The sequence below is a fragment of the Shigella dysenteriae genome, assembly GCF_022354085.1.
Lineage (GTDB): Bacteria > Pseudomonadota > Gammaproteobacteria > Enterobacterales > Enterobacteriaceae > Escherichia > Escherichia coli.
In genome coordinates this window covers 3,911,783-4,142,468 of the sequence record NZ_CP055055.1, presented here as the reverse complement: position 1 = coordinate 4,142,468, position 230,686 = coordinate 3,911,783, and the positions used below count along the sequence as shown (strand labels likewise).

At 51.3% G+C, this 230,686-nt stretch carries 194 protein-coding genes, 2 tRNA genes, 8 pseudogenes, 1 riboswitch and 1 other annotated feature (2 of these 206 cut by a window edge); of the genes and pseudogenes, 125 read left to right on the top strand and 79 right to left on the bottom strand.

Annotated features, from left to right (window positions below; all coding sequences use genetic code 11):
* From sstT to HUZ68_RS19690, 5 genes are all read right to left on the bottom strand, one after another.
* On the bottom strand, positions 1-351 hold the start of the coding sequence (gene sstT, locus HUZ68_RS19710) for a serine/threonine transporter SstT (protein WP_000211655.1). It extends 894 nt beyond the left edge of the window; only the first 351 of its 1,245 coding nucleotides appear in the window; it begins with the start codon at positions 349-351; its stop codon lies off the left edge, out of view.
* 544 nt (positions 352-895) lie between these two features.
* Positions 896-1,861: a TerC family membrane protein Alx gene (alx, locus tag HUZ68_RS19705; RefSeq protein ID WP_001098805.1), complete on the bottom strand. Its 966-nt coding sequence runs from the start codon at positions 1,859-1,861 to the stop codon at positions 896-898.
* A 283-nt stretch (positions 1,862-2,144) separates the two neighbouring features.
* Positions 2,145-3,131, bottom strand: coding sequence for a Gfo/Idh/MocA family protein (locus tag HUZ68_RS19700; RefSeq protein WP_032281640.1), 987 nt, complete (start codon positions 3,129-3,131; stop codon positions 2,145-2,147).
* A gap of 78 nt (positions 3,132-3,209) precedes the next feature.
* Positions 3,210-3,902: a SanA/YdcF family protein gene (locus HUZ68_RS19695; RefSeq protein WP_033815002.1), complete on the bottom strand. Its 693-nt coding sequence runs from the start codon at positions 3,900-3,902 to the stop codon at positions 3,210-3,212.
* Positions 3,903-3,978: 76 nt separating this feature from the next.
* Positions 3,979-4,482, bottom strand: a complete 504-nt coding sequence (locus tag HUZ68_RS19690) for a M48 metallopeptidase family protein (RefSeq protein WP_001295542.1) — start codon at positions 4,480-4,482, stop codon at positions 3,979-3,981.
* Positions 4,483-4,566: 84 nt separating this feature from the next.
* Between HUZ68_RS19690 and rlmG the strand changes: the two genes are divergently transcribed.
* The 3 genes and pseudogenes from rlmG (at position 4,567) to higA (ending at position 6,389) form a co-directional block, all read left to right on the top strand.
* A complete protein-coding gene (gene rlmG / locus HUZ68_RS19685) occupies positions 4,567-5,703 on the top strand; it encodes a 23S rRNA (guanine(1835)-N(2))-methyltransferase RlmG (protein ID WP_024250066.1) in 1,137 nt (378 codons plus the stop codon).
* A gap of 195 nt (positions 5,704-5,898) precedes the next feature.
* A pseudogene (locus HUZ68_RS19680) lies at positions 5,899-5,976 on the top strand (type II toxin-antitoxin system toxin HigB); the annotation flags it as partial.
* On the top strand, positions 5,973-6,389 hold the full coding sequence (gene higA / locus HUZ68_RS19675) for a type II toxin-antitoxin system antitoxin HigA (protein WP_033815003.1): 417 nt from the start codon (positions 5,973-5,975) through the stop codon (positions 6,387-6,389). The pseudogene HUZ68_RS19680 and the gene higA, both read left to right, overlap by 4 nt.
* A gap of 44 nt (positions 6,390-6,433) precedes the next feature.
* Here higA and fadH read toward each other — a convergent pair whose 3' ends face one another.
* The 7 genes from fadH to ebgR all read right to left on the bottom strand — a co-directional run bounded on the left by fadH (position 6,434) and on the right by ebgR (position 18,750).
* The gene (gene fadH, locus HUZ68_RS19670; RefSeq protein WP_033815004.1) at positions 6,434-8,452 is read right to left on the bottom strand and encodes an NADPH-dependent 2,4-dienoyl-CoA reductase; all 2,019 of its coding nucleotides are present in this window, start codon (positions 8,450-8,452) and stop codon (positions 6,434-6,436) included.
* Between the two features lie 524 nt (positions 8,453-8,976).
* Entirely contained in the window at positions 8,977-11,328 is a 2,352-nt protein-coding gene (ygjK, locus tag HUZ68_RS19665; RefSeq protein ID WP_073313337.1) for an alpha-glucosidase, read from the bottom strand.
* A gap of 16 nt (positions 11,329-11,344) precedes the next feature.
* On the bottom strand, positions 11,345-12,415 hold the full coding sequence (gene ygjJ / locus HUZ68_RS19660) for a protein YgjJ (protein WP_000767654.1): 1,071 nt from the start codon (positions 12,413-12,415) through the stop codon (positions 11,345-11,347).
* A 133-nt stretch (positions 12,416-12,548) separates the two neighbouring features.
* Positions 12,549-13,982: an amino acid permease gene (locus HUZ68_RS19655; protein WP_033815006.1), complete on the bottom strand. Its 1,434-nt coding sequence runs from the start codon at positions 13,980-13,982 to the stop codon at positions 12,549-12,551.
* A gap of 62 nt (positions 13,983-14,044) precedes the next feature.
* Positions 14,045-14,494 carry a beta-galactosidase subunit beta gene (locus HUZ68_RS19650; protein WP_001219954.1) on the bottom strand — a complete coding sequence of 150 codons (450 nt, stop codon included), beginning with the start codon at positions 14,492-14,494 and terminating at the stop codon, positions 14,045-14,047.
* Positions 14,491-17,583, bottom strand: coding sequence for a beta-galactosidase subunit alpha (gene ebgA, locus HUZ68_RS19645; protein ID WP_033815007.1), 3,093 nt, complete (start codon positions 17,581-17,583; stop codon positions 14,491-14,493). The genes HUZ68_RS19650 and ebgA overlap by 4 nt, the downstream gene beginning before the upstream one ends.
* A 183-nt stretch (positions 17,584-17,766) precedes the next feature.
* Positions 17,767-18,750, bottom strand: coding sequence for a transcriptional regulator EbgR (gene ebgR, locus HUZ68_RS19640; protein ID WP_000212464.1), 984 nt, complete (start codon positions 18,748-18,750; stop codon positions 17,767-17,769).
* A gap of 218 nt (positions 18,751-18,968) precedes the next feature.
* On the opposite strand from ebgR, the gene HUZ68_RS19635 reads away from it, so the two are divergent.
* On the top strand, positions 18,969-19,301 hold the full coding sequence (locus HUZ68_RS19635; RefSeq protein WP_000450588.1) for a tRNA-binding protein: 333 nt from the start codon (positions 18,969-18,971) through the stop codon (positions 19,299-19,301).
* Positions 19,302-19,342: 41 nt separating this feature from the next.
* Here the strand turns inward: HUZ68_RS19635 and ygjG are convergent, their stop codons facing one another.
* Complete coding sequence (gene ygjG, locus HUZ68_RS19630) at positions 19,343-20,722, bottom strand: putrescine aminotransferase (protein WP_001297164.1); 1,380 nt, start codon at positions 20,720-20,722, stop codon at positions 19,343-19,345.
* 417 nt (positions 20,723-21,139) lie between these two features.
* On the opposite strand from ygjG, the gene aer reads away from it, so the two are divergent.
* Positions 21,140-22,660 carry an aerotaxis sensor receptor Aer gene (gene aer / locus HUZ68_RS19625; RefSeq protein ID WP_000094712.1) on the top strand — a complete coding sequence of 507 codons (1,521 nt, stop codon included), beginning with the start codon at positions 21,140-21,142 and terminating at the stop codon, positions 22,658-22,660.
* Positions 22,661-22,766: 106 nt separating this feature from the next.
* Here the strand turns inward: aer and nfeR are convergent, their stop codons facing one another.
* On the bottom strand, positions 22,767-23,390 hold the full coding sequence (gene nfeR, locus HUZ68_RS19620) for a DNA-binding transcriptional regulator NfeR (protein ID WP_000018005.1): 624 nt from the start codon (positions 23,388-23,390) through the stop codon (positions 22,767-22,769).
* A gap of 287 nt (positions 23,391-23,677) precedes the next feature.
* Between nfeR and nfeF the strand changes: the two genes are divergently transcribed.
* The 3 genes from nfeF to HUZ68_RS19605 all read left to right on the top strand — a co-directional run bounded on the left by nfeF (position 23,678) and on the right by HUZ68_RS19605 (position 26,780).
* The gene (gene nfeF, locus HUZ68_RS19615; RefSeq protein WP_033815008.1) at positions 23,678-24,442 is read left to right on the top strand and encodes an NADPH-dependent ferric chelate reductase NfeF; all 765 of its coding nucleotides are present in this window, start codon (positions 23,678-23,680) and stop codon (positions 24,440-24,442) included.
* Between the two features lie 295 nt (positions 24,443-24,737).
* Positions 24,738-26,054: a tyrosine-type recombinase/integrase gene (locus HUZ68_RS19610; RefSeq protein WP_001696226.1), complete on the top strand. Its 1,317-nt coding sequence runs from the start codon at positions 24,738-24,740 to the stop codon at positions 26,052-26,054.
* 129 nt (positions 26,055-26,183) lie between these two features.
* Positions 26,184-26,780, top strand: coding sequence for a hypothetical protein (locus tag HUZ68_RS19605; RefSeq protein WP_000268404.1), 597 nt, complete (start codon positions 26,184-26,186; stop codon positions 26,778-26,780).
* An 82-nt stretch (positions 26,781-26,862) separates the two neighbouring features.
* Here HUZ68_RS19605 and HUZ68_RS19600 read toward each other — a convergent pair whose 3' ends face one another.
* Positions 26,863-28,467 carry a hypothetical protein gene (locus HUZ68_RS19600; protein WP_000256688.1) on the bottom strand — a complete coding sequence of 535 codons (1,605 nt, stop codon included), beginning with the start codon at positions 28,465-28,467 and terminating at the stop codon, positions 26,863-26,865.
* Positions 28,468-29,246: 779 nt separating this feature from the next.
* On the opposite strand from HUZ68_RS19600, the gene HUZ68_RS19595 reads away from it, so the two are divergent.
* The 6 genes and pseudogenes from HUZ68_RS19595 to HUZ68_RS19570 all read left to right on the top strand — a co-directional run.
* Positions 29,247-29,474: a helix-turn-helix transcriptional regulator gene (locus HUZ68_RS19595; RefSeq protein WP_000265818.1), complete on the top strand. Its 228-nt coding sequence runs from the start codon at positions 29,247-29,249 to the stop codon at positions 29,472-29,474.
* A gap of 62 nt (positions 29,475-29,536) precedes the next feature.
* Positions 29,537-30,283, top strand: coding sequence for a hypothetical protein (locus HUZ68_RS19590; protein ID WP_001354442.1), 747 nt, complete (start codon positions 29,537-29,539; stop codon positions 30,281-30,283).
* Between the two features lie 221 nt (positions 30,284-30,504).
* The gene (locus HUZ68_RS19585; RefSeq protein WP_020218894.1) at positions 30,505-31,065 is read left to right on the top strand and encodes a type I phosphoribosyltransferase; all 561 of its coding nucleotides are present in this window, start codon (positions 30,505-30,507) and stop codon (positions 31,063-31,065) included.
* 381 nt (positions 31,066-31,446) lie between these two features.
* Positions 31,447-32,061, top strand: a complete 615-nt coding sequence (locus HUZ68_RS19580) for an inovirus Gp2 family protein (protein WP_000628304.1) — start codon at positions 31,447-31,449, stop codon at positions 32,059-32,061.
* Positions 32,062-32,088: 27 nt separating this feature from the next.
* Positions 32,089-32,655, top strand: a complete 567-nt coding sequence (locus HUZ68_RS19575) for a YagK/YfjJ domain-containing protein (RefSeq protein ID WP_000287905.1) — start codon at positions 32,089-32,091, stop codon at positions 32,653-32,655.
* A 117-nt stretch (positions 32,656-32,772) separates the two neighbouring features.
* Positions 32,773-32,939 (top strand): annotated as a pseudogene (locus HUZ68_RS19570) (transposase domain-containing protein); the annotation flags it as partial.
* Between the two features lie 261 nt (positions 32,940-33,200).
* Here the strand turns inward: HUZ68_RS19570 and HUZ68_RS19565 are convergent.
* Both HUZ68_RS19565 and HUZ68_RS19560 read right to left on the bottom strand, forming a co-directional pair.
* On the bottom strand, positions 33,201-34,166 hold the full coding sequence (locus HUZ68_RS19565; protein WP_239593965.1) for an IS5 family transposase: 966 nt from the start codon (positions 34,164-34,166) through the stop codon (positions 33,201-33,203).
* A 17-nt stretch (positions 34,167-34,183) separates the two neighbouring features.
* Complete coding sequence (locus HUZ68_RS19560) at positions 34,184-35,521, bottom strand: GGDEF domain-containing protein (RefSeq protein WP_024201564.1); 1,338 nt, start codon at positions 35,519-35,521, stop codon at positions 34,184-34,186.
* 585 nt (positions 35,522-36,106) lie between these two features.
* Between HUZ68_RS19560 and pgaA the strand changes: the two genes are divergently transcribed.
* The 4 genes from pgaA to pgaD are packed head-to-tail and all read left to right on the top strand — an operon-like array spanning position 36,107 to position 42,287.
* Positions 36,107-38,527 (top strand): poly-beta-1,6 N-acetyl-D-glucosamine export porin PgaA, encoded by a 2,421-nt coding sequence (pgaA, locus tag HUZ68_RS19555; RefSeq protein ID WP_020219275.1) that lies wholly within the window; start codon positions 36,107-36,109, stop codon positions 38,525-38,527.
* Positions 38,528-38,535: 8 nt separating this feature from the next.
* On the top strand, positions 38,536-40,554 hold the full coding sequence (gene pgaB, locus HUZ68_RS19550) for a poly-beta-1,6-N-acetyl-D-glucosamine N-deacetylase PgaB (RefSeq protein WP_020219276.1): 2,019 nt from the start codon (positions 38,536-38,538) through the stop codon (positions 40,552-40,554).
* Positions 40,547-41,872 (top strand): poly-beta-1,6-N-acetyl-D-glucosamine synthase, encoded by a 1,326-nt coding sequence (pgaC, locus tag HUZ68_RS19545; RefSeq protein ID WP_020219277.1) that lies wholly within the window; start codon positions 40,547-40,549, stop codon positions 41,870-41,872. The genes pgaB and pgaC overlap by 8 nt, the downstream gene beginning before the upstream one ends.
* A gap of 1 nt (position 41,873) precedes the next feature.
* Positions 41,874-42,287 carry a poly-beta-1,6-N-acetyl-D-glucosamine biosynthesis protein PgaD gene (pgaD, locus tag HUZ68_RS19540; protein WP_020219278.1) on the top strand — a complete coding sequence of 138 codons (414 nt, stop codon included), beginning with the start codon at positions 41,874-41,876 and terminating at the stop codon, positions 42,285-42,287.
* Positions 42,288-42,337: 50 nt separating this feature from the next.
* Here pgaD and phoH read toward each other — a convergent pair whose 3' ends face one another.
* A complete protein-coding gene (gene phoH / locus HUZ68_RS19535; protein WP_034167421.1) occupies positions 42,338-43,126 on the bottom strand; it encodes a phosphate starvation-inducible protein PhoH in 789 nt (262 codons plus the stop codon).
* Between the two features lie 90 nt (positions 43,127-43,216).
* On the bottom strand, positions 43,217-44,203 hold the full coding sequence (locus HUZ68_RS19530) for an IS3 family transposase (protein WP_001354443.1): 987 nt from the start codon (positions 44,201-44,203) through the stop codon (positions 43,217-43,219).
* Between the two features lie 425 nt (positions 44,204-44,628).
* Between HUZ68_RS19530 and HUZ68_RS19525 the strand changes: the two genes are divergently transcribed.
* The 9 genes from HUZ68_RS19525 (at position 44,629) to HUZ68_RS19485 (ending at position 54,331) form a co-directional block, all read left to right on the top strand.
* Positions 44,629-45,639 (top strand): substrate-binding domain-containing protein, encoded by a 1,011-nt coding sequence (locus tag HUZ68_RS19525; RefSeq protein ID WP_000053329.1) that lies wholly within the window; start codon positions 44,629-44,631, stop codon positions 45,637-45,639.
* A gap of 93 nt (positions 45,640-45,732) precedes the next feature.
* Positions 45,733-47,859 carry an alpha-galactosidase gene (locus HUZ68_RS19520; RefSeq protein ID WP_000433621.1) on the top strand — a complete coding sequence of 709 codons (2,127 nt, stop codon included), beginning with the start codon at positions 45,733-45,735 and terminating at the stop codon, positions 47,857-47,859.
* 54 nt (positions 47,860-47,913) lie between these two features.
* Positions 47,914-49,191: an MFS transporter gene (locus HUZ68_RS19515; protein ID WP_001099190.1), complete on the top strand. Its 1,278-nt coding sequence runs from the start codon at positions 47,914-47,916 to the stop codon at positions 49,189-49,191.
* Positions 49,188-50,618, top strand: a complete 1,431-nt coding sequence (locus tag HUZ68_RS19510) for a glycoside hydrolase family 32 protein (protein WP_000813683.1) — start codon at positions 49,188-49,190, stop codon at positions 50,616-50,618. The genes HUZ68_RS19515 and HUZ68_RS19510 overlap by 4 nt, the downstream gene beginning before the upstream one ends.
* 63 nt (positions 50,619-50,681) lie before the next feature.
* Positions 50,682-51,197 (top strand): PTS glucose transporter subunit IIA, encoded by a 516-nt coding sequence (gene crr, locus HUZ68_RS19505; RefSeq protein WP_000523728.1) that lies wholly within the window; start codon positions 50,682-50,684, stop codon positions 51,195-51,197.
* Positions 51,198-51,202: 5 nt separating this feature from the next.
* Entirely contained in the window at positions 51,203-51,406 is a 204-nt protein-coding gene (locus HUZ68_RS19500) for a DUF2913 family protein (protein ID WP_001313182.1), read from the top strand.
* 61 nt (positions 51,407-51,467) lie between these two features.
* Positions 51,468-51,779, top strand: coding sequence for a DUF2913 family protein (locus tag HUZ68_RS19495; RefSeq protein WP_001313183.1), 312 nt, complete (start codon positions 51,468-51,470; stop codon positions 51,777-51,779).
* A 29-nt stretch (positions 51,780-51,808) separates the two neighbouring features.
* Positions 51,809-52,735 (top strand): aminoimidazole riboside kinase, encoded by a 927-nt coding sequence (locus tag HUZ68_RS19490; protein WP_000108760.1) that lies wholly within the window; start codon positions 51,809-51,811, stop codon positions 52,733-52,735.
* A 99-nt stretch (positions 52,736-52,834) separates the two neighbouring features.
* Complete coding sequence (locus tag HUZ68_RS19485; protein WP_000716410.1) at positions 52,835-54,331, top strand: carbohydrate porin; 1,497 nt, start codon at positions 52,835-52,837, stop codon at positions 54,329-54,331.
* Positions 54,332-54,567: 236 nt separating this feature from the next.
* On the opposite strand, the pseudogene HUZ68_RS19480 reads toward HUZ68_RS19485, so the two are convergent.
* Positions 54,568-55,365, bottom strand: a pseudogene (locus HUZ68_RS19480) (IS256-like element IS1414 family transposase); the annotation flags it as partial.
* Positions 55,366-55,414: 49 nt separating this feature from the next.
* Between HUZ68_RS19480 and HUZ68_RS19475 the strand changes: the two are divergent.
* From HUZ68_RS19475 to HUZ68_RS19465, 4 genes and pseudogenes are all read left to right on the top strand, one after another.
* Positions 55,415-56,154 (top strand): annotated as a pseudogene (locus HUZ68_RS19475) (IS3 family transposase); the annotation flags it as partial.
* Positions 55,696-55,812: a sequence feature (AL1L pseudoknot), on the top strand. (Overlaps the previous pseudogene by 117 nt.)
* 511 nt (positions 56,155-56,665) lie before the next feature.
* Positions 56,666-56,788, top strand: a complete 123-nt coding sequence (locus HUZ68_RS24990; RefSeq protein WP_001406634.1) for a hypothetical protein — start codon at positions 56,666-56,668, stop codon at positions 56,786-56,788.
* A 38-nt stretch (positions 56,789-56,826) separates the two neighbouring features.
* A pseudogene (ltrA, locus tag HUZ68_RS19470) lies at positions 56,827-58,335 on the top strand (group II intron reverse transcriptase/maturase).
* A gap of 80 nt (positions 58,336-58,415) precedes the next feature.
* Positions 58,416-58,904: pseudogene (locus tag HUZ68_RS19465) on the top strand (IS3 family transposase); the annotation flags it as partial.
* A gap of 429 nt (positions 58,905-59,333) precedes the next feature.
* Here HUZ68_RS19465 and HUZ68_RS19460 read toward each other — a convergent pair.
* Positions 59,334-60,887, bottom strand: coding sequence for an L-lactate permease (locus HUZ68_RS19460; RefSeq protein ID WP_000545263.1), 1,554 nt, complete (start codon positions 60,885-60,887; stop codon positions 59,334-59,336).
* Between the two features lie 431 nt (positions 60,888-61,318).
* Between HUZ68_RS19460 and dld the strand changes: the two genes are divergently transcribed.
* The 4 genes from dld (at position 61,319) to HUZ68_RS19440 (ending at position 65,936) form a co-directional block, all read left to right on the top strand.
* Positions 61,319-63,016: a D-lactate dehydrogenase gene (gene dld, locus HUZ68_RS19455; RefSeq protein WP_000683099.1), complete on the top strand. Its 1,698-nt coding sequence runs from the start codon at positions 61,319-61,321 to the stop codon at positions 63,014-63,016.
* Between the two features lie 74 nt (positions 63,017-63,090).
* On the top strand, positions 63,091-63,810 hold the full coding sequence (locus tag HUZ68_RS19450; protein WP_001102105.1) for a (Fe-S)-binding protein: 720 nt from the start codon (positions 63,091-63,093) through the stop codon (positions 63,808-63,810).
* A 10-nt stretch (positions 63,811-63,820) separates the two neighbouring features.
* On the top strand, positions 63,821-65,248 hold the full coding sequence (locus tag HUZ68_RS19445; protein ID WP_050019109.1) for a LutB/LldF family L-lactate oxidation iron-sulfur protein: 1,428 nt from the start codon (positions 63,821-63,823) through the stop codon (positions 65,246-65,248).
* Positions 65,241-65,936, top strand: coding sequence for a LutC/YkgG family protein (locus HUZ68_RS19440; protein ID WP_000370411.1), 696 nt, complete (start codon positions 65,241-65,243; stop codon positions 65,934-65,936). Before HUZ68_RS19445 ends, HUZ68_RS19440 begins: the two co-directional genes overlap by 8 nt.
* A gap of 49 nt (positions 65,937-65,985) precedes the next feature.
* On the opposite strand, the pseudogene HUZ68_RS19435 reads toward HUZ68_RS19440, so the two are convergent.
* A pseudogene (locus tag HUZ68_RS19435) lies at positions 65,986-66,399 on the bottom strand (GntT/GntP/DsdX family permease); the annotation flags it as partial.
* A 249-nt stretch (positions 66,400-66,648) separates the two neighbouring features.
* On the opposite strand from HUZ68_RS19435, the gene HUZ68_RS19430 reads away from it, so the two are divergent.
* Positions 66,649-67,629 (top strand): IS5-like element ISKpn26 family transposase, encoded by a 981-nt coding sequence (locus HUZ68_RS19430; RefSeq protein WP_050019108.1) that lies wholly within the window; start codon positions 66,649-66,651, stop codon positions 67,627-67,629.
* Positions 67,611-67,802, top strand: coding sequence for a hypothetical protein (locus HUZ68_RS25050; protein ID WP_306417990.1), 192 nt, complete (start codon positions 67,611-67,613; stop codon positions 67,800-67,802). The genes HUZ68_RS19430 and HUZ68_RS25050 overlap by 19 nt, the downstream gene beginning before the upstream one ends.
* On the opposite strand, the gene HUZ68_RS19425 is transcribed toward HUZ68_RS25050, so the two are convergent.
* The 3 genes from HUZ68_RS19425 to HUZ68_RS19415 all read right to left on the bottom strand — a co-directional run bounded on the left by HUZ68_RS19425 (position 67,777) and on the right by HUZ68_RS19415 (position 73,781).
* Positions 67,777-70,893, bottom strand: a complete 3,117-nt coding sequence (locus HUZ68_RS19425) for an HsdR family type I site-specific deoxyribonuclease (protein ID WP_228636475.1) — start codon at positions 70,891-70,893, stop codon at positions 67,777-67,779. The two genes, HUZ68_RS25050 and HUZ68_RS19425, sit on opposite strands and share 26 nt — an antisense overlap.
* A gap of 120 nt (positions 70,894-71,013) precedes the next feature.
* The gene (locus HUZ68_RS19420) at positions 71,014-72,228 is read right to left on the bottom strand and encodes a restriction endonuclease subunit S (protein WP_001293044.1); all 1,215 of its coding nucleotides are present in this window, start codon (positions 72,226-72,228) and stop codon (positions 71,014-71,016) included.
* Complete coding sequence (locus tag HUZ68_RS19415; protein ID WP_239593964.1) at positions 72,225-73,781, bottom strand: type I restriction-modification system subunit M; 1,557 nt, start codon at positions 73,779-73,781, stop codon at positions 72,225-72,227. Before HUZ68_RS19415 ends, HUZ68_RS19420 begins: the two co-directional genes overlap by 4 nt.
* A gap of 263 nt (positions 73,782-74,044) precedes the next feature.
* Here HUZ68_RS19415 and HUZ68_RS19410 point away from each other — a divergent pair, with 263 nt between their 5' ends.
* From HUZ68_RS19410 to HUZ68_RS19360, 11 genes are all read left to right on the top strand, one after another.
* Positions 74,045-74,917 (top strand): GTPase family protein, encoded by an 873-nt coding sequence (locus HUZ68_RS19410; protein WP_053271975.1) that lies wholly within the window; start codon positions 74,045-74,047, stop codon positions 74,915-74,917.
* Positions 74,918-75,289: 372 nt separating this feature from the next.
* Positions 75,290-78,136: an Ag43/Cah family autotransporter adhesin gene (locus tag HUZ68_RS19405; protein WP_095762254.1), complete on the top strand. Its 2,847-nt coding sequence runs from the start codon at positions 75,290-75,292 to the stop codon at positions 78,134-78,136.
* Between the two features lie 326 nt (positions 78,137-78,462).
* The gene (locus HUZ68_RS19400) at positions 78,463-79,281 is read left to right on the top strand and encodes a DUF932 domain-containing protein (protein WP_001234702.1); all 819 of its coding nucleotides are present in this window, start codon (positions 78,463-78,465) and stop codon (positions 79,279-79,281) included.
* A gap of 90 nt (positions 79,282-79,371) precedes the next feature.
* Positions 79,372-79,857: an antirestriction protein gene (locus HUZ68_RS19395; RefSeq protein ID WP_000214317.1), complete on the top strand. Its 486-nt coding sequence runs from the start codon at positions 79,372-79,374 to the stop codon at positions 79,855-79,857.
* Between the two features lie 14 nt (positions 79,858-79,871).
* Positions 79,872-80,348: a JAB domain-containing protein gene (locus HUZ68_RS19390; RefSeq protein ID WP_001186747.1), complete on the top strand. Its 477-nt coding sequence runs from the start codon at positions 79,872-79,874 to the stop codon at positions 80,346-80,348.
* A gap of 68 nt (positions 80,349-80,416) precedes the next feature.
* Positions 80,417-80,638 carry a DUF987 domain-containing protein gene (locus tag HUZ68_RS19385; protein WP_000692312.1) on the top strand — a complete coding sequence of 74 codons (222 nt, stop codon included), beginning with the start codon at positions 80,417-80,419 and terminating at the stop codon, positions 80,636-80,638.
* 79 nt (positions 80,639-80,717) lie between these two features.
* Positions 80,718-81,086, top strand: coding sequence for a type IV toxin-antitoxin system YeeU family antitoxin (locus HUZ68_RS19380; protein ID WP_053271974.1), 369 nt, complete (start codon positions 80,718-80,720; stop codon positions 81,084-81,086).
* A gap of 89 nt (positions 81,087-81,175) precedes the next feature.
* Complete coding sequence (gene cbtA, locus HUZ68_RS19375) at positions 81,176-81,559, top strand: type IV toxin-antitoxin system cytoskeleton-binding toxin CbtA (RefSeq protein ID WP_000854822.1); 384 nt, start codon at positions 81,176-81,178, stop codon at positions 81,557-81,559.
* Positions 81,550-82,038, top strand: coding sequence for a DUF5983 family protein (locus HUZ68_RS19370; protein ID WP_001177592.1), 489 nt, complete (start codon positions 81,550-81,552; stop codon positions 82,036-82,038). Before cbtA ends, HUZ68_RS19370 begins: the two co-directional genes overlap by 10 nt.
* 11 nt (positions 82,039-82,049) lie before the next feature.
* Positions 82,050-82,247, top strand: a complete 198-nt coding sequence (locus tag HUZ68_RS19365) for a DUF957 domain-containing protein (protein WP_000839263.1) — start codon at positions 82,050-82,052, stop codon at positions 82,245-82,247.
* 96 nt (positions 82,248-82,343) lie between these two features.
* Entirely contained in the window at positions 82,344-83,189 is an 846-nt protein-coding gene (locus HUZ68_RS19360) for a DUF4942 domain-containing protein (RefSeq protein ID WP_001280435.1), read from the top strand.
* Between the two features lie 98 nt (positions 83,190-83,287).
* Here the strand turns inward: HUZ68_RS19360 and HUZ68_RS19355 are convergent.
* Positions 83,288-83,363: transfer RNA gene (locus HUZ68_RS19355), tRNA-Ile, on the bottom strand.
* A gap of 124 nt (positions 83,364-83,487) precedes the next feature.
* Between HUZ68_RS19355 and mug the strand changes: the two genes are divergently transcribed.
* Positions 83,488-83,994, top strand: a complete 507-nt coding sequence (gene mug / locus HUZ68_RS19350; RefSeq protein WP_000228930.1) for a G/U mismatch-specific DNA glycosylase — start codon at positions 83,488-83,490, stop codon at positions 83,992-83,994.
* A 78-nt stretch (positions 83,995-84,072) separates the two neighbouring features.
* Here the strand turns inward: mug and rpoD are convergent, their stop codons facing one another.
* The 3 genes from rpoD to rpsU form a co-directional block, all read right to left on the bottom strand.
* On the bottom strand, positions 84,073-85,914 hold the full coding sequence (gene rpoD, locus HUZ68_RS19345; protein WP_000437371.1) for an RNA polymerase sigma factor RpoD: 1,842 nt from the start codon (positions 85,912-85,914) through the stop codon (positions 84,073-84,075).
* 194 nt (positions 85,915-86,108) lie between these two features.
* Positions 86,109-87,854 carry a DNA primase gene (dnaG, locus tag HUZ68_RS19340; protein ID WP_000918827.1) on the bottom strand — a complete coding sequence of 582 codons (1,746 nt, stop codon included), beginning with the start codon at positions 87,852-87,854 and terminating at the stop codon, positions 86,109-86,111.
* 110 nt (positions 87,855-87,964) lie between these two features.
* On the bottom strand, positions 87,965-88,180 hold the full coding sequence (gene rpsU / locus HUZ68_RS19335) for a 30S ribosomal protein S21 (RefSeq protein ID WP_001144069.1): 216 nt from the start codon (positions 88,178-88,180) through the stop codon (positions 87,965-87,967).
* Between the two features lie 237 nt (positions 88,181-88,417).
* On the opposite strand from rpsU, the gene tsaD reads away from it, so the two are divergent.
* Positions 88,418-89,431: a tRNA (adenosine(37)-N6)-threonylcarbamoyltransferase complex transferase subunit TsaD gene (tsaD, locus tag HUZ68_RS19330; RefSeq protein ID WP_001264352.1), complete on the top strand. Its 1,014-nt coding sequence runs from the start codon at positions 88,418-88,420 to the stop codon at positions 89,429-89,431.
* Positions 89,432-89,473: 42 nt separating this feature from the next.
* Here tsaD and ttdT read toward each other — a convergent pair whose 3' ends face one another.
* The 3 genes from ttdT to ttdA are packed head-to-tail and all read right to left on the bottom strand — an operon-like array spanning position 89,474 to position 92,498.
* Positions 89,474-90,937: an L-tartrate/succinate antiporter gene (ttdT, locus tag HUZ68_RS19325; protein ID WP_033815009.1), complete on the bottom strand. Its 1,464-nt coding sequence runs from the start codon at positions 90,935-90,937 to the stop codon at positions 89,474-89,476.
* A gap of 47 nt (positions 90,938-90,984) precedes the next feature.
* Positions 90,985-91,590: a L(+)-tartrate dehydratase subunit beta gene (gene ttdB / locus HUZ68_RS19320; protein WP_000722945.1), complete on the bottom strand. Its 606-nt coding sequence runs from the start codon at positions 91,588-91,590 to the stop codon at positions 90,985-90,987.
* Positions 91,587-92,498 carry a L(+)-tartrate dehydratase subunit alpha gene (gene ttdA, locus HUZ68_RS19315; protein WP_000986806.1) on the bottom strand — a complete coding sequence of 304 codons (912 nt, stop codon included), beginning with the start codon at positions 92,496-92,498 and terminating at the stop codon, positions 91,587-91,589. The genes ttdB and ttdA overlap by 4 nt, the downstream gene beginning before the upstream one ends.
* 206 nt (positions 92,499-92,704) lie before the next feature.
* Between ttdA and ttdR the strand changes: the two genes are divergently transcribed.
* Positions 92,705-93,637: an L-tartrate utilization transcriptional activator TtdR gene (ttdR, locus tag HUZ68_RS19310; RefSeq protein WP_239593963.1), complete on the top strand. Its 933-nt coding sequence runs from the start codon at positions 92,705-92,707 to the stop codon at positions 93,635-93,637.
* Between the two features lie 12 nt (positions 93,638-93,649).
* On the opposite strand, the gene plsY is transcribed toward ttdR, so the two are convergent.
* Positions 93,650-94,267, bottom strand: coding sequence for a glycerol-3-phosphate 1-O-acyltransferase PlsY (gene plsY / locus HUZ68_RS19305; RefSeq protein WP_001272796.1), 618 nt, complete (start codon positions 94,265-94,267; stop codon positions 93,650-93,652).
* A gap of 104 nt (positions 94,268-94,371) precedes the next feature.
* Between plsY and folB the strand changes: the two genes are divergently transcribed.
* Together folB and bacA are read left to right on the top strand one after the other, a co-directional pair.
* On the top strand, positions 94,372-94,740 hold the full coding sequence (gene folB, locus HUZ68_RS19300; RefSeq protein WP_001295541.1) for a bifunctional dihydroneopterin aldolase/7,8-dihydroneopterin epimerase: 369 nt from the start codon (positions 94,372-94,374) through the stop codon (positions 94,738-94,740).
* A gap of 90 nt (positions 94,741-94,830) precedes the next feature.
* Positions 94,831-95,652 (top strand): undecaprenyl-diphosphate phosphatase, encoded by an 822-nt coding sequence (gene bacA, locus HUZ68_RS19295; protein WP_001305111.1) that lies wholly within the window; start codon positions 94,831-94,833, stop codon positions 95,650-95,652.
* A 180-nt stretch (positions 95,653-95,832) separates the two neighbouring features.
* Here bacA and cca read toward each other — a convergent pair whose 3' ends face one another.
* A complete protein-coding gene (cca, locus tag HUZ68_RS19290) occupies positions 95,833-97,071 on the bottom strand; it encodes a fused tRNA nucleotidyltransferase/2',3'-cyclic phosphodiesterase/2' nucleotidase/phosphatase Cca (RefSeq protein ID WP_001626006.1) in 1,239 nt (412 codons plus the stop codon).
* 63 nt (positions 97,072-97,134) lie between these two features.
* Positions 97,135-97,755 (bottom strand): TIGR04211 family SH3 domain-containing protein, encoded by a 621-nt coding sequence (locus HUZ68_RS19285; RefSeq protein WP_001125331.1) that lies wholly within the window; start codon positions 97,753-97,755, stop codon positions 97,135-97,137.
* A gap of 241 nt (positions 97,756-97,996) precedes the next feature.
* Here HUZ68_RS19285 and ygiF point away from each other — a divergent pair, with 241 nt between their 5' ends.
* Genes ygiF through hldE form a run of 3 tightly spaced genes read left to right on the top strand, consistent with a single transcriptional unit; the run spans position 97,997 to position 103,642 of the window.
* Positions 97,997-99,298 carry an inorganic triphosphatase gene (ygiF, locus tag HUZ68_RS19280; protein ID WP_001626004.1) on the top strand — a complete coding sequence of 434 codons (1,302 nt, stop codon included), beginning with the start codon at positions 97,997-97,999 and terminating at the stop codon, positions 99,296-99,298.
* Positions 99,299-99,320: 22 nt separating this feature from the next.
* Positions 99,321-102,161, top strand: coding sequence for a bifunctional [glutamate--ammonia ligase]-adenylyl-L-tyrosine phosphorylase/[glutamate--ammonia-ligase] adenylyltransferase (gene glnE, locus HUZ68_RS19275; RefSeq protein WP_033815011.1), 2,841 nt, complete (start codon positions 99,321-99,323; stop codon positions 102,159-102,161).
* 47 nt (positions 102,162-102,208) lie between these two features.
* The gene (hldE, locus tag HUZ68_RS19270) at positions 102,209-103,642 is read left to right on the top strand and encodes a bifunctional D-glycero-beta-D-manno-heptose-7-phosphate kinase/D-glycero-beta-D-manno-heptose 1-phosphate adenylyltransferase HldE (RefSeq protein WP_000869178.1); all 1,434 of its coding nucleotides are present in this window, start codon (positions 102,209-102,211) and stop codon (positions 103,640-103,642) included.
* Positions 103,643-103,761: 119 nt separating this feature from the next.
* Here hldE and ibsE read toward each other — a convergent pair whose 3' ends face one another.
* The 4 genes from ibsE to HUZ68_RS19250 all read right to left on the bottom strand — a co-directional run bounded on the left by ibsE (position 103,762) and on the right by HUZ68_RS19250 (position 106,752).
* Positions 103,762-103,821, bottom strand: a complete 60-nt coding sequence (ibsE, locus tag HUZ68_RS19265) for a type I toxin-antitoxin system toxin IbsE (RefSeq protein WP_010723221.1) — start codon at positions 103,819-103,821, stop codon at positions 103,762-103,764.
* A gap of 315 nt (positions 103,822-104,136) precedes the next feature.
* Positions 104,137-104,196 carry a type I toxin-antitoxin system Ibs family toxin gene (locus HUZ68_RS19260; RefSeq protein ID WP_001387081.1) on the bottom strand — a complete coding sequence of 20 codons (60 nt, stop codon included), beginning with the start codon at positions 104,194-104,196 and terminating at the stop codon, positions 104,137-104,139.
* A 238-nt stretch (positions 104,197-104,434) separates the two neighbouring features.
* Positions 104,435-106,096, bottom strand: coding sequence for a flotillin family protein (locus HUZ68_RS19255; protein ID WP_000341034.1), 1,662 nt, complete (start codon positions 106,094-106,096; stop codon positions 104,435-104,437).
* A 26-nt stretch (positions 106,097-106,122) separates the two neighbouring features.
* Positions 106,123-106,752 (bottom strand): OB-fold-containig protein, encoded by a 630-nt coding sequence (locus HUZ68_RS19250; RefSeq protein ID WP_000599950.1) that lies wholly within the window; start codon positions 106,750-106,752, stop codon positions 106,123-106,125.
* Positions 106,753-107,020: 268 nt separating this feature from the next.
* On the opposite strand from HUZ68_RS19250, the gene glgS reads away from it, so the two are divergent.
* Complete coding sequence (gene glgS / locus HUZ68_RS19245; protein ID WP_001296424.1) at positions 107,021-107,221, top strand: cell surface composition regulator GlgS; 201 nt, start codon at positions 107,021-107,023, stop codon at positions 107,219-107,221.
* A 34-nt stretch (positions 107,222-107,255) separates the two neighbouring features.
* Here glgS and ubiK read toward each other — a convergent pair whose 3' ends face one another.
* Complete coding sequence (ubiK, locus tag HUZ68_RS19240; protein WP_001298379.1) at positions 107,256-107,555, bottom strand: ubiquinone biosynthesis accessory factor UbiK; 300 nt, start codon at positions 107,553-107,555, stop codon at positions 107,256-107,258.
* A gap of 121 nt (positions 107,556-107,676) precedes the next feature.
* A riboswitch (FMN riboswitch) is annotated at positions 107,677-107,825 on the top strand.
* A gap of 104 nt (positions 107,826-107,929) precedes the next feature.
* Between ubiK and ribB the strand changes: the two genes are divergently transcribed.
* Together ribB and yqiD are read left to right on the top strand one after the other, a co-directional pair.
* A complete protein-coding gene (ribB, locus tag HUZ68_RS19235; RefSeq protein ID WP_001076997.1) occupies positions 107,930-108,583 on the top strand; it encodes a 3,4-dihydroxy-2-butanone-4-phosphate synthase in 654 nt (217 codons plus the stop codon).
* Positions 108,584-108,844: 261 nt separating this feature from the next.
* Positions 108,845-109,015: a protein YqiD gene (gene yqiD / locus HUZ68_RS19230; protein ID WP_000469266.1), complete on the top strand. Its 171-nt coding sequence runs from the start codon at positions 108,845-108,847 to the stop codon at positions 109,013-109,015.
* A gap of 57 nt (positions 109,016-109,072) precedes the next feature.
* On the opposite strand, the gene zupT is transcribed toward yqiD, so the two are convergent.
* A complete protein-coding gene (gene zupT, locus HUZ68_RS19225) occupies positions 109,073-109,846 on the bottom strand; it encodes a zinc transporter ZupT (protein WP_001295627.1) in 774 nt (257 codons plus the stop codon).
* A 142-nt stretch (positions 109,847-109,988) separates the two neighbouring features.
* Here zupT and ygiD point away from each other — a divergent pair, with 142 nt between their 5' ends.
* The gene (gene ygiD / locus HUZ68_RS19220) at positions 109,989-110,777 is read left to right on the top strand and encodes a 4,5-DOPA-extradiol-dioxygenase (protein ID WP_024180349.1); all 789 of its coding nucleotides are present in this window, start codon (positions 109,989-109,991) and stop codon (positions 110,775-110,777) included.
* Positions 110,778-110,814: 37 nt separating this feature from the next.
* Here ygiD and HUZ68_RS19215 read toward each other — a convergent pair whose 3' ends face one another.
* The 3 genes from HUZ68_RS19215 to tolC all read right to left on the bottom strand — a co-directional run bounded on the left by HUZ68_RS19215 (position 110,815) and on the right by tolC (position 114,281).
* The gene (locus HUZ68_RS19215; RefSeq protein ID WP_000442860.1) at positions 110,815-111,975 is read right to left on the bottom strand and encodes a glutathionylspermidine synthase family protein; all 1,161 of its coding nucleotides are present in this window, start codon (positions 111,973-111,975) and stop codon (positions 110,815-110,817) included.
* Positions 111,976-111,980: 5 nt separating this feature from the next.
* Positions 111,981-112,652: a DUF1190 family protein gene (locus HUZ68_RS19210; protein ID WP_000831543.1), complete on the bottom strand. Its 672-nt coding sequence runs from the start codon at positions 112,650-112,652 to the stop codon at positions 111,981-111,983.
* A 147-nt stretch (positions 112,653-112,799) separates the two neighbouring features.
* The gene (tolC, locus tag HUZ68_RS19205; protein WP_000735278.1) at positions 112,800-114,281 is read right to left on the bottom strand and encodes an outer membrane channel protein TolC; all 1,482 of its coding nucleotides are present in this window, start codon (positions 114,279-114,281) and stop codon (positions 112,800-112,802) included.
* Between the two features lie 204 nt (positions 114,282-114,485).
* On the opposite strand from tolC, the gene nudF reads away from it, so the two are divergent.
* From nudF to parE, 5 genes are read left to right on the top strand one after another with little or no spacing between them, the layout of a single operon-like run.
* Complete coding sequence (gene nudF / locus HUZ68_RS19200) at positions 114,486-115,115, top strand: ADP-ribose diphosphatase (RefSeq protein WP_000917117.1); 630 nt, start codon at positions 114,486-114,488, stop codon at positions 115,113-115,115.
* Entirely contained in the window at positions 115,116-115,538 is a 423-nt protein-coding gene (locus HUZ68_RS19195; protein ID WP_000833393.1) for a DUF1249 family protein, read from the top strand.
* A gap of 24 nt (positions 115,539-115,562) precedes the next feature.
* The gene (gene cpdA / locus HUZ68_RS19190; RefSeq protein WP_000444747.1) at positions 115,563-116,390 is read left to right on the top strand and encodes a 3',5'-cyclic-AMP phosphodiesterase; all 828 of its coding nucleotides are present in this window, start codon (positions 115,563-115,565) and stop codon (positions 116,388-116,390) included.
* On the top strand, positions 116,390-116,971 hold the full coding sequence (gene yqiA, locus HUZ68_RS19185) for an esterase YqiA (protein ID WP_000105733.1): 582 nt from the start codon (positions 116,390-116,392) through the stop codon (positions 116,969-116,971). Before cpdA ends, yqiA begins: the two co-directional genes overlap by 1 nt.
* 28 nt (positions 116,972-116,999) lie before the next feature.
* Positions 117,000-118,892 carry a DNA topoisomerase IV subunit B gene (gene parE, locus HUZ68_RS19180; RefSeq protein ID WP_000195296.1) on the top strand — a complete coding sequence of 631 codons (1,893 nt, stop codon included), beginning with the start codon at positions 117,000-117,002 and terminating at the stop codon, positions 118,890-118,892.
* 58 nt (positions 118,893-118,950) lie between these two features.
* Here the strand turns inward: parE and HUZ68_RS19175 are convergent, their stop codons facing one another.
* The 4 genes from HUZ68_RS19175 to qseB form a co-directional block, all read right to left on the bottom strand.
* Entirely contained in the window at positions 118,951-119,265 is a 315-nt protein-coding gene (locus HUZ68_RS19175; protein WP_000958598.1) for a putative quinol monooxygenase, read from the bottom strand.
* Positions 119,266-119,295: 30 nt separating this feature from the next.
* Complete coding sequence (mdaB, locus tag HUZ68_RS19170) at positions 119,296-119,877, bottom strand: NADPH:quinone oxidoreductase MdaB (RefSeq protein WP_167776453.1); 582 nt, start codon at positions 119,875-119,877, stop codon at positions 119,296-119,298.
* Between the two features lie 109 nt (positions 119,878-119,986).
* On the bottom strand, positions 119,987-121,336 hold the full coding sequence (qseC, locus tag HUZ68_RS19165; protein WP_000673348.1) for a quorum sensing histidine kinase QseC: 1,350 nt from the start codon (positions 121,334-121,336) through the stop codon (positions 119,987-119,989).
* A complete protein-coding gene (gene qseB / locus HUZ68_RS19160) occupies positions 121,333-121,992 on the bottom strand; it encodes a quorum sensing response regulator transcription factor QseB (RefSeq protein ID WP_001221486.1) in 660 nt (219 codons plus the stop codon). Before qseB ends, qseC begins: the two co-directional genes overlap by 4 nt.
* Positions 121,993-122,143: 151 nt before the next feature.
* Between qseB and ygiW the strand changes: the two genes are divergently transcribed.
* The 7 genes from ygiW to HUZ68_RS19125 all read left to right on the top strand — a co-directional run bounded on the left by ygiW (position 122,144) and on the right by HUZ68_RS19125 (position 131,971).
* On the top strand, positions 122,144-122,536 hold the full coding sequence (ygiW, locus tag HUZ68_RS19155; RefSeq protein WP_000712658.1) for an OB fold stress tolerance protein YgiW: 393 nt from the start codon (positions 122,144-122,146) through the stop codon (positions 122,534-122,536).
* A 52-nt stretch (positions 122,537-122,588) separates the two neighbouring features.
* Positions 122,589-123,071 carry an AraC family transcriptional regulator gene (locus tag HUZ68_RS19150; RefSeq protein ID WP_000183494.1) on the top strand — a complete coding sequence of 161 codons (483 nt, stop codon included), beginning with the start codon at positions 122,589-122,591 and terminating at the stop codon, positions 123,069-123,071.
* Between the two features lie 108 nt (positions 123,072-123,179).
* Positions 123,180-124,787 (top strand): ABC transporter substrate-binding protein, encoded by a 1,608-nt coding sequence (locus HUZ68_RS19145; protein ID WP_033815013.1) that lies wholly within the window; start codon positions 123,180-123,182, stop codon positions 124,785-124,787.
* Positions 124,788-124,924: 137 nt separating this feature from the next.
* Positions 124,925-127,183: a DNA topoisomerase IV subunit A gene (parC, locus tag HUZ68_RS19140; protein ID WP_001281881.1), complete on the top strand. Its 2,259-nt coding sequence runs from the start codon at positions 124,925-124,927 to the stop codon at positions 127,181-127,183.
* Positions 127,184-127,416: 233 nt separating this feature from the next.
* Positions 127,417-128,154 carry a 1-acylglycerol-3-phosphate O-acyltransferase gene (gene plsC, locus HUZ68_RS19135; protein ID WP_000965712.1) on the top strand — a complete coding sequence of 246 codons (738 nt, stop codon included), beginning with the start codon at positions 127,417-127,419 and terminating at the stop codon, positions 128,152-128,154.
* A 74-nt stretch (positions 128,155-128,228) separates the two neighbouring features.
* Positions 128,229-129,641 (top strand): cell division protein FtsP, encoded by a 1,413-nt coding sequence (ftsP, locus tag HUZ68_RS19130; RefSeq protein WP_239593962.1) that lies wholly within the window; start codon positions 128,229-128,231, stop codon positions 129,639-129,641.
* A 110-nt stretch (positions 129,642-129,751) separates the two neighbouring features.
* Positions 129,752-131,971 carry a YgiQ family radical SAM protein gene (locus tag HUZ68_RS19125; protein ID WP_028131937.1) on the top strand — a complete coding sequence of 740 codons (2,220 nt, stop codon included), beginning with the start codon at positions 129,752-129,754 and terminating at the stop codon, positions 131,969-131,971.
* 42 nt (positions 131,972-132,013) lie between these two features.
* On the opposite strand, the gene yqhH is transcribed toward HUZ68_RS19125, so the two are convergent.
* The 4 genes from yqhH to yqhD all read right to left on the bottom strand — a co-directional run bounded on the left by yqhH (position 132,014) and on the right by yqhD (position 135,543).
* On the bottom strand, positions 132,014-132,271 hold the full coding sequence (yqhH, locus tag HUZ68_RS19120; protein ID WP_000848528.1) for a lipoprotein YqhH: 258 nt from the start codon (positions 132,269-132,271) through the stop codon (positions 132,014-132,016).
* A gap of 50 nt (positions 132,272-132,321) precedes the next feature.
* Entirely contained in the window at positions 132,322-133,248 is a 927-nt protein-coding gene (locus HUZ68_RS19115; RefSeq protein ID WP_000691607.1) for a YqhG/Tai3 family protein, read from the bottom strand.
* Between the two features lie 199 nt (positions 133,249-133,447).
* Positions 133,448-134,275 (bottom strand): 2,5-didehydrogluconate reductase DkgA, encoded by an 828-nt coding sequence (gene dkgA, locus HUZ68_RS19110; RefSeq protein ID WP_000013149.1) that lies wholly within the window; start codon positions 134,273-134,275, stop codon positions 133,448-133,450.
* Positions 134,276-134,379: 104 nt separating this feature from the next.
* On the bottom strand, positions 134,380-135,543 hold the full coding sequence (gene yqhD / locus HUZ68_RS19105) for an alcohol dehydrogenase (RefSeq protein WP_001058802.1): 1,164 nt from the start codon (positions 135,541-135,543) through the stop codon (positions 134,380-134,382).
* Between the two features lie 193 nt (positions 135,544-135,736).
* On the opposite strand from yqhD, the gene yqhC reads away from it, so the two are divergent.
* Positions 135,737-136,636, top strand: a complete 900-nt coding sequence (gene yqhC, locus HUZ68_RS19100; RefSeq protein ID WP_032300684.1) for a DNA-binding transcriptional regulator YqhC — start codon at positions 135,737-135,739, stop codon at positions 136,634-136,636.
* Positions 136,637-136,675: 39 nt separating this feature from the next.
* Here yqhC and yghB read toward each other — a convergent pair whose 3' ends face one another.
* Positions 136,676-137,335 carry a DedA family general envelope maintenance protein YghB gene (gene yghB, locus HUZ68_RS19095; RefSeq protein ID WP_000268419.1) on the bottom strand — a complete coding sequence of 220 codons (660 nt, stop codon included), beginning with the start codon at positions 137,333-137,335 and terminating at the stop codon, positions 136,676-136,678.
* Positions 137,336-137,474: 139 nt separating this feature from the next.
* Entirely contained in the window at positions 137,475-138,662 is a 1,188-nt protein-coding gene (gene metC / locus HUZ68_RS19090; RefSeq protein ID WP_001302355.1) for a cystathionine beta-lyase, read from the bottom strand.
* 251 nt (positions 138,663-138,913) lie between these two features.
* Here metC and exbB point away from each other — a divergent pair, with 251 nt between their 5' ends.
* Together exbB and exbD are read left to right on the top strand one after the other, a co-directional pair.
* Positions 138,914-139,648: a tol-pal system-associated acyl-CoA thioesterase gene (exbB, locus tag HUZ68_RS19085; RefSeq protein WP_000527844.1), complete on the top strand. Its 735-nt coding sequence runs from the start codon at positions 138,914-138,916 to the stop codon at positions 139,646-139,648.
* A 6-nt stretch (positions 139,649-139,654) separates the two neighbouring features.
* Positions 139,655-140,080, top strand: coding sequence for a TonB system transport protein ExbD (gene exbD / locus HUZ68_RS19080; protein ID WP_001240712.1), 426 nt, complete (start codon positions 139,655-139,657; stop codon positions 140,078-140,080).
* Positions 140,081-140,351: 271 nt separating this feature from the next.
* On the opposite strand, the gene yghA is transcribed toward exbD, so the two are convergent.
* Positions 140,352-141,236: an NADP(+)-dependent aldehyde reductase gene (gene yghA / locus HUZ68_RS19075; RefSeq protein WP_000018760.1), complete on the bottom strand. Its 885-nt coding sequence runs from the start codon at positions 141,234-141,236 to the stop codon at positions 140,352-140,354.
* A gap of 190 nt (positions 141,237-141,426) precedes the next feature.
* On the opposite strand from yghA, the gene HUZ68_RS19070 reads away from it, so the two are divergent.
* Positions 141,427-141,921: a TIGR00645 family protein gene (locus tag HUZ68_RS19070; protein WP_000439331.1), complete on the top strand. Its 495-nt coding sequence runs from the start codon at positions 141,427-141,429 to the stop codon at positions 141,919-141,921.
* Between the two features lie 39 nt (positions 141,922-141,960).
* Here the strand turns inward: HUZ68_RS19070 and gpr are convergent, their stop codons facing one another.
* Entirely contained in the window at positions 141,961-143,001 is a 1,041-nt protein-coding gene (gene gpr, locus HUZ68_RS19065; RefSeq protein ID WP_000262144.1) for an L-glyceraldehyde 3-phosphate reductase, read from the bottom strand.
* A gap of 156 nt (positions 143,002-143,157) precedes the next feature.
* On the opposite strand from gpr, the gene yghX reads away from it, so the two are divergent.
* From yghX to hybG, 10 genes are all read left to right on the top strand, one after another.
* Positions 143,158-144,045: a YghX family hydrolase gene (gene yghX, locus HUZ68_RS19060; RefSeq protein ID WP_033815015.1), complete on the top strand. Its 888-nt coding sequence runs from the start codon at positions 143,158-143,160 to the stop codon at positions 144,043-144,045.
* 118 nt (positions 144,046-144,163) lie between these two features.
* The gene (gene yghW / locus HUZ68_RS19055) at positions 144,164-144,451 is read left to right on the top strand and encodes a DUF2623 family protein YghW (protein ID WP_239593961.1); all 288 of its coding nucleotides are present in this window, start codon (positions 144,164-144,166) and stop codon (positions 144,449-144,451) included.
* A 188-nt stretch (positions 144,452-144,639) separates the two neighbouring features.
* A complete protein-coding gene (hybO, locus tag HUZ68_RS19050; RefSeq protein ID WP_000145410.1) occupies positions 144,640-145,758 on the top strand; it encodes a hydrogenase 2 small subunit in 1,119 nt (372 codons plus the stop codon).
* 2 nt (positions 145,759-145,760) lie between these two features.
* Positions 145,761-146,747, top strand: a complete 987-nt coding sequence (gene hybA / locus HUZ68_RS19045; RefSeq protein ID WP_001081870.1) for a hydrogenase 2 operon protein HybA — start codon at positions 145,761-145,763, stop codon at positions 146,745-146,747.
* Positions 146,737-147,915 (top strand): Ni/Fe-hydrogenase cytochrome b subunit, encoded by a 1,179-nt coding sequence (hybB, locus tag HUZ68_RS19040; RefSeq protein ID WP_000017680.1) that lies wholly within the window; start codon positions 146,737-146,739, stop codon positions 147,913-147,915. Before hybA ends, hybB begins: the two co-directional genes overlap by 11 nt.
* Positions 147,912-149,615, top strand: coding sequence for a hydrogenase 2 large subunit (gene hybC, locus HUZ68_RS19035; protein WP_000083065.1), 1,704 nt, complete (start codon positions 147,912-147,914; stop codon positions 149,613-149,615). The genes hybB and hybC overlap by 4 nt, the downstream gene beginning before the upstream one ends.
* Positions 149,615-150,109 (top strand): HyaD/HybD family hydrogenase maturation endopeptidase, encoded by a 495-nt coding sequence (locus HUZ68_RS19030; RefSeq protein WP_033815016.1) that lies wholly within the window; start codon positions 149,615-149,617, stop codon positions 150,107-150,109. The genes hybC and HUZ68_RS19030 overlap by 1 nt, the downstream gene beginning before the upstream one ends.
* Positions 150,102-150,590, top strand: coding sequence for a hydrogenase-2 assembly chaperone (gene hybE, locus HUZ68_RS19025; protein WP_000134014.1), 489 nt, complete (start codon positions 150,102-150,104; stop codon positions 150,588-150,590). The genes HUZ68_RS19030 and hybE overlap by 8 nt, the downstream gene beginning before the upstream one ends.
* The gene (hypA, locus tag HUZ68_RS19020) at positions 150,583-150,924 is read left to right on the top strand and encodes a hydrogenase maturation nickel metallochaperone HypA (protein WP_000544953.1); all 342 of its coding nucleotides are present in this window, start codon (positions 150,583-150,585) and stop codon (positions 150,922-150,924) included. The genes hybE and hypA overlap by 8 nt, the downstream gene beginning before the upstream one ends.
* Positions 150,925-150,936: 12 nt before the next feature.
* Positions 150,937-151,185, top strand: a complete 249-nt coding sequence (hybG, locus tag HUZ68_RS19015) for a hydrogenase maturation factor HybG (protein WP_000334896.1) — start codon at positions 150,937-150,939, stop codon at positions 151,183-151,185.
* A gap of 122 nt (positions 151,186-151,307) precedes the next feature.
* On the opposite strand, the gene yghU is transcribed toward hybG, so the two are convergent.
* Positions 151,308-152,174, bottom strand: a complete 867-nt coding sequence (yghU, locus tag HUZ68_RS19010; protein ID WP_001295515.1) for a glutathione-dependent disulfide-bond oxidoreductase — start codon at positions 152,172-152,174, stop codon at positions 151,308-151,310.
* 204 nt (positions 152,175-152,378) lie between these two features.
* Between yghU and gss the strand changes: the two genes are divergently transcribed.
* Together gss and pitB are read left to right on the top strand one after the other, a co-directional pair.
* On the top strand, positions 152,379-154,238 hold the full coding sequence (gss, locus tag HUZ68_RS19005) for a bifunctional glutathionylspermidine amidase/synthase (protein ID WP_033815017.1): 1,860 nt from the start codon (positions 152,379-152,381) through the stop codon (positions 154,236-154,238).
* Between the two features lie 291 nt (positions 154,239-154,529).
* On the top strand, positions 154,530-156,029 hold the full coding sequence (gene pitB, locus HUZ68_RS19000; protein WP_000933293.1) for an inorganic phosphate transporter PitB: 1,500 nt from the start codon (positions 154,530-154,532) through the stop codon (positions 156,027-156,029).
* A 47-nt stretch (positions 156,030-156,076) separates the two neighbouring features.
* On the opposite strand, the gene HUZ68_RS18995 is transcribed toward pitB, so the two are convergent.
* Positions 156,077-156,769 carry a dTMP kinase gene (locus HUZ68_RS18995; protein ID WP_239593960.1) on the bottom strand — a complete coding sequence of 231 codons (693 nt, stop codon included), beginning with the start codon at positions 156,767-156,769 and terminating at the stop codon, positions 156,077-156,079.
* Positions 156,770-156,942: 173 nt separating this feature from the next.
* Here HUZ68_RS18995 and HUZ68_RS18990 point away from each other — a divergent pair, with 173 nt between their 5' ends.
* From HUZ68_RS18990 to lptG, 7 genes are read left to right on the top strand one after another with little or no spacing between them, the layout of a single operon-like run.
* Entirely contained in the window at positions 156,943-157,656 is a 714-nt protein-coding gene (locus HUZ68_RS18990; RefSeq protein WP_001076262.1) for a dTMP kinase, read from the top strand.
* Between the two features lie 31 nt (positions 157,657-157,687).
* Positions 157,688-158,446, top strand: coding sequence for a nucleoside/nucleotide kinase family protein (locus HUZ68_RS18985; RefSeq protein ID WP_000339532.1), 759 nt, complete (start codon positions 157,688-157,690; stop codon positions 158,444-158,446).
* Positions 158,447-158,491: 45 nt separating this feature from the next.
* Positions 158,492-159,841, top strand: coding sequence for a lipopolysaccharide biosynthesis protein (locus HUZ68_RS18980; RefSeq protein ID WP_000896861.1), 1,350 nt, complete (start codon positions 158,492-158,494; stop codon positions 159,839-159,841).
* Entirely contained in the window at positions 159,841-160,665 is an 825-nt protein-coding gene (locus HUZ68_RS18975) for a hypothetical protein (RefSeq protein ID WP_021577964.1), read from the top strand. The genes HUZ68_RS18980 and HUZ68_RS18975 overlap by 1 nt, the downstream gene beginning before the upstream one ends.
* Positions 160,666-160,676: 11 nt before the next feature.
* Entirely contained in the window at positions 160,677-161,237 is a 561-nt protein-coding gene (locus tag HUZ68_RS18970) for a YtfJ family protein (protein WP_001298770.1), read from the top strand.
* 30 nt (positions 161,238-161,267) lie between these two features.
* A complete protein-coding gene (lptF, locus tag HUZ68_RS18965) occupies positions 161,268-162,338 on the top strand; it encodes an LPS export ABC transporter permease LptF (protein ID WP_000779649.1) in 1,071 nt (356 codons plus the stop codon).
* Positions 162,335-163,414 carry an LPS export ABC transporter permease LptG gene (gene lptG / locus HUZ68_RS18960; protein ID WP_001359393.1) on the top strand — a complete coding sequence of 360 codons (1,080 nt, stop codon included), beginning with the start codon at positions 162,335-162,337 and terminating at the stop codon, positions 163,412-163,414. The genes lptF and lptG overlap by 4 nt, the downstream gene beginning before the upstream one ends.
* Positions 163,415-163,448: 34 nt before the next feature.
* On the opposite strand, the gene spt is transcribed toward lptG, so the two are convergent.
* From spt to HUZ68_RS18940, 4 genes are read right to left on the bottom strand one after another with little or no spacing between them, the layout of a single operon-like run.
* Positions 163,449-164,621 (bottom strand): serine palmitoyltransferase, encoded by a 1,173-nt coding sequence (gene spt, locus HUZ68_RS18955; protein WP_033815019.1) that lies wholly within the window; start codon positions 164,619-164,621, stop codon positions 163,449-163,451.
* Positions 164,621-164,869, bottom strand: coding sequence for an acyl carrier protein (locus tag HUZ68_RS18950; RefSeq protein ID WP_000248097.1), 249 nt, complete (start codon positions 164,867-164,869; stop codon positions 164,621-164,623). Before HUZ68_RS18950 ends, spt begins: the two co-directional genes overlap by 1 nt.
* A gap of 31 nt (positions 164,870-164,900) precedes the next feature.
* Positions 164,901-165,815, bottom strand: coding sequence for an NAD-dependent epimerase/dehydratase family protein (locus HUZ68_RS18945; RefSeq protein WP_033815020.1), 915 nt, complete (start codon positions 165,813-165,815; stop codon positions 164,901-164,903).
* Positions 165,812-167,500, bottom strand: a complete 1,689-nt coding sequence (locus HUZ68_RS18940) for a fatty acyl-AMP ligase (protein ID WP_033815021.1) — start codon at positions 167,498-167,500, stop codon at positions 165,812-165,814. The genes HUZ68_RS18945 and HUZ68_RS18940 overlap by 4 nt, the downstream gene beginning before the upstream one ends.
* Before the next feature lie 403 nt (positions 167,501-167,903).
* Between HUZ68_RS18940 and yghO the strand changes: the two genes are divergently transcribed.
* Positions 167,904-169,046 (top strand): protein YghO, encoded by a 1,143-nt coding sequence (gene yghO / locus HUZ68_RS18935; protein WP_001359903.1) that lies wholly within the window; start codon positions 167,904-167,906, stop codon positions 169,044-169,046.
* A 75-nt stretch (positions 169,047-169,121) separates the two neighbouring features.
* Here yghO and glcC read toward each other — a convergent pair whose 3' ends face one another.
* Complete coding sequence (gene glcC, locus HUZ68_RS18930; RefSeq protein ID WP_001296406.1) at positions 169,122-169,892, bottom strand: transcriptional regulator GlcC; 771 nt, start codon at positions 169,890-169,892, stop codon at positions 169,122-169,124.
* 250 nt (positions 169,893-170,142) lie between these two features.
* Between glcC and glcD the strand changes: the two genes are divergently transcribed.
* From glcD to yghD, 20 genes are all read left to right on the top strand, one after another.
* The gene (gene glcD / locus HUZ68_RS18925) at positions 170,143-171,642 is read left to right on the top strand and encodes a glycolate oxidase subunit GlcD (protein ID WP_021557207.1); all 1,500 of its coding nucleotides are present in this window, start codon (positions 170,143-170,145) and stop codon (positions 171,640-171,642) included.
* Complete coding sequence (gene glcE, locus HUZ68_RS18920) at positions 171,642-172,694, top strand: glycolate oxidase subunit GlcE (protein WP_239593959.1); 1,053 nt, start codon at positions 171,642-171,644, stop codon at positions 172,692-172,694. Before glcD ends, glcE begins: the two co-directional genes overlap by 1 nt.
* A 10-nt stretch (positions 172,695-172,704) precedes the next feature.
* Positions 172,705-173,928, top strand: a complete 1,224-nt coding sequence (gene glcF / locus HUZ68_RS18915) for a glycolate oxidase subunit GlcF (RefSeq protein WP_001194661.1) — start codon at positions 172,705-172,707, stop codon at positions 173,926-173,928.
* 4 nt (positions 173,929-173,932) lie between these two features.
* Positions 173,933-174,337, top strand: a complete 405-nt coding sequence (locus tag HUZ68_RS18910) for a heme-binding protein (protein ID WP_239593958.1) — start codon at positions 173,933-173,935, stop codon at positions 174,335-174,337.
* Between the two features lie 21 nt (positions 174,338-174,358).
* On the top strand, positions 174,359-176,530 hold the full coding sequence (gene glcB / locus HUZ68_RS18905; RefSeq protein ID WP_033815022.1) for a malate synthase G: 2,172 nt from the start codon (positions 174,359-174,361) through the stop codon (positions 176,528-176,530).
* A 355-nt stretch (positions 176,531-176,885) separates the two neighbouring features.
* On the top strand, positions 176,886-178,568 hold the full coding sequence (gene glcA, locus HUZ68_RS18900; RefSeq protein ID WP_000259302.1) for a glycolate permease GlcA: 1,683 nt from the start codon (positions 176,886-176,888) through the stop codon (positions 178,566-178,568).
* A 484-nt stretch (positions 178,569-179,052) separates the two neighbouring features.
* Positions 179,053-183,618, top strand: coding sequence for a lipoprotein metalloprotease SslE (gene sslE, locus HUZ68_RS18895; RefSeq protein WP_096840166.1), 4,566 nt, complete (start codon positions 179,053-179,055; stop codon positions 183,616-183,618).
* A 326-nt stretch (positions 183,619-183,944) separates the two neighbouring features.
* Positions 183,945-184,754, top strand: coding sequence for a prepilin peptidase PppA (gene pppA, locus HUZ68_RS18890; RefSeq protein ID WP_096840167.1), 810 nt, complete (start codon positions 183,945-183,947; stop codon positions 184,752-184,754).
* A 65-nt stretch (positions 184,755-184,819) separates the two neighbouring features.
* Positions 184,820-185,230, top strand: a complete 411-nt coding sequence (gene gspS2 / locus HUZ68_RS18885; protein WP_096840168.1) for a type II secretion system pilot lipoprotein GspS-beta — start codon at positions 184,820-184,822, stop codon at positions 185,228-185,230.
* Positions 185,231-185,247: 17 nt separating this feature from the next.
* Entirely contained in the window at positions 185,248-186,207 is a 960-nt protein-coding gene (gspC, locus tag HUZ68_RS18880) for a type II secretion system protein GspC (protein ID WP_069913160.1), read from the top strand.
* Between the two features lie 29 nt (positions 186,208-186,236).
* Positions 186,237-188,297: a type II secretion system secretin GspD gene (gene gspD / locus HUZ68_RS18875; protein ID WP_000498829.1), complete on the top strand. Its 2,061-nt coding sequence runs from the start codon at positions 186,237-186,239 to the stop codon at positions 188,295-188,297.
* Positions 188,297-189,790: a type II secretion system ATPase GspE gene (gene gspE / locus HUZ68_RS18870; protein ID WP_033815026.1), complete on the top strand. Its 1,494-nt coding sequence runs from the start codon at positions 188,297-188,299 to the stop codon at positions 189,788-189,790. The genes gspD and gspE overlap by 1 nt, the downstream gene beginning before the upstream one ends.
* Positions 189,790-191,013, top strand: a complete 1,224-nt coding sequence (gspF, locus tag HUZ68_RS18865) for a type II secretion system inner membrane protein GspF (protein ID WP_033815027.1) — start codon at positions 189,790-189,792, stop codon at positions 191,011-191,013. Before gspE ends, gspF begins: the two co-directional genes overlap by 1 nt.
* A gap of 16 nt (positions 191,014-191,029) precedes the next feature.
* Positions 191,030-191,485, top strand: coding sequence for a type II secretion system major pseudopilin GspG (gene gspG, locus HUZ68_RS18860; protein ID WP_001087296.1), 456 nt, complete (start codon positions 191,030-191,032; stop codon positions 191,483-191,485).
* 3 nt (positions 191,486-191,488) lie between these two features.
* Entirely contained in the window at positions 191,489-192,052 is a 564-nt protein-coding gene (gspH, locus tag HUZ68_RS18855; RefSeq protein ID WP_001115148.1) for a type II secretion system minor pseudopilin GspH, read from the top strand.
* Positions 192,049-192,420, top strand: a complete 372-nt coding sequence (gspI, locus tag HUZ68_RS18850) for a type II secretion system minor pseudopilin GspI (protein ID WP_000820103.1) — start codon at positions 192,049-192,051, stop codon at positions 192,418-192,420. Before gspH ends, gspI begins: the two co-directional genes overlap by 4 nt.
* Positions 192,417-193,022 carry a type II secretion system minor pseudopilin GspJ gene (gene gspJ, locus HUZ68_RS18845; protein ID WP_032200692.1) on the top strand — a complete coding sequence of 202 codons (606 nt, stop codon included), beginning with the start codon at positions 192,417-192,419 and terminating at the stop codon, positions 193,020-193,022. The genes gspI and gspJ overlap by 4 nt, the downstream gene beginning before the upstream one ends.
* Positions 193,019-193,996, top strand: a complete 978-nt coding sequence (gene gspK / locus HUZ68_RS18840) for a type II secretion system minor pseudopilin GspK (RefSeq protein ID WP_033815028.1) — start codon at positions 193,019-193,021, stop codon at positions 193,994-193,996. The genes gspJ and gspK overlap by 4 nt, the downstream gene beginning before the upstream one ends.
* On the top strand, positions 193,993-195,171 hold the full coding sequence (gene gspL, locus HUZ68_RS18835) for a type II secretion system protein GspL (protein ID WP_033815029.1): 1,179 nt from the start codon (positions 193,993-193,995) through the stop codon (positions 195,169-195,171). The genes gspK and gspL overlap by 4 nt, the downstream gene beginning before the upstream one ends.
* Position 195,172: 1 nt before the next feature.
* Entirely contained in the window at positions 195,173-195,709 is a 537-nt protein-coding gene (gene yghD, locus HUZ68_RS18830) for a GspM family type II secretion system protein YghD (RefSeq protein ID WP_033815030.1), read from the top strand.
* 355 nt (positions 195,710-196,064) lie between these two features.
* On the opposite strand, the gene HUZ68_RS18825 is transcribed toward yghD, so the two are convergent.
* The 8 genes from HUZ68_RS18825 to HUZ68_RS18790 form a co-directional block, all read right to left on the bottom strand.
* Positions 196,065-197,164, bottom strand: a protein-coding gene (locus HUZ68_RS18825; protein WP_088172203.1) for an IS3 family transposase whose coding sequence is annotated in 2 segments (ribosomal slippage) — positions 196,065-196,909 and positions 196,909-197,164 — 1,101 coding nt in all. Because the reading frame shifts where the segments join, the coding sequence is not laid out codon by codon here.
* Positions 197,165-197,292: 128 nt separating this feature from the next.
* Positions 197,293-199,524 carry a hypothetical protein gene (locus HUZ68_RS18820; protein WP_021577946.1) on the bottom strand — a complete coding sequence of 744 codons (2,232 nt, stop codon included), beginning with the start codon at positions 199,522-199,524 and terminating at the stop codon, positions 197,293-197,295.
* Positions 199,521-204,236: a hypothetical protein gene (locus tag HUZ68_RS18815; RefSeq protein ID WP_239619452.1), complete on the bottom strand. Its 4,716-nt coding sequence runs from the start codon at positions 204,234-204,236 to the stop codon at positions 199,521-199,523. The genes HUZ68_RS18820 and HUZ68_RS18815 overlap by 4 nt, the downstream gene beginning before the upstream one ends.
* Positions 204,237-204,247: 11 nt before the next feature.
* On the bottom strand, positions 204,248-206,446 hold the full coding sequence (locus HUZ68_RS18810; RefSeq protein ID WP_000980865.1) for a DEAD/DEAH box helicase: 2,199 nt from the start codon (positions 206,444-206,446) through the stop codon (positions 204,248-204,250).
* The gene (locus tag HUZ68_RS18805; RefSeq protein ID WP_033815032.1) at positions 206,443-207,759 is read right to left on the bottom strand and encodes an ATP-binding protein; all 1,317 of its coding nucleotides are present in this window, start codon (positions 207,757-207,759) and stop codon (positions 206,443-206,445) included. The genes HUZ68_RS18810 and HUZ68_RS18805 overlap by 4 nt, the downstream gene beginning before the upstream one ends.
* 3 nt (positions 207,760-207,762) lie before the next feature.
* Positions 207,763-210,090 (bottom strand): tellurite resistance TerB family protein, encoded by a 2,328-nt coding sequence (locus HUZ68_RS18800; RefSeq protein ID WP_000508166.1) that lies wholly within the window; start codon positions 210,088-210,090, stop codon positions 207,763-207,765.
* 183 nt (positions 210,091-210,273) lie between these two features.
* Complete coding sequence (locus HUZ68_RS18795) at positions 210,274-211,341, bottom strand: nucleotidyl transferase AbiEii/AbiGii toxin family protein (RefSeq protein ID WP_021577943.1); 1,068 nt, start codon at positions 211,339-211,341, stop codon at positions 210,274-210,276.
* A complete protein-coding gene (locus HUZ68_RS18790) occupies positions 211,341-211,958 on the bottom strand; it encodes a DUF6088 family protein (protein WP_000109323.1) in 618 nt (205 codons plus the stop codon). The genes HUZ68_RS18795 and HUZ68_RS18790 overlap by 1 nt, the downstream gene beginning before the upstream one ends.
* A 198-nt stretch (positions 211,959-212,156) precedes the next feature.
* Here HUZ68_RS18790 and HUZ68_RS18785 point away from each other — a divergent pair, with 198 nt between their 5' ends.
* Positions 212,157-214,352 carry an AAA family ATPase gene (locus tag HUZ68_RS18785; protein ID WP_000025792.1) on the top strand — a complete coding sequence of 732 codons (2,196 nt, stop codon included), beginning with the start codon at positions 212,157-212,159 and terminating at the stop codon, positions 214,350-214,352.
* A gap of 1,518 nt (positions 214,353-215,870) precedes the next feature.
* Positions 215,871-216,752, top strand: a complete 882-nt coding sequence (locus HUZ68_RS18780; RefSeq protein WP_021577941.1) for an integrase domain-containing protein — start codon at positions 215,871-215,873, stop codon at positions 216,750-216,752.
* A 181-nt stretch (positions 216,753-216,933) separates the two neighbouring features.
* On the opposite strand, the pseudogene HUZ68_RS18775 reads toward HUZ68_RS18780, so the two are convergent.
* From HUZ68_RS18775 to HUZ68_RS18765, 3 genes and pseudogenes are all read right to left on the bottom strand, one after another.
* Positions 216,934-218,201 (bottom strand): annotated as a pseudogene (locus HUZ68_RS18775) (tyrosine-type recombinase/integrase).
* 162 nt (positions 218,202-218,363) lie between these two features.
* A tRNA-Phe gene (locus HUZ68_RS18770) sits at positions 218,364-218,439 on the bottom strand.
* A gap of 105 nt (positions 218,440-218,544) precedes the next feature.
* Positions 218,545-219,252, bottom strand: a complete 708-nt coding sequence (locus HUZ68_RS18765; RefSeq protein ID WP_000234483.1) for a DUF554 domain-containing protein — start codon at positions 219,250-219,252, stop codon at positions 218,545-218,547.
* Between the two features lie 152 nt (positions 219,253-219,404).
* On the opposite strand from HUZ68_RS18765, the gene yqgH reads away from it, so the two are divergent.
* On the top strand, positions 219,405-219,488 hold the full coding sequence (gene yqgH / locus HUZ68_RS18760) for a protein YqgH (RefSeq protein ID WP_211180506.1): 84 nt from the start codon (positions 219,405-219,407) through the stop codon (positions 219,486-219,488).
* Positions 219,489-219,649: 161 nt separating this feature from the next.
* Positions 219,650-221,785, top strand: a complete 2,136-nt coding sequence (speC, locus tag HUZ68_RS18755) for an ornithine decarboxylase (protein ID WP_239593956.1) — start codon at positions 219,650-219,652, stop codon at positions 221,783-221,785.
* Positions 221,786-221,834: 49 nt separating this feature from the next.
* On the opposite strand, the gene nupG is transcribed toward speC, so the two are convergent.
* The 4 genes from nupG to mutY form a co-directional block, all read right to left on the bottom strand.
* Positions 221,835-223,091, bottom strand: a complete 1,257-nt coding sequence (gene nupG / locus HUZ68_RS18750; protein ID WP_001049791.1) for a nucleoside permease NupG — start codon at positions 223,089-223,091, stop codon at positions 221,835-221,837.
* A gap of 201 nt (positions 223,092-223,292) precedes the next feature.
* A complete protein-coding gene (gene mltC, locus HUZ68_RS18745) occupies positions 223,293-224,372 on the bottom strand; it encodes a membrane-bound lytic murein transglycosylase MltC (RefSeq protein WP_000760323.1) in 1,080 nt (359 codons plus the stop codon).
* 64 nt (positions 224,373-224,436) lie between these two features.
* On the bottom strand, positions 224,437-224,712 hold the full coding sequence (locus HUZ68_RS18740) for an oxidative damage protection protein (protein ID WP_000091700.1): 276 nt from the start codon (positions 224,710-224,712) through the stop codon (positions 224,437-224,439).
* Between the two features lie 27 nt (positions 224,713-224,739).
* Positions 224,740-225,792, bottom strand: coding sequence for an A/G-specific adenine glycosylase (mutY, locus tag HUZ68_RS18735; RefSeq protein ID WP_024262241.1), 1,053 nt, complete (start codon positions 225,790-225,792; stop codon positions 224,740-224,742).
* Positions 225,793-225,952: 160 nt separating this feature from the next.
* Between mutY and trmB the strand changes: the two genes are divergently transcribed.
* From trmB to HUZ68_RS18710, 5 genes are all read left to right on the top strand, one after another.
* The gene (gene trmB, locus HUZ68_RS18730) at positions 225,953-226,672 is read left to right on the top strand and encodes a tRNA (guanosine(46)-N7)-methyltransferase TrmB (protein WP_000786911.1); all 720 of its coding nucleotides are present in this window, start codon (positions 225,953-225,955) and stop codon (positions 226,670-226,672) included.
* On the top strand, positions 226,672-226,998 hold the full coding sequence (locus HUZ68_RS18725; RefSeq protein ID WP_001107564.1) for a YggL family protein: 327 nt from the start codon (positions 226,672-226,674) through the stop codon (positions 226,996-226,998). Before trmB ends, HUZ68_RS18725 begins: the two co-directional genes overlap by 1 nt.
* Before the next feature lie 183 nt (positions 226,999-227,181).
* Positions 227,182-227,901, top strand: coding sequence for a YggN family protein (locus HUZ68_RS18720; protein WP_000984796.1), 720 nt, complete (start codon positions 227,182-227,184; stop codon positions 227,899-227,901).
* Positions 227,902-228,076: 175 nt separating this feature from the next.
* Positions 228,077-229,123 (top strand): L-asparaginase 2, encoded by a 1,047-nt coding sequence (ansB, locus tag HUZ68_RS18715; protein ID WP_000394107.1) that lies wholly within the window; start codon positions 228,077-228,079, stop codon positions 229,121-229,123.
* 116 nt (positions 229,124-229,239) lie between these two features.
* Complete coding sequence (locus HUZ68_RS18710) at positions 229,240-230,247, top strand: DUF1202 family protein (protein ID WP_000745237.1); 1,008 nt, start codon at positions 229,240-229,242, stop codon at positions 230,245-230,247.
* A 242-nt stretch (positions 230,248-230,489) separates the two neighbouring features.
* Here the strand turns inward: HUZ68_RS18710 and hemW are convergent, their stop codons facing one another.
* Positions 230,490-230,686, bottom strand: the 3' portion of a protein-coding gene (gene hemW, locus HUZ68_RS18705) for a radical SAM family heme chaperone HemW (protein WP_033814752.1). Its footprint extends 940 nt past the window's final position; 197 of the gene's 1,137 nt are visible here — the last part of the coding sequence; its start codon lies off the right edge, out of view — the gene reads right to left on this strand; the stop codon is at positions 230,490-230,492.

Here is a 230,686-nt window from a genome sequence, read left to right as displayed (position 1 = left end):
ACCCGCGCTACTGGACAAGTGCAGGGTAGAAGGGAAGGCAAAGCTGAAGACTACTGCGGCCAGAGCTGCAGAGAAGGTGCCCAGCAGATAGAGGAACAAAATAGGACGGATATTGGTTTTCTGCCCGTGCTGGTGGTTAGCAATAGATGCCATTACCAGCATCAACACCAGGATGGGGGCAACAGCTTTCAGTGCGCCGACGAACAAAGTACCTAACAGACCAACAGCTTCCGCCGCGGGTTTTGAGATCCATGCCAGAAGAATCCCCAGAACAAGGCCGACCAGGATTTGTTTTACCAGGCTGCCATGAGCCAGACGCCGGAATAGCCCCGGTGAACGTTGCGTAGTCATTTTTCGATCCTTTCATTGTGTTGTTGCACATCCCTGGTGCGTTCTGTCGACGCATCTTTCAGGATGTAACAAAGTGTTTGCAAGGTCGAGTATAAGGAAAGTTACAGCTTCGGGAAGCGAAAAATGCTGGATTTTAAAGAGAGGTCATGTTTTGCAACTTAATGGTTACATTTATTTGACATAAACAGAGGGAAGGACTGGCTACTAAGGCTGATTAGATAACATATGGGCAAAACTATTTGGAATATGAGAACGGTTGCGCTCCTTTAATGTGTTATGCCATATAAAGTCACTGGCGCAGGGGGCGGCCAATCGCCGCCGCCCCCTGCACCCCCAGGCTCTGGCGAACAAAATCGCCGCTGCGCGGTTCCCTCAGCTTATCCCTTGCGGCTACCGGGTCGGCCTCCAGGGAACGCTTCGGCGATTTTGACGCCACCAACACCCGTGCGGTCTTTTTGTAAAGAGCTATAAGCCGATTACATAATTAATAGCTCACCTTTGTCTGGAATGAGTTATCTCTAGTAATGGCTTAATATACAGCGAATCATTCTCCCCGCTGCTTATCATGCCGATAATTCACCCAGGCGTTGATAATAAACGTCATCACCAGGATGCCAAACACCACGCCCAGCGAGACGGCGATTGGAATATGGTAGAAGTCGACAATCAGCATCTTGATACCGATAAACACCAGAATCACCGCCAGGCCATATTTGAGCATCGAGAAACGCTCTGCTACGCCCGCCAGCAGGAAATACATCGCACGCAGGCCGAGGATCGCAAACAGGTTTGAGGTCAGCACAATGAACGGGTCAGTGGTCACGGCGAAGATAGCCGGAATGCTATCCACGGCAAAAATCACGTCGCTCAATTCCACCAGAATCAATACCAGCATCAGCGGTGTGGCGTACAACAAGCCATTCTTGCGCACAAAGAAATGCTCATTGTCGATGGTGTCGGTCATGCGCAAATGACCGCGTAGCCAGCGCACCAGCGGCTTGTCGCCAATGCCTGATTCATCTTCATGGGCGAGCGCCATCTTCACGCCGGTAAACAGCAGGAAGGCACCGAAGATATACAGGATCCAGTCGAACTGCGAAATCAGCCAGCTGCCTGTGAAGATCATGATGGTACGCAGAACAATCGCCCCGAGCACGCCATACACCAGCACGCGACGTTGTAATGCCGCCGGAACGGAGAAATAGCTGAACAACATCAGCCAGACAAAGACGTTATCGACCGCCAGCGATTTCTCAATCAGATAACCCGTGAGAAAGGCCAGTGCCTGTGGATCGGCAACGGCGCGACCTTCGGTTTGCACCAGATACCACCAGAAAGCGGCGTTAAACAGTAACGACAGCGTCACCCAGACCAGCGACCAGGCCGCAGCCTGTTTCATGGTCATGGCATGTGCCCCACGACGCCCCTGCAACAACAGGTCGATAGCCAGCATAATGGCGACAACAACAGCGAATCCGCCCCATAGCAACGGCGTGCCGACAGTATTCATAGAAGTTCCTTACACATAAAAAAAACGGCCAACGTCGGAAGACGTCAGCCGCTGCTTTTTATGCATAGACCTCGCCTTCCGGCAAGGTCTCACTTACAACAAAAAAGGAATACGTCTGCGTATTCCTTTCGGGTTGCCCGGTGACCGGATGTGGTTTTTCACACATCGTAATGACGATCGACCGGCAATGAAGTTACTCCCCTTTGCAGGTAACAAAGTATGACAGACCATTCAGTCAGTCAATGGTCTGTTACATACCTTTTACACTGTTTTACTTTGGCAATTATAGTTTTACGCTATCTGCCGGAAAAATCACCCCAGTCTGGCGGCGGATCTCGGTCAGCAGTTTGGCTGTGATGCGACTGACCGCCAGCCCTGGATGATCCACCAGATGCTCATCCACCAGGGTAGCGAACAGCTCTGCTTCGTAGAGCATGGTATTAATATGCTGCGGCTGGGTGAGATCCTGCATCTGGCTGCCACGCGGCACGAAGCACACTTTCTGGCATTCAGACAGTTTTTCAATCACCAGCGATCCCGCTTCGCCCTGAATCTCGCTTGCCAGGACAGAATCACTGACCTTTGAGTGCTGCAAGGTGACGCTGAAATCACCGTAATCCATCACCACCACGCCGTGGGCATCTACACCACTTGCCAGTAAACTGGCGGTTGCCTGCACGCTTTTCGGCTCACCAAATAACGCTACCGCCGACGCCAGGCAGTAAAAGCCGATATCCATAATTGAACCGTTAGAGAATGCCGGATTAAAGGTGTTGGGATTCTCACCATCCAGGTAACGTTGATACCGCGAGGAATACTGGCAATAGTTGAAAAAGACTTTCCGCAGTTTGCCTACTTTCGGCAGCGCCTGGCGCAGCAAATGAAAGTTCGGCAGGCTGGCTGTTTTAAATGCCTCAAACAGCACCACCTGATTTTCCCGCGCACAGGCAATGGCGGCATCCACTTCCGCCAGATTCGACGCCAGCGGTTTCTCGCAAATCACATGAATTTTGTGACTAAGGAAAAGTTGTGCCTGGGAAAAGTGCAGGGAATTCGGGCTGGCAATATACACCGCGTCAATGGCATCGCTTTCCGCCATCGCTTCCAGCGAGGTAAACAGATGCTCGACAGAAAAATCATTGGCGAAGTGCTGAGCCTGCTCAAGGCTGCGGGAATAAACGGCGGTTAACTTGTATTTACCGCTCTCATGGGCGGCCTCGACGAACTGGCGAGTGATCCAGTTCGTACCAATCACAGCGAAACGTATCATAACGCGTGGATACTCCATAAAGGGATTCTGTCGTCAATGTAGCACGCCTTTTTCATCTTCGACGTGCGCAGATACGCATTATTCTTTCGCCGGACAGCCATGCTCACTAAACGGCCCAATCATGACCGATGGCCCGAGATATTTCGGCTGGCGATGGAGGATTTTGGCGTCAATCACCGCGCTGACACGAGCGAGTTTCTCCCGCAGTTGAGTATAAAAACCGTGCTTCATATTCAGGTCTGGCGCGTTAAACCCGATAGCGTCGATGCCGTACTGTTTTGCCAGCCAGATGGCGCGTTGGTTATGAAATTCTTGCGAGATAATGGTGATATGGTTTTCCCCAAACACCTTTTTGGCACGCACTACCGAATCCAGCGTTGAGAATCCGGCATAGTCGCAGAAGATCACTTTCGCCGGTACGCCTTTAGCGATCAAAGCCTGCTGCATACCTGATGCTTCATCGTAATTTTTACGTCCGTTATCGCCACTGACTAACAGCCATTTCACTTTTCCGGCGTGGTACAACTCTGCTGCGGTATCAATACGTCGGGTAAAGTAGCGATTACCCGGCCTGGCCCCCAGCAATAAGCCCACGTTACGCGCCGGAACGACGTTGACGTCGCTCCAGGTCAGCTGTTTGCTGGCGTTGACCATTACGCGATCGGCGATAAAAATGGTCGCTCCTGCCACAAGTAACAGTAAGCAGGCAATCTTTAGAGTCCGGCGAGAAAAACAAATACGGAGAAGAAGGCGGGCAAATGCGCGCAGCATGGTCGTTATCCTTAACGAAAGGGGGGAGGTCGATTTTAGGCGCTAAAGAAAGAAAAGATAACGCCTGACATCATTTTCAGATTTTGTCCTGCCCAAGCGACAACTGGGTTAGCCACAGTCGGGTGTCGAACTCAAGCTGGTGGTACTGGGGTTCCATATGACAGCACAACTGGTAAAACGCTTTGTTATGCTCTTTCTCCTTCAGGTGCGCCAGCTCGTGCACCACGATCATGCGCAAAAACGGTTCCGGCGCGTTGCGAAACACGGTAGCGACGCGGATCTCTGCTTTTGCTTTCAGCTTGCCGCCCTGCACACGAGAAACAGCGGTATGTAACCCGAGCGCGTTTTTTAGCACATGGATCTTATTGTCATACATCACTTTATTGATCGGCGGGGCATTGCGCAGAAACTGATTTTTCAGATCCTGAGTATATTGCCAGAGGGCTTTATCGGTGGCGTAGTCGTGTGTTCCCGGATAGCGTTTTGCCAGCACATCGCCCAGACGCTGTTCGTTAATCAGTGTTCGCACCTGGGAAAGTAGCTGCTCGGGATAACCCTGAAGATAAGTAAGATTGCTCATAACCGCCCACGAAAAAGAGAAAAAGGGTATACTCACGCACCCTTTTCAGGGGCAATGTCGAAATTTTATCATTCAGGAGGGCCGATGAGCCACTTAGACAACGGTTTCCGTTCACTGACACTACAACGTTTTCCGGCGACGGATGACGTTAACCCGCTACAGGCGTGGGAAGCGGCGGATGAATATTTGCTGCAACAGTTGGACGACACAGAAATCCGCGGCCCGGTGTTGATCCTGAATGATGCCTTTGGTGCGTTAAGCTGCGCGCTGGCGGAACATAAGCCGTACAGCATTGGCGACTCATACATCAGTGAACTGGCGACGCGCGAGAATTTACGCCTCAACGGGATTGATGAGTCGAGCGTGAAGTTTCTCGACAGCACCGCCGACTACCCGCAACAGCCGGGTGTGGTGCTGATCAAAGTGCCGAAAACACTGGCATTGCTGGAACAGCAACTGCGTGCGCTGCGCAAAGTGGTCACGTCGGATACACGTATTATTGCCGGTGCCAAGGCCCGTGACATTCACACTTCCACGCTGGAACTGTTCGAAAAAGTGCTCGGCCCGACCACCACCACGCTGGCATGGAAAAAAGCGCGCCTGATTAATTGCACTTTCAATGAACCGCCGCTGGCCGATGCGCCGCAGACCGTTAGCTGGAAGCTGGAAGGTACTGACTGGACTATCCACAACCATGCGAATGTCTTCTCCCGCACCGGGCTGGATATTGGCGCGCGCTTCTTTATACAGCATCTGCCAGAGAATCTCGAAGGTGAGATTGTCGATCTCGGTTGCGGTAATGGCGTTATTGGTCTGACGCTGCTTGATAAAAATCCGCAGGCGAAAGTGGTGTTTGTCGATGAATCACCGATGGCGGTTGCTTCCAGCCGTTTGAACGTTGAAACCAACATGCCAGAGGCGTTGGATCGCTGCGAATTTATGATCAACAACGCGCTCTCCGGCGTGGAGCCTTTCCGCTTTAATGCTGTGCTCTGCAACCCGCCGTTTCATCAGCAACATGCGCTGACCGATAACGTCGCCTGGGAGATGTTCCACCACGCCCGCCGCTGCCTGAAAATCAACGGCGAGCTGTATATCGTTGCCAACCGTCACCTGGATTACTTCCATAAACTGAAGAAAATTTTCGGCAACTGCACCACCATCGCCACGAATAATAAATTTGTGGTGCTGAAAGCAGTGAAGCTGGGACGTCGTCGGTAAGATTAGCAGCTACCTGCCGGATAAGGCGTAAACGCCTTATCCGGCATACGTTCTGCACGTTACCCCCATGTCGGATAAGACGCGGCAAGCGTCGCATCCGGCAATGTCTGCCCAGTTCTGGAATCGCGCTCCATAAAACAAAAAATCCCTGTCACCATCCTCTACATTCTCTTGTTTAGCGTTGTTCAACGTTTATGCTACATACGAGAAGGTTTGACGCATAAAGAATACGATTTCTTTACCGCTGTTCATCGTACTAAGGGGAAAAAATGATTACGATTGCCGACATCTTGCAAGCAGGAGAAAAGCTAACTGCTGTGGCACCTTTTCTGGCGGGTATTCAGAACGAGGAACAATACATCCAGGCGCTGGAACTGGTAGATCATCTGCTGCTCAACGATCCTGAAAACCCCTTACTGGATCTGGTGTGTGCCAAAATAACCGCGTGGGAAGAATCAGCGCCCGAATTTGCGGAATTTAATGCCATGGCTCAAGCCGTGCCTGGCGGTATAGCCGTGATTCGTACCCTTATGGATCAATATGGTTTAACCCTTTCCGATCTGCCGGAAATTGGCAGTAAATCTATGGTGTCACGCGTTTTGAGCGGGAAGAGGAAATTAACGCTGGAACACGCTAAAAAATTGGCAACGCGATTCGGCATTTCTCCCGCCTTGTTTATTGATTAACGCGAAGTGCCGGATGCGTTGCATCCGGCACTTCAATGCACGATTTAAATCTCCAGCGCCAGCCGTGTTCCCTGGGCAATTGCCCGTCGTGCGTCCAGCTCCATAGCCACATCGCAGCCGCCAATTAAATGCACCGTTTTCCCGCTATCAATCAGCGGCTGCGCCAGCGCGCGGTTTGGCTCTTGCCCTGCGCAGATCACCACATTGTCCACTGCTAATACCTGCGTTTCGCCGTTGATCACCACATGCAGCCCGTCATCGTCAATCTTCTGATAACTTACGCCTGGGATCATTTTCACACCCCGCGAGAGCAGGGTGGTGCGATGGATCCAGCCGGTGGTTTTGCCTAACCCCTGTCCCGGTTTGCTGGCTTTGCGCTGGAGCATCACAATCTGCCGTGGGCTACGAGGGATCTGCATTCCCTGCGGGCTTAAGCCACCAGCCTGTTGTAGGCTACTGTCGATCCCCCACTCATTACAAAACTCAGCGATATTCTGGCTGGTGGATTCGCCCGGCTGACTTAAATACATCGCCGTATCAAAGCCAATCCCACCACAACCGATGATGGCAACTTTGTTGCCCACCGGCGCTTTGTCGCGCAGTACATCGAGATAACTCAATACTTTCAGATGATCGATCCCGTCGATAGGCGGAACGCGTGGCACGATCCCACTGGCGAGGATCGTTTCATCGAACGCCTGTAACTGATCCGCCGTCACGGTGTGATTGAGTTTTAGCGTCACGCCCGTCACTTCGATCATCCGGTGGTAATAGCGCAGCGTTTCGTAAAACTCCTCTTTGCCGGGGATCTGTTTGGCGATATTAAACTGCCCGCCGATCTCGCTGTGGGCATCAAACAATGTTACCTGATGCCCACGCGCCGCCGCGTTAATGGCAAACGCCAGCCCAGCTGGTCCCGCACCGACCACCGCCAGATTTTTTTTCTGCATGGCGGGAAGGATCGGCATTTTGGTTTCATGGCAGGCGCGAGGATTCACCAGACACGAGGTGACCTTGCCAACGAAGATCTGATCGAGACACGCCTGGTTGCAGCCAATGCAGGTGTTGATCTCATCGGCTCGCCCTGATTGCGCTTTTGACAGCAGTTCCGCATCCGCAAGAAACGGTCGCGCCATCGATACCATATCGGCATCGCCGCGCGAGAGAATATCGTCGGCAACCTGCGGATCGTTAATCCGGTTGGTGGTCACCAGCGGCAGCGAGACGTGACCTTTCAGTTTGCGCGTGACCCAGCTAAATGCGCCGCGTGGCACGGGCGTGGCGATGGTCGGAATACGCGCTTCATGCCAGCCAATGCCGGTGTTGATAATGGTTGCGCCAGCCGCTTCAATGGCCTGCGCCAGCTCTACCGTTTCGGCAAAAGTCCCGCCGTCTTCGACCAGGTCGAGCATCGACAGTCGGTAGATAATAATGAAGTCGTTGCCAACGCGTTCGCGTACCGCACTCACCACTTCAACGGCAAATCGCATCCGGTTGCGGTAATCGCCGCCCCACTGGTCACTACGCTGATTGGTGCGCAGCGTCAGAAATTCGTTGATCAAATACCCTTCGGAACCCATCACCTCTACACCGTCGTATCCTGCCTCCCGCGCCAGTTGCGCGCAGTGGGCGAAATCGTCGATCAGTTGCAGGATCTCTTCATGGGTGAGTTCGTGAGGAACGAAACGGTTGATGGGGGCCTGCAATGCGGAGGGAGCGACCAGATGCGGTTGGTAGCTGTAGCGCCCGGTATGCAAAATTTGCAGGGCTATTTTGCCGCCTTCCTGATGTACGGCTTCGGTAATGGTGCGATGGTGTGGGATCTGGCTGGCGTCATTGAGCATTGCGCCGCCTTCCATGCCAACGCCTGTTAAATCTGGTGCAATGCCGCCGCTAACAATCAGCGCCACGCCGTGACGGGCGCGTTCGGCATAAAACGCTGCCAGCCGTTCAGCACCGTCCGGGTATTCCTCCAGCCCGGTGTGCATTGAACCCATCAACACGCGGTTTTTTAACGTGGTAAAACCTAAATCCAGCGGGGCGAACAGCGACGGGTAGCTCATAAAATTGTCCAGTATGTAAAATAATTGTTATGTGGTCGGATGAGTTCTAATTTAGCCGTCGCCGGAGAAAAGGGAAAAGGGGAGTGCGGGGTTTGTGATGGGATTCAAAAAGAATACGCCCGGTGGTAACGCCGGATGCGACGCTTGCCGGGCCCTATCCGACCTGGGGGATTGCACATGTAGGGCGGATAAGGCGTTCACGCCGCATCCGCCAGTGGCGCGGTGCAGACGCCGGATGCGACGCTTGTCGGGTCTTATCCAGCCTACGGGAACGAACATGTAGGGCGGATAAGGCGTTCACGCCGCATCCGCCAGTGGCGAGGTGCAGATGCCGGATGCGACGCTTGTCGCGTCTTATCCAGCCTACGGGAACGAACATGTAGGGCGGATAAGGCGTTCACGCAGCATCCGCCGGTGGCGCGGTGCAGATGCCGGATACGACGCTTGTCGCGTCTTATCCGGCCTGGGGAACATACATGTAGGGCGGATAAGGCGTTTACGCCGCATCCGCCAGCCGTTGCAAATTATTGCTTACGGAAAAAATCGTTATACAACATATACAAATGTGCGGCACTCCAGGAGAAATTTGGTGCGCCTTGCTGCGCGCCAGTCAGCGGGTTGTAATTCTCCTGAATTGGGCCATCGGCGGTTAATCCTTTGGCATGCCGGAAGAACGTATCCGCCAGCTTCAGGGCATCATCGCGATAACCGTAACGCTCCATCCCTTTCAGACCAAACCAGAACTGATCCACCCATACGCGCCCGCGCCAGTAGATATCCGCGCCAAAGGCCGGGTTGGTTAACGCTGCTGTTCCCAGCGGGACAAAGGTGTTGAACTCTTTAGGATCGAGCATCACCTTCACCACCGCGTCGGCATTGGCCTGCGTTGCCGCACCGTTAAACAGCGGCGACCAGCCTTCCGGCCCTTTACCGCGCTCAACAATCGGTTTGCCCGCGCAGCCGTTCGCCAGCGGTTTATCTTCAATACGCACGTCATAGAAGTACTGCGTAGCCGGGTCGAACATACAGGTGTTGATGTAGTCCGCGAGCTGCTGTGCCAACTGGCGATAGCGCTTAGCCTCTTCCGGTTTACCGAGAATCGTCGCCATCTCCGCCAGATAATGGTTATCGCTGTACATATAGCTGGCCTGATCCACCGACTCCTGCAATAGCGAGTACCCCAGCAACGTTCCGTCCTGACTGCGGTTTTCGGCGAATTTCACCGTCCAGTCGCTACGTTTGCCGCCGCTTGCGACATATTTATCCAGCTGTTCTTTGTCGATAAACCCAAAGACGGCGGCATCATCACGCCCCGATTCCCACGATGCAGCAACCTGTGCCGGAATTTCCAGACTGTCGTACTGGCCTTTCTCCACCACGCGGGCGTAGTTGTTCAGCCCAGACTGCGTCTCTTCTTTGTTGCCTTTCTTCACCGTAAACAGCATCTCGCCGCTCTCAGTGTTGTGGGCTTTGTCGCGGGTCGCGCCATATTCCGGCACGCCGTTGCCGTTGTGATCGCGGTTACGTAACCACCAGTCGTGATAGGCCACCAGTTTCGGGTACATCTCTGCCAGCCAGGTTTTATCCTGGGTGACGTTGTACACTTCCATCACCGACCAGGCGGCAAGGCTGGGTTTGGTATTTCGTTCGTTCCAGTTGCCACCATCGCCACCACGCTCGGGGCTAAGATTCCACGCTATCAGGTCGGGGACAAAGCCCACATCCTGCGGACGCACGCTGTCGCCAGGCTGGATCTGCCAGGAGAAGACCGCGCGGATATTCTCTTTGGCGATGTCCGGATTGAAATGCGCCATCGCAAACGCCTGCTTCCAGGTATCCCACGGCCAGGTCTGATTGCCGGAGAACCAGCGCCCGGTCACCGACGGCGTGACGGTGTTATATTTCACCGCACCCCCAGGCGAGCGCCAGTTACCGTTGAGCGTTTCGATCGCTTTCACCGCGACGCGCGTCTGTTCCGGCGTCGCATCCGGATTGGTTAACCCTTTCTTCAGATACTCTTCCCAGCGTTGCTGCGAGGCGGTGAGGTAAAACGCCGGACGCGCCAGAATATCGCGGATCTGCATTTGCTCTTTGCTAACTTCCTGAGCGGTCAGCAGGTGGGAGTAGGTGGTATAGAGCGTCGTCGACCCGTTGATATGCGCCTTACTGGTAAAGCGATTACCGTTGATTTCAGTCTGCACCGGCAGGGATTTATGCACCTGATATTCTGATTCACCGGAGGTCAGCAGATCCCAAGTGGCGCGCACTTTGCCAAAGGTGACTTTCAGGCCATCACGGGTGGCGCTGATTTTGCGCTGGTAGTCAGGGTATTCGCCAGCAATGGTTTTATCGGAAAGCGGTTTCCCTTCTTTCGCTTCCAGTTTTTCCAGCAGTTCGCCATCCCACACCAGATCCAGCGGTTTATTGCTGATGATTTTAGTTTCCAGTAGTGACGTGCGCGGCGTGGCGAAGCGCAGAGTCATTTCGACCTGCACATCTTTTGCTGTCAGTTTTTGCACCAGCGCGCCGGGAATACTGTATGCCTCCAGCGTGAAGTCGACTTTCTTGCCGTCCTGCCAGACGGTCAGTCGGTCGAAATTGCTGGCTATAAAGTTGATGTACTCTTCCGTCAGCAGCGCAACGCCTGGAAAACCGCCCATGGTGTTAGGGCCGTCTGGCAACAGATGACCATGCCAGGCTCCGAGATCGAAAAACGGATTAAAACGCTGGTGATCGTCGTAATCGTAATCCTTCATGTACTGCGGCGCACCAGTACGGTTAATCACGTTTTTATAATTGTCGGCGTTAGTGGCATGGGCGGAAAAACTTATCAGCAGAGCGCAGGTTACTGGCGTTAAAATAGTTTTGATTTTCATGAAATTACAGTCCTTATTACCAGTAGAAATATTGCATCAGGAAGATTTGGTCGCTGGGATCGTTAGAAGCATTTTTCATGTAGAAGCGGCTATCAAAAGCCGTTGCGAAACGTCCGCCGCCATATTCGTACCAGATACCAAACTGCATGAAAGAGGTGGTTTCATCGTCAGCGTGGTCAGGGCGATGTTTGGCGTAGGTGTAAGCGGTGGAGAGATAAACGCCCTTTAACGCTTCATACATGGCGCTCACCATCATCCCGCTTTCACTTCCCGGTACGTCCAGCCCGTCGGCACGTCCGGTATGGTGCCAGGCGCGAGCGGCAAAGTTAGGGGTAAGCAGGCCCGTGAGATAGAGTTGTCCTGTGCCGTCGGTGATTTCCAGACCGTTCATCCAGGTGATGCCTTCGGCAAGGTCATACTGGATGTAACCGTTCATCATTGCCGGATAGGTGTATTTGTCGTCGTAGCGATCGTACTTGCCGAAATGTAGCCAGGCTTTGCTTTCGTCATGATGTCCGGCAGGTGTGGCGGTGACGCTATAACGAAAGTTGCCGCTTAAGTTCTGTACCTTCAGCGCGGTCATAATGTCGCGGGTATTGGGAATGACGTAGCCCAAATCGGGTGTGAAGTCGCCCCACCATTGTAGGTCATCCAGCGAGGAATCCTGACGCAGACTGAGCATGATTTCGGTGCCATCATTGGTACGATAACCGCCATAGAAACGGTTAATCCCACCTTCGAAGCCACCCCAGCTATGGTCAGGCACCCAGGCATTACCGTCGTGGTCGGCCTGTACGGTCCAGCCTTCGCCGTAAATCAGGCCGAACCAGGAGCCGTACTTCATCTCCAGTCCACCTTCAATATAGGTGCCGTCGCTGTATTTATGTTTATTCTCACCCTCTAAATCCATATATCCACCAACCCCTAATTCGCCGTAAAAACGAAATGAAGGAGAAGATGTCGAGGTAATTGCGGGTGTTTTTGTGTCGTCATGTTCTGCCGGACGTGCTTCTTCTCCTGCCGCAGAAAAGGCGTAGCAAAACGGCAGAGCAAGTAATGCTCTGCATGGTGCAGTGATTAATTTCATTGTGTTAATCCATGAGCTAAAGAAAAAGTACAGCCTTTTATCGTTGTAATTATAAAAATATAAAGGCAGAAACTATTTTCCCTCTCCTCATCCAGGAAGAGGGAAAATGCCTGCTCATTTTTTATTAGTCTGCTTAATCAACATTGCTGGCTGGCGTCGCTTCAATATGGCGCTCTCCAGCCGTTAATCCCTTTATATATTTACTGTATTTCCACCACGCAAAGCCGAGGAAGATAACAATACCGCCGACGTTATAAAAAATGATGGTCAGAATATTCGCGCCAGTCGGGAATGTCGAAGCGACAAACCCTACGGAAAATATCGCAATCAGCATTGAAACAACGATAATACCGGTGCGGCGGGAGCCCATACGGAAATCGCGTGGCAGGTGATCTAATTTGGCGCGTAAATTCAGGTAAGCCAGCATGATGAATAACGGCGGAAGCATGGACGCTGCGGCGGTCATATTAATAATAGTATTCATCAGATCCTGCACAGTATTGGAACCGAGCATCGGGATAATCATCAGCGGGATGACGATCAGGAACTGGATCCACGCTGCGCGCGCCGGAACGCCGTTTTCGTTCAGTTCGACGGTTTTCTTACCAAAGATGCCTTCCGGGATTTCGGAGAAGAAAATTTTCACCGGCGTTGCGGTCCACATCAGCAGGGAACCGAACATTGCGGTAAAGGACACCAGACCGACAAAGCGATTCATCAACGCTTCCGGCAGACCAAAATACGCCGCCATGCCGTGGAATACCTGCACCGATCCGCCAGTAAATTTCAACTCTTTGCTGCTGACGAAGACGTTAATCAGCACCGAGGAGACGGAATACAGTACGCCGATAAAAATCCCGGCGAGGATGATCACTTTAACGAACGATTTCGAACCGCCTTTGACGTCGTTAACGTACACCGCGACGGACTCCGCGCCACCTGCGGCCATAAAGATCCAGGTGGTAACGCCGAGGAACGCCCAGTTGAAGTTCGGGATCATCGCGTCAACGGTGATCGGATCGGCAGGCTGTACGCCGCCAACCAGCGCCGTACCTGCCAGTAAAATGTAGGAGAGCGTTAACAGCAGCATCAGCGTTGAAGTGACGGAGGTAATTGGCCCCAACATTTTCGCCCCGTTGGTGGAAACCCAGGTGGAGAAGGCGAACAGCACCATACTGATAATGGTGGTGGCAACCGGCGTCATAATATATTCGTATCCGAGGAAGGCATACGAAGCATAAGCAATAACGCGCGGCAACAGCGAGGTGAAAAAGAACAGGTTTACGAACCAGTAGGTATAGGCAGTAATAAATGCCCAACGTCCGCCCAGCGAACTTTTTACCCACGCGTAGACACCGGCTTCTGAGTTTTTATTTAACGAAACAAATTCTGCGATGATCAGACAGAAGGGAATAAAATAAAAAATCGTCGCGAGGAAAAACATCGGTGCCGAGGCCAGTCCAAGCTCAATATTATTATTGATAACGTTGTTAAAGCTGTAAACGGCGGCAAAAGTCAGCGAGAGCAAGCCGAATTTGCCGATTGTATTACGTTTGGTATCAGACATAACACATCTCCGAAAATGAGTAGGGTAGCGGTGGCGGCAAATTCCTTTTGCCGCCGTAGTTGTTATTTGTTATGGAAATAACCATCTTCGATGGTGACTTTGAGAACCACTTTTTTGACCGCGTTATTGCAGATAAACCGATATGCTTCATGGATATCGCAAATAACGATTTGCCCTTCGTGGACCTCAACGGTTTCTCCGCAGCCTTTTAAATATTCACGGTCAGTTTCATCACGATAATATTCCACGACCTGTAATGTCTCTTTCGGCGCATATTCAATTTTTTGCTGCCCTTGCAGGTAGTAATGCACTTCAAAATAGCGTCGATGCCCGGTAAATAGCGCATCGGTCGCGGAGTCTGTCTCCACGCGGTAAGTCAATGAGTCACCGATGGAGTGGGCGACGCCAGGCTGAATGTTGTCGATATTTTCAATCGCTTCAACGCAGCGTTGCCACTTCTTACCAGAGGCGTAAATCTGGCGGAACTGTTCTAAGTTATCGATGATCCTCATTGCTTATTCTCGCTGTGCAAATTCGTGGAAAAGAACCCTGCGCCGAACTCATACGACGCCAGGCTTTGCGCGGTAGCTTCTCCGCCAGAAACCGGCAGCAACGTAAAGCCGTAGCTGAAGTCACGGAACCAGACGCGCCAGGAGTCCAGCACCTCGCTGCCCCAGGAGTTGGAGCCGAGGCCAAGCAGCTGGTGGTCGAGATTCAGGGTGATGTCATCACTGCGCTGCAGCTCGTTACAGTGCTGGGCAGCGTGGATGTTTTCCTGGGTATAGTGCCAGGCGCTGAAGTTAATTGGGCGCTGCGGAACCACCAGCAGACCGTTGCCGTGGCGGTTAGTCAGTGCCGTCCAGCGGACATGCTGACGGTTGCCGTTGTTCTGCGGGAAGGGATAGTTCTCGAACATGGCATCGACGGTGCTGCGCCAGATATCGATGATGTTAGCCTGCTGGCTGTCGGCGTAGTTTTCGCCCGGTCCACGACCGTAATACGCCACCTGATCGTATTCGCCGTTAATCCCCATGGTGAAACCGATGCACGGAATGATGTGCGGATAGTCGCCGTAACGCTCGCCGGAAAGCGCCACGTTAACCTGGCCATCTGCAGCGATGCGCCAGATGTAGGTGCAGCGCATCCCGAAGTCAAACACCGGCGGTGCTATAACCGTGCGGCTGATGATAAACACTTCACCATCGCTCTGTTCTACGGCAAAGTCGCGCAGATGTTCCTGCATGATCTGCAAATGATTCGGTTGCCACAGCCCTTCGTACTCCTGCTTGTGGTTGTCGATCATCGGCTTGAAGAAGTTGATCTTTGGCTCGCGGGTCAGCAGCGACTCGCCATTTACCTGCCAGGATGTCGGTTTGCCACTCATTTTTGAGAAGGTGATCGCGAAGTTGTAGCCGCGAACGGTGCAGCTCAAACGATCGTCTTCCAGCGTCAGCGGACGCGCATTATTTGGTGCGAAAGGCACTGGCTGCGCGGTGTTTTCCTTCAGCGGGAACTGATAAGTGGCGATAGAATGCCCGGCTTCGCTGTAGCGGGTGCGGGAATCTTTGGTCACCGTAATGTTGAGGAACGCTTCGCGGGCGTCCAGCTGCGGCAGCGTGATCTGCAAGGGGGCTTCGCTGTTCGGCGCAACGTCGCGCAGTTTAATCTGCTGCGTCGCGAGCGTTTCACCTTCGGCGCGCACCTCTGCGTGCAGGGTGTAGTCATCAAGCGTGGTAAACCACAGTTTATTTTCGACTTTCAGCTCGCCGCGAGTCAGATCCAGCGCGTGGATTTTTACCGGCGCGATAACCTGTTTGTACTCTTTCAGGCCTGGTCCCGGCGTCTGATCGGAATAGATCAAACCATCAAGACAGAAGTTATAGTTGTTGGGATAGTCGCCGTAGTCGCCGCCGAATTTATACCAGACATTGCCGTTGTCATCCTGCGCCTGGATCCCGTGGTCGCACCACTCCCAAACATAATGTCCCTGAATACAATCGTGCTTATAGAAGACGTTCTGGTACTCCGTCAGCCCGCCCGGTCCGTTCCCCATCGCATGAGCATATTCACAGATGATGCGCGGCTTCGGATGCGGGTATTCACCAAACTCATTCATCAGCGGCACGCGGGTGTACATGGTGGAAATAATATCGACCACTTCAGCATCGCGATCTTCTTCGTAATGCACCAGTCGCGTGTCATCCAGCGCCTTCGCTGCGTGGTACATCGCGCGGATGTTACAGCCATAGCCGGATTCATTGCCCAGCGACCAGATGATGATCGACGGATGGTTTTTCTGCGCGTGAATATGGCGAACAATGCGCTCGACGTAGACTTTTTCCCACTGCGGATCGTCGGTAATACGGCTGATATCGTCGACATTAGCAAAGCCGTGCGATTCGACGTCGGTTTCCGCCATCACAAACAGGCCGTAGATATCACACAGTTCGTAAAAACGCGGATCGTTCGGGTAGTGAGCGGTACGCACGGAGTTGATGTTGTGCTGCTTCATCAACTGGAGATCTTTCTCGACGCGATCCATTCCAACGGCGCGGCCTTTGCGATGATCGTTGTCGTGACGGTTGACGCCGTGCAGCATCACATAACGGTTATTGATCCAGAACAGACCGTCGCGCACTTTGATATCACGGAAGCCAACGCGTTGTGGCACCACTTCCAGAACGTTGCCGTTGGCGTCTTTCAGCGTCATGACCAGATGGTAAAGATAAGGGGATTCTGCTGACCATTGCTGCGGCTGTTCGACAGTAAAAGCAAAGCTGGCGCTGGTCAGTTTTTCAATTGCCAAATGATCAATGGCGCTGCTGTGCACCACGCGTTCGCCATCAAACAGGGTATATTCCAGCGTCGTGACGACAGGGGAGGCGGCGAGATTTTCCAGCACCACTTCGCAGGAAAGCGTGGCATCGCAATAGGCTTCGTCAAAGTCGGTACGCACGGTGAAATCGTTAATATGTGTTAGTTGTTTTCCGATCAGATAAACATCGCGGAAGATCCCCGCCGACCACCACATATCCTGGTCTTCCACGTAGGTAGAGTCCGCCCACTGCATCACGCGCACACACAACAGGTTGTCGCCGGTTTTAACCATCGCGCTGATGTCAAACTCTGCGGTCAGGCGACTGCCCTTGCTGAAACCCACATACTGACCGTTAACGTAGACTTCAAAATAGGTTTCGACGCCGTCAAATTTAATCAGCGTCTGTTTACCCTGCCAGCCGTCACTGAGGGTGAAAATACGTTGATAGGCACCGGTTGGGTTATCGCTGGGAACAAACGGCACATCGATGGGGAACGGAAAACCTTCGTCGGTATATTGCAGTTTGCCGTGACCTTCCATTTGCCACATGGCGGGGACGGTAATATGCCCCCAGTCAGCCATTAACTCAGAGGTGAAGGCTTCTGGCACTTGCAGCGGATGGTCAAAAAAGTGGAAATTCCACTGACCGCTTAAGGGCAGAAACAGGCTGCTCGTTTCGCGGGCAAAGGTACGCGCCTGCGCAACAGAATCATATGAAAAAAAGTACGCACGCGGCGCAAGTCGGTTTTCGTGGGTGAGCTGAATGTTTTCCCAGCGATTCATAGGGCCTCCCGGTAGAGAGAAATCGGAACCATTCATGGCGATGGTAGTTTGTGTAATTGCTGGGGAGTTTAGTAAAATTTTTACTAAAAAGTAGCGGGTAAATGCATTTACTTTAACTGGATCACGAAAATAAACGGCAGCACTGCCCGGCAAAAACGATTGCCGGACAGTGTGTAAGGGGATTTAACGGGTCGTGCCGCGCAGTTTTAATTTGCTGGGAACGAAGACTAACAGCGGCAGCGCGCGACCATCGCGGGCTTTTTCATACACCAGGTTTACGCCCTGACTTCCCATCATTTCGGAATGGATGCGCACGGTGGAGAGCGGCGGAAAGGTAAATCGCGCGGTGGGGATATCGTTAACGCTGATAAGCGAAATATCCTGTGGGATGTTCAGGCCACGTTCATGAATTGCCCGCAGTACGCCGATAGCAATGGAATCGGAAGCAACAAACAGTGCCTTCGGATAGTCTTCCCGCGCCAGCATCTGTTTTGCCAGTTCATAACCCGACGAACTGGAAAAACCGCCGCGCCAGATATCCTCTTCGCGTACTACTTGTTTCAGACGGCCATATTCCGCAAAGGCGACCTCACGAATATCCGCCTTGCCAGGCTCATCTTCACCGCCAATAAAACCAATGCGATTAACGCCCTGGTTGATATAGAAGTCGATGATTTCTTTACTGATGCGTGCCAGATCGATATCCACCGCATCGTAACCGCTGCCGGGTTCGTGAAAGTCGATAAAACAGATATTGTCGGTCAACGCGCTGGCAGCGGCGCGCAGAGCGGGCGTGGGTTTGCCGACAATTAAAATACCGGTGACGTTTTTAATGTCTGGTAATCCGCTGTGTTCATAACAGTTGGTCAGTTCGATCGCCAGCTTTTCGCACTGAGTTTCAATGCCGTGGCGGATCGCCAGATAGTAAGGATCGTTGATCTCCAGCTCCTGCTGGTAGCTGTAGATAGCCAGAATATGGTGTTGGTTGACTGCGCCTGTCTGTAGTTTACGGGCGCTACTGGTCTTGTACTCCAGCTTTTCGGCGATCTCGAGAATGCGATGTTTCGTCTCTTCTTTCACATTCAATGTCGGATCGTCATTTAAGACCCTGGATACTGTCGCCAGGGATACGCCAGCTTCGATTGCGATGTCTTTTAGTGTTGCCATGTTTACCTTTTTTACTTTCCCTGATGTGCGCTTCCATTGTAGAGGAAGTGCTTATCGGGTCACCTGTTTTCAGTAAATAAAGCGCGTTTCTTTGACGCTGTAACGGTAACACAGCGGCTCACGAATGTGATCACGCCTGCATTCTCCATTTTTAGCCTACAGGATTGAGAAAAACTTTTGCTATAGTTTAGTAAAATTTTACTAGAGGGGAGGAAGCAATGGAAACCGTGGCTTACGCTGATTTTGCACGTCTGGAAATGCGCGTCGGAAAGATTGTGGAAGTGAAACGCCATGAAAACGCCGACAAGCTGTACATCGTACAGGTTGATGTGGGGGAAAAAACACTGCAAACCGTGACCAGCCTGGTGCCGTACTACAGCGAAGAAGAGTTGATGGGAAAAACGGTGGTGGTCTTATGCAATCTGCAAAAAGCGAAAATGCGTGGTGAAACGTCGGAATGCATGCTGTTGTGTGCGGAAACCGATGACGGCAGTGAAAGCGTGCTGTTAACGCCGGAGCGGATGATGCCTGCGGGCGTACGTATCGTATAAAAAGATCGGATGGCGACGTCGTATTGCCATCCGATTTGATACTACGCTTCTTCGACACTTACTCGCATGGCCGCCAGCGCCTTACGCGCCGCTTTGATCACGAGTTCACACTGTTCAATGGTCAGTGTCAGTGGCGGTTCAATGCGGATCGTTTTGGCGTTATTGAGCGTTCCGGCCACCAGTACGCGCTGGCGGAACATCTCGCTGGCAAAGTTATAGCCGATTTCGTTATCAACAAACTCAATCGCCATCAACATCCCTTTACCACGCGCTTCCTGTACCAGATCGGGATATTCCCGCGCCAGTTGACGGAAACCGTCCAGCAACATATCGCCTTTTTGCTCAGCCTGAGCCGGTAAGTTCTGCTCCAGCAACACATTGATGGTCGCCAGCGCCGCCGCACAGGCCAGCGGGTTGCCGCCAAAGGTGGTGGTATGCAGGAACGGGTTGTCGAACAGAACTGAGAACACCTCTTCAGTGGCGATGGTTGCGCCAATCGGCATCACACCGCCGCCGAGGGCTTTTGCCAGGCACAGGATGTCCGGCTGTACGTTCTCATGTTCGCAGGCGAACATCTTGCCCGTGCGCCCCATGCCCGTTTGTACTTCATCGAGGATCATCAGTGCGCCGAACTCATCGCACAGCTTACGCACGGCGGTGAGATAGCCCGGCGGCGGCAGAATTACGCCACCTTCGCCCTGAATCGGTTCGAGGATCACCGCGGCCACATCATCACCGGTTTTTTTGCACTCATTAAGAGCCGTGCGCATGGCTTCGATATTGCCAAACGGCACATGACGGAACCCTGGCAGCAGTGGCATAAACGGTTTGCGGAAGGTCGATTTCGCCGTGGCCGACAGCGCGCCAAGTGATTTACCGTGGAACGCGCCGCTGGTGGCAATAAAAGTAAATTTGCCGCGCGGCGACTGATAAGCCTTCGCCAGCTTCAGCGCCGCTTCAACGGACTCGGTGCCGCTATTACAGAAGAAGCTGTATTTCAGTTTACCTGGCGTTAGCGCAGCAAGGGTTTTCGCCAGCATAGCCCGTAACGGATCGAGTAGCTCCTGGCTGTGCAGTGGTTGTTTCGCAAGTTGATTCTGTACGGCGGAAACCACAACTGGATTACGGTGCCCCACGTTGAAAATTCCAAAACCTCCCAGGCAGTCGATAAACTCCTGTCCCTGGGTGTCGACAAGCGTATTTAAACCTCCCGCTTGCCACTCTACGGCTCCGTAATCCCCGCCGGCGGTAACAGATTTGCGATACTCTAAAAACCCCGGATTGACATGCTCTTTGAAGTATTCAATCACCTCTCGGTTAAGTGCTTTCATCTCCTCATGATCCAGCGTTCGCTTTTCAATGAGATTCAGGGCGTGGGCGCTGCACGCTAAAGCCGATGCGCTCGAAGGTAACCTGTTCAAAATATGCTCCGGAGGCTCGCGTATCACATGATACCGATTTAAGTATTGCAGGGATTGCGCCACTCCGGCTGCGATCGCGAAAATCGGGATAAACACAAATGTGGTTATCATTTGCGCAATATTTAATGCTATTTGTTAACATTCGTTGTTATTTTGCACGGTTTTTGTCGGGTATGGATTTGATAATTGCTGCGCAAATGCACGTTTTCAGGGCAATAATTGCCTGATTTTTGGGCAAGATAATTAACGTTTTCGTATAGTAACAGAGTGAAAGTATTTTAAATCAAGGAATTAGATTTGTGCTTTAATCGCAAATTGCGATCTAAATCAAATTAATCGGTTAAAGATAACCGCAGCGGGGCCGACATAAACTCTGACAAGAAGTTAACAACCATATAACCTGCACAGGACGCGAACATGTCTTCTCATCCGTATGTCACCCAGCAAAATACCCCGCTGGCGGACGATACCACTCTGATGTCCACTACCGATCTGCAAAGCTATATCACTCATGCTAATGACACTTTTGTGCAGGTGAGCGGCTATACCTTGCAAGAGTTACAAGGGCAGCCGCACAACATGGTGCGTCACCCGGATATGCCAAAAGCGGCGTTTGCGGATATGTGGTTCACCCTGAAAAAAGGGGAGCCCTGGAGCGGCATCGTGAAAAATCGCCGCAAAAATGGTGACCATTATTGGGTGCGGGCCAATGCGGTACCGATGGTGCGCGAGGGAAAAATCAGTGGCTATATGTCGATTCGTACCCGGGCGACGGATGAAGAGATCGCGGCGGTGGAGCCGCTGTACAAAGCGCTGAACGCCGGACGTACCGGTAAGCGTATTCATAAAGGCCTGGTGGTGCGTAAAGGCTGGCTGGGTAAACTGCCTTCATTACCGCTTCGCTGGCGGGCGCGTGGAGTGATGACCCTGATGTTTATCTTGCTGGCGGCCATGCTTTGGTTTGTTGCTGCCCCGGTGGTGACGTATATCCTCTGTGCGTTAGTGGTATTGTTGGCAAGCGCCTGTTTTGAATGGCAGATTGTCCGCCCGATAGAAAATGTCGCCCGTCAGGCGCTGAAGGTGGCGACCGGAGAGCGTAATAGTGTTGAGCATCTGAATCGCAGCGATGAGCTGGGGCTGACATTACGCGCGGTAGGGCAGCTTGGCCTGATGTGCCGTTGGCTAATTAACGATGTCTCAAGCCAGGTGTCCAGTGTCAGAAACGGCAGTGAGACGCTGGCGAAAGGCACCGATGAACTGAACGAACATACCCAGCAGACAGTTGATAACGTTCAGCAAACGGTGGCGACCATGAACCAAATGGCGGCGTCGGTGAAACAGAACTCTGCCACAGCGTCGGCTGCCGATAAACTGTCAATCACCGCCAGTAATGCGGCAGTGCAGGGCGGGGAGGCGATGACCACGGTGATCAAGACAATGGACGATATCGCCGACAGTACCCAGCGCATTGGCACCATTACTTCGCTGATTAACGATATTGCGTTTCAGACCAATATTCTGGCCCTGAATGCGGCGGTGGAAGCGGCGCGTGCCGGCGAACAGGGCAAAGGTTTTGCAGTGGTGGCGGGGGAAGTGCGTCATTTAGCCAGCCGCAGCGCCAATGCTGCCAACGATATTCGCAAGCTGATTGATGCCAGTGCTGATAAGGTGCAATCCGGTTCGCAGCAGGTACACGCCGCCGGACGGACGATGGAAGATATTGTGGCACAGGTGAAAAACGTCACCCAGTTGATTGCCCAGATTAGCCATTCAACGCTGGAACAGGCCGATGGGCTTTCCAGCCTGACCCGTGCAGTGGATGAGCTTAACCTGATCACCCAGAAAAATGCCGAGCTGGTGGAAGAGAGTGCGCAGGTGTCGGCGATGGTGAAACACCGCGCCAGCCGACTGGAAGACGCGGTGACGGTGCTGCATTAATCGGTATGCAGGATTCGGCGGTTGGAGCACAATGCCTGATGCGATGCTGGCGCATCTTATCAGGCCTACGGGGTATGTAGGGTACGCCGCATCCGGCAATCGGTGATTAATCCAGTTGCGTAATATCAAAAGCGGCGCGGTCGATCACCGCAATGATCTTTTTTATTTGTGCATCAGTGATATCGCTCTGGTTGACGCGTAAATCCAGCACCGCTTTAAAATTATCCAGCGCCCGCTTCATTTGCGGGTTCTGACGCAGCGCAGCGCCAACGCAACGCGCTTTGATGCGTTCTTCAATCATCTCCACTTGTTCGCGGTTTTCTTCCAGCCACTGCGCGCCCTGTTCGGTCAGCGCAATCTGCTTTTTGCCGCCTTCTTCTTCGCGGATGGTAATCAGCGACTGCTCCTGGAGAAAATCCAGCGTTGGGTAGATGACGCCCGGGCTTGGGGTGTAATTCCCCTGGGTCAGATTTTCAATCGCTTTAATCAACTCGTAACCGTGGCTGTCATCGCGCGAGAGAATATCCAGAATCACCAGACGCAATTCACCGTGACCAAAGAAACGTTGCCGACGACCGCCGCCGCGACCGTGGCGACCACCGCAACATTGGCCGTGTTCATGCTGGTGACCGTGTCCGCAGTGCTCGTGTTCTGACTTCTCACCTTTGCAGCAGCCCTCATGGCGTGGCTGGCCTTCATGTTTACAACACCCTTCGTGATGATGGCTCATATCAGCCTCCTTTTGCTTAATTAGATATATCTAATTTATATCTGATATGAGCACTCTTGCAAGAATAAAAATGATTTTTAAATGTGGACTCATCTCACACGTAGGCCGGATAAGGCGTTCACGCCGCATCCGGCGTTGAGTAATGATGCCTGAGGAGAGGCGGTTCGTCTTATCAGACTATAGACATATCAGTTCTACAAATCGCTTGCATTTATCATGATTAACAATCATTATCATTTATGAAAATTATTTAGATATATCTGATTACCATCACGAAGGCGATAACAATGAATAACTCCCCCCGCTACCCGCAGCGCGTTCGCAATGATCTGCGCTTCCGTGAACTGACTGTGTTACGCGTTGAGCACATCAGCGCCGGTTTTCAGCGCATTGTCCTCGGCGGCGAGGCGCTGGACGGTTTTACATCGCGTGGCTTTGACGATCACAGCAAACTCTTCTTTCCTCAACCTGACGCTCACTTTGTGCCGCCAACGGTAACGGAAGAGGGCATCGTCTGGCCGGAAGGACCACGCCCACCGTCGCGTGACTATACGCCGTTGTATGACGAACTACGCCATGAACTGGCGATTGATTTCTTTATTCACGAAGACGGCGTCGCCAGTAGCTGGGCAATGCAGGCCCAACCGGACGATAAACTCACGGTGGCAGGTCCGCGCGGTTCGCTGGTGGTGCCGGAAGATTACGCGTATCAGCTGTATGTCTGCGATGAATCCGGAATGCCCGCACTGCGCCGCCGCCTGGAAACGTTGAGCAAACTTGCCGTTAAACCGCAAGTTAGCGCGCTGGTTAGCGTGCGGGATAACGCCTGTCAGGATTATCTCGCGCACCTTGATGGTTTTAATATCGAATGGCTGGCACATGATGAGCAGGCGGTAGATGCGCGTCTGGCGCAGATGCAAATCCCTGCCGATGATTACTTCATCTGGATAACCGGCGAAGGCAAAGTCGTTAAGAATTTAAGCCGCCGCTTTGAAACGGAACAGTTTGACCCACAGCGGGTTCGTGCAGCGGCCTACTGGCACGCAAAGTAACTGATATGTAAAAGAAAAAGGCTGACGATTTCTCGTCAGCCTTTGCTATATCTGGTGGCCCCTGCTGGACTTGAACCAGCGACCAAGCGATTATGAGTCATGAGGCAAGTTCGTTCTATATTGTTTTTGTTTGTTCGTGATTGCTTTATTAGTTGTTTGTAATCAATAAATTATGTGATTTTCCCTGTCTCCGCTTGGTTCCGTTTTTTCTTCATTGTACGATCGTTACCTGACCCATTACCTGACCCAAAATCACGAGTTATTCTGATTGTTACTGGTTTAGAAAAGAGGTTCTATGGCCGTCAATCTTACTGAAACAGCCATCCGAGCATTGAAAGCAAAAAAGACATCGTTCTATGTCTGGAGCAACAGCTCTCAACGTGGCACTGGACGACTTGGTGTCAAAGTTCAGCCTTCTGGCAGCAAGATTTTCTATTTCCGCTATTACGTGGAAAAAGGGAAAAAAGAAAGATTCATTCAATTGGGTATATGGCCTGAGATGAAACTGGCCACAGCGAATGAACTGACAAAAAAGTATGGTGCCTGGCTCATTGAAGGAAAGGATCCCCAGGCAGAACTGGAACGACAACAGTTTGCAGAACAGCAGCGGATACAACTCCATCAATCACAGGGCTCATTTGAAGCATTGATTCATGGTTATGTTAACAAAATGAAAATTGATAATAAGAGGACATGGCAGGATGTTCTGAAACGCCTTGAAAATGAATGCTATACAGTGATCCCCCGTGAAACTAAAGCTAAAGATGTGACTTCCGGACAGATTAAACATATCCTGGCCGGGATCATTCAGCGCGGTGCTGTGGTTCACTCTAACCGGATCCGTTCTTACCTGATGGCTGCATTTAACTATGGACTGAAAGCAGATAACGATCCGATGAACACAAGTGTAGGGATTACTTTTGGGCTGGAGGCAAATCCGGTGTCAGTGATACCGAAACAGTCATCTGCTGAAAAAGTCGGTGATACCTGGCTGACACTTGAAGAGTTGCGTTTTCTAATGGAACATTTTGCTGAAGCAACCAACGTTGGATTATTGATGCAACATTTGATCCGATTCTGTATCTATACCGGAGGGCAACGTCCTTTCGAAATGATCGCCAGTCAGTGGTGTGATGTTGATTTTCAACAAAAAACGCTGCTGGTGACTGCTGATGTCTCTAAAAATAAACGAGAGCATTTGATACCGTTGACTGAATCAGCATTACAGGAATTATCCTGTGTGCAGGAGTTAACAAAAGAAAAATCCAGCCCTTACATTTTTCCACTTTCGACTAATGGTAAGCGTCCGGTTCGTACGGACAGTCTGGCTCGCGCTATCATGTATTTCCGGGCTTTTAATCCTGACTTTAAAATTTTTACAGCACGTGACTTACGTCGGACCTGTAAAACGTTAATGGGAGAAGCTGGGATCAGTAAGGAAATCCGCGATCGTATTCAAAATCATGCGTTGAACGATGTCAGTTCAAAACATTATGATCGATACGATTATTTGCCAGAAAAACGCAGAGCACTTGAGATCTGGGAGGACCGGGTTAATAACTATCAACAGCAAACAGGCAATAATGTTGTCAATCTGTTTGGCAGAAGGTGAGGGAGTTCCTGGTTGCTGTACGAATTGTGTACAATTGATGGGTATTGTTGATGCACTTGGTTCTTGTATTGTTTACTATAATTATTGAGGTAAATTTTCGTGCCGGTATTACTCAGAGGGGATTCAAAAATGGCTGTAATTCCAATGTCTTACTCCCCTGCTACTGTAGCTCGTCGTTTTTCGATACTGGATGGAGTAACTATTCAGGGCGTGCTTTACCAGATCATCTGGGATCCAAAGACTCCGTTTGCTGCGGTAATCGAAGCTGCACCTTCTGTTATTGATGGTGATGTTCGCCATAAGGTTGTTGCCACTCTGGAGCTTCAGCGTCGTCCCCGGCTTGAAGGCGTGTTTGTCCAGAAATTCTGGGAAGAACAGGATGTTGCTCAGATTGAAGGGATTGTTGTCGATGGCGCTGTACGTGATGTTGGTCTTGCAACGTTTGTTTATGAAACGATAGTCACAAAAGCGGGCGTTGTACTATTAAGTGATAACGAGCAATATGAAGGAGGTAAAGCTCTCTGGCAGCATATTGCGCGTCGTTCAACGAATCTGAAGGTGTTTATTTTAGATACTGATTCCGCACGGTATTACCCGTTTGATGGCGAACGGATCAGTTATGACGGGAAAAGCATCCCGGAATCAGAAATCTGGAGTGAACATCCTGAGCGAAACAGACACGCTGTCGTTCTTGTGGCTGAATCTGTTAATGGTAAAGCCGCATAATTTGCTGAGTGTCTCATTTTTTGAGATCTTGCTGGAAAGTCTCCTTTGGGGATAGCGAACTGCTATCCCCTTTCTCAGTGAGTTACTGTTCGACCAGACATTTTCCCCATAAAGGTCGTATCGAGTATCTATCTTCGCTATATGGATTTATTTTATTTTTTTCCCTCTGTGCTATCAGCAACGTGTCGATCTCATCCTTAATAATGTGTTGAACTGCTTGACGGTAACGGTTAAGCGAAGTGTCACTGATATCTTGTGGAAGTTGTAGACTGCCATCTGCCTTGACAAGTTCATTTACACCATCTTTAATTCTGCGTCCCTGACCATCAGGTATACCTTCATTCAGATCATAGCCTTTTAGTCCTGCAAGACGAATATTCACGTCAATCTTTTCTGTACGTATCTTTTTGTTACTTACCAACAGAATTTTATTGGCGTTATACCATTTTTCAAATATTTCCAGTTGTTTCATGATGTTTGTGAAGTTATTCAGTTCGCTCCTGAATTCAATAGATTTTCTAATTTTACGCTCTTTTGCATCAATGTTTATTCCTGGATAATTTATTTCCATTTTTAACGGTTCTGTGTATGCCTGTTGCAGGCAATCAGCAAGATTCATTGCTGCATCCTGCAGGGTATTGGTATAAATCAGTTTCAGAAGTTCATCACGCTGTATAGTGATTTGACAATAGTCTTTTTCCCATGCGGTGGTGTTTTCAATCGTGTCACTTTCATCGGAAATAATTGTTGTGAACTTCCAGGTGTAACGAATAAAATCATTTCCTTTAAAATATTGCACTAATTTATTTAACCATTCATATATTTCCAGAGCATAAAGTTTAACGTATCCATCATATATTATCTTTGTTGCATTTTTGTTGGCTAGCGAAAACATTTTGTCCACGAATTCTGTACGCCCGATTGTTAGCAATTGTTTTCTAAGTTTACTCACATCGTTAGTATCTGGTTTCTCACAATTCCAGGGACTTTTGTATTCATTTTCAAAAGGAGAAAGCCATTCAGGAATCTCTGTTTCTGAGTGATAGCAGTTGTTAATAGCCAAACCAAGGGTTCTGGCAAGTATCGCTGATTCATCAATTTGATGGTATCGGTTCAGTTGTTCCAGTAATTCTTTAGTACATGAGTGCGCAACAGAAAGATCCTGATGGCAATATCCTTGTCGAACCAGAGCGGGAAGTGGTGAGCAATGAGCTTTACAATCTGTCAGAATATTGAACAAATCGTTTCTGACGAATTCTTCCATCTCAGGTGTTTTCCAGCCACCACTATTTTGGCCGACAAATTTTGCTGTTGGTTCCCTGTTCATATCTCCCCAGGTTTTCAGGCTGACGAGTCTGTTATCAAAACCATTGTATAAATGGCACATAACCTGAAAAGCAGCATACAGATCTTTAGATAGTGGATTATCGGTCTCACTTATGGAGTAGTTCTCTCTGTTTTTCTCTAAAATACTTTGGAGTTTTGTGTTAGCGCGTAATGCCGAGAGAATCCGATGTTGTTCATCAAACCAAGGACGATATTCTGGATCCAGATACAATCTGCGTGCTTTGAAAATGAGTAGAAGCAACTGTTCGGAAACAGCTTCATGTATGTGGGGAAACGGCATGGAGGTGCCGGATAAAACACGATAGTACGGGTGGTTTGTTTTTACCTTTTTAGTTACCATAATGTTAAATTCTTCCGTCTATTGCATAGCTGTTTCCAGTAGAGAAACTTGATACAGTCCTTTGTCAGGACATTGATACAGAGTTAACAGCCTCTACGAAATGGGAATCAGTTATGCAGTGGCATTATACGATGCTGAATCTAATACGATATCCTTAGCGTTTATTCCTGATTTTTTTACGAGCATTCCCTTTTGTTGCATATTGCTCAGGACGCAAATGATTTTACGGTTATAGCCCTCTACAGTCACGTCACTTTCATCTGAAAATATGTATCGTTTTCATTCAATTATTATCTTTTGTCTGCACTTTAGCTTTAGAAAGTTGGCAAAAATCAACTCCCTCTTACAAGTTCTATTATCGCCAGAAGATAATTTTGTGAACTTCGTCACGTTTTCAAACTAATGTTGTGGGGGCTTTTCTGGGGAGAATTTTTGGTCACTACCCCTCCTCTTGATATCATAGATTATAACAAGATTTTTTTTGTTTTTGTCTGCATAAAATAACCTACGAATATTGTGATTTTGATTTTTATTTTGTATACCAAAAAGCATTGTTTAAGTTATTTTTATATTGTGACTTTCTTTGTTGTTATTGTGTTATTAGAAGTCAGTTAATTAAATCATTTCTCGCAATTTGATTTCTTGGTTGTGCAAATGTATTGTTTTGCTCGTGAGTTGCTGGTGCTGTTCAACAGCATACCACTACAGATAGATGTAGTGATTTGAGCAGCTCACATGCATATACAATCTGAAAATCATGAATATATAAGGAGAGCAATATGTGGAAGCCGTTAAGAGATGAGAACCGTTTATCAATTTTGAAGATCTATGGATACACCTGTGACAGACTGGTACGAGAAAAGGAACGCCAGAAAATTACGTCTATTTCTCGTTCACAAGCCTGGAAACTGGAACGTGAAGGAAAATTCCCGCCACGTAAAACTATTGGAAAGAAATCCTGTGGGTGGTTATTAAGTGATCTATTGTGGTGGATTAGTCAGTATTAACCTTATAGTATCAGAATAATATATATTTCTATATTTTAATTTTATAATTAAAAAGGAGTTTCATGATGAAACGTGTCTCTTTCTCTCTTGCAGAAACATATGAAGCTGATGTAATTAAAAAGTATCAGCATTTAAAAAAATGCTCATTTTCAGCAGCGATTAAAGAGTGTTTAAAGCTAGGGGCTCCTGTTTTAAACAGGATAAATGAAAATATTGCTGCTATAACTGATATAGAGGATAAGCTACGTCAGTTTTTTAATGAGGAACCATTTGTGCAACGGACAAAGCCTGAAATAACAAAAGGAGAGTTTTTTCATAGCATTTATAAATCGCATATCAAATATGAATATGATGTTCTCGATAGAAAGATATTTCCTCATGAAAGCACCAGAAATGCTATGGGAGTTGCAGAGAAAAAGGGAATTAAAGAGAATGCGACCTTAATGCTGGAATATTATAAAGTTGAGAAGGCAATTTGTATTTACACGAACAGAAAAGTTTCCCATACCCTGAATCGTGCAGGAGGGTTTTATAAAACCATTCTGATTAAAACCAGTGTTTTTGGGGATTATTTTTTTGACTTTTGCAATTCAGTTTGCCTGCCGATAGATGAGTTGATTGAGTATGGTACGAAAGAAACAGTGAGGCGACATCAGATTCGTAGTACAGGATTTTGTACTTTTCATATTCCGATTTTTTATATCAATAATAAGGCTGTAATAGTGCCTGTTCTGAGAACAGAGGAAGTTTCACAAAGTTCCAGAACAGGTGGAGATGTTATTATTATTAACCCATTTGAAGATGAATGATTATGGCCCGCGTAGATTTATTCATAACCCAGAAATCGTGGTGTAAATGATGAACAGAAACCGCTTTCTGAGGTTAAAGAGAGCAATCATTACCCGGGAGTGGCCAACTCTTTTATCGAGTACTTTTCCGATGTATCTGGAGAGCCTCCCTTAGAAAAGAGTAATGCGACTCAGGAAAAAACAGGTTCAATAATTAATTCATGACACCAGTTTGAGGCATTATGGCGAGTTTTGCATACATAGACTCTGAAAAATGGTCAAAACTTAATCGCTTAAAATCCATGATTCAGAGATATTTTAAAGAACCACTATTGCAGTTAACAGGCGAATTGGGTCGCCCGGATTATACTCTGGCAGACAGAAAACGGTTAGTTCGACTCCTGACGCAGGATATGCAAAGGGGTGATATTCTGATTACTAAATCGTTAACTTGTTTTGGTAATACGCCGAAAAAAATACAGGAGGTTTTATCTTTAAGTATCAGACAAGGTATTAATATTTGCTTTTTTACGTCATCAGAGTTGCCGGATGGTGATGATATTCCTGTGGTACTCACCGGGATGATTTTACCTACAGATATTAGAGGAAAAATTCCCGACATCAGTATCCGGAAAATTAAAAGAAAACCAGGAAGGAAAGAAGGGAGTATTCATAGTAAAAATATCAGACAGTTGAAATTGCAGGGGTTCAGTCAGTCACAAACAGCCAGAAAATTAAGCATCAGTTTATCCACTGTAAAAAGACACTGGGATAAAGGTATTGTTGATCTAACTGCAGAGTAACATTTTATAGTCCTTGTAGCTATTGGCAATGGAGTTATAAATACATGTGCGTTGGATAGGTAATATATATTATATCTGTGATGTATAGTATATGTGTAATGATGGATATGATGTACTAATAGAGCTAATGGTATTCTGATACCAAATAATTAGTTGTGTGTAGATCATAACTCTGTTTAATGTTTTAGAACGTTCTAATGTAACTGTGTAACATCATCCTGTTCTCTAATGTAACAATAGGCAGTAGCGTTTTTCTTAATTGACGCCCAGAGGGTTATATATCCCTCTGGGAACTACTGATACGAATATTAATATCTGCTTCTGTTGTGTATTGGGTAGGTTAACTATTAGCTTATCTCTGAAAGCAAAAGGAATATTAACATGATTACGATTGAAACTCTTTACGGTGAATGTCATGAGGCTCACGGGTTAAAAATAAGAAACCAGGTGAATAACCTCTTCCAGAAACATCCCAGAATAACGGCAATACGGGTGGATCTCCATTATCCTCCCGTGATTGACAACGGGGATACCATTACCTGTTTTCCTAACCTGAGTCCCGGAGAGATATCTCGTTTCCGTAACTCGCTGAATGCGAAAATTAATGCAGATCAACACCGTAAAAAACAACAAGGCAAACGCACCTACGCAACGTCGGTTTGTATTATCTGGGCGAAAGAATATACGCAGTCCTTTAAATGTCATTATCACGTCTGCCTTTTTTTTAACAAAGACGCCTATTACCACCTGGGAGACTATGAGCGCTCTGACACCCTGAGAGGGTTAATTACCGGAGCCTGGTACAGTGCCTTAGGGTTAGAACTGGAAGATCACCAGGGACTAGTTCATTTCCCTGCTAATGGACGTTACATCCTGGATATTAACGATCCTGATTTCCCTGAGCAATATCAGCGCTTATTGGCACGTCTGGATTATCTGACGAAGCTCGACACTAAAGCATCAGGCCAGCGTAACTTTGGCTACAGCGGTTTTTGACCTATTGTAACTGTAAGGTGATTTATTATGTATACAGAATCAAACGTTAAGCTTTCCTGTAACGCCCTCTGGCAAAAGTATGTCCTTGCAACTCTGTATCGGGCTGCAGCTACACATCCTAAAATTAAATTATTACAATTTAAATTAATACCTTGCCCAGGTATGAACAAGGCAATTCCCTCTCTGATGGCTGATTTTACTGGTGAACTGCATAGACTAATTTCTGAATATTTGCAGTGCAAGCGACGTAAAGATAAATCTGTTGAGCCCGCCCCTTTATATTATCTCTGGAGTAGGGAAGCTGTGGCTAACGATACCACTCCTTATCTTATGGTACTGCTACTTAATAACGATGTCTGGTGTAAGAGTCGTGAGGTGGTGGCTCTCAGAAATCTGATTGAGCAGGCGTGGGGAAAAGTATTGGGTGAAGATAACTCCATTACACATCTGGTTGTGTATCCTGAAGTGCTGTCGTTGGTATTTGATGCAGCTAACACATACAACGCTGAGCCTGGTGTACTGGAACAGACGGCCCAGGCTTACATTGAATCGCATGGTGCCATTGAACGTCATCTTGGGTGTAGTGACTTTTAACGACGTCAGGTGATGCATAAGGGCCTTTCTCTGAGAGACCCTGTTTACACAATTAAATAAATCGAGCCCGACCAACAATTTTGATGTTAACAGCAGGATTATTGAGGGGCAATCAATGTGTTTTTCGGCAGTGATTACGGTAGTGAACGGCGCTCTACTGTACGGGCTGAGCGGGACCTGCTGTCTGAATGGTATCTGCGCCATATACTGAGAGTTTTGCCGGAATGGCCTTCCAACCTGTTGATGAACTCTTGCCATGGAACGTAGCTCTTACCAATAAATAACCGTTAATACGGCGTTCGGGTAATGCTAACGATAATAGTACTCCTCTGGGCATTTTTAATTTATGTTTTCCGAAGCCATCGGTAGGTAATAGCGAATCATCACAGCTAAGTGTTATTTCAGGTTTGGCAACTGGCAGTATTGCCGCTCATATCGGTTAGGCTCCCTTCAAAATGGTCTCAAAATCCGCACAGTTCAAATCGGGAGGGCTTTGTTGAATAAATCAGATTTCGGGTAAGTCTCCCCCGTAGCGGGTTGTGTTTTCAGGCAATACGCACGCTTTCAGGCATACCTGCTTTCGTCATTTTGTTCAGCGCTCGTACCAGGGCCATAGCCTCTGCAACCTGACCATCGTAGTCACGCAGCGTCAGTGAACCCCCGAACAGCTGTTTTACCCGGTACATCGCCGTTTCCGCTATCGAGCGACGGTTGTAATCTGTTGTCCATTTCCACCGCGCATTACTCCCGGTCATTCGCTGATTAGCCACTGCACGGTTACGGTCTGCATATTCACCGGGCCAGTAACCCGCACCTTTTCGGGGAGGGATAAGCGCGCTGATTTTCTTACGCCGCAGTTCATCGTGACATAGCCGGGTATCGTAAGCGCCATCGGCGGCTGACCTGATTTTCCGGTGGGTTTGCCGGATTAACCCGGGGAAGGCCTCTGAGTCCGTAACGTTGTTCAGCGACAGGTCAGCGCAGATGATTTCATGTGTTTTACTGTCAACGGCGAGATGCAGCTTACGCCATATACGACGGCGTTCTTTGCCGTGTTTTTTGACTTTCCATTCGCCTTCACCAAAGACCTTCAGCCCGGTGGAATCAATCACCAGATGCGCGATTTCACCCCGGGTGAACGTTTTGAAACTGACATTAACCGACTTTGCGCGCTTGCTGACACTGGTGTAATCCGGGCAGCGCAACGGAACATTCATCAGTGTAAAAATGGAATCAATAAAACCCTGTGCAGCCCGCAGGGTCAGCCTGAACACGCGTTTAATGACCAGCACAGTCGTGATGGCGAGATCAGAATAGCGCTGAGGTCTTCCCCGTGATGAAGGCGTTGCCGACTCATACCAGGCCTGAATAGCTTCATCATCCAGCCAGAAAGTTATGGAGCCACGGTTGATGAGGGCTTTATTGTAGGTGGGCCAGTTGGTGATTTTGAACTTTTGCTTTGCCACGGAACGGTCTGCGTTGTCGGGAAGATGCGTGATCTGATCCTTCAACTCAGCAAAAGTTCGATTTATTCAACAAAGCCAACAACCTTATTACGCCCAGCCTCTTTCGCATTATAAAGCGCATTATCAGCCAGCCGATAAATCTCATTCGGTTTTAACGTATTTCCATGCACCACCACGGCACCAATGCTAATCGTCACTTTTTGCGGGATTGCATATTCAGGATTATCACCCGTCAAACGCTCAACATTTGCCCGAATCCTTTCAGCTAAGGCTTCCGCATTTTCATGATCGATCTCCGTCAGCATGACACCAAACTCTTCTCCGCCAACGCGTGCTAAAAGATCGTTTGGCCGTATACTTTTCCCGATGATTTTCACCACTGTTTTAATCACTTGATCGCCAACCGGATGCCCCCAGGTGTCATTGACTTTTTTGAAGTGGTCAATATCCATAATCATGACGCAGTACGGTTTTTTTTTGGCTAATGCTGATTGATTTTTCAGTTCATTGAAAAAATAATTTCTGTTAAAAATATTGGTTAATGGATCGCGATGTGCAATATCCTTTGTCACGCGCAACGCACTGAATACATGACACATGAATATCGCCATAACTGTTAACTTGCTGAACAACTCAATAGTTCGACTAATATACCAAATGGATACACTATACCTCCCTATAAATAAAAGAGAGACATTATATAGCACAGCACAAAAAGCAATCACCGATACCCCATTCCAGATATCACTACGCAAACGATTGAAATATAAATTAACTGCCAACAGCATTAACCACATAAATATCAGCATGATAACATAAGACGTTTTCCACACAACTCGGCCATTTTTATTTAATAACTCAGCTATAGTTAAACTATAGTTCTCACATTGGCTACTAAATATGAAAGCAATAATGGGCAGGCCAACTATAAAAATCACACTGATGTAAAAAACGATTCTTTTATGCCACCTTTCACACAAATCATTTTTTTCATTCAACTTAATTACCAGCGCCAGATTAATCAATAAACATAAGCTTACCTGCCTGAAAAAATAATAAATAGCAGTATCATTTTGAATAATGCTGTTAGTTAGCCCCCCCTCAATAGGTTGCTGAATGATAATGACTGTTTTAATGAAGTAAATCAGACAGCTAAGAAAGGCTAAACCAAGTATACAGTTTGAAAATTGTCGACGATCATAAATGAAATATAACTGCATAAAAATGAATGCTATTATATCAATAACAAACAAAGCAATCATAACCATCAGATATGTCGATTGCGGAACAGTCTCCTTAACAGTCGGCTGATGAAACCAACTATTCACCAAAATAAATGCAAGCCCGAACAACAAACTCACAAATACCGTACTACCAATTCCAAAATAGTCCTTCCTCATAAAGCCACTCCACCCGAAGGTTGTAAACTCCTTTTACACTATTAATAGATATAAGAAACATACCGTTGTCAATATGGATATCTAAATATAATAGATACTAACAAGCATAGTTGCGTAAGGGAATAATCACCATTTCAACATTTTACTGATTCACTACTGTTTAAAAGCAGTAAATACTCATAAATCTTTATAAGCCCACCCCCATAAAACAATAATTCTTATAGTCATTAAGAGTAATTATCGCAGAAAATAATGCTGCAACATCGCATTGCATCAGGGTTTTCGGAAAATCCGAAAGCACCATTCGGAATTTGCTGATTTAATTATTTTAATCCTGGATTACTTTGAAAGACGCATAGAGAATTATGCAGCATCCCCGTAGTTCTTCCCTTTTGGGATGGATTTTCGAGGAAAGTTAAGGATTTGATATGAACACTCAGCTCACCATTTCTTCTTCTCACTATCAACAATTCGCGTCTTTATTCCTCGTTTAATTACGGGCTTTGATGTGAATAAATCTTTTCTTTTCAGCTAACTAGAAGTTCGCGAAGAGAGTATTTTTTGCAATACATGGAGCAATACAGGATGTATTCAAGTAGTAAAAAAAGGTGCCCAAAAACCAAATTGGTTTTGAATTTTCTTACCGCTGCATTTTTAGCGTCGAGTCCCGTTGCGAATAGTGCCGTTAATAACGCCTATGATGCATTGATTATTGAAGCTCGCAAGGGTAATACTCAGCCAGCTTTGACATGGTTTGAACAAGAGTCTGTACTCAGTAATAACCAGATTGCTGACTGGCTACAGATTGCCTTATGGGCGGGACAAGATAAACAGGTTATGACCGTTTACAACCGCTACCGTCACCAGCAATTACCCGCGCGCGCTTATGCGGCGACTGCCATCGCTTATCGTAACACGCAGCAATGGCAAAACTCACTGACACTGTGGCAAAAGACTCTCGCTCTGGATCCGCAAAATAAAGATTATCAACGGGGACAAATTTTAACCCTGGCAGATGCGGGTCACTATGACACTGCACTGGTTAAACTTCAGCAGATTAAGTCCGGTACACCTGACAAAGCCAATTTACTCGCAGAAGCCTATATCTATAAACTGGCAGGTCGTCATCAAGATGAATTACGGGCAATGACAGAATCATTACCTGAAAATTCCTCTACGCAATATACGGAAGAATACATACAGGCATTACGTAATAATCAGCTTTCTGCCGCCATTGACGATGCCAATTTAACGCCGGATATCCGCGCTGATATTCATGCCGAATTGGTCAGACTGTCATTTATGCCTACGCGCAGTGAAAGTGAACGCTATGCCATTGCCGATCGCGCCCTCGCCCAATACACCGCATTAGATATTCTGTGGCAAAACAACCCAGACCGAATTGCACAATACCAGCGCATTCAGGTTGACCATCTTGGCGCATTGTTAACCCGCGAACGCTACAAAGATGTTATTTCCCACTATCAGCGTTTAAAAGATACAGGACAATCTGTTCCCCCCTGGGCACAGTATTGGGTGGCTTCCGCTTATCTGCACGATCGTCAACCGGGAAAAGCACAAGCGATGATGACCCAACTGTTCTATCACCAGGCACAACCAGATATTGAATTATCCGAAGAAGAGCGTGCAGATCTCTTTTACAGCCATCTTGAAAGTGAGAATTATAGTGGGGTGTTAATGCTCACTGATCACACCATTACTACAGCATCTCCATACCGTCGGATTATGGGTTCTCCTGTAACGATACCTAATGACAAGTGGCTACAGGGTTATTCGTTCCTTTCAGCGGCTGCGCAATACGGTAATGATTTACCACAAGCTGAAGCAATAACCCAAAATATGAGCAATAACGCACCGGGTAATCAGGGATTACGCATCGACTACGCCAGCGTATTACAGGCTCGTGGTTTACCTCGTGCTGCAGAAACAGAATTAAAAAAAGCCGAACTACTTGAGCCAAGAAATATACTGCTGGAGGTTGAACAGGCCTGGAATGCATTAACATTGCAGGAGTGGAAACAGGCGAAAGTATTAACTGAGGATGTGGTCGCCCGCAACCCTGAAGCCCCCGCGGTAAAACGTATACAGCGTGCGCTTGAAGTACATGACATGGCTGAACTACGTATTTCAGGTTCTTCTGGATTGGATTCCGAAGGTCCGGATAATGGCAAACATGATGTGAATTTTACCAGCGTTGTGTACTCACCACCGCTGAATGAAAACTGGCGTGCTTTTGCTGGTTTTGGCTATGCTGATGGTCAATTCAGCGAGGGGAAAGGGATTGTTCGTGACTGGTTAACTGGCCTCGAATGGCGTTCGCGCGACATCTGGCTGGAAGCAGAATTTGCCGGACGTTATTTTAATGGCGAACATAAACCCGGTGCACGTTTATCTGGCTGGTACGATTTTAACGACAACTGGCGACTCGGTACTGAACTGGAACGCATCTCTCATCGAGTCCCTCTACGGGCAATGAAAAATGGCATAACCGGCAACAGTGCGCAGGCATATTTACGCTGGTATCAGAATGAGCGCCGTCAATACAGCAGTTCATGGGCATTTACTGATTTTTCCGATGGAAACCAACGTCACGAAGTATTTATCAATGGTAGTGAACGGATGTGGTCTTCATCCCGACTGATTATTGATTTTCAGCCCACAATTTATTACGGCCAGAATACAAAAAAAGATACCCCCTATTTTAACCCGGAAAAAACGCTCGATATTGTTCCGGCACTGGAGGCAAGCCATTTATTGTGGCGTAAATACGAGAATAGCTGGCAGCAAATATTTAGCGCAGGCGCTGGTACCTCATGGCAAAAAAATTATGGTACCGATCTAGTTACACAACTGGGGTATGGGCAACGCGTTGCGTGGAATGACGTAATAGATGCAGGTGCAACGGTACGTTGGGGAAAGCGGCCTTATGACGGCAACAGAGAGCATAATTTATATGTTGAATTTGATATGACATTCAAATTTTAAGGATCATTATGTTACGCAAAGGAATAAGATATCTGTTTTTGTTGATTAGCATTGCTATGCTTTCTGCATGTTTTAATCACCAAAACAATAAGTTTACGCCACCACAAAGTCGAGAATCTTTAAAGGCAGAACATCCGTGGCCACAAAATAACTTTGTAGCCATCTCCTGGCATAATGTTGAAGACGATACTGCTGATCAGCGTTTCATGTCAGTGCGAACTTCTGCGCTTCGTGAACAATTTGCATGGCTGCGCGAAAATGGCTATCACCCCGTCAGCGTTGACCAAATTCGGGAAGCTCACCGTGGGGGAAAACCGCTACCTAATAAAGCGGTTTTACTCTCCTTTGATGATGGATTTCAGAGTTTTTACACCCGTGTATTCCCTATTCTGCAAGCATTCCAGTGGCCCGCATTATGGGCACCGGTTGGCAGTTGGATAGACACGCCGATGAATCAACAAGTGAAATTTGGCGATGAAATGGTAGACAGAGACTATTTTGCCACCTGGCAACAAGTGCGTGAAATAGGACGTTCGAAGTTGGTTGAGATAGCCTCGCATACCTGGAATTTTCACTACGGCATTGAGGCTAATCCCACTGGCAGCAAATTACCCGCTTTTGTTAATCGCATGTATTTTTCAAATAATGAGCGATACGAAACCGAAGCGGAATATCGCAACCGCATTCGTCAGGATGCCGTAAAAATGACCGAAAAGTTGAAAGCAAATGCTGGCGTAAATGCCCAGGTTTTTGTCTGGCCCTATGGTGCAGCAAACGGTATTGCGATTGAGGAATTAAAAAAACTGGGTTATGACATGTTCTTCACTCTGGAGTCCGGACTGGGAAATACTTCCCAGTTAGATTCTATTCCGCGCGTATTAATCGCCAATAATCCATCACTTAAAGAGTTTGCTCAGCAAATCATTGGTGTGCAGGAAACATCACCGGAGCGAGTTATGCATATCGATCTCGATTATGTTTATGATGCTGACCGCCAACAGCTGGAGCGAAATCTGGATGTGTTGATTCAGCGGGTGAAAGATATGCAAATTTCCAGTGTGTATTTGCAGGCTTTCGCCGACCCAACAGGTGATGGTCTGGTTAAAGAGGTCTGGTTTCCTAATCGCCTGTTACCCATGAAAGCGGATTTGTTTAACCGTGTTGCATGGCAATTAAAGACTCGTGCCGGAGTGGCCGTTTACGCCTGGATGCCGGTATTGAGTTGGGATTTAGATCCCGCATTACCCCGGGTGGAATATTTGCCATTTGATAAGCAAGCATCACAAATTCATCCAGCGCAATACCGTCGTCTCTCCCTTTTCGATGACCGGGTACGTGAACAAATTAGTACCCTTTATGAGGATCTTGCAGGTCATGCGTCTTTTGATGGCATTTTGTTTCATGACGATGCCGTGTTGTCAGATTACGAAGATGCCAGTGCTCCAGCAATAGCTGCTTATAAGAAAGCAGGATTTGCGACGAGTATTCGTGAAATCCGCGAGGATCCTGAGCAATTTAAACGCTGGACGCAATTTAAACGCAATGCCTTAACAGACTTCACATTAGCGCTAAGCGCCAAAGTCAAGGCTGTTCGCGGCCCACAAATTAAGACTGCGCGAAATATTTTTGCCCTCCCCGTTATGCAGCCAGAAAGTGAAGCATGGTTTGCCCAAAACTATGCCGATTTTCTACAAAGCTATGACTGGACGGCAATCATGGCAATGCCCTATATGGAAGGAGTTGATGAGAAATCTGCTGATCAATGGTTAATACAACTGGTCAATCAGATTAAAAGCATCCCTCAAGCAAAAGATAAATCTATTTTAGAATTACAGGCACAAAACTGGCAGAACAATGGTCAGCATCAGGCTATTTCTTCGCAAAAACTTGCTCACTGGATGAGCCTTTTCCAACTGAATGGAGTGAAAAATTATGGTTATTATCCCGATAACTTCCTGCATAACAAACCTGAAATAGACGTTATTCGTCCTGAGTTTTCCACAGCCTGGTATCCGAAAAATGATTAATCGTATCGTATCGTTTTTTATATTATGTCTGGTGTTATGCATACCCCTATGTGTAGCGTACTTTCATTCTGGCGAATTGATGATGAGGTTCGTTTTCTTCTGGCCATTTTTTATGTCCATTCTGTGGATTGTTGGCGGAGTCTATTTCTGGGCCTATCGTGAACGCCATTGGCCGTGGGGAGAAAACGCACCAGCTCCACAGCTGAAAGATAATCCGTCTATCTCCATTATCATTCCCTGTTTTAATGAGGAGAAAAACGTTGAGGAAACCATACACGCAGCTCTGGCACAGCGTTATGAGAACATTGAAGTTATTGCTGTAAATGACGGTTCAACAGACAAAACCCGTGCGATCCTGGATCAACTGGCTGCGGAAATTCCCCGTCTGCGAGTCATTCATCTGGCGCAAAACCAGGGGAAAGCCATTGCGCTTAAAACCGGAGCAGCCGCGGCGAAAAGCGAATATCTGGTGTGTATCGATGGCGACGCGTTGTTAGATCGCGATGCGGCGGCGTATATTGTTGAACCAATGTTATACAATCCTCGCGTGGGTGCTGTAACCGGTAATCCTCGCATACGTACACGTTCAACTCTGATAGGTAAAATTCAGGTTGGCGAGTTTTCCTCAATTATTGGTTTGATCAAGCGCACCCAGCGTATCTATGGAAACGTATTTACTGTTTCCGGCGTTATCGCTGCATTTCGTCGCAGTGCCCTGGCTGAAGTGGGTTACTGGAGTGACGATATGATCACCGAAGATATTGATATTAGCTGGAAGCTGCAGTTGAATCAGTGGACAATTTTTTACGAGCCACGGGCGCTGTGCTGGATATTAATGCCGGAAACATTAAAAGGGCTATGGAAACAACGCCTGCGCTGGGCCCAGGGTGGTGCAGAAGTATTCCTCAAAAATATGACCAGATTATGGCGTAAAGAAAACGTACGAATGTGGCCGCTGTTTTTTGAATATTGCCTGACGACAATATGGGCCTTTACCTGTCTTGTTGGTTTCATTATTTACGTGGTCCAGCTTGCAGGTGTACCGTTAAATATTGAATTGACACATATCGCCGAGACACATACTGCAGGAATATTATTATGTGCGTTATGTTTAGTGCAATTTATTGTCAGCCTGGTAATTGAGAATCGCTATGAGCATAATCTTGCTTCATCGCTTCTCTGGATTATCTGGTTCCCAGTTATTTTCTGGGTACTGAGTCTTGCAACGACGTTGGTTTCATTTACACGAGTCATGTTGATGCATAAAAAGCAACGCGCCCGTTGGATAAGCCCAGATCGTGGTATTCTGAGAGGTTAATATGAACAATTTAATTATTACGACCCGACAATCGCCAGTACATTTATTGGTTGATTATGTAGCTACGACTATCCTGTGGGCGTTATTTGCTTTGTTTATATTCTTATTCGCCATGGATCTGCGGTCGGGTCATTACTGGCAAAGCGATGCCCGAAGCAGACTTCATTTCTATTTTTTACTCGCGGCGGCGAATGCCGTCGTGTTAATTATCTGGGCGCTGTACAACAAGCTGCGTTATCAAAAACAGCAGCATCATGCAGCATACCAATACACGCCGCAAGAATATGCAGAGAGCTTAGCAATACCTTATGAGCTCTATCAGCAACTGCAAAAAAACCACAGGATGAGCGTACACTTCACTAACCATGGGCAAATAAAAATGGTGGTGTCAGAAAAAGCGCTGGTCCGGACATAACCCCCTCAAAATGGAGCCCGGTACGCCCGGGCTCTGCACCAATAATACGCTTAACTGTATGCATGTAGCGTACGTTGGCAAAGTGCCGAACGTACGCAATCCTCTTTACCGAATCGGACGATCCCGACCATTTCATCTTCTTCGAAACGTTCCAGCGCGTCACTTAATCCGGAGCGCGCGCCGCGAGGTAAATCGCATTGCGTGATATCACCGTTGACAATAACCGTCACATTTTCCCCGAGGCGGGTTAAAAACATTTTCCTTTGCGCGGCAGTCACATTCTGCGCCTCGTCAAGAATGACGACTGCATTTTCAAAGGTACGTCCACGCATATAGGCGAACGGCGCGATTTCCACCTTCCCTATTTCCGGTCGCAGGCAATACTGCATAAAGGAAGCTCCTAAGCGCCGCAGCAGCACGTCGTAGACCGGGCGAAAATAAGGAGCAAACTTTTCTGCGATATCTCCAGGTAAGAAGCCAAGATCCTCATCGGCTTGCAATACTGGACGGGTGACGATAATCCTGTCGACATCCTTATGTATCAGGGCCTCTGCCGCTTTTGCCGCACTGATCCAGGTTTTTCCGCACCCGGCTTCGCCCGTGGCGAATATCAGCTGCTTACTCTCAATAGCCTTCAGATAGTGCAATTGCGCTTCATTTCGCGCGAGGATGGGCGAGGTATCGCGACTATCGCGGGCCATACCAATGGCTTCTACGCCGCTCATCTGCACAAGCGAGGTGACCGATTCTTCTTCACGCTGTTTATGGCTGCGCGAATCCCGTCTCAGCACACGTTTTGCCTCGCGACGAGCTTTGATCACTGCTTTTTGTCTTCCCATGGAGAGCACCTTGAGTTGTTTGTATTCATCACACGCGCCGTTGGCAGCGCGATTATGCGCACGAACATCAGAGGGTTGGTGGATTTGCCCCTATATTTCCAGACACCTGTTATCACTTAACCCATTACTGGCCCGCTGCCGTAGATATTCCCGTGGCGAGCGATAACCCAGTGCACTATGCGGATGCCATTCGTTATAATGCTCGAACGCCTCTGCAAGGTTCTTTGCTGCCGTTAACCCGTCTGGTTTGGGCATGATACTGATGTAATCACGCTTTATCGTTTTCACGAAGCTCTCTGCTATGCCGTTACTCTCCGGACTCCGCACCGCCGTGTTCTTCGGTTCAAGTCCCAGCATCCGGGCGAACTGGCGTGTTTCATTAGCCCGGTAGCATGAACCATTATCCGTCAGCCACTCCACTGGAGATGTCGGAAGCTCGCTGCCGAAGCGGCGTTCCACCGCTCCCAGCATGACGTCCTGTACTGTTTCACTGTCGAAGCCGCCCGTAGTGACCGCCCAGTGCAGTGCCTCACGGTCACAGCAGTCCAGCGCGAACGTGACCCCCAGTTTTTCTCCGTTATCACAGCGGAACTCGAACCCGTCAGAGCACCATCGTTGATTGCTTTCTTTCACGGCCACTTTGCCAGTATGTGCCCGTTTCGATGGCGGTACAGCGGTTTTTCGCTCAAGCAACAGCGCATTCTGGCGCATGATCCGGTAAACACGTTTGGCATTGATAGCAGGCATACCATCAAGTTCGGCCTGTCTGCGAAGCAGCGCCCATACCCGACGATAACCATACGTGGGCAGCTCTCCGATAACATGGTGTATACGGAGAAGCACATCCGTATCATCTGAGTGACGGCTGCGGCGACCATCTTTCCAGTCATCGGTTCGTCTGAGAATGACGTGCAACTGCGCACGCGACACCCGGAGACAACGGCTGACTAAGCTTACTCCCCATCCCCGGGCAACAAGGGAGACCGTCATTCCCGGTTCAAAGCTCTGCTGAACAATAGCGATCTTTTCCTGTGTAGTACGCCGTCTGCGTTTCTCCGGCCCTAAGACATCAATCATCTGTTCTCCAATGACTAGTCTAGAAACTAGTATTAAGACTATCACTTATTTAAGTGATATTGATTGTCTGGAGATTCAGGGGGCCAGTCTATATATCAATTAATCATTAGTTTAAAAGCTTGTTCAACTGCATACATCATTAGCGTTTAAGCCAGTGAACAGGAAGTTTACTGGCTTAATTACAGTAATATAGTGTATCGCTATGCTCACTGAGTCTTAGATCTCCACCGTCGGTCTAATATTCGCACTCCTGCTAACAACCGGTAATCAAATCGTCCTCCGGTATTGAAAGTTAATACACAAATCAGGATGATGGAGGCTCATACTGGTACAGCGCGACCACTTATGCAGGCGTCTCTGTCAGGTTTGTTGCCCGGATCACCCGCATCAGGGACAGGGCTGTTCAGTTATCCGCAGGAGAAAATATGTCACTCAAGGCTATCGCCGCCGAACTCGGGATCTCTGTCACCACAGTCAGCCGGGCGCTTGGCGGATTTTCGGACGTTTCCGCTTCGACCCGTGCACGTGTAGAAGCGGAAGCTCGGCGTCGTGGTTATCGCCCGAATACCCTGGCAAGACGTCTCAAAACCGGTAAAACCGATGCGGTCGGCCTGGTCTTCCCTGAACATGCTGTACTGTTCAGCAGTAGTGTGTTTGTGGATATGGTCAGTTGTATCAGCCGGGAACTGGCCCGCCATGATATTGACTTACTGCTGATAGCCGATGATGAACGGGCTGACAGCCACAGCTATATGCGTCTGGTCGAAAGCCGCCGGGTTGATGCCCTTATCGTGGCGCACACGATGGATAATGACCCGCGTCTTACACACCTGCAGGAGGCCGGTATTCCGTTTCTGGCACTCGGTCAGGTGCCGTCCGGTCTTCCCTGTGCCTGGTTTGACTTTGATAACCATGCAGGAACCTGGCAGGCCACACAGCACCTGATTGCCCTGGGCCATCAGCGAATTGCCCTGCTGAGTGAGGACAACTCCCGTGCCTATGTCACTGCACGACGTCAGGGATGGCGCGATGCCCTGAGTGAACATGGTCTGCCTGAGACCTGGCTACGCCGGGTCTCTCCCACCCGACGCTCAGGTTTCCAGGCAGTGACTGAGTTAATGTCACTTCCGCTTCCCCCGACGGCCATTATTACCGACAGTGACCTGATCGGTGATGGCGCGGCCATGTCGCTGCAGTTATCCGGTCATCTGTCCGGAGAGGATGCCGTCTCTCTTGTGGTTTATGATGGTCTGCCGCAGGACAGTATTATTGAACAGGATGTGGCTGCAGTTCTTCAGTCAACACGACATCGCGTCGGTCGTCAGATTGCCGACATGATACGCCAGCTGGTCACGAATGTTTCACCTGAAATGCTACAAGTACTCTGGCAGCCGGAATTTCATCCTGGCAAGACAACGCTTGCTCCCTCCGCCTGATTTTTAATCCCGCTCACAAATTCGAATCGTTTCGGTTGCTATCCGAAACGATTCGGATCAACAGTAAGGCATACCCGAAAACGGAGATGTCTTATGGAACCGATGTACCGCAGGCTGACCAGTCCCCACTCAGACCTGATTATTAAAACCCACCCGTATGCAGAGATTGTCTGGTGGGGATCCACCCTGAAACACTTTTCACCGGATGACTGTATCAGCCTGGAAAGGCCGGTTGCGAATGGTCGTCTGGATACCGACACCCCACTGACGCTGATGGCCGAAAACGGCGCGGGACTTTTTGGCTCGCCGGGGCTGGAGGGACACCGCAACGGGCTGGATGCGTCCCCTGTGTTCCGTACCATCAGCGTGGTACAGGCCGGAGAATCACTCACCCTGACCAGTGAGGATGCAGTGGCGGGTCTGCGCATGGTCAGTGAACTGGTGCTGACATCGTCCGGTGTGCTGAAGATGCGTCATGCCCTGACGAACCTCCGTGAAGGGGACTGGCAGGTGAACCGCTTCGCCATCACGCTCCCTGTGGCTGAAAGGGCAGAGGAAGTCATGGCCTTCCACGGACGCTGGACTCGTGAGTTTCAGCCGCACAGGGTCCGTCTCACACATGACGGTTTTGTGCTGGAGAACCGCCGGGGCCGCACGTCCCATGAGCATTTTCCGGCACTGATTGCCGGTGCCCCCGGTTTCTCAGAACAGCAGGGCGAGGTGTGGGCCGTACATCTGGGCTGGAGTGGCAACCATCGCATGAAATGTGAGGTCAAAACTGACGGACGGCGTTACCTCCAGGCGGAAGCACTGTGGATGCCCGGAGAAAAAGCCCTGAAGAAGGATGAGACCGTGTACACGCCGTGGCTGTACGCCAGCTATTCCCCGGAGGGGCTCAATGGTATGAGTCAGCAGTACCACCGTTTTCTGCGCGATGAAATCATCCGTTTTCCTGAGCAGAAACCCCGTCCGGTGCACCTCAATACCTGGGAAGGTATTTATTTTGACCACGACCCGAACTACATCATGCAGATGGCCGGACGTGCGGCAGCGCTTGGCGTTGAACGTTTCATTATCGACGACGGCTGGTTTAAGGGACGCAATGATGACCATGCGGCTCTGGGCGACTGGTATCTGGATGAACAGAAGTATCCGGACGGACTGATGCCGGTGATTAACCATGTGAAATCACTCGGCATGGAGTTCGGTATCTGGGTGGAACCGGAAATGATTAACCCGGACTCTGACCTCTTTCGCCGCCATCCTGACTGGGTACTGTCAATGCCGGGGTACACACAACCAACCGGGAGACATCAGTATGTTCTCAACCTGAACATTCCTGAGGCCTTTGCTTACATTTATGAACGCTGTTTATGGCTGCTGGGCGAACACCCAGTTGACTATGTGAAATGGGACATGAACCGCGAGCTGGTCCAGGCCGGGCATGAAGGTCGGGCGGCGGCGGACGCGCAGACCCGTCAGTTTTACCGGCTGCTGGATCTCCTGCGCGAACGTTTTCCCCGTGTTGAGTTTGAGTCCTGCGCTTCCGGCGGTGGACGTATCGACTTTGAGGTTCTGACCCGCACGCACCGCTTCTGGGCTTCTGACAACAATGACGCCCTGGAGCGCTGCACCATACAGCGTGGCATGAGTTACTTTTTCCCGCCGGAGGTTATGGGGGCACACATCGGTCATCATCGCTGCCATGCCACCTTCCGGCAGCACAGCATTGCCTTTCGCGGTCTGACGGCCCTGTTCGGTCATATGGGACTGGAGCTGGATCCGGTAACGGCCGGAGAAGAGGAATCCGCCGGTTACCGCCGCTATGCCTCGCTCTACAAAGAATGGCGGCAGCTTATCCACACGGGCACCCTATGGCGGGTGGATATGCCGGATGCGGCGACACAGGTGCAGGGGGTGGTCAGCCCGGATCAGTCGCAGGCGCTCTTCCTGGTGAGCCAGCTTGCCATGCCGGATCACACCCTGCCGGGTGCTCTACGTTTTCCGGGGCTGGCACCACAGGCCCGTTACCGGCTTCGTGTTGTTGACCATCCGGATATTCAGCTGGTCGGTGAAGGCGGGCATACCATGCGCAGGCTGCCCGGCTGGATGAACCAGACCTCCGACATCAGTGGGGAATGGCTGGCGCAGGCCGGTATTCAGCTTCCCGTACTGGATCCGGAAAGCGCCATGCTGATTGCCCTTGAACGTTTGGCATAAAAGGACCGGAGCCGGTCACGGCTCCCTGCACTCAGTCCCGTGAGGATAACAATAATGAATACTGTCAGTACTCATAAAAACCCCGATTTCTGGATATTTGGTCTGTTCTTTTTTCTCTACTTTTTCATCATGGCAACCTGTTTCCCGTTTCTGCCCGTCTGGCTGTCAGACATTGTGGGGCTGAGTAAAACGGATACCGGGATTGTTTTTTCATGCCTCTCCCTGTTTGCCATCAGCTTCCAGCCGCTGCTGGGGGTCATCTCAGACCGTCTTGGCCTGAAAAAACACCTGATGTGGATCATCAGCCTGCTGCTGGTCCTGTTTGCACCGTTCTTTCTGTACGTTTTTGCGCCGCTGCTGCGGTTCAACATCTGGGCCGGAGCACTGAGCGGCGGGATTTTTATCGGCTTCGTTTTTTCTGCGGGAGCCGGTGCCATCGAAGCCTATATTGAACGTGTCAGCCGCAGCAGCGGATTTGAATACGGTAAGGCCCGGATGTTCGGCTGTCTGGGCTGGGCGCTGTGTGCCACCACGGCAGGGCTGCTTTTCAACGTGGATCCGTCCCTGGTATTCTGGATGGGGTCCGGCTGCGCATTGCTGCTGGTCCTTCTGGTGGCGCTGGCGCGTCCCGGAACCAGTCAGACAGCGATGGTCATGAATGCGCTGGGTGCCAACTCGCCCGTGATTTCCGCCGGAATGGTGTTCAGTCTGTTTCGTATGCGTCAGATGTGGATGTTCGTGCTTTACATGATTGGGGTGGCCTGCGTCTATGACGTGTTTGACCAGCAGTTTGCCACGTTCTTCCGTGCATTTTTTGACACGCCGCAGGCGGGGATCCGGGCATTTGGTTTTGCCACCACGGCTGGCGAGATTTGCAATGCCATCATCATGTTCTGCTCCCCCTGGATAATCAACCGCATTGGTGCCAAAAACACACTGCTTGTCGCGGGTCTGATTATGACCATCCGCATCACAGGGTCGGCCTTTGCCACCACGGCTACTGAAGTGGTGATCCTGAAAATGCTGCATGCCCTTGAAGTCCCATTCCTGCTGGTTGGTGCGTTCAAGTATATCACCGGCGTGTTTGATACCCGGCTGTCGGCCACCATTTATCTGATTGGCTTTCAGTTCTCCAAACAACTGGCGGCGATATTCCTCTCAACCTTTGCAGGTCACCTGTATGACCGCATGGGGTTCCAGAACACCTATCTGGTTCTGGGCGGTATTGTCCTTGCGGTCACCGTGTTATCGGCTTTCACCCTGAGCAGTACCCGTAAAACGGCTGCCCCGTCAGCAGAAACCGCTACAGCACAGACGGAGGTTCGCTTATGAAACAGCGTCTTGCCTCTGCACAGGTTGCACTTGATACACTCCGCGCCCGTCGTGGTGATACCTGGTACCCGGTTTTTCATCTGGCTCCACCTGCCGGATGGATGAATGATCCGAACGGGCTTATTTATTTCAGCGGTCGCTATCACGCATTCTTTCAGCACCATCCGGCAAGTGAACATCAGGGGCCGATGCACTGGGGACATGCCACCAGTCCGGACATGCTGCACTGGCAGCATGAGCCGGTTGCGCTGGCACCCGGTGATGAATATGACCGGGATGGCTGTTTTTCCGGCAGCGCAGTGGACGACAACGGCGTGCTGTCGCTTATCTACACCGGTCATCTCTGTCTGGAGGATCGGGGGGATGACAGCATCATCCGCGAAGTCCAGTGTCTGGCAACCAGCCGTGACGGCATTCACTTTGAGAAACAGGGCTGCGTGCTGACGCCACCGGAAGGCATCATGCATTTCCGTGACCCGAAGGTCTGGCGGGAAGGGGGATACTGGTGGATGGTTATCGGCGCGCGGGATACCTCTGACACCGGTCAGGTGCTGCTGTATCGCGGCACATCCCTGCGGGACTGGCGCCAGGAACGGGTTCTAGCGCAGTCGGCAGCCGGAGAAAGCTATATGTGGGAATGTCCGGACTTTTTCCGCTGTGGCGACCATCACTGGCTGATGTTCTCCCCGCAGGGGATGACGCCCGGCGGATACCGGTTCCGCAACCGCTTTCAGAGCGGAGTTTTACCGGGTCACTGGCAGCCGGGGGCCGCCTTTGCCCTGAGCGGGGCATTTGAAGAACTGGATCACGGTCATGATTTTTATGCCCCGCAGTCCCTGGTCGCGGAGGACGGACGGCGCATCATCATGGCCTGGATGAATATGTGGGACTCCCCGATGCCTACAAAGCGTGAGGCCTGGGCCGGATGTCTGACCCTGCCGAGGGAACTTTTTGAACGCCATGGTCGTCTGTGTCAGCGTCCGGTTCGCGAAGCCGAATCCCTTCGCGGGACGTGCCAGCCGTTACACCCTGTAAGGCTCAGTGGCACGCAGTTGCTGGCTGAGGACGCACAGGCCGTGGAACTGGTGCTGACGTGGCATACCCTCGACAGTCAGGCAGAGCATTACGGCATCCACCTGGGAGACGGGCTCCGGCTGTATGTGGATAACCAGGCAGGACGGCTGGTGCTTTGGCGTCACTACCCGGATGAGGGGCTGGACGGTTACCGCAGTATCGCGCTGCCTGGCGCAGAATATCTGACGCTACGGGTTTTCCTGGACCGTTCATCGGTGGAAGTGTTCGTTAACGATGGCGATGCCACCCTGTCCAGCCGTATTTACCCGCAGCCCGGAACCCGCCGGTTGTCGCTATATGCAGCTCACGGCGAGGCTGTGCTGACGGACGGCTCACTGTGGACGCTGGCCTGAAATAATTCCACTGCCGTCGGTGACGGCAGTACTTTCGGTTCACCCGTAATGAAGGAAAGCACAATGGGATTACTGGGCAGGATTAAACAACTGATAAGTGAAAATGAGAAACCGGCGGAAGTCACCCGCGTGATGGCACCGCTGTCCGGTGAAATTGTCCCTCTGGACACGGTTCCGGATGCTGTGTTTGCCGGGAAAATAGTGGGGGATGGTATTGCTATCCGTCCTTCCGGCGGCGATACCTTGATGGCTCCTGTCAGCGGCACTATCGGTAAAATACTGGAGACAAACCACGCGTTTTCCATCCGCACCGACAGTGGCACTGAACTGTTCGTGCACTTCGGTATTAACACAGTTGACCTCAGGGGAGAGGGTTTCCGGCGTATTGCCCAGGAAGGCCAGCTGATCAGCACCGGTGACCCCGTCATCGGGTTTGACCTTGCGTTACTTCAGCAGAAAGCACAGTCCACGCTGACACCGGTGATTGTGGCGGACTCTGACCGTGTCCAGGAGATAACCCTGTTCTCCGGCCCGGTCATCGCCGGAGAAACACCGGTTTTTGATATCAGCAGCCAGTAAGCGCCATGAGTGACAATATCGCCAGCGGGCAGCTGGTATCAGGGAAAGCCGCACATCTGGCCTGGTGCGGGCTGGTAGCCCTGCATCTGGCCCGCCGGGATGGCCGGATTGCGTCAAAAATCCAGGAAAACCTGTTTCTAAACCGCTGGCGGAGCACAGCACTGAAACAGCACCGTTTTCCCCGCACATATCAGAGCCCTGCAGAGTGAAAGCGGGGCGAAAGATATCCGCAGCAGGCTGGAGTATCTGTGGCAGGCCTGCTCTGGTGATGTGTCGGTACAGACTGACCTGTTCCGCCTGACATTCGCCCTGGAAACCATCAGGGAGCAGGGCTGGTGCTGGCGGATACTGAGCGACCGGAAATGGGAGGGGCGTAATGTCGTGGTTCCGAACGGGGATGCCGGCAGCTTTTATCTTTCCCGCTCACGTCTTGAGGCGGCATTTGATTATCAGGGGAGGTTGCTGCATCCCCTGACCGGCGATGTGTCTGCCCTCGCTGCCCTGCTCCGGAATGCGGGTTGGTATCCAATTCCAGCCGGAACCACGGATATGGCGATGTTTGAGCTGTCTGTCATCCGCTGAATATGACTGATGAAAATCATGGAGTATGAATGAGTACAGTAAAAGTATGGGGTCTCGGTGATGCCGTGGTGGATTTATTACCGGAGAAGCCGGGCACGCTGTTGCAGTGCCCTGGTGGTGCGCCTGCCAATGTTGCCGTGGGCGTGGCCCGACTGGGGGGCCTGAGCGGGTTTGTCGGGTGTGTGGGGGATGACCCTTTCGGGCGTTTTATGCGCAAAACCCTGGCTGATGAGGGTGTGGACACGGCGTATATGCATACCGACCCTCTGTACCGGACTTCCACAGTGGTGGTGTCGCTGGTGCCGGGTGGTGAACGAACCTTCACATTTATGGTGCGCCCTTCGGCAGACCTTTTCCTTACCCCTGATGATTTACCGCCCTTTCGTGCCGGTGAATGGCTGCATACCTGCTCCAATGCCCTGAGTGCAGAGCCCTGCCGCAGCGCCACGTTTCAGGCCATGGAGAACATCCGGCAGGCTGGCGGCAGGGTCAGCTTTGACCCCAACATCCGGACTGACCTGTGGCAGAGCACATCGCAACTGCGTGAGTGTCTGCACCGGGCGCTCATGCTGGCGGATGTGGCAAAGGTATCGGAAGAGGAACTGTTCTTTATCAGCGGTGAACAGGATGTCCGGAAGGGAACCGATGTTCTGGCATCACATTATCCCCTGGCACTGCTGCTGGTAACCCAAGGAAAGGATGGCGTGATGGCTCGCTGGCAGGGAAAAAACCTGTACTTCCCGGCAACACCGGTGGTGAGTGTGGACACGACCGGTGCCGGTGACGCCTTCGTGGCAGGTCTGCTGGCAGCGCTGGCGGCAGAGGGGATGCCCTCCGGTGAGCAGGCACTCGCATCCGTCATCGAACAGGCCCAGCGCTGTGGTGCGCTTGCCACGACAGCAAAAGGTGCCATGACAGCGTTACCCCGTCGCCAGGATTTACTGAAACACCCCTGACCGTTTCCTGCCCGTAACCGTTGTGCACGTCATTTTTGTTGCGGGTGACTAAATCGATTTAGCTGTCAACAATACCTCTGTTTTTACAAGGATATAAAAATGAAAAAACACCTTCTCTCGTGTGCCATTCTGCTGGCCTGTTCCCCGGTCTTTGCGGCGGGGAATACCGACAGTATTGAAGCCCGGCTGGCGGCCCTAGAAAAACGGCTTCAGGATGCTGAAACCCGTGCTCAGAAGGCTGAATCACGGGCAACCGCTACAGAACAGCAGGTGCAGCAACTGGCCGCCACCCCGGCGACACAACCTGTTGTGCCACAGACCGTATCCGTACCACCGGAAAAGAAAGCGGACAATAGTGGTTTTGAGTTTCACGGCTATGCCCGCTCGGGTCTGCTGATGAACGATGCCGCATCCGGCAGCAAAAGTGGTCCGTATCTGACGCCTGCCGGAGAGACCGGTGGCTCGGTCGGGCGCCTCGGGAATGAGGGAGACACTTATGTGGAAACCGTGTTTGAGCACAAAAAGACGCTCGAAAGCGGGGCCACCACCCGGTTTAAGGTGATGCTGGCGGATGGTCAGAAAACCTATAACGACTGGTCGGCGAACTCCAGTGACCTTAACGTCCGCCAGGTGGTGGCTGAACTGGGAAATCTGCCGGACTTCACCGGGCCGCTGAAGCACAGTACGGTATGGGCGGGTAAACGTTTCGATCGTGACAACTTTGATATCCACTGGCTGGACTCGGACGTGGTTTTCCTCGGCGGAACCGGGGGCGGTATCTATGACGTGAAATGGAACGACACTCTGCGCAGTAACTTCTCCCTGTATGGACGCAATTTCGGGGAGATGGAGGATATCGATAACAACGTCCAGAACTATATCCTTACCATGAACCACTTTGCCGGGCCGTTCCAGCTTATGGTCAGCGGTATGCGGGCAAAGGATAATGATGACCGCAGGGACAATAATGGCGACCTTATCCATGCCAGTGCCGCCAGCCACGGTGTGCATGTGTTGGCCGGACTTCATAATGACAGTTTCTGGGGATTACGTGAGGGAACGGCGAAAATAGCACTTCTGTACGGGCATGGTCTGGGGGCGGAAGTGAAGGGGATTGGCTCTGACGGTGCACTACGCAGTGATGCGGATACTTGGCGTCTTGCTGCATATGGTACCACCCCGCTCGGAAACGGCTGGCATATCGCCCCGTCAGTCATGGCGCAGGGCAGTAAGGATCGCTATGCCCGTGGAGACAGTTATGAATGGGTGACCCTGAACACCCGCTTGATTAAGGAGGTGACGCAGAATTTTGCGCTGGCGTTTGAGGGCACTTACCAGTACATGGATCTGAAACCTGAAGGGTATAAGGACCGCAATGCTGTTAACGGCAGTTTTTACAAGCTGACGTTTGCGCCCACCCTCAAGGCAGGAGGTCTGGGGGACTTCTTCAGCCGTCCGGAACTGCGTCTGTTCGCCACCTGGATGGACTGGAGCAGCAGACTGGATAACTACGCCAGTGATGATGCTTTCGGCGGTAGCGGGTTTAATGCAGGCGGGGAATGGAATTTTGGCGTTCAGATGGAAACCTGGTTCTGAACACTAACGCTCCCGGTGTACCGGGAGCGTTGCCGGTCATTGTCCCGTAAATGAAAGCGTTGTTCATCAATAGGAATTTAAACCCCAAAAAGATTAAAAAAACACCTGAAAAAGGGCGCTTTCTCAGCATCGTCACACATGCCATAACTTCGACGTCATCAATTAAATGGACTTCATTGATTGATACCGGGTATCGTGACGGGAGCCTGTTTAGGATTCTGTGTAAATGCCTTTTCTCAGAAGTGACCGTCCAGGCGGTCACCGAACTCGATAATAAAGCGGCTCATTGCCATTCGCCAGTCCTTCAACGGCATCGTCCATTTCTGGGACGCAGACTGGATTGCCAGCCACACCACTTTTTTCACCGAGTCGTCTGTCGGGAACACTTTACGCTTTTTGATCGCATGGCGGATCACGCTGTTTAGCGACTCGATGGCATTCGTCGTATAGATCACTTTGCGGATGTCCGTTGGATAAGCGAAGAACGTGGCAAGATTCGGCCAGTTAGCCTGCCAGCTTCGGCTTATCTGAGGATAGCGACTGTCCCAGGCCGCAGCGAACGCTTCCAGTGCCTGCTGACCTGCCTCTTCCGTGGGAGCTTGATAAATCGCTTTCAGGTCGCGAGTGACGGCCTTGTAGTCCTTCCATGACACGAAGCGCAGGCTGTTGCGCACCATATGCACGATGCATAACTGGATGCGGGCCTTCGGATATACTGTGTTGATGGCATCCGGGAAGCCTTTCAGGCCATCCACACAGGCGATGAGGATATCGTTCAGACCGCGGTTTTTCAGTTCAGTCAGCACATTGAGCCAGAACTTCGCCCCTTCATTTTCGGCCAGCCACATACCCAGCAGTTCCTTCTGACCTTCGATATTGATGCCCAGTGCCAGGAACACCGATTTGTTGATGACGCGACTGTCCTGCCGAACTTTCAGGACGATACAGTCAAGATAAACAATGGGGTAAACAGCATCCAGTGGTCTGTTTTGCCATTCTACAACCTGCTCCATCACGGCATCGGTGACCTGAGCCGCCCCGGGAATCCTGGAGACTAAACTCCCTGAGAAAGAGGTAAACAGAATGACTAAAAATACTCGTTTTTCCCCCGAAGTCCGTCAGAGGGCGATTCGTATGGTTCTGGAAAGTCAGGGCGAATATGACTCACAGTGGGCGGCAATTTGTTCCATTGCCCCAAAGATTGGCTGTACACCGGAGACTCTGCGTGTCTGGGTGCGCCAGCATGAGCGGGATACCGGAGGCGGTGATGGCGGGCTCACCACCGCTGAACGTCAGCGTCTGAAAGAGCTGGAACGTGAAAATCGTGAACTGCGCCGCAGTAACGATATCCTTCGCCAGGCTTCCGCTTATTTTGCGAAGGTGGAGTTCGACCGCCTCTGGAAAAAGTGATGCCACTGCTGGATAAGCTGCGTAAGCTGTACGGGGTCGGACCGGTATGCAGTGAACTACATATTGCCCCGTCAACGTATTACCACTGTCAGCAACAGCGACATCATCCTGATAAACGCAGTGCCCGTGCGCAGCGCGATGACTGGCTGAAGAAAGAGATACTGCGCGTATACGATGGGAATCATCAGGTATACGGTGTGCGTAAAGTCTGGCGTCAGTTGTTACGGGAAGGAATCAGGGTAGCCAGATGTACAGTGGCGCGCCTCATGGCGGTTATGGGACTTGCCGGTGTTCTCCGGGGTAAAAAGGTCCGCACTACCGTCAGCCGGAAAGCCGTTGCCGCAGGCGACCGCGTAAACCGTCAGTTTGTGGCAGAACGTCCTGACCAGTTGTGGGTGGCTGATTTTACTTACGGTGTGCCCGGAGTTCAGGGCGGGCATGGATGCTTAAATGAACCGCGAGTCTGTCTGGAATATTGAACCGGTAACTCACGATGAGAAACCCAACAATCCCACCGGGTGTGACGGTGGAGAACCTGAGCGGCAGTGACCTGCGGCATGCCCGCAGGGTGATGTAACCCGCTGACAACGGGGATTGAGGCGAGATCACTAAGCCGAGATGATCCTCAAGGTTAAGTACTGAAAGGCTGAAGAACATGAACCCGTTAATCCGCCTCTGTGGGTTGAAAACGTCACCACGGCCTACGTGATCTGACAGGCCGTGCAGGAGGAACTGGCAGTGATACGTAAGCACTGCCGGTCGAAGGTGTTTTGACATGTATGCGAAACACCGGGGCAGCAGCGTCTATCACGCTTGCATTGCTGACTTCTGCCAACTTGCGGCAAGCAAGGATAAAGAGTGCGACGGGCAGCCTCCTCAGTATGCCTGAGTCCAGGCCGGTAAACCGGGGAAGGTCAGCGACGGATGTTAAGGGGGCATGGCTCCGATGACGCGCTGGCTGGCGGAGCTTCCGTAGTAGTCCGCGATGGGGAAAGCCCATTACATGGCGAAGGGAAGCAGTTTGAATGTGTTTGCGACGTGAATTAACTGACCTAACGAGGTGAAGACCTTTGATAATCAGCGAAATGCAACGCAAGCTTGCCACATGGGCAGCCACCGATCCGTCCCTACGGATTCAACGGCTGCTGCGTCTGATAACACAACCAGAATGACTGGCTGAAGCGGCGCGGATCACGCTTTCATCAAAGGGGGCCCATACCCCCGGCGTTGATGGCGTGAACAAAACAATGCTACAGGCCAGACTGGCTGTTGAGCTGCAAATCCTCAGGGATGAATTACTCTCAGGCCACTACCAGCCCTTGCCCGCCAGACGGGTTTACATCCCTAAAAGCAACGGCAAACTGCGACCACTGGGTATCCCCGCGTTGCGGGATCGTATTGTTCAGCGGGCCATGCTGATGGCGATGGAGCCGATATGGGAGAGTGATTTTCATACGCTCTCATATGGCTTCCGGCCTGAGAGCAGTGTCCACCACGCGATCCGCACGGTGAAATTACAGCTCACAGACTGTGGTGAAACCCGGGGACGCTGGGTGATTGAAGGCGACCTGTCCAGTTACTTCGACACCGTACATCATCGACTGCTGATGAAGGCTGTACGCCGCAGGATCAGTGACGCACGTTTCATGACTCTGCTGTGGAAAACCATCAAGGCGGGACATATCGATGTCGGTCTCTTTCGGGCGGCCAGTGAAGGTGTGCCACAGGGCGGTGTTATATCGCCGCTATTATCGAACATCATGCTGAATGAGTTCGATCAATACCTGCATGAGCGCTACCTGAGCGGGAAAGCCAGAAAAGATCGGTGGTACTGGAATAACAGTATCCAACGGGGCCGAAGTACGGCGGTCAGAGAAAACTGGCAGTGGAAACCCGCGGTGGCGTACTGCCGCTATGCCGATGATTTTGTCCTCATCGTCAAAGGCACCAAAGCACAGGCGGAAGCCATCAGGGAGGAGTGTCGGGGTGTGCTCGAAGGCAGTCTGAAACTCAGGCTGAACATGGATAAGACTAAAATCACCCATGTTAATGACGGCTTTATCTTTCTGGGGCACAGGATCATTCGCAAACGCAGTCGTTATGGCGAGATGCGAGTGGTCTCAACGATCCCGCAGGAGAAAGCCAGAAACTTCGCCGCATCGCTGACAGCACTGTTATCAGGCAACTACAGTGAAAGCAAAGTCGATATGGCTGAACAACTCAACCGAAAACTGAAAGGCTGGGCCATGTTCTATCAGTTCGTTGATTTTAAGGCCAAAGTCTTCAGTTATATCGACCGTGTCGTGTTCTGGAAGCTGGCTCACTGGCTGGCCCGCAAATACCGTACAGGTATCGCTTCCCTGATGAGGTGGTGGTGTAAATCACCGAAACCGGGTCAGAGCAAAACGTGGGTTTTATTTGGTAAAACCAATCACGGCAAGCTCAGCGGCGAAATACTGTACCGGTTGGTGGGGCAAGGCAAGAAGCTGTTCCGCTGGCGGCTACCCGAAGGTAATCCCTATCTGAGGACGGAGACCAGAAACACGTATACATCGCGCTTTACAGAAGTGGCAATGGCGTTCGCCAGCATTTAAATGGAGAGCCGGATGCGCTGAAAGGTGCACGTCCGGTTCGGGGAGGAGAGGCAGGGAAATAGTCCGACTACGCCCTGCCTCTTACTCTACTCTGGACGGGTAAGCGCTGGGCGTACCTCGCCGTTGTTCTCGACCTGTTCGCAAGAAAACCAGTGGGCTGGGCCATGTCGTTCTCGCCGGACAGCAGGCTCACCATGAAATCGCTGGAAATGGCATGGGAAACCCGTGGTAAGCCCGGCGGGGTGATGTTCCACAGCGATCAGGGCAGTCATTATACGAGCAGGCAGTTCCGGCAGTTATTGTGGCGATACCAGATCAGGCAGAGTATGAGCCGGCGCGGAAATTGCTGGGATAACAGCCCAATGGAACGCTTCTTCAGAAGTCTGAAGAACGAATGGGTGCCGGCGACGGGCTATGTAAGCTTCAGCGATGCAGCTCACGCAATAACGGACTATATCGTTGGATATTACAGCGCACAAAGACCGCACGAATATAACGGTGGGTTACCGCCAAACGAATCAGAAAACCGATACTGGAAAAACTCTAACGCGGTGGCCAGTTTTTGTTGACCACTTCAGTGGGTGGTGGTGTTAAGAGCATGCGGTCTGCGTAAGAGAAAGGGGTGAGCATTTTACGCTGCTGTTGCTGCCGGATGCGGCTCGCGCCTTATCCGGCCTATAAATGAGCGTGAAACGCAGGCCTACAAATGAGTGTGAAATGTAGGCCTGATAAGCGAAGCGCCATCAGGAATAAGTGCCAGGTATTACACGCGGAAGTAGCGTGGTGGAATCAACGCGGAAAAGGCGTCGAACTTCTTCACCATCTTTTTCCAGAACAACATAACAACAATCCTCGATTTGAAACATCGGCGCTATTTTAGTCAGCGCCGACAAATCGTAAAGCCTGTCGCCTTGTTCCGTTTCTGGGGTGGTATAAACCTTTTTGGTCACTGTGTCGTCAAATACGATTGCCGCGAATTTGACGGGGTTGACAATGGCTTACGCCATAAACCAGTAATAAAAGAGACCGACTTTCAGGCCAAGGATCACAATGTAGGCACAGCAGTATTTCATGGTGCCAGACATGATCTGATTGGCCTGACCGTCCATTTTGGTGGCAGAAACCGCGATGGCGATGCTTTGCGGCGAAATCATTTTGCCCCCCGTAGCGCCAGAGGTATTGGCCGCCGCCAGCCAGTTGGGATCGATATGTAACTTGCTGGCAGCTATGGTTTGCAGCTTGCCAAACAGAATGTTCGAGTTGGTATCGCTGCCGGTAACGAACGTGCCCAGCGCGCCAATCACCGGGGCGAGGAAGACGTACGAGCTGCCGGTCAGATCGACAATCGACTGCGCCAGTGTGGAGATAATCCCGCTGAGATCCATCACCGTGGCCAGCGCGACGATCGCCATAATTGCCACGATAGAGTTTTTAAGCTGGAAAATCGTTTTGATAAATACTTCCAGCATCCCGCGTGCGGACGCTCCCTGAATAAAACCGCCGATAATGGTCGCAAAGATAATCAGCATCCCTGGTGTGGTCACCCATTCAACTTTCAGTGCCATCGTTTTGCCGTCAGCCAACGTGAAATGCAGCACCGAAGCCAGTTGGGATGCCGCGCCTTTTATTGTCGGAAACAGCGGCGAACACAGCAGGATAAACACAAAAATAAACAGATAGATAGAGCCCACGCGGAACAACACTTTTGCCGAGCGCGGCGTGGTTTCGCGGGTATGGCTGACCTCAATGCGCCACTCTGGATCGGTTTTCCCTTTGCGCAGGCGACTGACCATCGCCACGGCAAACAGGCTGACCAGGCTACCGGCAAAAGCGGGTAATTCCGCGCCAAGATGGATGGCGACAAAATATTGCGGAATCAGCGTGGAAATGCCGCAAATCAACGTGATCAGAAATACGCCGCGAATGGCTTTCAGGCCACCGCCAATAATGCAGACAATCACAAACGGCAGCAGGATATTAAACAGCGCGAGCTGCAAAATAATGGTTCCGCCTAAGGTATAAACCGGCAGATTAACCTGCTCTGCCAGAATAGAAACCGGGATCCCAACCGCGCCAAATGCGGTCGGAACGGTATTTGCTACGAGGGAAGCAATCGCCGCCTTCAACGGGTTGAATCCCAGCGCAATGAGAATACCGATCGGAATAGCGACCGCCGTGCCATAGCCCGCAGCGGCTTCAAGAAATCCACCAAAACACCATGAAATCAGCAGCACCTGAATACGCTTATCTTCGCTAATGCTGGCGAGAATATCGCGCAGAATATCCAGCGCTTTGGTCGCCTGCATGACGTTATAACTGAAGATAGCGCCGAGGATAACAATTACGATCGGCCATAGTCCCTTCAGTGCACCATAGCCTATCGCGGCTTTCAAATTTTGTACGGGCATTTCCCAGAATATTGCCGATAGTGCAGCGGTGAATACCAAAGAGATCAGTACGGAATAATGGATGGGCATTTTTAATTTCAGTATTAAAAATACCATCAGCAGCAAAGGAGAGAGTGCCAGAGCAAACATTAAATATTCGTGCATTACAATTCCCGATTTACTTTTTTAGACTGAGCTATATTTATGGGGAAGGAAGCTACCTGAATAATAAAATAAAAAATGCTAACTGAATCGCTTCAGTGAAATAAAGTTATAAAGGTTAATAATTGTATAAATAATGTTATTTTTTTTATTAAATATGAATAACCACTAAATATTACAACACCCATTAGAGTTAATCATTAATAGGTATGGGATGATCTTTGCAATAAATAAGTGTTTTGGCATCCCCTCAAAGGGCGAGGTATGAATTATATGGCGGTGGTAATTTCATTAAAAAATGTGAGCGGTACCGAAAGAAATAAAATGGGGTATTGCATGTGGATATTGATTGAGGGAATATTCTGCTTTGTCATACAAATGAACTTATAGCCATTTTCACTGGCCCTGATATAAGGAGCGGAGAGCCGCCCTCCATGAAACATACTGATAATAAGACCTTTTTGACGACTCTTACCCAATTGGTTGGCCCTGCTCATATCCTCACCGAACCGTCAAAAACTGCGCGTTACCGTAAGGGATTCCGCTCGGGTCAGGGTGATGCTCTGGCGGTGGTTATCCCCGGCTCTTTGCTTGAACTCTGGAAAGTCCTCAGCGCCTGCGTTGAGGCTGATAAAATAATCCTGATGCAGGCGTCGAACACAGGCCTGACCGAGGGTTCGACGCCAAATGGTAATGACTACGACCGCGAGATCGTCATTATCAGCACGCTGCGGCTGGACAGTCTGCATGTGCTGGATGAGGGCAAGCAGGTGCTGGCTTATCCGGGCACCACGCTGTACTCGCTGGAAAGGGCGCTGAAGCCGTTTGGCCGTGAGCCGCATTCGGTGATCGGCTCTTCGTGCATCGGCGCGTCGGTTATCGGCGGTATCTGTAATAACTCGGGCGGTTCTCTGGTCCAGCGAGGCCCGGCTTACACCGAGATGTCGCTGTTTGCCCGCATTGATGAACAGGGACGCTTGCAGCTGGTCAATCACCTTGGCATTGAGCTAGGTCAGACGCCAGAGCAAATCCTTGCCCGGCTGGATAACAATGTGATTGAAGCCGCGCTCGTCAACCATGACGGACGTCACGCGCACGATCACGACTATGTTAGCCGCGTGCGGGACATCAATGCCGACACGCCAGCACGTTACAACGCTGACCCGGATCGCCTGTTTGAATCCTCTGGCTGCGCGGGCAAGTTAGCGGTGTTTGCCGTACGTCTGGATACCTTTGAAGCCGAGAAGAACCAGCAGGTCTTTTATATCGGTACCAATCAGACTGATGTCCTGACTGAGATTCGCCGCCACATCCTGGCGAATTTTACAAACCTGCCGGTTGCTGGGGAGTATATGCACCGCGATATCTATGATATTGCAGAGAAATACAGCAAAGATACCTTCCTGATGATCGACAAACTTGGCACGGACAAAATGCCGTTCTTCTTCAACCTGAAGGGGCGTACCGAGGCCATACTTGAGAAGGTGAAGATCTTTCGCCCGCACTTTACTGACCGCGCGATGCAGGCTTTTAGCCATCTGTTCCCGAGCCATCTCCCGGCGCGGATGAAGACCTGGCGCGATAACTATGAACACCATCTGATGTTGAAAATGTCCGGCGAGGGTGTGGCCGAAGCCCAGGCATGGTTAACGGACTATTTTAAATCGGCCGAGGGCGCGTTCTTTACCTGTACCGCGGAAGAGGGCAGTAAGGCGTTTCTGCATCGTTTTGCCGCCGCGGGTGCTGCCATTCGTTATCAGGCCGTTCATTCTGACGAGGTTGAGGATATTCTCGCGCTGGATATTGCATTACGCCGCAATGATACCGAATGGTATGAGTATTTACCTGCGGAAATTGACAGTCAGTTGGTGCATAAACTCTATTACGGCCATTTTATGTGCCATGTATTCCATCAGGATTATATCGTTAAAAAAGGCGTAGATGCCCACGCGTTAAAAGAACAGATGCTGGAATTACTGCGCCAACGCGGAGCGCAATATCCGGCGGAACACAATGTCGGCCATCTGTATAAAGCGCCGGAAAATTTGGCACGTTTTTATCAGGAAAATGATCCGACCAACACTATGAATCCAGGTATTGGTAAAACCAGCAAACATAAAAACTGGGCATGAAATACGAATGAACATTTGTTTGATATCGCGATATCAAGCGCAATAAACAGAAATGAAGCAATGGAGTAGTTATTGTGAATGTAAATTTCTTTGTCACCTGTATTGGTGACGCACTGAAATCACGGATGGCACGAGACTCCGTATTGCTGCTGGAAAAACTGGGTTGTCGCGTTAATTTCCCCGAGAAGCAAGGGTGTTGCGGTCAGCCAGCCATCAACAGCGGTTACATCAAAGAGGCGATCCCCGGGATGAAAAACCTGATCGCCGCGCTGGAAGACAACGACGATCCGATTATCTCCCCGGCGGGCTCCTGCACCTACGCGGTTAAAAGCTACCCGACGTATCTGGCCGATGAACCGGAATGGGCGCTGCGTGCTGAGAAAGTTTCCGCGCGTATGCAGGATCTCACCTCCTTTATCGTCAACAAACTGGGTGTGGTGGACGTTGGTGCCAGCCTGCAGGGCCGCGCTGTGTATCATCCTTCCTGTAGCCTGACCCGCAAACTGGGAGTGAAGGAAGAGCCGCTTACGCTGCTGAAAAACGTGCGCGGACTGGAGCTGTTGACGTTTGCCGATCAGGATACCTGTTGCGGCTTTGGCGGGACGTTCTCGGTCAAGATGGCCGAGATATCCGGTGAGATGGTGAAAGAGAAAGTATTACATCTGATGGACGCAAAGCCGGAATTTTTGATTGGCGCAGACGTTAGCTGCCTGCTGAACATTGGCGGTCGACTGCAACGGGAAGGCCAGCCGGTCAAAGTGATGCATATTGCTGAAGTGCTGATGAGCCGCTGAGGGGAAAGAGATGTCGATAAAAACCAGCGATGTAGAATTTAAACTGCGTATTCGTCAGCAGATAGAAGATCCGATTATGCGCAAAGCCGTGGCTAATGCGCAGGAGCGTATCGGCGCGAATCGGCAAAAAATGGTCGATGAGTTAGGCCACTGGGAAGAATGGCGCGATCGTGCCAGCCAGATCCGCGATCACGTTCTGAGCAACCTCGACGCTTACCTGTACCAACTCTCCGAGAAAGTGACGGAAAACGGCGGACACGTCTATTTCGCCAAAACCAAAGAAGATGCCACTCGCTACATTTTGCAGGTCGCGCAGAGTAAAAATGCGCAGAAGGTGGTGAAGTCCAAGTCGATGGTGACCGAAGAAATCGGCGTCAACCATGTGTTGCAGGATGCCGGAATCCAGGTGATCGAAACCGATCTCGGGGAATATATCCTGCAGTTGGATCAGGATCCGCCTTCGCACGTCGTGGTTCCGGCGATTCATAAAGATCGCTACCAGATCCGCCGCGTGCTGAACGAACGTCTGGGGTACGACGGCCCGGAAACCCCGGAAGCTATGACCTTGTTCATTCGTCAGAAGATCCGCGAGGATTTCCTCAGTGCCGAAATCGGTATTACTGGCTGTAACTTTGCCGTGGCGGAAACCGGCTCGGTGTGTCTGGTGACCAACGAAGGCAACGCGCGCATGTGCACCACGCTACCGAAAACGCACATTGCGGTGATGGGCATGGAGCGTATCGCGCCGACCTTTGCCGAGGTGGATGTGCTGATTACCATGCTGGCGCGCAGCGCCGTGGGCGCACGTCTGACGGGCTACAACACCTGGCTGACCGGCCCGCGTGATGCGGACAACGTTGACGGACCGGAAGAGTTCCATCTGGTGATTGTCGATAACGGTCGCTCGCAGGTGCTGGGCTCAGAGTTTCGCGATGTGCTGCGCTGCATCCGCTGCGGAGCCTGTATGAACACCTGTCCGGCGTACCGCCACATCGGCGGGCACGGCTATGGCTCTATCTATCCCGGCCCTATCGGCGCGGTGATTTCTCCGCTGCTCGGCGGCTATAAAGATTTTAAAGACCTGCCGTACGCCTGTTCTTTGTGCACGGCTTGTGACAGCGTCTGCCCGGTGCGTATTCCGTTGTCAAAACTGATCCTGCGTCATCGCCGGGTGATGGCCGAGGAGGGCATTACGCCGAAAGCCGAGCGACGGGCGATCAAGATGTTCGCCTATGCCAATAGCCATCCGGGGCTGTGGAAAGTCGGGATGATGGCGGGCGCGCATGCGGCGAGCTGGTTTATCAATGGCGGCAAAACCCCGCTCAAGGTTGGCGCGATTGGTGACTGGATGGAGGCGCGCGATCTGCCTGATGCTGACGGCGAGAGCTTCCGCAGCTGGTTTAAGAAACATCAGGCGCAGGAGAAAAAGAATGGATAACCGTACCGCGTTTTTAAACACCATCGCCCAGGCGCTGGGTCGCCCGCTGCGCTTCGAACCGCAAGCGGATGCCGCACCGGTTAACAACTATGCCAACGAGCGCCTGACCGAGCTTAGCCCCGAGCAGCGCTGCTCTGCGTTTATCCAGTTTGCCAGCGAAGTGATGCTGGCCCGCTGCGAACTGACCAGCGAGGACCAGGCCGCAGACGCGGCACTGCGCCTGTGCGAAGAATTGGGTCAGCAGCCGGTGGTGCTGAGCGGCGACAGCCGGCTGGTGGAGCTGGGCATCACCGAACGCTTGCAGCAGGAATGCAACGCCGTGGTCTGGGATCCGGCGCGTGGTAGCGAAAATATTACCCAGGCCGAGCAGGCGAAAGTCGGCGTGGTGTATGCCGAATATGGCCTGACCGAGTCCGGCGGCGTGGTGCTGTTTTCCGCACCGGAGCGCGGGCGCTCCCTGAGCCTGTTGCCGGAGTCCTCTATTTTCGTGCTGCGTAAAAGCACCATCCTGCCGCGCGTGGCGCAGCTGGCAGAAAAACTGCATCAGAAAGCACAGGCCGGTGAGCGTATGCCATCGTGCATTAATATCATCAGTGGACCCAGCTCGACGGCGGATATTGAGCTTATCAAGGTGGTTGGGGTGCATGGTCCGGTGAAGGCGGTATATCTGATTATTGAGGATTGTTGAGGCAGGATGGAAAACCGCTCTGGCGCTGTGGGCCAGAGCGGTATCAACGTTATGCAATCATGCTGATGATCAACACGATTATCAGGCCAACCACGGAGTTTACCAGCTCCAGCAGACCCCAGGTTTTCAGCGTATCCTTCACCGACAGATCAAAGTAGCCTTTGAACAGCCAGAACGAAGCATCGTTGATATGGGTCAGCGTGTTGGAGCCAGCCGCTGTTGCCAGCACCAGCAACGCCGGGTCGACGCCCACCAGTTGACCGGTTGCCGGGTCGAGGATTGCTGCGCTAATAATCCCCGCCGCCGTCATGGCTGAGACCACGCCCTGACCCGTTGCCAGACGGATCAGCACGGTTATCAACCACGCCATGATGTAGGGAGAAATATTGCCGTGTGACATCAGCATGCCGATGGTATCGCCGATGCCGGTATCGATAATGGTTTGCTTCAGTACGCCGCCTGCCACTGACTGCCGGAGCAGGGACTGCGCTGACTCTCTAAATCCGCCGCTCTGTACGTTGGGATTGTTAATCCGAGTAACTAAGTAACACGCTATACCTTGACTCCTTATGCTTACATGCTTGCACATCGTTACGGCACAAAATTCAACTGTGGCAAAGCAAGTGCGCTGTTGCGTTCTCTTGGGAAGGTGCGAACAAGTTCCTGATATGAGATCATCATATTCATCCGGAGCGCATCCCAGAGGGACATCATGAGCCATCAACTCACCTTCGCCGATAGTGAATTCAGCACTAAGCGCCGTCAGACCCGAAAAGAGATTTTCCTCTCCCGCATGGAGCAGATTCTGCCATGGCAGAATATGACCGCTGTCATCGAGCCGTTTTATCCCAAGGCGGGCAATGGCCGACGGCCCTATCCGCTGGAGACCATGCTGCGTATTCACTGCATGCAGCATTGGTACAACCTGAGCGACGGTGTCATGGAAGATGCCCTGTACGAAATCGCCTCCATGCGCCTGTTTGCCCGATTATCCCTGGATAGCGCCCTGCCGGACCGCACCACCATCATGAATTTCCGCCACCTGCTGGAGCAGCATCAACTGGCCCGCCAATTGTTCAAGACCATCAATCGCTGGCTGGCCGAAGCAGGCGTCATGATGACTCAAGGCACCTTGGTCGATGCCACCATCATTGAGGCACCCAGCTCGACCAAGAACAAAGAGCAGCAACGCGATCCGGAGATGCATCAGACCAAGAAAGGCAATCAGTGGCACTTTGGCATGAAGGCCCACATTGGTGTCGATGCCAAGAGTGGCCTGACCCACAGCCTGGTCACCACCGCGGCCAACGAGCATGACCTCAATCAGCTGGGTAATCTGCTTCATGGAGAGGAGCAATTTGTCTCAGCCGATGCCGGCTACCAAGGAGCGCCACAGCGCGAGGAGCTGGCCGAGGTGGATGTGGACTGGCTGATCGCCGAGCGTCCCGGCAAGGTAAAAACCTTGAAGCAGAATCCGCGCAAGAACAAAACGGCCATCAACATCGAATACATGAAAGCCAGCATCCGTGCCAGGGTGGAGCACCCGTTTCGCATCATCAAGCGGCAGTTCGGCTTCGTGAAAGCCAGATACAAGGGGCTGCTGAAAAACGATAACCAACTGGCGATGTTATTCACCCTGGCCAACCTGTTTCGGGTGGACCAAATGATACGTCAGTGGGAGAGATCTCAGTAAAAACCGGAAATAACGCCAGAAATGGTGGAAAAAATAGCCTAAACAGGCCGATTCGATGTGTTTGCGGGAAAAAAATCGGCCCAGATCCGCGAAATTTTAATCAGCGAGTCAGCTTGGGAAGAAATGACCTGCTTATTCGCACCTTCCCTAAATCTTTCCACCCACCCCCTTAAATTTTTCAATAAATGCGCTAATTTTTTGAAAAACAGTCTGTTTTTTCGTTTTATATTGCGGATTTAAAGGACTGAGTCTGGGCAGTGTCTCGTTTAATTCCGTGCCATTTTCGGTGGCGTATTCGCGTTTTAAAGATGTGCGAATATAGCGTTTCGCCGCCTCTTCATTGAGATTTTCTTCTTTGATCAAGGCTTCTGCTTCACGTTGCTGTTCGCGTTGAGCAAACGTAAAGAATGCGTCAATGATGCTGGCTTTGTCCGGTAAATCATCCAGGTTCGTTTGCTGAATAAAATCGACCACCAGGCCCTCTTTAGCACGGTTCCCCAGGCTTGAACGAATTAAGCGTTTGACCTCTTCGATCATTTCGCTCTTACCTTTGTTTTGTCTGTTGTGCTCGAAAATCAGACCAAGGATATAATCCAGGTTTATTTCCTGAGATTTCAGCAAATCGACCTCAAAAACTACGTCATCCCAGTCAGTGGTTGATTTCTCTTTTTTCTCAGCTTCTTTCTCACGACGCTGCCAGTCGCGAATATCGTTATAGGCAGAACGATAATCCTGAATCTTGCGATCAGCAGGGAGACGAATTGTTTGCAATTCAGCGAGCTTTTCATCATCCACATAATGTTCTGCTTTGAATTTTTCTACTGCAACAGGATCGCTAAGATCGATTTGTTGCAGGGCTTTCAGCGTGGCAAATTCATCATAGTTTTGCAGGATGTTCTCGGCACGCAGGTATTCACCAAACAGTTTAACGAAGTCTTTCTTCTCTTTTTCACTTTCAATACTGGCAGGGTCAGGGAACCGTTGTTCCAGTTCTGCAACTACTGCCATAAAGCCGCGCTTAGCTTCACCAGTAGCAGCATCAGTAAAGCCTTCCATATACTCTGCATAACTCTTTTCTAACACTACATTTTTGGTGTTTTTGTCACCAAACAGCGTTATAGCATCGATGGTTGAGCGTTCCAGATCGCGGAAAGTGACGATATTACCGAAGGTTTTAGTTGCATCATAAATACGGTTGGTGCGGGAAAATGCCTGCATCAGGCCGTGAAAACGCAAGTTTTTATCGACGAATAGCGTGTTCAATGTTGGAGCATCGAAACCGGTTAAAAACATCCCCACGACAATTAACAGATCGATATCCTGATTTTTAACCCGTTGGGCTAAATCACGATAGTAGTTCTGAAAACCGTTATTGTCGGTGCTAAAGTTAGTTTTAAAATGGCTGTTATATTCACGAATTGCAGCGTCCAGAAACTCTTTAGCACTGCTGTCCATTGCGCTGGTATCAAAAGTTTCATCGGAAATTTCACCAATGGCATTTTGTTCTTCATTGGCGGCAAAGGAGAAGATTGTCGCAATACGCAGCGGTTTATAGGTAGCCGATTTATTAGCGGCTTCTTCTTGTAACCGTTCAAACGTCGCATAATAGGCTTTCGCGGCATCCACGCTGCTCACTGCCAACATAGCATTAAAACCTTTTGAGCCAGGGAAGGTACGGTGGGTTTTCTGGCGGAAATTATTCAGAATATATTGCGTGATTTCCTGAATACGCATGGGATGAAGAAACGCCTGCTGATTTTCAGCCGCACTTAGTTTTTTCTCGTCAGTTTCTGTCTCTAAAGACTTAAACTGTGGCCGCACATCGTTGTAGTCCACCTTGAATTTGAGCACTTTTTCGTCACGAATCGCATCGGTAATTACATACGAATGCAATTCACGACCAAATACGCTGGCGGTTGTTTCTGAGCCTAAGGCGTTTTCCCGGAAAATAGGGGTGCCGGTAAAACCAAACTGATAATAGCGTTTGAATTTCTTCTTCAGATTTTTCTGCGCTTCTCCAAACTGGCTGCGGTGGCATTCATCAAATATAAACACCACTTGCTGATTATATACAGGCAGGTCGCTTTCTGCTTTCATCAGGTTATTGAGTTTCTGAATAGTAGTGACGATAATTTTGTTATCGTCCTTATCCAGATTTCGTTTAAGGCCTGCGGTATTTTCCGAGCCGTTGACGCTGTCTGGCGAAAAACGCTGATATTCCTTCATCGTCTGGTAATCGAGGTCTTTTCTGTCGACCACGAAGAAGACTTTATCAATAAAGTCCAGTTCTGTTGCCAGACGCGCGGCTTTAAAGCTGGTCAGTGTTTTACCGGAACCGGTGGTGTGCCAGATAAAGCCACCACTTTCGGGAGTGGACCAGTTTTTCGCTTTATAGGAACTGTTGATTTTCCATAAAATTCGTTCGGTAGCTGCAATCTGGTACGGTCGCATCACCAGTAGCGTCTGACTACTGTCAAAAACGCTGTAGTTCACCAGAACATTCAGCAGAGTATGTTTCTGGAAAAAGGTGGCGGTAAAGTCTTTGAGGTCTTTAATCAGCGTGTTGTCTGATTTCGCCCAGTTCATGGTGAAGTCAAAACTGTTTTTATCGCGCTTTGTGGTGTTGGCAAAGTAACGGGTATCGGTGCCGTTAGAAATGACGAACAGCTGCAGATACTTAAACAGGGAATTTTCGCTGTTAAAACTCTCTTTACTGTAACGATGTATCTGGTTAAAGGCCTCACGAATCGCCACGCCGCGTTTTTTCAGTTCGATTTGCACCAGCGGCAAGCCATTAACCAGGATAGTTACGTCATAACGGTTAGCGTGAGAACCCGCCTGTTCAAACTGCTGGATAATCTGCACCTTATTGCGCATGAGATTCTTTTTATCTATCAAATAGATGTTCTCAAGTCGCCCGTCGTCAAAAATAAAGTCGCAGATATAGTCGATATGGATTTTACGGGTTTTATCCAGAATACCATCGCTGGGGTTGTCCAGATACTGCTCCGTGAAGCGCCGCCACTCGCTGTCATTAAACATCACACCATTGAGGCTCTGAAGCTGTTCCCGAACATTGGACAGCATTGCCGACTGTGATTTTACGGAAATAAATTCATAACCCTGATTCCGCAGGTCCTGAATCAGTTCACGTTCCAGGTCCGATTCGCTCTGGTAGCTGTCGCCTGTTTGCTCAGCTTTGATGTACTTATCAAGGACGATAAAGTTATTGGATTCAGCAATAGTGTGTGTTTGATGAGTCATAGCGCATCCTTTGTGCCGTCTGGCAAGGGCCGGAAGGGGGGAATGGTGACTTCCGGCGCGTAAAAAATAGTCTATATACTGACCGGGTGTTAAGGTGGCCCGATCGGTAGCAATGCTCAATTAATTACTGGCAGTTTCAGGTTTCGGGAAACTGAACAGTAAATCACGGTAGTATTCGTATTGTTTCTGGCGCAACTCGATTTCACGCGGAAGACCTTCAGTGATGGAGTTTGTCAGGGTGTCGAATTTATCGAGAATGGATACTATACGTTCCTGTATCTCCATAGAAGGAACTGGAATTAATATCTTAGATAAATTATCAGCATTTACACGCCGAACTTTTGCGCCAGTAATATACTGTCTTTTTTGATTTTGGAATTGTTCTGTTTGAAAAAAATATGAGACATACTTAGGGTTTAAATTATGTTTGTAAATACAGGCATCACTGCTTACTGCTATATCTTCACTGCCTAACCATGCAACAGCTTTACATACATCCTCATCATTCTCACTAGTAGTTGCGATAATCAAATCTCCCTTTTGAGCCTTCTTGCATTTTTTTGCAAGTGCGGTTGAAATATATGTTTTTGTTTTTTCTGTATATGTTCCGTAATACGTATAGATTTGACCATAGTGTATGCACCCTACACCTGCATCTATAAAGTCTTTTTTCTGAAAAGTACCACCCCGGATAAACTCGCCAATATCTTTTTGTCCCATAGGTAAATGTGGAACATCTTCGGTATTAAAACTCAACAACTGGTCGCGATAGTAGTTGTATTGTTTTTTACGCATGTTAAGCTCTGCTGTCAGCTCTGCTGTCAGGGCGCTGAATGTGTCCAGAATCCGAACGATTTCAGACTGGATGGCGAGGGATTTTTCCGGATTATCCGGGCAGGGGATTGGTACAGGTATATTTTCAACCTGATGACTCATTAACTTGGGGTTTCCCATTCCTGAGTAAACATGTTTTTTGGCTTCTATTGTTAGCCAGTAAAACAGAAATTTGTAGATTAATGAGTATTTACTTTTTAATGTAATCAGGCCGCAAACATTAGTTATTGAAAATTTACCTGTTCGATAGAACACAGTGCCTGCATTTGCGCCATCTGTTGTCCAGCTTATATATTCGCCATCAAAATCGAAGGTATTGATAGAACCTATTTTCCCATTATTTGCAGTTTGAGAGCTATAGACAGGATATGGGCCAAAATTTTCAGTTAAATATCCCTTTGACATAACTCTGCCTCTTCTTAAGGCTGAGACTTCCCCCAATGGCAACCACTCAACCTCAACCCCATCCAGCAATTTTTCCAGATAACTCAACTCGCTCATTTCTGCACCTCGCAGCCTTCAATTTCAGCCACAATCGCATCAATATCTTTGCGCAACTGGTCGATTTTGCTGACCGTGGTTTTCAGTTCTGCATTCAACTCAGCGATATTGATAATTTCGCGAGTATCTTTCGCTTCCACATAGCTGCTTACCGACAGGTTATAGTCATTCGCGACAACGGTCTCAAACGTGACAGATTTCGCCAGATGAGCAACATCTTCCTTGCTGGCAAATACCTGCATAATCTGTTCGATATGGGCATCGGTCAGGATATTGTTGTTAGTCTCTTTTTTGAATAATTCGCTGGCGTCAATAAACTGAACTTTGGTATCGGTTTTATGTTTAGACAACACCAGAATATTGACGGCAATGGTGGTGCCAAAGAACAGGTTCGGTGCCAGTGAAATTACGGTTTCGACATAGTTATTATCGACCAGATACTGACGGATTTTCTGCTCTGCGCCGCCACGGTAAAAAATACCCGGGAAGCAGACAATCGCAGCACGACCTTTGGCCGAAAGATAGTTCAGTGCATGTAGTACAAAGGCGAAGTCAGCTTTTGATTTGGGGGCCAGAACGCCAGCCGGGGCAAAACGCTCATCGTTAATCAGCGTCGGGTCATCGCTGCCAATCCATTTCACCGAATACGGCGGGTTAGAAACGATGGCATCAAACGGTTTTTCATCTCTGAAGTGCGGCTCAGTCAGCGTATTGCCCAGCTTGATATCAAACTTGTCGTAGTTGATGTTGTGCAAAAACATGTTCATACGCGCCAGGTTATAGGTCGTATGGTTGATTTCCTGACCAAAAAAACCTTCTTCGATGATATGGTCATCAAACTGTTTTTTCGCCTGCAACAACAGCGAACCGGAACCTGCTGCCGGGTCGTAGATTTTGTTAACGTGGGTCTGCCCGTGCATAGCCAGTTGTGCAATCAGCTTAGAGACGTGCTGCGGTGTAAAAAACTCGCCGCCTGACTTACCGGCATTCGCCGCATAGTTAGAAATCAGGAACTCATAGGCATCGCCGAACAGGTCAATCTGATGTTCGTTGAAGTCACCAAGTTTTAACCCTTCAACCCCTTTCAGAACCGCAGCCAGGCGGGCATTTTTATCCTTAACGGTGTTACCCAGGCGGTTACTGGTGGTATCGAAATCAGCAAACAAACCTTTGATGTCAGCTTCTGAAGGGTAACCGTAAGCAGAACTTTCGATAGCAACGAAGATACTGTTTAAATCTGCATTCAGTCTGTCATTGGTATTTGCTTTCGCAGCTACGTTGCAGAAAAGCTGACTTGGGTAGATGAAGTAGCCTTTGGTTCTGATGGCATCGTCTTTAATGTCATCAGTAATAATGCCGTCATCAAGTGCCGCATAACAGATGCTGTCATCACCATTTTCCATATGGCTGGAAAAATTTTCGCTGATAAAACGGTAGAAAAGTGCGCCCAGAACGTATTGCTTAAAATCCCATCCGTCAACAGAACCTCTGACATCATTGGCAATTTGCCATATCTGGCGGTGCAGTTCTGCTCGTTGTTGAATACTTGTCATTTTTAATCCATTTTCCTGGTTTGGACCTGAATCATTGAGGGCAATTCTACAGCAATCTTGTGGTTCAGGCAGCCCCGGAGTAAGTCGGTGTACATTGTGAGATACCTGGGGTATTCACGACAAGGAGGAGGAACGGAATATTGCCTTTCCTTTGCAGTGCACCAGGTGCATTCTAAATAATTTCAGACAGATATTATCTCCGTGAATCCCCCGCCACCTTTCCGGTGCGCGGGGTTTTGTCTTTTTTCACCGGGAATACATGTATGAATCCGTCTGATGCCATTGAGGCAATTGAAAAACCACTTTCTTCCCTGCCTTACTCACTTTCCCGTCACATCCTGGAACATCTGCGCAAACTCACCAGCCACGAACCCGTGATTGGCATTATGGGGAAAAGCGGGGCCGGTAAATCCTCACTCTGTAATGCACTGTTTCAGGGGGAGGTCACCCCGGTCAGTGATGTTCACGCCGGCACCCGGGAAGTGCGGCGCTTCCGTCTGAGTGGCCACGGTCACAGCATGATTATCACTGACCTGCCCGGGGTGGGCGAGAGCCGGGACAGGGATGCAGAGTATGAAGCCCTGTACCGTGACATTCTGCCTGAACTTGACCTGGTACTGTGGCTGATTAAAGCCGATGACCGTGCCCTGTCTGTGGATGAGTATTTCTGGCGACACATCCTGCACCGGGGACATCAGCGGGTACTGTTTGTGGTGACGCAGGCCGATAAAACGGAGCCCTGCCATGAATGGGATATGGCCGGTATTCAGCCTTCTCCCGCACAGGCACAGAACATTCGCGAAAAAACGGAGGCGGTATTCCGTCTGTTCCGGCCCGTACATCCGGTTGTGGCCGTATCGGCCCGCACCGGCTGGGAACTGGATACGCTGGTCAGTGCGCTCATGACAGCACTTCCCGACCATGCCGCCAGTCCCCTGATGACCCGCCTGCAGGACGAGCTGTGCACGGAATCTGTCCGGGGGCAGGCCCGTGAACAGTTTACCGGTGCGGTGGACCGGATATTTGACACGGCGGAGAGCGTCTGTGTTGCCTCTGTGGCTCGTACGGTTCTGCGTGCCGTCCGTGACACGGTGGTCTCTGTTGCCCGCGCTGTATGGAACTGGATTTTCTTCTGAACAGTCTGCCAGGGGAAATGCCTGATTACATTGCGTTAACCAACTGAAAACATGACACAAACACCTCATCCCCCTCCTGTTTCTCTTGCGTGACTGCCTTGCTGTTAATAGAACAAAACGATCAATAAGACAGGTGTCGATCGTTGCCATCGATCGTTTGTAGTGGTTAATGGTCTGCGAAAAGGCAGCTGAATCTCTTCATCATGCATAACGGAATTGCACACAACGGACTGATACTTCTCTGGCGGATGAGAGAGGGAAAGCATTTATGTCCGGGAAAAACCACTTTATCTGACCATGCTGTTTTGTACCTGCCGGTATCCACTTTTGTGGGTACCGGCTTTTTTATTCACCCTCTGTAAGGAAAAGCTGATGAAACGACATCTGAACACCAGCTACAGGCTGGTATGGAATCACATTACGGGCACCCTGGTGGTGGCTTCCGAACTGGCGCGCTCACGGGGAAAACGCACCGGTGTGGCGGTTGCGCTGTCTCTTGCTGCTGTCACATCAGTCCCGGCACTGGCTGCTGACACGGTTGTACAGGCGGGAGAAACCGTGAACGATGGAACACTGACAAATCATGACAACCAGATTGTCTTCGGTACGGCCAACGGAATGACCATCAGTACCGGGCTGGAGTATGGGCCGGATAACGAGGCCAATACCGGCGGACAATGGATACAAAATGGCGGTATCGCCAACAACACTACTGTCACCGGTGGTGGTCTTCAGAGAGTGAATGCCGGAGGAAGCGTTTCAGACACGGTTATCAGTGCCGGAGGCGGACAGAGCCTTCAGGGGCAGGCAGTGAACACCACTCTGAACGGCGGTGAGCAGTGGGTACATGAAGGCGGGATTGCAACGGGTACCGTCATTAATGAGAAGGGCTGGCAGGCCGTCAAATCCGGCGCAATGGCAACCGACACGGTTGTGAATACCGGCGCGGAAGGGGGACCGGATGCAGAAAATGGTGATACCGGGCAGACCGTCTACGGAGATGCCGTACGCACCACCATCAATAAAAATGGTCGTCAGATTGTGGCTGCTGAAGGAACGGCAAATACCACTGTGGTTTATGCCGGCGGCGACCAGACTGTACATGGTCACGCACTGGATACCACGCTGAATGGGGGGTACCAGTATGTGCACAACGGCGGTACGGCGTCTGGCACTGTTGTAAACAGTGACGGCTGGCAGATTATCAAGGAAGGTGGTCTGGCGGATTTCACCACCGTTAACCAGAAAGGCAAACTGCAGGTGAACGCCGGTGGTACAACCACGAATGTCACCCTGAAGCAGGGCGGCGCACTGGTCACCAGTACGGCGGCAACCGTCACCGGCAGCAACCGTCTGGGGAATTTCACGGTGGAAAACGGTAAGGCTGACGGTGTTGTTCTGGAGTCCGGCGGTCGCCTGGATGTACTGGAGGGCCATTCAGCGCAGAAAACACTGGTGGATGACGGCGGTACCCTGGCAGTGTCTGCCGGTGGTAAGGCGACAGGTGTCACCATGACATCCGGTGGTGCCCTGATTGCAGACAGTGGTGCCACTGTTGAGGGGACCAATGCCAGCGGTAAGTTCAGTATTGATGGCATATCCGGTCAGGCCAGCGGCCTGCTGCTGGAAAATGGCGGCAGCTTTACGGTTAATGCCGGGGGACAGGCTGGCAACACCACTGTCGGACATCGTGGAACACTGACGCTGGCTGCCGGGGGAAGTCTGAGTGGCAGAACACAGCTCAGTAAAGGCGCCAGCATGGTACTGAATGGTGATGTGGTCAGTACCGGCGATATTGTTAACGCAGGGGAGATTCGCTTTGATAATCAGACGACACAGGATGCCGTCCTGAGCCGTGCTGTTGCAAAAGGCGACGCCCCGGTAACGTTCCATAAACTGACCACCAGTAACCTCACCGGTCAGGGTGGCACCATCAATATGCGTGTTCGCCTTGATGGCAGCAATGCCTCTGACCAGCTGGTGATTAATGGTGGTCAGGCAACCGGCAAAACCTGGCTTGCGTTCACAAATGTCGGAAACAGTAACCTCGGGGTGGCAACCTCCGGACAGGGTATCCGGGTTGTGGATGCACAGAATGGTGCCACCACAGAAGAAGGTGCGTTTGCCCTGAGTCGCCCGCTTCAGGCCGGTGCCTTTAACTACACCCTGAACCGTGACAGCGATGAAGACTGGTACCTGCGCAGTGAAAATGCTTATCGTGCTGAAGTCCCCCTGTATGCCTCCATGCTGACACAGGCAATGGACTATGACCGGATTCTGGCAGGCTCCCGCAGCCATCAGACCGGTGTAAACGGTGAAAATAACAGCGTCCGTCTCAGCATTCAGGGCGGTCATCTCGGTCACGATAACAACGGCGGTATTGCCCGTGGAGCCACGCCGGAAAGCAGCGGCAGCTATGGCTTCGTCCGTCTGGAGGGTGACCTGCTGAGAACAGAGGTTGCCGGTATGTCTCTGACGACAGGGGTATATGGTGCTGCTGGCCATTCTTCCGTTGATGTTAAGGATGATGACGGTTCCCGCGCCGGCACGGTCCGGGATGATGCCGGCAGTCTGGGCGGATACCTGAATCTGGTACACACGTCCTCCGGCCTGTGGGCTGACATTATGGCACAGGGAACCCGCCACAGCATGAAAGCGTCATCGGACAATAACGACTTCCGCGCCCGGGGCTGGGGCTGGCTGGGCTCACTGGAAACCGGTCTGCCCTTCAGTATCACTGACAACCTGATGCTGGAACCACAACTGCAGTATACCTGGCAGGGACTCTCCCTGGATGACGGCCAGGATAACGCCGGTTATGTGAAGTTCGGGCATGGCAGTGCACAACATGTGCGTGCCGGTTTCCGTCTGGGCAGCCACAACGATATGAGCTTTGGTGAAGGCACCTCATCCCGTGACACCCTGCGCGACAGTACAAAACACCGTGTGCGTGAACTGCCGGTGAACTGGTGGGTACAGCCTTCTGTTATCCGCACCTTCAGCTCCCGGGGTGACATGAGCATGGGTACAGCTGAAGCCGGCAGTAACATGACGTTCTCACCGTCACAGAATGGCACGTCACTGGACCTGCAGGCCGGACTGGAAGCCCGTGTCCGGGAAAATATCACTCTGGGCGTTCAGGCCGGTTATGCCCACAGTGTCAGCGGCAACAGCGCTGAAGGCTATAACGGTCAGGCCACGCTGAATGTGACTTTCTGATAATCAGGTCACTCCCCTTCAGGCCCCGGTCATCATGACCGGGGCTTTTTACTTTCAGGGAGCAACAGATATGCCGGGTTGTACATCACGTTTATTGCCGAAGGCTCTTTTGCTGCCAAATGGCATCTGAATCGTTCACAATTTGGCCGGTTATTGCCCGATCCCGATGGGGTTATTGGGTGATCTCCTTCCATAAAAATACGCAGCTCGCCAGTGAAGGGCTTCTCAGACAATAAACGTCATTCATTTCGTCCATCAGGCCGCGTCTTCTCCGGGAGACGCGGCTTTTTCATTTACACCGCTAACTCATTCATAAGGAATAAATCATGCGATTAGCCAGTCGTTTTGGTTATGCGAACCAGATACGCCGTGACCGCCCCTTAACCCGTGAAGAACTGATGCAGGTCGTCCCCAGCGTATTCGGGGAAGAGAAACACACATCCAGAAGCGAGAACTATACCTGGATCCCCACCATCACCGTGCTGGAAAGCCTGCAGCGGGAAGGCTTCCAGCCATTCTTCGCCTGCCAGACCCGCGTGCGCGACCCGGGCCGCCGGGGATACACCAAACACATGCTGCGTCTGCGCCGTGACGGGGAGATAAACGGACAACATGTCCCTGAAATCATCCTGCTGAACTCCCATGACGGTACCTCCAGCTACCAGATGCTGCCGGGTTACTTCAGGTTCGTCTGCCAGAACGGATGCGTCTGTGGTCAGTCTCTGGGGGAAGTGCGTGTTCCACACCGGGGAGACGTAGTGGAGAAAGTTATCGAAGGGGCTTACGAGGTGGTGGGGGTTTTTGACCGGATTGAGGAGAAGCGTGATGCCATGCAGTCGCTGGTCCTGCCGCCACCGGCACGCCAGGCGCTGGCACAGGCGGCACTGACTTACCGTTATGGTGACGAACATCAGCCCGTCACCACTGCTGACATTCTGACACCGCGACGCCGGGAGGATTACGGTAAGGACCTGTGGAGTGCTTATCAGACCATCCAGGAGAATATGCTGAAAGGCGGGATTTCCGGTCGCAGTGCCAGAGGAAAACGTATCCATACCCGTGCCATTCACAGCATCGACACGGACATTAAGCTCAATCGCGCATTGTGGGTGATGGCAGAAACACTGCTGAAGAGTATGCGCTGATGCCTTTTCCCTGAAAGCGCAGTTCTGACTCATGTCCGTCCCTGCCCCGCGACTTCTTCCATTCATTTACTTTTTATAAGGAATAATCTCATGACAACCGTTTTGCATAATTCCACCACACCTTCTGTTTCCGTAACCGCTGTATCAGAGAATAACCCGCCTCAACTGGTTGCCACCCTCGTCCCTGATGAACAGCGCATCAGCTTCTGGCCGCAGCATTTTGGCCTCATTCCACAGTGGGTGACCCTGGAGCCCCGCGTCTTCGGCTGGATGGATCGTCTGTGCGAAGACTACTGTGGTGGTATCTGGAATCTGTACACCCTGAACAACGGCGGGGCATTTATGGCACCCGAACCGGATGACGATGATGACGAAACATGGGTACTGTTCAGTGCCATGAACGGTAACCGCGCTGAAATGAGCCCGGAAGCCGCCGGCATTGCTGCCTGTCTGATGACGTACAGCCATCATGCCTGTCGTACGGAGTGTTATGCCATGACGGTCCATTATTACCGGCTGCGGGATTACGCCCTGCAGCATCCGGAATGCAACGCCATTATGCGCATCATTGACTGAAAGGGGCCGGAACAATGCAACAGCTTTCCTTTCTGCCCGGAGAGATGACGCCCGGCGAGCGCAGCCTCATTCAGCGGGCCCTGAAAACCCTGGACCGCCATCTTCATGAACCCGGCGTGGCCTTCACCTCCACGCATGCGGCACGGGAGTGGCTGATTCTGAACATGGCGGGACTGGAGCGGGAAGAGTTCCGGGTGCTGTATCTGAACAACCAGAATCAGCTGATTGCCGGTGAAACCCTCTTCACCGGCACCATCAACCGCACGGAAGTCCATCCCCGGGAAGTGATTAAACGTGCCCTGTACCACAATGCCGCTGCCGTGGTGCTGGCACACAATCACCCGTCCGGTGAAGTCACACCCAGCAAGGCAGACCGCCTTATCACGGAACGTCTGGTACAGGCACTGGGCCTGGTGGATATCCGGGTACCGGACCATCTGATAGTCGGTGGCAGCCAGGTTTTCTCCTTTGCGGAACACGGTCTGCTTTAACCCGTCACCGTCACCACCACATCACACCTGTTTTCACTTTTATCTTCTGTCTTAAGAGGTATCACACCATGAAAATCATCACCCGTGGTGAAGCCATGCGTATTCACCAACAACATCCTGCATCCCGTCTTTTCCCGTTCTGTACCGGCAAATACCGCTGGCACGGCAGCACTGAAGCGTATACCGGTCGTGAAGTGCAGGATATTCCCGGTGTGCTGGCTGTGTTTGCAGAACGCCGTAAGGACAGTTTTGGTCCGTATGTCCGGCTGATGAGCGTCACCCTGAACTGAGTCCGGAAGGGCATTCAGAAGAGCAGAATTATCGCCACCACCGGACCATTCTTAACCAATTTTCTGTGAGGATTTTATTGTGTCAGACACATTCTCCGGGACAACGCATCCCGATGACAATCACGACCGCCCCTGGTGGGGGCTGCCCTGTACCGTGACGCCCTGTTTCGGGGCACGTCTGGTGCAGGAGGGTAACCGGTTGCATTACCTTACAGACCGCGCCGGTATCAGAGGCCGGTTCAGCGATGCGGATGCGAACCATCTGGACCAGGCCTTTCCGCTGCTGATGAAACAACTGGAACTCATGCTCACCAGCAGTGAACTGAATCCCCACCGTCAGAATACCGTCACGCTGTATGTTAAAGGGCTGACCTGCCATGCGGACACCCTCGGCAGCTGTGGTTACGTTTATCTGGCTGTTTATCCGACGCCCGAAATGAAAAATTAACTCTCCAGAATAGCCTTCTGCTACGGCCTGGTGCTTTCACCACGCCACTTTTCCATTTTTCATCTCTGCATATCAGGAAAATCTTCAGTATGAAAACATTACCTGTATTACCCGGGCAGGCGGCCAGTTCACGCCCGTCTCCGGTTGAAATCTGGCAGACACTGCTCACCCGACTGCTGGACCAGCACTACGGCCTTACGCTGAATGACACACCGTTCGCCGATGAACGTGTGATTGAGCAGCATATTGAAGCTGGCATTTCACTGTGTGATGCGGTGAACTTTCTCGTTGAAAAATACGCACTGGTACGTACCGACCAGCCGGGATTCAGCGCCTGTACCCGCTCTCAGTTAATAAACAGTATTGATATTCTCCGGGCTCGCCGGGCAACCGGCCTGATGACCCGCGACAATTACAGAACGGTAAATAACATTACCCTGGGTAAGCATCAGGAGTCGAAACGATGCAACTGACCCTGACACTGGAAGCCGACAGCGTTAACGTACAGGCACTGAATATGGGGCGAATTGTCGTTGACATTGATGGTGTTAATCTCGCTGAACTGATTAACATGATCTGCGATAACGGCTACTCCCTTCGTGTTGTTGATGAATCTGACCGGACCTCAGCAGACTGCACGCCACCATTTGCTGCCCTTACCGGCATACGCTGCAGTACCGCACATATCACGGAAACGGACAACACCTGGCTGTACTCGCTGTCGCATCAGACGAATGACACCGGCGAATCAGAATGGATTCATTTTACAGGCAGAGGGTATCTGTTACGTACCGATGCTTTGTCGTATCCGGTGCTACACCTTAAACGTCTGGGCCTGTCAAAAACCTTCCGCCGTCTGGTTGTCACTCTCATCCGGCGTTATGGCGTCAGTCTTATTCATCTGGATGCCAGCGCCGGGTGTCTGCCGGATTTACCCACTTTCGACTGGTAACCAGAAACAACATGAAATCATTAACCACGGAAACAGCGCTGGATATTCTGATTGCGTGGCTGCAGGACAATATCGACTGTGAATCCGGAATTATCTTTGACAACGATGAGGATAAAACGGATTCGACAGCCCTGTTGTCCTGTATTGAACAGGCCAGGGAGGATATCCGTACCCTGCGCCAACTGCAGCTTCAGCCCCCGAACCGGTGAGTTTCACTCATCATCTCACTCACCAGACTTCATTCCACTGACGCCAGCCTGAACAGGGCTGGCGTTTTCATTTATCTGCAAAAAGGAATATCGATTATGTCTGATATCACAGCCTCCCGTCCGGAAGTAGTCAACGGGCATACGGACGTTATCTGCTCAACCAGTATCCGCCACATTCTGGCTGTACGAAAAAGTACACTGCTGCAAATCAACACACTTATCCGGCAACTGGCTGAAATCTCAGCAATGACAGAAAGTATTGGCGGTAAAACCGCACTGGACTGGGCGATGAAACAGGATTTTCGCTGTGGCTGCTGGCTCATGGAGAAACCTGAAACGGCAATGAAAGCCATCACACACAATCTCGATCGTGAAATCTGGCGTGACTTGATGCAACGTTCCGGGATGCTTTCCTTAATGGATGCACAGGCCCGTGAGACATGGTACCGGTCACTGGAGTACGATAATTTTCCGGAAATCAGCGAAGCGAACATCCTGAGCACATTTGAACAACTGCACCAGAATAAGGATGAGGTGTTTGAGCGAGGGGTGATCAACGTCTTCAGAGGGCTGAACTGGAATTACAAAACCAATTGCCCCTGTAAATTTGGCAGTAAAATTATCGTCAACAATCTGGTGAGATGGGACCGGTGGGGATTTCATCTTATCACCGGACAACAGGCTGACCGACTCGCCGATCTGGAAAGAATGTTGCACCTGTTCAGCGGTAAACCAATCCCCGACAATCGGGAAAACATCACTATTCGTCTGGATGAGCACATTCAGTCTGTTCAGGGTAAAGAGAGCTATGAAGATGAGATGTTCAGCATCAGATACTTTAAGAAGGGCTCCGCGCATATCACATTCAGAAAACCAGAACTGGTTGATCGGCTAAATGACATCATTGCAAAGCGTTATCCGGGACAATTATCAGCCATCTGAGTCAGATGGAAAAAAGCTTACCTGACCCATTACCTGACCCAATTCAAAGGAAAAAGAAAAAGGGTTAGCTGGTTTATTAGCTAACCCTTTGTTGTGTATGGTGGCCCCTGTTGGGTTTGAACCAACGACCAAGCGATTATGAGTCGCCTGCTCTAACCACTGAGCTAAGGGGCCATGGTAGCGGATTATAAAGTAACTCCGTGTCGCAATCCAGCCATTACCGCGCGCCTGCTGTTTTTATAAACAATGTATTTTCAATCCGTTATACTTTTCCTGGTGATGTTAGAAAGGAGTAAATATGGTTGAGGATATTTTGGCTCCAGGGTTACGGGTCGTGTTTTGCGGTATCAACCCTGGGCTTTCATCCGCCGGGACTGGTTTTCCCTTTGCTCATCCGGCAAATCGCTTCTGGAAGGTGATATATCAGGCCGGGTTTACCGACCGTCAGTTGAAGCCGCAGGAGGCACAGCATCTGCTGGATTATCGTTGTGGCGTCACCAAACTGGTAGACCGTCCAACGGTGCAAGCCAATGAAATTTCAAAGCAAGAGTTACACGCAGGTGGGCGCAAGCTGATTGAAAAAATTGAAGATTATCAGCCGCAAGCGTTGGCGATTCTGGGCAAACAAGCATATGAACAGGGATTCAGCCAGCGCGGTGCACAGTGGGGGAAACAAACGCTCAGCATTGGTTCGACGCAGATTTGGGTGCTGCCAAATCCCAGCGGTTTAAGTCGCGTTTCACTGGAGAAACTGGTCGAAGCGTATCGCGAGCTGGACCAGGCGCTGGTGGTGCGTGGGCGATAAAAAACGCCACCGAAAAGGTGGCGTTTGTGCAAAGGGACAGGTGCCGGGTGCGGCGTAACGCCTGATCCAGCCTACCGATTAATCGTCCAGGAAGCTACGCAGCACTTCAGAACGGCTCGGGTGACGCAGTTTGCGCAGCGCCTTCGCTTCGATCTGACGGATACGTTCACGGGTAACGTCGAACTGTTTACCCACTTCTTCCAGCGTGTGATCGGTGTTCATATCGATACCGAAACGCATACGCAGAACTTTCGCTTCACGCGCGGTCAGGCCAGCCAGCACGTCGTGTGTTGCCGCACGCAGGCTTTCGGTGGTCGCAGAATCCAGCGGCAGCTCGAGGGTGGTATCCTCGATGAAATCCCCCAGATGCGAATCTTCATCATCACCGATCGGCGTTTCCATGGAGATTGGCTCTTTGGCGATCTTCAGCACTTTGCGGATCTTGTCTTCCGGCATCAGCATACGTTCAGCCAGTTCTTCCGGCGTCGGTTCACGGCCCATCTCTTGCAGCATCTGGCGAGAAATACGGTTGAGTTTGTTGATAGTCTCAATCATATGCACCGGAATACGGATGGTGCGCGCCTGATCCGCGATAGAACGGGTGATCGCCTGACGGATCCACCAGGTTGCGTAGGTGGAGAACTTGTAACCACGGCGGTATTCGAATTTATCAACCGCTTTCATCAGACCGATGTTGCCTTCCTGAATCAGGTCAAGGAACTGCAAGCCACGGTTGGTGTATTTCTTGGCGATAGAAATAACCAGACGTAAGTTCGCTTCAACCATCTCTTTCTTCGCACGGCGGGCTTTCGCTTCACCGATGGACATACGACGGTTGATATCTTTAACCTGCTCGATGGTCAGGCCGGTTTCTTCTTCAATCTGCTGCAGTTTCTGCAGGGCGCGATGCACTTCTTCAGAGACATCGTGCAGTTTTTCCGACCACGGCTTGTTCATCGCAATTGCCGCGTTGAACCAGGTATCGCTGGTTTCGTTGCCGGTAAACAGGGTAATGAAGTTTTTCTTCGGCATTTTGCACTGCTCAACGCAGAGCTTCATGATCAGACGTTCTTGCGTACGAACGCGGTCCATCATGACGCGCATACTGTTGACCAGGTAGTCAAACTGCTTCGGCACCAGGCGGAACTGTTTGAATACTTCAGACAGTTTCAGGATCTCTTCCTGAGCGGCAGCGTGACTGCGACCTTTCGCTTTGATGGTGTCACGCGTTACAACATACTGAGCGCGCAGTTCCGCAAATTTTTCGCGAGCCAGTTCCGGGTCGATGCTGTTGTCATCATCGGCGCTGTCGTCATCGCCATCTTCTTCGTCTTCATCTTCGTCATCGTCCAGATCTTCCTGGGAAAGCTCAGAACCGACGTGAGTGGCGGTAGGTGCCAGATCTTCTTCTGCGTTCGGATCAACAAAGCCGGTGATCAGATCGGACAGACGCGCTTCTTCTGCTTCAACACGATCGTACTGTTCCAGCAGATAGGTGATCGCTTCCGGATATTCAGCAACGGAGCATTGAACCTGGTTGATCCCGTCTTCAATACGCTTAGCGATGTCAATTTCGCCTTCGCGGGTCAACAGTTCAACGGTGCCCATTTCACGCATGTACATGCGTACCGGGTCAGTCGTGCGCCCGATTTCAGATTCCACGCTGGAAAGCACCTGCGCGGCGGCTTCGGCAGCATCTTCGTCCGCGGTGTTTTCAGCCAGCATCAGATCATCGGCATCCGGTGCTTCTTCCATCACCTGAATGCCCATGTCGTTGATCATTTGGATGATGTCTTCGATCTGATCTGAATCGACGATATCTTCCGGCAGATGGTCATTGACCTCGGCATAGGTCAGATAGCCTTGCTCCTTACCACGGGTGACAAGAAGTTTCAGCTGTGACTGCGGGTTTTGCTCCATAAGACGGTATCCACACTTATTTCATGAGGTTGGTGTTGGGCGATTGACCCGATGTCCTTCAGCCGTTAACGCTGAAATCCAACGGTTGTTTACCGCCAACGATAATTACGAGGGCGTACTTATATATTTGCCGCTGCCTCTCAGTGCGGCTGTCGGGGGCTTCCCGATCGCTCTTCGGCACTTAAGCCGTTAAATCACTTTTTCGCCAGCTCCTGGTTTAATGTCCAGAGCTCCAGGCGTTCTTCGTTGCTTAAACCATGCGTGCGCTCACGAGCGATTAACTCTTCCTGGCGCAGTTCAAGCAGCGAATCAAACATATGGTTGAGTGAGTCGGTGAAGGTTTGCTCAGCAATATTCTTATCTGCTATATCGTCCCACATCGACAGTTTTTCAAGGGTGGCAGCATTATTTGTACCACGATAGTGCTCTAAAAGTTGCCCGGTGGTCAGACCTGGCTGGGAGAGACAAGTGTTGACCAGTTCTCTGAATAAGCCAAGTCCAGGGAGCTTATTTTCATCCAGATTCTCAAGCGGCGGGACCAGCGTCGCTAATTCTGGATTTTGCACCAGCAACCCTATAAGTATACGCATGGTCGTGCGTTTTAGCTGCGGAACAGGGCGAGAAACGCCGCTCTCTGCCGCTTTTGGCATTAATCGTTCAAGCTGGCTGTCATCAAGTATGCCTAATTTGTTGCCTAATTCCTGACGAAGATATATTCGCAGCGTTTCGCCCGGCACTTGCGATATCAATGGCAGTGCCAGCGTACTCAAACGTGCGCGCCCGTCAGGGGTACTCAGATCAACTTGCGGCATCAGGCTGTTAAACAGAAATGCGGAAAGCGGCATCGCCTGCTCCATCCGCGCTTCAAACGCTTCTTTACCTTCTTTTCGTACCAGCGTGTCAGGGTCTTCGCCATCAGGCAAAAACATAAAGCGTAGCTGACGGCCGTCTGTCATGTAAGGCAGCGCCGTTTCCAGCGCTCGCCATGCGGCATCACGGCCTGCACGGTCGCCGTCATAACAGCAAATGACATTGTTGGTCGCGCGGAACAACAGTTGTATGTGATCGGCGGTGGTTGACGTACCTAACGACGCAACGGCGTAATTAATGCCGTATTGCGCCAGCGCCACCACGTCCATATAGCCTTCGACCACAAGCAGACGATTGGGTTCAGCGTTATCCTGCTGCGCTTCATAAAGACCGTAAAGCTGGCGGCCTTTATGGAAAATGTCTGTTTCCGGCGAGTTCAGGTATTTGGGGGTATCGTTGCCCAGCACACGCCCGCCAAAACCAATCACCCGACCGCGTTTATCGCGAATGGGGAACATCACCCGCTCGCGGAAACGATCGTAACTGCGCCCCTGATCGTTAGTGACCAACATGCCCGCATCAATCAATGACTGGCGATTTTCTGGATTGCCGCCAAACCGCTTCAGGACGTTGTCCCAGCCGGGGGGCGCAAAACCAATCGCAAAGCGGGCGATAACCTCGTGGCTTAATCCGCGTTTTTCCAGATACTGGCGCGCAGACGTGGCAACAGGTTGCTGTAAAGATTGTTGGTAAAACGTATTCAGACCGTCCATCAACTGATAAAGCGTTTGCCGCTGATGGCGCTCGATCTGGCTGGGGCCGCTGCCTGCTTCAAATGGCACTTCAAGATTGTGCATTGCCGCCAGCTCTTCGACCGTTTCGACGAACTCAAGCTTGTCGTAGTTCATCAGGAAGTCGATCGCGTTGCCGTGCGCGCCACATCCAAAGCAGTGGTAAAACTGTTTCTCACCGTTAACGGTGAAGGACGGGGTTTTCTCGTTGTGGAATGGACAACACGCGTGGAAATTCTTGCCCTGCTTTTTCAGCTTCACACGGGCATCGATCAGATCGACGATGTCAGTGCGTGCCAGCAGATCATTAATGAATACGCGTGGGATTCGTCCAGCCATAGGCCCCGATTTTTAGCAATTCATAAACGAAAATAAGCCGCGCATTCCTTTCGGAAGCACGGCCTTACAACTACAACTCGGTCTGATCGGAGAGCAACGCTCTCGGGGAATTAGTACAGACGAGTGCGGCGTGCGTTTTCGCGAGCCAGTTTCTTCGCGTGACGTTTCACTGCAGAAGCTTTAGCGCGCTTACGTTCGGTAGTCGGTTTTTCATAGAACTCACGACGACGAACTTCCGCCAGAACACCTGCTTTTTCGCAGGAACGCTTGAAGCGACGCAGAGCTACGTCGAACGGCTCGTTTTCACGTACTTTAATTACCGGCATGTGCCTCTCACCTTTGATTAATTCGGTTTGCCGCTGGCATCAACGCCAGCTTATTTCAAAATGGTGCGGAATTTTACTGCAATTGCTGCTGCTTTGTAAAGCACCGCGGCCTTTTTTGAAAGGGACTTTTATAAGGGTGAGGAGTATACACGAGGCTTTCTCCAGGGGCGAACAAAGTTTTACATCAACCCGCATTGGTCCTACACTGCGCAGTAATAAAGCGAGGTAAAACAAGTCATGCGTGTACTGGGTATTGAAACTTCCTGCGATGAAACCGGCATCGCCATTTACGACGATGAAAAAGGTTTGTTAGCCAACCAATTGTATAGTCAGGTGAAATTGCACGCTGACTACGGCGGCGTCGTGCCTGAACTGGCCTCCCGCGATCATGTGCGTAAAACCGTACCGTTGATCCAGGCGGCGCTAAAGGAGTCTGGTTTAACGGCAAAAGACATTGATGCTGTGGCCTATACCGCAGGCCCTGGATTAGTCGGCGCGCTACTGGTTGGCGCGACCGTGGGGCGTTCTCTGGCGTTTGCCTGGGACGTTCCGGCGATCCCTGTACACCATATGGAAGGGCATCTGTTAGCGCCGATGCTGGAAGATAACCCCCCGGAATTTCCGTTTGTCGCGCTGCTGGTTTCCGGCGGTCATACGCAGTTAATCAGCGTGACTGGCATTGGTCAGTACGAGCTGCTCGGCGAGTCTATCGATGATGCCGCCGGTGAAGCGTTCGATAAAACCGCGAAGCTGCTGGGGCTGGATTATCCTGGCGGACCGTTACTGTCGAAAATGGCGGCTCAGGGTACTGCCGGGCGCTTTGTTTTCCCGCGTCCGATGACCGACCGTCCGGGGCTGGATTTCAGCTTCTCCGGCCTGAAAACCTTCGCGGCAAATACCATTCGTGACAACGGCACCGACGACCAGACGCGTGCTGACATCGCCCGCGCCTTTGAAGATGCGGTGGTCGATACGTTGATGATTAAGTGTAAGCGTGCGCTGGATCAGACGGGCTTTAAGCGACTGGTAATGGCCGGCGGCGTGAGTGCTAACCGCACGTTACGGGCGAAGCTGGCTGAAATGATGAAAAAACGCCGCGGCGAAGTGTTCTACGCGCGTCCGGAATTTTGTACTGATAACGGCGCGATGATCGCCTATGCCGGAATGGTGCGGTTTAAAGCAGGCGCGACGGCGGATCTTGGCGTTAGCGTGCGTCCGCGCTGGCCGCTGGCGGAGTTACCGGCTGCGTAAAACTATCGGGTGCCGGAGAGTTACTTCCGGCACCGTCCTTACTTAAAGCAACACCACGGGCATCCACAGTAAGCCGGTAATCACCAGCAACACGAGGAATATCAGCCCAAAAATCGCCCCCAGTCGCCAGTAATCCGCCGTTGGCAGATAACCACTGCCGTAGTAAATCGGACTGGGGCCGGTGGCGTATGGTGTAAGAATGCTCCCCAGACCAATTGCCGCACCAACCATCAGGCAGAACACCGGCAGCGGGATTTCCGGCATCGCCAGCGCAGCGGCAATCATCATCGGTGCGAGAGCGGAGGTATACGCCGTGGCGCTGGCAAAAAAGTAGCGCAGCAGATAAAACACCACAATCAACGCCACCATCACCATCGTCGGCGAATAACCGCTTAAGCTGCCTGCTAACAGTTTGCCAAACCAGCTAATAAAACCGGTGTTGTTGAGTCCGGTCGCGAGGGTGATAAGCGAGGCCAGCCAGAAGAAAACGTTCCACGCGGCTTTATTACTGACAATGTCGTCCCAACTGATAATGCGCAGAAGCAGCATCAGCGCCACCACGCTGTAACCGACCATCGCGGCATCGATATAATCACCGCCGAAAATCCACAGCACCAGCGCGCCTACCATCAGCCCCAGCATCCGTTTTTCACGCGAACAGAGCGGGCCCATTGCCTGCAGTTCCGTCTCTGCCCAGCGCGGCACCTGATCGCCTGACTTCAGTACAGGCGGGTACAGCACGTAAGCCAGCCAGGGAACCAGCAGGACCAGTAAAATACTGAGCGGCAACATCCCGAGGAACCAGTCGCCCCAACCCAGCGTGGCGTGAGATGCGCTTTTCATCAGTCCAATTAACAGCAAGTTAGGAGCCATCGCCGTCAGGAAAATGGCGCTGGTCACGCAGTCGGCAACAATCCCCATCCACATGATGTACGAGCCAATACTGCGCGAACTGCTGTCGTTTGGTTGTGATTGATAGAGCGGCGGCAGGTTACGGATGATGGGATAGATAATCCCCGCACCACGCGCCGAGTTGGACGGTGTGACAGGTGCGAGGATCAGCTCGGAGAACATCACCGCATAGCCAAGAAACAGCGTGCGATGCCCCATCTTTTTCACCAGAATCAGCGCGATACGTCGCCCCAGCCCGGTTTTTTCATAGCCTGTGCCAAACATAAAGGCGGCGAAAATCAGCCAGATAACCGAATTAGAAAAACCGGAAACGGCCCACGAGAGGGATTTTGCAGTGAATTTAAAGCCTGGCTGAGCGAGCTGCTCCGGGCTGAACAGCAGCCAGGGAGAGAGTATGGCGATGATGGATATACCCACCATCGCCACCACGGCACCCGGCACGGGTTCGAGGATCAGTCCAACGATCACGCCAGTAAAAACAGCAAAGTAGAGCCAGGTATGACTCTCCAGCCCTGCGGGAACCGGAATTAGAGCAATAATGGCGATGACCGCCAGCGGCGCAAGGTATCGCCACCATTCAGTGGAAGGTTTCATCGTGTTATGCCTGCGAAAAAGGAGAGGGGCGAGCCTCTCCGGGAGGGTTATTTGATGTAATGGACGTGCTCGCAGATCTCTTCCACGATGGGATCGCGGCGTTCGGCGAACAGCTTTTTGTTTTCGGCTATCAGGTTGTTGCCGTGGGTATCAATAGAGACAATCAGCGGGCCGAACTCTTTGACCCGGCAGACCCACAGTGACTCCGGCATCCCGAGTTCTGTCCAGTGCACCTCTTCAATCTCTTCCACCTGGGTTGCCGCCAGCACCGCGCAGCCTGCCGGGAAAATCACATGTAGCGCCTTGAATTTCTGACAGCCTTCTTCGGTCAGCGGCCCCATTCCGCCTTTGCCGACCACCAGTTTCACGCCGGTCTGCTCGATAAATTCACGTTCAAAACTTTCCATACGCATACTGGTTGTCGGACCGACGGAAACCATCTCCCATTTGTCGCCGTTTTTGCGCACGATGGGGCCAGCGTGGAAAATCGCTTTGCCGTTGAGATCGTAAGGGATCGGACGTTTCAGTTCGATCAATCGGCGGTGACAAACGTCACGGCAGGTCACCAGCGTACCGGTCAGATAGATCACATCGCCGACGTGAATATCTTGCAGATCTTCAGCTTTGATCGGGGTTGTCAGGATCTTTTTCATAACGCGCTCCGGGTGTGAGACAGATTTTCAAAGGTGAGATCGGCATGAACCAGCAGTGTGCCGCGACGATGCGCCCAGCAGCCGGTAGAAACAGCAACGCCGATGGTTGACGGATGGCGGGCGGCAGATTCGATATGCACGCCCATCACTGAACTGTTGCCAGTCAGCCCTTGTGGACCAATCCCCAGACGGTTGAGTCCTTCTTCCAGGCGTAGCTCCAGCTCTGCCGCTTTTGGATTGGGGTGGCGGCTGCCAATCGGGCGCAAAATGGCTTTACGCGAGAGTACGGCGGCGGTTTCCACCGAGGTGGCGATGCCCACGCCCACCAGTACCGGTGGACAGGCGTTTACGGCGAGGGTGGAGATATTTTCGAAGACAAATTTCACCACGCCTTCGTAGCCTTCTGACGGCATTAACACTTTCGAGCGGCCTGGTAGCGTGCAGCCGCCGCCTGCCATGTAAACTTCGATTTCCGCATCGTCACCGTCGGGGACGATATCCCAGGTGACCCACGGTACGCCACTGCCGGTATTTTTGCCTGTGTTCACTTCGTCAAAAATTTCTACCGCATTGTGACGTAGTGGCGCTTTGACGGTTGCCTCTTCCACGGCTTGTTTGAGTATGCTTTGCAGCTCGCCAAGCAGTGGGAAGCGGGAACCGACTTTAACGAAGAACATAATCTCCCCGGTGTCCTGACAGGCAGGACGATTCAGGTCAATCGCTTTTTGCATGTTGTCGAACATCGTATGGTAGATAATTTTCCCCATCGACGACGTTTCGGCATCCTTTAGCTGTTTTAGTTTATCCACCACGTCATCAGGCATTCGGGTAGAAATCATGGCGGTAAAGTTAGCGACAATCTCCGTCAACTTATTCACTGCCTGTTGCTTATTACTTTCGCTCATCATGGCAACTCCAGTTTCTGTATTTGTCTTGAAAAATTCACCGCCACAAACTACCACTAAAAATGTGGTTTTATATTTTTTGCCACCGTGAATATGTAATTAACAGTTCGTGAATCAACGCGAAAATAAGAATGAATATTGCGCCAGAGCAGGGAATGGCAATGTTTTGCGAAATACACTGCGCTTATCACAACTGCGGATAATTAACGATGCTGAATAGCTGGCCTTTAGCCAAAGATTTGCAGGTACTGGTAGAAATCGTCCACAGCGGGAGTTTTAGTGCTGCAGCGGCGACGCTTGGGCAAACGCCTGCATTTGTCACCAAGCGGATCCAAATCCTTGAAAATACGCTGGCAACAACGCTGCTGAACCGCTCCGCTCGCGGCGTGGCGCTGACTCAAAGTGGCCAACGTTGTTACGAACATGCGCTGGAAATCCTCACCCAATATCAGCGACTGGTCGATGACGTCACGCAAATCAAAACGCGCCCGGAGGGGATGATTCGTATTGGTTGCAGTTTTGGTTTTGGGCGCAGCCATATTGCGCCAGCCATTACCGAACTTATGCGCAATTATCCTGAGTTACAGGTGCATTTTGAATTGTTCGATCGGCAAATTGATTTAGTGCAGGATAATATTGATCTGGATATTCGTATTAATGACGAAATTCCTGATTATTATATTGCGCATCTGTTAACGAAAAATAAAAGAATATTATGCGCAGCACCTGAGTATCTGCAAAAATATCCGCAGCCACAATCATTACAGGAATTAAGTCGTCATGACTGTCTGGTGACCAAAGAGCGCGATATGACCCACGGAATATGGGAGTTGGGGAACGGTCAGGAGAAAAAATCGGTGAAGGTAAGCGGGCATCTTTCCTCCAATAGCGGCGAGATTGTGCTGCAATGGGCGCTGGAGGGCAAAGGGATTATGCTGCGTTCCGAGTGGGATGTGTTGCCGTTTCTGGAGAGTGGCAAACTGGTGCAAGTATTGCCGGAGTATGCACAAAGCGCCAATATCTGGGCTGTTTACCGGGAGCCGCTCTATCGCAGCATGAAATTACGTGTCTGCGTGGAATTTCTGGCGGCATGGTGCCAGCAACGGCTGGGCAAGCCCGATGAAGGCTATCAGGTCATGTAGATCCACCAGAAATCACTCGGGATCCTTTTCGCGCTTTCTTTTGAATTTCGTCCAGATTTTTGTCTCCTGACGACGCCACAGACGCTGGATGTTGTCATGATGACGCAGCAGGATCAGGCAAGAGAGCATCGAAACCGGGAAGGTGAATTGTGGCTTAAACCACCAGACATAAAACGGAGCAATCAGTGCACTGACAATCGCTCCCAGCGACGAGTATCCGCTCAATAGCACGGTCAGTAACCAGGTTCCCGCCATTACTCCGGTGAGATCCCAGCCAATGGGTGCGATGGCACCAAAAGCGGTAGCAACGCCTTTTCCTCCTTTAAATCCGAAGAAAACGGGCCAGATGTGTCCAAGACAGGCGGCGATGGCAATTAAGCCTAGCCAGAAGGGGCTGACACCTAATTCATACGCGCCCCAGACGGGCAACATTCCTTTCAGAACGTCGAAAATCAGTACTGCTACGGCTGCTCCCTTGCCACCGATACGTAACACATTGGTTGCGCCTGGATTGCCGGAGCCGCTGGTTCGCGGATCGGGCAGCCCACACAAGCGGCAAACCAGAATGGCACTGGAAATGGAGCCGCAGAGGTACGCGATGAGGATCATTCCAGGCGCGATTGCACTCATAAGCTGTTCCGTTTTGAAAATTCGTGTTCAACGATGAATCTGTGGATAATACGCACATTTCGCCGGAAGTGGTATCCGGTTAGCCAAAAAGCAGGCAGGACGTGATGGATATTGTATTTATAGAGCAACTTTCGGTAATCACCACTATTGGTGTTTACGACTGGGAACAGACCATCGAACAGAAGTTAGTGTTCGATATCGAAATGGCGTGGGATAACCGTAAAGCGGCGAAAAGTGATGATGTGGCGGATTGCCTCAGTTACGCTGACATTGCAGAAACGGTGGTCAGCCACGTCGAGGGGGCGCGTTTTGCGCTGGTGGAACGCGTTGCTGAAGAGGTGGCGGAGCTGCTGTTAGCACGCTTCAACTCGCCGTGGGTGCGTATCAAACTCAGCAAGCCAGGCGCAGTGGCGCGGGCGGCGAATGTTGGCGTAATCATTGAGCGTGGCAATAATCTGAAAGAAAATAATTAATTTTACAGCTGTTAAACCAAACGGTTATAACCTGGTCATACTGCAGTAGTTCGGACAAGCGGTACATTTTAATAATTTAGGGGTTTATTGATGAGCGATATGCACTCGCTGCTGATAGCGGCAATATTGGGTGTGGTCGAAGGATTGACAGAATTTCTGCCGGTATCCAGCACGGGCCATATGATTATTGTCGGTCACTTGTTGGGGTTTGAGGGCGACACGGCGAAAACCTTTGAAGTTGTGATCCAGTTAGGATCAATTCTGGCGGTAGTAGTGATGTTCTGGCGGCGTCTGTTTGGCCTGATTGGCATCCACTTTGGCCGCCCGTTGCAGCACGAAGGAGAAAGCAAAGGTCGTTTAACGCTGATCCACATTTTGCTGGGGATGATTCCGGCGGTGGTACTGGGGCTGTTGTTCCACGACACGATTAAGTCATTGTTTAACCCGATAAATGTGATGTATGCGCTGGTCGTTGGCGGTTTGTTGCTGATTGCCGCCGAATGCCTGAAGCCGAAAGAGCCGCGTGCGCCGGGTCTTGATGATATGACCTATCGTCAGGCGTTTATGATTGGCTGTTTCCAGTGTCTGGCGCTGTGGCCGGGTTTCTCCCGTTCCGGGGCGACCATTTCAGGTGGGATGCTGATGGGGGTGAGCCGTTACGCTGCTTCCGAGTTTTCGTTCCTGCTGGCGGTGCCGATGATGATGGGCGCAACGGCGCTCGATCTCTACAAAAGCTGGGGCTTCCTGACAACCGGCGATATCCCGATGTTTGCCGTTGGGTTTATCACCGCTTTTGTGGTGGCGCTGATAGCGATTAAAACCTTCCTGCAATTGATTAAGCGCATTTCGTTTATCCCGTTCGCCATTTATCGCTTTATTGTGGCGGCTGCGGTGTATGTCGTGTTCTTTTGATTGAGGAATAGTGTCGGATGCCTGGCGTTGTCCACGATTGCGTAGGCCGAATAAGGCGTTCACGCCGCATCCGGCAATCAACGCCTGATGCGACGCTTGCGCGTCTTATCAGGCCTACAACTGTCGTTGACATGTAGCCGGATAAGGCGTTTACGCCGCATCCGGCAAAATGCCCAATACTCATTCAGGCTTTGGGCAACGTTGTTCCTTCCAGCTGGCTACCGCCGCAATCCGCCGTCGGGTCAGCTCCTCGCGAATCTCCACGCCTTTAAATCCCGCTTCAACGACCGCTTTTGTCGGCACTGACTGCGCCACTTCCCAGGCTTCGCGCAACCAACGGCCTTGCGGGTAGTCCGCTGATTCAAAACCGGTTCTGCCGCGCACGTCAGCCTCGCTGGTTAGCGCCAGTTGCTCGACACGCTGCGGTTTACGCCAGGCATCGATGGAATCAAATAATTTGACGATGGTTTTTGGGTTCAGCATTGGGAAGGTGTGGATGAGATCGTGAAACTCAGCCACCAGTCTGGCTAAATCGCGAATTTCATTTGGCACGCGCAGACGCTGGCATAGTTGTTCCACTAACTTAACACCCGCCGGGCCATGACCATGATGACGCGGCCAGAGTTCTGGCGGCGTCAGTCCTTTACCGAGATCGTGGCATAAAGTTGCGAAACGGACATCGACCTGCGGACTCAGCATCGCCGCCATTGAGAGCGTCATTAAGGTATGAATACCCGTGTCGATTTCCGGATGCCACCTGGCAGGGGCCGGAACACCAAACAGGGCGTCAATTTCCGGGAATAAAACGCGCAGTGCGCCGCAATCGCGCAGTACCTGGAAGAACACCTGTGGATTGCGGGTGGTGAGGGCGTTTTCTGTCTCTTTCCATACCCGTTCAGGCGTCAGGTGTTCCAGTTCACCCGCATGGGTCATCTCGCGCATCAACGCCAGAGTTTCATCGGCAATACGAAAACCGAGGTGGGCATAACGCGCAGCAAAACGCGCCACGCGCAATACGCGTAACGGATCTTCGCCAAAAGCCGGGGAAACATGGCGCAACAGACGATTTTGCAGATCGCCCAGACCGTTGTACGGGTCGATAATCTCGCCGTTATCGTCCTGGGCCAGCGCATTAATGGTCAGATCGCGACGCTTAAGATCATCTTCCAGCGTGACATCCGGTGCGGCATAGCAGGTAAAACCGGTGTAACCGGAGCCGGATTTCCGTTCGGTACGTGCCAGCGCATACTCTTCATGCGTTTGCGGATGCAGAAACACAGGAAAATCGCGGCCTACCTGCTGGTAGCCCGCGTCGAGCATCTCCTGTGGCGTACTGCCGACCACTACCCAATCTCTGTCTTTGACCGGTAGCCCTAACAATGCATCCCGAACAGCACCACCGACCAGATAAATCTTCACGCCATCATCCCTTCGTCAAATACACAATTCCTAATAATAAGACAGTGCAACGAAGAAGGCGATTTAGTTCATCCAGCGATCTTTGCGTTTGCGGCTTGGGATCAGGTGCGGCAGTACCAGACCGAGCAGCAAGCCAAGCCCCAGCACGCCACCGCCATACATAAACCATTGCATGATGATGGTGCGCTGTTTGTCATCCAGCTGTACGCTGGCGGCATCGACCTTTTTCTGCGCGACAATCAGCTCGTTTTTCAGTTTCTGATTTTCTTCTTTTAACCCGTTGATCACGCTGTCGCTCTGCGCCACTTTTTGCTGCATTTCTGCGGTGCGCTGATTCCAGGTGTTATCGATATTGGTGAGTTTATCGGTCAGAGTTTTGACCTGATTTTCCAGATCTGGCACACGGGAGCGCAGGCTTGGTTCAGTGCTAAGTTGTTTCAACGGGATCCAGGCGGTACGGCCAGAGCTGTCTTTCACCTGGGCATAATTGGTGTTGGCGTCAGTTTGTAATAAGGTCACTTCCTCGCCGGCGTTAACCGTGCCCACGAGGCGATAATGATCTCCCGGACCGCTACGGACCCAGGTATTCAGTTCGTCAGAAACATAGCGCGTTTCTTCAGCGTGTGAGACGGCAGTCGCGCTAAGTGCGAGTAAAGTTAATCCGATCAGGCGTAATTTTGGCATCAGGCTGTCGTTATTGTCATGGAAAGTGGAACGATAGTAGTGGCATCAGTGTCGCTACGCAAAGCATTCGACATCAATCGGAATCCTCTGTGTCAGGTCTTGCCACTGCTTCAAACTTTTACGCCCGTCAAATTGCCCGTTGCATGGCAATTTGGCGCAAAATACTATCTACTGACAAAAAAGATCGCATTAAGTTCGCCGTTCATCGTCACTTATGTGACATAACCGATAAGTAAAGGCCATGGCTCAGGAAATCGAATTAAAGTTTATTGTTAATCACAGCGCCGTTGAGGCGTTGCGTGACCATCTCAATACGCTGGGCGGCGAGCACCATGACCCCGTGCAGTTACTGAATATTTACTACGAAACGCCGGATAACTGGCTGCGTGGGCACGATATGGGCTTACGTATTCGTGGCGAAAACGGTCGCTATGAGATGACCATGAAAGTTGCAGGAAGAGTGACAGGCGGCTTACACCAGCGCCCGGAATATAACGTGGCGTTGAGCGAACCGACGCTCGACCTGGCGCAGTTACCGACGGAAGTCTGGCCGAACGGCGAATTGCCCGCCGATCTCGCTTCCCGCGTACAACCGCTGTTCAGCACCGATTTTTATCGCGAAAAATGGCTGGTGGCGGTCGATGGCAGCCGAATTGAAATCGCTCTCGATCAGGGTGAGGTGAAAGCGGGGGAATTTGCTGAACCTATCTGTGAGCTGGAACTGGAGCTGCTTAGCGGCGACACGCGCGCGGTGCTGAAACTGGCGAACCAACTGGTATCGCAAATCGGATTACGCCAGGGCAGCCTGAGCAAAGCGGCGCGTGGCTATCATCTGGCGCAGGGCAATCCGGCGCGTGAAATCAAACCGACCACCATTTTGCATGTTGCGGCAAAAGCCGATGTGGAACAGGGGCTGGAAGCGGCGCTCGAGCTGGCGTTAGCGCAATGGCAGTATCATGAAGAACTGTGGGTACGCGGCAACGATGCGGCGAAAGAACAGGTGCTGGCAGCCATTAGCCTGGTCCGTCATACGCTGATGCTGTTCGGTGGTATTGTGCCGCGTAAAGCGAGCACTCACTTACGTGATTTGCTGACCCAATGCGAAGCGACCATTGCTTCTGCGGTTTCTGCCGTGACGGCGGTCTACTCTACCGAAACGGCAATGGCGAAGCTGGCGTTGACCGAATGGTTGGTAAGCAAAGCATGGCAGCCATTTTTAGATGCCAAAGCGCAGGGCAAAATCAGCGACTCCTTCAAACGCTTTGCCGATATCCATCTTTCCCGCCATGCCGCTGAACTGAAAAGCGTTTTCTGCCAGCCGTTAGGCGATCGCTACCGTGACCAGTTGCCACGCCTGACGCGTGATATTGACTCAATACTGTTGCTGGCGGGTTACTATGATCCTGTCGTCGCGCAAGCCTGGCTGGAGAACTGGCAGGGGCTGCATCACGCTATTGCGACCGGGCAACGCATCGAAATTGAACATTTCCGTAATGAGGCAAACAATCAGGAACCGTTCTGGTTGCACAGCGGAAAACGTTAATCAGGCAAGGATAAAATCGCTTATGAAGCCGCTCTCTTCACCGTTACAGCAGTACTGGCAGACCGTTGTTGAGCGGCTGCCAGAGCCTTTAGCCGAGGAATCACTTAGTGCACAGGCGAAGTCAGTACTTACTTTCAGTGATTTTGTGCAGGACAGCATAAGTGCGCATCCAGAGTGGCTGACGGAACTGGAAAGCCATCCGCCGCAGGCCGACGAATGGCAGCATTACGTTGCATGGTTGCAGGAGGCGCTCAGTAATGTGAGTGACGAAGCCGGGTTAATGCGCGAGCTGCGGCTGTTCCGTCGGCGCATCATGGTACGTATCGCCTGGGCGCAAACGCTGGCACTGGTTACTGAAGAGAGCATATTGCAGCAGCTCAGCTATCTGGCGGAGACGCTGATTGTTGCGGCGCGTGACTGGCTATATGACGCCTGCTGCCGCGAGTGGGGAACGCCGTGCAATGCGCAGGGCGAAGCGCAACCGCTGCTGATTTTAGGCATGGGTAAGCTGGGCGGCGGGGAACTGAATTTCTCCTCAGATATCGATCTGATTTTTGCCTGGCCGGAACATGGTTGTACGCAGGGTGGACGCCGGGAACTGGATAATGCGCAGTTTTTTACCCGCATGGGGCAGCGGCTGATTAAAGTGCTGGATCAACCAACGCAGGATGGCTTCGTCTATCGCGTGGATATGCGACTGCGTCCGTTTGGCGAAAGTGGCCCTCTGGTGCTGAGCTTTGCCGCGTTGGAAGATTATTACCAGGAGCAGGGGCGCGACTGGGAGCGTTACGCGATGGTCAAGGCGCGTATTATGGGCGATAGCGACGGCGTCTATGCTAACGAGTTGCGTGCGATGCTGCGCCCGTTTGTTTTCCGCCGTTACATCGATTTCAGCGTCATCCAGTCGCTGCGCAACATGAAAGGAATGATTGCCCGTGAAGTGCGTCGACGCGGTTTGACCGACAATATCAAACTTGGCGCGGGTGGCATTCGTGAAATTGAATTTATCGTCCAGGTATTCCAGCTCATTCGCGGCGGGCGCGAACCGTCGCTGCAATCGCGCTCTTTACTGCCAACGCTCAGCGCCATTGCTGCGCTGCATCTGCTTTCTGAAAACGATGCTGAACAATTGCGAGTGGCGTATCTGTTCCTGCGGCGTCTGGAAAACCTGCTGCAAAGCATTAACGACGAACAAACCCAGACGCTTCCTTCTGATGAGCTTAATCGTGCGCGGCTGGCGTGGGCGATGGACTTTGCTGACTGGCCGCAATTGACCGGGGCGCTGACCGCACATATGACCAATGTGCGCCGGGTGTTTAATGAATTGATTGGCGACGACGAAAGTGAAACTCAGGAAGAGTCGCTGTCGGAACAGTGGCGTGAGCTGTGGCAGGATGCGTTGCAGGAAGATGACACTACGCCAGTGCTGGCGCATCTTAGCGAGGATGATCGCAAACAGGTGCTAACGCTGATTGCTGATTTCCGCAAAGAGCTGGATAAGCGCACCATCGGGCCGCGAGGACGTCAGGTGCTCGACCATCTGATGCCGCATCTGCTAAGTGATGTCTGTGCGCGTGAAGACGCTGCCGTTACGCTGTCGCGCATTACCGCCTTGCTGGTGGGGATTGTTACCCGCACCACCTATTTAGAATTGCTCAGTGAATTCCCCGCGGCGCTTAAACATTTGATTTCTCTGTGTGCCGCGTCGCCGATGATTGCCAGCCAGCTGGCGCGTTATCCATTATTGCTGGATGAATTGCTCGATCCAAACACCCTTTACCAGCCGACGGCGACCGATGCCTACCGCGATGAGTTGCGCCAGTATTTGCTGCGCGTGCCGGAAGATGACGAAGAACAGCAGCTTGAGGCGCTGCGCCAGTTCAAACAGGCGCAGCTGTTACGCATTGCGGCAGCGGATATTGCGGGGACGCTGCCGGTAATGAAAGTGAGCGATCACTTAACCTGGCTGGCGGAAGCCATGATAGATGCTGTCGTACAGCAGGCGTGGGTTCAAATGGTGGCCCGCTACGGTAAACCAAATCACCTGAACGAACGCGAAGGCCGCGGTTTTGCGGTGGTCGGCTACGGTAAGTTGGGCGGCTGGGAGTTGGGCTACAGTTCCGATCTTGACCTGATCTTCCTCCATGATTGCCCGATGGATGCAATGACTGACGGCGAGCGGGCAATCGACGGGCGACAGTTTTATCTGCGTCTGGCGCAACGCATTATGCATCTGTTCAGTACGCGTACTTCTTCCGGCATTTTGTATGAAGTGGATGCTCGACTGCGTCCGTCCGGGGCCGCGGGAATGCTGGTGACATCCGCAGAAGCATTTGCCGATTATCAGAAAAACGAGGCCTGGACGTGGGAACATCAGGCGCTCGTACGTGCGCGTGTAGTGTACGGCGATCCGCAGCTCACCGCGCACTTTGACGCAGTGCGTCGCGAGATTATGACGCTGCCGCGTGAAGGTAAAACTCTGCAAACGGAAGTGCGGGAAATGCGCGAGAAAATGCGCGCTCATCTCGGCAATAAACATCGCGATCGCTTTGATATCAAAGCTGATGAAGGGGGAATTACCGATATCGAATTTATTACCCAATATCTGGTGTTGCGCTACGCTCATGAAAAACCGAAGTTAACGCGCTGGTCAGACAACGTGCGTATTCTGGAACTACTGGCGCAAAACGACATTATGGAAGAGCAGGAAGCGATGGCGCTGACCCGTGCTTACACTACGCTTCGCGATGAACTTCATCATCTGGCATTACAGGAATTGCCGGGCCATGTGTCGGAGGATTGCTTCACCGCAGAGCGTGAACTGGTGCGGGCAAGCTGGCAGAAGTGGCTGGTGGAAGAATGAAGTATGGTATTATCGCGCGCAAATTTTGAATCTCTCAGGAGACAGGAATGAAAGTAACGCTGCCAGAGTTTGAACGTGCAGGAGTGATGGTGGTTGGTGATGTGATGCTGGATCGTTACTGGTACGGCCCCACCAGTCGTATCTCGCCGGAAGCGCCGGTGCCCGTGGTTAAAGTGAATACCATCGAAGAACGTCCGGGCGGCGCGGCTAACGTGGCGATGAATATCGCTTCTCTCGGTGCTAATGCACGCCTGGTCGGGTTGACGGGCATTGACGATGCAGCGCGCGCGCTGAGTAAATCTCTGGCCGACGTCAACGTCAAATGCGACTTCGTTTCTGTACCGACGCATCCGACCATTACCAAATTACGGGTACTTTCCCGCAACCAACAGCTGATCCGTCTGGATTTTGAAGAAGGTTTCGAAGGTGTTGATCCGCAGCCGCTGCACGAGCGGATTAATCAGGCGCTGAGTTCGATTGGCGCGCTGGTGCTTTCTGACTACGCCAAAGGTGCGCTGGCAAGCGTACAGCAGATGATCCAACTGGCGCGTAAAGCGGGTGTTCCGGTGCTGATTGATCCAAAAGGTACCGATTTTGAGCGCTACCGCGGCGCTACGCTGTTAACGCCGAATCTCTCGGAATTTGAAGCTGTTGTCGGTAAATGTAAGACCGAAGAAGAGATTGTTGAGCGCGGCATGAAACTGATTGCCGATTACGAACTCTCGGCTCTGTTAGTGACCCGTTCCGAACAGGGTATGTCGCTGCTGCAACCGGGTAAAGCGCCGCTGCATATGCCAACTCAGGCGCAGGAAGTGTATGACGTTACCGGTGCGGGCGACACGGTGATTGGCGTCCTGGCGGCAACGCTGGCAGCGGGTAATTCGCTGGAAGAAGCCTGCTTCTTTGCCAATGCGGCGGCTGGCGTGGTGGTCGGCAAACTGGGAACCTCCACGGTTTCGCCGATCGAGCTGGAAAACGCTGTACGTGGACGCGCAGATACCGGCTTTGGCGTGATGACCGAAGAGGAACTGAAGCTGGCTGTAGCGGCAGCGCGTAAACGTGGTGAAAAAGTGGTAATGACCAACGGTGTCTTCGATATCCTACATGCCGGACACGTCTCTTATCTGGCAAATGCCCGCAAGCTGGGTGACCGCTTGATTGTTGCCGTCAACAGCGATGCCTCCACCAAACGGCTGAAAGGGGATTCCCGCCCGGTAAACCCACTCGAACAGCGTATGATTGTGCTGGGCGCACTGGAAGCGGTCGACTGGGTAGTGTCGTTTGAAGAAGACACGCCGCAGCGTCTGATCGCCGGGATCCTGCCAGACCTGCTGGTGAAAGGCGGTGACTACAAACCGGAAGAGATCGCCGGGAGTAAAGAAGTCTGGGCCAACGGCGGCGAAGTGTTGGTGCTCAACTTTGAAGACGGTTGCTCGACCACTAACATTATCAAGAAGATCCAACAGGATAAAAAAGGCTAACCGGAAAGCGGTTCACAGATCTCGCTTCGTACATGGCAGGCCTATTGACGCTGTTGTTTTTTCAACCTAGAGTAAAGGAACAAGGGTAAGGGAGGATTTCTCCCCCCTCTGATGAGTTGTTAGTAAGTCGGGAAACTTAACAGTAACAACACAACCAGTATGATGACGAGCTTCATCATAACCCTTTCCTTCTATAAGGCCCCTTCCTCGGGAGGGGCTTTCCCGTTTCAGCCCCTTGCTGTCTCCCCGATTGTTGATGAGCGCCGGACCCCGCGCAACGCTTTCCCTGAAGCAGTTTTGCCTTCCCCGAGCGGTCACGCAAAACGCTGCAACGTCCTGAGCATTTGCACCTTTTAGCGGAACGCAGATATAAAAAATCCCCGGCTTTTTGGGCCAGGGATATGTGTTAATGAAACCTTCTTGACGCTGATTTTTTTTCAACCTAAAGTAAAGGAACAAGGGTGAGGGAGGATTTCTCCCCCTCTGATTGGCTGTTAATAAGCTGCGAAACTTACGAGTAACAACACAATCAGTATGATGACGAGCTTCATCATAACCCTTTCCTTCTGTAAGGCCCCTTCCTCGGGAGGGGCTTTCCCGTTTCAGCCCTTTGCTGACTCCCCGATTGTTGATGAGCGCCGGACCTCGCGCAACGCTTTCCCTGAAGCAGTTTTGCCTTCCCCGAGCGGTCACGCAAAACGCTGCAACGTCCTGAGCATTTGCACCTTTTAGCGGAACGCAGATATAAAAAATCCCCGGCTTTTTGTGCCAGGGATGTTCATAGCTGAAAATTTATTCTACGTTTTCGGCGACGGGAGTTGTTGAGGTTAAGGGTGAAGTCAATGCAGCCAGTGAGCCGCCTGAAACGCCAATTTCATTGAGCAAGGAGTCAATCAGTGGTGCCTGTGTGCGGTAAGAGAGTGCGGCTGATAATGCTTGTTCCGCCAGGTTTCCGCCCCCCACATTACCCGTGTTTGCATCCCCCGCAGTACCACCACGATTCAGACCATCGACCTGAATAATCTTGATACCGTCAATGGACTTCATTGGTTCCACGGATTTCTCTATTACCGCAGGTAGCGCCTGCAACAAGGCCAGTTTGAATTTAAGGCTGGTTTGTTCGTCAGAAAGTACGTTGATAGCATCGTTCAGCGCACGTTGTGCTTCTGCTTCCGCCAGGCCTTTTTTACGCGTAGCTTCGGCTAACTCAACGATCGCCGCCGCCTGCATCTCTGCGGCTTCTTTTTCTGCTTTCGCCCGCACGGTCAGTTCAACCGCTTTGGTTTCTGCATCCTGTGCTGCGGCAATCAGCGCCACCTGCTTGGCACGATCGGCTTCGGCTGTCTGGCGAGTGGTTTCTACGTTTTGTTGGGCGCTTACTGCTTCTGCGAGTGCAAGGTTAGCACGCGCTTCTGCCTGGGACTGTTGTTCCGATTTGGCGGCAATAGCGATCGATTTCGTCTGGTTAGCGATTTCGGTGACCTGCTGCTGTTCGATCTCTTTAATGCGAACTTCACGTTCGGCCTCAACCTTTCTTGAGCGGACGGCCTGTTCGCGGTCGATTTCCGTTTCCTGAATCTGTCGTTCAGCCAGAATTCGCGTCTGCTCTGCTTCACGACGACGTTCAGCTTCAAAAGCCGCAATTTTCGCATTCTGCTCAGCGGTACGGGTTTTAACCTGCTGCTCCTGCTCAAGCGTCATAAACGCTTCTTGTTGTTCAATCTCCAACTTGCGCGAAAGTGCATCACGGTTTTTCTCACGCACCGCAACTTCTACATCCTGTTCAACTTCGTTACGCTCGCGGCGACGGCGCTCTGTCTCCTGAGTCAGTTTGGTTAAACCTTCGGCGTCAAAGGCATTGTTAGGATTGAAATGTTCTTTCGAGGTCTGGTTAAAGTTGGTAAGTGAAACGCTTTCCAGTTCCAGGCCGTTTTTCGACAGATCTTCAGCTACGGTATTTTGTACTCCCTGCACGAAGTTCTCGCGGGTATCCTGTAACTCATGCATGGTCATTTGCGCAGCTGTTGCACGGAGGGCATCGACAAATTTATCTTCAACCAACATACGTAAGTCTTCAGGCGACAGGGTGCGTTGCCCCAGCGTCTGGGCAGCGGTGGCAATCCCTTCTACTGAAGGTTTTACCCGCACAAAGAAAGCGACTACTACATCGACGCGCATACGATCTTTCGTAATCAGGCTATCAATGGTTGAGCGGCTGACTTCCAGCTTCAGAGTATTCATATTGATGGGGATTATTTCATGAAAGATCGGCATCACGATTGCGCCACCGCTCATTACCACTTTTTGCCCACCTAAACCAGTACGAACAAAAGCTTGCTCTGCCGAAGCGCGACGATAGAGCCTGGCGAAAATAATTCCAATAATAAACAGAATGCATACGGCAATAATCGCGGTAAACATCCAGGAGGGCACAGAATTAACAATATCATCCATTATTAAATTTCCTTTTGATTAATAAATTACAATATTTGGGGCCAGGGATTGTTTTCCGCCAAATATCGCGTTGCAGAAAGTCGGCAAATAATTAACACTTTGTCTCCTTTAGTGAAAATTTTTCCTTCTTCAGGCTCCAGTAGTAAATAATGTATTTGGCCAAATTGATCGGTGAGTTTTCCTTCGCAGGGATTACCTGAAGTGGCTTGATGACCGGTAATTAATGCCATGCTACCAATATATTCTTCTTCTGTAATAGCTGAACTATGGTCGCGTGGAATCCAGGGGGCAACTATTTTACCGGTATAATGCACCGCAATAATCGTAAACAGTAAACTGACAGGAACCACGAACAGGTTCGACAGTGGTGATTGCCAGACCATGATGCAGGCATGCTGCAACAGGATGCCAATAAGACCAAAAAAACCAGCCAGCAAGCAGAGAACGACGAGAGCTGGCAATCTTCCGATATTGAGATAATGAAGTGCCTGGCTAATATGACCTGTGGTTATGGAATCATAATGGTCAAGATGTGCATCAAGAGCACCGGAGAGCATGTGACCGCAGATAAGCGCTAAAATTTCTAAAAGGCCGATCAACAGTACAAAGGAAATAGCGAAAAGATAAGGGGTGTTATAGTCGGCGAATAAAATCATATGTCACTCCAATGTCCATTTAGTGACGCAATATTTACTTTGGGATAGTTTCCTTGCTTACATTTGTCTTTGTTAATAATAACACATGTTAGAGAAGTTCTGGAAGAGAAAGTCTTTTAATATGGTTTTTTATTTTTCACTAAAAAGTGTGATCGGGGACAATATATTTACGCACGTTATGTTTAAAGGCACTACACTGATTGGGGAATACTGAAATCAGAAAAAGCATATGGCCTTAAAAGGTATGCGATAACCGGAGGATGTGCTTATGGATCATAGTCTTAATTCTTTAAATAATTTCGATTTCCTGGCGCGTAGTTTTGCCAGAATGCACGCAGAAGGTCGCCCGGTCGATATTCTGGCCGTTACTGGTAACATGGATGAAGAACATAGAACCTGGTTTTGCGCACGTTATGCCTGGTATTGCCAACAGATGATGCAAACCAGAGAACTTGAATTAGAACACTGATATTACGGGCCGTCTGGCCCGTTTTTGTGTTGCTTTATTCTGCTTTATCAATAGGCGGGATAGCCGGAGGAGATTGAAGATCTGCTACCGAATTATTGCGCGCTTCCAGTTCACTGATGCGCTGCTCCAGTAACGCCAGTTTTTCACGAGTCCGCAACAGGACTTGCGTCTGAACGTCGAATTCTTCGCGGCTTACCAGATCGAGACGCGTCAGCTGCGCTTGTAGGGTTTGGCGGATTTTTTTCTCCACATCTTCCCCGAACTCCCTGATTCCTTTAGGCATTGATTCGTGAACCTGGCGAGCGATTTGCTCAATTTTTTTCGGGTCAATCATTGTAGTTTCCCTGTACTGATAGGTGTTGAGTGCCATTGTAGTGCGATAAGGGTAAGTCATAAACCAGAATTATGTGAAGCTATGCGTTGCTGCCGCTAATCATTAGCGTTATAGTGAATCCGCTTATTCTCAGGGCGGGGCGAAATTCCCCACCGGCGGTAAATCAACTCAGTTGAAAGCCCGCGAGCGCTTTGGGTGCGAACTCAAAGGACAGCAGATCCGGTGTAATTCCGGGGCCGACGGTTAGAGTCCGGATGGGAGAGAGTAACGATTCTGTCGGGCATGGACCCGCTCACGTTATTTTGGCTATATGCCGCCACTCCTAAGACTGCCCTGATTCTGGTAACCATAATTTTAGTGAGGTTTTTTTTACCATGAATCAGACGCTACTTTCCTCTTTTGGTACGCCTTTCGAACGTGTTGAAAATGCACTGGCTGCGCTGCGTGAAGGACGCGGTGTAATGGTGCTTGATGATGAAGACCGTGAAAACGAAGGTGATATGATCTTCCCGGCAGAAACCATGACTGTTGAGCAGATGGCGCTGACCATTCGCCACGGTAGCGGTATTGTTTGCCTGTGCATTACTGAAGATCGCCGTAAACAACTCGATCTGCCAATGATGGTAGAAAATAACACCAGCGCCTATGGCACCGGTTTTACCGTGACCATTGAAGCGGCTGAAGGTGTGACTACCGGTGTTTCTGCCGCTGACCGTATTACGACCGTTCGCGCAGCGATTGCCGATGGCGCAAAACCTTCTGATCTGAATCGCCCGGGCCACGTTTTCCCACTTCGCGCGCAGGCAGGTGGAGTACTGACGCGTGGCGGTCATACTGAAGCGACTATTGATCTGATGACGCTGGCAGGCTTTAAACCGGCTGGTGTGCTGTGTGAGCTGACTAATGACGATGGCACGATGGCGCGTGCACCAGAGTGTATTGAGTTTGCCAATAAACACAATATGGCGCTCGTGACTATTGAAGACCTGGTGGCATACCGTCAGGCACATGAGCGTAAAGCCAGCTGAAAACCGCTGCTTAAATTACTGCCTTAATCAAGAAACCGAAGTTGTAGCAGGCTTCGGTTTTTATTTTTCCCTGCTATGCAAGATGTTAATTCCGCTTCTCTTTCTATGAGAAAATTTCATTAATATCAGGCATTCTTTTTCATTATGATCAAAATCATATAATTGTTCCGTTATTATGCGACCATATGAATATATCCGAAAAAGGATATGTGAAATTTATGCGCTAAATGTTTAGTATTGTTAAATATTAAGGGTAAAAGGATGTTTATCGCCTGGTACTGGATTGTATTGATTGCTCTGGTTGTGGTGGGTTATTTCCTGCATTTGAAACGTTATTGTCGGGCGTTTCGCCAGGACAGAGACGCACTGCTTGAAGCGCGGAACAAATACTTAAACAGTACGAGAGAAGAGACAGCCGAAAAGGTAGAATAAGGCTTTAGTGAAGCTAGCAGAAGTTGTCCCTGCGCTGGACAACTTCTGATGTTGCTTTTAACCAATTCCCGCCGTTTGTAGCAGCACCAAACTGAATCCCATCACTGACATTCCACATAGTACGCCATAGCTGGGGTTATTATTAGGGTCAATCTCTTTGGCGAGCGGCATTAATTCATCAACCGAGAGCGCCACCATAATTCCTGCGACCGCCGCCATGATTGCTGCCATGACCACCGGGGAAATCATGCTACCGAGGATTAACCACGCCAGCACACCACCAAGAATTTCTGCCAGTCCAGAAATCCCCGCCCACAGAATCGCCGTGCGTTTAGAACCCGTTGCTGCATAAACCGGGCCTGCAACCGCCAGACCTTCAGGAATATTGTGCAACGCGACGGCCAGTGCGATGCCAAATCCCAGCTCCAGGTTGCTGCTCGCCGTGACAAAGGTGGCAATCCCTTCCGGGAAGTTATGCAGACTGATGCCGAGAGTGAGCAGAATGGCTGTGCGCTTGATCGATTTTGGCAACGGCTGCACCGATTTTTGCATTAAATCCTGCGGATGCGCATGTGGCAACATGCGGTCCAGGCCAAAATAGCCAAGCAGACCGAAGATAAACATTCCATAACCCAACACAGGCGACATTCCTTCAGCTGCTAGTGCGGCAGGAAGCATTTCCATTAATGAGATGAGCAACATGATCCCCGCCGCAAATCCTAGCGAAAACGCCAGTAAGCGGTTCGAGGGTTTTTGCCCGAGAACGCCGAGAAACGCGCCAATAAACGTGGCTGCCCCCGCCAGTATGGTCAGAATGAGAGGTACTGACATCGACAACTCCTTATAAATCTTCACCTTCAGGCAGATCGTCAAAATAACTGATGATCATCATCATTGTTATCCGGGTTCTTACTCCGCCGAACAAGCGTATTGTGAGGATATCAAAATGACACCTTTAGTTAAGGATATCATCATGTCTTCAACACGTATGCCAGCATTGTTTTTAGGTCACGGTAGTCCGATGAACGTGCTGGAAGATAATTTGTATACCCGCAGCTGGCAGAAGTTGGGGATGACATTGCCACGCCCGCAAGCGATTGTGGTGGTTTCGGCTCACTGGTTTACCCGTGGAACAGGAGTGACCGCGATGGAGACGCCGCCCACGATTCATGACTTTGGTGGCTTCCCGCAGGCGCTGTACGATACGCATTATCCTGCTCCGGGTTCGCCTGCGCTGGCACAGCGTCTGGTTGAGCTGTTAGCGCCGGTCCCGGTGACGCTGGATAAAGAAGCCTGGGGCTTTGACCACGGTTCCTGGGGCGTGCTGATTAAGATGTATCCTGACGCCGATATCCCGATGGTGCAGTTGAGTATCGACAGTAGCAAACCTGCCGCCTGGCATTTCGAAATGGGGCGCAAACTCGCGGCGCTGCGAGATGAAGGAATAATGTTGGTCGCCAGCGGTAACGTGGTGCATAACCTGCGCACAGTGAAGTGGCACGGTGATAGTTCACCGTATCCGTGGGCGACGTCGTTTAATGAGTATGTGAAAGCGAATCTGACGTGGCAAGGGCCGGTAGAGCAGCATCCTCTGGTGAATTATCTCGACCATGAAGGTGGCGCGTTATCGAACCCAACGCCAGAGCACTATCTGCCGTTGCTGTATGTCTTAGGTGCGTGGGATGGGCAGGAGCCAATTACCATTCCGGTCGATGGGATAGAAATGGGCAGTTTAAGTATGCTGTCGGTGCAGATAGGTTAACAATTACCGGATGGCGAATGCCATCCGGCATCATTGATTACTCAACAAAAATATGTGGATAAAACCGAGACATATCCTGGGTGATCAATGCACGGTCTTCACGAATGCCAATTCCGGCGGGTTGATCGTTCACCAGCCAGCTACCAATCAGCATATAGCTGTCGCCGAATTTCGGTAACGGGTGGAATTGCTGAACAATCATCCCTTCTTCGCCATACGGACCTTCCGCTGCTTCAATGGTTTTGCCGTTCTCAATGATCGACACGTTTGCGCCTTCACGGGAGAAGATCGGTTTAACCACATATTTTTCCATTTGCGGATGATCATCTTCCGCAAAATAAGCGGGCAGCAGGTTCGGATGATTCGGGAACATCTCCCACAGTAGCGGTAGAAGTGCCTTGTTGGAGATAATGCTCTTCCACGCCGGTTCCAGCCAGCGTACGCCTGCATCCTCCAGCTTGGTGGAAAACATCTCACGCAACATAAATTCCCACGGATACAGCTTGAACAGGTTGGAAATTACCTGATCCTGTAAATCCGTGAACTGACCTTTTTCACCTAACCCGATATCGTCAATGTAGAGGAACTCGGTAGCGATTTCAGCTTCCGTCGCGCAGTCCTGCAAATACTGAATGGTTCCGCGATCTTCCACCGTGTCGCGACAGCAGGTGAGATGCAGCAACTGGAAGCCATACTGTTCACGCAGCTCAACGAAGCGATCGATCAGTTTTTCTTGCAGACTGTTAAACTGGTCGCTGCCCTCCGGCAAGTTACCGGCGTTAAGCTGATCTTCCAGCCAGATCCACTGAAAGAACGCCGCCTCGTATAGTGACGTTGGCGTATCGGCGTTATTTTCCAGCAGTTTAGGTTCGCCAGTGCCATCCCACGCCAGATCAAGACGCGAATAAAGCGATGGCTGGTGCGTCAGCCATGACTGGCGCACAAAACTCCAGGTGTGTTTTGGTATGCGGAATTTGGTCATCAGCTCATCGCTGGCGATCACTTTTTCCACCACTTTCAGGCACATCTGGTGCAGTTCGGCGGTGACTTCTTCCAGCTTTTCAACCTGGGCGAGGGTCAACTTGTAGTAAGCATCTTCACACCAGTACGGCTCGCCGTACATGGTGTGAAAATTGAAACCGTATTCGTGGGCTTTCTCACGCCAGTCCGGGCGCTCGGTAATACTGACTCTTTCCATCGGTATCAGCCACCCATTGAACGAGAAGAGGTACCGGTTGCGCTACGCTGCATAGTGCTTTGTTTGGCAACAGATTCACCAAAACCGCCACGGGTAACGGTAGTGGTGGTCGCCGGTTTTGGTGCCATTGCCGTCTTCGGTACGGTCATGGTGCGGCCTGGCTGGGCTGCGCCATAGTTTTTACCCGTCGCGTCGGTATATTTACCGTAAGCCGGACTGGCTGGGTTTTTCGAGGAGAACAGCGGCTGCTGTGCAAATCCCGCACCGCCGCCCATCAGACGACCCATCATGTAACCGGCCATCAGCGGCATCCAGAAACTCCCGCTGGATTGCTGAGCCTGCGCCTGGTTTTCTGGTGCCATGCCAGCCTGGGCTGGTGCTTGCTGGCACTGACCTTCACCAAATTCAGCAACACAGTCTTCACGGGTGGCGTATTTCGGCGCAGTACGTTCGGCTTCTTTCAGCGCATTGTTGTACGCGGTGGTACATTCGGCGCTTTTGCCTGGGTTTGCAGCTGAACAGTCGTCAGCATTTTGATAGAGAGACACTGTTTCATCACTCTTTTCACAGCCAGCCAGCATAAAAACAGTGGCAACCGCGAGAGCGACTGGTGTCAGATGGCGTGCGCTCCAGTTTTTGCGGAACGATGCGTGGCGTATGGATTTTGTCCGTTTCATTTTTGTCTTCCGGGACCTGTGGTAAATACCCATCAGAATAGAGGATGGCTGGTCGAAATTGAAGCGAGAAGGGGGAAGAATGCGGCAGATAACCCGTATCTTTACGTTGCCTTACGTTCAGACGGGGCCGAAGCCCCGTCGTCGTCATCAGTTACGGAAAGGGTTATGACCGTTACTGGTGGTAGTGCGTGCGGATGTTTGCTGAACGACGGGTGCCGGGCTATCAGGCGCATAACCATCAGCAATAGCATTCTGTTCCGGCGTTTGCGGGGCAACGTTTTCCGGATTAGTGGAAACCGGTTTGCTCAGCGCATTGTTCAGTGCCAGCAGATCCTGCTCGTTCAACGTACCCAGGGCTGACTTAATATTCAGCTGATTAATCAGGTAGTTATAACGCGCATTCGCCAGCTCTTGCTTGGCGTTGTACAGCGTGGTGGTCGCATCCAACACATCAACAATGGTACGCGTACCGACCGAGTAGCCCGCTTCCATCGCGTCTAATGAGCTTTGAGCGGAAACTACGGCTTGTTTGTAGGCGTTAATGCTACTGATAGAAGCATTAATGTTGTTGAAGGAGGAACGTACGGTTTGCACGACGCTACGATGCGCGCTTTCCAGTTGCTCGCTGGCACCAACAAAGTTGTACTGGGCCTGTTTCACCTGCGAGTTAACCATTCCGCCCTGATAAATCGGCAGCGAGAAGCTCAGGCCAACTTTGTTCTGGCCCATATTGCTATCGTCATACTGGGTACCAGCGGCACCACGGGTTTTCGAACCGCTATAAGAGGTGTCAGAAATCCCGGTAGAAGCCGTTAAATCCAGAGTCGGTAAGTGACCATCCTGCGCCTGGCGAATTTGCTCGCGCGCCAGGTCCTGGCTCAAGCGTGCCTGTAACAGCGACAGGTTGCGTTTTTCGGCTTCTTTCAGCAGCGCGTTAACCGGCTGTGGTTTGTCGGTTTTAAAGTTTTCGACATTCAGCGCCGCCAGTTCCGGATAGTAGTTACCGGTGATCTGGCGCAGCTGCTCTACCGCGTTATCAAGGTTATTACGTGCGGTCACTTCGTTCGCCAGCACGGTATCGTACTGCGCGCGGGCGTTCTGCACGTCGGTGATCGCTACCAGGCCCACGTTAAAACGTTGGGTGGTTTGATCTAATTGACGGTAGATCGCTTCTTTTTGTGCCTGTGTATAGGAAAGAACGTCAATAGCATTCAACACGTTGAAATAAGCGGTCGCGGTGTTGAGGATCAAGGTTTGCTGATCGGTCTGATATGTGACGTCCTGAATCCCTGCTGCTTTTTCCTGCAGCGTTAACGCACGCCATTTCGACATATCAAAAATGGATTGAGTTAACTGCAGGGACGCACTGGTCGCGTTAGAGTTGATGCCGTTCGCGTCGCGGTAGCCGTTGCTATAGGTGTAATCTGCACCTAAACCTAGCTGTGGCAGTAATGGACTGCGCGCTTCATTAATTTTTTCAAAGGCAGCATCACGATCGGCGGCAGACTTACGCAATTCCGGGTTACTAAGGCGTGCTTGCTGATAAACTTGCATCAGGTTCTCGGCCTGGCTCAACGAACTGAACCCAGAAAGGCTCAGGCCGATAAGAATGGGGAGCAATTTCTTCATTTGCATTCCTTGTGGTGAAGCAGTATTTAGCGCGATCAAACTGTAAAATTATTGCGGATTCTAGCAGAAGCCGCTACCGCAAAAGGTTGGCGTTACGTGCCATAGGGCGTTAATGTGCCTCAATTTAACACATGACTGCTCAAACGGCAGTCAAACGTCGCTGAAATTCACATTTAATTCACTATTAGTGCCAGGACATTAACAATGCTTAAGCCAGACAACCTGCCCGTTACATTTGGCAAAAACGATGTAGAAATTATTGCACGAGAAACACTTTATCGCGGCTTTTTTTCATTAGATCTTTATAGATTTCGTCATCGTCTATTCAACGGGCAAATGAGTCATGAGGTACGGCGGGAAATTTTTGAGCGCGGTCACGCCGCAGTCTTGCTACCCTTTGACCCAGTGCGTGATGAAGTTGTGCTGATTGAGCAGATTCGAATTGCCGCATACGACACTAGCGAAACCCCTTGGCTACTGGAGATGGTTGCCGGAATGATTGAAGAGGGTGAAAGTGTGGAAGATGTTGCCCGTCGCGAAGCGATTGAAGAGGCGGGGCTGATAGTCAAACGGACCAAACCGGTGTTAAGTTTCCTGGCAAGCCCGGGGGGCACCAGTGAGCGTTCGTCAATTATGGTGGGCGAAGTGGACGCCACGACCGCAAGCGGTATTCACGGTCTGGCTGATGAAAACGAAGATATTCGCGTTCATGTGGTAAGCCGGGAACAGGCATACCAGTGGGTAGAAGAGGGGAAAATCGACAACGCAGCGTCGGTCATCGCTTTGCAATGGCTGCAGCTGCATCATCAAGCGTTAAAAAATGAGTGGGCATAAATGAAGCGTTACACACCTGACTTTCCTGAAATGATGCGCCTGTGCGAGATGAACTTTTCACAATTGCGCCGTTTGTTACCGCGCAATGACGCACCCGGCGAAACTGTAAGCTATCAGGTGGCAAACGCACAATATCGGCTGACGATTGTGGAATCGACCCGATACACTACCCTGGTGACAATAGAACAGACTGCGCCCGCGATCAGTTACTGGAGCCTTCCGTCAATGACGGTGCGTCTGTATCATGACGCGATGGTGGCTGAAGTGTGTTCAAGCCAGCAGATTTTTCGCTTCAAAGCGCGGTATGATTATCCTAATAAAAAGTTGCATCAACGCGACGAAAAGCATCAAATTAATCAGTTTTTAGCGGACTGGTTGCGATACTGTTTAGCACATGGAGCGATGGCGATTCCGGTTTATTAGCGTCGTGAAACCTAAGGACACCATTTGGAAAGCCTGTTAACCCTTCCTCTGGCTGGTGAGGCCAGAGTCAGGATTTTACAAATTACCGATACTCACCTGTTTGCACAAAAGCACGAAGCCCTGTTAGGGGTAAACACCTGGGAAAGCTACCAGGCGGTGCTGGAGGCGATTCGTCCACACCAGCACGAATTCGACCTGATTGTCGCGACAGGTGATTTAGCGCAGGATCAATCCTCTGCGGCCTATCAGCATTTCGCTGAAGGCATCGCAAGTTTTCGTGCGCCCTGCGTCTGGCTGCCGGGCAACCACGATTTCCAGCCCGCGATGTACAGCGCGTTACAGGATGCGGGTATCTCCCCGGCGAAGCGGGTATTTATTGGTGAGCAATGGCAAATCCTGTTGCTGGATAGCCAGGTGTTTGGCGTGCCGCACGGTGAGCTAAGCGAGTTTCAGCTTGAGTGGCTGGAACGTAAATTGGCTGATGCGCCAGAGCGCCATACGTTGCTGCTGCTGCATCATCATCCGCTACCTGCGGGTTGTAGTTGGCTTGATCAACACAGCCTGCGTAACGCGGGCGAACTGGATACCGTGCTGGCGAAGTTTCCGCACGTCAAATACTTGCTGTGCGGTCATATTCATCAGGAGCTGGATCTCGACTGGAACGGTCGCCGCCTGCTGGCAACGCCGTCGACCTGTGTGCAGTTTAAGCCGCACTGTTCCAACTTTACGCTGGATACTATCGCGCCCGGCTGGCGTACTCTCGAGTTACATGCTGATGGCACGCTGACCACCGAGGTGCATCGCCTGGCGGACACACGTTTCCAACCTGATACCGCTTCAGAAGGCTACTGATGTCTACGCTTCTTTATTTACACGGTTTCAACAGCTCGCCGCGCTCTGCAAAAGCGAGCTTGTTAAAAAACTGGCTGGCGGAACATCACCCTGACGTTGAGATGATCATTCCGCAGTTGCCGCCGTATCCTTCCGACGCGGCAGAGCTGCTGGAATCCATTGTCCTGGAACATGGCGGCGATTCGCTGGGTATTGTCGGTTCGTCACTGGGGGGATATTACGCCACCTGGTTGTCACAATGTTTTATGCTGCCCGCAGTGGTGGTAAACCCGGCGGTGCGCCCGTTTGAACTGCTGACGGACTATCTCGGTCAGAACGAGAACCCCTACACCGGGCAGCAATATGTGCTAGAGTCACGCCATATTTACGATCTCAAAGTCATGCAGATTGACCCGCTGGAAGCGCCGGATTTGATCTGGCTGCTGCAACAGACGGGAGATGAAGTGCTGGATTACCGCCAGGCGGTGGCGTACTACGCTTCCTGCCGCCAGACTGTCATAGAAGGCGGCAACCACGCATTCACGGGCTTCGAAGATTATTTCAACCCGATCGTCGATTTTCTTGGTCTGCACCATCTCTGACGATCAACTCGAATTGCTAACTTAAACCATGACGCAAACTTATAACGCTGATGCCATTGAGGTACTCACCGGGCTTGAGCCGGTTCGCCGCCGTCCGGGGATGTATACCGATACCACTCGCCCTAACCATTTGGGGCAAGAAGTCATTGATAACAGTGTGGATGAAGCACTGGCGGGTCACGCAAAACGCGTGGACGTTATTTTACATGCTGACCAGTCGTTAGAAGTTATTGACGATGGGCGCGGGATGCCGGTGGATATTCACCCGGAAGAGGGTGTACCGGCGGTTGAACTGATTCTTTGCCGTCTGCATGCAGGCGGTAAATTCTCTAACAAAAATTACCAGTTCTCTGGCGGCCTGCATGGCGTGGGGATTTCGGTGGTTAACGCCCTGTCGAAGCGCGTAGAAGTTAACGTGCGCCGCGATGGTCAGGTTTATAACATCGCCTTTGAAAATGGCGAAAAGGTGCAGGATTTACAGGTTGTCGGCACTTGCGGTAAACGCAATACTGGTACCAGCGTGCACTTCTGGCCGGATGAAACCTTCTTTGACAGCCCGCGTTTTTCCGTTTCACGCCTGACGCATGTGCTGAAGGCCAAAGCAGTACTGTGCCCTGGCGTTGAGATTACCTTTAAAGATGAGATCAACAACACCGAACAGCGCTGGTGCTATCAGGACGGTCTGAATGATTACCTGGCGGAAGCGGTAAACGGTTTACCGACGCTGCCAGAAAAACCGTTTATCGGTAATTTCGCTGGTGATACTGAAGCTGTGGACTGGGCGCTACTGTGGCTGCCGGAAGGCGGTGAACTGCTGACCGAAAGCTACGTCAACCTTATCCCAACGATGCAGGGCGGTACCCATGTTAACGGTCTGCGTCAGGGCCTGTTGGACGCGATGCGTGAGTTCTGTGAATACCGCAACATTCTGCCGCGCGGTGTAAAGTTGTCGGCGGAAGATATCTGGGATCGCTGCGCCTATGTGCTGTCGGTGAAAATGCAGGATCCGCAGTTTGCCGGGCAGACCAAAGAGCGTCTCTCTTCGCGTCAGTGCGCGGCATTCGTTTCTGGCGTGGTGAAAGATGCCTTTATCCTGTGGCTGAACCAGAACGTTCAGGCGGCGGAGTTGCTGGCAGAGATGGCGATTTCCAGCGCTCAGCGTCGTATGCGTGCGGCTAAAAAAGTGGTGCGTAAAAAGCTGACCAGCGGCCCGGCGCTGCCTGGCAAACTGGCTGATTGTACCGCGCAGGACCTTAACCGTACCGAACTGTTCCTCGTGGAAGGTGACTCCGCAGGCGGATCTGCCAAGCAGGCGCGCGATCGCGAATATCAGGCGATCATGCCACTGAAAGGTAAGATCCTTAACACCTGGGAAGTCTCTTCCGACGAAGTGCTGGCTTCGCAGGAAGTGCACGATATTTCGGTAGCGATCGGTATCGATCCTGACAGCGACGATTTGAGCCAGCTTCGTTACGGCAAGATCTGTATCCTGGCGGATGCTGACTCCGATGGTCTGCACATTGCCACGCTGCTCTGCGCTTTGTTTGTAAAACACTTCCGCGCGTTGGTGAAACACGGTCACGTTTACGTCGCACTGCCACCGCTCTACCGTATTGATCTCGGGAAAGAGGTTTATTACGCGCTGACGGAAGAAGAGAAAGAGGGCGTACTTGAGCAATTAAAACGCAAGAAAGGCAAGCCGAACGTCCAGCGTTTTAAAGGTCTGGGGGAAATGAACCCGATGCAATTGCGTGAAACCACGCTTGATCCGAACACTCGCCGTCTGGTGCAGTTGACTATCGATGATGAAGACGATCAGCGTACTGACGCGATGATGGATATGCTGCTGGCGAAGAAACGCTCGGAAGATCGCCGCAACTGGTTGCAAGAGAAAGGCGACATGGCGGAGATTGAGGTTTAATTGAGGTTTAAAGGAAAGAACATTGCCCGGTCAGGATGGCCGGGCAAACAAGGCAGGTTTAAATCCCTGGCTGCAGAATACGAATATTCATCTCCAGCACGTCACCTTTTACGGCTTCGCTATACGCCTTCATGTGCGGGGTTTGCAGATGCGCTTCAAGATGCGCGATGCTTTCCCACTGCTCAATCATCACGATAGAATCCGGTGCCATAGACTGGAAACTCACGCCAGCAGCGCAATCCACCATTGGCGCATAGCCGTGGCAACCTTCTTCTTTCAGTACGGTTGGAACGATTTTAGCAAACTGATCCAATACCGCCTGACGGTGATGTTGACCAGGACGAGTACGGATTTCTGCGATTACGGTAAGCATGGTTAACTCCTTCTAAAGCCTGAGCTCTAGTTAACCAAAAATTTCCACAAGATGCTTGCGATATTCTTCAGTATAGCGGGGAACATTAGGCATTTTTATCACGTCATTAGCGATAAATGTCGGCAGCGGTTCCATACCGAGGAATTGGTTTGCTTTATGGAACGGCAGATACACACCGTCAACGCCAACGCCGTGGAAGAACTGATCTTTTTCGGTGAAGGCTTCCATTGGCGCGTTCCAGGTCAGAGAAAGCATATATTTTTTGCCCTGTACCAGGCCGCCGGAACCGTATTTTTTCGACGGATCTTTGCGGGTACGACCATCGCTGGCATACAGAGTCCCGTGACCTTCGGTGAATACATCATCAATGTATTTTTTCACTGTCCACGGTGCGCCCATCCACCAGCCTGGCATCTGCCAGATCACCACATCAGCCCAGAGAAAGTTTTGTACTTCCGCTTTGACATCGTAGTCGCTGTCGGCGCGAACGATGCGAACATCATGCCCGAGGTCGCGCAGTGTGCCATCCGCGACTTCGGTCAGGGTGTCGTTCAGTTGACCATTGGAGTGGGCGAATTTTTTCGCGCCGTTGATAATCAGGATGTTGCTCATTTTTTAACCTCAAGGTGAGACGTTTGCCGACTATAGTACGTCACAGAGCGGTACGGTGAAATTAGCAAAATGTGCAAAGTCTTTTGCGAATTTAGCAAAAGTCTTACCCTTACCAGCTTACTTTCGCCTCAAATCCACCTTGTTCCGCATTCCCAAACTCAACATTCATGCCATGCAGCTTGGCGATTCGCTGGACAATCGATAGCCCAAGTCCACTGCCGGTAGCGGTTTGTCCGGGTGGGCGATAGAAGCGTTCGCCAATTCGCGCCAGTGCCTCTGGTGTCACACCGGGGCCGTTATCCCTCACGATGAAATTATCGGCATTCAGCGTGACGTCCACCACGCTGCCCTGTGGACTGTAACGCACGGCGTTATCCAGCAAATTTCGCACCAACAAACTTAGCAATAGCGGTTGTCCGGTGCGTTTGATGCCCTGGACATTGAGTGTCAGTCGCACGTCAATTTTCGCCTGCTGCGCCGTGTGGTAAATATCCATCACCGACGATTGCAGGAGATCTTCAAGCGGGATCTCCGCGACGTCCTGAAGGTTATCCAGTGAGTCCAGCCGCGATAGCGTGAGCAGTTGATCAACCAGACGAGTAGCGCGATCGATCCCGGAATGTAATTGGAGCAGTGCTTTTTTCCGCGCCTGCGGATCATCGTCAGAGAGCTGCGCAACTTCGGTTTGCACTTTCAGCGCCGTTAACGGGCTACGAAGTTCGTGAGCTGCGTCAGAGGTAAAGCGTCGTTCACGAACCATCATCGCATGTGTGCGGGCGAACAGTTGATTCAACGACTCAACCAGTGGACGCACTTCGCTGGGTACGCCAGTCGCGTTTAGTGGTTTTTCCGAGTCAGGGTCACGCATACGTAGTGCCAGCGCCAGTTTGTTCAGCGGCGCGAGTTCACGACCCAGTAGTACCATCATGATGATTAACATAATCGGCAGTGCGACCAACCACGGGATCAATTGCCCGGCAACAATCGCCAGCGCCATGTCTTCACGGTATTCCCATTCCTGACCAACAACAATGCGATATTTGCCATCAGGTGAGGTCATCCAGACAAAACGCCATTGATCTTTATCGCCCACCAGTTGCCCGTCAGCAAAACCTTCCCGTTGATAGCTATAGGGAATATCTTCTCCGTTATCGCCATCGTTAAGGACCATTCTGCCGTCGTGGGTAAAGATGGCAAAGGTCAGCGCATCGTCATCAACATGACCGTGTTTTAATTTATTTGGCGTCTGTGCCATGCGATCCGCCGCGTTGATTTCGTTGAGATCGAGCGTACTTAACCGCTTGGCAAACAGCATCAGTTGGGTGTCGAACAATTCATCGACGTTATCCGTTGTTTGTTTCCAGGCGACAAAGCTGGAAAGCAGCCAGGTCACCGAGGCCAGAATTAAAAAGATTAGCGTCAGCCTGACACGCAGACTAAGACGTTGGGTAAATTTCATTTCTCACCTAATGTGTAGCCAATACCATGCACGGTACGAATAAAATCACTACCGAGTTTGCGTCGCAGATGATGCACATGCACTTCAACGGCATTACTGGTGACCTCTTCGTCCCAGGTATACAGTTTCTCTTCAATCAGTTTGCGCGGCAGTACCCGACCAGCGTTACGCATCAGTAATTCCAGCAGGGCAAATTCTTTTGGTTTCAGTGTTAAGGGTTCGCCAGCCAGCGTGGCGATACGTTTGCCGGGGTCGAGCATGACGTTACCGTGGCGCAGCTCGTTGCTGGCCTGGCCGTTGGTTCGGCGCATCAGAGCTTCCAGCCTGGCGGCGACTTCTATCAACGCAAAAGGTTTACACAGATAATCGTCAGCTCCCAGACGCAGCCCTTCTACACGTTCCTCCAGCGCATCGCGCGCGGTCAGGATCAGTACCGGCTCACGCTGACCTTTTTCTCGCCATTCGCGCAAAATATCGCGACCATCCATGCCTGGTAAGGTTAAATCCAGGATCACCGCATCATAAGGTGCGCTATAAAGCGCCTCTTTTCCCTGACAACCTTGTGTAAACCAGTCGACGCTAAAACCCATTTTACTAAGGCCCGTTTTGATGCCGTCGCCAATCAGCATGTCATCTTCTATCAGTAAAATTCGCATTTTTTCATCCCTGCGATAACCGTATTTGCTGCCAGTAAACCGTGTTGTAACGCGCTCTGTACAGCACTAAATTTTATTTTTTTCCCTTAAGAAGTTGTTAAGGACTATCTTGTTAAATGCTCGGAAACAGACATTAAAGGGAGTAATAAACATGAAAAAATTCGCAGCAGTAATCGCAGTAATGGCCCTGTGCAGCGCACCGGTGATGGCAGCAGAGCAGGGCGGTTTTTCTGGCCCATCGGCAACGCAAAGTCAGGCCGGAGGATTCCAGGGGCCGAACGGCAGCGTAACGACTGTAGAAAGCGCAAAATCCCTGCGTGACGACACCTGGGTAACCCTGCGCGGCAATATCGTTGAACGCATCTCTGACGATCTCTACGTGTTCAAAGATGCCAGCGGTACTATCAATGTTGATATCGATCACAAACGCTGGAACGGCGTGACGGTGACGCCGAAAGATACGGTTGAGATTCAGGGTGAAGTCGATAAAGACTGGAATTCTGTTGAAATTGACGTCAAACAGATCCGCAAAGTAAATCCGTAATTGTTACCGCTCCCGGGACGCGTTCCCGGGAATAATTTCGCAGGGAGGCAAAATGACAAACCTGACACTGGATGTAAACATTATCGATTTCCCATCAATCCCTGTGGCGATGTTGCCGCACCGCTGTAGCCCTGAGTTGCTCAACTACAGTGTGGCGAAATTTATCATGTGGCGTAAAGAGACGGGGCTTTCTCCTGTTAACCAAAGCCAGACTTTTGGCGTCGCCTGGGACGACCCTGCCACCACCGCACCGGAAGCGTTTCGCTTTGATATCTGCGGCAGCGTTAGCGAACCGATTCCCGATAATCGTTATGGTGTGAGCAATGGTGAACTTACCGGTGGACGTTATGCCGTGGCCCGCCACGTTGGCGAGCTGGACGATATTTCACACACGATATGGGGCATTATTCGCCACTGGCTGCCTGCAAGCGGCGAGAAAATGCGTAAAGCACCGATTCTGTTTCACTACACCAATCTTGCCGAAGGGGTGACAGAGCAGCGACTGGAAACGGATGTTTATGTGCCGTTAGCGTGATGGGGAATCTTTACCGGAGTGTGAGCCAAATCACTCGCGATAAGTTTGAGCGAACAATGCCACAGGCGTATTGTTGTTGGGCTTATAATTTCTCCGGTAAGGAATACCATGTATACGCGAAATTTATTATGGCTGGTCAGCCTGGTAAGTGCGGCTCCTCTCTACGCTGCTGACGTTCCCGCCAACACACAGCTCGCCCCGCAACAAGTCTTTCGTTACAACAATCATAGCGACCCAGGTACGCTCGACCCGCAAAAGGTGGAGGAGAATACTGCTGCGCAGATTGTGCTGGATCTGTTTGAAGGTCTGGTATGGATGGACGGTGAAGGCCAGGTGCAGCCCGCTCAGGCTGAACGCTGGGAGATAATGGACGGCGGCAGGCGCTATATTTTCCATCTGCGTAGCGGTTTGCAGTGGTCCGACGGTCAGCCTCTGACGGCAGAGGATTTTGTCCTCGGCTGGCAGCGCGCGGTTGACCCGAAAACGGCAAGCCCTTTTGCTGGCTATCTGGCACAGGCGCACATTAACAATGCCGCGGCTATTGTTGCGGGTAAAGCAGATGTTACATCGCTGGGTGTCAAAGCGACGGATGATCGTACTCTTGAAGTTACGCTTGAGCAGCCGGTTCCTTGGTTCACGACGATGCTCGCCTGGCCGACGCTGTTCCCGGTTCCTCATCATGTCATCGCTAAACATGGCGATAGCTGGAGTAAGCCAGAGAACATGGTTTACAACGGTGCCTTTGTGCTTGATCAGTGGGTAGTTAACGAAAAGATTACTGCACGCAAAAATCCAAAGTACCGCGATGCGCAACATACAGTATTGCAACAGGTTGAGTATCTGGCGCTGGATAATTCGGTCACCGGCTATAACCGCTATCGCGCGGGAGAGGTCGATCTCACCTGGGTTCCGGCGCAGCAAATTCCCGCCATTGAAAAATCACTGCCTGGCGAGCTACGAATTATTCCGCGTCTGAACAGCGAATATTACAACTTCAACCTTGAGAAACCGCCATTTAACGATGTGCGAGTGCGTCGGGCGCTATATCTTACGGTTGATCGACAGCTTATTGCGCAAAAGGTACTGGGGTTGAGGACGCCCGCAACCACGCTGACGCCGCCAGAGGTAAAAGGCTTTAGCGTGACGACGTTCGATGAACTGCAAAAGCCAATGAGTGAGCGCGTCGCGATGGCAAAAGCCTTGCTGAAGCAGGCGGGATACGACGCCTCTCATCCGCTACGCTTTGAGCTGTTCTACAACAAGTACGATCTGCATGAAAAGACCGCGATAGCGTTGTCTTCCGAATGGAAAAAATGGCTGGGTGCACAGGTGACGCTGCGCACAATGGAGTGGAAAACCTATCTTGATGCCCGACGAGCCGGTGATTTCATGCTGTCTCGGCAGTCGTGGGATGCGACGTACAATAATGCTTCCAGCTTCCTGAACACGCTCAAAAGCGATAGTGAAGAAAACGTCGGTCACTGGAAAAATGCGCAGTATGACGCCTTACTAAACCAGGCCACGCAGATCACTGATGCGACAAAGCGTAATGCGTTGTATCAGCAGGCAGAAGTGATCATCAACCAACAGGCACCGCTGATTCCTATCTACTATCAGCCGTTAATCAAACTGCTTAAACCCTACGTTGGCGGTTTTCCGCTACATAATCCCCAGGATTATGTCTACAGCAAAGAGTTGTATATCAAGGCACATTGATGCCTTTATCGCCGTCGGAGCACGTCCGGCGGCGCTATTCACGCTGATCTCCTGTGACTCGACGCGGCAGATAATGTAGTATCTCCGGCAATATTGCCCCTTTGAAGGCTGGCGAATAAGTTGAGGAATCAGAATTAATGAGCGATATGGCAGAGCGCCTTGCGCTACATGAATTTACGGAAAACGCCTACTTAAACTACTCCATGTACGTGATCATGGACCGTGCGTTGCCGTTTATTGGTGATGGTCTGAAACCTGTTCAGCGCCGCATTGTGTATGCGATGTCTGAACTGGGCCTGAATGCCAGCGCCAAATTTAAAAAATCGGCCCGTACCGTCGGTGACGTACTGGGTAAATACCATCCGCACGGCGATAGCGCCTGTTATGAAGCGATGGTCCTGATGGCGCAGCCGTTCTCTTACCGTTATCCGCTGGTTGATGGTCAGGGGAACTGGGGCGCGCCGGACGATCCGAAATCGTTCGCGGCAATGCGTTACACCGAATCCCGGTTGTCGAAATATTCCGAGCTGCTATTGAGCGAGTTGGGGCAGGGGACGGCTGACTGGGTGCCAAACTTCGACGGCACTTTGCAGGAGCCGAAAATGCTACCTGCCCGTCTGCCAAACATTTTGCTTAACGGCACCACCGGAATTGCCGTCGGCATGGCGACCGATATTCCACCGCATAACCTGCGTGAAGTGGCTCAGGCGGCAATCGCATTAATCGACCAGCCGAAAACCACGCTCGATCAGCTGCTGGATATCGTGCAGGGGCCGGATTATCCGACTGAAGCGGAAATTATCACTTCGCGCGCCGAGATCCGTAAAATCTACGAGAACGGACGTGGTTCAGTGCGTATGCGCGCGGTGTGGAAGAAAGAAGATGGCGCGGTGGTTATCAGCGCATTGCCGCATCAGGTTTCAGGTGCGCGCGTACTGGAGCAAATTGCTGCGCAAATGCGCAACAAAAAGCTGCCGATGGTTGACGATCTGCGCGATGAATCTGACCACGAGAACCCGACCCGTCTGGTGATTGTGCCGCGTTCCAACCGCGTGGATATGGATCAGGTGATGAACCACCTCTTCGCTACCACCGATCTGGAAAAGAGCTATCGCATTAACCTCAATATGATCGGTCTGGATGGTCGTCCGGCGGTGAAAAACCTGCTGGAAATCCTCTCCGAATGGCTGGTGTTCCGCCGCGATACCGTGCGCCGCCGACTGAACTATCGTCTGGAGAAAGTCCTCAAGCGCCTGCATATCCTCGAAGGTTTGCTGGTGGCGTTTCTCAATATCGACGAAGTGATTGAGATCATTCGTAATGAAGATGAACCGAAACCGGCGCTGATGTCGCGGTTTGGCCTTACGGAAACCCAGGCGGAAGCGATCCTCGAACTGAAACTGCGTCATCTTGCCAAACTGGAAGAGATGAAGATTCGCGGTGAGCAGAGTGAGCTGGAAAAAGAGCGCGACCAGTTGCAGGGCATTTTGGCTTCCGAGCGTAAAATGAATAACCTGCTGAAGAAAGAACTGCAGGCAGACGCGCAAGCCTACGGTGACGATCGTCGTTCGCCGTTGCAGGAACGCGAAGAAGCGAAAGCGATGAGCGAGCACGACATGCTGCCGTCTGAACCTGTCACCATTGTGCTGTCGCAGATGGGCTGGGTACGCAGCGCTAAAGGCCATGATATCGACGCGCCGGGCCTGAATTATAAAGCGGGTGATAGCTTCAAAGCGGCGGTGAAAGGTAAGAGCAACCAACCGGTAGTGTTTGTTGATTCCACCGGTCGTAGCTATGCCATTGACCCGATTACGCTGCCGTCGGCGCGTGGTCAGGGCGAACCGCTCACCGGCAAATTAACGTTGCCGCCTGGGGCGACCGTTGACCATATGCTGATGGAAAGCGACGATCAGAAACTGCTGATGGCTTCCGATGCGGGTTACGGTTTCGTCTGCACCTTTAACGATCTGGTGGCGCGTAACCGTGCAGGTAAGGCTTTGATAACCTTACCGGAAAATGCCCATGTTATGCCGCCGGTGGTGATTGAAGATGCTTCCGACATGCTGCTGGCAATCACTCAGGCAGGCCGTATGTTGATGTTCCCGGTAAGTGATCTGCCGCAGCTGTCGAAGGGCAAAGGCAACAAGATTATCAACATTCCATCGGCAGAAGCCGCGCGTGGCGAGGATGGTCTGGCGCAACTGTACGTTCTGCCGCCGCAAAGCACGCTGACCATTCATGTTGGGAAACGCAAAATTAAACTGCGTCCGGAAGAGCTACAGAAAGTCACTGGCGAACGTGGACGCCGCGGTACGTTGATGCGCGGTTTGCAGCGTATCGATCGTGTTGAGATCGACTCTCCTCGCCGTGCCAGCAGCGGTGATAGCGAAGAGTAATATGCCGGGGAGGGCGCTGTTTCCTCCCGCTTGCAAGGAACGCCGGATGAAACGTTAAGTCGTCATCCGGCAGCGTATTCAACCCCCGGAAACGATAAAAATTCCCTTGAAACCGTTGTTTATTCATGCGTTGCGATTAACAATACGCTTTTCCAGAGAGCGGCTTTTAACAATGCCCTAACCTGATTTCAGGTGACGTACAATGCCAGTCTCTCAGACCTTCAGAGGGTGTTATGCTATATATCTTTCGTCTTATTATTACCGTGATTTACAGCATCTTAGTCTGTGTATTCGGCTCCATTTACTGCCTTTTCAGCCCGCGTAACCCGAAACATGTGGCCACCTTTGGGCATATGTTTGGTCGTCTTGCGCCGCTGTTCGGCCTGAAAGTTGAGTGCCGCAAACCTGCAGATGCTGAAAGCTACGGCAATGCTATCTATATCGCTAACCACCAGAACAACTATGACATGGTGACAGCATCGAACATTGTGCAACCGCCGACGGTGACGGTAGGTAAAAAGAGCTTGCTGTGGATCCCCTTCTTCGGGCAGTTGTACTGGTTAACCGGCAACTTATTGATCGACAGAAACAATCGCACTAAAGCTCACGGCACTATTGCAGAAGTAGTGAATCATTTCAAAAAACGCCGTATTTCCATTTGGATGTTCCCGGAAGGAACCCGCAGCCGTGGTCGCGGCCTGCTACCGTTCAAGACCGGGGCATTTCACGCGGCAATTGCAGCAGGCGTCCCGATTATTCCCGTGTGCGTCTCTACAACTTCGAATAAGATTAATCTTAATCGACTGCACAACGGTCTGGTGATTGTCGAAATGCTGCCGCCAATTGACGTCAGTCAGTATGGCAAAGATCAGGTTCGTGAGCTGGCTGCCCATTGTCGTTCGATAATGGAACAAAAAATCGCCGAGCTCGATAAAGAAGTCGCAGAACGCGAAGCCGCCGGAAAAGTTTAAGTCGGCAATCTGTATTTTTGCGGGGAACACTTTCCTGCACGGTATTACTTTAGCCAGTTTTACATGGAGCAAATATGTCACTCAGTCGGCGTCAGTTCATTCAGGCATCGGGGATTGCACTTTGTGCAGGCGCTGTTCCCCTGAAGGCCAGCGCAGCCGGGCAACAGCAACCGCTACCCGTTCCGCCGCTGCTTGAATCTCGCCGTGGGCAACCGCTGTTTATGACTGTACAACGTGCGCACTGGTCATTTACGCCAGGGATACGCGCGTCGGTCTGGGGAATCAATGGTCGTTACCTGGGGCCGACTATCCGCGTCTGGAAGGGCGACGATGTTAAGCTTATTTACAGCAACCGCCTGACAGAAAATGTCTCAATGACGGTGGCCGGGCTACAGGTACCAGGCCCGCTGATGGGCGGTCCGGCACGGATGATGTCGCCAAACGCTGACTGGGCACCCGTACTGCCTATTCGCCAGAACGCAGCTACTCTGTGGTATCACGCCAATACTCCCAACCGCACGGCTCAGCAGGTCTATAACGGCCTTGCCGGAATGTGGCTGGTGGAAGATGAAGTCAGCAAGTCGCTGCCTATCCCCAACCATTATGGTGTGGATGATTTTCCGGTCATTATCCAGGATAAACGGCTGGATAACTTTGGTACGCCAGAATACAACGAACCGGGAAGCGGCGGCTTTGTTGGTGATACGCTGCTGGTTAACGGTGTACAAAGCCCGTACGTTGAAGTCTCGCGTGGCTGGGTGCGCTTGCGACTGCTGAACGCGTCGAACTCTCGTCGCTATCAACTACAGATGAGCGATGGTCGCCCGTTACATGTGATTTCTGGCGATCAGGGATTCCTGCCTGCTCCTGTATCGGTGAAGCAACTTTCGTTGGCACCGGGCGAGCGCCGCGAGATTCTGGTGGATATGAGCAACGGTGATGAAGTGTCGATCACCTGTGGCGAAGCGGCGAGCATTGTTGATCGTATTCGTGGCTTCTTTGAGCCATCCAGCATTCTGGTTTCTACCCTGGTGCTAACGCTGCGCCCAACCGGCCTTCTGCCGCTGGTCACAGACAGTCTTCCGATGCGCTTGCTGCCAACTGAAATCATGGCCGGTTCGCCGATTCGCAGTCGCGATATCAGTCTGGGTGATGACCCGGGTATTAATGGACAACTGTGGGACGTCAACCGTATTGATGTCACCGCGCAGCAAGGAACGTGGGAACGCTGGACGGTACGCGCGGACGAGCCGCAAGCGTTCCATATTGAAGGCGTGATGTTCCAGATCCGTAACGTGAATGGTGCGATGCCGTTCCCGGAAGACAGAGGCTGGAAAGATACCGTTTGGGTTGACGGACAAGTGGAGCTGCTTGTTTATTTCGGTCAGCCTTCCTGGGCGCACTTCCCGTTCTACTTCAACAGTCAGACGCTGGAAATGGCGGACCGTGGCTCGATTGGGCAACTGTTAGTCAATCCGGTACCGTAATCTTCATACTCGCCCGAGGAGGGCGAGTATGGAATACTTTTCGATTTCTCTTTCGTTCCGGCTTATAATCCCCGGCCTTTGATTATTTTTTTATCATTTCTGGAAGCAAAATGAGCTCTATCTCCCTGATCCAACCGGATCGCGACCTGTTCTCCTGGCCGCAGTACTGGGCCGCCTGTTTTGGACCGGCACCGTTTTTGCCGATGTCTCGTGAAGAGATGGATCAACTTGGCTGGGATAGCTGCGACATCATTTTGGTTACTGGCGACGCGTATGTCGATCATCCAAGCTTCGGGATGGCGATTTGCGGTCGTATGCTGGAAGCACAGGGCTTTCGCGTCGGGATCATCGCCCAGCCAGACTGGAGCAGCAAAGACGACTTTATGCGTCTGGGTAAACCGAATCTGTTTTTCGGTGTTACTGCTGGCAACATGGATTCGATGATCAACCGTTATACCGCCGATCGCCGTTTACGTCATGACGATGCCTACACGCCGGATAACGTCGCGGGTAAGCGCCCGGATCGCGCCACACTGGTTTATACCCAGCGTTGTAAAGAGGCGTGGAAAGATGTACCGGTGATCCTCGGTGGTATTGAGGCTAGTCTGCGCCGTACCGCGCATTATGATTACTGGTCCGATACCGTGCGCCGTTCCGTGCTGGTGGATTCGAAAGCCGACATGCTGATGTTTGGTAACGGTGAGCGTCCGCTGGTGGAGGTGGCGCACCGTCTGGCGATGGGCGAGCCGATTAGTGAAATCCGCGATGTGCGTAATACCGCGATTATCGTAAAAGAGGCGTTGCCAGGCTGGAGCGGTGTGGATTCTACTCGTCTTGATACCCCTGGGAAAATCGACCCGATCCCGCATCCGTATGGCGAAGATTTGCCGTGTGCGGATAACAAACCTGTTGCGCCGAAAAAGCAGGAAGCGAAAGCTGTAACTGTGCAGCCGCCGCGCCCGAAACCGTGGGAAAAAACCTACGTATTGCTGCCTTCTTTCGAGAAAGTGAAGGGCGATAAAGTCCTGTACGCTCATGCTTCGCGCATTCTGCACCACGAAACTAACCCAGGTTGCGCCCGCGCATTGATGCAAAAACACGGCGACCGCTATGTGTGGATCAACCCGCCTGCTATTCCGCTTTCTACCGAAGAGATGGACAGCGTTTTTGCGCTGCCATACAAGCGCGTGCCACATCCGGCCTATGGCAATGCCCGTATTCCGGCTTACGAAATGATCCGTTTTTCGGTCAACATTATGCGCGGCTGCTTTGGCGGCTGCTCTTTCTGTTCTATCACCGAGCACGAAGGGCGCATTATTCAGAGCCGTTCCGAAGATTCGATCATTAATGAGATCGAAGCGATCCGCGACACCGTTCCAGGTTTTACGGGCGTAATTTCCGATCTCGGTGGGCCAACTGCCAACATGTATATGTTGCGCTGCAAATCGCCACGCGCTGAACAAACCTGCCGTCGTTTGTCCTGCGTTTACCCGGATATTTGTCCGCATATGGACACTAACCACGAACCGACGATCAACCTCTATCGCCGCGCTCGCGATCTGAAAGGCATTAAAAAGATCCTGATTGCCTCAGGCGTACGTTATGACATCGCCGTAGAAGATCCGCGCTATATCAAAGAACTGGCGACCCATCACGTCGGCGGTTATCTGAAGATTGCTCCGGAACATACCGAAGAAGGGCCGTTGTCGAAGATGATGAAGCCGGGCATGGGCAGTTATGACCGCTTTAAAGAGCTGTTCGATACCTACTCGAAACAGGCAGGTAAAGAGCAGTATCTGATCCCCTATTTCATCTCCGCGCACCCGGGTACGCGTGATGAAGATATGGTGAATCTGGCGCTGTGGCTGAAAAAGCATCGTTTCCGTCTCGACCAGGTACAGAACTTCTACCCATCGCCACTGGCTAACTCGACCACCATGTATTACACCGGGAAAAACCCGCTGGCGAAGATTGGTTATAAGAGTGAAGACGTCTTCGTACCGAAGGGCGACAAACAGCGTCGTTTGCATAAAGCGTTGTTGCGTTACCACGATCCGGCAAACTGGCCGTTAATCCGTCAGGCGCTGGAAGCAATGGGTAAAAAGCATCTGATTGGTAGCCGTCGCGATTGCTTAGTGCCTGCGCCAACCATTGAAGAGATGCGTGAGGCTCGTCGTCAGAACCGCAATACTCGTCCAGCGTTGACGAAACATACGCCGATGGCGACCCAGCGTCAGACTCCTGCTACGGCAAAAAAAGCGCCGTCTATGCAATCTCGTCCGGTGAATACTGGTGCGAAGAAACGCCCTAAAGCGGCGGTTGGACGTTAAAAAAAATCCCCGGCAACTGACATGCTGCCGGGGATTTTTTTATCATTCTGCGTACATACGCAAGCAGCGCAGGCAATCAAAATAGTCCTGTGCATCAAGACGCGTATTGGCTCTGTTAGCTTCGGATTTGGCAGCATAGATTTGTGGGCGTAGTGCTTTCATATCCTGCTCAAGCCGGGCGATTTTGGCATTTAATGTTTGTACATTGCTCGCCAGTTGATTGACCTTTTGCTCATTGACGCAGCCACTGAGCAAGCAGGTTGCCAGAACAACAGCTCCCACGGTGAAAATCGTTTTCATATAGTGTTCCCTTTTATTTATTGTTCCGGCTAATTGTTATTTAATTCAGCTCATTGCTTTAATCTGGCGGCGGTTTTTGCCTCAATCTGCTTAAGTAGGCTGCCGCTGTTCGGGCGGATAAAATCAGCGATTTCCCACTTACCTTCGCGCCGTTGTAAAACCAGTTCTTGCTCTTCGTTGTTGCCATTGGTCAGCGTAAAACGAATATGAATGCGGGCGGAATCGGCGGTTTTCTCCAGGACTCGAATTTCATCAATGCGTGAAAATAGCGACTCTTCGCCAAAACAGATCGGATTGTCGTAAATAAATTGCCGTTCTATTTGCATATCTTCATCGGGATTGTTGGCCGTCTTGAAGGTGGTTTTATAGAAGGCATTGACCGCCTGGCGGTAAGAGTCGGAAACCACCCACGTCCACGGCCAGCTATAATCGGCAATATGTTCAAAGAGTTCGGCAACAAAGGCTTCCGGCTGTTCTTTTTGCAACGAAGCTAAAGCGGCCAGCGTTTTTTCATTCTCGCTATTAACTGCTTGTAAGACGCTGCCATGATTGCTGACAATATCGTCAATGACCCAACGACCATTTTCCGCCACCATTTTCAGTGTCTGCGTGGTCTTTTCTTTATCATCTTTAAAGATACGAAAGCGCACAACGGCATCGGCATGATCGGCGTCAGTTTCGGTTATCGCTACGCTTTCTAGCACCAGATCGCCAAAATCCTGACAATCACAAACCGGATCATAATCCAGCCAGCCAATATTGCCCGGCAGCGTAAGATTGTCGTTCAGGGTAAGCGCCTGTTGAATACGCGCAGAAGTTATCGCCCGCTCTCCGGTTTCACCAAAATAAGGGGCAGTGGCATCTGATTTATAGTTCTGATAAATATGCCGGACTGTTTGTTCTACGGTCTGTGAGGGGGGCTGTGCGTGCACGGTAAAACTTGCCAGGGCTGCTAAAAACAGAAGTATTATTTTCATCTGTTTTTCACCTCTCCGTTGCGTTTATCCCGGATATAGATGAGTTGTTCTTTTAAGAGCTTCCGGCTCTGCATGATGATGTCCTTATATTTGGCATTCCTGAACAAGGAAGAGTAACAACGGGCGGGACGCGAGGGGAATAAATGATTTCTGAAAAGTCCGGTAGCGGAACATTACCGCCACCGGGAGAATTTGCACGTTAGCCGCCGAACTGGTCAGGATCGGGACCGAGACGCTTGCCCTGATCGAGTTTTGCAATTTCGCCGAGTTCGTCTTTGTCGAGACGGAAATCCCAGACATCAAAGTTTTCGGCAATGCGTGAAGGTGTGACCGATTTCGGGATCACCACCAGGCCGCTATCCAGATGCCAGCGGATAACAATCTGCGCCGGGGTTTTGCCGTATTTATCTGCCAGATCGCGAATGACTTTCTGATCGAAAACGCCTTTCCCTCCTTGCGCTAATGGGCTCCAGGATTCGGTCTGGATTTTGTGTGTCGCGTTCCAGGCGTGTAGCTGGCGTTGTTGCATCAGCGGGTGAAGTTCGATCTGATTAATAACAGGCGTCACGCCAGTTTCATCAATCAGGCGTTGCAGGTGATGGATCTGGAAGTTGCACACGCCGATGCTTTTGATTAATCCCTCTTTTTGCAATTCGATCATGCCTTTCCATGCTTCGACATAATGGTCGATAGCGGGAACGGGCCAGTGCATTAAGTAGAGGTCGATATAATCAAGCTGTAGTTTTTTCAGGCTGTCGAGCAGGGCTTCGCGGGGGCGCTTGTGGTCGTCGTTCCACAGCTTAGTGGTGATGAACAGTTCTTCTCTGTTGACTGAGGCATTTTTCAGGGCTTTGCCGACACCTTCTTCGTTCTTATAGGCCGCGGCGGTATCAATCGAGCGATAACCCACTTCTAACGCTTTTTGAATGGCGGTGATTACTTCCTCATTACTTGCTTGCCAGACGCCCAGTCCCAACTGGGGCATGACATTGCCATCCTGTAGCTTAATAACGGTTGGATTAGCCATACGTTCCTCCTTTATATGAACTCACCGGAGCAGGCTCCGGTGAGGTGTTGTGAACTTAAGTCTGGACGAAATGCCCGAAAACGAAAGTTTGAGGCGTAAAAAGCTTAGCGGGCGGCTTCGTATATACGGCGGCTGACATCCAGCGTAATGTCATGATTTTCGCCCAGTTGGGTCATGCCGTGCTCTTCCAGTTTTTTCAGCAAAGCCGGGATGGAGCTGCCGTCCAGACCGTAGTCGGAGAGGTGGGTCGGCACGCCTAATTGCTCAAAGAAATTGCGGGTTGCGGCAATCGCGGCGTCAATACGCTCATCGTCGGAACCTTCAGTGATGTTCCAGACGCGTTCAGCATATTGCAGCAGCTTAGCGCGCTTGGTATCGCGTTTTTCATTCCACAGTGCAGGCAGGACGATAGCCAGTGTTTGCGCGTGATCCAGACCGTGCATCGCAGTCAGTTCGTGGCCCAGCATATGCGTTGCCCAGTCCTGCGGTACGCCAGCGCCAATCAAACCGTTCAGCGCCTGAGTCGCCGCCCACATGACGTTGGCGCGCACATCGTAGTTTTCTGGCTCTTTCAGGGCTTTCGGACCATCTTCGATCAGCGTCAGCAAAATGCCTTCTGCGAAACGGTCCTGAATTTTGGCATCAACCGGTTTGGTAACATACTGTTCCACGGTGTGTACAAAGGCGTCCACTACGCCGTTAGCCACCTGACGCGGCGGCAGGGTGTAGGTATAAACCGGATCGAGCACGGCAAATACCGGCTGAACATGGGCTGAATGGAACGCCTGCTTATCGCCTGTGGTTTTACGGGAGATCACCGCACCGGCGTTGGATTCTGAACCGGTTGCTGGCAGCGTCAGCACACAGCCCATCGGGATGGCGCTTTTAATCTCTTTACCGCCCGTTTGCAGAATGTGCCACGGATCGATATTTTCCGGATAGTTAGCCGCTGCGGCGATAAATTTGGTGCCGTCCAGTACAGAACCGCCGCCAACCGCCAGCAGGAAAGTCACTTTCTGTTCGCGAACCAGTTTCACGGCGTTCATCAGCGTTTCATAAGCCGGGTTTGGCTCAATACCGCCAAATTCCAGCACGTCCATGCCTTTCAGGGCATCCAGAACTTGATCGAGAACGCCGGTTTTTTTCACGCTGCCGCCACCGTAGGTAATCAATACGCGAGCATCGTGAGGAATTTGTTCGCGTAAACCAGCGATTGCGCCTTTACCAAACAGAATGCGGGTTGGGGTGTGCAGATTAAAGTTGTTCATTACTTGCTCCCTTTGCTGGGCCAATATGAGGGCAGAGAACGATCTGCCTGATGTTTTTCATTGTGATCGCCAGCGCCCTGGCTCTCAATGCTCATTTCTGCCAATGTCTTGCCTATTTCTCCAGAGTGCTGGAGAAATGCTACAAAATTGCGCACAATCAAATTGCCGCATTATTCCTAAGAAATTACGCGATATGAAACGTGAAGAGATTTGCCGCTTGCTGGCGAATAAAGTTAATAACCTGAAAAATAAAGAAAATAGTTTGTCAGAACTGTTGCCCGATGTGCGTTTGTTGTATGGCGAGACGCCTTTCGCACGTACACCGGTGATGTACGAGCCTGGCATCATAATTCTCTTTTCCGGACATAAAATCGGTTATATCAATGAACGCGTGTTTCGTTATGATGCCAATGAATACCTGCTGCTGACGGTGCCGTTGCCGTTTGAGTGCGAAACCTATGCTACGTCAGAGGTGCCGCTGGCAGGGTTGCGTCTCAATGTCGATATTTTGCAGTTACAGGAACTGTTGATGGACATTGGCGAAGATGAGCATTTCCAGCCGTCGATGGCAGCCAGCGGGATTAACTCCGCCACGTTATCAGAAGAGATTTTATGCGCGGCGGAGCGGTTACTCGACGTGATGGAGCGACCACTGGATGCGCGTATTCTCGGCAAACAGATCATCCGCGAAATTCTGTACTACGTGCTAACCGGACCTTGCGGCGGCGCGTTACTGGCGCTGGTCAGTCGCCAGACTCACTTCAGTCTGATTAGCCGCGTGCTGAAACGGATTGAGAATAAATACACCGAAAACCTGAGCGTCGAGCAACTGGCGGCAGAAGCCAATATGAGCGTATCGGCGTTCCACCATAATTTTAAGTCTGTCACCAGCACCTCGCCGTTGCAGTATTTGAAGAATTACCGTCTGCATAAGGCGCGGATGATGATCATCCATGACGGCATGAAGGCCAGCGCAGCAGCGATGCGCGTCGGCTATGAAAGCGCATCGCAATTTAGCCGTGAGTTTAAACGTTACTTCGGTGTGACGCCGGGGGAAGATGCGGCAAGAATGCGGGCGATGCAGGGGAATTAAATACGTTCCCGGTACAGCAACCGGGAACAGGGAAAATCGTCAGGCGTTACAGTATTTTTTTTTAATCACCACAAACAGCGTGCCTAACAAGCCAGCGGTTAACAAGGCAATTGGCAGGATCATCAGGAACGTCATTACCTGATCTTCATGGCGTTTAACGAACGGAATCATACTTAAGGCATAGCCGAAACTGGTTACCACGCTGACCCACAGCAATCCGCTTAACCAGTTGAAAAACTGGAAACGGCGGTTTGGCAGACCGGAAATTCCCGCCATGGTTGGCAGCAGCGTACGGACAAATGCAAGAAAACGTCCAGCCAGCAGCGCCAGCAGACCGTGGCGGTCAAACATGCAGGTGGCGCGCTGATGATATTTAGCAGGAAGCTGTGCCAGCCAGCCTTTCACCGTTTTGGTATTCCCTAACCAGCGCCCCTGAATATAACTTAGCCAGCAGCCCAGACTTGCTGCGGCGGTCAGAATCGCAATCGTAGGCAGAAAATCCATAACCCCCTGGGCAATCAATGCGCCAGCCAATATCAACAAGCTGTCGCCTGGCAAAAATGAGGCGGGCAGCAGGCCGTTTTCTAAAAACAGCGTGGCAAACATGACAAAGTAAACAACGCTAACAATATGAGGATCCGCCAGCGCGGCAAAGTCGTGTTGCCAGAGCGCAGCGATGATATCTTGAATAACAGCCATGGACTTTCCTGTGGAACAGCGTTTAAGCCTTTATCTGCCTATTGTACTCCTGAATCGTCCGGGACGCCTTGATCCCGGACGCAACAATTTAAGACTTTTCACAATAAAATGTCTGCAAAATTGTCCAAAAGTGGCAATGTTATACAATCCGCGCAAAACCGGCGTCCAGATCGGCAATCAGATCGTCGACATCTTCCAGACCAATATGCAGGCGAATCAAGGTCCCGCTAAAATCGATCTCGCCTTGTGGGCGAATGGCGGCGATATGTTCTGGTTGATTTGCCAGGATCAACGATTCATACCCGCCCCACGAGTAGGCCATGCTGAATAAACTGAAGTTATCCAGATAGTTCGCCAGCTCTTCATCATTGAGTTTTTTCTTAAGCACAAAGGAAAATAGCCCGCTGCTGCCTGTAAAGTCTCGTTTCCAGAATTCGTGTCCTTTACTGCCAGGCAGGGCAGGGTGGTTAACTCGCGCAACTTGCGGATGTTCTGCCAGCCATTCAGCCACTTTCAGACTGCTTTCATGATGTTGACGCAAACGCACACCTAATGTGCGCAGGCCACGGCTGGTTATATAGGCGGTATCGGCATCGACCATCTGGCCCATCAGATAGGCATTTTCCCGTAGCTGCTCCCAGCAACGGGCATTGCACACCGCAGTGCCAATCATCGCATCTGAATGCCCAACCAGATATTTGGTGGCGGCCTGAATAGAAACATCGATGCCAAAATCCAGCGCCTTAAACAGCACACCGGCTGCCCAGGTGTTGTCGATCATAATGATGGCATCCGGCACCACACTGCGCACGGCGGCAACAATCGCCGGAACGTCGTGGACTTCCATAGTGATGGAACCCGGCGATTCCAGAAATACGATTTTAGTGTTTGGCTGCAGATGCTTAACGATATCGGCACCAATCAGCGGATCAAACCATGATGTCGTTACGCCCAGTTTGCTGAGGATTTTGCTACAGAAATCCTGACTCGGTTCATAGGCGGTGTTGGTCATCAACACATGATCGCCCTGTTCGACAAAAGCAAGAATCGAATTAGCAACCGCTGCCGCCCCGCAGGGAAATAGCGCGCAGCCTGCGCCACCTTCCAGTTCACACATCGCTTGTTGTAAGGAAAAATGGGTTAACGTTCCGCGCCGTCCATAGAACAACTCGCCATTGGCGCGATTGCGCGTCGCGTGCTTTTTGGCTTCCATACTCTCAAATACCAGCGAAGAAGCGCGCTGAATCACGCTATTTACCGCGCCGAGAGTGTATTTTTTGCTGCGTCCTGCATTCACCAGTTGAGTATCAAGCTTTTTGTCCGCCATGTCGGGATTCCTGTTTTTATACGTCTGGATGTCTAAACTAGCATGAATATTCGCGGGCGCATCCTGAAGAATTGGCATAAAGCAGAAAATTTTCGCAAATGGCGTGCTGGTGACTTTTTTACTGCGTAAACGCAAGGAAAAGAAAGCAAAGGTACGGCAGTATGCAAATAGTAATGAGAACGACTATCAATTCGACGTCGTTTTGATATTATTATGCGCAGATTTTGTGACTTGCGTCCTGGAGATACACAGTGGGTAATAATTTAATGCAGACGGACCTTTCCGTCTGGGGTATGTATCAGCACGCCGATATTGTCGTTAAGTGCGTGATGATTGGGCTTATTTTGGCCTCCGTAGTCACCTGGGCAATCTTCTTCAGTAAGAGCGTAGAGTTCTTCAATCAGAAGCGTCGCCTTAAGCGCGAGCAGCAACTGCTGGCTGAAGCGCGTTCCTTAAACCAGGCCAACGATATCGCCGCTGATTTTGGTAGCAAAAGCTTAAGCCTGCATTTGCTCAATGAAGCGCAGAATGAGCTGGAACTGTCAGAAGGCAGCGACGATAACGAAGGTATTAAAGAACGTACCAGCTTTCGTCTGGAGCGTCGGGTCGCCGCAGTAGGTCGTCAAATGGGCCGCGGTAACGGCTATCTGGCAACCATCGGCGCGATTTCGCCGTTCGTTGGGCTGTTTGGTACGGTCTGGGGCATCATGAACAGCTTTATTGGTATCGCGCAAACGCAGACTACTAACCTGGCAGTCGTTGCGCCGGGTATCGCAGAAGCTCTGTTAGCAACGGCAATCGGTCTGGTGGCAGCGATTCCGGCGGTCGTTATCTATAACGTATTCGCGCGTCAGATTGGCGGCTTTAAAGCGATGCTGGGTGATGTTGCAGCGCAGGTATTATTGCTGCAAAGCCGTGACCTGGATCTGGAAGCCAGCGCCGCTGCGCATCCGGTTCGTGTCGCACAAAAATTACGCGCAGGATAATGTCCGATGGCAATGCATCTTAACGAAAACCTCGACGATAACGGCGAAATGCATGATATCAACGTGACGCCGTTTATCGACGTGATGTTGGTTCTGCTGATTATCTTTATGGTGGCGGCACCGTTAGCGACGGTAGATGTGAAGGTGAACTTGCCTGCTTCTACCAGCACACCGCAGCCGCGCCCAGAAAAACCGGTTTATCTGTCGGTGAAGGCAGACAACTCGATGTTTATCGGTAACGATCCGGTCACCGATGAAACAATGATTACGGCGTTGAATGCGTTAACCGAAGGTAAGAAAGACACCACCATCTTCTTCCGAGCGGATAAAACCGTCGATTACGAGACGTTGATGAAGGTAATGGATACGCTGCATCAGGCGGGTTACCTGAAGATAGGTCTGGTCGGCGAAGAAACCGCCAAAGCGAAGTAAAGTAGAATTGCCTGATGCGCTACGCTCATCAGGCCTACAAAATCTATTGCAACATGTTGAATCTTCGTGCGTTTGTAGGCCGGATAAGGCGTTCACGCCGCATCCGGCATTAGGTGCTCAATGCCTGATGCGCTACGCTTATCAGGCCTACAAAATCTATTGCAACATGTTGAATCTTCATGCGTTTGTAGGCGGATAAGGCGTTTTCGCCACATCAGGTAAGAGTGAATTCACAATGATGCCCGGTTGCTTTTCACAACCGGGCTTTTTTTTAACCTAAATGCTCGCCGCCGCACACGCCGTGCACTTCTGCGGTGACGTAGCTCGACTCCTGACTTGCCAGATAAACATATACAGGGGCCAGTTCCGCCGGTTGCCCCGCACGTTTCATCGGCGTTTGCTGACCAAACTGCGGGATCTTATCCTGCGTTTGTCCGCCGGAAATTTGCAGTGCTGTCCAGATCGGGCCTGGCGCGACAATATTCACCCGAATACCTTTCTCCGCGACTTGTTTTGCCAGGCCTCGGCTGTAGTTCAGAATCGCCGCCTTCGTAGCCGCATAGTCCAGTAAATGCGGGCTTGGCTGGTATGCCTGGATTGACGAAGTGGTGATGATACTTGCACCTTTCGGTAGCAGGGGTATCGCTTCCTGGGTTAGCCAGAACAGTGCGAAAACGTTAATGGCAAAGGTCTTTTGAAACTGTTCGCTGGTGAGGTCTGCAATATCAGGAATGGCAACCTGTTTCCCGGCGACCAGCGCCATAATATCCAGCCCACCTAAGGCCTTATGCGCTTCGTGAACCAGCGAACGGGCAAATTTCTCATCGCTTAAATCGCCTGGCAGCAGAACGGCTTTGCGTCCGCATTCTTCAATGATCTTTTTCACATCCTGAGCGTCTTCTTCTTCCACGGGAAGATAACTGATCGCCACGTCAGCCCCTTCACGCGCGTAAGCGATGGCGGCAGCGCGACCGATTCCGGAATCGCCCCCTGTCACCAGGGCTTTACGATCTTTCAGGCGACCGCTACCAACATAGGTTTTCTCGCCGCAATCAGGTACCGGTGTCATCTTCGCCTGGATGCCTGGCGTCGGTTGTTTCTGTTTGGGATATTCACCAGTGTAATACTGCGTGGTCGGGTCTTTTAAATGAGACATCGTTTTTCTCCCTTCAGGTTCAACGTCCTTTAAGGGTAGACGCTCTCGATGCGTTGATAAGGGAACCAGGAAGATCCCTAACCCTCAGAATTATGCGACAAAGGTTTAACGGATATGTTGATTTGCTGTTGCGTGCTGTTTACTCAATTGCGATATACTGTTGCCCGTTTTAACTACACGACAGGAATGTATGGAACGTTTTCTTGAAAATGCAATGTATGCTTCTCGCTGGCTGCTTGCCCCCGTGTACTTTGGCCTTTCGCTGGCGTTAGTTGCCCTGGCGCTGAAGTTCTTCCAGGAGATTATTCACGTACTGCCGAATATCTTCTCGATGGCGGAATCAGATTTGATCCTCGTGTTGCTGTCGCTGGTGGATATGACGCTGGTTGGCGGTTTGCTGGTGATGGTGATGTTTTCCGGTTATGAGAATTTCGTCTCACAACTCGATATCTCCGAGAACAAAGAGAAGCTGAACTGGCTGGGGAAAATGGACGCAACGTCGCTGAAAAACAAAGTAGCAGCGTCGATTGTGGCAATTTCTTCCATTCACTTACTGCGCGTCTTTATGGATGCGAAAAATGTCCCGGATAACAAACTGATGTGGTACGTCATTATCCATCTGACGTTTGTGCTCTCTGCATTTGTGATGGGCTATCTTGACCGACTAACTCGTCATAATCACTGATCTGATTCGGGCGCGGTTCTCGCGCCCGTTATTAACAGGTCATTTATCGGAAGACGCCTGCCACAGATTCAGCTCGCCATCGGCGATATGCTGATCAATCTGCGCCAGCTCCTCGGTGCTAAATGTCAGATTATTCAGCGCCTGCACGTTCTCCTCAAGTTGCTCCGCGCGGCTGGCACCAATCAATACCGACGTCACGCGATCATCTTTCAGCAACCAGCTTAACGCCATTTGCGCCATTGATTGTCCACGCTGCTGTGCCATTTCATTCAATAAGCGCAGGCTGTTGAGGTTGGCTTCGGTGAGCATTTTCGGCGTCAGGCCACGAACTTTATTCCCTTCACGATGCATCCGTGAATCTTCAGGAATGCCGTTGAGATATTTTCCGGTCAGCAATCCCTGAGCCAGAGGAGTAAAGGCAATGCAGCCCACGCCGTTATTTTGCAGGGTATCCAGCAGGCCGCTTTTATCCACCCAGCGGTTTAGTAAATTGTACGAAGGTTGATGAATTAACAGCGGAATTTTCCACTCGTGCAGCAACTCGACCATTTTTTGCGTCCGCTCTGGCGAGTAAGAGGAGATCCCGACATACAGCGCCTTACCGCTTTGTACCGCATGAGCCAGCGCAGAGGCGGTTTCTTCCATCGGCGTATTTTCATCGACGCGATGAGAGTAAAAGATATCGACATACTCAAGCCCCATACGCTTCAGGCTTTGGTCGAGGCTGGCGAGCAGGTATTTACGTGAACCGCCAGAGCCGTAAGGGCCGGGCCACATATCGTAGCCAGCCTTGGTAGAGATAATCAGTTCATCGCGATAAGCGGCAAAATCCTCCCGCAGCAGGCGACCAAAGTTCTCTTCTGCGCTTCCTGGAGGCGGCCCGTAATTGTTGGCTAAATCAAAGTGCGTAATGCCTAAATCAAACGCTTTACGCAGGATCGCACGCTGTGATTCCAGCGCGTTAACGTGACCGAAATTGTGCCATAAACCGAGCGATAACGCGGGCAGGCGTAAACCGCTTTTTCCGCAATAACGGTACTGCATCTGCCCGTAACGCTCGGGATTCGCTAACCAGACCATGACCTCTCCTTTCCACCATTCAATTTCGAAACAATGTTTCTAGTTTAGCGATTCATCAGCGCGTATCCCGTAGTCTGGCTCACAGAGTGACGAAAAACTGGGCAAAAACACGTGCTTATGCTTTGCTTAAAAAAACACCAACTGAGGAGTGCAATGATGCCGCGTTTAATCGCCAAAGATTTCCCACAAGAGTTGCTGGATTACTACGACTATTACGCTCACGGGAAAATCTCGAAACGTGAGTTCCTCAACCTTGCGGCGAAGTATGCGGTAGGCGGGATGACGGCATTAGCGTTGTTTGATTTGCTCAAGCCAAATTATGCGCTGGCGACTCAGGTAGAGTTTACCGACCCGGAGATTGTTGCTGAGTACATCACGTATCCTTCGCCAAATGGTCACGGCGAGGTACGGGGTTATCTGGTGAAACCCGCAAGGATGAGCGGCAAAACGCCAGCCGTGGTGGTGGTGCATGAGAATCGTGGACTGAATCCGTATATCGAAGATGTGGCACGGCGAGTGGCGAAGGCGGGATACATTGCTCTTGCGCCCGACGGTTTAAGTTCCGTTGGAGGTTATCCGGGAAATGATGATAAAGGTCGCGAACTGCAACAGCAGGTTGATCCAACCAAACTGATGAATGATTTCTTTGCCGCAATTGAGTTTATGCAACGCTATCCGCAAGCGACAGGCAAAGTGGGTATTACCGGATTTTGCTATGGCGGTGGCGTATCGAACGCGGCGGCTGTCGCGTATCCGGAACTGGCCTGCGCGGTGCCGTTTTATGGTCGTCAGGCACCCACTGCCGATGTGGCGAAGATTGAAGCGCCTTTACTACTCCACTTCGCGGAACTGGACACCCGAATCAACGAGGGCTGGCCTGCTTACGAGGCGGCGTTGAAAGCCAATAATAAGGTTTATGAGGCGTATATCTATCCGGGGGTTAATCACGGATTCCATAATGATTCCACGCCCCGTTATGACAAATCTGCCGCCGATCTTGCCTGGCAAAGGACACTGAAATGGTTCGATAAATATCTCTCCTGATAGGTTTATCTCTTACGGGATTACGTCTTAAACAAGCATGAAAAAATAGCGTGCGCAAAAGTCGTTCTTTGCCTAAAATATCGCTATATATGACGATATATAGCGAATGAGGTGAACGATGAATAACCATTTTGGTAAAGGCTTAATGGCGGGATTAAAAGCAACGCATGCCGACAGTGCGGTTAATGTGACAAAATTCTGTGCCGATTATAAACGCGGTTTTGTATTAGGCTACTCACACCGGATGTACGAAAAGACCGGAGATCGCCAGCTTAGCGCCTGGGAAGCGGGTATTCTGGCGCGCCGCTATGGACTGGATAAAGAGATGGTAATGGATTTCTTTCGTGAGAATAATTCCTGTTCTACGTTGCGCTTTTTTATGGCCGGTTATCGCCTCGAAAATTGATCAAACATACGTATTATCTTGCTTTAATTAATTACACTAATGCTTCTTCCCTTCGTTTTAGCGCCCCGCCGCAGTATCATGATATCGATAACCATAATAAATGTGTGGTAAATGGCGCATCGATCGCATTATTGATTTTGCGATTGAGGCAAAATATATGCCAGGTCTTCGCAACGGAATAACTATAAATGACTGGAGATAACACCCTCATCCATTCTCACGGCATTAACCGTCGTGATTTCATGAAGCTTTGTGCAGCATTAGCCGCCACCATGGGGTTAAGTAGCAAAGCCGCTGCAGAGATGGCCGAATCGGTTACTAACCCGCAGCGTCCGCCAGTTATCTGGATTGGCGCGCAGGAGTGCACCGGTTGTACGGAATCTCTGCTTCGTGCAACGCATCCAACGGTAGAAAACCTCGTACTGGAGACTATCTCTCTGGAGTATCACGAAGTGCTTTCCGCCGCCTTCGGTCATCAGGTCGAAGAGAACAAACATAACGCTCTCGAGAAGTACAAAGGGCAGTATGTGTTAGTGGTGGATGGTTCCATCCCATTAAAAGATAACGGTATTTATTGCATGGTTGCCGGTGAGCCGATTGTGGATCACATCCGCAAAGCGGCGGAAGGCGCAGCAGCCATTATCGCTATCGGTTCCTGCTCTGCGTGGGGCGGTGTTGCCGCAGCTGGAGTTAACCCAACTGGCGCAGTCAGCTTGCAAGAAGTTCTGCCAGGCAAAACCGTTATCAATATTCCGGGCTGCCCGCCGAACCCGCACAACTTCCTCGCGACCGTTGCGCACATCATCACTTACGGCAAACCGCCGAAACTGGATGACAAAAACCGTCCGACCTTCGCCTATGGCCGTCTGATTCACGAACACTGCGAACGTCGCCCGCACTTCGATGCGGGTCGTTTTGCCAAAGAGTTCGGTGATGAAGGCCACCGCGAAGGCTGGTGCCTGTACCACCTCGGCTGTAAAGGGCCAGAAACTTACGGCAACTGCTCAACGCTGCAATTCTGCGATGTTGGCGGTGTGTGGCCGGTGGCGATTGGTCACCCGTGTTATGGCTGTAACGAAGAAGGTATCGGCTTCCATAAAGGCATCCATCAGCTTGCCAACGTCGAAAATCAGACTCCGCGTTCACAGAAACCGGATGTTAACGCTAAAGAGGGCGGCAACGTCTCTGCAGGCGCTATTGGTTTGCTCGGCGGTGTGGTTGGGCTGGTTGCCGGTGTCAGCGTGATGGCGGTGCGTGAACTGGGTCGTCAGCAAAAGAAAGATAACGCTGACTCACGGGGAGAATAACCGTGAACAGACGTAATTTTATTAAAGCAGCCTCCTGCGGGGCATTGCTGACGGGCGCGCTGCCGTCTGTCAGTCATGCGGCTGCTGAAAACCGCCCGCCAATTCCGGGATCGCTGGGGATGTTGTACGACTCGACCTTGTGCGTAGGCTGCCAGGCTTGCGTCACCAAGTGTCAGGATATCAACTTCCCTGAACGTAACCCGCAAGGGGAACAGACCTGGTCGAACAACGACAAACTGTCGCCGTATACCAATAACATCATTCAGGTGTGGACCAGCGGCACAGGGGTCAACAAAGACCAGGAGGAGAACGGCTACGCGTACATTAAGAAACAGTGTATGCACTGCGTCGATCCGAACTGTGTCTCTGTGTGCCCGGTTTCTGCACTGAAAAAAGATCCGAAAACCGGCATTGTCCATTACGACAAAGACGTGTGCACCGGCTGCCGTTACTGCATGGTCGCCTGCCCATACAACGTGCCGAAGTACGACTACAACAACCCGTTTGGTGCGCTACATAAGTGCGAGCTGTGCAACCAGAAAGGTGTGGAACGTCTCGATAAAGGCGGTCTGCCTGGCTGCGTAGAAGTGTGCCCGGCGGGCGCGGTGATTTTCGGTACGCGTGAAGAGCTGATGGCGGAGGCGAAAAAACGTCTGGCGCTGAAGCCTGGCAGCGAATACCACTATCCGCGTCAGACGCTGAAATCTGGAGACACTTACCTGCATACGGTGCCGAAATATTATCCGCATCTGTACGGCGAGAAAGAGGGCGGCGGTACTCAGGTTCTGGTACTGACGGGTGTGCCTTATGAAAATCTCGACCTGCCGAAACTGGACGATCTTTCTACCGGTGCGCGTTCCGAAAATATTCAACACACCCTGTATAAAGGCATGATGCTACCACTGGCTGTGCTGGCGGGCTTAACCGTGCTGGTTCGTCGCAACACCAAAAACGACCATCACGACGGAGGAGACGATCATGAGTCATGATCCAAAACCGCTGGGCGGCAAAATCATCAGTAAACCGGTCATGATTTTTGGACCGTTAATCGTCATCTGTATGCTCCTGATTGTGAAGCGTCTGGTGTTCGGTCTGGGCTCTGTCTCCGACCTGAACGGCGGCTTTCCGTGGGGCGTGTGGATCGCGTTTGACCTGCTGATTGGCACCGGCTTTGCCTGTGGCGGCTGGGCGCTGGCGTGGGCGGTATACGTCTTTAACCGTGGGCAATACCATCCGCTGGTGCGTCCGGCGCTGTTGGCGAGTCTGTTTGGTTACTCACTGGGTGGTTTGTCGATCACTATCGACGTGGGTCGCTACTGGAACCTGCCGTACTTCTACATTCCGGGTCACTTCAACGTGAACTCGGTACTGTTCGAGACGGCGGTCTGTATGACCATCTACATCGGCGTGATGGCTCTGGAGTTTGCTCCGGCACTGTTTGAACGTCTGGGCTGGAAGGTGTCGCTACAGCGTCTGAACAAGGTGATGTTCTTCATCATCGCGCTCGGTGCGCTGCTGCCGACCATGCACCAGTCTTCAATGGGGTCGCTGATGATCTCGGCGGGCTACAAGGTGCATCCGCTGTGGCAGAGCTATGAAATGTTGCCGCTGTTCTCGCTGCTGACGGCGTTCATCATGGGCTTCTCGATTGTCATCTTTGAAGGTTCACTGGTGCAGGCGGGTCTGCGTGGCAACGGTCCGGATGAAAAGAGCCTGTTCGTCAAGCTGACCAACACCATCAGTGTGTTGCTGGCGATTTTCATCGTGCTGCGCTTTGGCGAGCTTATCTATCGCGACAAGCTGTCGTTAGCGTTTGCCGGTGACTTCTACTCCGTGATGTTCTGGATTGAAGTCCTGCTGATGCTCTTCCCGCTGGTCGTTCTGCGTGTGGCGAAGCTGCGTAATGATTCCCGCATGCTGTTCCTGTCAGCACTGAGTGCACTGTTAGGTTGTGCAACCTGGCGTCTGACCTATTCGCTGGTGGCATTCAACCCGGGCGGCGGTTACGCCTACTTCCCGACCTGGGAAGAACTGTTGATTTCTATTGGTTTTGTGGCTATTGAGATTTGCGCTTACATCGTACTCATTCGTCTACTGCCGATACTTCCTCCTTTAAAACAAAACGATCATAATCGTCATGAGGCGAGCAAAGCATGAGCCAGAGAATTACTATTGATCCGGTAACCCGTATTGAGGGGCATTTACGCATCGATTGCGAAATCGAAAATGGCGTCGTTTCGAAAGCATGGGCTTCCGGTACCATGTGGCGCGGCATGGAAGAGATCGTGAAAAACCGCGATCCGCGCGATGCATGGATGATTGTGCAACGTATCTGTGGCGTATGTACTACCACTCACGCGCTGTCTTCCGTTCGTGCGGCAGAAAGTGCGCTGAATATCGACGTTCCGGTTAACGCGCAATACATCCGTAACATCATTCTGGCTGCGCACACCACGCATGACCATATCGTTCATTTCTATCAGCTCTCGGCGCTGGACTGGGTGGACATCACTTCTGCACTGCAAGCTGACCCAACCAAAGCCTCCGAAATGCTGAAAGGCGTTTCGACCTGGCATCTGAACAGTCCGGAAGAGTTCACCAAAGTTCAGAACAAGATTAAAGATCTGGTTGCCAGCGGTCAGTTGGGTATTTTCGCCAATGGCTACTGGGGTCACCCGGCGATGAAACTGCCGCCGGAAGTGAACCTGATTGCGGTAGCGCACTACCTGCAGGCGCTGGAGTGCCAGCGTGACGCTAACCGCGTCGTGGCGCTGCTGGGCGGTAAAACGCCGCACATTCAGAACCTGGCGGTAGGTGGTGTCGCGAACCCGATCAACCTCGACGGTTTGGGCGTGCTGAACCTTGAGCGCCTGATGTACATCAAGTCTTTCATCGACAAGCTGAGCGACTTTGTTGAACAGGTTTATAAGGTTGATACCGCAGTTATTGCCGCGTTCTATCCGGAATGGCTGACGCGCGGTAAAGGTGCGGTGAACTACCTGAGCGTGCCGGAATTCCCGACCGACAGTAAAAACGGCAGCTTCCTGTTCCCGGGCGGCTACATTGAGAATGCGGATCTGTCCTCGTATCGTCCGATCACTTCTCATTCCGATGAATACCTGATCAAAGGCATTCAGGAAAGCGCGAAGCACTCCTGGTATAAAGACGAAGCGCCGCAGGCACCGTGGGAAGGTACCACCATTCCGGCTTATGATGGTTGGTCTGACGACGGGAAATATTCCTGGGTGAAATCACCGACTTTCTACGGCAAAACGGTAGAAGTGGGTCCGCTGGCTAATATGCTGGTGAAACTGGCGGCAGGTCGCGAATCTACCCAGAACAAACTGAATGAAATCGTTGCGATTTATCAGAAACTGACTGGCAACACGCTGGAAGTGGCACAGCTGCACTCCACGCTGGGCCGTATTATTGGTCGTACCGTTCACTGCTGTGAATTGCAGGATATCCTGCAAAACCAATACAGTGCACTGATCACCAATATCGGCAAAGGCGATCACACCACCTTTGTGAAGCCGAACATTCCGGCAACGGGTGAGTTCAAAGGTGTTGGCTTCCTCGAAGCGCCGCGCGGTATGCTCTCTCACTGGATGGTTATTAAAGACGGTATCATCAGCAACTACCAGGCGGTTGTTCCATCAACCTGGAACTCTGGTCCGCGTAACTTCAATGATGACGTCGGTCCTTACGAGCAGTCGCTGGTGGGTACACCGGTTGCCGATCCGAATAAACCGCTGGAAGTGGTGCGTACCATTCACTCCTTCGACCCGTGCATGGCCTGTGCGGTACACGTAGTGGATGCTGACGGCAACGAAGTGGTTTCAGTGAAGGTTCTGTAATGCGTATTTTAGTCTTAGGGGTCGGCAATATTTTGCTGACCGATGAAGCCATCGGTGTGCGGATTGTCGAAGCGTTAGAGCAACGATACATTCTGCCGGATTATGTTGAGATCCTCGATGGCGGCACGGCGGGAATGGAGCTACTTGGCGACATGGCAAATCGCGATCATCTGATTATTGCGGATGCCATTGTGTCGAAGAAGAGCGCGCCGGGAACGATGATGATCCTGCGGGATGAAGAAGTTCCGGCGTTGTTTACCAACAAAATCTCTCCGCATCAGCTTGGCCTGGCCGACGTCTTGTCGGCCCTGCGCTTCACCGGCGAGTTTCCGAAAAAGCTGACCCTGGTCGGCGTAATTCCGGAATCCCTGGAGCCATACATCGGCTTAACGCCGACGGTTGAAGCAATGATTGAACCTGCGCTTGAGCAGGTTCTGGCTGCGCTGCGTGAATCTGGCGTGGAAGCCATCCCACGGGAGGCGATTCATGACTGAAGAGATAGCAGGTTTCCAGACCTCCCCGAAGGCGCAAGTACAGGCAGCGTTTGAAGAAATTGCCCGGCGTTCGATGCACGATCTCTCTTTTCTGCATCCTTCAATGCCGGTGTATGTTTCTGATTTTACGCTGTTCGAAGGTCAGTGGACGGGGTGTGTGATCACCCCGTGGATGCTGAGTGCAGTTATCTTCCCCGGCCCGGATCAACTCTGGCCGCTGCGCAAAGTGAGTGAAAAAATCGGTCTGCAACTGCCGTATGGCACCATGACCTTTACCGTTGGCGAACTGGACGGTGTTTCGCAATACCTCTCCTGTTCGCTGATGTCACCGCTTTCGCACAGTATGTCGATTGAAGAGGGCCAACGCCTGACGGATGACTGCGCACGAATGATCCTTTCGCTGCCAGTCACGAATCCGGATGTACCACACGCAGGGCGTCGCGCCCTGCTGTTTGGTCGCAGGAGTGGCGAAAATGCATGAGTTGTCGCTTTGCCAGAGTGCCGTTGAAATTATCCAACGGCAGGCGGAGCAGCACGATGTTAAGCGCGTCACCGCCGTGTGGCTGGAAATTGGCGCGCTCTCCTGCGTTGAGGAGAGCGCCGTCCGTTTTAGTTTTGAAATTGTCTGCCACGGAACGGTGGCGCAAGGGTGCGATTTACATATCGTCTATAAACCCGCCCAGGCCTGGTGCTGGGATTGCAGCCAGGTGGTGGAGATTCATCAGCACGATGCGCAGTGTCCGCTCTGTCATGGCGAGCGGTTGCGTGTCGATACCGGCGATTCGCTGATCGTCAAAAGTATTGAAGTTGAATAACCGGAGTTAACAATGTGTATTGGCGTTCCAGGCCAGGTGCTGGCTGTCGGTGAAGATATTCACCAGCTTGCGCAGGTTGAAGTATGTGGTATCAAGCGCGACGTGAATATCGCCCTGATTTGTGAAGGTAACCCTGCCGATCTACTGGGCCAGTGGGTGCTGGTACACGTCGGATTTGCCATGAGCATCATCGACGAAGATGAAGCCAAAGCCACATTAGACGCACTGCGCCAAATGGATTACGACATTACCAGCGCGTGATGATTAGCTTTCGTAGGTCTGATAAGACGCGGCAGCGTCGCATCAGGCATTGTGCTCGATTGCCGGATGCGGCGTGAACGCCTTATCCGGCCTGGATGGCTTGCTGCGACGAACACCAATCCTTACCCCTGACGCTTATCTTCCGTATTCGTCTCAAAATCACTGGCGTCATGGCGCTCATGCAACTGCTCGTTCAGCGGCCCGTTGGTGCGGTTAACAATACGCCCACGCTTCACTGCCGGACGTTCGCCCACTTCTTTCGCCCAGCGTTGCACATGTTTATAACTTCCCGCATCCAGAAACTCTGCGGCATCATACACGCCGCCGAGCACCACGTTGCCAAACCACGGCCAAATCGCCATATCCGCAATGGTGTACTCATCGCCCGCAACAAACTTATGCTGCGCCAGTTGCTTATCCAGCACGTCGAGCAGGCGCTTGGCTTCCATGGTAAAGCGATTGATGGCGTACTCAATTTTCACCGGCGCGTAATGGTAAAAGTGACCAAAACCACCGCCGAGGAACGGTGCCGCGCCCTGTAACCAGAACAGCCAGTTCATCGTTTCAGTCCGTTTTGCCAGATCCTGCGGCAGGAAGTAGCCAAATTTCTCCGCCAGATAAAGCAGAATCGATCCTGACTCAAACACGCGGATCGGCGGATTATGGGTATGATCGCGCAGCGCCGGGATCTTCGAATTTGGGTTCACTTCGACAAAGCCGCTGGAGAATTGATCGCCATCGCCTATGCGTATCAGCCACGCGTCGTACTCTGCACCAGTAACGCCCAGCGCCAGCAGCTCCTCAAGCATAATCGTTACTTTCTGACCGTTCGGCGTTCCCAGCGAATAAAGTTGCAATGGATGTTTGCCAACGGGCAGCGTTTTTTCATGCGTCGGACCAGAAACCGGGCGATTGATATTGGCGAACGCGCCGCCAGCGGATTTATCCCACGTCCAGACTTTCGCGGGCTGATAAGTATTGTCTGTCATAGTGAGTTGCCTTCTGAGTGGTAGTGTTGAAGCAGTGTAGCAGGTCACTTGCTGTACAGAATGTGAATTTTTTAACCCTTTGCGCCAGCCGCTGCGATGAGGTGTATGATTAGTCTGACCTCTGTCCGGTTAATGTCGCTGAGCAGGTAATCAGAGCACAACAATTACGCCAACTGCTTAGGTTGTATTGTTAAAGGTAAAGTGATGAGCAAAGGAACGACCAGCCAGGATGCCCCGTTCGGGACATTATTGGGCTACGCCCCAGGTGGGGTAGCAATCTACTCTTCAGATTACAGTTCTCTCGATCCGCAGGAATACGAAGATGACGCCGTATTCCGTAGCTATATCGACGACGAATATATGGGCCACAAATGGCAATGCGTTGAATTTGCTCGCCGTTTTCTCTTTCTGAATTACGGTGTGGTCTTCACTGACGTGGGTATGGCGTGGGAGATTTTCTCGCTGCGCTTCCTGCGTGAAGTGGTTAATGACAACATCCTGCCATTGCAGGCATTTCCTAACGGCTCGCCGCGTGCGCCGGTCGCGGGTGCGCTTCTTATCTGGGATAAAGGCGGTGAATTTAAAGACACTGGCCATGTCGCCATCATTACCCAATTGCATGGCAACAAAGTCCGTATTGCGGAACAGAACGTGATTCATTCCCCGTTGCCGCAAGGGCAACAGTGGACGCGCGAACTGGAGATGGTGGTCGAAAACGGCTGCTATACCCTTAAAGACACTTTTGATGACACCACCATTCTGGGCTGGATGATCCAGACGGAAGATACTGAATACAGCTTACCGCAGCCGGAAATTGCAGGCGAGCTGCTGAAAATCAGCGGAGCGCGTCTGGAAAACAAAGGCCAGTTTGACGGTAAATGGCTGGATGAAAAAGATCCGCTGCAAAACGCCTATGTGCAGGCCAACGGTCAGGTGATCAATCAGGATCCGTATCATTACTACACCATTACCGAGAGCGCCGAGCAGGAGCTGATTAAAGCCACCAACGAGCTGCACCTGATGTATCTTCACGCAACCGACAAGGTGCTGAAAGATGACAACCTGCTGGCGCTGTTCGACATTCCGAAAATCCTCTGGCCACGTTTGCGTCTCTCCTGGCAGCGTCGCCGTCACCATATGATCACCGGTCGTATGGATTTCTGCATGGATGAGCGTGGTCTGAAGGTTTACGAGTACAACGCCGACTCCGCCTCATGTCATACCGAAGCGGGCTTGATCCTCGAACGTTGGGCGGAGCAGGGCTATAAAGGCAACGGCTTCAATCCGGCGGAAGGGCTGATTAACGAACTGGCTGGTGCCTGGAAACACAGTCGTGCACGTCCGTTTGTCCATATCATGCAGGACAAAGATATCGAGGAAAACTATCACGCGCAGTTTATGGAGCAGGCGCTGCACCAGGCGGGCTTTGAAACGCGTATCTTGCGCGGGCTGGATGAACTGTGCTGGGATGCTGCCGGGCAACTGATTGATGGGGAAGGACGGCTGGTTAACTGCGTGTGGAAAACCTGGGCGTGGGAAACCGCGTTTGATCAGATTCGTGAAGTTAGCGACCGTGAGTTTGCTGCGGTGCCGATCCGTACCGGTCATCCGCAAAACGAAGTGCGTCTTATCGACGTATTGCTGCGCCCGGAAGTGCTGGTCTTTGAGCCGCTGTGGACGGTGATCCCCGGCAACAAAGCGATTCTGCCGATCCTCTGGTCGCTGTTCCCGCACCATCGTTACCTGCTGGATACCGATTTCACTGTTAATGATGAATTGGTGAAAACAGGTTACGCAGTGAAACCGATCGCCGGTCGCTGTGGTAGCAATATCGACCTGGTCAGCCATCATGAAGAAGTGCTGGACAAAACCAGCGGTAAATTTGCCGAGCAGAAAAACATCTATCAGCAACTGTGGTGTTTGCCGAAAGTGGACGGTAAATACATTCAGGTATGTACCTTCACCGTTGGCGGCAACTACGGTGGGACGTGTTTGCGCGGTGATGAATCACTGGTCATCAAAAAAGAGAGTGATATTGAACCGTTAATTGTGGTGAAAGAGTAATACATGTTGTAGCAATCCCGTACTGATTATGAAGAATAGTCAGTACGGGGATTAATCAAAATATTCAATATTTATATATTCAAATATTTATTCATTTCATATGTGAATACATTAACCAGCAGAATGCCTGTGTTCTAATTATTTCTAAAGATTTTTAATGAATGCTTATTGTCTGATACACAAGAAATAACACTCTTTTTATCGTTAAAAAATGATATTTCACTTTGCCCACACCGTTAAAGTCACTGATAATGCGTCCGTTCGTAAATTCAAAATGGCGTAATCTAATATATGCTAAATTTATTTGTTGGCCTTGATATATACACAGGGCTTTTGTTATTACTTGCTCTGGCATTTGTGTTGTTCTACGAAGCAATCAATGGTTTTCATGACACGGCGAATGCGGTGGCAACCGTTATTTATACTCGTGCCATGCAACCACAACTTGCTGTGGTGATGGCGGCATTTTTTAACTTTTTTGGCGTGTTATTGGGCGGACTTAGCGTTGCCTATGCCATTGTCCATATGTTACCAACCGATTTGTTGCTGAATATGGGGTCAACCCACGGTCTGGCGATGGTCTTTTCCATGCTGCTAGCGGCGATTATCTGGAACTTGGGAACGTGGTTCTTTGGTTTACCGGCCTCCAGTTCGCATACCTTGATTGGCGCGATTATCGGCATCGGTTTAACCAACGCGCTGTTAACCGGCTCATCGGTGATGGATGCGTTAAACCTGCGTGAAGTGACCAAAATTTTCTCCTCGCTGATTGTTTCCCCTATCGTCGGCCTGGTCATTGCGGGAGGCCTGATATTCCTGCTGCGACGCTACTGGAGCGGGACGAAAAAGCGTGACCGTATTCACCGCATTCCGGAAGATCGCAAAAAGAAAAAAGGCAAACGTAAGCCGCCATTCTGGACGCGTATTGCGCTGATTGTTTCCGCTGCGGGCGTGGCGTTTTCGCACGGCGCGAACGACGGACAGAAAGGGATCGGCCTGGTGATGCTGGTACTGGTGGGGATTGCCCCTGCTGGCTTCGTCGTCAATATGAACGCGTCCGGCTATGAAATTACCCGTACCCGCGATGCCGTCACCAACTTCGAACACTACCTGCAACAGCATCCTGAACTGCCGCAGAAGTTGATTGCGATGGAACCTCCATTGCCTGCGGCATCGACTGATGGCATGCAAGTAACGGAGTTTCACTGTCATCCGGCAAATACCTTTGATGCGATTGCGCGCGTTAAAACGATGCTGCCAGGCAATATGGAAAGTTACGAGCCGTTAAGCGTGAGTCAGCGCAGCCAGCTGCGCCGCATTATGCTGTGCATCTCTGATACCTCCGCGAAGCTGGCGAAACTGCCAGGCGTCAGTAAAGAAGACCAGAACCTGCTGAAAAAACTTCGCAGCGATATGTTAAGCACCATTGAGTACGCTCCGGTGTGGATCATCATGGCGGTAGCACTGGCGCTCGGCATTGGCACCATGATTGGCTGGCGTCGTGTAGCGATGACCATCGGTGAGAAGATTGGTAAGCGCGGCATGACGTATGCGCAAGGCATGGCGGCACAAATGACGGCGGCAGTGTCTATCGGTCTTGCCAGTTATATTGGGATGCCCGTCTCCACAACACACGTCCTCTCGTCTGCAGTTGCAGGGACGATGGTGGTGGACGGCGGTGGGTTACAGCGTAAAACGGTAACCAGCATCCTGATGGCATGGGTGTTTACTTTACCGGCGGCAATTTTTCTTTCTGGTGGGCTGTACTGGATAGCATTGCAGTTGATTTAACCTTCCTGAAATGCCCGGTCCTGGCGATCGGGCATTTCCATTTTTGACTAGTGATAACCACGCGCGGTCATAAAATCCGTAATCGCTTTTTCTGCATCAATCAGCACCTGTTCCAGTGGCTGATTGGCGTCGATATCAACCAGTTGTGCACCACAAAAGGTTAACTGTGGCGTTATGGCTATCTTTCTTGCCAGCGATTCCCTTTTGTGGTCAGGCTTACGCGCGCAGGCCACGTCTAGATCGACATTGAGTTTGATGACCAGATCAGGCTTATGGCTCGCCATCCAGTGAAACGCTTTACGTTCTTGGCTTGCCAGCCATGAGACAAAACGACCACCTTCAACGTTAGGTGGGAACACCGTACCATCGTAAGCGCCAGGAATTTGGTCCTGAGGATAACGGTCGGTTAGAACAATTAACCCGCGACGACGACAGGCAAGCATATGACGAAAGCGCAGTAAGCGACGGGCGACAAACGCTGTAATTACCAGCGCCGGAACTGGTCCTGGCAATTTTTTTGCTGTTTTCACCTGATTTCGTTCAATTGTTTTATGTAAGGATTTTCCCATCAACGGTAATTTTGTCACTGCACGACCGACATTTCCGGCTTGTTTTCCTAAATGAACTCTTTCGGCAGCACCATATTTTTCGACAACGGTAATGAGATGTTCACACACCGTTGACTTGCCTGAACCATCGCTACCAATAACGGCAATTAATGGAGGTGTTATTGACTGCATGAATATATCCTTAAATTTAAATATCCATCCAAAATATTTATTTGGTTAATATGTTTTTATGAAAGCGTAATTCAGGTCAATGTCACAATTAACCATTGTCACAATAAGGTTGAACGGATATTCTGAGCACGGACCACGTAATATTCAATACATTATTTACTGCCGGGTTTTTCGTGAATCAACGTAATATGTCAATAATTAATTCCACGCCAGTGCGTGTTATTGCCATTGTAGGATGTGATGGTTCAGGTAAATCGACCCTCACGGCAAGCCTGGTAAATGAACTGGCAGCAAGAATGCCAACAGAACGCATTTATCTCGGGCAATCGTCCGGGCGAATTGGCGAATGGATTTCACAGCTCCCTGTTATTGGCGCACCTTTTGGGCGTTATCTGCGAAGTAAAGCGGCACATGTGCACGAAAAGCCCTCAACACCGCCTGGCAATATTACTGCGCTGGTTATCTATCTGCTTTCCTGCTGGCGGGCGTACAAGTTTCGCAAAATGTTGTGTAGAAGCCAGCAAGGCCATCTGCTCATCACCGACCGCTACCCGCAGGTTGAAGTGCCGGGTTTTCGCTTTGATGGCCCGCAATTGGCAAAAACCACGGGCGGTAACGGTTGGATAAAAATGTTAAGGCAGCGCGAGTTGAAGCTGTACCAATGGATGGCGTCTTATTTACCCGTATTGTTGATTCGTCTTGGCATTGATGAACAAACCGCGTTTGCGCGTAAACCTGACCACCAACTGGCAGCGTTACAGGAAAAAATCGCCGTTACGCCGCAACTGACATTCAATGGCGCAAAGATCCTTGAACTGGATGGTCGGCAACCAGCCGATGAAATTCTGCAAGCGTCACTACGCGCAATTCACGCCGCGCTTTCCTGATCACCAAAATGGATAGGGGATGATTTAACGAATGGATGCACTACAAACACAAACTGTTAATAGTACAACCGCGCCGCAGCCCAACTACATTCCGGGGCTGATTGCGGTGGTCGGGTGTGATGGCACCGGTAAATCCACACTGACCACCGACCTGGTGAAATCGCTGCAACAACACTGGCAAACCGAGCGGCGCTATTTGGGGCTGCTCTCGGGCGAAGACGGCGACAAAATAAAACGATTGCCGTTGGTTGGCGTCTGGCTGGAACGGCGACTGGCGGCCAAATCCTCGAAAACCCAAAGCATGAAAACCAAATCTCCGGCGCTATGGGCGGCGGTGATTATGTACTGCTTCTCGCTGCGAAGAATGGCGAATCTACGCAAGGTTCAGCGACTGGCGCAAAGTGGCGTTCTGGTGGTCAGCGATCGCTTCCCGCAGGCTGAAATTTCGGGCTTTTATTATGATGGACCGGGGATTGGCGTCGAACGTGCGACCGGGAAAATAAGCATGTTTCTGGCGCAGCGCGAACGGCGTTTATACCAACAAATGGCGCAATATCGCCCGGAATTAATTATTCGCCTGGGCATTGATATTGAGACTGCCATCTCCCGCAAGCCTGACCATGACTATGCCGAGCTGCAGGACAAAATCGGTGTTATGTCGACGATTGGCTATAACGGCACAAAAATTCTTGAGATTGATTCCAGAGCGCCCTACAGCGAAGTGCTGGAACAGGCACAGAAGGCGGTTTCTCTGGTTGCCATCGTTTCTGACCGCCGAAGTTTAACTTAAGGCTGGCGGGATACTTTTTACTATCAACGATAAGGTCAGGCTGAATTGGCGGGTTTTAACATCAAACATTGGTTTGCAGATGGCGCGTTTCGCACCATTATTCGCAATAGCGCCTGGTTAGGCTCCAGTAATGTCGTGAGCGCCTTGCTGGGTCTGTTGGCGCTCTCGTGTGCCGGTAAAGGGATGACGCCCGCCATGTTTGGCGTACTGGTGATTGTACAATCGTACGCCAAGTCGATCAGCGATTTTATTAAGTTTCAGACATGGCAGCTGGTGGTTCAGTACGGAACACCAGCATTAACCAACAATAATCCGCAGCAATTCCGCAATGTCGTCTCATTTTCCTTCTCGCTGGATATCGTCAGCGGCGCGGTGGCGATTGTCGGCGGCATTGCCTTACTGCCATTCCTTTCCCATTCATTAGGTCTGGATGACCAAAGCTTTTGGCTGGCGGCGCTGTATTGCACGCTCATTCCTTCAATGGCTTCCTCCACGCCGACCGGCATTCTGCGTGCGGTAGATCGCTTTGATTTGATTGCTGTACAGCAGGCGACGAAACCTTTTCTGCGCGCAGCGGGGAGCGTCGCAGCCTGGTATTTTGACTTTGGTTTTGCGGGTTTTGTTATTGCCTGGTACGTGTCGAATCTGGTTGGCGGCACCATGTACTGGTGGTTTGCCGCGCACGAATTACGCCGCAGAAATATCCATAACGCCTTCAAATTGAATCTGTTTGAGTCTGCCCGACACATTAAAGGCGCGTGGAGTTTTGTCTGGTCAACCAACATTGCCCACTCCATCTGGTCGGCGCGTAACTCGTGCAGCACAGTGTTGGTGGGGATCGTGTTAGGACCCGCTGCCGCCGGGTTATTTAAAATCGCCATGACATTCTTCGACGCCGCCGGAACGCCAGCGGGTTTGCTGGGTAAAAGTTTTTACCCAGAGGTGATGCGTTTAGATCCGCGCACCACCAGACCGTGGTTGTTAGGCGTGAAGTCCGGTTTACTGGCGGGCGGAATCGGTATTCTGGTGGCGCTCGCGGTGTTGATCGTCGGCAAGCCGCTCATTTCGCTGGTGTTTGGCGTTAAGTATCTCGAAGCGTATGACCTGATTCAGGTGATGCTGGGCGCAATTGTGATCTCGATGCTGGGCTTCCCTCAGGAGTCATTGCTATTGATGGCGGGAAAACAGCGCGCTTTTCTCGTGGCGCAAACCATCGCCTCAATCGGCTACATCGTATTGCTGTTCATGTTCTGTCATCTGTTTGGCGTGCTGGGAGCAGCGTTTGCTTATTTCGGCGGTCAATGTCTGGATGTGGTGCTTTCGCTAATTCCGACCTTAAAGGCATTTTTTCAGCGCCATTCCTTGCTTTATAACGCAGCCGGAGAGAAATCCTGATGATGAGAAAATATTTCCCGCTTGAGGCGAGCGAGCATCTATTTGTTGCGATTGAGGAAGATGATGTTGTTGATGCCCAGGTCAGTTTGCCGCCGACTATCGCACTAAGTTGTACCACCGAAATCATCCATGATAATTACGCGTTATGCCTGCAATTCTGGCTCAATGGCGTTGATCGTCAGGAATTACTTCGTTTAATTCGCAAACAAGCCAAAGGCGATGAGCTGACGACAGACGAGCGTAAACAGTTTAAATACATGCGAGCGCGCTACAAGCACCTGCGTTTTGCGCAACGGCTGTATTTAAAGAAGCATCAGGCCGGATTTTTATTCGGCAAAACGACCGTTTTTCTGGGACGTTTTCAGGACGGATTTCGTAACGGTAAGAAAAATATTGTGTCGTATTACGGCAACCTGTTACGAATTTATTTAAGCTCTCCGGTCTGGTCGTTGGTGAACTATTCATTACGCCATAGCCAGTTAGAAAGCGTAAGCGGTTTTATTGCCTATCGGCAAAAGCAAATGCATACCCTGAAAGAGATTATTGCCAAACCGCGACTAACCGGCAGGGAATTTCATGATGTGCGAAAAATCATCAGCCAGCAGGTTTCTTATTACGACACCTTAAGATCGCTTGATCCTGAAAATAAAGAGGCGTTACAGATTTCCCGTTTCCTCGCCGCCATTAATGGCCTGATGGGGGATAAACACGACGACATGGTGGCGGATGATATGGAAAACCGCCAGTCGTATGATGCACCGGTGGCGCTGGATAGCGATATTCGTCAGCGCTTAGAGCTGCTGATTTCGCGTTTTCCGCTATAACCGGAGCAATGATGTCATCTCGTTTGATTATTGCGCTGATTATCATGCTCTTAGCCCCGGGTGTGCAGGCACACAATTTCGTCACTGGCAAAACGGTTACCCCTGTTTATATTCAGGAAGGCGGCGAGCTGCTTCTGAATAGCGACGACGAAATTCACTACCAAAAGTGGAACAGCACACAATTGGCGGGAAAAGTTCGCATTATTCAGTATATCGCCGGGCGTAAGTCGGCGAAGAAAAAGAACTCACTGTTAATTAAAGCGGTTGAAGCGGCAAACTTTCCGCAGGATCGTTTTCAGCCCACCACCATTGTGAACACTGATGATGCCATCTTTGGTACCGGCTATTTTGTCGTTGGCAAAATCGAAAAAAATAAACGCCGCTATCCGTGGGCGCAATTCGTTATTGACGGCAATGGACAGGGACGCGTTGCCTGGCGCTTGCCGGAGCAGAGTTCAACCATTCTGGTGCTGAATAAAGCCGGGCAAATTCAGTGGGCAAAGGACGGCAGCCTGACGCCGGAAGAGGTAGATCATGTCATTGCGCTGGCGCAGAAACTGATCAATGAATAAAAAATTCAAAGGATTGAGGGCGTTAGTGAGATGAAGCTGGTTGAACACTACATCATGCGTGGTACGCGCCGTCTGGTGCTGATTATCGTCGGTTTTCTGATCTTTATTTTCGCCAGCTACTCCGCACAGCGTTATCTGACCGAAGCGGCAAATGGGACATTAGCTCTTGATGTTGTGCTGGATATCGTTTTCTACAAAGTGCTGATTGCACTGGAGATGTTGTTACCTGTTGGTCTGTATGTGTCAGTTGGCGTGACGCTAGGGCAGATGTATACCGACTCGGAAATTACCGCTATCTCTGCGGCGGGGGGCAGTCCGGGACGCTTGTACAAAGCCGTTCTTTATCTGGCGATACCGCTAAGTATTTTTGTCACCCTTCTGTCGATGTATGGTCGTCCGTGGGCTTATGCGCAGATTTATCAACTGGAGCAGCAGTCGCAGTCGGAGCTGGATGTTCGCCAGTTGCGGGCAAAGAAATTTAACACTAACGATAACGGACGAATGATCCTTTCGCAGACGGTTGATCAGGATAATAATCGCCTGACTGACGCGCTGATTTATACTTCTACTGCCAATCGAACCCGCATTTTCCGCGCCCGTTCGGTTGATGTGGTTGACCCATCACCCGAGAAACCGACCGTTATGTTGCACAACGGCACTGCCTATCTTCTCGATCATCAGGGGCGTGACGACAACGAACAGATCTACCGTAATCTGCAATTACATCTGAATCCGCTGGATCAAAGCCCTAACGTCAAACGCAAAGCGAAATCGGTCACGGAGCTGGCGCGCTCCGTCTTTCCAGCCGATCATGCCGAACTGCAATGGCGACAAAGCCGTGGCCTGACCGCATTGTTGATGGCGCTGCTGGCCATTTCATTAAGTCGGGTAAAACCGCGGCAGGGGCGATTTTCAACGTTATTGCCACTGACGTTGCTGTTTATTGCCATTTTTTATGGCGGCGACGTCTGCCGTACGCTGGTGGCTAACGGCGCGATTCCTCTCATTCCTGGTTTGTGGTTAGTGCCCGGACTCATGCTAATGGGCCTGCTGATGCTGGTTGCACGCGACTTCACTTTGCTGCAGAAATTTTCCCGATGAATGTTTTCAGTCGCTATTTAATCCGTCATCTCTTTCTCGGTTTTGCCGCCGCCGCAGGGCTATTGCTGCCGCTTTTTACCACCTTCAACCTGATTAACGAACTGGATGATGTCAGCCCGGGCGGTTATCGCTGGACTCAGGCGGTGCTGGTGGTGCTAATGACCTTACCGCGCACACTGGTCGAACTTTCGCCGTTTATCGCCTTATTGGGAGGGATTGTTGGCCTGGGGCAGTTATCGAAAAACAGTGAGCTTACCGCCATTCGCAGCACGGGGTTTTCTATCTTCCGTATTGCATTGGTGGCGCTGGTTGCCGGGATATTGTGGACTGTTTCGTTAGGCGCGATAGATGAGTGGGTAGCGTCGCCATTGCAGCAACAGGCGCTGCAAATCAAATCGACCGCCACTGCGTTGGGGGAGGACGATGATATTACCGGCAATATGCTGTGGGCCAGGCGCGGCAATGAATTTGTGACGGTGAAATCGCTGAATGAACAGGGCCAGCCTGTGGGCGTGGAGATATTTCATTATCGCGACGATCTCTCGCTCGAATCCTACATTTATGCACGCAGTGCCACCATTGAAGACGACAAAACGTGGATCCTGCATGGTGTGAATCATAAAAAATGGCTGAATGGCAAAGAAACGCTGGAAACATTAGATAATCTTGCCTGGCAATCGGCCTTCACCAGTATGGATCTTGAAGAGTTATCAATGCCGGGCAATACTTTTTCTGTCCGTCAGCTTAATCATTACATCCATTATTTGCAGGAAACCGGGCAACCCAGCAGCGAATACCGCCTTGCACTGTGGGAAAAACTGGGGCAACCCATCCTGACCCTGGCGATGATTTTGCTGGCTGTGCCGTTTACCTTTAGCGCCCCGCGCTCGCCAGGGATGGGTAGCCGTCTCGCTGTAGGTGTCATCGTTGGCTTACTCACCTGGATCAGCTATCAAATCATGGTCAATCTGGGATTGCTATTTGCGTTGAGCGCACCTGTTACCGCACTCGGTTTACCGATAGCGTTTGTGCTGGTGGCGTTGAGCCTGGTGTATTGGTATGACAGACAACATTAAACCCGCCGTGGCGCAACACCACGGCGGGCTCACATTACTGCTTCAGAATAGCAAATGCCTGAATGATGGCATCGATTTGCTCACGACTGTGGGCAGCGTTTACGCTACAGCGCAGCAGCGTGATGCCCGCCGGCGCGGCTGGTGGCAGGATAAGGTTCACATACACGCCCAGCGAAATAAGCTCACGCCAGATGCGTAAACCTTCCTCTTTCGAACCGATTATTACCGGCACTACCGGACTAATATGTGAGCTTAACTCATAACCCAGCTTTTGCAGCCCGTCATACAGATGGTTGGCATTATCCATCAGCTTTTGCCGCAACTCTGGTTGAGTGGCAATAGTTCTTAACGACGAGCGCACGGTTGCAATGCAGGAAGGAGAAGGGGAGGCGGTAAAAATATACGGACGGCTGCCGTAGCGCAGCACTTCCATCGCTTCCGAGCCTACAGCAAAACCGCCAATCGAGGCCAGACTTTTACTGAAGGTGCCAACGATAATATCCACATCATCTTCAACGCCGACAGCTTCAGCCAGTCCGCGCCCCGTTGCGCCTAACACGCCAAACGAATGCGCTTCATCGACAATCAAATAACCACCGAGACGACGTTTGATATCAACAATTTCCGCTAACGGCGCAACGTCACCGAGCATGCTGTAGATACCCTCAACGATGATAATCGCCTCTTTCGCCCGTTCACCGAGGCGAACCATGCGCCGTTCCAGATCTTTAGCATCGTTATGGCGGAAACGAATAATTTCCGCGCCACCGAGAGAACAGGCGTCATAAATACTGGCGTGGCTGTCGGCATCCAGTAACACCACGGCGTTATGGTCGGCAAGTGCGCTGATGACGCCTAAATTAGCGGTATAACCGGTTGAAAAAACGATAGCGGTAGGGCGATTGAAAAACGCGGCAATCTCTTTCTCTAACGCCAGGTGCGGCGCATAACTGCCGTTTGCCATACGAGAACCGGTGGTGCCGGTGCCTTGGGCCGCTAACGCTGCCTGACCTTCGGCGATGGCATCATGATTAAAGGTTAAACCGAGATAATTATTGGTCCCGGCCAGAATCACTTTTTTATTGCCGATCCGGCCTTCGGTGGCGGAATACACTTCATCAATACAGGTGCCAAACGGTGTTAACCCGTTGTCACTAAATTGCAGTCGCTCACCAGCAAGGCGCGCATATTTATCGTATAGCCCCATTATTTATTCTCCAGCCATGGAAGTAGAGTTTCCATTAATTGCGCAGGGGTTTTGACATCCAGCAGAATATTAATAGGAATGGAAATATCGAATCTGTCTTCCAGCATCATTAAGAGATCCATCACTTTGATCGACTCCAGGCCAAGATCGTTGACGAGATCGCTGTCGGGCTTAATTTCCACACCGTTTTCGACCAAATCCTGTAAACAGGAAAGGATGTAATCCATTACTATTTCACGATTTACCATAGAAACGTTAACACACCTTTAAACAAGACAATCAAAATAGCCCGTTGCGTAATGCGTGTTCCAGGCTAATCCCGGGAAACCAATTAATATCTTCAGAAATACGGTTATTACTTGCCGACCAGTCGGCGTGGGTTAATTCACGAATTTTCGAGCGGGTCAGCATAGGTTCTTTACCTGCCAGGCGGCTCAACGCGGTACTAATATCCGCAAGGCAGGTGAGGACCGGCAGAGGAATACCAACCATTCGCACGGAACCACAGCGGGCGTCGGCGGCAAGCTGTCGTACGCGTTGCCAGTCATAGCCGCCAGCGATGCCATCGCATAATTCATAGGTTTGCGTCTGTACAGTTTCGGCGCTTAACCACTGACCCACTGCTTGCGCAAAATCGGTGACATGCAGGAAAGAGAGCTGTGTATCTGGTGCACCAAGTCGTGGCAGCAGGCCGCGCAGCATCCAGTCAAACAGCGGTTTTAACTCTTTATCGCCGGGACCATACACGGCTGTCGGGCGAAAAACGCCCAGCGTAATTTCGTCAGCCATTGCCGTCAGCCGTTGTTCGGCGACGTGTTTGGAATTTGCGTACCAGGAGAGCTCTGGATGGCGCGCCGCCAGCGAAGAGATAAACAGAAAACGTTGGCAAAAGCCGCTCTCTTTTGCTGCTTGCATCAGGCGCAGGCTGCCGTCAACGTTACAGTGGGTAAAAATCTCTTCTTTGTGTCCGCGCACTTGTCCGGCGCAATGGACCACCGCACTGGCTCCGGCAACCAGCTCGCTAAGTGAATGAGTATCTTCCAGCGAACCGCGCACCCAAGTGAGATTGTCATTGACGTGAGCGCGGGCAGTACGCGTCAATGCGCGAACGTGAAAGCCGCGGGCGAGCAGGTTATCGATAATATATTTACCGATAAAACCGGTAGCGCCCGTCACCGCGACAGTTTGATTCATGCCAGGGATTCCTGCACATGAAGGCTTGCAGCATAAGCCTTCTGATAACGTTTTTTCGCTTCCGCACGGGCAGGCTTGCCGGAGGACGTTCGGGGAATGCTGTGGGGCGGCAACAGATCGATAGCCGCTGTTACGCCAAATTCGCTTTGGATCCGTGCTGCCAGCGCGTGGATAAGCTGTCCGCGACGTTCTTCATCGCTGATCCGACACTGGATCTGCAAAATGATTTTTTCCTGGGCGGTAACAAAAGCAATCGCATCGCCAGAATGAATTTCCGGTTCCTGTTCCGCTATATATTCAATGTCCTGCGGCCAGATATTACGGCCACGAATAATAATCAGATCTTTAATGCGTCCGGTGACATACAGATAACCGTCCAGCAGATAACCGAGGTCGCCGGTGTCTAACCAGCCCGTCGCGGCAATCTCGTCTTGCGAAGCCTGGTCGCCAAAGTAACCGCTCATCAGACTGGGACCGGAGATGCAAATATGGCCTACCACACGTTCCGCGACCGGCATACCTGCTTCATTGCGGATTTCAATGCCATGTTCCGGCAACGCTTTACCGCAGTTGACGAAAGTCGATACGGCGCGTGTCTCTGCACCCGGCGCAACGGCTTTACCCTGATATTCGAGGATGTCGCGATCCACTTCGTTAACCACAACCCCGGAGGCTTCATCAGAGAAACTGACAGCCAGCGCATTTTCTGCCAGTCCGTAGCACGGCATGAAAGTTTTATTGTCAAAGTTAACCTGACGGAAACATTCAGCGAATTGATGGAGTTGTTCTGCGGAGATGGGTTCTGCACCAATACCAGCGATGCGCCAGCAGGAAAGATCCAGTTCAGCGAGATCTTTTTCATTCACGCGGCGCTGGCACAATTCATAGCCAAACGGCGGCGCAACGGAAACGGTGCCGCGATTTTTACTGATCAATTTAAGCCATTGCAGAGGACGCATGGCAAAATCCTGAGTGCGCAAATAATCTACTGAAAGTTGCGTGGCGACGGGGGTCAGGAGAAAGCCGACTAGTCCCATATCATGGTAGAAAGGCAGCCAGGAGACGCAGCGGTCGCCAGGGCGTAATTTAATGCCGTCGTGGCTTATAGCACGTAGATTAGCCATCACTTCGCGATGGGTGATAATGACGCCACGGGGAAAACGGGTGCTGCCGGAGGTGTACTGGAGGTAGGCGATATCGTCCGGAACTGGGCGCTGGAGCGCAACATCAGCTTCCGGTAATGCCTTAAACCAGGCATGGCTTAATACATGCAATTCGGGGTTGTTATGCGTGGCGGCATTGACCAGCGGCAACCACTCATCACCAGTGATAATGGCAGCGGGCTGGCAACTTGCCAGTAAACCCTGCAGTTTGGCGCTCCAGGAATCCCGCTGACCGACGCCCATTGGAATCGCCAACGGGACGGCGACTAAGCCGGCATACTGGCAGGAAAAAAAAGCCTCTACGAACCCGCTACTGGTTTCGGCAATCAGCGCCACGCGATCGCCTTTTTTCAGGTTTAGCGATAACAACCGCTTCGCACCAGCTTCGGCACGCGCTTTTAACGTCTGATATTCCAGTTGATCTTCAAGTTGGCAACGTCTGTCATAAAAATTCATTCCAGCGCTACTTAGAGCGGCGTAGTCCAAAGCATCAACCAGCGTTGGAAAATCGGCATAGCGCATAGGTAGGGAATGCGTAAAGATTTTATTAGACATATACACCACGAAAAAATTGGATATCCAAAATAAAATGACAATAATGCGGTGGATTATATAGGTATAAAAGATAAATGAGATAGTATTTTCATCGGTGTGAAAATGAACATTGATTTAAATAATGAGTTTAAGTTTTTTGTTTTTGTTGTGAATGATATTTAATTTATGAATATATTAAGAAGAAGCCTTGTCCGGTCGCCTTAAATCGACAAAAGGCATTGAGGCGCTTCTGTGTAGTCTCTAACCTTATCGTAATCATTAATAAATACTATTTATTCGTCGTTTGTATTCATTGGGTTGATTATTAAGGTGCCATTCGTTGCTGTTGCAACTTGTTTGTCACCGTTAATTATTTGTTACCCACAGAACTATGGAATGCGATCTGCTGATGATTAAAATTGAAAAAGTAATTAATAAAAATGACCTTAAGGCATTTATCGCTTTTCCGTCATCACTTTATCCCGACGATCCAAACTGGATACCCCCTTTATTCATTGAACGCAACGAGCATTTGTCTGCGAAAAATCCGGGGACGGACCATATCATCTGGCAGGCGTGGGTGGCAAAAATAGCGGGGCAGATAGTTGGGCGTATTACCGCGCAAATAGATACCTTGCACCGCGAGCGTTACGGCAAAGATACCGGTCATTTCGGCATGATTGACGCCATTGATGATCCGCAGGTTTTTGCCGCGTTGTTTGGCGCAGCGGAAGCGTGGTTGAAGTCACAAGGTGCAAGTAAGATCAGCGGTCCTTTCAGCCTGAATATCAATCAGGAAAGCGGATTACTGATTGAAGGTTTCGATACACCACCCTGTGCGATGATGCCACACGGCAAACCGTGGTATGCCGCGCATATTGAACAACTGGGTTATCACAAAGGCATTGATTTACTGGCGTGGTGGATGCAGCGAACCGATCTCACTTTCTCTCCGGCGCTAAAAAAACTGATGGATCAGGTGCGCAAAAAGGTGACCATTCGCTGCATCAATCGTCAGCGGTTTGCCGAAGAGATGCAGATCCTGCGTGAGATTTTCAACTCTGGCTGGCAGCACAACTGGGGATTTGTGCCGTTTACCGAACATGAATTCGCGACCATGGGCGACCAACTTAAATATCTGGTGCCGGACGATATGATCTACATCGCTGAGATTGATTCTGCACCCTGCGCGTTTATTGTCGGCTTGCCGAACATCAACGAGGCGATTGCCGATCTGAACGGATCGCTCTTTCCCTTCGGCTGGGCAAAATTGCTGTGGCGTTTGAAAGTCAGCGGTGTGCGAACTGCGCGAGTGCCGCTGATGGGCGTGCGGGACGAGTATCAGTTCAGCCGCATCGGCCCGGTGATTGCGCTGTTATTGATTGAAGCCTTACGCGATCCGTTTGCCCGCCGGAAGATCGATGCGCTGGAGATGTCATGGATCCTCGAAACCAATACAGGCATGAATAACATGCTGGAACGCATTGGGGCAGAGCCGTACAAGCGTTACCGATTGTATGAAAAGCAGATTTAATACCAGATCCTGTTTAGCGCAGGGGCGATCCCTCGCCCCTCGAGGAAAGGGTTAGGGTGAGGGTGAAAACTCGGCTCACATTCCCACCTTGTTCATCTCCAGCGGCACCGCCGAGCGAATCAAATGGTGGCCTTCCAGCTCGATATCGTGGAGATTCTTTTTCACGGTCCGCACATGATCGCGTGCTGCGCGCTGGGCGACGTGCGGCAGCCGCTGCAACACCGCGTTGTAGATCCGCGCATGCTGGCGATCGATCTGCTTTTTTTGCTGCGGTCGATGGTAGAGATTATTTACGCTGGCAAACACTGAATTAAACATCAGATCGGTCAATGATTGCAGCGTAAACACCAGCACCTGATTGTGAGAAGCCTGACAAATGGCGAGATGGAAAGCGTGATCCAACTGCGCATGTTCAATCAGCGAAATCTCTTTGTTGTTCTCACTGGCGGCGAGCATTTTTTCATAACAGCGGGTTATCACAACAAAATCAGCCTGCGTTCCCAGCGTTGCCGCCAGCCTTGCCGATTCGCCCTCCAGTAATGCGCGAACATCGAGCAGATCGTACAGCGTTCGCGGTTGCGTACTGAACAGATGGATCAGCGGACTGGTGTCCTGCACCCGATTAAGCCGTGCGACACGAGAATCGCGACCCTGCGCCGTTTCAATAATCCCGCGCCCGCGCAGCACGGTCAGCCCTTCACGCAGTGCGGAGCGTGAGAAGCCGAGCTTTTCACACAGTCGACGTTCCGAGGGAAGCGGCTGACCGACCTTCAGTACGCCGTCGATAATTAACCGTTCGATACTCTCTGCAACCACTTCGCAAATAGGGCGACGTTCATCTTTCATTCCCGGACCTCGTGCACAGGTAGGACCAATTTTTCTGTTCTTAACTCGCAAAACACGCACATCACGTAAGTGATTATGTTACATCAATTTAACATTAAGTTAACCAAGACAAGGTCACAGAGCTGGAAAAAAAATGGTCTGACCGGTAGCTAAAGAGATAGACGAAAACGAAAAGCCCGCTTAATAACTGTTCACAGAAGCAGCGCGCAAAAATCAGCTGCCACACAACATAACAAAGCGAAGCCTACTCATGAGCATCTTGTACGAAGAGCGTCTTGATGGCGCTTTACCCGATGTCGACCGCACATCGGTACTGATGGCACTGCGTGAGCATGTCCCTGGACTGGAGATCCTGCATACCGATGAGGAGATCATTCCTTACGAGTGTGACGGGTTGAGCGCGTATCGCACGCGTCCATTACTGGTTGTTCTGCCTAAGCAGATGGAACAGGTGACATCGATTCTGGCTGTCTGCCACCGCCTGCGTGTACCGGTGGTGACCCGTGGTGCAGGCACCGGGCTTTCTGGTGGCGCGCTGCCGCTGGAAAAAGGTGTGTTGTTGGTGATGGCGCGCTTTAAAGAGATCCTCGACATTAACCCCGTTGGTCGCCGCGCGCGCGTGCAGCCAGGCGTGCGTAACCTGGCGATCTCCCAGGCCGTTGCACCGCATAATCTCTACTACGCACCGGACCCTTCCTCACAAATCGCCTGTTCCATTGGCGGCAACGTGGCAGAAAATGCCGGCGGCGTCCACTGCCTGAAATATGGTCTGACCGTACATAACCTGCTGAAAATTGAAGTGCAAACGCTGGATGGCGAGGCACTGACGCTGGGATCGGATGCGCTGGATTCGCCTGGTTTTGACCTGCTGGCGTTGTTCACCGGATCGGAAGGTATGCTCGGCGTGACCACCGAAGTGACGGTAAAACTGCTGCCGAAGCCGCCCGTGGCGCGGGTTCTGTTAGCAAGCTTTGACTCGGTAGAAAAAGCCGGACTTGCGGTTGGTGACATCATCGCCAATGGCATTATCCCCGGCGGGCTGGAGATGATGGATAACCTGTCGATCCGCGCGGCGGAAGATTTTATTCATGCCGGTTATCCCGTCGACGCCGAAGCGATTTTGTTATGCGAGCTGGACGGCGTGGAGTCTGACGTACAGGAGGACTGCGAGCGGGTTAACGACATCTTGTTGAAAGCGGGCGCGACTGACGTCCGTCTGGCACAGGACGAAGCAGAGCGCGTACGTTTCTGGGCCGGTCGCAAAAATGCGTTCCCGGCGGTAGGACGTATCTCCCCGGATTACTACTGCATGGATGGCACCATCCCGCGTCGCGCCCTGCCTGGCGTACTGGAAGGCATTGCCCGTTTATCGCAGCAATATGATTTACGTGTTGCCAACGTCTTTCATGCCGGAGATGGCAACATGCACCCGTTAATCCTTTTCGATGCCAACGAACCCGGTGAATTTGCCCGCGCGGAAGAGTTGGGCGGGAAGATCCTCGAACTCTGCGTTGAAGTTGGCGGCAGCATCAGTGGGGAACATGGCATCGGGCGAGAAAAAATCAATCAAATGTGCGCCCAGTTCAATAGCGATGAAATCACGACCTTCCATGCGGTCAAGGCGGCGTTTGACCCCGATGGTTTGCTGAACCCTGGGAAAAACATTCCCACGCTACACCGCTGTGCTGAATTTGGTGCCATGCATGTGCATCACGGTCATTTACCTTTTCCTGAACTGGAGCGCTTCTGATGCTACGCGAGTGTGATTACAGTCAGGCGCTGCTGGAGCAGGTGAATCAGGCAATTAGCGATAAAACGCCGCTGGTGATTCAGGGCAGCAATAGCAAAGCCTTTTTAGGTCGCCCAGTCACCGAGCAAACGCTGGATGTGCGTTGTCATCGCGGCATTGTTAATTACGACCCGACCGAGCTGGTGATAACCGCTCGTGCCGGAACGCCGCTGGTGGCGATTGAAGCGGCGCTGGAGAGCGCAGGGCAAATGCTTCCCTGCGAGCCGCCGCATTATGGTGAAGAAGCCACCTGGGGCGGGATGGTCGCCTGCGGGCTGGCGGGGCCGCGTCGCCCGTGGAGCGGTTCGGTCCGCGATTTTGTCCTCGGCACGCGCATCATTACCGGCACTGGAAAACATCTGCGTTTTGGTGGCGAAGTGATGAAAAACGTTGCCGGATACGATCTCTCACGGTTAATGGCCGGAAGCTACGGTTGTCTTGGCGTGCTCACTGAAATCTCAATGAAAGTGTTACCGCGACCGCGCGCCTCCCTGAGCCTGCGTCGGGAAATCAGCCTGCAAGAAGCCATGAGTGAAATCGCCGAGTGGCAACTCCAGCCATTACCCATTAGTGGCTTATGTTACTTCGACAATGCGTTGTGGATCCGCCTTGAGGGCGGCGAAGGATCGGTAAAAGCAGCGCGTGAACTGCTGGGTGGCGAAGAGGTTGCGGGTCAGTTCTGGCAGCAATTGCGTGAACAACAACTGCCGTTCTTCTCGTTACCAGGTACCTTATGGCGCATTTCATTACCCAGCGATGCGCCGATGATGGATTTACCCGGCGAGCAACTGATCGACTGGGGCGGGGCGTTACGCTGGCTGAAATCGACAGCCGAGGACAATCAAATCCATCGCATCGCCCGCAACGCTGGCGGTCATGCGACCCGCTTTAGTGCCGGAGATGGTGGCTTTGCCCCGCTATCGGCTCCTTTATTCCGCTATCACCAGCAGCTTAAACAGCAGCTCGACCCTTGCGGCGTGTTTAACCCCGGTCGCATGTACGCGAAACTTTGAGGAGCAGGCTATGCAAACCCAATTAACTGAAGAGATGCGGCAGAACGCGCGCGCGCTGGAAGCCGACAGCATCCTGCGCGCCTGTGTTCACTGCGGATTTTGTACCGCAACCTGCCCAACCTATCAGCTTCTGGGCGATGAACTGGACGGGCCGCGCGGGCGCATCTATCTGATTAAACAGGTGCTGGAAGGCAACGAAGTCACGCTTAAAACACAGGAGCATCTCGATCGCTGCCTCACTTGCCGCAATTGTGAAACCACCTGTCCTTCTGGTGTGCGCTATCACAATTTGCTGGATATCGGGCGTGATATTGTCGAGCAGAAAGTGAAACGCCCACTGCCGGAGCGAATACTGCGCGAAGGATTGCGCCAGGTAGTGCCGCGTCCGGCGGTCTTCCGTGCGCTGACGCAGGTAGGGCTGGTGCTGCGACCGTTTTTACCGGAACAGGTCAGAGCAAAACTGCCTGCTGAAACGGTGAAAGCTAAACCGCGTCCGCCGCTGCGCCATAAGCGTCGGGTTTTAATGCTGGAAGGCTGCGCCCAGCCTACGCTTTCGCCCAACACCAACGCGGCAACTGCGCGAGTGCTGGATCGTCTGGGGATCAGCGTCATGCCAGCTAACGAAGCAGGCTGTTGTGGCGCGGTGGACTATCATCTTAATGCGCAGGAGAAAGGGCTGGCGCGGGCGCGCAATAATATTGATGCCTGGTGGCCCGCGATTGAAGCAGGTGCCGAGGCAATTTTGCAAACCGCCAGCGGCTGCGGTGCGTTTGTCAAAGAGTACGGGCAGATGCTGAAAAACGATGCGTTATATGCCGATAAAGCGCGTCAGGTCAGTGAACTGGCGGTCGATTTAGTCGAGCTTCTGCGCGAGGAACCGCTGGAAAAACTGGCAATTCGCGGCGATAAAAAACTGGCCTTCCACTGCCCGTGTACCCTACAACATGCGCAAAAGCTGAACGGCGAAGTGGAAAAAGTGTTGCTTCGTCTTGGATTTACCTTAACGGACGTTCCCGACAGCCATCTGTGCTGCGGTTCAGCGGGAACATATGCGTTAACGCATCCCGATCTGGCACGCCAGCTGCGGGATAACAAAATGAATGCGCTGGAAAGCGGCAAACCGGAAATGATCGTCACCGCCAACATTGGTTGCCAGACGCATCTGGCGAGCGCCGGTCGTACCTCTGTGCGTCACTGGATTGAAATTGTAGAACAAGCCCTTGAAAAGGAATAACAAAATGAAAACTAAAGTCATTCTTAGCCAGCAAATGGCGAGTGCAATTATTGCCGCAGGTCAGGAAGAGGCGCAGAAAAATAACTGGTCTGTTTCCATTGCTGTTGCCGATGACGGCGGTCATCTGCTTGCGTTAAGTCGCATGGACGATTGCGCGCCGATTGCGGCTTACATCTCCCAGGAGAAAGCGCGTACCGCCGCGCTGGGGCGTCGTGAAACTAAGGGCTATGAAGAGATGGTGAACAACGGACGTACCGCGTTCGTGACTGCGCCGTTATTAACGTCGCTGGAAGGCGGCGTACCGGTTGTTGTTGATGGGCAAATTATTGGTGCCGTGGGCGTTTCTGATTTAACCGGAGTACAGGATGCGCAGGTCGCGAAAGCGGCAGCAGCGGTGTTGGCGAAATAAGCGAAAACGAGGAGAGAAACAATGAGTCAAACCATAACCCAGGGCCGTTTACGCATTGACGCCAATTTTAAACGTTTTGTGGATGAAGAAGTTTTACCGGGAACAGGGCTGGACGCTGCGGCGTTCTGGCGCAATTTTGATGAGATCGTTCACGATCTGGCACCAGAAAATCGTCAGTTGCTGGCAGAACGCGATCGCATTCAGGCGGCGCTTGATGAGTGGCATCGCAGCAATCCGGGGCCGGTAAAAGATAAAGCGGCCTATAAATCTTTCCTGCGTGAACTGGGCTACCTGGTGCCGCAACCGGAGCGCGTGACGGTGGAAACCACGGGCATTGACAGCGAAATCACCAGTCAGGCGGGGCCACAGCTGGTAGTTCCGGCAATGAACGCCCGCTACGCGCTGAACGCGGCAAACGCTCGCTGGGGCTCACTGTACGATGCGTTATACGGCAGCGACATCATCCCGCAGGAAGGGGCGATGGTCAGCGGCTACGATCCGCAACGCGGTGAGCAGGTTATCGCCTGGGTTCGGCGTTTCCTCGATGAATCTCTACCGCTGGAAAACGGCAGCTATCAGGATGTGGTGGCGTTTAAGGTGGTCGATAAACAATTACGCATCCAGTTGAAAAATGGTAAAGAAACCACGTTACGTACCCTGGCGCAGTTTGTCGGTTACCGTGGCAATGCCGATGCGCCGACCTGCATTTTGCTGAAAAATAACGGCCTGCATATTGAGCTACAAATCGATGCCAACGGGCGTATTGGCAAAGACGATCCGGCGCACATCAACGATGTTATCGTCGAAGCTGCTATCAGTACCATTCTCGACTGCGAAGATTCGGTCGCGGCGGTTGATGCGGAAGATAAAATCCTGCTGTACCGCAATCTGCTGGGCCTGATGCAGGGGACTCTGCAAGAGAAAATGGAGAAAAACGGTCGACAAATCGTGCGTAAACTGAATGACGATCGTCATTACACCGCCGCCGATGGCTCTGAAATTTCTCTGCACGGACGCTCGCTGCTGTTTATCCGCAACGTGGGTCATTTGATGACCATTCCTGTGATTTGGGACAGCGAAGGCAATGAAATCCCGGAAGGCATTCTTGATGGCGTCATGACTGGCGCGATTGCCCTCTATGATTTAAAAGTGCAGAAAAACTCGCGCACTGGCAGCGTCTATATTGTGAAACCGAAAATGCACGGTCCGCAGGAAGTGGCGTTCGCCAACAAACTGTTTACCCGCATTGAGACAATGCTCGGTATGGCACCGAATACCCTGAAAATGGGCATTATGGATGAAGAACGTCGGACCTCGCTGAACTTGCGTAGCTGTATCGCTCAGGCGCGCAACCGCGTGGCGTTCATCAATACCGGTTTCCTCGACCGTACCGGCGATGAAATGCATTCGGTGATGGAAGCTGGCCCGATGCTGCGTAAAAATCAGATGAAATCGACGCCTTGGATCAAAGCCTACGAGCGTAATAACGTGCTTTCCGGTCTGTTCTGTGGGCTGCGCGGTAAAGCGCAAATTGGTAAAGGCATGTGGGCAATGCCGGACCTGATGGCAGACATGTACAGCCAGAAGGGCGACCAACTGCGTGCCGGGGCAAACACAGCCTGGGTTCCGTCACCAACCGCTGCTACGCTCCATGCGCTGCACTACCACCAAACCAACGTACAGAGCGTGCAAGCCAACATTGCCCAGACCGAGTTCAATGCTGAATTTGAACCGCTGCTGGACGATCTGCTGACTATTCCGGTTGCTGAAAACGCTAACTGGTCGGCGCAAGAGATCCAACAAGAGCTGGATAACAACGTGCAGGGGATTCTGGGGTACGTGGTGCGCTGGGTGGAGCAGGGGATTGGTTGTTCAAAAGTGCCGGATATTCACAATGTGGCGCTGATGGAAGACCGCGCAACGCTGCGTATCTCCAGCCAGCATATCGCCAACTGGTTACGTCACGGTATTCTGACCAAAGAACAGGTGCAGGCGTCGCTGGAGAATATGGCGAAAGTGGTTGATCAGCAAAACGCTGGCGATCCGGCTTATCGTCCGATGGCGGGGAATTTCGCTAACTCGTGTGCTTTTAAAGCTGCCAGCGATTTGATCTTCCTCGGCGTGAAACAGCCAAACGGCTATACCGAACCGTTATTACATGCCTGGCGTTTGCGCGAAAAAGAAAGTCATTAATAGCGTCAAAAAAAGCCCCGGCAAGTTTTATTGTCGGGGCTATGATAGTAACTGCGGTAGTACATTTATCCCGGAAATAACCGGAGCGATTATCAGGGTTTAACAATATTAAATACCCGTAGCGCATTACTAGCGGGCCTAAAACAACAATATGGACATCTTAACGATACTCTGCGCCTGCGTGTGCGGAACAGAAACCCTTACCCGATATACTTGTTATGCCAGAGGTAGCAATTGCGTTAGCGGCGTACTGTTGCTGTAAAGTATAACGCCTATATTTTACAGTTCAGTCCTCTTTTGCTTATTACAACCTTAAGTATATCAAGCATATAAAGATAATAAGAGACTGAACAATATGGTTACCTGGACCCAAATGTATATGCCGATGGGAGGACTGGGGCTATCCGCTCTGGTCGCCCTGATCCCGATAATATTCTTCTTCGTTGCACTCGCGGTATTACGTCTGAAAGGACATGTCGCTGGAGCAATAACCCTTATATTATCTATCCTGATTGCAATATTCGCCTTTAAAATGCCGATTGATATGGCATTTGCTGCTGCGGGCTATGGCTTTATTTATGGATTATGGCCAATTGCGTGGATTATTGTCGCGGCGGTGTTCCTCTATAAATTAACCGTTGCCAGCGGTCAGTTCGATATTATCCGCAGCTCGGTTATCTCCATCACTGACGATCAGCGTTTGCAGGTGTTACTGATTGGTTTCTCCTTTGGCGCGCTGCTGGAAGGGGCGGCTGGCTTTGGTGCTCCGGTGGCGATTACTGGTGCTCTGCTGGTGGGCCTGGGCTTCAAACCTTTATACGCGGCAGGGCTGTGTCTGATTGCCAACACTGCGCCGGTGGCGTTTGGTGCGTTGGGCGTGCCGATTCTGGTCGCCGGTCAGGTAACGGGAATCGATCCGTTCCACATTGGCGCGATGGCGGGACGTCAGTTACCGTTCCTGTCGGTTCTTGTGCCGTTCTGGCTGGTAGCAATGATGGACGGCTGGAAAGGGGTGAAAGAGACGTGGCCAGCGGCGCTGGTTGCTGGGGGAAGCTTCGCTGTCACTCAATTCTTTACCTCTAATTATATTGGTCCGGAACTGCCGGATATTACTTCGGCGCTGGTGAGTATCGTCTCACTCGCTTTATTCCTTAAAGTCTGGCGGCCGAAAAATACCGAAACGGCAATCAGCATGGGACAATCCGCAGGTGCGATGGTGGTAAATAAGCCATCTTCTGGCGGTCCCGTGCCTTCAGAATATAGTCTGGGGCAAATCATTCGAGCGTGGTCACCGTTTTTAATCTTAACGGTGCTGGTCACCATCTGGACCATGAAGCCGTTTAAAGCGTTATTTGCTCCGGGCGGCGCGTTTTATTCACTGGTGATTAATTTCCAGATCCCTCATTTGCATCAACAAGTGTTGAAAGCGGCACCCATTGTCGCCCAACCAACGCCGATGGATGCGGTGTTTAAATTCGACCCCCTCTCGGCTGGCGGCACCGCTATTTTTATTGCGGCGATTATCTCTATCTTCATCCTCGGCGTGGGCATCAAGAAAGGGATTGGCGTCTTTGCCGAAACGCTAATTAGTCTGAAGTGGCCGATATTGTCGATTGGCATGGTGCTGGCGTTCGCTTTCGTCACCAACTATTCTGGCATGTCCACCACGCTGGCGCTGGTACTGGCAGGTACAGGCGTGATGTTCCCGTTCTTCTCACCGTTTCTCGGCTGGCTGGGCGTATTCCTTACCGGCTCGGACACCTCCTCTAACGCCCTGTTTGGTTCACTGCAATCGACCACGGCGCAGCAAATCAACGTCTCTGACACTCTGCTGGTGGCAGCAAATACCAGCGGCGGCGTAACTGGCAAGATGATCTCCCCGCAATCTATCGCCGTGGCCTGCGCCGCGACGGGCATGGTGGGCCGAGAATCTGAACTGTTCCGCTACACCGTGAAGCACAGTCTGATTTTTGCCAGCGTTATCGGCATTATCACGCTGTTGCAGGCGTATGTGTTTACCGGGATGTTAGTCTCGTAAATCAATAAAGCCGGATGATCGTTAATATCATCCGGCTTCATTTACATTATTCTGTCTTATTAATTGAAAATTATTTCTCGCTTTATTATCCATGCAGCAATAATGTTTTGCGTTCAGATAACCTGCTAAATAATTAAGAGCGTGAGAACATCTATTTTTTTATGACGCAAAACAAGTCTGTATTAATTATGTTCGCTTGATGAGCAAACACCGTTCTATCTGTTGCTTTTGCAATCTTAATCGTTAAAACTATCAACGAATTTATATAGTTACGTTGTGAAATGTTGTTAATTTTTTGTTTATTGAAATTTCGTAAAAATAGCCAGATAGACATCGTATAGGGGTTATTCTTATAAATTTCACTTGTTTTCTATCAATGATGTCGTTTTCTTAAGAATGGAGGAAATTATTAAAGAAGATAAAGCATAAAACTATTTCTCCCAGTTACGAATTTTTTAACATTGTTTTGTCACTTGCGTTATTAATGAATAAGAAATTTAAATATAAGAAATCGCTTTTAGCGGCTATTTTGAGTGCAACCCTGTTAGCCGGTTGTGATGGCGGTGGCTCCGGATCTTCCTCCGATACGCCGCCTGTAGATTCTGGAACAGGGTCTTTGCCGGAAGTGAAACCTGATCCAACACCAAACCCGGAGCCGACGCCTGAGCCAACGCCGGACCCAGAGCCTACGCCAGAACCGACACCTGATCCTGAACCAACACCAGAACCGGAGCCAGAACCTGTTCCTACGAAAACGGGTTATCTGACCCTGGGCGGAAGCCTGCGGGTAACTGGTGATATCACCTGTAATGATGAATCCAGCGATGGCTTTACCTTTACACCAGGCGACAAAGTCACCTGTGTGGCAGGGAACAGCACGACAATTGCTACCTTCGACACCCAGTCAGAAGCTGCGCGTAGCCTGCGTGCGGTTGAAAAAGTGTCGTTTAGTCTTGAGGACGCGCAAGAACTGGCGGGTTCCGACAACAAGAAAAGCAATGCGCTCTCGCTGGTCACCTCCATGAACAGTTGCCCGGCGAATACAGAACAGGTGTGCCTGGAGTTCTCCTCGGTGATCGAGAGTAAACGTTTCGACTCGCTGTATAAGCAAATCGATCTGGCACCGGAAGAGTTCAAAAAGCTGGTCAATGAAGAGGTGGAAAACAATGCCGCGACTGATAAAGCGCCATCCACTCATACTTCACCGGTAGTCCCTGTCACGACTCCGGGAACAAAACCGGATCTGAACGCCTCCTTCGTGTCGGCTAACGCGGAACAGTTTTATCAGTATCAACCTTCGGAAATCATTCTCTCCGAAGGCCGACTGGTGGATAGCCAGGGATATGGTGTTGCTGGCGTCAACTACTACACCAATTCAGGCCGTGGCGTGACAGGGGAAAATGGTGAATTTTCCTTTAGCTGGGGCGAAACCATCTCCTTTGGTATCGATACCTTTGAACTGGGTTCAGTGCGCGGCAATAAGTCGACCATTGCGCTGACTGAACTGGGTGATGAAGTTCGCGGGGCGAATATCGATCAGCTTATTCATCGCTATTCGACGACCGGGCAAAATAATACCCGTGTTGTTCCGGACGATGTACGCAAGGTCTTTGCCGAATATCCCAACGTGATCAACGAGATTATCAATCTCTCGTTATCCAACGGTGCGACGCTGGGGGAAGGTGAGCAAGTCGTTAATCTGCCTAACGAATTTATCGAGCAGTTTAAGACGGGTCAGGCCAATGAGATCGATACCGCGATTTGTGCGAAAACCGACGGTTGTAACGAGGCTCGCTGGTTCTCGCTGACGACGCGCAATGTTAATGACGGCCAGATTCAGGGCGTTATCAACAAGCTGTGGGGCGTGGATACGAACTACAAATCTGTCAGCAAGTTCCATGTATTCCATGACTCTACCAACTTCTATGGCAGCACCGGTAATGCGCGCGGTCAGGCAGTGGTGAATATCTCCAACGCGGCATTCCCGATTCTGATGGCGCGTAATGATAAAAACTACTGGCTGGCCTTCGGCGAAAAACGCGCCTGGGATAAAAACGAGCTGGCGTACATTACGGAAGCGCCTTCTCTTGTTGAGCCGGAAAACGTTACGCGCGATACCGCCACCTTTAACCTGCCGTTTATTTCGCTGGGGCAAGTGGGCGATGGCAAGCTGATGGTTATCGGTAACCCACACTACAACAGCATTTTGCGTTGCCCGAACGGTTACAGCTGGAACGGGGGCGTTAATAAAGACGGACAGTGTACGCTCAGCGGTGATTCAGATGACATGAAGCACTTCATGCAGAACGTACTGCGCTATCTGTCCGACGATAAATGGACGCCGGACGCGAAAGCCAGCATGACCGTAGGCACCAACCTGGATACTGTCTATTTTAAACGTCATGGTCAGGTTACAGGAAACAGCGCTGCGTTCGACTTCCATCCGGATTTTGCGGGCATCTCTGTTGAGCATTTAAGTAGCTATGGCGATCTCGATCCGCAGGAAATGCCGCTGCTGATCCTTAACGGCTTTGAATATGTGACTCAGGTGGGTAGTGATCCTTACGCAATCCCACTGCGTGCAGATACCAGCAAACCGAAGCTGACCCAGCAGGATGTGACTGATCTGATCGCCTATCTGAACAAAGGTGGATCGGTGCTGATCATGGAAAACGTGATGAGCAATCTTAAGGAAGAGAGCGCATCTGGCTTTGTACGTCTGCTTGATGCCGCAGGTCTGTCGATGGCACTGAACAAGTCGGTAGTAAATAACGATCCTCAAGGGTATCCGAACCGCGTTCGTCAGCAGCGCGCAACGGGCATTTGGGTCTATGAACGTTATCCTGCCGTAGACGGTGCGCTGCCGTACACCATCGATAGTAAGACAGGGGAAGTTAAGTGGAAATATCAGGTAGAAAACAAACCTGATGACAAACCGAAGCTGGAAGTTGCCAGCTGGCTGGAAGATGTAGATGGCAAACAGGAAACGCGTTATGCCTTTATTGATGAGGCCGATCATAAAACAGAGGATTCTCTGAAGGCTGCGAAGGAGAAAATTTTCGCCGCGTTCCCCGGGCTGAAAGAGTGTACTAATCAGGCATATCACTATGAGGTCAACTGCCTGGAATATCGTCCTGGCACGGGGGTTCCGGTTACTGGTGGCATGTATGTTCCACAGTATACGCAACTAAGCCTTAACGCCGACACGGCAAAAGCGATGGTGCAGGCTGCGGATTTAGGCACCAACATTCAGCGTCTGTATCAGCATGAGCTCTACTTCCGGACCAATGGTCGCAAAGGTGAGCGTCTGAGCAGCGTCGATCTGGAACGTCTGTACCAGAACATGTCGGTCTGGCTGTGGAACGATACGAGCTATCGTTATGAAGAAGGCAAAAATGACGAGCTGGGCTTTAAAACGTTCACCGAGTTCCTGAACTGCTATACCAACGATGCCTATACCGATGGCACGCAGTGCTCCGCAGATCTGAAAAAATCGCTGGTCGATAACAACATGATCTACGGTGACGGTAGCAGCAAAGCGGGCATGATGAACCCGAGCTATCCACTCAACTATATGGAAAAACCGCTGACGCGCCTGATGCTGGGCCGTTCCTGGTGGGATCTGAACATTAAGGTTGATGTGGAGAAGTACCCTGGAGCGGTATCTGTAGGGGGAGAAGAGGTTACTGAAACCATCAGCCTGTACTCGAATCCGACCAAATGGTTTGCAGGTAACATGCAGTCAACTGGCCTGTGGGCACCGGCTCAGCAGGACGTCACCATTAAGTCTTCGGCGTCAGTCCCAGTGACTGTTACCGTGGCGCTGGCTGACGACCTGACCGGACGTGAGAAGCATGAAGTTGCGCTGAACCGTCCGCCAAGAGTGACTAAAACGTACTCTCTGGACGCTAGCGGTACGGTGAAGTTCAAGGTGCCTTACGGTGGCCTGATTTATATCAAGGGCAATAGCTCTACCAATGAATCTGCCAGCTTCACCTTTACTGGCGTGGTAAAAGCACCGTTCTATAAAGACGGCGCATGGAAAAACGATCTGAACTCACCGGCTCCGCTGGGTGAGCTGGAATCAGACGCTTTCGTCTATACCACACCGAAGAAGAACCTGAATGCCAGCAATTACACTGGCGGACTGGAGCAATTCGCTAACGATCTGGACACCTTTGCCAGCTCGATGAATGACTTCTACGGTCGTAATGATGAAGACGGTAAGCACCGGATGTTTACCTTTAAAAACTTGCCGGGTCACAAACACCGTTTCACCAACGATGTGCAGATCTCCATCGGTGATGCGCACTCTGGTTACCCGGTGATGAACAGCAGCTTCTCGCCGAACAGCACCACGCTGCCGACGACGCCGCTGAACGACTGGCTGATCTGGCATGAAGTCGGTCATAACGCCGCAGAAACGCCGTTGACTGTACCGGGTGCTACTGAAGTTGCGAACAACGTGCTGGCGCTGTACATGCAGGATCGTTATCTCGGCAAGATGAACCGTGTCGCTGACGATATTACCGTTGCGCCGGAATATCTGGAGGAGAGCAACGGTCAGGCATGGGCGCGTGGCGGTGCGGGTGATCGTCTGCTGATGTACGCGCAGCTGAAGGAGTGGGCTGAGAAGAACTTTGATATCAAGAAATGGTATCCAGAAGGTGAATTGCCTAAGTTCTACAGCGAGCGTGAAGGGATGAAAGGCTGGAACCTGTTCCAGTTGATGCACCGTAAAGCACGCGGCGATGATGTTGGCAAAACCAAGTTTGGCGAAAGAAATTACTGTGCTGAATCCAACGGTAACGCTGCGGACACGCTGATGCTGTGTGCATCCTGGGTCGCTCAGACGGACCTTTCCGCATTCTTTAAGAAATGGAATCCGGGCGCGAATGCTTACCAGTTGCCGGGAGCGACAGAGATGAGCTTCGAGGGCGGTGTGAGCCAGTCGGCTTACAACACGCTGGCGGCGCTTGGTCTGCCGAAACCGCAGCAAGGGCCGGAAACCATTAATCAGGTTACCGAGCATAAGATGTCAGCCGAGTAAGCCTGTATGCCGGATAAGGCGCTCGCGCCGCATCCGGCATGAAATAAGGCGCACCGGGTCAACACATATGCCCGATGCGCAAGCTTATCGGGCCTACAGAGAGGGAAAGCTGCGTTTATTTGCGTTGGCAGACACCTGTAGGCCGGATAAGGCGCTCGCGCCGCATCCGGCATGATATAAGGCGTATCGGGTTAACACATATGCCCGATGCGCCATCTTATCGGGTCTTCAGGGAAAGCCGCGATTACTTGCGTTGGCAGATACCTGTAGGCCGGATAAGGCGTTTTACGCCGCATCCGGCAAGTTACAACAAACAACCTTTAACCATGCTTTTTGATGTTTTTCAGCAATACCCCGTGGCGATGCCCATACTGGCTACCGTCGGAGGATTGATCATCGGCAGTTTTTTGAATGTGGTGATTTGGCGTTACCCCATCATGCTGCGCCAACAAATGGCGGAGTTTCATGGTGAAATGCCGAGTGCGCAGTCAAAAATAAGCCTTGCGCTACCGCGTTCGCACTGCCCACATTGTCAGCAGACCATCCGGATACGTGACAATATTCCGCTGCTCTCCTGGCTGATGCTCAAAGGGCGCTGCCGTGATTGTCAGGCGAAAATCAGCAAGCGTTATCCGCTGGTGGAGTTATTGACGGCACTCGCTTTTTTGCTGGCGAGCCTGGTGTGGCCGGAAAGTGGATGGGCGCTGGCGGTGATGATATTATCCGCCTGGCTGATTGCCGCGAGCATCATCGACCTCGATCACCAATGGCTGCCCGATGTTTTTACTCAGGGCGTATTGTGGACGGGACTAATTGCGGCATGGGCGCAGCAGAGCCCGCTCACGCTACAAGATGCAGTCACCGGCGTCCTGGTGGGGTTTATCACTTTTTACTCTCTGCGCTGGATAGCCGGAATAGTTCTGCGTAAAGAAGCATTAGGCATGGGCGATGTATTATTGTTCGCTGCTTTAGGTGGCTGGGTGGGGGCGTTGTCGCTGCCCAATGTTGCTTTAATCGCCTCATGCTGCGGCCTGATATATGCCGTTATTACAAAAAGAGGATCAACCACACTGCCTTTTGGACCGTGTTTAAGTCTGGGCGGTATAGCAACACTTTATCTACAGGCATTGTTTTAATGATAACCACGTCATTATCAAAGTGACATTTTAACTCTTATTAATAACCTTAGAGATTATTTACCATGTCGATAAAACAAATGCCAGGGAGGGTATTAATATCGCTATTGTTGAGCGTTACAGGATTATTAAGTGGCTGTGCCGGCCATAATGAAAATGCCAGTTTACTGGCGAAAAAACAGGCGCAAGATATCAGCCAAAACCTGCCGATTAAATCTGCGGGATATACCTTAGTGCTGGCACAAAGTAGCGGCACGACGGTAAAAATGACCATTATCAGCGAAGCGGGTACTCAGACCACGCAGACACCTGACGCCTTTTTAACCAGCTATCAACGACAAATGTGCGCTGACCCAACGGTGAAATTAATGCTCACTGAGGGAATTAATTACAGCATAACGATTAATGATACACGTACAGGTAACCAGTATCAGCGGAAACTGGATCGTACCACCTGTGGAATAGTCAAAGCATAACGTCGGGTAGATATAAATTGGCGCGGGTTGTTTTTCGTGACGCACGAATTTATCTCATTCAATGGCTGACAAAAATTCGTCACACTCTTAACCAGAGACAATCTCTTAATACAGACAAAGAGCATCTGCGAAAAATTGCACGCGGGATGTTCTGGCTGATGCTGCTTATTATTTCTGCAAAAGTGGCGCATTCACTCTGGCGTTATTTCTCCTTTTCTGCGGAATATACGGTGGTTTCCCCATCGGTGAATAAACCGCCCCGTACGGATGCAAAAACGTTCGATAAAAATGACGTGCAATTAATCAGCCAGCAAAACTGGTTTGGCAAATATCAGCCCGTCGCCGCACCGGTAAAACAACCCGAACCTGCACCTGTGGCCGAAACGCGTCTTAATGTGGTGCTGCGCGGGATCGCCTTTGGTGCCAGACCCGGCGCGGTTATTGAAGAAGGTGGCAAACAGCAGGTCTATTTGCAGGGGGAACGGCTTGGTTCTCACAACGCGGTGATTGAGGAAATCAACCGCGACCATGTGATGCTGCGCTATCAGGGAAAAATAGAGCGCCTGAGCCTGGCTGAAGAGGAGCGTTCCACCGTTGCCGTGACCAACAAAAAAGCTGTCAGTGACGAAGCAAAGCAAGCTGTTGCTGAACCTGCTGTCAGTGCGCCAGTTGAGATCCCGACTGCCGTGCGTCAGGCACTGGCGAAAGATCCGCAGAAAATTTTTAACTATATCCAGCTTACGCCTGTGCGTAAGGAGGGAATTGTCGGTTATGCAGTGAAGCCGGGGGCAGATCGTTCTCTGTTCGATGCCAGCGGTTTTAAGGAAGGCGATATCGCCATTGCGCTAAATCAGCAGGATTTCACTGATCCACGAGCAATGATTGCTCTGATGCGGCAGTTACCTTCAATGGATTCCATTCAACTTACGGTTTTACGCAAGGGTGCGCGCCACGATATTTCCATCGCGCTGCGCTAACCGCATTTAATCCAGGAGAATCATTCATCGTGTTTTGGCGTGATATTACGTTGTCGGTCTGGCGTAAGAAGACAACTGGCCTCAAAACAAAAAAGCGTTTACTGCCGCTGGTGCTGGCAGCGGCATTATGCAGTTCACCGGTCTGGGCGGAAGAAGCCACTTTCACCGCTAATTTTAAAGATACCGACCTGAAATCGTTCATCGAAACCGTCGGCGCTAACCTTAATAAAACCATCATTATGGGGCCGGGCGTACAGGGGAAAGTGAGTATTCGCACCATGACCCCGCTCAATGAACGTCAGTATTACCAGCTATTCCTTAACCTGCTGGAAGCACAGGGGTATGCCGTCGTACCGATGGAAAACGACGTGCTGAAGGTGGTGAAATCCAGTGCCGCGAAAGTCGAGCCGCTGCCGCTGGTTGGTGAAGGCAGCGACAACTACGCGGGCGATGAAATGGTCACCAAAGTAGTGCCGGTACGTAATGTGTCGGTACGCGAGCTGGCACCGATTCTGCGCCAGATGATCGACAGCGCAGGCTCAGGCAACGTTGTTAATTACGATCCCTCCAACGTGATTATGCTCACCGGACGCGCCTCCGTCGTGGAACGCCTGACGGAAGTGATCCAGCGCGTGGATCACGCGGGAAATCGCACTGAAGAGGTGATCCCGCTGGATAACGCCTCGGCCTCGGAAATCGCCCGTGTGCTGGAAAGCCTGACCAAAAACAGCGGTGAGAACCAGCCAGCAACGCTGAAATCTCAAATTGTCGCCGACGAACGCACCAACAGTGTGATTGTCAGTGGTGACCCGGCCACGCGGGACAAAATGCGCCGCCTGATCCGTCGGCTGGACTCAGAAATGGAGCGCAGCGGCAACAGCCAGGTTTTCTATCTCAAATACAGCAAAGCGGAAGATCTGGTCGATGTGCTGAAGCAGGTCAGCGGCACGCTCACAGCGGCTAAAGAAGAGGCGGAAGGCACCGTCGGTAGCGGGCGTGAGGTTGTCTCCATCGCCGCCAGCAAACACAGTAATGCCCTGATTGTTACTGCGCCGCAGGACATCATGCAGTCGCTGCAAAGCGTGATTGAACAACTGGATATTCGCCGTGCTCAGGTGCACGTCGAGGCGTTGATCGTGGAAGTGGCCGAAGGCAGTAATATCAACTTCGGCGTGCAGTGGGCGTCGAAAGATGCCGGATTAATGCAGTTTGCTAATGGTACGCAGATCCCTATCGGTACGCTGGGGGCAGCCATTTCTCAGGCGAAACCGCAGAAAGGCTCGACGGTGATCAGTGAAAACGGCGCTACCACCATTAATCCGGATACCAACGGCGATCTCTCCACGCTCGCACAGCTTCTTTCCGGCTTTAGCGGTACGGCGGTTGGCGTGGTGAAAGGCGACTGGATGGCGCTGGTACAGGCGGTTAAAAACGACTCCAGCTCGAACGTACTCTCCACGCCGAGCATCACCACGCTGGACAACCAGGAAGCCTTCTTCATGGTGGGTCAGGATGTTCCGGTATTAACCGGCTCTACCGTTGGCTCCAATAACAGCAATCCTTTCAATACAGTAGAAAGGAAAAAAGTCGGCATCATGCTGAAAGTCACGCCGCAGATTAACGAAGGTAACGCGGTACAGATGGTGATTGAGCAGGAAGTCTCGAAGGTGGAAGGACAGACCAGCCTCGACGTGGTGTTTGGTGAGCGCAAACTGAAGACCACCGTGCTGGCTAACGATGGTGAACTGATCGTACTTGGCGGTCTGATGGACGACCAGGCGGGAGAAAGTGTGGCGAAAGTGCCGCTGCTGGGCGATATCCCATTGATTGGTAACCTGTTTAAATCGACGGCGGATAAAAAAGAAAAACGTAACCTGATGGTGTTTATCCGCCCGACCATTCTGCGTGACGGTATGGCGGCAGACGGCGTGTCGCAGCGCAAATATAACTATATGCGCGCCGAGCAGATCTATCGCGATGAACAAGGCTTAAGCCTGATGCCGCACACCGCGCAGCCGGTACTGCCAGCGCAAAACCAGGCCTTACCGCCGGAAGTACGCGCGTTCCTCAATGCCGGGAGAACGCGTTAATGGTGCCTGTAGCACAGGAAACCACCGCTAACACCGTGCGTCTGCCCTACAGTTTCAGCCGTCGGTTTAGCCTGGTGGCATGGTGCGAAGCGTCGCTGGAGATCCTCCATGTTCATCCGTTGTCGCTCTCTGTTTTGCAGGAGCTGCAGCGGGGGCTGAACGCGCCCTTTACGCTGCGGCAAATCGACGAGGCCGAATTTGAACAGCGGCTGAATGCGGTCTGGCAGCGGGACTCTTCCGAGGCTCGCCAGCTGATGGAAGATCTCGGTTCTGCTGAGGACTTTTTTACCCTCGCGGAAGAACTGCCAGAAACGGAAGATCTGCTGGAAAGTGACGACGATGCGCCGATCATCAAACTGATCAACGCCATGCTGGCAGAGGCAATCAAAGAAGGCGCTTCGGATATCCACATCGAGACGTTTGAAAAGAGTCTGGTGATCCGTTTTCGCGTTGACGGCACATTACATGAAATGCTGCGCCCTGGGCGCAAACTGGCCTCTCTGCTGGTATCGCGTATTAAGGTGATGGCACGGCTGGATATCGCCGAAAAGCGCGTACCGCAGGATGGACGTATTGCGCTGCTGCTGGGCGGCCGGGCGATTGACGTGCGTGTCTCCACCATGCCTTCCGCCTGGGGTGAGCGCGTGGTGCTGCGACTGCTGGACAAAAATCAGGCCCGCCTGACGCTGGAGCGTCTGGGGTTGAGTCAGCAACTGACCGCGCAGTTGCGCCAGCTGTTACACAAACCGCACGGCATCTTTCTGGTGACGGGGCCGACGGGTTCCGGCAAAAGCACCACGCTGTATGCCGGATTGCAGGAGCTGAACAACCACTCGCGCAACATTCTCACGGTTGAAGACCCCATCGAATACATGATTGAAGGGATAGGTCAGACGCAGGTTAACACTCGCGTCGGCATGACCTTCGCCCGTGGCCTGCGCGCGATTTTGCGTCAGGACCCGGATGTGGTGATGGTCGGTGAAATCCGCGATACCGAAACCGCAGAAATCGCTGTTCAGGCGTCGCTTACCGGGCATCTGGTGCTTTCCACGCTGCATACCAACACGGCGGTGGGGGCGATCACGCGTTTGCAGGATATGGGCGTGGAGCCTTTCCTGCTCTCTTCCAGTCTGACGGGCGTGATGGCGCAGCGACTGGTCCGCACGCTGTGCCCCGACTGCCGCCAGCCCGCGCCTGCCACTGACGAAGAAAAACGCCTGCTGGGAATTACCGACGTGCGTACCGTCACTCTGTACCATCCGCAGGGCTGCCCCGCCTGTAATCACAAAGGTTTCCGCGGACGTACTGCCATCCATGAGCTGATCGTGGTAGACGCCACATTGCGTGATTTGATCCACCGTCAGGCCGGGGAACTGGAGCTGGAACGTTATGTCCGGCAACGCTCTGCGGGTATCCGCAGCAACGGCATTGAGAAAGTGCTCGCCGGAGAAACCTCTCTCGATGAAGTTCTGCGGGTAACCATGGAGGCGTAATGGCACTGTTTTACTATCAGGCGCTGGAGCGTAATGGTCGCAAAACCAAAGGCATGATTGAGGCGGATTCCGCACGTCATGCCCGTCAGCTATTGCGCGGTAAAGATCTCATTCCTGTGCATATTGAAACGCGGATGAATGCATCGGCAGGGGGAATGTTGCAGCGTCGGCGGCACGCACATCGTCGCGTGGCGGCGGCAGATCTGGCGCTGTTCACGCGCCAGCTGGCAACGCTGGTACAGGCAGCAATGCCGCTTGAAACCTGCTTACAGGCGGTCAGTGAGCAAAGTGAAAAACTGCATGTGAAAAGCCTCGGAATGGCGCTGCGCAGCCGGATTCAGGAAGGTTATACCCTGTCGGACAGCCTGCGCGAACATCCCCGCGTCTTTGATTCTCTGTTTTGTTCGATGGTTGCTGCCGGAGAAAAATCCGTGCATCTCGACGTGGTGCTTAATCGCCTGGCGGATTACACCGAACAGCGACAGCGCCTGAAATCACGCCTGCTGCAGGCCATGCTTTACCCGCTGGTATTGCTGGTGGTGGCAACGGGCGTGGTCACTATTTTGCTGACGGCAGTGGTGCCGAAAATTATCGAACAGTTCGATCACCTCGGACACGCGCTGCCTGCTTCCACCCGAATGCTCATCGCTATGAGCGACACGTTACAGACCAGCGGCGTTTACTGGCTGGCGGGATTGCTGGGGCTTCTGGTGCTGGGGCAACGGCTACTCAAAAATCCTGCGATGCATCTGCGCTGGGATAAAACCTTGCTGCGCCTGCCTGTGATAGGGCGGGTCGCTCGCGGACTGAATACGGCGCGCTTTTCCCGCACGTTAAGCATCCTCACCGCCAGCAGTGTTCCGCTTCTGGAAGGCATTCAGACCGCTGCCGCCGTGTCGGCAAATCGCTATGTCGAACAACAACTGCTGCTGGCGGCAGATCGCGTCCGCGAAGGAAGCAGTCTGCGCGCTGCACTGGCGGAGTTGCGCCTGTTCCCACCGATGATGCTGTACATGATCGCCTCCGGCGAACAGAGCGGCGAACTGGAAACCATGCTTGAGCAGGCAGCGGTCAACCAGGAACGGGAATTTGATACCCAGGTGGGGCTGGCGTTAGGGCTGTTTGAACCGGCGCTGGTGGTGATGATGGCGGGCGTGGTGCTGTTTATCGTCATCGCCATCCTCGAGCCGATGCTGCAACTGAACAATATGGTTGGAATGTAATTTACGGAGTTATCACATGAATTCGTTATCCCGCACACAAAAACCACGGGCAGGTTTTACCCTGCTGGAAGTGATGGTGGTGATTGTTATTCTTGGCGTCCTGGCAAGTCTGGTGGTGCCTAACCTGTTGGGCAATAAAGAGAAAGCGGATCGGCAAAAAGCCATCAGCGATATCGTGGCGCTGGAAAACGCACTGGATATGTACCGACTGGATAACGGGCGTTATCCAACTACCGAGCAGGGGCTTGAGGCGCTGATCCAGCAGCCAGCCAATATGGCGGATTCCCGCAACTACCGTACCGGTGGGTACATTAAACGACTGCCAAAAGATCCGTGGGGCAATGATTATCAGTATCTCAGCCCGGGTGAAAAAGGACTGTTTGATGTTTACACCCTGGGGGCGGATGGTCAGGAAAATGGGGAAGGTGCTGGCGCAGATATCGGTAACTGGAATTTGCAGGAGTTTCAGTAAGCAGTGCCTGAACGCGGATTCACACTTCTGGAAATCATGCTGGTGATTTTCCTTATCGGCCTTGCCAGTGCGGGCGTGGTACAGACTTTTGCGACCGATTCTGAATCGCCCGCGAAAAAAGCGGCGCAGGATTTTCTGACTCGCTTTGCGCAGTTTAAAGACAGGGCAGTGATCGAAGGGCAGACACTCGGTGTACTAATCGACCCGCCGGGATACCAGTTTATGCAACGTCGTCAGGGGCAGTGGTTGCCCGTTTCTGCGACCCGGTTATCGGCACAGGTTACGGTGCCGAAACAGGTGCAGATGCTGTTACAACCCGGAAGTGATATCTGGCAGAAGGAATATGCGCTGGAGCTGCAACGTCGTCGCCTGACGCTGCACGATATTGAACTGGAGTTGCAAAAAGAGGCGAAAAAGAAGACGCCGCAGATCCGTTTTTCGCCTTTTGAACCCGCCACGCCGTTTACGCTGCGCTTCTACTCAGCGGCGCAAAACGCATGTTGGGCGGTAAAACTGGCACACGATGGCGCGTTATCCCTCAGTCAATGTGATGAGAGGATGCCATGAAGCGCGGATTTACCTTGCTGGAAGTGATGCTCGCACTGGCGATTTTTGCGCTGGCTGCCACGGCGGTGTTACAGATTGCCAGCGGTGCGCTGAGTAATCAGCACGTTCTTGAGGAGAAAACGGTAGCAGGCTGGGTGGCTGAAAACCAGACCGCGCTGCTCTACCTGATGACCCGTGAACAACGGGCGGTCAGGCATCAGGGCGAGAGCGACATGGCAGGAAACCGCTGGTACTGGCGAACCACACCGCTGAATACAGGTAACGCGCTGCTCCAGGCGGTGGATATTGAAGTCAGCCGTCACGAAGACTTTTCGTCGGTAATTCAGTCACGACGCGCCTGGTTTAGCGCCGTGGGAGGACAACAGTGAGAAGGACTCGCGCTGGTTTCACGTTACTGGAAATGTTGGTGGCAATTGCCATTTTTGCCTCGCTGGCACTGATGGCGCAGCAGGTGACTAACGGCGTCACGCGCGTGAATAGCGCCGTCGCCGGACACGATCAAAAACTAAACCTCATGCAGCAAACGATGAGTTTTCTGACCCACGATCTGACCCAAATGATGCCACGTCCGGTAAGAGGCGATCAGGGCCAGCGTGAACCTGCGTTACTGGCAGGCGCTGGCGTGCTGGCGTCTGAGAGTGAAGGAATGCGCTTTGTGCGCGGCGGCGTGGTTAATCCATTGATGCGCCTGCCGCGCAGTAATCTGCTCACCGTCGGTTACCGCATTCATGACGGTTATCTCGAACGGTTAGCCTGGCCGCTGACCGACGCAGCAGGCAGCGTGAAGCCGACAATGCAAAAATTAATCCCGGCGGATTCGCTCCGTTTGCAGTTCTATGATGGTACGCGCTGGCAGGAGAACTGGTCGTCAGTACAGGCGATCCCTGTGGCGGTGCGCATGACCCTGCATTCGCCGCAATGGGGCGAGATTGAACGCATCTGGTTGTTACGCGGGCCGCAATTATCATGATCACCTCACCACCAAAACGCGGAATGGCACTGGTTGTGGTGCTGGTATTGCTGGCGGTTATGATGCTGGTAACCATCACGCTTTCCGGGCGGATGCAGCAACAACTTGGGCGAACCCGCAGCCAGCAGGAGTACCAGCAGGCGCTATGGTATAGCGCCAGTGCAGAAAGTCTGGCGTTGAGCGCACTCAGTCTGAGCCTGAAAAATGAAAAGCGCGTGCATCTGGCACAGCCGTGGGCTTCCGGCCCTCGTTTTTTCCCACTGCCGCAGGGGCAAATCGCCGTCACTCTGCGTGACGCACAGGCGTGCTTTAACCTGAATGTCCTCGCTCAGCCGACGACGGCGTCGCGTCCGCTCGCGTTACAACAACTGATTGCCCTGATCTCGCGCCTCGATGTGCCTGCTTATCGGGCCGAACTGATAGCCGAAAGCCTGTGGGAGTTTATTGATGAAGACCGCAGCGTGCAGACGCGTCTGGGCCGTGAAGACAGCGAATATCTCGCCCGCTCGGTGCCTTTCTACGCCGCCAATCAACCGCTGGCCGATATCAGCGAGATGCGCGTGGTGCAGGGAATGGACGCCGGGCTTTATCAAAAACTGAAACCGCTGGTCTGTGCGCTGCCGATGACCCGCCAGCAAATCAACATCAATACTTTAGACGTCACGCAAAGTGTGATTCTTGAGGCGCTGTTTGACCCGTGGTTAAGCCCTGTTCAGGCGCGGGCGTTATTACAACAACGTCCGGCGAAGGGCTGGGAAGATGTCGATCAGTTTCTTGCACAGCCGCTACTTGCTGACGTCGATGAGCGTACTAAAAAACAGCTAAAAACCGTCCTGAGCGTGGACAGCAATTACTTCTGGCTGCGTTCAGATATCACCGTGAATGAGATTGAACTGACGATGAATTCGTTAATTGTCCGCATGGGCCCACAGCACTTCTCTGTTATCTGGCATCAGACAGGAGAAAGTGAGTGAGTTCCATCCTTGAGATTTTTTTCCCACTTTGCGCCGCTAATCCCATCCGTTGGCAGCGCCGTACTCCCGACGTGGAGCACGGTATCTGGCCTGACGTTGCTGACGAACGTCTCCAACAATGGCTGCAAACTGATGCGATTCGACTCTACATTCCCGGCGAATGGATCAGCGTATGGCAGGTTGAACTGCCTGATGTTGCCCGCAAGCAGATACCGACTATTCTGCCCGCCTTACTGGAAGAAGAGCTGAACCAGGATATCGATGAACTGCATTTCGCCCCGTTGAAAATCGACCAGCAACTGGCAACCGTGGCAGTGATTCACCAACAGCATATGCGCAACATTGCGCAGTGGTTGCAGGCAAACGGCATCACCCGCGCCACCGTTGCACCGGACTGGATGTCCATGCCTTGTGGTTATATGGCTGGCGATGCACAACGGGTTATCTGCCGCATCGATGAATGCCGTGGATGGAGCGCCGGGCTGGCGCTGGCTCCGGTCATGTTCCGCGCCCAGCTCAATGAACAGGATTTACCGCTTTCGCTAACTGTAGTCGGCATTGCACCGGAAGAACTATCAGCATGGGCTGGCGCAGACGCTGAACGCCTGACCGTTACGGCTCTGCCAGCCATTACCACTTATGGCGAACCGGAAGGGAACCTGCTAACAGGGCCGTGGCAGCCTCGCGTCAGCTACCGAAAACAGTGGGCGCGCTGGCGAGTGATGATTCTGCCGATATTGCTGATTCTGGTTGCGCTGGCAGTGGAACGGGGCGTGACGTTATGGAGCGTCAGCGAACAGGTGGCGCAAAGCCGCGCCCAGGCTGAGAAACAGTTCTTAACGCTGTTCCCGGAGCAGAAGCGGATTGTGAATTTACGCTCTCAGGTGACGATGGCGCTGAAAAAATATCGCCCACAGACTGACGATACCCGGCTGCTCTCAGAGTTGTCAGCGATTGCCAGTATCCTGAAATCAGCGTCACTTTCCGACATTGAGATGCGTGGTTTCACCTTTGATCAAAAACGCCAGACACTTCACCTCCAGCTACGGGCCGCGAACTTTGCCAGCTTCGACAAACTGCGTACCGCGCTGGCGGCAGATTTTGTTGTGCAACAGGACGCGTTACAGAAAGAGGGTGATGCGGTTTCTGGCGGCGTAACGTTGCGGAGGAAATAACATGTTACGCGATAAATTTATTCACTATTTTCAGCAATGGCGTGAACGCCAGTTAAGCCGCGGCGAACACTGGTTGGCACAACACCTGGCGGGGCGTTCGCCGCGTGAAAAAGGCATGTTACTGGCTGCGGCAGTGTTCCTGTTTAGCGCCGGATATTACGTCCTCATCTGGCAGCCGTTGAGCGAACGGATAGAACAACAGGAGACGATGTTGCAGCAGCTGGTGGCAATGAACACCCGACTGAAGAACGCCGCGCCGGATATTATTGCAGCGCGAAAATCTGCCACAACAACGCCTGCGCAGGTATCGCGGGTCATCAGTGACAGTGCTTCCGCGCACTCGGTGGTCATCAGGCGGATAGCCGAGCGTGGGGAGAATATTCAGGTCTGGATAGAACCTGTGGTGTTTAATGACCTGCTGAAATGGTTAAACGCACTGGATGAAAAATATGCGCTGCGGGTGACACAAATTGATGTCAGTGCTGCTGAGAAGCCTGGGATGGTGAATGTGCAGCGGCTGGAGTTTGGACGGGGGTAAAGTATCAGGAGATTAATATCAATAAAATTACTCTCGTTAACGTGGCGAGAGTAATTCACCCAGACTTTATAAGCTAATTTTTTTCGTGAAGGTTATTGTCAGATCCAAAAGCAAAAACCCGCCTTGTGGGCGGGTTCTTAAGAATTAGTGGTGCCCGGACTCGGAATCATATCCACGATTAACATACTGTTTGTTATTGGTTTTGTTGCGATTTCTTGTAAACAGCGCCCCCACTAAAGCCCCCATAAAAAATCGCTTTGGTTTTGTGAGGGTTATCACGAAAAATCAATGTTAAGTGGAGGGCTTCGTTATGTGTGGAGTTATGACCCTGGCCCAAAATCAGTGCAGTGCTAAATCAGAGATCTTCGTCTTTCCGGAGACTTCGGATGAATTCAGCCGGAGTCATGTCATTTAATGATGAATGCGTCCTTTCATGATTGTATTCCCTGCGCCAGCTGTCGAGTTTGTCCTGCGCATCTTCCAGTGACAGGAACCAGTGAATGTTCAGACACTCATCCCGTAGACTGCCGTTAAATGATTCAATAAACGGGTTATCTGTCGGCTTCCCGGGGCGCGAGAAGTCCATGGTCACTCCGTGTTCATACGCCCATTTATCCAGACTTTTTGAGATAAACTCGCTGCCGTTATCTGTCTGAATACGTACCGGCAGGCGCTTACCCGGCACCCGCAACCCTTCCATCACACCGACCACATCCTCGCCTTTCAGCGACTTTCCGGCATGGATCGCCAGACACTCCCGACTAAAATTATCGACTACAGTCAGCGCCCGGAAACGCCGTCCGTTAAACAGATTATCCGACACGAAATCCATACTCCAGCACTGATCGACACCGGTCAGGATGGGACGCTGTTGGCGATGTGCTGCACTGACATGCCTACACGGACGTTTTCTCCGCAGGTTAAGTCCTTCCAGACAATAAATCCGGTGTGTTTTCTTGTGGTTAACAGGCCAGCCTTCCTGCCGTAACTGGATATGAATACGCGGGCAACCGTAGCGGATCCGGGTTTCCGCTATCTCCCTGATGCGCAGGGTTATCGCCCGATCATCTCGCCGACTCTGCCAGTGGTAAACGGTTCTGCTCTGTATCAGCAGTCCACATCCCCGTCGGACACTGATACGGTAAGCTTCCCGCAGAAAATGTACCGCCTGACGCTTCTGAGCCGGCCTCAGAACTTTTGTTTCAGTACCTCCTGCAACATCTCCTTATCCAGACTCAGATCAGCCACCAGTTTCTTCAGCCGCTGATTTTCATCCTCCAGTTGCCGCAGACGCCGCAGTTCCGTCACGCCCAGACCGGCAAATTTCTTCTTCCAGTTGTAAAAGGTGGCCTCAGAAATACCCATCTTTCTGCAGACTTCCCCGACGCGGGTGCCGGTTTCGGCCTGTTTCAGCGCAAACGCAATCTGTTCTTCGGTATAACGGGTCTTTTTCATGGTAATAAGCCTCTCTGTGAGCAGGAAGAAAGACCGGAGACTTCAGTTTAGACTGGTACTGTTTTCAGGGGGGAGATCAGTTAGGTTCACACATAACGAATTCTAAAAACACCGCCCTAAATTTTCCGCTAGTTCTCTACCATCAACCGGGCAAGCTTGGCAAAAATCGAACACTTGCTGCTTTCACCGCTCCTGAGCATATCCAGGGTAAAGCTATTGAGATAAACGCCAGTTAACGGGTGGCTAAATACATCTACGGCTTTGCCTTGGGCATCCCATATCAGCAGATTTTCCACCAGGTTAGGCCGTGCAATAGTAGGATTTGTAGGCTGGGCATCGCTTACCAGAACAAATACACCATTCTCATGCGGTTGCAGATAAATATGGTGATGCTTCATCTTTTGCGCTTTGGTCAGCGAGTCGTATTTCGAGCGGCCAGGTGATATCAGATAGGGCAGTACGTTTTGATCCGGTTTTGCAGAGCGGGTGATGGCGTACCCGTTAAATTTATCCCCTTTACGCTCTGCCAGAGTTTTTTCTTGTTCCTGATAAGCGTATGAATCGACGATATTAAATTGCGCCGGGCCAATCAGGCGCGGTACGCGGGAGCTGTTGTAGGTGGTAAGCAGGACATCTGCTGTGTGGTCGTAGAGATAGAAGCTTTTGTCGAATAATTTCTTTAATCGTCCCAGAGAGGGGGGATCAACAGACAGATAGTCTAATTTACCTTCAGCGATCCCGGTATCAACCACCCTAAGTTGGCCGTGTTCTATTTTTAGTTCGACATATCCAAGCAGGGGGAGATAGCTTTTCGTTTTGCGTACTGCATAGGCGGTATAGTGCCCGTCCGCCAAATCTGGTAGTGGGATGTGATGCTGATTGAGTAAGCTCTCTTTGAACCATAGCTCGGTTTTTGTTCGGCGAACCTTACTGTTAAGTAAGGTAACTGCTGACTTGAGACGACTGTGAGGCTTCGTAAGATCGATTTCGTATTGAGTAGGGTTGCTTGTCAATTGTTCATTAATAAAATCAATCGCATCCAACAACTTGTGATCAATATTCATACCCTGTAAGACTACGGGCAGAGGTTGCTGATTTAGCCACCCTTGCAAACGATCTAGTTTAAGCTGGGTATAAGTATCCCAATTGAGTTCGGGTTGTTTTCGGGCGTCGGCAAAGGCCGCATAGAAATCATTGTACTCAACAGATTCATTATCTTGCTGGCGGATGCTGTTGCTCCGCTCTTCATCTACTGCATTGAGTACCAGAATAGATGTACTGGCAGGCAGCTCAGAAAAGCCGGTTTGCTGAGAATGTTTAAGCGACGCCAGAGGCCAGAGTTGATACCCGGGGAACTGGATGGCTAATGTGTCAAAGAAATAAGCTTCTTGCGTGGCGCTAAATTCGACGCCGTTATTAACCACCAACAGCGTATTAGTCAGTTGTTGATCGAGGTCGGTAGCGAACTGATTGACCTCGTGGGTGGCCTGAAATGCGATAGGCTGATGCGGGATCTCTAGTTCACTGAGCCGCTCGCAGGCGGCATTCATGACCACGTTATAGGTATAGGCCTGGCATTCACCATAGCCGCTGCGCTCACGAAAAAAGTCCAGTTTGCTATCCCGGGCATCGAGTTTGCGCCGGGCTTTGAGCCGACGATTATCGATGTTAAACCACACGCAGGTATCGTCCAGAGAGAGATGCAATTCATCCTCCGGTTCGACCAGAAATTTTCGTTTGTGCAGGGTAAAGGCGAGTTCGTTATATTCTGATGCATAAATGTCGAGTTCGAATGCCTCCATCACTCCAGTGCCGCTTTTCTGCGTGACGGGCTGACTCAGGCGAGCGTTGAGATAGAACGTAGAGTTGAAGTAGGTTGGCGGTACCGAAAAGCGCTCGCTGGCTTGTTCCAGCATTACCATTTTCAAATGCAGACTGAACAATCCCTGAATCAGGCGAGATAAATCATAATTTTCAGCTGTGAGTCGCTGGCAAAGCGTTTCAATGCGTTCTGCCAAAGTCCGATGCGCTAGGCTGTTCGGTGCAGCAGCAGGCGCCAGGAAAAAAAAGACGTGATGGTAATTGGGTAAGCAATGCAGCTCATATTTTACTTCCTGTCCGGCCTCAAGCCCAAGCTTCTGCCGCACGCAAGTTTTTACCTCCTGATGAATTCGCGCATAGTAATCAGCGGATTTTTCTTTTCGCTCTTTAGTAAAGTGCTGAACCATAAAGTCTATCGTATAGATATTAGATACCGGGGCCAATAGACGCTGGATTGTTGTCAGCTGATCTTCTTCAAGCTTGATCAAATTGGTACGGGCAATCGGAGTATCCGTCAGCTCATTCAGATTAGGGATCATGATACTTTTCCTTTAGTCGGCAACTTTTCTACACCCAGCAGGGTTAGTAACATTGGGTTTATATCCAATGTCATGCGCAGTTTCGAGTTTTCCTGAGCGCGTCCGCTCTCTCGATTTTTGGGCTGATAATACTGGTAGTCAGTTTGCAACAGGTTGAGGTAGTGGATCGTGTGATCCACATTATCCTGCCACATCAGATTATTAGGGTTCTGGCTGTAGGCGACGTTCAGATAGATAAATCGAATACGTTCATAACGGCCTGCCAGCGCCGTCTGGAGCTGTTTCTGCCCCTCAGTATCCGCCTTTTGGCTGGCGATATTACGGATCTGGCGAATCTTGTTGTCGCTTTTCTCAAGCGTTTCTTCTGCCCGCGTCAAATCGTCCAACTGTGTCGCCCAGCGCTTAACGTCGATGCAGAGCAGGTCGTCGCCCACTTCAATAAAGCGGTCAAAAAACTCATAGACCAGCGGTTCAAGGCGTTCAAACACCTGCTGGTCGGAGAGTGGGGTAACACCATAACTTTTTAGCACTTTATCGAAGAGATATTCACCGACATTGCCTTTGAGCAACGGAACTAGCTTGGGGTTGGGTACCCATTTTTTGAATGCCTTTTCCTGGATGTTGTCACATTCACGAATCAACTCGCCGACCAGGTTGCCGGGGGTAAAATCGACATCGTTTCTATACTGCGGAAAGAGGGTGAGCTCTGGCCGGTACTCTCTTGCGCCGCCAGCGAAATCCGACAGGGCGGAATAATCTCGGTGGGCAAGTCCATCCGGGCCGCGTTTGTGGCAAAGTAAAATCGTTTGATTCCCTTGCTGACGATCGATAAACAGAGCGTCGTGAACAGATTGCATTTGTCGATTGGCGGTATACAAGGGATTAGCCTGGAGTTTTGCCAGCCAGCGCTGGGGATCGGTAAAGGAGTCAGGATCGCGGAATAAATTACATATCTCGAGATAATCGAGATTGCCAGCGCGTACCTTATTAATCCAGTCGGTTTTAAGGACACGTTTGTGAATTTCATCGATGCGGCGACCATTCGCGACGATAGCTTGCTCAAACGTCAGTCGCTGTTCCGCATTATTGAATGACTGGCCCTGACTCAGCTTTTCGCACTCCTCCATGAGTCGGTGGTTAAGCAAAGACATACTTTCTGATACCACCTCGTTACCGCTATCTTCACTAAGAGCGGCGAACTGAAATGCAACATTACGGAACACATCGCGGGGTAAAAAGATTTCTGTTTTCAATAGAGTGTCGCGACGCTCGACTCGCCCTACGGCCTGCACGACGACTTTGAATAAGCTCATATCATGTTCGGCCATTAACAGGCGATAGTTTTCGCCGTGGGCGAAATTAACGTTGAAATCGGCCAGCTTGTGGACGGTAATATCGTCATCGGCGTAGTGTTTAAGCACGGTAACGTAGTTAGGTAATGTATTGAGGTTGCCGCTGTTGTCCTTTACTTCGCTGTAAAACGAGGAGTTGATGAGCACTAAGCGCTCAAAATCGACATCCAGACGTGGTGCATTGATATCATTAATATCGCCGTCATGGTATTTAACAAAGTAGTTGAGGCCGGTACCCGCACTTTTATAACTGCTCATAAATACCAGTACGGTATTGCTGTTCTGGAGATAGGTTTCTTGCCTGATATCTTCGACATTAGCCAGTGGTGAATCGAAAAAGACCAAATGGACGGTGTGACGCCCTTTGAATGGGGTAAAGGTCAGGATCTGGTCATGTTTCTTACCGTTATCCGTTTTTTCATCGCACCGGGAGTGCATACCGTACTGCTGACGCCAGGTTGTCTGGTGCGTGCGCCAGGCGCTGATAAAGGCCCGCTTAAACGTCCCTGAAAGTGACAGAATCAGGCTGTTTTTACCCTCCCAGGCGGCAAGCAGTAACGCTTCCAGTTCCCGCTGGCACTGACGCCGTTTATAGGTATTTTTCAGGTCGTATTCCAGCGGTTTCTTCAGCGCGTCGAAAAAGTTGTCATACGTCCTGCGATAGATTTCACAATTTTGGTAGATATCGGTCAATTTTAACTGCTTATCATCGAACACCCTGAAGTCTACGTTGCGGATACTGGCCCTCAACCCGCGTAATGCCTTAAGCGTATCGATATCTGCCTTTTCGCGTTCAACGACCCGGTAGCCAAGATCGCGGCTATAGTGCGCCAGGAAGTGACGATTGAAGTTACCGTTTTTGGTGTGGCTAAAACCGCTGGTGGCGCTAAGCCCAATTACTTTATTGTGCGTGCCGGTTAATAAACGCAGCAGCATGGCTTCAGGCAACTCTTGTACCAGATCCATCTCGAACGCCAGAATAATTGTGCGCTCGGCTCCCCTGTTCACGTAATTGAGTTCAGCTATCGGCGTCATCGTGAATACGGTTTTGGGTTGCAGGTAAGTGTAGAAATGATCAATCAACAAGTTTTTATCGGTGGTGCGATCGAAGATATGTCGCACCACGCCGGCTACGTTATTGGCTGCGTCAACAAACTGGCCCAAAGGCGTATTCTGGCTGCTGGAGTTGTCCTGGCCACCATTCTTTACCCAGCGCTTAAAGTGCCGGTTGGTGATTTCAGAACAGGCGGCGAGGATGACGGAGACCAACTGGAACAGATCGTGCAGAGTGGGGTTGGTGTCATTGGCATCATTTTCGACTTCGTAATACAGTTCGGTGCGCGTTATGTCGCCTTCGCTGTTGCGCATGCGAATGCGTTTCAGCCCTTCTTCATTGACGTACATTTTGGGGTTAAAGCTGAATACGTTGCGGGTGATTGAGATGATGCGTTCGGCGGCGTCGCCGTTGACTTCAAATGCCCCTAACTGGTCACGAAACATCTCCAGGATCGATCCCAGCCTTGTACCGGGGGATAGTTCGCACTTTTCCGCCAGTAAATTGCGCAGAGTAGTGATGAATTTGACCATCTCTTGCTCAAAGGTCGTTTGCGCTTCTTTGGGCTTGTTTCGGCGTTCTAAGCTGAGTACCGCGTTGTGAATACGTCCTGCGACGGAAATAACGTGCGCCAGGTTATTTTCCTGTGTGATTAGCTTTACATGGCATGTTTCTTCAAGGCGAGTGTAGGCTTCATGTAGTTCATCAATGATCACCGTAAAACGAATATTTTTCTGGCGAAAAGGACAATCTGGATTGCGTCTGAAGTGTTCGTCGCGAAGATAGGTAACCTGCCCGGTATGACCGGCTGCCGCAACGGTGCTAATCTGTGGATCTTTGGGAGTCAGCTTACCGCCAATCAGCAAGTCGAAACCTACGGACTCAAAACGCACACCTTCGCCTCGCTGACGAGGCGCCAGTCGGTAAGTTGATGTGTCGAACTTATTCGTGGTCATTAATAGCACTGACGGGCGGTACTGGCAAACTTCGAAAGGCAATACCTGTTTGATAAGCTCGAAATAGACTTCGTGTACGCTTATCTTAGGTTCAAGCTTTCCTGGTTTTCGTGCTGTCTCCGCGTTTTGCATTCGCTCTTGCCGCGCCTGGAGCCCGCGACGAATGTACTCTTTAATGGAAGCTTTTTCACTATCTGGTCCAAATAGTAATTTACAGGCTGACTCAATCGTATTGCGGATACTGTGACGGCAGTTTTTTAGCTGTTCTTCGAGAATTTCTCTTTCGTAGTTGGTATCCTGAGAACCGTATGTTGTCAGCTTTTTTAACTGCTCTTCACAGCGATTAATTTGTAAGACATGATAATTGAGCGAACGCATAGCGCCGCCGATATATTTGCTGCCTTTCGCCCCTTCGTACCACTGAATATAGCGGTCGCGGTTTTTCAGACCAGAGGCCCAGTCCATAAAGTCGAGGTCGGCAACATCCTTACGGGAGAGAACGCAAATGAACTCGCCGCTAGCGGCCAGAATTTTCTCTTTCTGACTGCTGTCCAGGTCGATTTGTGATTTTTGCGGTGACATGAATAGCAGGTTGGTAAAGCCACCTTCAGGAAACAGATCGTCTGACTTTCGGGTTTTGGCGAAGCGCTCCAGATATTCGACATACCCTTGGATCACGCCATAGCTTTTGCCGAACCCCGTGCCGTCGGAACTGAAGATGACCTCAGCGCCATCACGTTCATGCACGTGGTAAAGTTGAGAGACTTGGGCGCGACAGGCGTTAATCTCTTTAATCAGCGTTATGTCAGGAATTTGCCTAGAGATGAGATCTTGCAGATTATTATTGATATTTTTCTCTCCAACACGCTCACACTTGCGGTAACTATTGATGGTTATTTGGCCGCTGTCGATCAGAATCTTTTCCACCTGCATGGGGGCAAGATGCAAGGCTGTCGCGATTTCATTGATAGTATTGGACAGTGGTTCGTGTGGATTGCTAATCGTGAAGTGGTTTAGTGCTGCCGCAACGGTATCTGGATGCAATGCTTTTCTGAGGGTGGGAAAGGTGAGGCTGTAATCGTATAGCGCCAAATCATTGCTTATCAGGCAGCGAAACAGTTGTTTAGTGGGATCGCCACCAGGACGGCTGGCAAATCCCAAGATTTTTGCCTGTTCGAGGCGATAAAGCAATGCTGCGGCATCGCGGTCAGGTGAGTCAAATGCATCGTGGAGCTGCTGGCTAAATGGCATTGTGGCATTCAGCCGGTTATGGCTGACCAGCGCGGAAAAGAGCTGACGCACCAAGGTTAGCAGCTTACAATCTTCCTCTATAGTCCAGCTTTTTCTCATTCTTCTTCCCCTTAATATAAATGCCCCTGCAACCACTCCGTCACGCGTTCAATATTAAAAGCACGTAATCCATATTCCTGCGTCAGCAACGTCTCGGGTAAATACTCATCATATTTTTCGAGGCACTTTTCAACGATGCTTTCGGCAAGACGGGATTCGTAAGGTAGCCCTTCCTGAAGTGCGCTGAATAACGCTTGTTTAACCTCCGAGACCGTAGTTTTTTCTACTTCAACCACACCAGCAAATGAGCCCGCCTTGAAACCGCGTTGGATAAGTAATGCCGACAACGTGTTTACGGTTTGATCGCCTAGCCAGGGAAGAATGTAGACATGCTGTCTCTGCTGAATAAAACATTCCGAAGCCAGATTATTGTTGCGAAAACAGTGCAGCCCTTCATCAAACAGGTTTTTGGCCGTGGTATCGGCAAAATCGGCCTTGCGATTGCCAACGGTGATGCGGTAGTCGCCTTCCCGATAAATAGTGAGCATTTCTTGGCGGACGACATCATGAATGGACATCCCTTGTCCGCCAAATAACGGCGGCTGCCCACCCTTTGTCGCCTCGACATAAATAACTTTTTTATCACTATCGATATCGGTTACCTTCCAGCGTCGACCGCCGAAAATAATGTGTTGATCAGGCATCAGTGGGGAATCAACGGGAATGGAGCCCAGTGTTTTGCTCCCCGCCACAATGCGAAACTCTTCCGGCGTGCTGAACACGGCGTAGAAGGTGTATTGATTTACCTGACGTTCGCCCTCGACGCCCAGAACCAGTTCGCCGCTTGAGAGCTGGGTCAGAAACTGGTGCTCCCCCATATGTTTCAATAACGTTTTGAAGTCATAGATCCGGACTTTCTGAAATGGCCCTTGCAGGCATAGCTGTGACCAGATCTGATCCGCACGCACGCCTCCCCACTGCGCCACGATCGCCAGGATCTGATGGAACAGGGTGGAATAGTGCATCTGCCGGGTATCAGCTGGCTCAAACCATTTGTTGCCGATAAGTAAGCGGATCATGGCCAGCGACTGAACAAGCTGAAGCCTGAGCTGGTCGACAATGCCTGATGTTGGCGTCAGTTCATGTTCGGCAATCAGCATTCTCAATACGGCAGGCGAGTCGCGCCGACCGGAGCGTCCCATTCGCTGACGCAGGCTGGCTACGGAATGGGGGGCGGTAACTTGCACAACGGAGCTGACTTTACCGATGTCGATGCCAAGCTCTAACGTCATCGTACAGATGGCGGTGGTGGGTAAGTTGCCTTGTTGAAGCCTCTGTTCCAGCGTTTCACGCAGATCTCTGGACAGAGATCCGTGATGGGGAAAGAACTCATTGGGAACGATGCTCGCTTCACTGAGATCGCTAAGCGTGGCGGCAATGCTTTCGGTCCGTTTGCGACTATTAGCGAACACCAGATGGGAATCACCACGACAGAGGCGAAAGATATCATGGCAGATTTGCGTCTCTGCCGACGGTGGAGATTGCTGGCCCGAGGTGGTCAGCGGTTCCAGATAACCTTTCACCTGTACTTTTAGCGTGGCGTGAGTCTGACTGTCGGTAATAATGTCACAGGGCAGACGTTGATTTGGCCGCAGAGATAACGGCACCTGTTCCAGTTCCCCCAGCGTTGCGCTGAGTGCGACTCGGGGGACTGGATTGTTGATTCTTCCCAGCAGGTGATCGACTCGATTTAACAGAGAGAGAAGCTGCATACCCCGCTCAGAACCGATGAAAGCATGGAATTCATCAATGGCGATATATGCCAGTGGCGCGAAAGCCTGCTTTAACCATCCCGCATTGCGGATCAGCATCGCTTCCAGCGATTCCGGGGTGATAAGCAAAATACCGGCAGGATTCTTCTTTGCTTTCAGCTTTTTGCTCTGCGCAACATCACCATGCCAGGGCGTGACCGGCATCTCCAACGCATCACCGAGGTTTTCCAGCCTTCGATACTGATCGTTAATCAGGGCCTTAAGCGGGCTGATGTATAAAATGCCAAAGCCGCCCTGAATATCCGCAATGGCAGAACAGGCGGGCAGGAAAAACGCTTCTGTTTTACCTGCGGCAGTCGCGGCGCTGATCAGAACATCCCGATCGCCCGCTAATATCGGTGAAACGGATTTTTTTTGCAGTTCCCTGAGATCGGCCCATCCCTGCCGGTATATCCACTTCTGTATCCGTGGATCCAGCCGCTGGTATTCGTTCATCATAATCTGAAGTCGGCCAGACCGTCCTCATCGGCATCTTCTGCCGATGTTATTTCATCCATATCACTGGGTTTTTCTTCCGCGATCGCGACACCGGCGATTAACTGTGACCACTGAATGGATGGGTTTTGTTCCAGCACGGCCAGCATATCCAGGAAGGCTTTAATCGTGTTTCGTGGCGTACGGAAATAGGCATCGCCAATAGTGTTGCTACAGTGGCGTAAAAATGCCGTCAGAGCATCATCAGGAACCAGATACTTATCCGCATCGCCGCCGGAATAAACGTGACGAAGGTTTTTCAACAGAATATAGAGTTCTTCCGGCGTCAGGCTGGCTAAGTGCAGGGAAGGGGACGAATAATCAATGACACCAGCCCGCTGAGCGAAGCTATTTTCCGCCAGTCGGGACTGGAGCGCTTTGTAGCTGTACAACCCCTTGCGCGGATCGAACAGGAATTCTGGCGTACCGCCAAGTAAAAAACCGATATATTCAGCCGTCCCTTGCAGGCAGTCATTCAGAATACGCAGTATCTGTTCATAGTTGGCAACGCGGGCCTGAGTGTTACTGAGCTTATACAGATTGACCATCTCATCCAGATTCACCAGCAGACCCGCGTATCCGGCCTGACGGACAAACAGGCTCATCAGCTTTAGCGAATCGTAGAAAGAGGCATCAGAAATAATGGTGCGCACACCCAGATCGTTACGGGCGTCGGTTTTCGTGGTGTATTCACCTCTTAGCCAGCGGATGGCATTTGATTTCAATGTCTCATTATCCTGCTCGTGGCCCTGCCAGTAACATTCAATGACTTTGGCGAAATCGTAACCGCCAACCATATCAGACAGGGCGGCGAGCTTTTGGTGAATAATCGTCGGAACTGACACATTTGTACTTTCTGCTTCTTTTCTGGCTTCCGTGATAAAGCGCTCAACCACGCTTAATAATGCGTTTCCATCCGGCTTATTTCGGGTGGATAGATTTTTCATTAGCTCGGAGTAGAGGTTACGCGCCTGCCCACCCGTCGCGTGGATGCGCCTGTCCGGGGATAAATCGGCGCTGATTGTCACCAGCTTTTTTTCTAGCGCAATTGAGCGCACAACGCTTAAAAAGAATGTCTTACCTGAGCCATATTCCCCAATAATCAGCCGGAATCCTGCGCCGCCATCAGCGATACGCTCAATATCCTGATACAGCGCTTTTATTTCGTTGACCCGGCCAACCTGAATGTGCTGAATACCAATTTTAGGCGTAACACCTGACTTCAGTGACTGAATAATAGCGTCTCTTTCTTTGAGACGAATACGAATGCCAGACATAAATTATCCTTTGAGTTCTTGTGCAATTTCCAGGTCAACGTAAATATCATCGTCATCATCAAGCACCGGGGCGTCAACCTGTTCGAAAGACCAGTCATTAATTGCTTCAATCGCGCCGCTTAGCATCAAATTAAACTGCTGGCATAGCTCAGCGACTTCGTTTCGCGCCCAGCGTTCTTTTTCCTGCAAACGTTGGTAAAGTTGATGATGTGCTTCATCAAGACCTGCGCCAGCGTGTGGCGGGATCTCCGCTGGGGATTCGTCTGCGGGTTCATCTTCGGTGAAGATGGTGTTCAGTAACTGGCGTACGTCCGTTGTGTCGGATTCATGACGGGCAAGGATCCGTTCATCAAGAGAAAACGCGCCGCTCGTCGCTGATGGGGTTTGTAACGTAGCTGTCGGAGTTGTTTCTGCGGTTGACAGTCGGTGGATATCGCTGGTAACGGCACTGCTGTCCAGACCGAGGCTGGCGTAGATTTTTTCCAGTTGTTTGATTTCAGCCGGATCGATTTTTCCATCTGCGCAGGCGACGCTGATAATCACGTTGCCAATAGTGGATTTATCTTTATCGCTGAGTTGCTCAATTTTACCTTTCAGACCAGCCTGATTTGCAGGCGTATTGAGCCGCCAGGTGAGGTAGGCGTGCAGCGAACGTTTTTCTGTTGGCGACAGCGCATCGTTATGATTAATCGTTTTCTCCAGCGCGGCCTGTTCAGCAACATCCACGCGCTTGTCCATTTGTGCAATCATGGCACCCAACCGAAGCGCCACAGAGACTGACGTAAATTCCGCCGACGGTACGTAGAATTCCGCATGCCCTTCAGGAAATAAAACAAGATGACCTTCTGGATCCGGTCTGACAAGGTGATAGCGCATATCCGGCGCAATGCCGTAGCCTGCTCGCCGGGCGAAATTTTGCATCAGCTCGGCTTCTTTCTTATTAATCTTATCCGGTACAGGCATACCCAGTCTGGCCCAGAAATCAGCCACTGTCGCCAGTCCTGAATGTTCACGGATTTTCTCATCTGCCCAGTGTTTAAATTCAGCAAATAGACGTTCTGCATCTTCGGTCAGTATTTCATCGGGAAGCAGCATGATGGCGGCGACATCACTTGGTGAGGCATCTTTTTTACCGAGATAGCGACTGTAGGCATCCAGCGCGTTGATACAGGATTCTGCAACAGAAATTAATTTCTGAACTGGGGCTTTTAAAACGCTGGGATCGGGAAGATCCATCTGTTTTTTTACCTGAAGTTCCCGAAGCGTACCACTGGCGGGGGTATAGCTTAAATACAACCGTGTTTTATTGGGTTTGACGACAATACCGTCACCGTATTTTTGAGTATAACGCTGTTTGAATAATGCGGAAAATTCAGCATGACATCGACGGGCAGGCGTGCGCAGGGTGTAATCAGGAAAATAGTATATCCATGCCAGTGCCAGAGCGGCACAAATAGGTTGTCCTTTATCGACCACAGTCGCTAGATTTAATCTGAACAGTAATGAACTCCTCGATGAGAAATATTCGTTTTCGGTATATATAGAAAGCAACTTCGGTCGGAGAACGATCATCATTTCCAGCAACTGCGTTGCATAATGCCGGAAGGAACCGCTTGCCTGAAATACGGTTCTCAGGCGCGATATCTCTTCGAATAATGCTTTGAATTCATCGTCAGAAATGGCTTCTTGTGTGCCATCGGCCAGTACGCGGCGTTCTAGACCGTAAAAATAGATAAAAACATAGCCAACGGGGCAGCTCGCATCGCTGCGATCGCTTGCCAGCCAGTCAAGATAGGCGCCACGGCAGCGAGGGGAGAGTGTGGCAAAGCTGGGCCAGTATCCCAGTGACTCATCATAATAATGCCGTGAACCAGGCTCGATGGGAAAAGCGTCATTAACCAGCGAAGCGTCGGAGTCATCGTTATAAAGATATCCATATTCTCCTGATGAATGTGTTTTTAACCGCCCGCCGAAATAAAAATAACCGTGATTAATGACGACATTTTGAATGGTGATGCTTTCTCCCGGTTTGACCCATCGCGCTGGAGTGGTATTGCTACGGGCGGCGTTTTCTCGTGACGGCTGGCGGCTGGTGCTGTATTCAACCGTCTGCCCGTTCACAAAAGTAAAGGTTGCCAGTTCGTCATCATCGGAGGCCTGAGAATGCATATTTGTCATGCTGTTATCTGGCTTATTGAGAGATTTCTGTCGAGATGAATGATTTATTTTGGTGATGATTTTGTTGTTTACTCTGGGGGGCGGCGATTTTTTCTTTTTGGAAAACAGAAGCCAGATAACCGCCAGCATAATAACAAATATCCAGAAGCCCATTCCTTGCCCTTAATCGCTGATAACGCTTCCCGGCATTGTTCTACGATAGGCAAAGGCGGTAAGCATAAAACTGGAAGAGAGATCGTAAAATGATACCGCGAATGGGCTAGAGTACAAGCATAAAAACCCTATTATTCAAAAGGATTATGTCATATGGCTGGGGGAGCAATTGGCAGGACCAGGTTATACCTCTGAATCACGCATAAAACGATTGATTTCATCTTGCGCATGACGAAGACGATCGGCAATGTCAGCAAATCTGTCAGGCTGATGAAAGAACATTCCCCCTTCCACCGCCGTTTGATGATCCCCGGCGATCGCTGCGAACCGTTCAGCATCGTCAGGCAACAGTTGCAGGTTTCCGACAATCACCTGAGTAAAATCCACACCCGGCACAGACCAGCGACGTTGCTTCATCTCGACCACATTGCGCATGGCTTCCAGCGTTTCATAGGGGCTGGCAAAATGATTACTCAGCAGACAATCCACATCATACCAATGGCGTGCCAGTCGGGCCGGATTTGGCGCTTTGGTTTGCGTGCAGAACTGGTGCAGCGCCGTCAGCTTTTCCCAAAGAATATAACCGGTGTCATAAGCGTTTACGGTCGCGGTGGGTAACTGGAGTGTATCCATGCCTGCGATCCCGGACAGATAGCTTACAACAGGCATCAGATCGGTTGGCTTGCCACGATTTCGTCCGCCAAATTCCAGCAGAATATGATCGCGCTGATAGGCCATACTGTCTTCTTTCACCCGTGGGAAATAGATATCGACTTTTTCGCCACCACTGTCGGGTTCCATTTTTGCTTCAAGGCCCGGAATTTCATAAGCCTGAAAGCGTTGGTTTAACCGTTCTGCCAGCGCGTTTGTCCATTCTGTTAAGCGCTCTTGCTGCTGCTCTCTGAACCGGCGATTCTGGCTGTTATTTAGCGTGCTTTGCTCCCATGCCTGCTGTTCTTCCTCTTCTGAGTGGCCTGCCAGATCGGCCCAGTGAACAGAAAGATCGATATCTTCAGAAAAACGCTCAATCACGTTCCAGCATTTGCTTAACGCCGTTCCACCTTTAAACGCGACAGATAAACCTCCCAGCAGCTCCTCATTAAAAAGTAACCGAAGGATCTCCGTTACCCAGAGATCCTTTTCCAGAAAGCTGGCTCCCAGCCCGGAGGGATGCTGCTGCGCCGCGTAAGAGAGGATTTCCTGAAGCTCGCGACGTTGTGATGCGCTCCGGTAGTAATCAAAAATGTCCATCAGAGCGCCTTTTGCAACGTTATCAGCTGCGAGCGCCACGCGTGAAGCGCAGGCTCATTCATCAACTTTCCGGCAATCTGCCGTGCTTTAGCGGACGGGATGCTCAGCCGATGAAAAGCATTCTTCAGCGTTTCCAATGGGGTATGTTGCTGATCCAGACTCAGCAAACCGCGCATCAGCTCTCCTTCAGGCCGGTTCAGCCAACGTAACCGACTTGCTGATTTATGCTGGATCCGTACCCGCTCATTGCCGACGCGGAATTCTCGCGTAGGGCCGTTTGACCAGTAGATGCGTTTAACTGGCGCCTGCGTTTGCAGCCCCAGCCGGTAAGCGGCTTCCAGCCCCTGAAGGGTGATTTTGTAACCACGCTCTTTTGCCCATGCGGCGGCAACGGCATTGGCGCTGGCAACAACGTTAACAGAGGGGATGTTTTTCAACGGCTTTGGCCGGGAGTAGAAACCGCGTTCAACCCGGACCAGCAGGCCTTCTTTGACCAGACGGCTCATTGCCTGTTGTACCGACGCACGGCTTCCCAGCGAGTAAAACCCGCTGATGGAAAAGGGGATGCCACGCTTCATGCGGTGAACCCGCTGGCGGGCCAGAGCGGCAACAGACATTGATTCTCCTGTACTGACGTTTTCATTGATATGTATTTTCATTATATCCCTTGTGTAGCAAGGAGTCTAACCTAAAAAATGTCAGTAATATTCATTCTATGACAATGTTTAAAATGGCAGATATCAGTGAGGTAGCTTGCTGTAGGAAATTCCGACGATAAAATACCCACATACAGCAGGCGGTGATAAGGATATAGCATGAGCATTCTCTCCATCCACGGCGTTCGCAGTTATCAGGGCGAAAGGCCAGTGGAGTTCGACTTGAGTAAGTATGTCACTCTTATCTATGGACAAAACGGCTCAGGAAAATCAACCGTTTCTGGTTACTTTTATAAGCATGGTCGTCCAGATTACAGCCAGTGCAGCCTGCGACCTCCACTGGATATGAACTACCTGGTGTTTAATCAGGAGTATGTAGACGATATTTTCAGCCAACCTTCTCAGCCGGGCATTTTCACTTTAAATAGTGAAAATGCAGAAATTAAAACTGAAATAGATGCTCTGGAAGCGGAGAGTAAAGTTTTGTTTGCCCGGCGTGATGCTTTGGACGTGCAAAAACGCGACGTTGAGGGCATGGAAGAAAGTATTAAAAATGGCTCCGCAAAACAGATTTATAGTTCTACCGCAGAAATCAGAAAAACAGATTTATGGGATTTGATGTCTGGAACTAAACAGACCGACAAACTTTTTCAGACCATCCTTGAACACACTGAAGTCGAAGATACTTCGACGCAGGAATTAACCGAAGAACTACACCGACTTGAAGCCAGTAAAGGCAACCCTTACGCTTTGCTCGAAGCATTGCCAGCATCCCCTTTGAATGACAATGATATTGCGCTATTGATGCAACCTCTTATTCCAGCAGGTGATAGCCGTCTTGCTGCCGCAATTAACCAATTGGGCAACATTGACTGGGTGAGGAATGGACAGCAGTGGCTGAGTGATGACATTTGCCCATTTTGTCAAACGCCGATAGATGCCCGGCAACTTCAACAGGAAATCACTGCCCTTTTTGATACCTCATGGGAAGCTGCGATGGACCAGTTGCGGGAACTTCAGGCGCGATATCAATTCTGGCACGATAAACCCGAACATATGCGGCAGTTAATAAAAACGTGTCCGTTAGTTGATCAGGAACATCCTGTTTATCTCTATCTACTTGAACTGGAGCAGGCGTATCAAAGAAATAAATTGCATATCGATGAGAAATTGACATCACCCTCTGCGTCGATTGCTGTTGAGGATCTTTCTGCTCTGGCTGGCAATGTCTCTGTGCAGATAGCCAGTATTAATACAATAATAAGCGAACATAACCGAAAGGCTGAAAATTATCAGACTGAACGGGTTAGACTGAAACAGAGACTACTCAGTCATATCCGAAAACTGGCTACCGATACGATAATTAACCATGATGAACAACTAGCAGAACTTGCTGAAAAATTGGCAAAATTAACGGTGTCTCGGGATGAAATTACGGCCCAGCTTGATACGCTGAACGCAATTATTCGCGGTAAATCCAGCCTGATCGTCAATACGCAGGAAACGATTGAACGTATTAATCACAGCTTGGATAGCCTTGGAATCACTGGATTCCGCATTGCTCCCTATGACGATCGGGATGATTATCGTCTGGTGAGGGAAGGTGAGAACAGCGATACGCCTGTTTTTAGTAGTCTGAGTGAAGGGGAAAAGACGCTGATTGCTTTTCTCTATTTTCTGGAGACTTGCACAGGGAGAAAAAGTCGTGATGACAATGACCAACGAAAACGTTTAATTGTCATTGATGATCCTATATCCAGCCTGTCGCAAAACTATGTTTTTGAAATAGCATCGTTGATCCAGCATCAGGTTATACGTGCCAGAATTGGTGAGAAAGTGATTATTCTGACGCACAGCCTGTTTTTCTTTCAGGAGTTACTGCTTTCTGCGGAACGGAAGAAAAGGGCAGCGGGTTCTTGCCCACCAGAATGGACGCTTTATCGGGTATCCAAATCCTTACATAGTTCTGCTTCCCTTGTTTCCGAAAAAGAATTACTGAACGACTATCAGGCACTCTGGTATGTCTTACGCCACGCCCAAAAAGATGACATTGCCAGTGTGGTGATCCCAAATACGATGCGGCAAATCCTTGAATACTATTTTGGTTTTTCGGGGAAAAGTGAGACGCTTCACCGGGCGCTTGAAACACTGGCGAGCGGGCCTGAAGGTGAACCTGGTTTCCGTATATTTGCTCGTTATCTAAATCGACATTCTCACCAGGATGCCCGCAATATCTCTCTTCATGAGGGGGCTTCGGTTGAACGCTATCTTACCTGGTTTAAGAAAGTATTCGAGGCGGCAAAGGATGAAGAGCATTACACATCAATGATGGAAAAGACGACACAAACGACCTGATTAACAACAGAAGAGGACCATCACCCCGGGATTAACCGTTAGCAGTTCGGCAAAGAGCGCATGTGCTGACACACGTGCTCCCAGCGACCAAAACGGAAACGCAGATACTGGTGAACCAGCACAGTTTTCTGTTTCATACCGGGCTCCTTTCTTTCGACGCCGACAAGCTGTCGGCGAGCCCCGTACACCTCGTACGAGCGTGACTATCGTGTAGAGGCTAAGGATCCCGGGGGATGGCTTCCGCTATCGTAGGCGATTTCATTTGATGATTCAATCTTTGCTTTGGATAACAATTAATTGAGATGGTCGTATTTTAGTATTAGCACTGTATGTCTTAGCTATAGTGCTGCTGAAATGACCAATTCGGGAACCGTGATGGTTTCCTGGAAACTCTCTTGCTTATTTTACGATGCTGGCCGATTATCACAAAACGTTGCTTAAACGCTGATTGGATATGGTGCTTTGTGGCAGTCATTCGCTTGTCTGACGTTGCCATGGCTTACATTTGATGTAGCCAATGTAGAAGCCGCTTGGTGAATTGTTCTATGACATGGTCTACTACTTCGTTGTGGAAAATGAAGATGCGGTACCGGGTATGTACCATTGATGGTGAGAGGCTTATCGACGAATGGACCGTACGATATTGCTTGGCTGGAAAGGTGTGTGAAGCATTGTAGATTTACATTCACAAAATCGCGAGAAAATCTACAAACAACTCTATTTCCAGAAAAATGAGTTTCCCCTTTCTGCGCCAGAAATAAAGGCGTAATCTCCCTCCTGCACTATGTTGTCGTGGACAACGCCCTTGCTTCATGGTCTGCAAGAAGCCCCTGATTTATCAGGATGACCAGCCCTTTCTACCGGTACGACCTCCGCAATACCGGAACGCGAAAGCGTTTGAGGCTAAGAGTACATACACATGGACGGCTCCATCGTCATCGCTTAACGGCAACAGCCTTCACCGGCTGAACGGCCTCTCTTTGCCGGAATTTTCCTGGCCCACTTATACCCTGCTGATAACCAGCGCCTTTTTACATGACGGGCTGCGGCCTGCATTGCCGAAGGCTTTGCTGCCGCGTGACCGTCATCCTGCACCAGAGTGTTAATTTTCAGACCCTGCGCCAGACCAGGGCGTCAGTCGCTCACGCGCAGTGAGAGACTGACGCCCGCAGAAATTTCCATCTGCACCAGTCATATCAACTGTTCCAGCCACAGGCGAGCTTCTGACGTCGCTTTTCAGCATTTATCTCAACCATTCATTCACAAAAGGAGAACATGAGCCAGTACCGGAGGGGGACCACCAGGACGGTCCGGGGGATGACCAGCTCACGCTGGCGGCTGCTCTGAGAGCACAACCGATACCCCGCAAAACCTCAACAGCCGTCGCCCCGGCGCTCAGGTACTGCTCGCAGCCCCGACAAAAATCAGGGGCTATCGGCCTACGCGCCGGGGAAAGCTGTATCCGTTGTTTGTTGTGGTTTTGTGAAAATCAGGAGCGAGAGAAGAGGAAAACGTAAAATGGGTATGCTGGAAAGAGAGATGAAAAACCTGGCGCGGCAGGCTGGCGGGTCGCACAAGACTGTCCATGACCGTATCGCCATGGCAGGACGTTTCTGCGAACGCCTGATGGAACTGAACGTTCAGATACGCTATGTCCACCATTTAAAGGCGAAGCATATTGAGGCGTATATTCAGATGCGGCTGGCGCAGGGGATTCAGAAAAATACGCTGCATAACGAAACGGCGGCTATCCGTAAAATCCTGACGCAGGCCGGGCGCGAAAAGCTGGCGCAGAGTGAACGGATATCGAATAAATCGCTGGGGCTGGCTGGCGTATCCCGCAATGGTACGCGGAAAGCCATCACGCCGGAATATTATCAACAGATGGCAGAGGCTGCCCGGCTGAAAGATGCGGGGCTGGCGGCGGCGCTGGAACTGACGCGGCTGATGGGGCTACGCTCTCAGGAGGCAGTACGCTGTTCCGGTTCGCTGAAAACCTGGCGCGAAGCACTGGAGAAAGGTGATACCCGGCTAACCGTGGTACTCGGTACCAAAGGTGGACGCCCCCGTGACACGATTATTCAGGATACTGGCGCAGTTAAACAGGCGCTGGATAAGGCCATCGTGGTGGCAGAACGGCGCAACGGCAGGCTGATTGATGCGGCGAGCCTTAAACAGGCAATGAAATACTGGCGCAACCAGACTTTGCGTATGGGGCTGACGGGCAAATACTCCCCGCACTCACTGCGCTACGCCTGGGCGCAGGACGATATCCGCCGGTATCTGGCGCAGGGGTTCAGCGAAAAAGAAGCGCTGGCGATGGTGGCAATGGACCTAGGGCATGGCGACGGGCGTGGTCGCTGGGTGAAGCAGGTGTATGCACGGAATGATGAAGCGTGATTTTTTGCTGGCGCAGCGAAAGGAAAAAGGCCAAAGGGTAAAGGTGGGTTAAGGGTAACAGCTCCTTACCGGAAAGGGCCAAAGGGTTGGGACTGGCGCAGATCGACGTCTATCCACGGATATCTGGCGCAAATAAAAAGCAGATCCCTGATGCAGTGGATCTGCTTTCCGGCATTGTCCGTTAGCTGGCGCAGGCCGCCTGAATCTGCCTGTCATACCGATACGGCGGGATAAATTTCTGCCGACAGGCGTCGAGATAATCCGACCACCACTGCATCATCTGTGTGCGCTCGTCGAGGTGCTCCGCCTTGTGGATATACGCGGCACGAACGTGATTACGCTCCTGATGGCTCATTTGTCGCTCCACGGCGTCTTTTGACCAGCGCCCGGACTCGATCAGCGCACTACAGGCCATCGTGCGGAAACCGTGACCGCAAACATCTGCCTGTGTGTTGTAGCCCATAACCCGCAGTGCTTTGTTGATGGTGTTTTCGCTGATCGGCTTACGCGGATCGTGGTCGCCGGGAAACAGTAACTCACTACTGCCGGACAACAGTTTTAACTGTTTGAGTATTGTCACCGCCTGCGCTGACAACGGCACCAGATGCTGCATCTTCATCTTTGCGCCGCGATTTGAATAACGCACGCCCGGAATCGGCTCCCGCTCCGCCGGGATGGTCCACATTGCGCCATCCAGATTGATCTCCGTCCAGCGGGCAAAACGTAGCTCGCTGGAACGGATAAAGATCAGCAGATTAAGCTGTACCGCCAGACGGGTTAACAGCCTGCCGGAATAGCCTTCAATACGCTCCAGCATCTCCGGTATTTTCTCCAGCGGCAGGGCGGGGTAGTGGTTTTTGGGCGGCGGTGCGATAGCCCCGGTCAGATCGTTCGCCGGATTGCTGTCGATTATCCCCTCCTGCACCGCGTAACGCATGATTGCCGTGGTGCGCTGCTGAATCCGTGCAGCGGTCTCCAGCGTACCTTTTCGTTCCGCCACCCGCAGCGGGATCAGCAGATCGGCAGTTTTCAAATCAGAGACCGGAATTTGCCGATCAGTGGAAAAACATGCAGCTCCAGCGAGCGCAGGACTTTGGCGGCATGGGCTTCATTCCAGCGGATATTGCCCGCTACCCACTTACGGGCGATATCTTCAAAGGTGTTGCCGCTTTTACGTGCAAACTTCTCCTGCTGTTTTTTCACGCCGGGATCGCTGCCTGCGCTCAATACCGAGCGGGCATCCTCGCGCAGCTTGCGGGCATTTGCCAGAGAAACGGCCGGGTAAGCACCAAACGCCAGCTTCTTCTCTTTACCGCCGAAGCGGTACTTGAGGTGCCAGAGTTTAGATCCGTTGGGCTTTATCAGCAGGTACAGACCCTGCGCATCGCTGAGTTTCCAGGATTTATCAAGCGGCTTTGCATTACGGATGGCGGTATCGGTGAGGGACATAGTGGGGCTCCATAGTTTATCGAACCGACGGGCCCCCAATTAAGCCCCCAAAAACTATGGATGTCAAAAAATCTGGCAGTACCTGTTGGTACTCCAGACTCTTTGTAACTAACTGATTTTTTGATGTTTCAGGACTCATAGAGACGCCATGAAACTAAATAGTGGTGCCCGGACTCGGAATCGAACCAAGGACACGGGGATTTTCAATCCCCTGCTCTACCGACTGAGCTATCCGGGCAACGGGGCGCATTAAACCTGATTCGCCTCGTCTCGTCAATCAAATTTCTTCAATTTACTGCAGACTGCACAATCTATCATCACTTTGCCGCTATTGCACGCATTGTCAGGCAAACCAGGCGGTCCAGGCGGCGGAAAGCGGCATTGCCAGAAGGAGTGCTGGAAGCATGTTGACCACCGGGAACATTTTAATGCCACAGATGCGTAATCCGGTTGCCAGCAGCAATAAACCGCCTACGGCGCTGAAGTCTGCCATCATCGACGGTGTGGTCAGCGGTAATATCAGCGCGGCAGCCCACGCCAGCGTTAACTGGATGATCAGTAATGGGATACTAATCACCGATACCGCAATACCCAGCGAGCAGGCGAAGATCATCGCCGTAAAGAAATCAAGAAATGACTTGGCGATTAAAATACTCGGATCGCCGGTCATCCCTTCGTTCATCGCCCCGAAGATCCCGGTGCCGCTGGCGCAAAACAGGACAATAATCGCGACATAATTCTGAATAAAAGATTCATGCGCTGGCTTCTTACGTGAGTGACGAAACAGATTTTGTGCTTTGGCGACCGCTGTATTGACGCCTTTCTCCAGCAGACAAATTTCGCCGATTAATGCTCCGAGTAAGGTTGCTAAAACCATCGCTGGAAGGTTGGCGCATTTCACCACCAGTAAAATACCAATCCCCAGCGATGCCAGACCAAAAATTGATGTCATGGAGACGCGGATACGTTCCGGTAAGCGTTGGCTAAGCAGTGCACCGAGCATGCCACCCAGTAATATTGCACTTGCGTTGATAAAAGGGCCGATGACCACAAGAGTTCCTGTTAACTGTATTGTTTGATTTTCTTATTATGAACTTTTTGCCTTGTTGATGGCTTGTCTGGTCGCAAAGTCCTGGCTTGCACGCCTTAGCGAAAGGTGCCATGATTGCGCGAATTTTCTCCTCTCTGTACGGAGTTTGCCCGATGCACGCCATCTCCTTACATTCTCTCGCTTATCGCCGTTTCGCGCGAAACGTTTCCCTTTCTATGTTACTGCTCATGCGGTGAAGTTAACGCACGCTCACTGCAGGACAACAGTAAAATCAGAGCGTTTCTGCTTTTACTGATGTCTGGCGGTCGGAGCTGGTGACCAGTTTGACCCATATCTCATGGGGCAGGGTTTTCCACCTTGTCCGGTATTCTTACTTCCCCGAAACGGGTTTGCGCTTATGAAATCAATGAATATTGCCGCCAGTAGTGAACTGGTATCCCGACTTTCTTCTCATCGTCGCGTGGTGGCGTTGGGAGATACTGATTTTACGGACGTCGCGGCAGTCGTCATTACCGCTGCGGATAGTCGCAGTGGCATTCTTACGTTGCTTAAGCGCACCGGTTTTCATCTACCGGTGTTTTTGTATTCCGAACATGCTGTTGAATTACCTGCGGGCGTTACGGCGGTAATCAACGGCAACGAGCAGCATTGGCTGGAGCTGGAATCCGCAGCCTGTCAGTATGAAGAGAATTTGCTGCCACCGTTTTATGACACGCTGACGCAGTACGTTGAGATGGGCAACAGCACCTTTGCTTGCCCTGGGCATCAACATGGTGCGTTTTTTAAAAAGCATCCTGCCGGACGCCATTTTTACGATTTCTTTGGTGAGAACGTCTTTCGCGCCGATATGTGTAATGCTGACGTAAAATTGGGCGATCTGCTTATTCATGAAGGATCGGCGAAAGATGCGCAGAAATTCGCAGCCAAAGTCTTTCATGCCGATAAAACCTATTTTGTACTGAACGGCACATCGGCAGCGAATAAAGTGGTGACGAATGCGCTATTAACGCGTGGCGATCTGGTGCTCTTCGACCGTAACAACCATAAGTCGAATCATCACGGCGCGCTGATTCAGGCGGGGGCGACGCCGGTCTATCTGGAAGCTTCACGTAACCCGTTTGGTTTCATTGGCGGTATTGATGCGCACTGTTTTAATGAAGAGTATCTGCGCCAGCAAATTCGCGACGTTGCGCCAGAAAAAGCCGACCTGCCGCGCCCGTTTCGCCTGGCGATTATTCAGCTGGGAACCTATGACGGCACTGTCTATAACGCCCGTCAGGTGATCGATACCGTTGGGCATCTGTGTGATTACATTCTGTTTGATTCCGCGTGGGTCGGTTACGAACAGTTTATCCCGATGATGGCGGATAGCTCGCCGCTGCTGTTAAAACTTAACGAAAACGATCCGGGGATCTTTGTGACTCAGTCGGTGCACAAACAGCAGGCGGGATTCTCACAGACGTCGCAGATCCATAAAAAAGATAACCATATCCGCGGACAGGCGCGTTTTTGCCCGCATAAGCGGTTGAATAACGCCTTTATGCTCCATGCTTCTACCAGCCCTTTCTATCCGCTGTTTGCTGCACTGGATGTTAACGCCAAAATTCATGAAGGGGAGAGTGGGCGTCGGCTGTGGGCTGAGTGCGTTGAGTTGGGTATTGAGTCGCGCAAGGCTATTCTTGCGCGCTGTAAGCTGTTCCGCCCGTTTATCCCGCCCGTTGTTGATGGCAAATTGTGGCAGGATTATCCGACATCAGTGTTAGCCAGCGACCGCCGTTTTTTCAGTTTTGAGCCGGGGGTGAAGTGGCACGGCTTTGAAGGATATGCCGCGGATCAGTATTTTGTTGATCCGTGCAAGCTGTTACTCACTACACCAGGTATCGATGCCGAAACCGGCGAATATAGCGACTTTGGCGTTCCGGCGACGATTCTGGCGCACTATCTGCGTGAGAACGGCATTGTGCCGGAGAAGTGCGATCTCAATTCCATTCTGTTCTTATTAACTCCGGCGGAAAGCCACGAGAAGCTGGCACAACTGGTGGCGATGCTGGCGCAATTTGAACAGCATATTGAGGATGACTCGCCGCTGGCTGAGGTGTTGCCGAGCGTTTATAACAAATATCCGGTGCGCTATCGCGACTACACCCTGCGCCAGTTGTGTCAGGAGATGCACGATCTGTATGTCAGTTTCGACGTCAAAGACCTACAAAAAGCGATGTTCCGCCAGCAGAGTTTCCCGTCAGTGGTGATGAACCCCCAGGATGCGCATAGCGCTTATATTCGCGGTGACGTGGAGTTGGTGCGGATTCGTGATGCCGAAGGGCGAATTGCGGCAGAAGGGGCGTTGCCTTATCCACCTGGCGTGCTTTGCGTGGTACCCGGGGAAGTCTGGGGTGGGGCGGTTCAACGTTATTTCCTTGCGCTAGAAGAAGGGGTGAATTTGTTGCCGGGATTTTCGCCGGAGCTGCAAGGTGTTTATAGCGAAACCGATGCGGATGGCATGAAACGGTTGTACGGTTATGTGTTGAAGTAAGAATAAAAAAAACGGGTCGCCTTCTGGCGACCCGTTTTTCTTTGCGTAATTAGTGGCTAACCGTCTGTGTACCTGTCGGGACACGAACGTGTTTATATTTGAACATCGCCATGAACGCGAAGGCCAGAACCACGGAGTAACCAGCGAAAATCAACCATACGGTCTGCCAGTCGGTAATGCCGTTTTGGGTGTACATCTCAACCACTTTACCGCTCACGATGCCACCGAGGATACAGCCGAAGCCGTTGGTCATCATCAGGAACATCCCTTGCGCACTGGCGCGAATCGCCGGGCTAACTTCTTTTTCGACAAACACCGAACCAGAGATGTTGAAGAAGTCGAACGCACAGCCGTAAACAATCATCGACAGAACCAGCAGTACGGTGCCGAACGGAGTCGGGTCGCCGTAAGCAAACAGCGCAAAACGCAGGATCCACGCCACAATACTGATCATCATTACGTTCTTAATACCGTAGCGGCTTAAGAAGAACGGGATGGTCAGAATGAACAGGGTTTCAGAGATCTGCGAAATCGACATGATGATTGACGCATGCTGCACAATAAAGCTGCTGGCAAACATCGGATCTTTGTCGAAGCTGTGCAGGAAGGTATTACCGAACATGTTGGTAATCTGCAGTTCCGCGCCCAGCAGCATTGAGAAGATGAAGAAGATTGCCATACGCTTGTTTTTAAACAGCGCGAATGCATCGAGGCCCAGCAGGGTTGTCCAGCTCTGATTCGCTTGCTGTTTAGCAACCGGAATATGCGGCAGAGTCAGGGTAAACAGAACCAGAATGGCGGAAAGTGCTGCGCCAATATACAGCTGCATGTGGCTTAATTCGAAGCCAGACAGGCTCACCACCCACATTGCCATGATAAAGCCGATGGTGCCCCAGATACGGATTGGCGGGAAGTCAGTAACGATATCCATCCCGGCATTTTGCAGGCGATAGTAAGAGATGGTGTTGATTAACCCAAGCGTTGGCATATAAGCAAACGAGTTAATCAATATCACAAGGAACATCGCTTCCGGCGTCGTGACCTGTGCCGCCATGAACAGCGTGATAGCGCCAATGGTGTGGCAAATGGCATATACCCATTTCGCACTTAACCATTTGTCGGCCACAATCCCCAGCAGCGCAGGCATAAAGACCGCGGCGATACCCAGTGAACTATAAACTGCGCCAATAGAAGCACCGTCAAACTTCAGGGTAACAAACATATAGGAGCCGAGGGTCGTCAGCCAACTTCCCCACAGACAGAACTGCAGAAAAGAGAGGATTTTCAGCTGCAGCTTAAGATTCATGTTAATTTCCTCACATCGTGATGCGGATGAGTGTTTGAAAAAGCACATTTGACCGTGCGAGATGATGGGATTCTATCAACTTCGCGGACTGGTTTTTTGTTACCTGTGGCAAATAATTGCAAACATTCCTAATTTGCAAAACGAAATTGTGATATGGATAACATTTTTGCCCCTGAGCATCGTCAGGGGCGGTTAGTGGAATTATCGGCGGCGGTAGGATTTTTGCGCGGTATTCACTTTATAAAGATAACGGCGAGATTCCGCAGAGGGATGGCGGGTCGTCAGCGTTTGATAAACATCGCCCGGCGTCATGGTGTTAATAATATTAGCCGCCTGAATCTTATCATTCGAAAAGACTCGCAGCACGCTGCCTGCGCCGCCGTTATAGGCGGTGATGACGGCATAACGCCGGGATGTAGGGTTATCAATTCCGCCGAGATAAACATTGTTCAGCATCGCCAGATACGCGGTGCCGGTATCAATATTGCTGGCAGGATCAAACAAGAAACTGCGGCTCGGCGTGCCGGATTTCCCCTGCGAGCGGAACACATCTTTCCCGGCAGTATGTTGTACCACCTGCATTAACCCCAGCGCATCGGAACGGCTGACCGCATACGGGTTAAAGGAAGATTCAGTCTGCATAATTGCCAGAATCAGCGACTCATCAACGCCATATTTCCGTGACGCCTGGCGGACCATGCCGAGATATTTGTGCGCACGTTTATCAAGGTGGTTCGGCACCATGTTAATGGTGACGCTGTAGATGATACGCAGCCCGTTGCTGCGGCTCTTCAGACGGTTTTTCAGCAGATAATCCGCGAAGTTGCTTGCGCGACCTTCCCAGCGAATCGGCTGCCCGGTGTTGTCCACCACCTGACCGTAAAGGAAAGGTTCTTTCGAAATTGTAATATCATCAACGTCGGAATAGAGATCGACCGAACTCGGATCGTCACCCATCAGCAACGTTTTGATAATTGCCCGGCGCAAATGCGCGGCAGGTTCTGTCCCGGCGATGGTTTCGATAGTAATCGTACCGTCATCGAAGTTGATGTGGCTGCGGGTCTGATATTGATCGGTGTATTTCACGTAGTCCTTAGGACCGGCGATCACCACCTCTTTGAATCCCCAGATGTTCTCAATATTGTGGGCAAATTGCCCCATCAGAATATCAAAACCGTTGGTGTCTTTGACCCAGGCTTCGTTATAGGTATCGCCTTTTTTGGTCGTCGAACAGGAGATGAGCAACGGCGCAATCAAAGCCAGCGCGAGATATTTTTTCATCATTCCGGGTGCGTGTTGTGTTTGTTTTTATGCAAGCTGCCGGAGGCGTGCTCCGGCACTGTTTTTATTTTTTATCTTCCGGCGTATAGCCCTCGATATGCACCTCTTTACCCTCGAACAGGAAGTTGACCATCTCCTGCTCCAGCAGCTTGCGGTGCTCGGCATTCATCATGTTGAGTTTCTTTTCATTAATCAGCATGGTTTGTTTGTGCTGCCACTGCGCCCAGGCTTCTTTGGAGATCTCGTTATAGATGCGTTTTCCCAGTTCGCCGGGGTACAGCTGAAAATCCTGACCTTCTGCTTCACGTTGCAGGAAAGTACAAAAAATCGTTCTGCTCATAAATCATCCTCTTTATCGACTCACGCGCTAAACCGGCGCGCCAGTGCGTAACTGCTGTAACAAACGCTCCACGGGAGCCGCCAGGCCAACTGACGGCGGTTGCGCTAAGTTATACCAGAGCGCATTGCCTTCATCCATGCAGCCGGTGAATGACGACACGGGAAGCCACATAGGCACAATATCTAAGTGGAAATGGCTGAAGGTATGCCGAAACGCGGTCAGCTGCGTCAGGTTATCGGCAGCAATCTGCCGTTGCGCCAGCCACTGCCGCAAACTTTCTTCGTCGGCAAACTGCGGGAAACAGTATAAACCGCCCCACAATCCGCTCGGCGGACGCTGCGCCAGCAATACTTCATCTTCGTGCTGTAACAGGAGAAAGTAGCCGGTGCGCTCCGGCAGCGTCTGTTTCGGTTTTTTGCCCGGATAAAGCGACCAGCTATTGTTGGTGGCGGCAATACATCCGTTTTGTAGCGGACAGAGCGAACATTTCGGCTTCGAACGCGTGCAAATCATCGCGCCCAAATCCATCATCGCCTGATTAAACCGTTCCACGCCGACCGCGGGCGTCACCTGCTCGCTTAAACTCCATAATTTATTCTCGACCTCTTTTTTCCCAGGCCAGCCGCTTACAGCATAGCAGCGCGCCAGCACCCGTTTGACGTTACCGTCGAGAATCGGAAAGTGCTTACCCAGAGAAAGCGAGAGAATCGCGCCTGCGGTGGAACGCCCGACGCCCGGCAGTGCTGCAACTTCCTCAAAGGTTTCCGGGAATATACCGCCGTGTAAGGTCGCCACTTGTTGTGCCGCTTTATGCAGATTGCGCGCGCGGGCGTAATAGCCAAGCCCGGTCCACAAGTGGAGAACTTCGTCGAGCGGCGCATTGGCGAGATCGGTCACCGTCGGGAAGCGCGCCATAAAGCGTTCAAAATAGGGGATAACGGTCGCAACCTGAGTTTGTTGCAACATCACTTCTGAGAGCCATACTTTGTAGGGCGTCTTGTCAATTTGCCAGGGCAGAGTTTTTCGCCCGTATTTATCGTACCAGTCCAGAACCTGGGCTGAAAATTGCGACGCTTGCATGGTCACCGAATTCACTGTTGTTGGGGGCAAGATTGCAGCACAGCGACGGCAGGGTGTAAACCGGAACTTTCCGCAGCCACGGCCTTATCATGCTTGCATCCGGCAACTAACTTTGGATAATGCCCGTTTTCAGAACACTTTCACAAGCGACTAAATCTTTATGAAAAACGACGTCATTTCACCGGAATTTGATGAAAACGGCCGCCCACTGCGCCGTATCCGTAGTTTTGTGCGCCGCCAGGGGCGACTGACCAAAGGCCAGGAACATGCGCTGGAAAACTACTGGCCGGTGATGGGCGTTGAGTTCAGCGAAGATATGCTGGATTTCCCCGCGCTTTTTGGCCGTGAAGCGCCGGTGACGCTTGAGATTGGTTTTGGCATGGGGGCGTCGCTGGTGGCAATGGCTAAAGATCGCCCCGAGCAGGACTTCCTCGGCATTGAAGTGCATTCACCGGGCGTTGGTGCGTGCCTGGCTTCTGCGCATGAAGAGGGCTTAAGCAACCTGCGCGTGATGTGTCACGATGCGGTTGAAGTGCTGCATAAAATGATTCCTGACAATTCATTGCGCATGGTGCAGCTCTTTTTCCCTGACCCGTGGCACAAAGCGCGCCATAATAAACGCCGTATCGTTCAGGTGCCGTTTGCCGAACTGGTAAAAAGCAAACTGCAGCTGGGGGGCGTATTCCATATGGCGACCGACTGGGAACCTTATGCGGAACATATGCTTGAAGTGATGTCTTCTATTGACGGTTATAAAAACCTGTCAGAGAGCAATGATTACGTACCGCGTCCGGCATCACGTCCGGTGACGAAATTTGAACAACGTGGTCATCGTCTTGGTCACGGAGTATGGGACTTAATGTTCGAGAGGGTGAAATAATGGCAAAGAACCGTAGCCGTCGTCTGCGTAAAAAAATGCACATCGACGAATTCCAGGAATTAGGATTTTCGGTGGCATGGCGATTCCCGGAAGGTACATCGGAAGAACAGATTGATAAAACCGTTGATGATTTTATTAACGAGGTTATCGAACCGAACAAACTGGCCTTTGACGGCAGCGGTTATCTGGCCTGGGAAGGTCTGATCTGCATGCAGGAAATCGGCAAATGCACTGAAGAACATCAGGCGATTGTGCGTAAGTGGCTGGAAGAGCGCAAACTGGATGAGGTACGCACCAGCGAACTTTTCGACGTTTGGTGGGACTAAGAAAGCATACGGGCGATGACAAATGCAAAACTGCCTGATGCGCTACGCTTATCATGCCTACAAAGATGCACGATCGAGTAGGCGGGATAAGGCGTTTACGCCGCATCCGGCATGGAAAACGCGTACTTTGTTATCAATCTGGGGCCAGCAAATGCTGGCCTGATTTGTTCTTGAGGGAAGACTATGATGCGCAAAATGCTGCTGGCGGCAGCACTTTCAGTGACGGCAATGACCGCTCACGCCGACTACCAGTGCAGCGTCACGCCGCGTGACGATGTGATTGTCAGCCCGCAAACCGTGCAGGTGAAGGGCGAAAACGGCAATCTGGTGATCACGCCAGACGGCAACGTGATGTATAACGGTAAGCAATATTCCCTGAATGCCGCCCAGCGCGAGCAGGCGAAGGATTATCAGGCTGAACTACGTAGCACGCTGCCGTGGATTGATGAAGGCGCGAAAAGCCGCGTCGAGAAAGCCCGTATTGCTCTGGATAAAATTATCGTTCAGGAGATGGGCGAAAGCAGCAAAATGCGCAGCCGTCTGACCAAACTTGATGCGCAGCTGAAAGAGCAGATGAACCGCATTATCGAAACGCGCAGCGATGGCCTGACGTTCCACTATAAAGCCATTGATCAGGTTCGCGCTGAAGGCCAGCAATTAGTGAATCAGGCAATGGGCGGAATTTTACAGGACAGCATTAATGAAATGGGCGCGAAAGCGGTGCTGAAAAGCGGCGGTAACCCATTACAGAATGTGCTGGGAAGCCTGGGGGGGCTGCAATCCTCAATCCAAACCGAGTGGAAAAAGCAGGAAAAAGATTTCCAGCAGTTTGGCAAAGATGTTTGTAGCCGCGTTGTGACTCTGGAAGATAGCCGCAAAGCCCTGGTCGGGAATTTAAAATAATCCTCTATTTTAAGACGGCATAATACTTTTTTATGCCGTTTAATTCTTCGTTTTGTTACCTGCCTCTAACTTTGTAGATCTCCAAAATATATTCACGTTGTAAATTGTTTAACGTCAAATTTCCCATACAGAGCTAAGGGATAATGCGTAGCGTTCACGTAACTGGAGGAATGAAATGGAGTTTTTCAAAAAGACGGCACTTGCCGCACTGGTTATGGGTTTTAGTGGTGCAGCATTGGCATTACCCAATATCACCATTTTAGCAACCGGCGGGACCATTGCCGGTGGTGGTGACTCCGCAACCAAATCTAACTACACAGCGGGTAAAGTTGGCGTAGAAAATCTGGTTAATGCGGTGCCGCAACTGAAGGACATTGCGAACGTTAAAGGCGAGCAGGTAGTGAATATCGGCTCCCAGGACATGAACGATGATGTCTGGCTGACACTGGCGAAAAAAATTAACACCGACTGCGATAAAACCGACGGCTTCGTCATTACTCACGGTACCGACACGATGGAAGAAACCGCTTACTTCCTCGACCTGACGGTGAAATGCGACAAACCGGTGGTGATGGTCGGCGCAATGCGTCCGTCCACGTCTATGAGCGCAGACGGTCCATTCAACCTGTATAACGCGGTAGTGACTGCAGCTGATAAAGCCTCCGCTAATCGTGGCGTGCTGGTGGTGATGAACGACACCGTACTGGACGGTCGCGATGTCACCAAAACCAACACCACCGACGTAGCGACCTTCAAGTCTGTTAACTACGGTCCTCTGGGTTACATTCACAACGGTAAGATTGACTACCAACGTACCCCGGCACGTAAGCACACCAGCGACACGCCGTTCGATGTCTCTAAGCTGAATGAACTGCCGAAAGTCGGCATTGTTTATAACTACGCTAACGCATCCGATCTTCCGGCTAAAGCACTGGTAGATGCGGGCTATGATGGCATCGTTAGCGCTGGTGTGGGTAACGGCAACCTGTATAAAACCGTATTTGACACTCTGGCGACCGCCGCGAAAAACGGCACTGCAGTAGTGCGTTCTTCCCGCGTACCGACGGGCGCTACCACTCAGGATGCCGAAGTGGATGATGCGAAATACGGCTTCGTCGCCTCTGGCACGCTGAACCCGCAAAAAGCGCGCGTTCTGCTGCAACTGGCTCTGACGCAAACCAAAGATCCGCAGCAGATCCAGCAGATCTTCAATCAGTACTAATCACCTCGCCCCGGTATCGTGCCGGGGCTTTTTCACTTCAGACTTACGTCCATTGCCAATTTTTATTACCATGATGATAATCACTGGAATAAATTATTCCGCGCGAGGGTTTTCGGGTGAAAAAGCAATGGATTGTTGGCACGGCGCTGCTTATGTTGATGACTGGTAATGTCTGGGCAGATGGCGAACCGCCAACTGAAAATATCTTAAAAGATCAATTCAAAAAGCAGTATCACGGCATTCTCAAGCTTGATGCTATCACCTTAAAAAATCTTGATGCTAAGGGTAATCAGGCCACCTGGTCAGCGGAAGGCGATGTCTCTTCCAATGACGATCTCTATACCTGGGTCGGTCAGTTGGCAGATTACGAACTGCTCGAACAGACCTGGACGAAAGATAAAGCGGTAAAATTCTCGGCGATGTTAACCAGTAAAGGAACGCCCGCGTCTGGCTGGTCGGTGAACTTTTACTCTTTTCAGGCGGCAGCCAGCGATCGTGGGCGGGTGGTCGACGATATCAAAACGAATAATAAATATCTGATCGTGAATAGCGAAGATTTCAATTATCGCTTTAGTCAGCTTGAATCTGCGTTGAATACCCAGAAGAACTCGATTCCTGCGCTGGAAAAGGAAGTGAAAGCGCTTGATAAGCAAATGGTGGCGGCGCAGAAAGCAGCGGATGCATATTGGGGAAAAGATGCAAACGGTAAGCAAATGACCCGCGAAGACGCCTTTAAAAAAATTCACCAACAGCGTGATGAGTTTAATAAACAGAACGATAGCGAGGCGTTCGCGGTTAAATATGACAAAGAGGTTTATCAACCGGCGATTGCGGCATGTCATAAACAGAGTGAAGAGTGTTATGAAGTGCCGATTCAGCAGAAACGAGATTTCGATATCAACGAACAACGGCGACAGACTTTTCTGCAATCACAAAAACTTAGCCGTAAATTGCAGGATGACTGGATAACGCTCGAAAAAGGGCAATATCCGCTAACGATGAAAGTTTCAGAAATAAACAGTAAAAAAGTCGCGATTTTGATGAAAATTGACGATATCAACCAGGCTAATGAACGCTGGAAAAAAGATACCGAACAACTGCGGCGCAATGGGGTGATTAAGTAAGTTTTGATATAGCGCACGATTTGTAGCAGGATGCGGCGTTGACCCCGCATCCGGCAATCAACGTCTGATGCGACGCTAGCGCGTCTTATCAGACCTACAACAGCTGCCACATGTCGGCTGAGGTGCTCACGCCGCATCCGGCAATCAACGTCTGATGCGACGCTTGCGCGTCTTATCAGACCTACAACCGTTGCCACATGTAGGCTGGATAAGGCGTTCACGCCGCATCCGGCAATACAAGTTTACTCAGCCAGAAAAAGCTCCAGCAGCGAATTTAAAAACAGCTTCCCATGTTCCGTAATCTGCCAGTAATCCGCACATTCGGTGAGATAACCCTGGGCAATCGCCTCGTCTAACTGTGGGCGAATCACATCTTCGCAAAGCCCGGTATACGCACTAAACTCCACGCGCGGCGCAGGTTCCAGCAACCGGAAGCGAT

Excerpts from the sequence above, each read along its gene's own strand:
- alx (WP_001098805.1), bottom strand. The coding sequence starts at position 1,861 with ATGAATACTGTCGGCACGCCGTTGCTATGGGGCGGATTCGCTGTTGTT.
- HUZ68_RS19700 (WP_032281640.1), bottom strand. The coding sequence starts at position 3,131 with ATGATACGTTTCGCTGTGATTGGTACGAACTGGATCACTCGCCAGTTC.
- HUZ68_RS19695 (WP_033815002.1), bottom strand. The coding sequence starts at position 3,902 with ATGCTGCGCGCATTTGCCCGCCTTCTTCTCCGTATTTGTTTTTCTCGC.
- HUZ68_RS19690 (WP_001295542.1), bottom strand. The coding sequence starts at position 4,482 with ATGAGCAATCTTACTTATCTTCAGGGTTATCCCGAGCAGCTACTTTCC.
- rlmG (WP_024250066.1), top strand. The coding sequence starts at position 4,567 with ATGAGCCACTTAGACAACGGTTTCCGTTCACTGACACTACAACGTTTT.
- higA (WP_033815003.1), top strand. The coding sequence starts at position 5,973 with ATGATTACGATTGCCGACATCTTGCAAGCAGGAGAAAAGCTAACTGCT.
- fadH (WP_033815004.1), bottom strand. The coding sequence starts at position 8,452 with ATGAGCTACCCGTCGCTGTTCGCCCCGCTGGATTTAGGTTTTACCACG.
- ygjK (WP_073313337.1), bottom strand. The coding sequence starts at position 11,328 with ATGAAAATCAAAACTATTTTAACGCCAGTAACCTGCGCTCTGCTGATA.
- ygjJ (WP_000767654.1), bottom strand. The coding sequence starts at position 12,415 with ATGAAATTAATCACTGCACCATGCAGAGCATTACTTGCTCTGCCGTTT.
- HUZ68_RS19655 (WP_033815006.1), bottom strand. The coding sequence starts at position 13,982 with ATGTCTGATACCAAACGTAATACAATCGGCAAATTCGGCTTGCTCTCG.
- HUZ68_RS19650 (WP_001219954.1), bottom strand. The coding sequence starts at position 14,494 with ATGAGGATCATCGATAACTTAGAACAGTTCCGCCAGATTTACGCCTCT.
- ebgA (WP_033815007.1), bottom strand. The coding sequence starts at position 17,583 with ATGAATCGCTGGGAAAACATTCAGCTCACCCACGAAAACCGACTTGCG.
- ebgR (WP_000212464.1), bottom strand. The coding sequence starts at position 18,750 with ATGGCAACACTAAAAGACATCGCAATCGAAGCTGGCGTATCCCTGGCG.
- HUZ68_RS19635 (WP_000450588.1), top strand. The coding sequence starts at position 18,969 with ATGGAAACCGTGGCTTACGCTGATTTTGCACGTCTGGAAATGCGCGTC.
- aer (WP_000094712.1), top strand. The coding sequence starts at position 21,140 with ATGTCTTCTCATCCGTATGTCACCCAGCAAAATACCCCGCTGGCGGAC.
- nfeR (WP_000018005.1), bottom strand. The coding sequence starts at position 23,390 with ATGAGCCATCATCACGAAGGGTGTTGTAAACATGAAGGCCAGCCACGC.
- nfeF (WP_033815008.1), top strand. The coding sequence starts at position 23,678 with ATGAATAACTCCCCCCGCTACCCGCAGCGCGTTCGCAATGATCTGCGC.
- HUZ68_RS19610 (WP_001696226.1), top strand. The coding sequence starts at position 24,738 with ATGGCCGTCAATCTTACTGAAACAGCCATCCGAGCATTGAAAGCAAAA.
- HUZ68_RS19605 (WP_000268404.1), top strand. The coding sequence starts at position 26,184 with ATGGCTGTAATTCCAATGTCTTACTCCCCTGCTACTGTAGCTCGTCGT.
- HUZ68_RS19600 (WP_000256688.1), bottom strand. The coding sequence starts at position 28,467 with ATGGTAACTAAAAAGGTAAAAACAAACCACCCGTACTATCGTGTTTTA.
- HUZ68_RS19595 (WP_000265818.1), top strand. The coding sequence starts at position 29,247 with ATGTGGAAGCCGTTAAGAGATGAGAACCGTTTATCAATTTTGAAGATC.
- HUZ68_RS19590 (WP_001354442.1), top strand. The coding sequence starts at position 29,537 with ATGATGAAACGTGTCTCTTTCTCTCTTGCAGAAACATATGAAGCTGAT.
- HUZ68_RS19585 (WP_020218894.1), top strand. The coding sequence starts at position 30,505 with ATGGCGAGTTTTGCATACATAGACTCTGAAAAATGGTCAAAACTTAAT.
- HUZ68_RS19580 (WP_000628304.1), top strand. The coding sequence starts at position 31,447 with ATGATTACGATTGAAACTCTTTACGGTGAATGTCATGAGGCTCACGGG.
- HUZ68_RS19575 (WP_000287905.1), top strand. The coding sequence starts at position 32,089 with ATGTATACAGAATCAAACGTTAAGCTTTCCTGTAACGCCCTCTGGCAA.
- HUZ68_RS19560 (WP_024201564.1), bottom strand. The coding sequence starts at position 35,521 with ATGAGGAAGGACTATTTTGGAATTGGTAGTACGGTATTTGTGAGTTTG.
- pgaA (WP_020219275.1), top strand. The coding sequence starts at position 36,107 with ATGTATTCAAGTAGTAAAAAAAGGTGCCCAAAAACCAAATTGGTTTTG.
- pgaB (WP_020219276.1), top strand. The coding sequence starts at position 38,536 with ATGTTACGCAAAGGAATAAGATATCTGTTTTTGTTGATTAGCATTGCT.
- pgaC (WP_020219277.1), top strand. The coding sequence starts at position 40,547 with ATGATTAATCGTATCGTATCGTTTTTTATATTATGTCTGGTGTTATGC.
- pgaD (WP_020219278.1), top strand. The coding sequence starts at position 41,874 with ATGAACAATTTAATTATTACGACCCGACAATCGCCAGTACATTTATTG.
- phoH (WP_034167421.1), bottom strand. The coding sequence starts at position 43,126 with ATGGGAAGACAAAAAGCAGTGATCAAAGCTCGTCGCGAGGCAAAACGT.
- HUZ68_RS19530 (WP_001354443.1), bottom strand. The coding sequence starts at position 44,203 with ATGATTGATGTCTTAGGGCCGGAGAAACGCAGACGGCGTACTACACAG.
- HUZ68_RS19525 (WP_000053329.1), top strand. The coding sequence starts at position 44,629 with ATGTCACTCAAGGCTATCGCCGCCGAACTCGGGATCTCTGTCACCACA.
- HUZ68_RS19520 (WP_000433621.1), top strand. The coding sequence starts at position 45,733 with ATGGAACCGATGTACCGCAGGCTGACCAGTCCCCACTCAGACCTGATT.
- HUZ68_RS19515 (WP_001099190.1), top strand. The coding sequence starts at position 47,914 with ATGAATACTGTCAGTACTCATAAAAACCCCGATTTCTGGATATTTGGT.
- HUZ68_RS19510 (WP_000813683.1), top strand. The coding sequence starts at position 49,188 with ATGAAACAGCGTCTTGCCTCTGCACAGGTTGCACTTGATACACTCCGC.
- crr (WP_000523728.1), top strand. The coding sequence starts at position 50,682 with ATGGGATTACTGGGCAGGATTAAACAACTGATAAGTGAAAATGAGAAA.
- HUZ68_RS19500 (WP_001313182.1), top strand. The coding sequence starts at position 51,203 with ATGAGTGACAATATCGCCAGCGGGCAGCTGGTATCAGGGAAAGCCGCA.
- HUZ68_RS19490 (WP_000108760.1), top strand. The coding sequence starts at position 51,809 with ATGAGTACAGTAAAAGTATGGGGTCTCGGTGATGCCGTGGTGGATTTA.
- HUZ68_RS19485 (WP_000716410.1), top strand. The coding sequence starts at position 52,835 with ATGAAAAAACACCTTCTCTCGTGTGCCATTCTGCTGGCCTGTTCCCCG.
- HUZ68_RS24990 (WP_001406634.1), top strand. The coding sequence starts at position 56,666 with ATGTTAAGGGGGCATGGCTCCGATGACGCGCTGGCTGGCGGAGCTTCC.
- HUZ68_RS19460 (WP_000545263.1), bottom strand. The coding sequence starts at position 60,887 with ATGCACGAATATTTAATGTTTGCTCTGGCACTCTCTCCTTTGCTGCTG.
- dld (WP_000683099.1), top strand. The coding sequence starts at position 61,319 with ATGAAACATACTGATAATAAGACCTTTTTGACGACTCTTACCCAATTG.
- HUZ68_RS19445 (WP_050019109.1), top strand. The coding sequence starts at position 63,821 with ATGTCGATAAAAACCAGCGATGTAGAATTTAAACTGCGTATTCGTCAG.
- HUZ68_RS19440 (WP_000370411.1), top strand. The coding sequence starts at position 65,241 with ATGGATAACCGTACCGCGTTTTTAAACACCATCGCCCAGGCGCTGGGT.
- HUZ68_RS19430 (WP_050019108.1), top strand. The coding sequence starts at position 66,649 with ATGAGCCATCAACTCACCTTCGCCGATAGTGAATTCAGCACTAAGCGC.
- HUZ68_RS19425 (WP_228636475.1), bottom strand. The coding sequence starts at position 70,893 with ATGACTCATCAAACACACACTATTGCTGAATCCAATAACTTTATCGTC.
- HUZ68_RS19420 (WP_001293044.1), bottom strand. The coding sequence starts at position 72,228 with ATGAGCGAGTTGAGTTATCTGGAAAAATTGCTGGATGGGGTTGAGGTT.
- HUZ68_RS19415 (WP_239593964.1), bottom strand. The coding sequence starts at position 73,781 with ATGACAAGTATTCAACAACGAGCAGAACTGCACCGCCAGATATGGCAA.
- HUZ68_RS19410 (WP_053271975.1), top strand. The coding sequence starts at position 74,045 with ATGAATCCGTCTGATGCCATTGAGGCAATTGAAAAACCACTTTCTTCC.
- HUZ68_RS19405 (WP_095762254.1), top strand. The coding sequence starts at position 75,290 with ATGAAACGACATCTGAACACCAGCTACAGGCTGGTATGGAATCACATT.
- HUZ68_RS19400 (WP_001234702.1), top strand. The coding sequence starts at position 78,463 with ATGCGATTAGCCAGTCGTTTTGGTTATGCGAACCAGATACGCCGTGAC.
- HUZ68_RS19395 (WP_000214317.1), top strand. The coding sequence starts at position 79,372 with ATGACAACCGTTTTGCATAATTCCACCACACCTTCTGTTTCCGTAACC.
- HUZ68_RS19390 (WP_001186747.1), top strand. The coding sequence starts at position 79,872 with ATGCAACAGCTTTCCTTTCTGCCCGGAGAGATGACGCCCGGCGAGCGC.
- HUZ68_RS19385 (WP_000692312.1), top strand. The coding sequence starts at position 80,417 with ATGAAAATCATCACCCGTGGTGAAGCCATGCGTATTCACCAACAACAT.
- cbtA (WP_000854822.1), top strand. The coding sequence starts at position 81,176 with ATGAAAACATTACCTGTATTACCCGGGCAGGCGGCCAGTTCACGCCCG.
- HUZ68_RS19370 (WP_001177592.1), top strand. The coding sequence starts at position 81,550 with ATGCAACTGACCCTGACACTGGAAGCCGACAGCGTTAACGTACAGGCA.
- HUZ68_RS19365 (WP_000839263.1), top strand. The coding sequence starts at position 82,050 with ATGAAATCATTAACCACGGAAACAGCGCTGGATATTCTGATTGCGTGG.
- HUZ68_RS19360 (WP_001280435.1), top strand. The coding sequence starts at position 82,344 with ATGTCTGATATCACAGCCTCCCGTCCGGAAGTAGTCAACGGGCATACG.
- mug (WP_000228930.1), top strand. The coding sequence starts at position 83,488 with ATGGTTGAGGATATTTTGGCTCCAGGGTTACGGGTCGTGTTTTGCGGT.
- rpoD (WP_000437371.1), bottom strand. The coding sequence starts at position 85,914 with ATGGAGCAAAACCCGCAGTCACAGCTGAAACTTCTTGTCACCCGTGGT.
- dnaG (WP_000918827.1), bottom strand. The coding sequence starts at position 87,854 with ATGGCTGGACGAATCCCACGCGTATTCATTAATGATCTGCTGGCACGC.
- rpsU (WP_001144069.1), bottom strand. The coding sequence starts at position 88,180 with ATGCCGGTAATTAAAGTACGTGAAAACGAGCCGTTCGACGTAGCTCTG.
- tsaD (WP_001264352.1), top strand. The coding sequence starts at position 88,418 with ATGCGTGTACTGGGTATTGAAACTTCCTGCGATGAAACCGGCATCGCC.
- ttdT (WP_033815009.1), bottom strand. The coding sequence starts at position 90,937 with ATGAAACCTTCCACTGAATGGTGGCGATACCTTGCGCCGCTGGCGGTC.
- ttdB (WP_000722945.1), bottom strand. The coding sequence starts at position 91,590 with ATGAAAAAGATCCTGACAACCCCGATCAAAGCTGAAGATCTGCAAGAT.
- ttdA (WP_000986806.1), bottom strand. The coding sequence starts at position 92,498 with ATGATGAGCGAAAGTAATAAGCAACAGGCAGTGAATAAGTTGACGGAG.
- ttdR (WP_239593963.1), top strand. The coding sequence starts at position 92,705 with ATGCTGAATAGCTGGCCTTTAGCCAAAGATTTGCAGGTACTGGTAGAA.
- plsY (WP_001272796.1), bottom strand. The coding sequence starts at position 94,267 with ATGAGTGCAATCGCGCCTGGAATGATCCTCATCGCGTACCTCTGCGGC.
- folB (WP_001295541.1), top strand. The coding sequence starts at position 94,372 with ATGGATATTGTATTTATAGAGCAACTTTCGGTAATCACCACTATTGGT.
- bacA (WP_001305111.1), top strand. The coding sequence starts at position 94,831 with ATGAGCGATATGCACTCGCTGCTGATAGCGGCAATATTGGGTGTGGTC.
- HUZ68_RS19285 (WP_001125331.1), bottom strand. The coding sequence starts at position 97,755 with ATGCCAAAATTACGCCTGATCGGATTAACTTTACTCGCACTTAGCGCG.
- ygiF (WP_001626004.1), top strand. The coding sequence starts at position 97,997 with ATGGCTCAGGAAATCGAATTAAAGTTTATTGTTAATCACAGCGCCGTT.
- glnE (WP_033815011.1), top strand. The coding sequence starts at position 99,321 with ATGAAGCCGCTCTCTTCACCGTTACAGCAGTACTGGCAGACCGTTGTT.
- hldE (WP_000869178.1), top strand. The coding sequence starts at position 102,209 with ATGAAAGTAACGCTGCCAGAGTTTGAACGTGCAGGAGTGATGGTGGTT.
- HUZ68_RS19255 (WP_000341034.1), bottom strand. The coding sequence starts at position 106,096 with ATGGATGATATTGTTAATTCTGTGCCCTCCTGGATGTTTACCGCGATT.
- HUZ68_RS19250 (WP_000599950.1), bottom strand. The coding sequence starts at position 106,752 with ATGATTTTATTCGCCGACTATAACACCCCTTATCTTTTCGCTATTTCC.
- glgS (WP_001296424.1), top strand. The coding sequence starts at position 107,021 with ATGGATCATAGTCTTAATTCTTTAAATAATTTCGATTTCCTGGCGCGT.
- ubiK (WP_001298379.1), bottom strand. The coding sequence starts at position 107,555 with ATGATTGACCCGAAAAAAATTGAGCAAATCGCTCGCCAGGTTCACGAA.
- ribB (WP_001076997.1), top strand. The coding sequence starts at position 107,930 with ATGAATCAGACGCTACTTTCCTCTTTTGGTACGCCTTTCGAACGTGTT.
- yqiD (WP_000469266.1), top strand. The coding sequence starts at position 108,845 with ATGTTTATCGCCTGGTACTGGATTGTATTGATTGCTCTGGTTGTGGTG.
- zupT (WP_001295627.1), bottom strand. The coding sequence starts at position 109,846 with ATGTCAGTACCTCTCATTCTGACCATACTGGCGGGGGCAGCCACGTTT.
- ygiD (WP_024180349.1), top strand. The coding sequence starts at position 109,989 with ATGTCTTCAACACGTATGCCAGCATTGTTTTTAGGTCACGGTAGTCCG.
- HUZ68_RS19215 (WP_000442860.1), bottom strand. The coding sequence starts at position 111,975 with ATGGAAAGAGTCAGTATTACCGAGCGCCCGGACTGGCGTGAGAAAGCC.
- HUZ68_RS19210 (WP_000831543.1), bottom strand. The coding sequence starts at position 112,652 with ATGAAACGGACAAAATCCATACGCCACGCATCGTTCCGCAAAAACTGG.
- tolC (WP_000735278.1), bottom strand. The coding sequence starts at position 114,281 with ATGAAGAAATTGCTCCCCATTCTTATCGGCCTGAGCCTTTCTGGGTTC.
- nudF (WP_000917117.1), top strand. The coding sequence starts at position 114,486 with ATGCTTAAGCCAGACAACCTGCCCGTTACATTTGGCAAAAACGATGTA.
- HUZ68_RS19195 (WP_000833393.1), top strand. The coding sequence starts at position 115,116 with ATGAAGCGTTACACACCTGACTTTCCTGAAATGATGCGCCTGTGCGAG.
- yqiA (WP_000105733.1), top strand. The coding sequence starts at position 116,390 with ATGTCTACGCTTCTTTATTTACACGGTTTCAACAGCTCGCCGCGCTCT.
- parE (WP_000195296.1), top strand. The coding sequence starts at position 117,000 with ATGACGCAAACTTATAACGCTGATGCCATTGAGGTACTCACCGGGCTT.
- HUZ68_RS19175 (WP_000958598.1), bottom strand. The coding sequence starts at position 119,265 with ATGCTTACCGTAATCGCAGAAATCCGTACTCGTCCTGGTCAACATCAC.
- mdaB (WP_167776453.1), bottom strand. The coding sequence starts at position 119,877 with ATGAGCAACATCCTGATTATCAACGGCGCGAAAAAATTCGCCCACTCC.
- qseC (WP_000673348.1), bottom strand. The coding sequence starts at position 121,336 with ATGAAATTTACCCAACGTCTTAGTCTGCGTGTCAGGCTGACGCTAATC.
- qseB (WP_001221486.1), bottom strand. The coding sequence starts at position 121,992 with ATGCGAATTTTACTGATAGAAGATGACATGCTGATTGGCGACGGCATC.
- ygiW (WP_000712658.1), top strand. The coding sequence starts at position 122,144 with ATGAAAAAATTCGCAGCAGTAATCGCAGTAATGGCCCTGTGCAGCGCA.
- HUZ68_RS19150 (WP_000183494.1), top strand. The coding sequence starts at position 122,589 with ATGACAAACCTGACACTGGATGTAAACATTATCGATTTCCCATCAATC.
- HUZ68_RS19145 (WP_033815013.1), top strand. The coding sequence starts at position 123,180 with ATGTATACGCGAAATTTATTATGGCTGGTCAGCCTGGTAAGTGCGGCT.
- parC (WP_001281881.1), top strand. The coding sequence starts at position 124,925 with ATGAGCGATATGGCAGAGCGCCTTGCGCTACATGAATTTACGGAAAAC.
- plsC (WP_000965712.1), top strand. The coding sequence starts at position 127,417 with ATGCTATATATCTTTCGTCTTATTATTACCGTGATTTACAGCATCTTA.
- ftsP (WP_239593962.1), top strand. The coding sequence starts at position 128,229 with ATGTCACTCAGTCGGCGTCAGTTCATTCAGGCATCGGGGATTGCACTT.
- HUZ68_RS19125 (WP_028131937.1), top strand. The coding sequence starts at position 129,752 with ATGAGCTCTATCTCCCTGATCCAACCGGATCGCGACCTGTTCTCCTGG.
- yqhH (WP_000848528.1), bottom strand. The coding sequence starts at position 132,271 with ATGAAAACGATTTTCACCGTGGGAGCTGTTGTTCTGGCAACCTGCTTG.
- HUZ68_RS19115 (WP_000691607.1), bottom strand. The coding sequence starts at position 133,248 with ATGAAAATAATACTTCTGTTTTTAGCAGCCCTGGCAAGTTTTACCGTG.
- dkgA (WP_000013149.1), bottom strand. The coding sequence starts at position 134,275 with ATGGCTAATCCAACCGTTATTAAGCTACAGGATGGCAATGTCATGCCC.
- yqhD (WP_001058802.1), bottom strand. The coding sequence starts at position 135,543 with ATGAACAACTTTAATCTGCACACCCCAACCCGCATTCTGTTTGGTAAA.
- yqhC (WP_032300684.1), top strand. The coding sequence starts at position 135,737 with ATGAAACGTGAAGAGATTTGCCGCTTGCTGGCGAATAAAGTTAATAAC.
- yghB (WP_000268419.1), bottom strand. The coding sequence starts at position 137,335 with ATGGCTGTTATTCAAGATATCATCGCTGCGCTCTGGCAACACGACTTT.
- metC (WP_001302355.1), bottom strand. The coding sequence starts at position 138,662 with ATGGCGGACAAAAAGCTTGATACTCAACTGGTGAATGCAGGACGCAGC.
- exbD (WP_001240712.1), top strand. The coding sequence starts at position 139,655 with ATGGCAATGCATCTTAACGAAAACCTCGACGATAACGGCGAAATGCAT.
- yghA (WP_000018760.1), bottom strand. The coding sequence starts at position 141,236 with ATGTCTCATTTAAAAGACCCGACCACGCAGTATTACACTGGTGAATAT.
- HUZ68_RS19070 (WP_000439331.1), top strand. The coding sequence starts at position 141,427 with ATGGAACGTTTTCTTGAAAATGCAATGTATGCTTCTCGCTGGCTGCTT.
- gpr (WP_000262144.1), bottom strand. The coding sequence starts at position 143,001 with ATGGTCTGGTTAGCGAATCCCGAGCGTTACGGGCAGATGCAGTACCGT.
- yghX (WP_033815015.1), top strand. The coding sequence starts at position 143,158 with ATGCCGCGTTTAATCGCCAAAGATTTCCCACAAGAGTTGCTGGATTAC.
- yghW (WP_239593961.1), top strand. The coding sequence starts at position 144,164 with ATGAATAACCATTTTGGTAAAGGCTTAATGGCGGGATTAAAAGCAACG.
- hybO (WP_000145410.1), top strand. The coding sequence starts at position 144,640 with ATGACTGGAGATAACACCCTCATCCATTCTCACGGCATTAACCGTCGT.
- hybB (WP_000017680.1), top strand. The coding sequence starts at position 146,737 with ATGAGTCATGATCCAAAACCGCTGGGCGGCAAAATCATCAGTAAACCG.
- hybC (WP_000083065.1), top strand. The coding sequence starts at position 147,912 with ATGAGCCAGAGAATTACTATTGATCCGGTAACCCGTATTGAGGGGCAT.
- HUZ68_RS19030 (WP_033815016.1), top strand. The coding sequence starts at position 149,615 with ATGCGTATTTTAGTCTTAGGGGTCGGCAATATTTTGCTGACCGATGAA.
- hybE (WP_000134014.1), top strand. The coding sequence starts at position 150,102 with ATGACTGAAGAGATAGCAGGTTTCCAGACCTCCCCGAAGGCGCAAGTA.
- hypA (WP_000544953.1), top strand. The coding sequence starts at position 150,583 with ATGCATGAGTTGTCGCTTTGCCAGAGTGCCGTTGAAATTATCCAACGG.
- hybG (WP_000334896.1), top strand. The coding sequence starts at position 150,937 with ATGTGTATTGGCGTTCCAGGCCAGGTGCTGGCTGTCGGTGAAGATATT.
- yghU (WP_001295515.1), bottom strand. The coding sequence starts at position 152,174 with ATGACAGACAATACTTATCAGCCCGCGAAAGTCTGGACGTGGGATAAA.
- gss (WP_033815017.1), top strand. The coding sequence starts at position 152,379 with ATGAGCAAAGGAACGACCAGCCAGGATGCCCCGTTCGGGACATTATTG.
- pitB (WP_000933293.1), top strand. The coding sequence starts at position 154,530 with ATGCTAAATTTATTTGTTGGCCTTGATATATACACAGGGCTTTTGTTA.
- HUZ68_RS18995 (WP_239593960.1), bottom strand. The coding sequence starts at position 156,769 with ATGCAGTCAATAACACCTCCATTAATTGCCGTTATTGGTAGCGATGGT.
- HUZ68_RS18985 (WP_000339532.1), top strand. The coding sequence starts at position 157,688 with ATGGATGCACTACAAACACAAACTGTTAATAGTACAACCGCGCCGCAG.
- HUZ68_RS18975 (WP_021577964.1), top strand. The coding sequence starts at position 159,841 with ATGATGAGAAAATATTTCCCGCTTGAGGCGAGCGAGCATCTATTTGTT.
- HUZ68_RS18970 (WP_001298770.1), top strand. The coding sequence starts at position 160,677 with ATGTCATCTCGTTTGATTATTGCGCTGATTATCATGCTCTTAGCCCCG.
- lptF (WP_000779649.1), top strand. The coding sequence starts at position 161,268 with ATGAAGCTGGTTGAACACTACATCATGCGTGGTACGCGCCGTCTGGTG.
- lptG (WP_001359393.1), top strand. The coding sequence starts at position 162,335 with ATGAATGTTTTCAGTCGCTATTTAATCCGTCATCTCTTTCTCGGTTTT.
- spt (WP_033815019.1), bottom strand. The coding sequence starts at position 164,621 with ATGGGGCTATACGATAAATATGCGCGCCTTGCTGGTGAGCGACTGCAA.
- HUZ68_RS18950 (WP_000248097.1), bottom strand. The coding sequence starts at position 164,869 with ATGGTAAATCGTGAAATAGTAATGGATTACATCCTTTCCTGTTTACAG.
- HUZ68_RS18945 (WP_033815020.1), bottom strand. The coding sequence starts at position 165,815 with ATGAATCAAACTGTCGCGGTGACGGGCGCTACCGGTTTTATCGGTAAA.
- HUZ68_RS18940 (WP_033815021.1), bottom strand. The coding sequence starts at position 167,500 with ATGCGCTATGCCGATTTTCCAACGCTGGTTGATGCTTTGGACTACGCC.
- yghO (WP_001359903.1), top strand. The coding sequence starts at position 167,904 with ATGGAATGCGATCTGCTGATGATTAAAATTGAAAAAGTAATTAATAAA.
- glcC (WP_001296406.1), bottom strand. The coding sequence starts at position 169,892 with ATGAAAGATGAACGTCGCCCTATTTGCGAAGTGGTTGCAGAGAGTATC.
- glcD (WP_021557207.1), top strand. The coding sequence starts at position 170,143 with ATGAGCATCTTGTACGAAGAGCGTCTTGATGGCGCTTTACCCGATGTC.
- glcE (WP_239593959.1), top strand. The coding sequence starts at position 171,642 with ATGCTACGCGAGTGTGATTACAGTCAGGCGCTGCTGGAGCAGGTGAAT.
- glcF (WP_001194661.1), top strand. The coding sequence starts at position 172,705 with ATGCAAACCCAATTAACTGAAGAGATGCGGCAGAACGCGCGCGCGCTG.
- HUZ68_RS18910 (WP_239593958.1), top strand. The coding sequence starts at position 173,933 with ATGAAAACTAAAGTCATTCTTAGCCAGCAAATGGCGAGTGCAATTATT.
- glcB (WP_033815022.1), top strand. The coding sequence starts at position 174,359 with ATGAGTCAAACCATAACCCAGGGCCGTTTACGCATTGACGCCAATTTT.
- glcA (WP_000259302.1), top strand. The coding sequence starts at position 176,886 with ATGGTTACCTGGACCCAAATGTATATGCCGATGGGAGGACTGGGGCTA.
- sslE (WP_096840166.1), top strand. The coding sequence starts at position 179,053 with ATGAATAAGAAATTTAAATATAAGAAATCGCTTTTAGCGGCTATTTTG.
- pppA (WP_096840167.1), top strand. The coding sequence starts at position 183,945 with ATGCTTTTTGATGTTTTTCAGCAATACCCCGTGGCGATGCCCATACTG.
- gspS2 (WP_096840168.1), top strand. The coding sequence starts at position 184,820 with ATGTCGATAAAACAAATGCCAGGGAGGGTATTAATATCGCTATTGTTG.
- gspE (WP_033815026.1), top strand. The coding sequence starts at position 188,297 with ATGGTGCCTGTAGCACAGGAAACCACCGCTAACACCGTGCGTCTGCCC.
- gspF (WP_033815027.1), top strand. The coding sequence starts at position 189,790 with ATGGCACTGTTTTACTATCAGGCGCTGGAGCGTAATGGTCGCAAAACC.
- gspG (WP_001087296.1), top strand. The coding sequence starts at position 191,030 with ATGAATTCGTTATCCCGCACACAAAAACCACGGGCAGGTTTTACCCTG.
- gspI (WP_000820103.1), top strand. The coding sequence starts at position 192,049 with ATGAAGCGCGGATTTACCTTGCTGGAAGTGATGCTCGCACTGGCGATT.
- gspK (WP_033815028.1), top strand. The coding sequence starts at position 193,019 with ATGATCACCTCACCACCAAAACGCGGAATGGCACTGGTTGTGGTGCTG.
- yghD (WP_033815030.1), top strand. The coding sequence starts at position 195,173 with ATGTTACGCGATAAATTTATTCACTATTTTCAGCAATGGCGTGAACGC.
- HUZ68_RS18820 (WP_021577946.1), bottom strand. The coding sequence starts at position 199,524 with ATGATCCCTAATCTGAATGAGCTGACGGATACTCCGATTGCCCGTACC.
- HUZ68_RS18815 (WP_239619452.1), bottom strand. The coding sequence starts at position 204,236 with ATGAGAAAAAGCTGGACTATAGAGGAAGATTGTAAGCTGCTAACCTTG.
- HUZ68_RS18810 (WP_000980865.1), bottom strand. The coding sequence starts at position 206,446 with ATGATGAACGAATACCAGCGGCTGGATCCACGGATACAGAAGTGGATA.
- HUZ68_RS18805 (WP_033815032.1), bottom strand. The coding sequence starts at position 207,759 with ATGTCTGGCATTCGTATTCGTCTCAAAGAAAGAGACGCTATTATTCAG.
- HUZ68_RS18800 (WP_000508166.1), bottom strand. The coding sequence starts at position 210,090 with ATGGGCTTCTGGATATTTGTTATTATGCTGGCGGTTATCTGGCTTCTG.
- HUZ68_RS18795 (WP_021577943.1), bottom strand. The coding sequence starts at position 211,341 with ATGGACATTTTTGATTACTACCGGAGCGCATCACAACGTCGCGAGCTT.
- HUZ68_RS18790 (WP_000109323.1), bottom strand. The coding sequence starts at position 211,958 with ATGTCTGTTGCCGCTCTGGCCCGCCAGCGGGTTCACCGCATGAAGCGT.
- HUZ68_RS18785 (WP_000025792.1), top strand. The coding sequence starts at position 212,157 with ATGAGCATTCTCTCCATCCACGGCGTTCGCAGTTATCAGGGCGAAAGG.
- HUZ68_RS18780 (WP_021577941.1), top strand. The coding sequence starts at position 215,871 with ATGGGTATGCTGGAAAGAGAGATGAAAAACCTGGCGCGGCAGGCTGGC.
- yqgH (WP_211180506.1), top strand. The coding sequence starts at position 219,405 with ATGCACGCCATCTCCTTACATTCTCTCGCTTATCGCCGTTTCGCGCGA.
- speC (WP_239593956.1), top strand. The coding sequence starts at position 219,650 with ATGAAATCAATGAATATTGCCGCCAGTAGTGAACTGGTATCCCGACTT.
- nupG (WP_001049791.1), bottom strand. The coding sequence starts at position 223,091 with ATGAATCTTAAGCTGCAGCTGAAAATCCTCTCTTTTCTGCAGTTCTGT.
- mltC (WP_000760323.1), bottom strand. The coding sequence starts at position 224,372 with ATGAAAAAATATCTCGCGCTGGCTTTGATTGCGCCGTTGCTCATCTCC.
- HUZ68_RS18740 (WP_000091700.1), bottom strand. The coding sequence starts at position 224,712 with ATGAGCAGAACGATTTTTTGTACTTTCCTGCAACGTGAAGCAGAAGGT.
- mutY (WP_024262241.1), bottom strand. The coding sequence starts at position 225,792 with ATGCAAGCGTCGCAATTTTCAGCCCAGGTTCTGGACTGGTACGATAAA.
- trmB (WP_000786911.1), top strand. The coding sequence starts at position 225,953 with ATGAAAAACGACGTCATTTCACCGGAATTTGATGAAAACGGCCGCCCA.
- HUZ68_RS18725 (WP_001107564.1), top strand. The coding sequence starts at position 226,672 with ATGGCAAAGAACCGTAGCCGTCGTCTGCGTAAAAAAATGCACATCGAC.
- HUZ68_RS18720 (WP_000984796.1), top strand. The coding sequence starts at position 227,182 with ATGATGCGCAAAATGCTGCTGGCGGCAGCACTTTCAGTGACGGCAATG.
- ansB (WP_000394107.1), top strand. The coding sequence starts at position 228,077 with ATGGAGTTTTTCAAAAAGACGGCACTTGCCGCACTGGTTATGGGTTTT.